The 225,706-nt window shown below is 65.6% G+C and carries 215 protein-coding genes and 1 pseudogene (1 of these 216 cut by a window edge); 95 read left to right on the forward strand and 121 right to left on the reverse strand.

Annotated features, from left to right (window positions below):
- Positions 1–232 precede the first annotated feature (232 nt).
- Both AC13CR_RS12145 and AC13CR_RS12150 read left to right on the forward strand, forming a co-directional pair.
- Positions 233–949, forward strand: coding sequence for an ABC transporter permease (locus AC13CR_RS12145; protein WP_482900834.1), 717 nt, complete (start codon positions 233–235; stop codon positions 947–949).
- A 12-nt stretch (positions 950–961) separates the two neighbouring features.
- Positions 962–2,071: a nucleoside hydrolase gene (locus AC13CR_RS12150; protein WP_292956500.1), complete on the forward strand. Its 1,110-nt coding sequence runs from the start codon at positions 962–964 to the stop codon at positions 2,069–2,071.
- An 82-nt stretch (positions 2,072–2,153) separates the two neighbouring features.
- Here AC13CR_RS12150 and AC13CR_RS12155 read toward each other — a convergent pair whose 3' ends face one another.
- The 8 genes from AC13CR_RS12155 to AC13CR_RS12190 form a co-directional block, all read right to left on the reverse strand.
- Complete coding sequence (locus tag AC13CR_RS12155) at positions 2,154–2,936, reverse strand: enoyl-CoA hydratase (protein WP_446232963.1); 783 nt, start codon at positions 2,934–2,936, stop codon at positions 2,154–2,156.
- Positions 2,929–4,098 carry a CaiB/BaiF CoA transferase family protein gene (locus AC13CR_RS12160; RefSeq protein WP_292956494.1) on the reverse strand — a complete coding sequence of 390 codons (1,170 nt, stop codon included), beginning with the start codon at positions 4,096–4,098 and terminating at the stop codon, positions 2,929–2,931. The genes AC13CR_RS12155 and AC13CR_RS12160 overlap by 8 nt, the downstream gene beginning before the upstream one ends.
- A gap of 3 nt (positions 4,099–4,101) precedes the next feature.
- Positions 4,102–5,388 (reverse strand): TRAP transporter large permease, encoded by a 1,287-nt coding sequence (locus tag AC13CR_RS12165; protein WP_292956491.1) that lies wholly within the window; start codon positions 5,386–5,388, stop codon positions 4,102–4,104.
- On the reverse strand, positions 5,388–5,978 hold the full coding sequence (locus tag AC13CR_RS12170) for a TRAP transporter small permease (protein ID WP_292956489.1): 591 nt from the start codon (positions 5,976–5,978) through the stop codon (positions 5,388–5,390). The genes AC13CR_RS12165 and AC13CR_RS12170 overlap by 1 nt, the downstream gene beginning before the upstream one ends.
- A 65-nt stretch (positions 5,979–6,043) precedes the next feature.
- The gene (locus tag AC13CR_RS12175; RefSeq protein ID WP_292956486.1) at positions 6,044–7,021 is read right to left on the reverse strand and encodes a TRAP transporter substrate-binding protein; all 978 of its coding nucleotides are present in this window, start codon (positions 7,019–7,021) and stop codon (positions 6,044–6,046) included.
- A 504-nt stretch (positions 7,022–7,525) separates the two neighbouring features.
- The gene (locus tag AC13CR_RS12180; RefSeq protein WP_292956483.1) at positions 7,526–7,942 is read right to left on the reverse strand and encodes an ion channel; all 417 of its coding nucleotides are present in this window, start codon (positions 7,940–7,942) and stop codon (positions 7,526–7,528) included.
- A 14-nt stretch (positions 7,943–7,956) separates the two neighbouring features.
- Positions 7,957–8,376: a Cu(I)-responsive transcriptional regulator gene (gene cueR, locus AC13CR_RS12185; RefSeq protein WP_292956480.1), complete on the reverse strand. Its 420-nt coding sequence runs from the start codon at positions 8,374–8,376 to the stop codon at positions 7,957–7,959.
- 13 nt (positions 8,377–8,389) lie between these two features.
- Entirely contained in the window at positions 8,390–10,906 is a 2,517-nt protein-coding gene (locus AC13CR_RS12190; RefSeq protein ID WP_446236182.1) for a heavy metal translocating P-type ATPase, read from the reverse strand.
- A gap of 139 nt (positions 10,907–11,045) precedes the next feature.
- Here AC13CR_RS12190 and AC13CR_RS12195 point away from each other — a divergent pair, with 139 nt between their 5' ends.
- Positions 11,046–11,252: a heavy-metal-associated domain-containing protein gene (locus AC13CR_RS12195; protein WP_292956474.1), complete on the forward strand. Its 207-nt coding sequence runs from the start codon at positions 11,046–11,048 to the stop codon at positions 11,250–11,252.
- Positions 11,253–11,299: 47 nt separating this feature from the next.
- Here AC13CR_RS12195 and AC13CR_RS12200 read toward each other — a convergent pair whose 3' ends face one another.
- Positions 11,300–12,031 carry a DsbA family protein gene (locus AC13CR_RS12200; RefSeq protein WP_292956471.1) on the reverse strand — a complete coding sequence of 244 codons (732 nt, stop codon included), beginning with the start codon at positions 12,029–12,031 and terminating at the stop codon, positions 11,300–11,302.
- Positions 12,032–12,047: 16 nt separating this feature from the next.
- Positions 12,048–12,416: a c-type cytochrome gene (locus AC13CR_RS12205; RefSeq protein ID WP_482900857.1), complete on the reverse strand. Its 369-nt coding sequence runs from the start codon at positions 12,414–12,416 to the stop codon at positions 12,048–12,050.
- Positions 12,417–13,153: 737 nt separating this feature from the next.
- Between AC13CR_RS12205 and AC13CR_RS12210 the strand changes: the two genes are divergently transcribed.
- Positions 13,154–13,924 carry a DsbA family protein gene (locus tag AC13CR_RS12210; protein ID WP_482900835.1) on the forward strand — a complete coding sequence of 257 codons (771 nt, stop codon included), beginning with the start codon at positions 13,154–13,156 and terminating at the stop codon, positions 13,922–13,924.
- Positions 13,921–16,038 (forward strand): protein-disulfide reductase DsbD family protein, encoded by a 2,118-nt coding sequence (locus AC13CR_RS12215; RefSeq protein ID WP_293013499.1) that lies wholly within the window; start codon positions 13,921–13,923, stop codon positions 16,036–16,038. Before AC13CR_RS12210 ends, AC13CR_RS12215 begins: the two co-directional genes overlap by 4 nt.
- An 81-nt stretch (positions 16,039–16,119) precedes the next feature.
- Here AC13CR_RS12215 and AC13CR_RS12220 read toward each other — a convergent pair whose 3' ends face one another.
- The 11 genes from AC13CR_RS12220 to AC13CR_RS12270 form a co-directional block, all read right to left on the reverse strand.
- Positions 16,120–17,079 (reverse strand): 2-hydroxyacid dehydrogenase, encoded by a 960-nt coding sequence (locus tag AC13CR_RS12220; protein ID WP_292956459.1) that lies wholly within the window; start codon positions 17,077–17,079, stop codon positions 16,120–16,122.
- A gap of 13 nt (positions 17,080–17,092) precedes the next feature.
- Positions 17,093–17,929 (reverse strand): fumarylacetoacetate hydrolase family protein, encoded by an 837-nt coding sequence (locus AC13CR_RS12225; protein WP_446233889.1) that lies wholly within the window; start codon positions 17,927–17,929, stop codon positions 17,093–17,095.
- 79 nt (positions 17,930–18,008) lie between these two features.
- Entirely contained in the window at positions 18,009–18,185 is a 177-nt protein-coding gene (locus AC13CR_RS12230; RefSeq protein ID WP_292956453.1) for a hypothetical protein, read from the reverse strand.
- A 55-nt stretch (positions 18,186–18,240) separates the two neighbouring features.
- A complete protein-coding gene (locus tag AC13CR_RS12235; RefSeq protein WP_292956450.1) occupies positions 18,241–19,008 on the reverse strand; it encodes an SDR family NAD(P)-dependent oxidoreductase in 768 nt (255 codons plus the stop codon).
- Entirely contained in the window at positions 19,005–19,811 is an 807-nt protein-coding gene (locus tag AC13CR_RS12240) for a PCC domain-containing protein (RefSeq protein ID WP_446233890.1), read from the reverse strand. The genes AC13CR_RS12235 and AC13CR_RS12240 overlap by 4 nt, the downstream gene beginning before the upstream one ends.
- Before the next feature lie 8 nt (positions 19,812–19,819).
- A complete protein-coding gene (locus AC13CR_RS12245; protein WP_446236664.1) occupies positions 19,820–21,406 on the reverse strand; it encodes an acyl-CoA synthetase in 1,587 nt (528 codons plus the stop codon).
- Positions 21,403–22,578: an acetyl-CoA acetyltransferase gene (locus AC13CR_RS12250; RefSeq protein WP_446232117.1), complete on the reverse strand. Its 1,176-nt coding sequence runs from the start codon at positions 22,576–22,578 to the stop codon at positions 21,403–21,405. The genes AC13CR_RS12245 and AC13CR_RS12250 overlap by 4 nt, the downstream gene beginning before the upstream one ends.
- Positions 22,575–23,396 carry an IclR family transcriptional regulator gene (locus AC13CR_RS12255; RefSeq protein ID WP_292956438.1) on the reverse strand — a complete coding sequence of 274 codons (822 nt, stop codon included), beginning with the start codon at positions 23,394–23,396 and terminating at the stop codon, positions 22,575–22,577. Before AC13CR_RS12255 ends, AC13CR_RS12250 begins: the two co-directional genes overlap by 4 nt.
- A gap of 6 nt (positions 23,397–23,402) precedes the next feature.
- Entirely contained in the window at positions 23,403–24,416 is a 1,014-nt protein-coding gene (locus AC13CR_RS12260; protein ID WP_293013506.1) for a TRAP transporter substrate-binding protein, read from the reverse strand.
- A gap of 19 nt (positions 24,417–24,435) precedes the next feature.
- Positions 24,436–26,310, reverse strand: a complete 1,875-nt coding sequence (locus AC13CR_RS12265; protein ID WP_292956434.1) for a TRAP transporter large permease — start codon at positions 26,308–26,310, stop codon at positions 24,436–24,438.
- 245 nt (positions 26,311–26,555) lie between these two features.
- Positions 26,556–27,209: a GntR family transcriptional regulator gene (locus AC13CR_RS12270; protein WP_292956432.1), complete on the reverse strand. Its 654-nt coding sequence runs from the start codon at positions 27,207–27,209 to the stop codon at positions 26,556–26,558.
- 133 nt (positions 27,210–27,342) lie between these two features.
- On the opposite strand from AC13CR_RS12270, the gene AC13CR_RS12275 reads away from it, so the two are divergent.
- The 5 genes from AC13CR_RS12275 to AC13CR_RS12295 are packed head-to-tail and all read left to right on the forward strand — an operon-like array spanning position 27,343 to position 33,031.
- Positions 27,343–28,332 carry a TRAP transporter substrate-binding protein gene (locus tag AC13CR_RS12275; RefSeq protein WP_292956429.1) on the forward strand — a complete coding sequence of 330 codons (990 nt, stop codon included), beginning with the start codon at positions 27,343–27,345 and terminating at the stop codon, positions 28,330–28,332.
- 43 nt (positions 28,333–28,375) lie between these two features.
- Positions 28,376–28,876 (forward strand): TRAP transporter small permease, encoded by a 501-nt coding sequence (locus AC13CR_RS12280; protein WP_292956426.1) that lies wholly within the window; start codon positions 28,376–28,378, stop codon positions 28,874–28,876.
- On the forward strand, positions 28,876–30,192 hold the full coding sequence (locus tag AC13CR_RS12285; protein WP_292956423.1) for a TRAP transporter large permease: 1,317 nt from the start codon (positions 28,876–28,878) through the stop codon (positions 30,190–30,192). The genes AC13CR_RS12280 and AC13CR_RS12285 overlap by 1 nt, the downstream gene beginning before the upstream one ends.
- A complete protein-coding gene (locus AC13CR_RS12290) occupies positions 30,189–31,511 on the forward strand; it encodes a malonyl-CoA decarboxylase (protein WP_292956420.1) in 1,323 nt (440 codons plus the stop codon). The genes AC13CR_RS12285 and AC13CR_RS12290 overlap by 4 nt, the downstream gene beginning before the upstream one ends.
- Positions 31,508–33,031 (forward strand): malonate--CoA ligase, encoded by a 1,524-nt coding sequence (locus tag AC13CR_RS12295; protein WP_293013509.1) that lies wholly within the window; start codon positions 31,508–31,510, stop codon positions 33,029–33,031. The genes AC13CR_RS12290 and AC13CR_RS12295 overlap by 4 nt, the downstream gene beginning before the upstream one ends.
- On the opposite strand, the gene AC13CR_RS12300 is transcribed toward AC13CR_RS12295, so the two are convergent.
- Together AC13CR_RS12300 and AC13CR_RS12305 are read right to left on the reverse strand one after the other, a co-directional pair.
- On the reverse strand, positions 33,019–34,296 hold the full coding sequence (locus AC13CR_RS12300; protein ID WP_292956414.1) for a CAP domain-containing protein: 1,278 nt from the start codon (positions 34,294–34,296) through the stop codon (positions 33,019–33,021). The genes AC13CR_RS12295 and AC13CR_RS12300 overlap by 13 nt on opposite strands.
- Positions 34,297–34,458: 162 nt before the next feature.
- Positions 34,459–35,508 (reverse strand): LacI family DNA-binding transcriptional regulator, encoded by a 1,050-nt coding sequence (locus AC13CR_RS12305; RefSeq protein WP_482900836.1) that lies wholly within the window; start codon positions 35,506–35,508, stop codon positions 34,459–34,461.
- Between the two features lie 94 nt (positions 35,509–35,602).
- Here AC13CR_RS12305 and AC13CR_RS12310 point away from each other — a divergent pair, with 94 nt between their 5' ends.
- From AC13CR_RS12310 to AC13CR_RS12330, 5 genes are read left to right on the forward strand one after another with little or no spacing between them, the layout of a single operon-like run.
- Complete coding sequence (locus AC13CR_RS12310; protein ID WP_292956408.1) at positions 35,603–36,655, forward strand: sugar phosphate isomerase/epimerase family protein; 1,053 nt, start codon at positions 35,603–35,605, stop codon at positions 36,653–36,655.
- Positions 36,652–37,746, forward strand: coding sequence for a Gfo/Idh/MocA family protein (locus AC13CR_RS12315; RefSeq protein WP_292956405.1), 1,095 nt, complete (start codon positions 36,652–36,654; stop codon positions 37,744–37,746). Before AC13CR_RS12310 ends, AC13CR_RS12315 begins: the two co-directional genes overlap by 4 nt.
- Positions 37,743–39,227 carry a sugar ABC transporter ATP-binding protein gene (locus AC13CR_RS12320; protein WP_292956402.1) on the forward strand — a complete coding sequence of 495 codons (1,485 nt, stop codon included), beginning with the start codon at positions 37,743–37,745 and terminating at the stop codon, positions 39,225–39,227. Before AC13CR_RS12315 ends, AC13CR_RS12320 begins: the two co-directional genes overlap by 4 nt.
- The gene (locus tag AC13CR_RS12325; protein ID WP_292956399.1) at positions 39,224–40,192 is read left to right on the forward strand and encodes an ABC transporter permease; all 969 of its coding nucleotides are present in this window, start codon (positions 39,224–39,226) and stop codon (positions 40,190–40,192) included. Before AC13CR_RS12320 ends, AC13CR_RS12325 begins: the two co-directional genes overlap by 4 nt.
- Before the next feature lie 18 nt (positions 40,193–40,210).
- A complete protein-coding gene (locus AC13CR_RS12330; RefSeq protein WP_292956396.1) occupies positions 40,211–41,176 on the forward strand; it encodes an ABC transporter substrate-binding protein in 966 nt (321 codons plus the stop codon).
- A 69-nt stretch (positions 41,177–41,245) separates the two neighbouring features.
- On the opposite strand, the gene AC13CR_RS12335 is transcribed toward AC13CR_RS12330, so the two are convergent.
- The 11 genes from AC13CR_RS12335 to AC13CR_RS12385 all read right to left on the reverse strand — a co-directional run bounded on the left by AC13CR_RS12335 (position 41,246) and on the right by AC13CR_RS12385 (position 50,065).
- Entirely contained in the window at positions 41,246–41,692 is a 447-nt protein-coding gene (locus tag AC13CR_RS12335) for an SRPBCC family protein (protein ID WP_292978738.1), read from the reverse strand.
- Between the two features lie 3 nt (positions 41,693–41,695).
- Positions 41,696–42,010, reverse strand: coding sequence for an ArsR/SmtB family transcription factor (locus tag AC13CR_RS12340; protein WP_292978740.1), 315 nt, complete (start codon positions 42,008–42,010; stop codon positions 41,696–41,698).
- A 117-nt stretch (positions 42,011–42,127) separates the two neighbouring features.
- Positions 42,128–42,880, reverse strand: coding sequence for a LamB/YcsF family protein (locus tag AC13CR_RS12345; protein ID WP_292956387.1), 753 nt, complete (start codon positions 42,878–42,880; stop codon positions 42,128–42,130).
- Complete coding sequence (locus AC13CR_RS12350) at positions 42,877–43,896, reverse strand: 5-oxoprolinase subunit C family protein (RefSeq protein WP_482900837.1); 1,020 nt, start codon at positions 43,894–43,896, stop codon at positions 42,877–42,879. Before AC13CR_RS12350 ends, AC13CR_RS12345 begins: the two co-directional genes overlap by 4 nt.
- Positions 43,893–44,630, reverse strand: a complete 738-nt coding sequence (locus AC13CR_RS12355) for a 5-oxoprolinase subunit B family protein (protein ID WP_446233105.1) — start codon at positions 44,628–44,630, stop codon at positions 43,893–43,895. The genes AC13CR_RS12350 and AC13CR_RS12355 overlap by 4 nt, the downstream gene beginning before the upstream one ends.
- 58 nt (positions 44,631–44,688) lie before the next feature.
- The gene (locus tag AC13CR_RS12360; RefSeq protein WP_292956377.1) at positions 44,689–45,354 is read right to left on the reverse strand and encodes a DUF2848 domain-containing protein; all 666 of its coding nucleotides are present in this window, start codon (positions 45,352–45,354) and stop codon (positions 44,689–44,691) included.
- Between the two features lie 13 nt (positions 45,355–45,367).
- Positions 45,368–46,651 carry a TRAP transporter large permease gene (locus AC13CR_RS12365; protein WP_292956374.1) on the reverse strand — a complete coding sequence of 428 codons (1,284 nt, stop codon included), beginning with the start codon at positions 46,649–46,651 and terminating at the stop codon, positions 45,368–45,370.
- Entirely contained in the window at positions 46,648–47,193 is a 546-nt protein-coding gene (locus AC13CR_RS12370; protein WP_292956371.1) for a TRAP transporter small permease subunit, read from the reverse strand. The genes AC13CR_RS12365 and AC13CR_RS12370 overlap by 4 nt, the downstream gene beginning before the upstream one ends.
- Before the next feature lie 13 nt (positions 47,194–47,206).
- Complete coding sequence (locus AC13CR_RS12375; RefSeq protein WP_292956368.1) at positions 47,207–48,238, reverse strand: TRAP transporter substrate-binding protein; 1,032 nt, start codon at positions 48,236–48,238, stop codon at positions 47,207–47,209.
- Positions 48,235–49,098, reverse strand: coding sequence for a putative hydro-lyase (locus AC13CR_RS12380; RefSeq protein WP_292956365.1), 864 nt, complete (start codon positions 49,096–49,098; stop codon positions 48,235–48,237). Before AC13CR_RS12380 ends, AC13CR_RS12375 begins: the two co-directional genes overlap by 4 nt.
- An 85-nt stretch (positions 49,099–49,183) precedes the next feature.
- Positions 49,184–50,065, reverse strand: coding sequence for a LysR family transcriptional regulator (locus tag AC13CR_RS12385; protein WP_482900838.1), 882 nt, complete (start codon positions 50,063–50,065; stop codon positions 49,184–49,186).
- Between the two features lie 105 nt (positions 50,066–50,170).
- Between AC13CR_RS12385 and AC13CR_RS12390 the strand changes: the two genes are divergently transcribed.
- Positions 50,171–50,680, forward strand: coding sequence for a GNAT family N-acetyltransferase (locus tag AC13CR_RS12390; RefSeq protein ID WP_292956359.1), 510 nt, complete (start codon positions 50,171–50,173; stop codon positions 50,678–50,680).
- 68 nt (positions 50,681–50,748) lie between these two features.
- Here AC13CR_RS12390 and AC13CR_RS12395 read toward each other — a convergent pair whose 3' ends face one another.
- Together AC13CR_RS12395 and AC13CR_RS12400 are read right to left on the reverse strand one after the other, a co-directional pair.
- Positions 50,749–51,738: a hypothetical protein gene (locus AC13CR_RS12395; RefSeq protein ID WP_292956356.1), complete on the reverse strand. Its 990-nt coding sequence runs from the start codon at positions 51,736–51,738 to the stop codon at positions 50,749–50,751.
- 17 nt (positions 51,739–51,755) lie between these two features.
- Positions 51,756–52,769: an AbrB family transcriptional regulator gene (locus AC13CR_RS12400; protein ID WP_292956353.1), complete on the reverse strand. Its 1,014-nt coding sequence runs from the start codon at positions 52,767–52,769 to the stop codon at positions 51,756–51,758.
- Between the two features lie 148 nt (positions 52,770–52,917).
- Here AC13CR_RS12400 and AC13CR_RS12405 point away from each other — a divergent pair, with 148 nt between their 5' ends.
- Genes AC13CR_RS12405 through tcuB form a run of 3 tightly spaced genes read left to right on the forward strand, consistent with a single transcriptional unit; the run spans position 52,918 to position 56,123 of the window.
- Positions 52,918–53,628 (forward strand): GntR family transcriptional regulator, encoded by a 711-nt coding sequence (locus AC13CR_RS12405; RefSeq protein ID WP_482919996.1) that lies wholly within the window; start codon positions 52,918–52,920, stop codon positions 53,626–53,628.
- Positions 53,621–55,030 carry an FAD-dependent tricarballylate dehydrogenase TcuA gene (gene tcuA / locus AC13CR_RS12410; RefSeq protein WP_446232467.1) on the forward strand — a complete coding sequence of 470 codons (1,410 nt, stop codon included), beginning with the start codon at positions 53,621–53,623 and terminating at the stop codon, positions 55,028–55,030. The genes AC13CR_RS12405 and tcuA overlap by 8 nt, the downstream gene beginning before the upstream one ends.
- A complete protein-coding gene (gene tcuB, locus AC13CR_RS12415) occupies positions 55,020–56,123 on the forward strand; it encodes a tricarballylate utilization 4Fe-4S protein TcuB (RefSeq protein ID WP_292956344.1) in 1,104 nt (367 codons plus the stop codon). The genes tcuA and tcuB overlap by 11 nt, the downstream gene beginning before the upstream one ends.
- Before the next feature lie 12 nt (positions 56,124–56,135).
- Here tcuB and AC13CR_RS12420 read toward each other — a convergent pair whose 3' ends face one another.
- The 3 genes from AC13CR_RS12420 to AC13CR_RS12430 form a co-directional block, all read right to left on the reverse strand.
- The gene (locus tag AC13CR_RS12420; protein WP_292956341.1) at positions 56,136–57,194 is read right to left on the reverse strand and encodes a 4-oxalomesaconate tautomerase; all 1,059 of its coding nucleotides are present in this window, start codon (positions 57,192–57,194) and stop codon (positions 56,136–56,138) included.
- An 86-nt stretch (positions 57,195–57,280) separates the two neighbouring features.
- On the reverse strand, positions 57,281–57,952 hold the full coding sequence (locus AC13CR_RS12425; protein WP_292956338.1) for a 4-carboxy-4-hydroxy-2-oxoadipate aldolase/oxaloacetate decarboxylase: 672 nt from the start codon (positions 57,950–57,952) through the stop codon (positions 57,281–57,283).
- A 71-nt stretch (positions 57,953–58,023) separates the two neighbouring features.
- Positions 58,024–58,755, reverse strand: a complete 732-nt coding sequence (locus tag AC13CR_RS12430; protein ID WP_292956335.1) for a PIG-L deacetylase family protein — start codon at positions 58,753–58,755, stop codon at positions 58,024–58,026.
- Between the two features lie 156 nt (positions 58,756–58,911).
- Here AC13CR_RS12430 and AC13CR_RS12435 point away from each other — a divergent pair, with 156 nt between their 5' ends.
- From AC13CR_RS12435 to AC13CR_RS12475, 9 genes are all read left to right on the forward strand, one after another.
- Positions 58,912–59,796 carry an NAD(P)-dependent oxidoreductase gene (locus tag AC13CR_RS12435; RefSeq protein WP_446236661.1) on the forward strand — a complete coding sequence of 295 codons (885 nt, stop codon included), beginning with the start codon at positions 58,912–58,914 and terminating at the stop codon, positions 59,794–59,796.
- A complete protein-coding gene (locus tag AC13CR_RS12440; RefSeq protein WP_446236179.1) occupies positions 59,769–60,932 on the forward strand; it encodes a LysR family transcriptional regulator in 1,164 nt (387 codons plus the stop codon). Before AC13CR_RS12435 ends, AC13CR_RS12440 begins: the two co-directional genes overlap by 28 nt.
- Positions 60,933–61,060: 128 nt before the next feature.
- Positions 61,061–62,569, forward strand: coding sequence for an ABC transporter substrate-binding protein (locus AC13CR_RS12445; protein WP_292956326.1), 1,509 nt, complete (start codon positions 61,061–61,063; stop codon positions 62,567–62,569).
- 89 nt (positions 62,570–62,658) lie between these two features.
- Positions 62,659–63,600, forward strand: a complete 942-nt coding sequence (locus AC13CR_RS12450; protein ID WP_482900839.1) for an ABC transporter permease — start codon at positions 62,659–62,661, stop codon at positions 63,598–63,600.
- Complete coding sequence (locus tag AC13CR_RS12455; RefSeq protein ID WP_292956320.1) at positions 63,600–64,460, forward strand: ABC transporter permease; 861 nt, start codon at positions 63,600–63,602, stop codon at positions 64,458–64,460. The genes AC13CR_RS12450 and AC13CR_RS12455 overlap by 1 nt, the downstream gene beginning before the upstream one ends.
- Position 64,461: 1 nt before the next feature.
- The gene (locus AC13CR_RS12460) at positions 64,462–65,586 is read left to right on the forward strand and encodes an amidohydrolase/deacetylase family metallohydrolase (RefSeq protein ID WP_292956317.1); all 1,125 of its coding nucleotides are present in this window, start codon (positions 64,462–64,464) and stop codon (positions 65,584–65,586) included.
- A gap of 4 nt (positions 65,587–65,590) precedes the next feature.
- Positions 65,591–66,595 (forward strand): ABC transporter ATP-binding protein, encoded by a 1,005-nt coding sequence (locus AC13CR_RS12465; RefSeq protein ID WP_292956314.1) that lies wholly within the window; start codon positions 65,591–65,593, stop codon positions 66,593–66,595.
- Positions 66,592–67,575 carry an ABC transporter ATP-binding protein gene (locus AC13CR_RS12470; RefSeq protein WP_292956311.1) on the forward strand — a complete coding sequence of 328 codons (984 nt, stop codon included), beginning with the start codon at positions 66,592–66,594 and terminating at the stop codon, positions 67,573–67,575. The genes AC13CR_RS12465 and AC13CR_RS12470 overlap by 4 nt, the downstream gene beginning before the upstream one ends.
- Positions 67,544–68,035: a RidA family protein gene (locus tag AC13CR_RS12475; RefSeq protein ID WP_292956308.1), complete on the forward strand. Its 492-nt coding sequence runs from the start codon at positions 67,544–67,546 to the stop codon at positions 68,033–68,035. Before AC13CR_RS12470 ends, AC13CR_RS12475 begins: the two co-directional genes overlap by 32 nt.
- Here AC13CR_RS12475 and AC13CR_RS12480 read toward each other — a convergent pair.
- Positions 68,026–68,823 carry an IclR family transcriptional regulator gene (locus tag AC13CR_RS12480; RefSeq protein ID WP_292956305.1) on the reverse strand — a complete coding sequence of 266 codons (798 nt, stop codon included), beginning with the start codon at positions 68,821–68,823 and terminating at the stop codon, positions 68,026–68,028. The two genes, AC13CR_RS12475 and AC13CR_RS12480, sit on opposite strands and share 10 nt — an antisense overlap.
- 70 nt (positions 68,824–68,893) lie before the next feature.
- Between AC13CR_RS12480 and AC13CR_RS12485 the strand changes: the two genes are divergently transcribed.
- Positions 68,894–70,117: an aminotransferase class V-fold PLP-dependent enzyme gene (locus tag AC13CR_RS12485; protein WP_446236658.1), complete on the forward strand. Its 1,224-nt coding sequence runs from the start codon at positions 68,894–68,896 to the stop codon at positions 70,115–70,117.
- Between the two features lie 148 nt (positions 70,118–70,265).
- Positions 70,266–71,237 carry a siderophore-interacting protein gene (locus AC13CR_RS12490; RefSeq protein ID WP_292956299.1) on the forward strand — a complete coding sequence of 324 codons (972 nt, stop codon included), beginning with the start codon at positions 70,266–70,268 and terminating at the stop codon, positions 71,235–71,237.
- A 43-nt stretch (positions 71,238–71,280) separates the two neighbouring features.
- Here the strand turns inward: AC13CR_RS12490 and AC13CR_RS12495 are convergent, their stop codons facing one another.
- From AC13CR_RS12495 to katG, 5 genes are all read right to left on the reverse strand, one after another.
- A complete protein-coding gene (locus AC13CR_RS12495) occupies positions 71,281–72,048 on the reverse strand; it encodes an ABC transporter ATP-binding protein (protein WP_446236657.1) in 768 nt (255 codons plus the stop codon).
- Complete coding sequence (gene fhuB, locus AC13CR_RS12500) at positions 72,045–74,018, reverse strand: Fe(3+)-hydroxamate ABC transporter permease FhuB (RefSeq protein WP_446233099.1); 1,974 nt, start codon at positions 74,016–74,018, stop codon at positions 72,045–72,047. Before fhuB ends, AC13CR_RS12495 begins: the two co-directional genes overlap by 4 nt.
- Positions 74,015–74,872: an iron-siderophore ABC transporter substrate-binding protein gene (locus tag AC13CR_RS12505; RefSeq protein ID WP_293766960.1), complete on the reverse strand. Its 858-nt coding sequence runs from the start codon at positions 74,870–74,872 to the stop codon at positions 74,015–74,017. The genes fhuB and AC13CR_RS12505 overlap by 4 nt, the downstream gene beginning before the upstream one ends.
- Positions 74,873–74,928: 56 nt before the next feature.
- Positions 74,929–77,016 carry a TonB-dependent siderophore receptor gene (locus AC13CR_RS12510; protein WP_482900840.1) on the reverse strand — a complete coding sequence of 696 codons (2,088 nt, stop codon included), beginning with the start codon at positions 77,014–77,016 and terminating at the stop codon, positions 74,929–74,931.
- 148 nt (positions 77,017–77,164) lie between these two features.
- The gene (gene katG / locus AC13CR_RS12515; protein ID WP_292978519.1) at positions 77,165–79,381 is read right to left on the reverse strand and encodes a catalase/peroxidase HPI; all 2,217 of its coding nucleotides are present in this window, start codon (positions 79,379–79,381) and stop codon (positions 77,165–77,167) included.
- A gap of 285 nt (positions 79,382–79,666) precedes the next feature.
- Here katG and AC13CR_RS12520 point away from each other — a divergent pair, with 285 nt between their 5' ends.
- Positions 79,667–80,758, forward strand: coding sequence for a coiled-coil domain-containing protein (locus tag AC13CR_RS12520; protein ID WP_293013596.1), 1,092 nt, complete (start codon positions 79,667–79,669; stop codon positions 80,756–80,758).
- Positions 80,759–80,870: 112 nt separating this feature from the next.
- On the opposite strand, the gene AC13CR_RS12525 is transcribed toward AC13CR_RS12520, so the two are convergent.
- From AC13CR_RS12525 to AC13CR_RS12555, 7 genes are all read right to left on the reverse strand, one after another.
- Positions 80,871–82,601 carry an ExeA family protein gene (locus tag AC13CR_RS12525; RefSeq protein ID WP_482900841.1) on the reverse strand — a complete coding sequence of 577 codons (1,731 nt, stop codon included), beginning with the start codon at positions 82,599–82,601 and terminating at the stop codon, positions 80,871–80,873.
- Between the two features lie 219 nt (positions 82,602–82,820).
- Complete coding sequence (locus AC13CR_RS12530; RefSeq protein WP_335661331.1) at positions 82,821–83,246, reverse strand: GlcG/HbpS family heme-binding protein; 426 nt, start codon at positions 83,244–83,246, stop codon at positions 82,821–82,823.
- 64 nt (positions 83,247–83,310) lie between these two features.
- Complete coding sequence (locus tag AC13CR_RS12535; RefSeq protein ID WP_414692169.1) at positions 83,311–84,351, reverse strand: L-idonate 5-dehydrogenase; 1,041 nt, start codon at positions 84,349–84,351, stop codon at positions 83,311–83,313.
- Positions 84,351–85,628, reverse strand: a complete 1,278-nt coding sequence (locus tag AC13CR_RS12540; protein ID WP_482900842.1) for a TRAP transporter large permease — start codon at positions 85,626–85,628, stop codon at positions 84,351–84,353. The genes AC13CR_RS12535 and AC13CR_RS12540 overlap by 1 nt, the downstream gene beginning before the upstream one ends.
- Positions 85,625–86,125, reverse strand: coding sequence for a TRAP transporter small permease (locus AC13CR_RS12545; RefSeq protein WP_292956272.1), 501 nt, complete (start codon positions 86,123–86,125; stop codon positions 85,625–85,627). Before AC13CR_RS12545 ends, AC13CR_RS12540 begins: the two co-directional genes overlap by 4 nt.
- 68 nt (positions 86,126–86,193) lie before the next feature.
- Entirely contained in the window at positions 86,194–87,177 is a 984-nt protein-coding gene (locus AC13CR_RS12550; protein WP_292956269.1) for a TRAP transporter substrate-binding protein, read from the reverse strand.
- 29 nt (positions 87,178–87,206) lie between these two features.
- Positions 87,207–87,887, reverse strand: coding sequence for a GntR family transcriptional regulator (locus AC13CR_RS12555; protein ID WP_292956266.1), 681 nt, complete (start codon positions 87,885–87,887; stop codon positions 87,207–87,209).
- 265 nt (positions 87,888–88,152) lie between these two features.
- Between AC13CR_RS12555 and AC13CR_RS12560 the strand changes: the two genes are divergently transcribed.
- Positions 88,153–89,232, forward strand: coding sequence for a DUF475 domain-containing protein (locus tag AC13CR_RS12560; protein WP_292956263.1), 1,080 nt, complete (start codon positions 88,153–88,155; stop codon positions 89,230–89,232).
- 125 nt (positions 89,233–89,357) lie between these two features.
- Here the strand turns inward: AC13CR_RS12560 and AC13CR_RS12565 are convergent, their stop codons facing one another.
- The 5 genes from AC13CR_RS12565 to AC13CR_RS12585 all read right to left on the reverse strand — a co-directional run bounded on the left by AC13CR_RS12565 (position 89,358) and on the right by AC13CR_RS12585 (position 94,721).
- On the reverse strand, positions 89,358–90,239 hold the full coding sequence (locus AC13CR_RS12565; protein ID WP_292956260.1) for an ABC transporter permease subunit: 882 nt from the start codon (positions 90,237–90,239) through the stop codon (positions 89,358–89,360).
- On the reverse strand, positions 90,236–91,021 hold the full coding sequence (locus AC13CR_RS12570) for a taurine ABC transporter ATP-binding protein (RefSeq protein WP_292956257.1): 786 nt from the start codon (positions 91,019–91,021) through the stop codon (positions 90,236–90,238). The genes AC13CR_RS12565 and AC13CR_RS12570 overlap by 4 nt, the downstream gene beginning before the upstream one ends.
- A gap of 60 nt (positions 91,022–91,081) precedes the next feature.
- The gene (gene tauA / locus AC13CR_RS12575) at positions 91,082–92,047 is read right to left on the reverse strand and encodes a taurine ABC transporter substrate-binding protein (RefSeq protein ID WP_292956254.1); all 966 of its coding nucleotides are present in this window, start codon (positions 92,045–92,047) and stop codon (positions 91,082–91,084) included.
- Positions 92,048–92,260: 213 nt separating this feature from the next.
- The gene (locus AC13CR_RS12580; RefSeq protein ID WP_292956252.1) at positions 92,261–93,469 is read right to left on the reverse strand and encodes a DegT/DnrJ/EryC1/StrS family aminotransferase; all 1,209 of its coding nucleotides are present in this window, start codon (positions 93,467–93,469) and stop codon (positions 92,261–92,263) included.
- A gap of 205 nt (positions 93,470–93,674) precedes the next feature.
- A complete protein-coding gene (locus AC13CR_RS12585; protein WP_292956249.1) occupies positions 93,675–94,721 on the reverse strand; it encodes a LacI family DNA-binding transcriptional regulator in 1,047 nt (348 codons plus the stop codon).
- Positions 94,722–94,829: 108 nt separating this feature from the next.
- Between AC13CR_RS12585 and AC13CR_RS12590 the strand changes: the two genes are divergently transcribed.
- The 10 genes from AC13CR_RS12590 (at position 94,830) to AC13CR_RS12635 (ending at position 103,508) form a co-directional block, all read left to right on the forward strand.
- On the forward strand, positions 94,830–95,135 hold the full coding sequence (locus AC13CR_RS12590) for a hypothetical protein (RefSeq protein ID WP_292978525.1): 306 nt from the start codon (positions 94,830–94,832) through the stop codon (positions 95,133–95,135).
- Positions 95,119–96,273, forward strand: coding sequence for a TRAP transporter substrate-binding protein (locus AC13CR_RS12595; RefSeq protein WP_292956246.1), 1,155 nt, complete (start codon positions 95,119–95,121; stop codon positions 96,271–96,273). Before AC13CR_RS12590 ends, AC13CR_RS12595 begins: the two co-directional genes overlap by 17 nt.
- A 69-nt stretch (positions 96,274–96,342) precedes the next feature.
- Positions 96,343–96,849: a TRAP transporter small permease gene (locus AC13CR_RS12600; RefSeq protein WP_292956243.1), complete on the forward strand. Its 507-nt coding sequence runs from the start codon at positions 96,343–96,345 to the stop codon at positions 96,847–96,849.
- 9 nt (positions 96,850–96,858) lie between these two features.
- Entirely contained in the window at positions 96,859–98,190 is a 1,332-nt protein-coding gene (locus tag AC13CR_RS12605) for a TRAP transporter large permease (RefSeq protein ID WP_292956240.1), read from the forward strand.
- An 8-nt stretch (positions 98,191–98,198) separates the two neighbouring features.
- Complete coding sequence (gene hisD / locus AC13CR_RS12610; protein WP_292956237.1) at positions 98,199–99,503, forward strand: histidinol dehydrogenase; 1,305 nt, start codon at positions 98,199–98,201, stop codon at positions 99,501–99,503.
- A gap of 7 nt (positions 99,504–99,510) precedes the next feature.
- Positions 99,511–100,263, forward strand: coding sequence for an SDR family NAD(P)-dependent oxidoreductase (locus AC13CR_RS12615; protein ID WP_292956234.1), 753 nt, complete (start codon positions 99,511–99,513; stop codon positions 100,261–100,263).
- Positions 100,260–101,276, forward strand: coding sequence for a zinc-dependent alcohol dehydrogenase (locus AC13CR_RS12620; protein ID WP_292956231.1), 1,017 nt, complete (start codon positions 100,260–100,262; stop codon positions 101,274–101,276). Before AC13CR_RS12615 ends, AC13CR_RS12620 begins: the two co-directional genes overlap by 4 nt.
- Positions 101,273–101,776 (forward strand): sulfopyruvate decarboxylase subunit alpha, encoded by a 504-nt coding sequence (gene comD, locus AC13CR_RS12625; protein WP_292956228.1) that lies wholly within the window; start codon positions 101,273–101,275, stop codon positions 101,774–101,776. Before AC13CR_RS12620 ends, comD begins: the two co-directional genes overlap by 4 nt.
- Positions 101,773–102,327: a sulfopyruvate decarboxylase subunit beta gene (gene comE / locus AC13CR_RS12630; protein WP_292956225.1), complete on the forward strand. Its 555-nt coding sequence runs from the start codon at positions 101,773–101,775 to the stop codon at positions 102,325–102,327. The genes comD and comE overlap by 4 nt, the downstream gene beginning before the upstream one ends.
- Positions 102,327–103,508 (forward strand): alpha-hydroxy acid oxidase, encoded by a 1,182-nt coding sequence (locus AC13CR_RS12635; RefSeq protein ID WP_446233395.1) that lies wholly within the window; start codon positions 102,327–102,329, stop codon positions 103,506–103,508. The genes comE and AC13CR_RS12635 overlap by 1 nt, the downstream gene beginning before the upstream one ends.
- A 136-nt stretch (positions 103,509–103,644) precedes the next feature.
- On the opposite strand, the gene AC13CR_RS12640 is transcribed toward AC13CR_RS12635, so the two are convergent.
- The 7 genes from AC13CR_RS12640 to AC13CR_RS12670 form a co-directional block, all read right to left on the reverse strand.
- On the reverse strand, positions 103,645–104,412 hold the full coding sequence (locus AC13CR_RS12640; protein ID WP_292956219.1) for an SDR family oxidoreductase: 768 nt from the start codon (positions 104,410–104,412) through the stop codon (positions 103,645–103,647).
- Between the two features lie 140 nt (positions 104,413–104,552).
- Positions 104,553–106,064, reverse strand: coding sequence for a sulfatase family protein (locus tag AC13CR_RS12645; RefSeq protein WP_482900843.1), 1,512 nt, complete (start codon positions 106,062–106,064; stop codon positions 104,553–104,555).
- Between the two features lie 3 nt (positions 106,065–106,067).
- Positions 106,068–107,171, reverse strand: coding sequence for an ABC transporter ATP-binding protein (locus tag AC13CR_RS12650; RefSeq protein WP_292956213.1), 1,104 nt, complete (start codon positions 107,169–107,171; stop codon positions 106,068–106,070).
- A gap of 9 nt (positions 107,172–107,180) precedes the next feature.
- Positions 107,181–108,005, reverse strand: coding sequence for a carbohydrate ABC transporter permease (locus AC13CR_RS12655; protein ID WP_292956210.1), 825 nt, complete (start codon positions 108,003–108,005; stop codon positions 107,181–107,183).
- Between the two features lie 4 nt (positions 108,006–108,009).
- The gene (locus AC13CR_RS12660; RefSeq protein WP_292956208.1) at positions 108,010–108,900 is read right to left on the reverse strand and encodes a carbohydrate ABC transporter permease; all 891 of its coding nucleotides are present in this window, start codon (positions 108,898–108,900) and stop codon (positions 108,010–108,012) included.
- Between the two features lie 60 nt (positions 108,901–108,960).
- The gene (locus AC13CR_RS12665; protein WP_482900844.1) at positions 108,961–110,229 is read right to left on the reverse strand and encodes an ABC transporter substrate-binding protein; all 1,269 of its coding nucleotides are present in this window, start codon (positions 110,227–110,229) and stop codon (positions 108,961–108,963) included.
- A gap of 25 nt (positions 110,230–110,254) precedes the next feature.
- Entirely contained in the window at positions 110,255–111,034 is a 780-nt protein-coding gene (locus AC13CR_RS12670) for a helix-turn-helix domain-containing protein (protein ID WP_292978507.1), read from the reverse strand.
- A 153-nt stretch (positions 111,035–111,187) separates the two neighbouring features.
- On the opposite strand from AC13CR_RS12670, the gene AC13CR_RS12675 reads away from it, so the two are divergent.
- The 6 genes from AC13CR_RS12675 to AC13CR_RS12700 all read left to right on the forward strand — a co-directional run bounded on the left by AC13CR_RS12675 (position 111,188) and on the right by AC13CR_RS12700 (position 115,852).
- Complete coding sequence (locus AC13CR_RS12675; RefSeq protein WP_292978505.1) at positions 111,188–111,880, forward strand: GntR family transcriptional regulator; 693 nt, start codon at positions 111,188–111,190, stop codon at positions 111,878–111,880.
- Positions 111,877–112,698: a transporter substrate-binding domain-containing protein gene (locus AC13CR_RS12680; RefSeq protein ID WP_446234951.1), complete on the forward strand. Its 822-nt coding sequence runs from the start codon at positions 111,877–111,879 to the stop codon at positions 112,696–112,698. Before AC13CR_RS12675 ends, AC13CR_RS12680 begins: the two co-directional genes overlap by 4 nt.
- A gap of 66 nt (positions 112,699–112,764) precedes the next feature.
- On the forward strand, positions 112,765–113,430 hold the full coding sequence (locus AC13CR_RS12685; RefSeq protein WP_292956194.1) for an amino acid ABC transporter permease: 666 nt from the start codon (positions 112,765–112,767) through the stop codon (positions 113,428–113,430).
- A 10-nt stretch (positions 113,431–113,440) separates the two neighbouring features.
- Positions 113,441–114,106, forward strand: a complete 666-nt coding sequence (locus AC13CR_RS12690; protein WP_293013568.1) for an amino acid ABC transporter permease — start codon at positions 113,441–113,443, stop codon at positions 114,104–114,106.
- Between the two features lie 17 nt (positions 114,107–114,123).
- On the forward strand, positions 114,124–114,897 hold the full coding sequence (locus AC13CR_RS12695) for an amino acid ABC transporter ATP-binding protein (protein ID WP_292956185.1): 774 nt from the start codon (positions 114,124–114,126) through the stop codon (positions 114,895–114,897).
- Positions 114,898–114,937: 40 nt separating this feature from the next.
- Positions 114,938–115,852 carry an aminotransferase class IV gene (locus AC13CR_RS12700; RefSeq protein WP_414692172.1) on the forward strand — a complete coding sequence of 305 codons (915 nt, stop codon included), beginning with the start codon at positions 114,938–114,940 and terminating at the stop codon, positions 115,850–115,852.
- Between the two features lie 196 nt (positions 115,853–116,048).
- Here the strand turns inward: AC13CR_RS12700 and dmeF are convergent, their stop codons facing one another.
- The gene (gene dmeF, locus AC13CR_RS12705) at positions 116,049–117,029 is read right to left on the reverse strand and encodes a CDF family Co(II)/Ni(II) efflux transporter DmeF (RefSeq protein ID WP_292956179.1); all 981 of its coding nucleotides are present in this window, start codon (positions 117,027–117,029) and stop codon (positions 116,049–116,051) included.
- The gene (locus tag AC13CR_RS12710) at positions 117,026–117,235 is read right to left on the reverse strand and encodes a metal-sensing transcriptional repressor (protein WP_446233732.1); all 210 of its coding nucleotides are present in this window, start codon (positions 117,233–117,235) and stop codon (positions 117,026–117,028) included. The genes dmeF and AC13CR_RS12710 overlap by 4 nt, the downstream gene beginning before the upstream one ends.
- Before the next feature lie 28 nt (positions 117,236–117,263).
- On the opposite strand from AC13CR_RS12710, the gene AC13CR_RS12715 reads away from it, so the two are divergent.
- On the forward strand, positions 117,264–117,626 hold the full coding sequence (locus AC13CR_RS12715; protein ID WP_292956814.1) for a hypothetical protein: 363 nt from the start codon (positions 117,264–117,266) through the stop codon (positions 117,624–117,626).
- Positions 117,627–117,701: 75 nt separating this feature from the next.
- Positions 117,702–119,093, forward strand: coding sequence for an NAD-dependent succinate-semialdehyde dehydrogenase (locus tag AC13CR_RS12720; protein ID WP_446232277.1), 1,392 nt, complete (start codon positions 117,702–117,704; stop codon positions 119,091–119,093).
- Between the two features lie 44 nt (positions 119,094–119,137).
- Here AC13CR_RS12720 and AC13CR_RS12725 read toward each other — a convergent pair whose 3' ends face one another.
- Genes AC13CR_RS12725 through AC13CR_RS12745 form a run of 5 tightly spaced genes read right to left on the reverse strand, consistent with a single transcriptional unit; the run spans position 119,138 to position 123,992 of the window.
- A complete protein-coding gene (locus AC13CR_RS12725) occupies positions 119,138–120,211 on the reverse strand; it encodes an Ldh family oxidoreductase (RefSeq protein WP_446235309.1) in 1,074 nt (357 codons plus the stop codon).
- Complete coding sequence (locus tag AC13CR_RS12730; RefSeq protein ID WP_292956170.1) at positions 120,204–121,070, reverse strand: ABC transporter permease; 867 nt, start codon at positions 121,068–121,070, stop codon at positions 120,204–120,206. Before AC13CR_RS12730 ends, AC13CR_RS12725 begins: the two co-directional genes overlap by 8 nt.
- Positions 121,067–121,876, reverse strand: a complete 810-nt coding sequence (locus AC13CR_RS12735) for an ABC transporter ATP-binding protein (RefSeq protein WP_292956167.1) — start codon at positions 121,874–121,876, stop codon at positions 121,067–121,069. The genes AC13CR_RS12730 and AC13CR_RS12735 overlap by 4 nt, the downstream gene beginning before the upstream one ends.
- Positions 121,873–122,901: an ABC transporter substrate-binding protein gene (locus AC13CR_RS12740; protein ID WP_482919997.1), complete on the reverse strand. Its 1,029-nt coding sequence runs from the start codon at positions 122,899–122,901 to the stop codon at positions 121,873–121,875. The genes AC13CR_RS12735 and AC13CR_RS12740 overlap by 4 nt, the downstream gene beginning before the upstream one ends.
- 59 nt (positions 122,902–122,960) lie before the next feature.
- On the reverse strand, positions 122,961–123,992 hold the full coding sequence (locus AC13CR_RS12745; protein ID WP_292956161.1) for a fumarylacetoacetate hydrolase family protein: 1,032 nt from the start codon (positions 123,990–123,992) through the stop codon (positions 122,961–122,963).
- 28 nt (positions 123,993–124,020) lie between these two features.
- On the opposite strand from AC13CR_RS12745, the gene AC13CR_RS12750 reads away from it, so the two are divergent.
- Complete coding sequence (locus AC13CR_RS12750) at positions 124,021–124,695, forward strand: FadR/GntR family transcriptional regulator (RefSeq protein WP_292956158.1); 675 nt, start codon at positions 124,021–124,023, stop codon at positions 124,693–124,695.
- 185 nt (positions 124,696–124,880) lie between these two features.
- Positions 124,881–125,564, forward strand: a complete 684-nt coding sequence (locus AC13CR_RS12755; RefSeq protein ID WP_292956155.1) for a fumarylacetoacetate hydrolase family protein — start codon at positions 124,881–124,883, stop codon at positions 125,562–125,564.
- A 233-nt stretch (positions 125,565–125,797) separates the two neighbouring features.
- Here AC13CR_RS12755 and iolG read toward each other — a convergent pair whose 3' ends face one another.
- From iolG to AC13CR_RS12775, 4 genes are all read right to left on the reverse strand, one after another.
- Positions 125,798–126,802: an inositol 2-dehydrogenase gene (gene iolG / locus AC13CR_RS12760; RefSeq protein ID WP_292956152.1), complete on the reverse strand. Its 1,005-nt coding sequence runs from the start codon at positions 126,800–126,802 to the stop codon at positions 125,798–125,800.
- 79 nt (positions 126,803–126,881) lie between these two features.
- A complete protein-coding gene (locus AC13CR_RS12765; protein ID WP_292956149.1) occupies positions 126,882–127,712 on the reverse strand; it encodes an ATP-binding cassette domain-containing protein in 831 nt (276 codons plus the stop codon).
- A gap of 11 nt (positions 127,713–127,723) precedes the next feature.
- Positions 127,724–128,800, reverse strand: coding sequence for an ABC transporter permease (locus AC13CR_RS12770; RefSeq protein ID WP_446233525.1), 1,077 nt, complete (start codon positions 128,798–128,800; stop codon positions 127,724–127,726).
- Positions 128,801–128,892: 92 nt separating this feature from the next.
- Positions 128,893–129,837: a sugar ABC transporter substrate-binding protein gene (locus AC13CR_RS12775; RefSeq protein WP_292956143.1), complete on the reverse strand. Its 945-nt coding sequence runs from the start codon at positions 129,835–129,837 to the stop codon at positions 128,893–128,895.
- Positions 129,838–130,328: 491 nt separating this feature from the next.
- On the opposite strand from AC13CR_RS12775, the gene AC13CR_RS12780 reads away from it, so the two are divergent.
- Positions 130,329–131,327 carry a LacI family DNA-binding transcriptional regulator gene (locus AC13CR_RS12780; protein WP_292956140.1) on the forward strand — a complete coding sequence of 333 codons (999 nt, stop codon included), beginning with the start codon at positions 130,329–130,331 and terminating at the stop codon, positions 131,325–131,327.
- A 13-nt stretch (positions 131,328–131,340) separates the two neighbouring features.
- On the opposite strand, the gene AC13CR_RS12785 is transcribed toward AC13CR_RS12780, so the two are convergent.
- The 3 genes from AC13CR_RS12785 to AC13CR_RS12795 are packed head-to-tail and all read right to left on the reverse strand — an operon-like array spanning position 131,341 to position 134,502.
- Complete coding sequence (locus tag AC13CR_RS12785) at positions 131,341–132,474, reverse strand: Gfo/Idh/MocA family protein (protein WP_292956137.1); 1,134 nt, start codon at positions 132,472–132,474, stop codon at positions 131,341–131,343.
- A gap of 12 nt (positions 132,475–132,486) precedes the next feature.
- On the reverse strand, positions 132,487–133,380 hold the full coding sequence (locus AC13CR_RS12790; protein WP_292956134.1) for a sugar phosphate isomerase/epimerase family protein: 894 nt from the start codon (positions 133,378–133,380) through the stop codon (positions 132,487–132,489).
- 18 nt (positions 133,381–133,398) lie between these two features.
- Positions 133,399–134,502 carry a Gfo/Idh/MocA family protein gene (locus AC13CR_RS12795; protein ID WP_292979044.1) on the reverse strand — a complete coding sequence of 368 codons (1,104 nt, stop codon included), beginning with the start codon at positions 134,500–134,502 and terminating at the stop codon, positions 133,399–133,401.
- 118 nt (positions 134,503–134,620) lie between these two features.
- Here AC13CR_RS12795 and iolD point away from each other — a divergent pair, with 118 nt between their 5' ends.
- The 4 genes from iolD to AC13CR_RS12815 are packed head-to-tail and all read left to right on the forward strand — an operon-like array spanning position 134,621 to position 139,166.
- Entirely contained in the window at positions 134,621–136,489 is a 1,869-nt protein-coding gene (iolD, locus tag AC13CR_RS12800; RefSeq protein ID WP_482900845.1) for a 3D-(3,5/4)-trihydroxycyclohexane-1,2-dione acylhydrolase (decyclizing), read from the forward strand.
- Positions 136,489–137,469 (forward strand): 5-dehydro-2-deoxygluconokinase, encoded by a 981-nt coding sequence (gene iolC / locus AC13CR_RS12805; RefSeq protein ID WP_292956125.1) that lies wholly within the window; start codon positions 136,489–136,491, stop codon positions 137,467–137,469. The genes iolD and iolC overlap by 1 nt, the downstream gene beginning before the upstream one ends.
- Positions 137,470–137,481: 12 nt before the next feature.
- On the forward strand, positions 137,482–138,339 hold the full coding sequence (locus tag AC13CR_RS12810) for a 5-deoxy-glucuronate isomerase (protein WP_293013551.1): 858 nt from the start codon (positions 137,482–137,484) through the stop codon (positions 138,337–138,339).
- Positions 138,336–139,166 (forward strand): class II fructose-bisphosphate aldolase, encoded by an 831-nt coding sequence (locus AC13CR_RS12815; protein ID WP_292956119.1) that lies wholly within the window; start codon positions 138,336–138,338, stop codon positions 139,164–139,166. Before AC13CR_RS12810 ends, AC13CR_RS12815 begins: the two co-directional genes overlap by 4 nt.
- 297 nt (positions 139,167–139,463) lie before the next feature.
- On the opposite strand, the gene AC13CR_RS12820 is transcribed toward AC13CR_RS12815, so the two are convergent.
- From AC13CR_RS12820 to AC13CR_RS12830, 3 genes are all read right to left on the reverse strand, one after another.
- On the reverse strand, positions 139,464–141,242 hold the full coding sequence (locus AC13CR_RS12820; RefSeq protein ID WP_292956116.1) for a phosphatidylserine decarboxylase family protein: 1,779 nt from the start codon (positions 141,240–141,242) through the stop codon (positions 139,464–139,466).
- A 359-nt stretch (positions 141,243–141,601) separates the two neighbouring features.
- Positions 141,602–142,255, reverse strand: coding sequence for a hypothetical protein (locus AC13CR_RS12825; RefSeq protein ID WP_292979050.1), 654 nt, complete (start codon positions 142,253–142,255; stop codon positions 141,602–141,604).
- Positions 142,242–142,934 carry a DUF4396 domain-containing protein gene (locus AC13CR_RS12830; protein ID WP_446235446.1) on the reverse strand — a complete coding sequence of 231 codons (693 nt, stop codon included), beginning with the start codon at positions 142,932–142,934 and terminating at the stop codon, positions 142,242–142,244. The genes AC13CR_RS12825 and AC13CR_RS12830 overlap by 14 nt, the downstream gene beginning before the upstream one ends.
- Before the next feature lie 212 nt (positions 142,935–143,146).
- Here AC13CR_RS12830 and AC13CR_RS12835 point away from each other — a divergent pair, with 212 nt between their 5' ends.
- The 11 genes from AC13CR_RS12835 (at position 143,147) to AC13CR_RS12885 (ending at position 156,368) form a co-directional block, all read left to right on the forward strand.
- The gene (locus AC13CR_RS12835; RefSeq protein WP_482900846.1) at positions 143,147–144,373 is read left to right on the forward strand and encodes a class I SAM-dependent methyltransferase; all 1,227 of its coding nucleotides are present in this window, start codon (positions 143,147–143,149) and stop codon (positions 144,371–144,373) included.
- Between the two features lie 428 nt (positions 144,374–144,801).
- On the forward strand, positions 144,802–146,193 hold the full coding sequence (locus AC13CR_RS12840; protein WP_446238652.1) for an ethylbenzene dehydrogenase-related protein: 1,392 nt from the start codon (positions 144,802–144,804) through the stop codon (positions 146,191–146,193).
- A gap of 50 nt (positions 146,194–146,243) precedes the next feature.
- Positions 146,244–146,942, forward strand: a complete 699-nt coding sequence (locus AC13CR_RS12845; RefSeq protein WP_292956104.1) for a DUF2231 domain-containing protein — start codon at positions 146,244–146,246, stop codon at positions 146,940–146,942.
- A gap of 313 nt (positions 146,943–147,255) precedes the next feature.
- Positions 147,256–147,498, forward strand: coding sequence for an EF-hand domain-containing protein (locus AC13CR_RS12850; protein WP_446232730.1), 243 nt, complete (start codon positions 147,256–147,258; stop codon positions 147,496–147,498).
- Between the two features lie 3 nt (positions 147,499–147,501).
- The gene (locus tag AC13CR_RS12855; RefSeq protein ID WP_482900847.1) at positions 147,502–147,855 is read left to right on the forward strand and encodes a hypothetical protein; all 354 of its coding nucleotides are present in this window, start codon (positions 147,502–147,504) and stop codon (positions 147,853–147,855) included.
- Between the two features lie 304 nt (positions 147,856–148,159).
- Positions 148,160–149,197 (forward strand): tyrosine-type recombinase/integrase, encoded by a 1,038-nt coding sequence (locus tag AC13CR_RS12860; RefSeq protein WP_292950684.1) that lies wholly within the window; start codon positions 148,160–148,162, stop codon positions 149,195–149,197.
- A gap of 223 nt (positions 149,198–149,420) precedes the next feature.
- A complete protein-coding gene (locus AC13CR_RS12865) occupies positions 149,421–150,503 on the forward strand; it encodes a tricarboxylate transporter (protein ID WP_446233336.1) in 1,083 nt (360 codons plus the stop codon).
- Between the two features lie 79 nt (positions 150,504–150,582).
- Positions 150,583–152,595 carry a tripartite tricarboxylate transporter permease gene (locus AC13CR_RS12870; RefSeq protein WP_292950688.1) on the forward strand — a complete coding sequence of 671 codons (2,013 nt, stop codon included), beginning with the start codon at positions 150,583–150,585 and terminating at the stop codon, positions 152,593–152,595.
- 10 nt (positions 152,596–152,605) lie between these two features.
- Entirely contained in the window at positions 152,606–153,700 is a 1,095-nt protein-coding gene (locus AC13CR_RS12875) for a 4-oxalomesaconate tautomerase (protein WP_446233335.1), read from the forward strand.
- 2 nt (positions 153,701–153,702) lie between these two features.
- Positions 153,703–155,379, forward strand: coding sequence for a thiamine pyrophosphate-binding protein (locus tag AC13CR_RS12880; RefSeq protein WP_292950692.1), 1,677 nt, complete (start codon positions 153,703–153,705; stop codon positions 155,377–155,379).
- On the forward strand, positions 155,376–156,368 hold the full coding sequence (locus AC13CR_RS12885; RefSeq protein WP_292950694.1) for an NAD(P)-dependent oxidoreductase: 993 nt from the start codon (positions 155,376–155,378) through the stop codon (positions 156,366–156,368). Before AC13CR_RS12880 ends, AC13CR_RS12885 begins: the two co-directional genes overlap by 4 nt.
- Here AC13CR_RS12885 and AC13CR_RS12890 read toward each other — a convergent pair.
- Positions 156,334–157,269: a LysR family transcriptional regulator gene (locus tag AC13CR_RS12890; protein ID WP_292950696.1), complete on the reverse strand. Its 936-nt coding sequence runs from the start codon at positions 157,267–157,269 to the stop codon at positions 156,334–156,336. The genes AC13CR_RS12885 and AC13CR_RS12890 overlap by 35 nt on opposite strands.
- Positions 157,270–157,337: 68 nt before the next feature.
- Between AC13CR_RS12890 and AC13CR_RS12895 the strand changes: the two genes are divergently transcribed.
- The 4 genes from AC13CR_RS12895 to AC13CR_RS12910 all read left to right on the forward strand — a co-directional run bounded on the left by AC13CR_RS12895 (position 157,338) and on the right by AC13CR_RS12910 (position 161,257).
- Positions 157,338–158,099 carry a sulfite exporter TauE/SafE family protein gene (locus AC13CR_RS12895; RefSeq protein ID WP_292950698.1) on the forward strand — a complete coding sequence of 254 codons (762 nt, stop codon included), beginning with the start codon at positions 157,338–157,340 and terminating at the stop codon, positions 158,097–158,099.
- A gap of 16 nt (positions 158,100–158,115) precedes the next feature.
- The gene (locus AC13CR_RS12900) at positions 158,116–159,198 is read left to right on the forward strand and encodes an isocitrate/isopropylmalate dehydrogenase family protein (RefSeq protein ID WP_446232728.1); all 1,083 of its coding nucleotides are present in this window, start codon (positions 158,116–158,118) and stop codon (positions 159,196–159,198) included.
- 117 nt (positions 159,199–159,315) lie between these two features.
- Entirely contained in the window at positions 159,316–159,903 is a 588-nt protein-coding gene (locus tag AC13CR_RS12905) for a LolA family protein (RefSeq protein WP_292951243.1), read from the forward strand.
- A gap of 103 nt (positions 159,904–160,006) precedes the next feature.
- Positions 160,007–161,257 carry an MFS transporter gene (locus AC13CR_RS12910; protein ID WP_292951246.1) on the forward strand — a complete coding sequence of 417 codons (1,251 nt, stop codon included), beginning with the start codon at positions 160,007–160,009 and terminating at the stop codon, positions 161,255–161,257.
- Between the two features lie 17 nt (positions 161,258–161,274).
- On the opposite strand, the gene AC13CR_RS12915 is transcribed toward AC13CR_RS12910, so the two are convergent.
- The 11 genes and pseudogenes from AC13CR_RS12915 to fghA all read right to left on the reverse strand — a co-directional run bounded on the left by AC13CR_RS12915 (position 161,275) and on the right by fghA (position 171,502).
- The gene (locus tag AC13CR_RS12915) at positions 161,275–161,868 is read right to left on the reverse strand and encodes a hypothetical protein (protein ID WP_292951249.1); all 594 of its coding nucleotides are present in this window, start codon (positions 161,866–161,868) and stop codon (positions 161,275–161,277) included.
- The gene (locus tag AC13CR_RS12920) at positions 161,865–162,689 is read right to left on the reverse strand and encodes an ABC transporter permease (RefSeq protein WP_292951252.1); all 825 of its coding nucleotides are present in this window, start codon (positions 162,687–162,689) and stop codon (positions 161,865–161,867) included. The genes AC13CR_RS12915 and AC13CR_RS12920 overlap by 4 nt, the downstream gene beginning before the upstream one ends.
- Positions 162,686–163,408: an ABC transporter ATP-binding protein gene (locus tag AC13CR_RS12925; protein WP_292951255.1), complete on the reverse strand. Its 723-nt coding sequence runs from the start codon at positions 163,406–163,408 to the stop codon at positions 162,686–162,688. Before AC13CR_RS12925 ends, AC13CR_RS12920 begins: the two co-directional genes overlap by 4 nt.
- Positions 163,409–163,416: 8 nt before the next feature.
- Positions 163,417–163,992, reverse strand: coding sequence for a cupredoxin domain-containing protein (locus tag AC13CR_RS12930; RefSeq protein ID WP_292951258.1), 576 nt, complete (start codon positions 163,990–163,992; stop codon positions 163,417–163,419).
- Positions 163,993–164,016: 24 nt separating this feature from the next.
- A complete protein-coding gene (locus AC13CR_RS12935; protein WP_446232433.1) occupies positions 164,017–164,982 on the reverse strand; it encodes a YVTN family beta-propeller repeat protein in 966 nt (321 codons plus the stop codon).
- A 10-nt stretch (positions 164,983–164,992) separates the two neighbouring features.
- On the reverse strand, positions 164,993–166,183 hold the full coding sequence (locus tag AC13CR_RS12940) for an ABC transporter substrate-binding protein (RefSeq protein ID WP_482900848.1): 1,191 nt from the start codon (positions 166,181–166,183) through the stop codon (positions 164,993–164,995).
- Positions 166,184–166,370: 187 nt separating this feature from the next.
- Entirely contained in the window at positions 166,371–166,904 is a 534-nt protein-coding gene (locus AC13CR_RS12945) for a PQQ-dependent catabolism-associated CXXCW motif protein (protein ID WP_292951264.1), read from the reverse strand.
- A complete protein-coding gene (locus AC13CR_RS12950) occupies positions 166,901–167,722 on the reverse strand; it encodes a quinoprotein dehydrogenase-associated putative ABC transporter substrate-binding protein (RefSeq protein WP_292951267.1) in 822 nt (273 codons plus the stop codon). The genes AC13CR_RS12945 and AC13CR_RS12950 overlap by 4 nt, the downstream gene beginning before the upstream one ends.
- Before the next feature lie 4 nt (positions 167,723–167,726).
- A complete protein-coding gene (locus AC13CR_RS12955; protein ID WP_446233808.1) occupies positions 167,727–168,521 on the reverse strand; it encodes a c-type cytochrome, methanol metabolism-related in 795 nt (264 codons plus the stop codon).
- A gap of 178 nt (positions 168,522–168,699) precedes the next feature.
- A pseudogene (locus tag AC13CR_RS12960) lies at positions 168,700–170,496 on the reverse strand (methanol/ethanol family PQQ-dependent dehydrogenase); the annotation flags it as partial.
- Between the two features lie 172 nt (positions 170,497–170,668).
- A complete protein-coding gene (gene fghA / locus AC13CR_RS12965) occupies positions 170,669–171,502 on the reverse strand; it encodes an S-formylglutathione hydrolase (protein WP_292951273.1) in 834 nt (277 codons plus the stop codon).
- Positions 171,503–171,690: 188 nt separating this feature from the next.
- On the opposite strand from fghA, the gene AC13CR_RS12970 reads away from it, so the two are divergent.
- Positions 171,691–173,391: a hypothetical protein gene (locus AC13CR_RS12970; RefSeq protein WP_292951277.1), complete on the forward strand. Its 1,701-nt coding sequence runs from the start codon at positions 171,691–171,693 to the stop codon at positions 173,389–173,391.
- Here AC13CR_RS12970 and AC13CR_RS12975 read toward each other — a convergent pair.
- The 6 genes from AC13CR_RS12975 to hrcA form a co-directional block, all read right to left on the reverse strand.
- The gene (locus AC13CR_RS12975) at positions 173,352–173,909 is read right to left on the reverse strand and encodes a GNAT family N-acetyltransferase (protein ID WP_293013986.1); all 558 of its coding nucleotides are present in this window, start codon (positions 173,907–173,909) and stop codon (positions 173,352–173,354) included. The two genes, AC13CR_RS12970 and AC13CR_RS12975, sit on opposite strands and share 40 nt — an antisense overlap.
- Positions 173,906–174,538, reverse strand: coding sequence for an ATP-dependent Clp protease proteolytic subunit (locus AC13CR_RS12980; protein ID WP_292951283.1), 633 nt, complete (start codon positions 174,536–174,538; stop codon positions 173,906–173,908). Before AC13CR_RS12980 ends, AC13CR_RS12975 begins: the two co-directional genes overlap by 4 nt.
- A gap of 80 nt (positions 174,539–174,618) precedes the next feature.
- Positions 174,619–175,746: an S-(hydroxymethyl)glutathione dehydrogenase/class III alcohol dehydrogenase gene (locus AC13CR_RS12985; protein WP_292951285.1), complete on the reverse strand. Its 1,128-nt coding sequence runs from the start codon at positions 175,744–175,746 to the stop codon at positions 174,619–174,621.
- A 100-nt stretch (positions 175,747–175,846) separates the two neighbouring features.
- Entirely contained in the window at positions 175,847–176,431 is a 585-nt protein-coding gene (gfa, locus tag AC13CR_RS12990) for an S-(hydroxymethyl)glutathione synthase (protein WP_292951288.1), read from the reverse strand.
- 123 nt (positions 176,432–176,554) lie between these two features.
- A complete protein-coding gene (locus AC13CR_RS12995) occupies positions 176,555–177,091 on the reverse strand; it encodes a nucleotide exchange factor GrpE (RefSeq protein WP_292951291.1) in 537 nt (178 codons plus the stop codon).
- An 8-nt stretch (positions 177,092–177,099) separates the two neighbouring features.
- Positions 177,100–178,155, reverse strand: a complete 1,056-nt coding sequence (gene hrcA, locus AC13CR_RS13000) for a heat-inducible transcriptional repressor HrcA (protein WP_446232435.1) — start codon at positions 178,153–178,155, stop codon at positions 177,100–177,102.
- Between the two features lie 71 nt (positions 178,156–178,226).
- Here hrcA and rph point away from each other — a divergent pair, with 71 nt between their 5' ends.
- The 4 genes from rph to AC13CR_RS13020 all read left to right on the forward strand — a co-directional run bounded on the left by rph (position 178,227) and on the right by AC13CR_RS13020 (position 181,205).
- Positions 178,227–178,940: a ribonuclease PH gene (gene rph, locus AC13CR_RS13005; RefSeq protein WP_292951297.1), complete on the forward strand. Its 714-nt coding sequence runs from the start codon at positions 178,227–178,229 to the stop codon at positions 178,938–178,940.
- On the forward strand, positions 178,937–179,545 hold the full coding sequence (gene rdgB / locus AC13CR_RS13010; protein ID WP_292951300.1) for an RdgB/HAM1 family non-canonical purine NTP pyrophosphatase: 609 nt from the start codon (positions 178,937–178,939) through the stop codon (positions 179,543–179,545). Before rph ends, rdgB begins: the two co-directional genes overlap by 4 nt.
- Positions 179,546–179,695: 150 nt before the next feature.
- Entirely contained in the window at positions 179,696–180,853 is a 1,158-nt protein-coding gene (gene hemW / locus AC13CR_RS13015; protein WP_292951303.1) for a radical SAM family heme chaperone HemW, read from the forward strand.
- A 1-nt stretch (position 180,854) separates the two neighbouring features.
- Positions 180,855–181,205, forward strand: a complete 351-nt coding sequence (locus AC13CR_RS13020; protein WP_292951306.1) for a YbaN family protein — start codon at positions 180,855–180,857, stop codon at positions 181,203–181,205.
- 16 nt (positions 181,206–181,221) lie between these two features.
- Here the strand turns inward: AC13CR_RS13020 and AC13CR_RS13025 are convergent, their stop codons facing one another.
- The 7 genes from AC13CR_RS13025 to AC13CR_RS13055 all read right to left on the reverse strand — a co-directional run bounded on the left by AC13CR_RS13025 (position 181,222) and on the right by AC13CR_RS13055 (position 188,472).
- Entirely contained in the window at positions 181,222–182,118 is an 897-nt protein-coding gene (locus AC13CR_RS13025) for a ParB/RepB/Spo0J family partition protein (RefSeq protein ID WP_293013990.1), read from the reverse strand.
- Positions 182,118–182,903 carry a ParA family protein gene (locus tag AC13CR_RS13030; protein WP_292951312.1) on the reverse strand — a complete coding sequence of 262 codons (786 nt, stop codon included), beginning with the start codon at positions 182,901–182,903 and terminating at the stop codon, positions 182,118–182,120. Before AC13CR_RS13030 ends, AC13CR_RS13025 begins: the two co-directional genes overlap by 1 nt.
- Positions 182,896–183,501, reverse strand: coding sequence for a 16S rRNA (guanine(527)-N(7))-methyltransferase RsmG (gene rsmG, locus AC13CR_RS13035; protein ID WP_292951315.1), 606 nt, complete (start codon positions 183,499–183,501; stop codon positions 182,896–182,898). The genes AC13CR_RS13030 and rsmG overlap by 8 nt, the downstream gene beginning before the upstream one ends.
- Complete coding sequence (gene mnmG / locus AC13CR_RS13040; RefSeq protein ID WP_292951319.1) at positions 183,486–185,345, reverse strand: tRNA uridine-5-carboxymethylaminomethyl(34) synthesis enzyme MnmG; 1,860 nt, start codon at positions 185,343–185,345, stop codon at positions 183,486–183,488. The genes rsmG and mnmG overlap by 16 nt, the downstream gene beginning before the upstream one ends.
- Before the next feature lie 10 nt (positions 185,346–185,355).
- Positions 185,356–186,618 (reverse strand): tRNA uridine-5-carboxymethylaminomethyl(34) synthesis GTPase MnmE, encoded by a 1,263-nt coding sequence (gene mnmE / locus AC13CR_RS13045; RefSeq protein WP_446232436.1) that lies wholly within the window; start codon positions 186,616–186,618, stop codon positions 185,356–185,358.
- A gap of 10 nt (positions 186,619–186,628) precedes the next feature.
- On the reverse strand, positions 186,629–187,900 hold the full coding sequence (rho, locus tag AC13CR_RS13050) for a transcription termination factor Rho (RefSeq protein WP_292951325.1): 1,272 nt from the start codon (positions 187,898–187,900) through the stop codon (positions 186,629–186,631).
- A gap of 125 nt (positions 187,901–188,025) precedes the next feature.
- The gene (locus tag AC13CR_RS13055) at positions 188,026–188,472 is read right to left on the reverse strand and encodes a CopD family protein (protein ID WP_482900849.1); all 447 of its coding nucleotides are present in this window, start codon (positions 188,470–188,472) and stop codon (positions 188,026–188,028) included.
- 480 nt (positions 188,473–188,952) lie between these two features.
- Between AC13CR_RS13055 and AC13CR_RS13060 the strand changes: the two genes are divergently transcribed.
- Genes AC13CR_RS13060 through AC13CR_RS13075 form a run of 4 tightly spaced genes read left to right on the forward strand, consistent with a single transcriptional unit; the run spans position 188,953 to position 192,007 of the window.
- The gene (locus AC13CR_RS13060) at positions 188,953–189,804 is read left to right on the forward strand and encodes a shikimate dehydrogenase (protein WP_292951471.1); all 852 of its coding nucleotides are present in this window, start codon (positions 188,953–188,955) and stop codon (positions 189,802–189,804) included.
- Positions 189,801–190,388, forward strand: a complete 588-nt coding sequence (gene coaE / locus AC13CR_RS13065) for a dephospho-CoA kinase (protein WP_292951474.1) — start codon at positions 189,801–189,803, stop codon at positions 190,386–190,388. Before AC13CR_RS13060 ends, coaE begins: the two co-directional genes overlap by 4 nt.
- Positions 190,381–191,082 carry a DNA polymerase III subunit epsilon gene (gene dnaQ, locus AC13CR_RS13070; RefSeq protein ID WP_292951477.1) on the forward strand — a complete coding sequence of 234 codons (702 nt, stop codon included), beginning with the start codon at positions 190,381–190,383 and terminating at the stop codon, positions 191,080–191,082. Before coaE ends, dnaQ begins: the two co-directional genes overlap by 8 nt.
- Positions 191,083–191,137: 55 nt before the next feature.
- Positions 191,138–192,007, forward strand: coding sequence for a YihY/virulence factor BrkB family protein (locus AC13CR_RS13075; protein ID WP_292951480.1), 870 nt, complete (start codon positions 191,138–191,140; stop codon positions 192,005–192,007).
- 69 nt (positions 192,008–192,076) lie between these two features.
- Here the strand turns inward: AC13CR_RS13075 and AC13CR_RS13080 are convergent, their stop codons facing one another.
- Positions 192,077–192,880: a response regulator gene (locus tag AC13CR_RS13080; protein WP_292951483.1), complete on the reverse strand. Its 804-nt coding sequence runs from the start codon at positions 192,878–192,880 to the stop codon at positions 192,077–192,079.
- Positions 192,881–192,973: 93 nt separating this feature from the next.
- Between AC13CR_RS13080 and AC13CR_RS13085 the strand changes: the two genes are divergently transcribed.
- From AC13CR_RS13085 to AC13CR_RS13115, 7 genes are read left to right on the forward strand one after another with little or no spacing between them, the layout of a single operon-like run.
- Positions 192,974–193,120: a NepR family anti-sigma factor gene (locus tag AC13CR_RS13085; protein WP_292951486.1), complete on the forward strand. Its 147-nt coding sequence runs from the start codon at positions 192,974–192,976 to the stop codon at positions 193,118–193,120.
- A 37-nt stretch (positions 193,121–193,157) separates the two neighbouring features.
- Entirely contained in the window at positions 193,158–193,724 is a 567-nt protein-coding gene (locus tag AC13CR_RS13090) for an RNA polymerase sigma factor (protein ID WP_292951489.1), read from the forward strand.
- 14 nt (positions 193,725–193,738) lie between these two features.
- Positions 193,739–195,538, forward strand: a complete 1,800-nt coding sequence (locus AC13CR_RS13095) for a sensor histidine kinase (RefSeq protein ID WP_446235680.1) — start codon at positions 193,739–193,741, stop codon at positions 195,536–195,538.
- Between the two features lie 52 nt (positions 195,539–195,590).
- Positions 195,591–196,274, forward strand: coding sequence for a paraquat-inducible protein A (locus AC13CR_RS13100; protein ID WP_292951495.1), 684 nt, complete (start codon positions 195,591–195,593; stop codon positions 196,272–196,274).
- Positions 196,271–196,939, forward strand: a complete 669-nt coding sequence (locus AC13CR_RS13105; protein WP_292951498.1) for a paraquat-inducible protein A — start codon at positions 196,271–196,273, stop codon at positions 196,937–196,939. Before AC13CR_RS13100 ends, AC13CR_RS13105 begins: the two co-directional genes overlap by 4 nt.
- A 21-nt stretch (positions 196,940–196,960) precedes the next feature.
- Positions 196,961–199,309, forward strand: coding sequence for a PqiB family protein (locus AC13CR_RS13110; RefSeq protein WP_482900850.1), 2,349 nt, complete (start codon positions 196,961–196,963; stop codon positions 199,307–199,309).
- A gap of 4 nt (positions 199,310–199,313) precedes the next feature.
- Complete coding sequence (locus tag AC13CR_RS13115) at positions 199,314–199,961, forward strand: PqiC family protein (protein ID WP_292951504.1); 648 nt, start codon at positions 199,314–199,316, stop codon at positions 199,959–199,961.
- Between the two features lie 139 nt (positions 199,962–200,100).
- Here the strand turns inward: AC13CR_RS13115 and AC13CR_RS13120 are convergent, their stop codons facing one another.
- The 4 genes from AC13CR_RS13120 to AC13CR_RS13135 form a co-directional block, all read right to left on the reverse strand.
- Entirely contained in the window at positions 200,101–200,583 is a 483-nt protein-coding gene (locus AC13CR_RS13120) for a hypothetical protein (RefSeq protein WP_482900851.1), read from the reverse strand.
- Positions 200,584–200,741: 158 nt separating this feature from the next.
- On the reverse strand, positions 200,742–202,487 hold the full coding sequence (locus AC13CR_RS13125) for a S8/S53 family peptidase (protein WP_292978105.1): 1,746 nt from the start codon (positions 202,485–202,487) through the stop codon (positions 200,742–200,744).
- A complete protein-coding gene (locus tag AC13CR_RS13130; protein ID WP_292951513.1) occupies positions 202,484–202,732 on the reverse strand; it encodes a hypothetical protein in 249 nt (82 codons plus the stop codon). The genes AC13CR_RS13125 and AC13CR_RS13130 overlap by 4 nt, the downstream gene beginning before the upstream one ends.
- Positions 202,723–203,853 (reverse strand): phosphatase PAP2 family protein, encoded by a 1,131-nt coding sequence (locus AC13CR_RS13135; RefSeq protein ID WP_292951515.1) that lies wholly within the window; start codon positions 203,851–203,853, stop codon positions 202,723–202,725. Before AC13CR_RS13135 ends, AC13CR_RS13130 begins: the two co-directional genes overlap by 10 nt.
- A 109-nt stretch (positions 203,854–203,962) precedes the next feature.
- On the opposite strand from AC13CR_RS13135, the gene AC13CR_RS13140 reads away from it, so the two are divergent.
- Positions 203,963–205,528 (forward strand): AfsR/SARP family transcriptional regulator, encoded by a 1,566-nt coding sequence (locus AC13CR_RS13140; RefSeq protein WP_292951518.1) that lies wholly within the window; start codon positions 203,963–203,965, stop codon positions 205,526–205,528.
- Here the strand turns inward: AC13CR_RS13140 and AC13CR_RS13145 are convergent.
- The 3 genes from AC13CR_RS13145 to AC13CR_RS13155 form a co-directional block, all read right to left on the reverse strand.
- Complete coding sequence (locus tag AC13CR_RS13145) at positions 205,525–206,244, reverse strand: inositol monophosphatase family protein (protein ID WP_414692124.1); 720 nt, start codon at positions 206,242–206,244, stop codon at positions 205,525–205,527. The two genes, AC13CR_RS13140 and AC13CR_RS13145, sit on opposite strands and share 4 nt — an antisense overlap.
- A gap of 52 nt (positions 206,245–206,296) precedes the next feature.
- On the reverse strand, positions 206,297–207,652 hold the full coding sequence (locus AC13CR_RS13150; RefSeq protein WP_292951524.1) for a TldD/PmbA family protein: 1,356 nt from the start codon (positions 207,650–207,652) through the stop codon (positions 206,297–206,299).
- Between the two features lie 233 nt (positions 207,653–207,885).
- The gene (locus tag AC13CR_RS13155; protein ID WP_292951527.1) at positions 207,886–209,478 is read right to left on the reverse strand and encodes a DUF2125 domain-containing protein; all 1,593 of its coding nucleotides are present in this window, start codon (positions 209,476–209,478) and stop codon (positions 207,886–207,888) included.
- Positions 209,479–209,554: 76 nt separating this feature from the next.
- Here AC13CR_RS13155 and AC13CR_RS13160 point away from each other — a divergent pair, with 76 nt between their 5' ends.
- Positions 209,555–209,788: a hypothetical protein gene (locus AC13CR_RS13160; RefSeq protein WP_292951530.1), complete on the forward strand. Its 234-nt coding sequence runs from the start codon at positions 209,555–209,557 to the stop codon at positions 209,786–209,788.
- On the opposite strand, the gene AC13CR_RS13165 is transcribed toward AC13CR_RS13160, so the two are convergent.
- The 5 genes from AC13CR_RS13165 to AC13CR_RS13185 form a co-directional block, all read right to left on the reverse strand.
- A complete protein-coding gene (locus AC13CR_RS13165) occupies positions 209,779–210,120 on the reverse strand; it encodes a DUF2853 family protein (protein WP_292951533.1) in 342 nt (113 codons plus the stop codon). The genes AC13CR_RS13160 and AC13CR_RS13165 overlap by 10 nt on opposite strands.
- Before the next feature lie 74 nt (positions 210,121–210,194).
- Positions 210,195–211,487, reverse strand: coding sequence for a TRAP transporter large permease (locus tag AC13CR_RS13170; RefSeq protein WP_292951536.1), 1,293 nt, complete (start codon positions 211,485–211,487; stop codon positions 210,195–210,197).
- Positions 211,480–211,974 carry a TRAP transporter small permease gene (locus tag AC13CR_RS13175; RefSeq protein WP_292951539.1) on the reverse strand — a complete coding sequence of 165 codons (495 nt, stop codon included), beginning with the start codon at positions 211,972–211,974 and terminating at the stop codon, positions 211,480–211,482. Before AC13CR_RS13175 ends, AC13CR_RS13170 begins: the two co-directional genes overlap by 8 nt.
- 5 nt (positions 211,975–211,979) lie before the next feature.
- Complete coding sequence (locus tag AC13CR_RS13180) at positions 211,980–212,948, reverse strand: TRAP transporter substrate-binding protein (RefSeq protein ID WP_292951542.1); 969 nt, start codon at positions 212,946–212,948, stop codon at positions 211,980–211,982.
- Between the two features lie 108 nt (positions 212,949–213,056).
- A complete protein-coding gene (locus tag AC13CR_RS13185; RefSeq protein WP_482900852.1) occupies positions 213,057–213,488 on the reverse strand; it encodes a hypothetical protein in 432 nt (143 codons plus the stop codon).
- A gap of 289 nt (positions 213,489–213,777) precedes the next feature.
- On the opposite strand from AC13CR_RS13185, the gene AC13CR_RS13190 reads away from it, so the two are divergent.
- The 3 genes from AC13CR_RS13190 to AC13CR_RS13200 all read left to right on the forward strand — a co-directional run bounded on the left by AC13CR_RS13190 (position 213,778) and on the right by AC13CR_RS13200 (position 221,457).
- Positions 213,778–214,704, forward strand: a complete 927-nt coding sequence (locus AC13CR_RS13190) for a glucokinase (RefSeq protein ID WP_292951548.1) — start codon at positions 213,778–213,780, stop codon at positions 214,702–214,704.
- Positions 214,705–214,816: 112 nt separating this feature from the next.
- Positions 214,817–216,676: an autotransporter assembly complex protein TamA gene (locus AC13CR_RS13195; RefSeq protein WP_293014020.1), complete on the forward strand. Its 1,860-nt coding sequence runs from the start codon at positions 214,817–214,819 to the stop codon at positions 216,674–216,676.
- Positions 216,676–221,457, forward strand: coding sequence for a translocation/assembly module TamB domain-containing protein (locus AC13CR_RS13200; protein ID WP_292951554.1), 4,782 nt, complete (start codon positions 216,676–216,678; stop codon positions 221,455–221,457). The genes AC13CR_RS13195 and AC13CR_RS13200 overlap by 1 nt, the downstream gene beginning before the upstream one ends.
- A 24-nt stretch (positions 221,458–221,481) precedes the next feature.
- Here AC13CR_RS13200 and AC13CR_RS13205 read toward each other — a convergent pair whose 3' ends face one another.
- Positions 221,482–223,101, reverse strand: a complete 1,620-nt coding sequence (locus AC13CR_RS13205) for a PAS-domain containing protein (RefSeq protein WP_335661388.1) — start codon at positions 223,099–223,101, stop codon at positions 221,482–221,484.
- A 48-nt stretch (positions 223,102–223,149) separates the two neighbouring features.
- Entirely contained in the window at positions 223,150–224,475 is a 1,326-nt protein-coding gene (locus AC13CR_RS13210; RefSeq protein ID WP_292951560.1) for an ActS/PrrB/RegB family redox-sensitive histidine kinase, read from the reverse strand.
- 92 nt (positions 224,476–224,567) lie between these two features.
- On the opposite strand from AC13CR_RS13210, the gene AC13CR_RS13215 reads away from it, so the two are divergent.
- Entirely contained in the window at positions 224,568–225,203 is a 636-nt protein-coding gene (locus AC13CR_RS13215) for an SCO family protein (RefSeq protein WP_292951563.1), read from the forward strand.
- Positions 225,204–225,270: 67 nt separating this feature from the next.
- On the forward strand, positions 225,271–225,706 hold the 5' portion of the coding sequence (locus AC13CR_RS13220; RefSeq protein WP_292951566.1) for an ActR/PrrA/RegA family redox response regulator transcription factor. It continues 119 nt past the right edge of the window; only the first 436 of its 555 coding nucleotides appear in the window; it begins with the start codon at positions 225,271–225,273; its stop codon lies beyond the right edge, outside the window.

Raw genomic sequence — 225,706 nt, forward strand, 5'->3', positions numbered from 1 at the left:
AACGCGCGGATTAGAGTATGATCAGCCGTCGCACATTGCCCCGGCATCCTGCCCGCCGCATTCATAATCGAGCAACCCGCCAGATCAATTCGGGCGGCCGTCGTGTGTTGCGAGCAAGGCTTGACTGCGGTCATTAGAGAAGTTCTATCTGATCATCGTCGCCGGTTTCGTTCTGGGCCCTTTCATTCCCCTGATCATCCAGAGCCTTGCCTTCCGGTGGGCCTGGCCCGACATGCTGCCCGGCACCTGGTGGCTGGAGCAGCGCGGCAAATCCATGATGCCGCTGGCCTGGGATTATGTCCTGTCGCCCTACAGCCGCATCTGGGAAGCAACGTTGAACACCGTGGGCATCGGACTGGCCGTGACCGTGATCTGCCTTGCGATCAGCCTGCCGGCGGCACGGGTGCTGGCCCGCGAACGGTTCCGCGGCAAAAGCGCGTTCGAGTTCTTCCTGTCGATGCCGCTGATCGTGCCCGAGGCCGCCATCGGCATCGCGCTGCTGATGATGTTCATCCGGCTGGACCTGGCGGGCAGCTATTTCGGCATCATCATCGCGCACCTGATTCCCACGATCCCCTACATGGTCCGCATGCTGACCGCCGTCTATCAGGGGCTGGGACGCGATTTCGAGGAACAGGCGATCATCCTCGGGGCCAGCCGCTGGCAGGTGCTGCGTCTTGTGACGCTGCCGATGCTGCTGCCCGGCGTGGTGGCCGGGGCGCTGTTCACCTTTCTCGTCTCGACCAACATCTTCCTGCTGACCTTCTTTCTGGGTCAGGGCAAGATCATCACCCTGCCGACGCTGCTGTTCTCGAAGATCGCGGGCGGCACGCTGGATGCATCGGCGGCAGGGATCACCCTCATCGTCACCTTGCCGGGGATCATCCTTCTGATCATCTCGGAGCGCTTCATCAAGGAAGAGGCGTTCGGCAAGGGGTTCGGCAATTAAGGAGCCCGTCACATGACCATCCCCGAACAGGTGCTTGCCCGTTTCCCGCGGCTGGACCCCGATTTCGTCAAGGCGCGCCTGCAACGGCCAGAGAATCCGGCGCGGGTGATCATCGACACCGACACCGCCAACGAGATCGACGATCAATATGCGCTGGCCTGGGCGCTGTTGTCGCCCGACCGGCTGAAGCTGGAGGGCGTGACCGCCGAACCCTATTCCTTCGCGCATCATCGCGAGGGCATGCTGCGCAGCGTCCGGATCCTGAAGCGCGGCGGGCCGGGCAATGCCGAGGAAGAAAAGTTCATGGGCGGCTTCGCCGGCTGGGCGCAACGCATCGTCGAGACAGGCACCGACCCTGAATCCATCAAGTTCGTGCTGCCCGACGAGGGCGCCGAACAATCCTATCACGAGATCATCCGGGTGTTCGGCCATTGCGGCGTCGATCCCGACGGCATGGTCCATCGCGGATCGCCGGCCTATCTGGACGATTTCGACAGCCCGCTGGACACCGAGGCGGCACGATTCATCATCGACCGCGCACGTGCCGCACCCGACGAGCCGCTGTATATCCTTGCGATGGGCGCGCTGACCAACATTGCCTCGGCCCTGTTGATGGCGCCCGACATCATCAACACCATCGTCGTGGTCTGGACGGCGTCCTTCCCGTCCTACGCGCCGTTCTGCAACGCACCGTCGCTGAACCTCGTGCAGGACAGGCTGTCCTCGCGGCTGCTGTTCGATTGTGGCGTGCCGCATGTCTATCTGCCGGGATACCATGTCGGCGCGCAACTTCGGATATCGCTGCCCGAGATGGAACGGTTCGTGAAGGGCAAAGGGTCGATCGGCGACTATCTGCACCATCTTTACACCCACAACCCGCTGCACGAGAAATACGTCATCACCGAACCCGAGACGAAGACCTGGGTTCTGTGGGACATCATCAATGTCGCATGGCTGTTCGACGCAACCTACGTCTCGACGCACATGACCCGTTCGCCAGTCCTGGATCCCGAACTGTACTGGCAGCATCCCGCGGGTCGCCACCCGATGCTGGAAGCCTATGACGTCAACCGCGATGCGATCTTCGAAGACTTCTACAGGGCGCTTGAGCGCGCGCCCTGACGGATCGGGATCCTTCACGGTTCGGCGCCGCGTCCCTGGTTGCGCGACGGGCAGCAATTTGCCAGGTTCAACGCCCGGTGCCCTAGGTCCCGCTCCATTCCGGTTTGCGCTTGGCCAGAAACGCGCCGACGCCCTCGCGGAAGTCGCGGCTGCCATAGATGCGCGCGATCACGTCGCGGTCATCGGGGGCGGCATCGGCCAGCCTTCCGAACAGGTCGCGGCAGGCGGCGACGGTCAGCGGCGCGGCCTCGGTCAGCCGGCGGATCTGGCGGTCGGCCTCGGCCTCGATCCGGTCGGGCGGCACGCAGGCGCCGGAGAATCCCAGACGGTGGACCGTCTCGCCGTCCAGAAACTCCGACAGCAGCAGCATCCGACGCACCGGACCATCGCCGAAGGCACGGACAAGCCGGGCGATATTGGCGGCCGACAGCGTGTTGCCGACCGTGCGGGCGATCGGCACGCCGAATTTCGCCTCGGGCGTGACGATCCGCAGATCGCAGGCGGCTGCGATGGCCAGCCCGCCGCCGACGGCCGCGCCCTCGATCACCGCCAAGGTCGGCGCGGGCAGATGCGTCAGCCGGGCCAGCGTGGCATCGATCCGGTCTTCGTAGGCGACGCCGTCCGCGCCGCTGTCGAAGGCGGTGAATTCGGAAATGTCGGTGCCGGCGACAAAGGCCCCGCCCGCGCCGCGAAAGACGATGGCGCGCAGATCGTCGCGGGCCTCCAGCTGGTCGCAGACCTCGCCCAGCCGCGCATACATTGCGAAGGTCATCGCGTTGCGGGCGGCGGGCCGGTCAAAGGTGACATGCGCGACCGGGCCCTCGATGCGCAGATGGACATCGCCTTTTCCGGCGGCATCAGCCATTGGCGACCTCGATACCCAGTTCGCGCAGCAATTCGGCGCGGTGTTCGTCCAGCAGTGGCGGATGGCGGCGCACCCGCTGGGGCGTGCCACGCAGCTTGACCGGAAAGCCGATATTCCTCACCTCGCCTTCGATCGGGTGGTTGATCGGCATGACCATGTCGCGCGCGTCGGCATGTTCGTTGCCCAGAGCCTCGGCGTAATCGAGGATCGGGCCGGCGGGAATCCCTGCATCCAGCAGCGCCTGCACCCATTCCTGGCGCGTGCGCGTCACCAGCGTCGTTTCCAGATCCGCGATCAGCGCATCGCGGTTCTTCATCCGCAGCGCGTTCGTCGCGTAATCGGGGTGGTCCGTCAGATCCTCACGGCCCATCGTCTCGCAGAGGCGGCGATACAGGCGGTCGTTGTTGGCGCCCAGCACGAAATGGCCATCCTTGGCGCGGACCGCCTGATAGGGCGCGGCCATGCGGTTGGCGGTGCCGATCCGTCCGGGGACGATGCCGGTGCCCCAGTAATCGCAGATGTCCCAGACGGCAAAGGACAGCCCGGCCTCGTAGAGCGAGGCGTCGATGAACTGCCCCTCGCCCGTCTTCTGCTTGCCGATATGGGCGGCGAGGATCGCGTAGACGGTGAACAGCGAACAGCCGATATCGGCCAGCGGCCCGCCCGATTTCGCGGGCGGGCCATCGGGATGGCCGGTGATCGACATGATCCCGGATGCCGCCTGCGCCATCAGGTCGAAACCCGGCCGCTGCGACCACGGCCCGGTCTGCCCGAAGCCCGAGATGCTGGCATAGATGATGCCCGGATTGATCGCCGCCACCGTGTCGTAATCGATGCCCAGCCTCTTCACGACGCCGGGTCGATAATTCTCGACGATCACGTCGGCGGTCTTGGCCAGTTCCAGAAAGATCCGCCGATCCTCGTCGGATTTCAGGTCCAGCGCGATGGACCGCTTGTTGCGGTTCATGTTCAGGAAACCCAGGCTGTCATCGCCCTTCAGCCTGAATCCCATCGCGCTGCGGGTCTGATCGCCACTGGGGGGTTCCACCTTGATCACATCGGCGCCCAGGTCGCCCAGCAACATGCAGCAGAATGGCCCGGCCATGACCTGGCTGACATCCAGAACCCGGATTCCCTCCAGCGGCAGCGGTTTGTCGGACATGGCTTAACCTCCGTAGATCAGGCGGACCGGCAGCAGCGAGATCGCGGGCAGGTAGGTGCTGATCAGCAGCAGCGCCAGCAGCGCGCCGATGAAGGGCAGGTTCACCTTGGTCGTCTCCCAGATGTCGGACTTGGCGATGGAACAGGCAGCAATCAGGACCGAGGCCACAGGCGGCGTCTGCTGACCGATGGCCAGGTTCAGCGTCACCACCAGCCCGAAGTGAACCGGGTCGATCCCGGCCGCCAGCACCATCGGCATCACGATCGGCACGACCAGGATGATCGCCGCCGCCGAATGCAGGAACATGCCCAGGATCAGGAAGGCCACGTTCAGCATCATCAGGATCAGGTATTTGTTCTCGGTGACCCCGCCGATGGCGCGGGCCAGTTGCTGGGGCAGCTGCGCCTCGGTCAGGAAGCCGCCGATCAGATAGGATGATGCGACCAGCAGCATCACCACCGCCGTCTGCACCCCGCTGTCGACCAGCGACTTGTAAAGCGCGCGGACATCGAATTCGCGATAGATCACGCCCGAGATGAACAAGGCCGCCACGACAGCCAGCGCCGCGCCCTCGGTGGCGGTGACGATGCCGCCGAAGATGCCGCCCAGGATGATGACCGGCAGCAGCAGCGCCCAGCCAGCCTCCTTGAAGCGCAGCCAGACATTGGACAGCTGGAACCGTTCCTCGACCGGGAAATTGTGGCGCCGTGCCTGCACATAGGCGGCAACGGCCAGGCAGATCGCGCCGACGATGCCGGGGCCGAAGCCCGCGATGAACATCTTGACGACCGATTGCTGCGCCATCACCGCATAGAGGATCATCGGAATGGACGGCGGCAGGATGATCGCAAGGCTGGAGGCCGACGAACAGATCGCCGCCGAGAATTCCTTGGAATATCCCTTCTTGCGCATCGCGGGGATCAGGATCGAGCCAAGCGCCGCAACACCCGCCACGGCCGAGCCGGAAATCTCGGCAAAGAACATGGACGCCCCGATGACGACAAAGGACAGCCCGCCCCGCACGAAGCCGACCAGCGCCGAGGCCAGCGCGATCAGGCGGCGCGAGATCGAAGAGGCATTCATGATCGACCCTGCCAGCACGAACAGCGGAATGGCCAGCAGCGGAAAGCTGGAGGCGCCCTCGAACATGGTCAGGGCAAGGTTGGGCAGCATGTCCGCGCCCTGCACGATGACGATGGCCAGGATGGCGACGATGCCAAGCGCCACCGCGATGGGCACGTTCAGCAGCGCCAGACCGAACATTCCCACAAGCATGTATCCGATGGTCATCAGCGTTCTCCGCGATGGGCGTGGGCACGGGACGGCACGCTGGCATCGTCCTGTTCCAGCGGCGTGTTCGAGATGTCGCCAAGCGCCTCCCTGATCTCGTGATCGACAAAGCCCCCGCCCCGCGCGTCGCGCATCAGTTCGGGCAGGCGCACCGCCTCGGCGATCATGAACAGCACCGCGCCCAGCGGGATGATGGATTGCGTCAGCTGGACCGAGACATTCGGCAGCGAGACCAGCGTCATGCCCTCGAGGATCATCAGAACCTGCCAGCCGGCATAGGCCAGAAGCCCGAAGAAGCCGAAGACGCAGATTTCCGAAAAGATCGTCGCGGCGACCCGCCAGCGGACCGGCATCGCGTTGACCAGTCCGGGAAAGCCGATATGGGCGCCCTTCAGCGCCGCCAGCGCGCTGCCGAAATAGGTCATCCAGACCAGTCCGATCGAGGCGACCTCGTCATACCAGCTGAGCGCCGATCCGAAATAGCGAAAGGCCGTTCCCGCCACGATCAGGGCCGTCAGGGCCGCCACGATCAGCGCGGTGATGACCTCGAGCAGGGTCTCGAAACCCCGCCGAAGCGTGAACGAAGTCATGAAAATCTCCCCGGAATGTCGGATCGGGCGGGCCGGATGTTCCGTCCGGCCCGCCCTGGCGGCCTTTATTGGGCGGCCAGATCCTGCGCCTTCTTGATCAGTTCGGCGGCGCCATCGACCGATTGGGAGAATTCGTCGTAGATCGGCTTGCTGGCGTCGATGAAGGCGGTGGTATCGACCTCGTTCACCTCCATCCCCTCGTCGATCAGCTTCTGCAGCAATTCGGTGTCGAGGCCGGATGCGATCTCGTAGACGACATCCTGCATTTCAACGGCGGTGTCCTGCAGCACCTGCTGCACCTCGGGATCGAACTTGCCCCACGACCGTCCGGCCACGACATAGGCCGGCGTATAGACGTGGTTGCTTTTCGACAGGTATTTCTGCACCTCGTAGAAGCGCGACGGATAGATCTGGGCATAGGGGTTTTCCTGCCCGTCCATCACTCCGGTCTGCAGCGCCACGAACACCTCGGAGAAGGCCATCGGGCTGGGGCTGGCGCCATAGGCCTGGAACATCTTCACCCGCCATTCGCCGCCGGGAACCCGCAGCTTGATCCCGGCCAGGTCGGCGGGCGTGTTGATGGGCCTGACATTGTTGGTGATCTGCCGGAAGCCGTTTTCCCAGACGCCGATGATCTTGTAGCCCGCATCCTCGGCCGGCGGCGCCATCGACGGCAGCAGGATCTCGTCGCGGATCTTCTTCATGTGGTCGCGGTTCTGGACCAGATAGGGCATCTCGAACAGACCGAAGATCGGCACCATCGAGGACATGATGGTCGAGGGCAGCGCCAGATCCACGGTGCCCAGCTTGATCTTCTGCAGCATTGCCTTGTCGTTGCCCAGCTGACTGGATCCATAGACCACGACCTTGGCCTTGTCGCCCAGCTTCTCGTTCGCGCGCTTGGCGAATTCGGTGGCGCTGAGATCCATCAGCGAACCCGGCTCGCCGACATGGCCGAACTTGATCTCGGTCTGCGCGGCAGCCTGCGTGGCCATGCCCAAGGCGGCCATGACTGCGGCAGCCAGCAATCCCTTGATATTCATCTTGTCTCCTCCCTGTTTGCGTTGTTTTCGCCTGTTGGCCCGCCCCTCGTCCTCCTCTGACGGGGGCGGGAAGCACCGCTGACCGGATGATGGCAAGCAGTCCTGAACCAGATCCTTGGGTCGCGCGGCCGCTGTTGCGGCGGCTTCGTGCCTCGCCCCCGTCAAGGCTGGACAGCGCACCGCATTCGCCGTGGGGTAACCGCCATTTCGGCCGCGCGAACCACCCGATGTCCCTCCTCCGACAATCTGGCGTAATTTTGTATTATGTATAATGAATGATTCCGCAGCCGGTCAACCCGCTTCGCACCGGTCCGCAATCCGGCCGGGTTGCGGCATGGGTATTGACGCTGCCGGCGATGGAATCTGAAAGGCGAAAGCGCGCCCTGACGATGGGCGCGCGCAGTGCATGAACCGGTCCAGCCTCGTCGTCCGCAAGCTTGGGAACCAGGCGCGCAGACTGCGCCGACCCGGACCGGCGCCAGACAGCGAGGGACGTGCGATCCGTCAGTTCCCGCGCTTGGTCACCACCAGGAAAATCGTCGAGGCCGAACAGCTGATCAGAAGAAATCCGTTCAAAGCCTCGATGCCGGCGAGGAACCGCAAATGCCCGGTGGGATAGATATCGCCCAGCCCAAGAGACGAATAATTGACGAGCGAGAAGTAGAAGACATCCATGAACGAATCGACGATATCCTGTTCAAAACCCCCGATGCCCAATGCCTCACCCATGCTGAAGCCGACCGCATAGAGGCCGGCTTCAACGACATGGGCGATCCCCAGCGTATAGAGTGCCACCAGAACCCGCCCCGATCCCGACAATCCGGGGCTGTCGCCGAATCTCATCACCAGATTCATCGCGCGAAGATGAACCAGCCCGCTCAGCCCGAACAGGGCGACCGCCAGAAAAAGGGACCAGACCAAATTCTCGGATTCCCTCAGCCGGTCCTGTCCAGCACCTCGCCGTCCGGGCCTTTCGTGGCAAGGTCGGCGAGGATGGGACAATCCGGTCGGTGGTCTCCGGCGCAGGCCTCGAAAAGATGCGCAAGGGTCGCGCGCATTTCCACAAGTTCCGCGATCTTTCTGTCGATCCGCTTCAGGTGCTGGCCGGCGATATCCTTCACCTCGGCGCTTGCGCGTCTTTCGTCCTCGTAGAGCGCAAGCAGATTGCGGCAATCCTCGATGGAAAAGCCCAGGGCGCGCGCACGGCCGAGAAAGGCAAGCTTGTGCGCGTCGCTTTCCCTGAAGATCCGATAGCCGTTCTGGCTGCGAAGCGGCTTCACGAAACCGATATCCTCGTAGTAGCGGATCGTCTTGGCCGGCAGGCCGGACAGGGTGGCAACATCTCCGATATTCATGTCGTGGCCCTTTCTATTCTGCGGCGACCGGGGAAACGGTGGGCGACCCCGACCTTTCCGGACCCTTGCCGGTCTCTTCCATGACCGGACGGACCCGGCGCAGCCGCAAGGCGTTGGTCAGGACAAAGACCGAACTCAGCGCCATGGCGCCGGCGGCCAGCATCGGCGACAGCAGCAATCCCGATACCGGATAGATCACGCCCGCCGCGACCGGGATCAGGGCGACATTGTAGCCGAAAGCCCAGAACAGGTTCTGGCGGATGTTGCGCATGGTTCGTGTCGATACGTCGAATGCGTTCACGACTCCGCGAAGATCGCCCGACATCAGCACGACGTCGGCCGATTCGATGGCGACATCGGTCCCGGTGCCGATCGCGATGCCGACATCGGAATGGGCCAGCGCGGGTGCGTCGTTGATACCGTCACCGACAAAGGCGATCCGCTGTCCGTCGGCGCGCAGGTCGTCAAGCGCGGCGACCTTGCCATCGGGCAGGACACCGGCGATCACATGGTCGATGCCGGTCTCGCGCGCGATGGCCTCGGCCGTCTCGCGCTTGTCGCCGGTGATCATCGCGACCTTCAGGCCCAGATCGTGCAGCGCCGCAATCGCCTCGGCGCTGGAGCGTTTCACCGGATCGGCGACGCCGAAGACCGCAGCCACACGTCCGTCCACGGCGGCGAACAGGGCAGTGCGACCGCGCGAGGCGAGTCGCGTTTCGGCCTCCGCGAGCGCGTCGATCGAAAGCCCTTCGCGGATCATCAGCCGGTCGGCGCCGACAAGCACGTCGCGACCCGATACCGTCGCGCGCACGCCGAAACCGGTGATCGATTCGAAATTCCCGGTTTCCTGTCGGGCAGCGCCCTCGGACTGGGCGGCGCGGACGATCGCTTCGGCGATGGGATGTTCGGACCGTTCCTCGACAGCGGCGACCAGCCCCAGCACCTCGGCGCGGTCGAACCCTTCGGCCAGTTCCAGATCGGTCAGTTCGGGTCGGCCCTCGGTGACGGTGCCGGTCTTGTCCAGCGCCACGACATCGACCGAGGTCAATTGCTGCAAGGCATCGCCCTTGCGAAACAGCACCCCCATTTCCGCGGCGCGGCCGGTCCCGACCATGATCGAGGTGGGCGTCGCAAGCCCCATAGCGCAAGGGCAGGCGATGATCAGCACCGATACGCCCGCCACCACGGCATAGGACAGGGCAGGCGATGGCCCGACCAGAAGCCAGACCAGCACGGTCACCGCCGCAAGGGCCATCACCGCGGGCACGAACCACAGCGTGATCCTGTCGACCAGGCCCTGAATCGGCAGCTTGGCGCCCTGCGCGTCTTCCACCATGCGGATGATCTGCGCCAGCGTCGTGTCCGCACCGACGCGCGTGGCACGAAACTGGAAGCTGCCGGCCCCGTTGACGGTGCCGCCGGTGACCGGATCGCCCGCGGACTTGGCCACCGGAATCGGCTCGCCCGTGATCATGCTTTCATCGACATGGGCGCTGCCCTCGGTCACCTCGCCGTCCACGGCGATGCGTTCGCCCGGCCGCACGACAAGAACGTCGCCGGCGCGAATGCGCTCGATCGCGATTTCCTGCGGCTCGCCATCCACCAGGACGCGGGCGGTCCGGGCCTGAAGGCCCAGCAGCTTCTGGATCGCCGCCCCCGCACGGCCCTTGGCGCGGGCTTCCAGGAACCGACCCAGAAGGATCAGCGCCAGGATGACCGCCGCTGCCTCGAAATAGACGGCGCGGGACGCCTCGGGCAGCAGTGCGGGCGCGAATAGCGCCGTGACGGAATAAAGGTAGGCAGCCCCGGTGCCCACCGCGACCAGACTGTTCATGTCCGGCGCGCCTTTCACCAGCGCGGGAATACCCTTGGTATAGAAATCCCGACCGGGGCCGAACATCGCGATGGTCACCATCACGAACTGGATCGCCCAGCTTGTCTGCTGGCCGATTGTCCGCGCGACCAGATCATGCATTCCCGGAATCAGGATCGTGCCCATTTCCAGCATGAAGACGGGCAAGGCCAGCGCCGCCGCGAAGGCGGTCTTGCGGGCCAGCGCGCGGACTTCCGCCTGCTTGCGCTCGCCCCGCTCTTCCACCGGGGTCTCATCGGCGGCCTTCGCGGGATAGCCGGCCGCATCTGCGGCCCGGATCAGCGCGTCCAGTTCAACCGCCCCTTCCACGAAGGTCACGGTCGCGGTTTCGGACGCAAGATTGACATTGACCTCGGTCACGCCGGGAACGGCCGCCAGCGCCTTGTCGACGCGGCCGACGCAGGACGCACAGGACATGGACGAAATGGCAAGACGCACCTTCCGGGTGCGGGCGGGATAGCCGGCGCTGTCCAGCGCCTGGACCACCTGCGGAAGGCGATCGGCGGAATCGATCCGGAACTGCGCCGTCTCCGCCGCAAGGTTCACATTGACCTCATCGACGCCGGGCAGCCCCGAAATCGCGCGATCGACCCGACCGACACAGGACGCGCAGGACATGTTCTGGACCGGGATCCGCAGATTTTGTGAAGCTGGCATGGTTGTCTCCTACACTGCTGGATCGTCACATAAGGCTTCCACCTACTGGAAGGTCAAGTGTTTCGAGGCGAATTTGTTTCCCCCTTGACCTTCCCGTGCTGGAAGCACCCACCTGTCGGCGCAGACAAAGGAGATGAACATGAGCAACTTCAGCGTTCCCGGCATGAGTTGCGGTCACTGCACGGCGGCGATCGAAAAGTCCGTCAAGGCGCTTGACCCGACGGCGAAGGTCAATTGCGATCTTGGCAGCCACACCGTTTCGGTCGAAAGCTTTCTCAGCGACCGCGCCGTATCCGAAGCGATCCGCGATGCGGGCTACGAGGTGGCGGATCCGGCCGCAACCTGAGTCCTGTTCGGCGCCGGGCAGCCCGGCGCCGAAGCGGCCCGTCGATCCTATTGCGCCGCGCTGCGCACCTGCTCGACCAGGGCGCCGAGCTGTTCCTGTTCGACAAAGCCCGGAACCAGGTTGTCGCCGATCACGAAGGACGGCGTGCCGTTGAAGCCAAGCGCCTGCGTCAGCCGCCGGGAGGTCGCGATATGTTCGTCGACTTCCGGCGCGGCCATGTCGGCGCGCAATTTCTCGACATCCAGCCCGATCTCTTCCGCGATCCGCATCACCGAGGCTTCTTCCGCCCGCCCCTGCATCCCCATCAGAGCCAGATGGAATTCCTCGTATTTGCCCTGTTCGCGCGAGGCCAGGGCGGCACGCGCGGCAAACACCGATCCCTCCCCGAGGATCGGCCATTCGCGATAGACAAGCCTGACATTTTCATCGTCTTCTACAAGACCCTCGACCTCGGCCATGGCCCGTCTGCAATAGGGGCAATTGTAGTCGAAGAACTCGACGACGGTCACATCCCCGTCCGGATTTCCGAGAACCGGCGCATTCGGGTCGCGTTCAAGCAGATCGCGCTGGTTCGTCAGGACATCCGACTGCGCCTGCGACTGCGCGGCGGCCTGATCGGCTTCCAGGGATTGGATCGCCTCGATGATGATCTGCGGATTTTCGCGGATGGCCTGCAACGCCAGTTCCTTGATCCGCTCGTCGCTGGGCTCCTGTGCCGCCGAGGCAAGCGGCAGGATCGCAAGGCTGGTGGCCATGACCGCATGTCGAATGAATCGCATTTCTATGTCCTTTCCGCTAACCGGGGTCAGCATTCCGTTCGGCCTGGATCGCACGCTCGCGTTCGGGCCAGGTCGATTTGATATAGGCGATGATGTTCCAGATCTCGGCATCAGACAACTGGTCGCCGAAACCGGGCATTCCGCTGGCGAAATCCATGCCCTGACGCGCAAGAGCCGCCTTGCCGCCCAGTTTCGTATAGTCGAAAAGCATCCGGTCGGCATGATGCCATGTATGCCCCGTCTCGTCATGCGGCGGCGCGGGCAGAACGCCGTCGGGACCGGCCTGGCGCCAATCGGGCTGCCCTTCGAGATTGGCGCCGTGGCAGGCGGCGCAGGATTCGGCATAGAGCTGCTGACCTTTCGCAATGTCGACGGTTTTCGGCATCGCGCCCGTGGCGGCATCCGTTCCGCTCTGGCGCCAGAACCCGAAACCGATGCCGGCGGCGATCAGGACCAGCGCGGCGACGATTGAATATGTTCGCATCCGTCTCACCCTTCCCAGGTCATCATGCCCGCCGGGACGCGACCGGACATCTGTCGGTGAAATTGCCAATCGCCGGAATTGCCCGCGACCGAAACGAAATTGCGCGCCTCTCCAGCGCCGGTCATCGGGCGATCAGGCATCGGCGTTCTGGCTATCCCGGCCACAAGGAAACGTCCACGGTCGAATCCATCGACCGGCTATCTTCCGGACGCTGCCGTTTCCGTTCCCTTCCGATCAGCCGTGACCGCCTTCCAGCGCAGGAGGGTCAAGCCCAATCAGCCTGACATAAAAGTGAATTCCGGATCGGTTCGTCGCATTGACCTTCCCGCGCAGGAGGTCGCCAACGAGATCGGACCATCCACCGGACAGGCAGAAGGCCGGACATGCAGCGATGTCACGGAAAAACCCGGCCTCCGTCGGCCGAGATGGCGACACTGAGGACGCGGCCGCGCGCCCCGGCGCAGCCAACCCCGGCCACTGCGCGTCGGCTGGGCATCAGGGCCGCAGGTTGATATTGTCCGCCTTCCCGGGATCGTCCCGGGTTCGGGCGGAATCGTGACGATGGCCGCGCGGGTGCCCTGGCCTCCGCAAGCCGAATGGGATTGTGAACCGATCGCAATGAAAGCGAACCCGCCGAAATGACCTCCGAGAAACGACGAACGCTGCTGATTTTTTCCGGGCTCGCGGCATTGTATGCCGGCTTTCGGATCGTTCCGGGCTGGGGCGGGGACAAGCTTGTCTTCGAGAAGATGAACGACCCGTCCGGTTTCCGGCGGCTGGCGGGCGGCGAAAGTTCGACCGGTTTTGACCCGTTCTTCGGGTTGAAGCCGCAATCGCGAAGCAACCTGGCGGATGTCGAATCCAGGGTCCGGCAGAATATCTGCGCCTCTCTCTATGGCGAAACCCCGAGGGACGGCCAGCCTGTTCCGGTGGCGTTCTTTTCGGATTATTACTGCCCCTATTGCCGTGTGCTGACCAAGCGGCTTTCGGCCATCGAGGCGCGTCCCGACGCCGGCATCCGGGTGATCGTGCATGAATGGCCGCTTCTGGGTCAGGCCTCGACGCTGGCCGCGAAAGCGGCACTGGCGGCAAGAATCCAGGGGGCCTATGCGGCGTTCCATGAACGTCTCATGAAGACGCCGTTTCAGGTCACGCCCGAATATCTTCGCGTTCTTGCGCAGGATATCGGTATAGACCAGGCGAAAATGTTCGCGGACATGGACAGCGACAGCGTTATCCGTGACCTTGAAAACAGCGCGGCACTGGCCCGGATACTGGCCTTCATCGGCACGCCCGGGACGGTGATCGGCCGAACGGCGATCCAGGGCGAGGTCAGCGAAGGCACCATTCTGGATGTCGCCGCCCAGGAACAAGAGGAAGGCTGGACTTCGGTATGCCGACAGACGTGAAAAACAACATCCCGGGCCGGGTCGATCGGGTCATCCGCTGCCTGATCGTCGCCCTGATGGCGGCTTTCGTCTCTGCAACCGCCACTTGGGCCGCGGAATCGGACAGTTTCAGCAACCCGGCCATCGAAGCCCGCCTGTTGACGGCCGAAAACGGCGTCGCTCCGGGCGCAGGGACGATCTCGGCGGGGCTTTATCTTCGACTGGGCAAGGACTGGAAGACCTACTGGCGCTCGCCCGGAGAGGTCGGGATCCCGCCCTCGATCGACTGGTCGGGGTCCAGCAACGTGGCAGAGACCGAATTTCTGTGGCCCGCGCCCCAGCGATTCACCGCCTTCGGGATCGAGAATTTCGGCTATCATGAAGAGGTCGTCTTTCCGATCAGCATCACGCTGAAGAATCCGGATGCCCCTGTCGAATTGCGGGCCCGGGTCAGCCTGCTGACCTGTTCGACCGTCTGCGTTCCACAGGATTTCGACCTTTCGCTGGACCTGCCGCGCGGCAGCGGAATCGACCAGGCCTCCGCAAGCCTGATTTCGTCCTATGCGGCGCGGGTGCCGGACGATGGCACGGAAAGCGGAATCACGATCGACGCCGCATCCGTGGATGCGGAGATGACGAATCTGACACTGACCGCAAGAAGCGAGGATCCGTTCAGGACGCCGGATGTCTTTCCGGAAATGGGCGAATTCACCGCCTTCGGCAAACCCGATATACGGCTGGGCGACGGGGGGCGGCTGCTTTGGGCCCGGCTTCCGATCCTGGCGGCACAGGATGACCCTCCCGCGTTGCAGGTGACGATCACCGACGGCGAGCGTGCCGCCACAATTCAGGCGGGATTGACCGACGCGGCCCCGCCGCCGCCCTTCAGCGTCGCCGAACTGGTGCCCGGCCTGGATGAACTGGCCTGGATCGCCGTCGTCGCCTTTCTCGGCGGCCTGATCCTGAACGTGATGCCCTGCGTGCTGCCGGTGCTGTCGATCAAGCTGTCCTCGGCGGTCAAATCCGGCGGCCAGTCGCTGCCGCGCATCCGCCGCGGATTTGCCGTCTCGGCCCTTGGCGTGATGGCGTTCATCTGGATTCTCGCCGCAGCGACGATTGCCATCAGGGCTTTCGGTCTGACCGTGGGATGGGGTCTGCAATTCCAGAACCCGGTCTTTCTGGCGGTGATGCTGGTCGTGCTGGTGGTCTTTTCGGCGAACCTGTTCGGCTTTTTCGAGATTGCGCTGCCGTCATCGTGGCAGACGCGGCTGGCCCGTGCCGGCGGCGGAAAAGGCTATGGCGGCGATTTCGCGACAGGCGCCTTTGCGGCCATTCTCGCCACGCCCTGTTCGGCCCCCCTGCTGGGCACGGCGATCGCCTTTGCCCTGGCCGGGCGGGCTGTCGACATCGTGGTGGTCTTCACGGCCCTGGGGGCCGGCCTGGCCGTTCCTTACCTGGTCGTCGCCGCCTTTCCGCGACTTGTTCAAAGACTGCCCAGGCCCGGGCGCTGGATGATCGTGCTGAAGGTGGTCCTGGGCCTTGCGCTTGCAGCGACGGCTCTGTGGCTGTTCTGGGTTCTCGGCGGCGTGGCGGGCCGGCGGACCGCCCTCTGGGTCGGGCTGGCCAGCATCGGGGTGGCGGGGCTTTTGTCGCTGGGCCGGGTGCCGGCGGTGATCAGGATTCCGGGTTCCGCCGCGCTGGTCGTGTTGGCGATCGCGGTGGCGGGTTTCCTGTCCGATACGGACAGCAGGTCCGTTCCCGGCGTGGCGACCGACTGGGCCGCTTTCGACCGCGCCGCGATCCCCCGCCATGTCTCGACCGGGCAGGTCGTCTTCGTGGACGTGACCGCCGACTGGTGCCTGACCTGCAAGGCGAACAAGGCACTTGTCCTCGACCGAGAGCCGGTCGTCTCGCGCCTGCGCGAACCTGGCATCATCGCCATGCAGGCCGACTGGACGCGGCCCGACGAAGCCATATCCCGCTATCTGGAAAGCTTCGGGCGGTTCGGAATTCCGTTCAACGTCGCCTACGGCCCGAATGCGCCGGAAGGCATCGTCCTGCCCGAGATCCTGTCGACCGAGGCTGTCCTTCGCGCGCTGTCCGATGCCGGCGCCTCGCAGATCGCCGAACAGTGACCCGCCAGCCGATAGGCCGCTGATCCTGTCGGGCCGCGATCGCGGCCAGCCGCGGGCCGGGCCGGACAGTGACGGCCCGGCCTATTCCGTCAACAGCGATCGGGATTCCGGGACCGGCGTGACCGGACGGCCGCGTTCGAACCAGCTTGTCACGTTGTCCACGACCAATTGCCCCATCGCGTCGCGCGTATGGTCCGAGGCCGAGGCGACATGCGGCAGCAACATGGTGTTGGGCGCCTCCAGCAGTGCCGGCAGCGGGTGCGGTTCGTCGGCGAAGACGTCCAGCCCGGCCCCGGCGATCCGGCCCTGGGCCAGCGCCGCCGCCAGATCGGCCTCGTTCACCAGGGCGCCCCGGCCGATATTGATCAGAAACCCGTCGCGGCCCAAGGCGTCCAGAACATCCTCATCGACGATTCCCTGCGTCTCCTCGGTTCCCGGCGCGGCCAGGATCAGGACATCGCAGGCACGGGCCAGTTCGGTGATGTCGTCGAAATAATTCAGCGGCAGGTCCTGGCGGTTTCGTCCGCAATAGGCGACTTCCAGCCCCATCGCATCCAGCCGCTTCCAGATCGCCTTGCCGATCCGGCCCAGCCCGAAAATGCCGACCTTGCGTCCGCGCAGGCTGGCGGTCAGCGGAAAGGCCCCCTGCTCCGCCCATTTCCCGGCGCGCAGGTAATCCTGCGCCTGCGGCAGGCGCCGGATCGTGCCGATCAGCAGAGCAATGGTGATATCGGCCACCTCGTCGCTGAGAACGTCGGGTGTATGCGTCACCACCACGCCGCGCCCGGCCGCCGCCTCGGCGTCGATCTGGTCGTAGCCGACACCGAACGCGGCGATGATTTCCAGCGCCGGCAGACGGTCCATGAAAGACCCGTCGATCCGCGTGCCGCCCGCCAGAAGGCCGCGCACGCGCGGCCCGATCTGGGCCAGCAGCGCATCGGGGTCTTCCGCCTCCCACAACCGGTGGATCACGAATTTTTCGGAAAGCCGCTCGGAAACGATGGCCCGCAGGGGCGAGATTTGCACAAGTTCTGGCGTCATGTCGCGATCCTTTTCAATCCGCCACCACATCCTGGCGCTGCGATCCCAGCCCCTCGATGCCCAGTTCAATCACATCGCCCGCCTTCAGATAGCGCGGCGGCTTCATCCCCATCCCGACGCCGGGCGGAGTCCCGGTCGAAATCACGTCGCCCGGATGCAGCGACATGAACTGGCTGAGGTAATGGATCAGGAACGGAACCTTGTAGACCATGGTCGCGGTCGATCCGTTCTGGCGCGTCTCGCCATTGACCTTCAGCCACATGGCCAGCGCCTGCGGGTCGGCGACCTCGTCCGGAGTGACCAGCCAGGGGCCGATCTGTCCGAAATTGTCGCAGCTCTTGCCCTTGGTCCACTGACCCTGGCGTTCCGCCTGAAACGCGCGTTCGGACACGTCGTTGGCGATTGCGAAGCCTGCGACGTGATCCATCGCCTCGGCCTCGCCGACATATTTCGCGGTCTTGCCGATGATGACGGCCAGTTCGACCTCCCAATCGGTCTTTTCGCTGCCGCGCGGGATCACGATGGGATCGTCGGGGCCGCAGATGGCGCTGGTGGCCTTCATGAAGATCACCGGCTCGGGCGGCACGGCCATGCCGGATTCGGCGGCGTGATCGGCATAGTTCAGCCCGATGCAGATCATCTTGCCGGTGCCGGCGACCGGCGGCCCCAGGCGGGGCGCGCCCTCGACCAGCGGCAGCGAGGCCGGATCCAGCCCGGAAAGCGCAGCCAGATCGCCCAGCACCGCGCCGCGCAGATCGTCGATATGGTCCGACAGGTCGCGGATGCGGCCATCGCGGTCCAGAAGCCCGGGCCGTTCGGCCCCGGCTTCGCCATAACGCAAGAATTTCACTGTCCGCCCTCCTTCGGCACATTCAGATGTCGCCGGACAAACTTGCAGATTACGCGAACCGGGGCCAGAGCCGGGCGGCCTATTGCGATCCGTGCATCAGCTTGTCCATATCATCGGCGCTGACCCGGTCGATCCCGGCCTTTTCCAGCGCTTCGGCCACGATCCGTGACTGGCTCTTGCCCGAACGCGCGGCCTCGACCGCCAGCCCGCGGCGCAGATCCTCGGGAATGTCGAAAGGCACATGGTTGGTGGTCATGGCATCCTCCTGTCGCGATGTCCGCTGTCCAACGCGGTCCCTGCCGCCCCGGTTTCTAGCCCTCGCCACGCCGCAGAGCGGGCAGGCCGACCCCCGCCGCATCGAAACCGCCATCGACGGCCAGAACCTGCCCGGTGATGAAGCTGGCCTTGCCAGAGGCCAGAAACACGATCCCCTCGGCGATCTCGCGTGCCTCGCCGTAGCGGTTCAGCGGAATGGCGTCGTAATAGGCCGCGATGATTTCCGGCGCGTGAACCGCCATCGCCAGCTTGGTGCGCACCGGACCGGGGGCGATGCAATTCACACGGATGCCCTTTTCGCCCAGTTCGACGGCGAATTGCTTGGTCATGTGGATCACCGCCGCCTTCGAGGTGCCATAGGCCACCCGCAGGGTCGAGGCGCGCAGCCCCGAAATCGAGGCGATGTTCACGATTGCGCCCTTGCTGTCGGTCAGCGCCGGAACCAGCGCCTGCGAGCACAGGAAAACCCCGTCCAGATTGGTCTGCATGACCTCGCGCCAGGCCTCGTAACCGGTGTTCTCGACACGGCCGAACAGGGCCACGCCGGCATTGTTGACCAGCGCGTCCACCCTGCCAAAGACCTGCAACGCCTCGGCCGCCATCGCCTGAACCTGTTCGCGGTCCGAAATGTCGGCGGCAATGACATGCACGCCCTTCAGGGCGGCGGCGGCGCTGGTCAGTTCCTCGGCGTCCCGATCGACCATGACGACGCGCCAGCCCTGTTCCAGAAACAGCTCCGTGCTGGCCAGCCCGATGCCGCGCGCGGCCCCCGTGACCAATGCGACCTTTGCCTCATGGCTCATGACATTTCCTCCGGTTCGATGACGATTTCGACGGTGACGCCGACCGGGTTTGCACCCTCGGCCAGAACGCCCGAATGGACAAGGCCATCGGTATCGACGACCTCGATGGGCAGATGCGGGCGGCCATCGCGCAGCACCGCACCCGCGAAATGCAGTTCGGTCGCCATGCAATCGACGCAAGCGCCATCCTGAAAGCGGATATGGTCGATGCTGCCGACGCCGTGGATGCGGGCATCGGTGATCGCGTGCTCGGCGCAGAGCGAGGCAATGGCCGTCGCCACGTCCTCGCCCGGCCGCAGCCGCGCCAGAAGCCCGCCGCCGGTGCCACCGCCCTGCGGCTGGAACAGGGTAAAGGCGGTTTCGGCATCGGGCAGGGCCTCGAACCAGGCATCGTCGCTGCCGATCCCGTGCAGGACGGCATCCCTGGCCAGCACCGAATCCAGCGGCAGCAGATGGCCCATGCGATCCTGCCAGATGCCGTGGCAATGCAGGAACGTGGCGCCATCCTTTTGCCCGATGATGGCCGTGGCCGGTCCGACAAGGGTCGGCCCCTCCAGCGCGATCCGGTCCGAATACCAGGCCGCGTGAAGCCCGTCGCGCGAGAATGCCGGCAGAACGTAATGCAGCGGATCGCAGACAGTGCCGTCCAGCCGCAGCATCCCGCCCCGGCAGCCCGCAGCCTCGAAGATCGCGGCCACCGCGTCCATCACGCCCTGACCGGCGCGAACCCGGCCCGAAACCCGCCGCAGCCTCGCACGGACGGCCTGCACCCGCGCCGTGGCGCGCGGGCCGGGATGGATCATGCGGCCCTTCATGCGCGGTCCAGCAGGGATTGCGCCTCCAGCGCCTCGCGGATCAGCTTCTTGGTGATCTTGCCATAGGCCGATTTCGGCAGTTCCGGCCAGAACAGCACCCGGTGGGGCCGCTTGTATCCCGATATCCTGTCCGCCAGGAAATCCTTCACCCCGTCCTCGGTCGCGCTTTCGCCGGGGCGGCAGACGCAGATCGCCCAGCCGACCTCGCCCCATTTGCGGTCGGGCACGCCCAGCACCGCGACCTCGGAGATCGCCGGATGGGTCAGGATCTTTTCCTCGATCTCGCGCGGATAGACGTTCGAGCCACCCGAGATATACATGTCCGACGCCCGCCCGGTGATATAGACGAAGCCCTGCGCATCCATGTGGCCCAGATCGCCGGTGCGGAACCAGCCGTCGCGAAAGGATTTGGCATTCGCATCTGCGTTGTCGAAATAGCCCGCGAAGACCGCCGGGCCGATCACGCACAACTCGCCCGTCTCGAAGGGCGGCAGCGCGCGGCCCTGATCGTCCTGCACCTGCACCTCGATGCCGGTCCGGGGAAAGCCGCAGGTGCCTTCGCGGGCATCGTCATCCGCGCTGTGCAGCCATGTGGGCAGGACGGTGATGTTGCCCGTCACCTCGCCCAGCCCGAAATACTGCACCAGGACCGGCCCAAGCGCGGCCAAGGCGCGTTTCTGATCCTCGCGATACATCGGTGCGCCGGCATAGATGACGTAGCGCAGCGAGGTATGATCGAAATGGTCCAGGCTTTCATCCTCGACCAGCATCTTCAGGATCGTCGGCACCGTGAAGATGGTCGAGACGCGCCAGACCTCGACCAGTTTCCAGGCCGTCGCCACGTCGAACTTGTCCGAGGGCATCAGCACCGTCTTCACCGCGCGGGCCACCTGGGTCAGTTGATGCACCCCGGCGCCGTGCGACAGCGGCGCCACGACCAGCGAGGCATCCTCGGGCGTCAGCCCCGGCATCAGGTCGGCCAGATGGCTGGTGACGACAAAGGCCATCTGCCCATGGGTCAGCACCGATGCCTTGGGCCGCCCGGTCGTGCCGGAGGTGAAGAAGAACCAGCAGGGATCGTCGCGATCCACCGCCGCCACCTGCGGATGCCGGCCCAGATGCGCCTCGGTCAGCGCGCTTACGGAGGGGCCGAAATCGGCATCCCCGAAAGCCAGCAGGCGCAGGTCCGGCGCGGCCCCGGCGCAGGCCGCCGCGTGATCGGGGAAACGCGCATTGCAGATCATGAACCGCGCGCCCGAGCTTTCGGTCAGATAGACCAGTTCCTCGGGCGTCTGGCGGTAATTCGCGGGCACCCAGACGCCGCCCGCGCGCCAGACGGCGAACATGGCCTGCATCATCTCCATGCAGTTCTGCGACTGGCACTGCACCCGGTCGCCCTTGTCCAGGCCCATGTCCTGCAAGGCCAAGGCCAGCGCATCGGTCCGCGCCTCGAAATGGGCCCAGGTCCATTGCGCATCGCCCATGACCAGCGCCACGTCCTGCGGCACCCGCCGCGCCGCTTGCGTCAGGAAGGTGGCCAGGTTCATCACCCGTGTCGAAACCGGCGGCTGCAACGGGCTCATCTCACCCGCTCCAGGATGGAACAGTAATTCGCGACCGCCGCCCCGCCCATGTTGAACACGCCCGCAAGCGCCGCATCCGGCACCTGCATGGCGCCGCCTTCGGCCATCAACTGCATCGCGGCCATGACGTGCTGGCTGACGCCGGTCGCGCCGATCGGATGGCCGCGCGATTTCAGCCCGCCCGAGGGGTTGACCGGCAGCGCCCCGTCGAACCGGGTCACGCCGTCGCGGATCGCCCGCCAGCCCTGCCCGGCGGGGGCCAGCCCCATCGCCTCGTATTCGATCATCTCGGCGATGGTGAAACAATCATGCGTCTCGACCAGATCCAGATCATGGATCGCCAGCCCGGCCCGAGCCAGTGCCGCGGCCCATGCCCGGTGCGCGCCCTCGAAAGCGATCGGGTCGCGCCGCGACAGGGCCAGCAGATCGCCCGCCTGAGCCCGCGCCCGGAACCCGATCCCCCGCGCCAGCCCGGCGGCGGTTTCCACATCGGCCAGCACGATCGCCGCCGCCCCGTCCGAGATCAGCGAGCAATCCGTGCGCCGCAGCGGCCCGGCCACGCGCGGGTTCTTGTCGGAAATCGTGTTGCAGAAGGCGATGCCGAAATCCTTCTGCATGTGGGCATGGGGATTGCGCATCCCGTTTTCGTGATTCTTGGCGGCGATCATCGCCATCTCGTGGGACCGGTCGCCATGGCGCTGGAAATAGCTGCCGGCGATCTGGCCGAAGACGCCTGCGAAGCCGCCCTCGACATCGGCCTCCTCGGCGACGTAGCTGGCCGCCAGAAGAATGTCGCCGACCTCGGCCACGGGGGTCGCGGTCATCTTCTCGGCCCCGATCACCAGCGCCGTGCGGCCCCGCCCCGAAGCGATGAAATCCGCCGCCGCATACAGCGCGGCCGAGCCGGTGGCGCAGGCGTTCTCCGTCCGCATGAAGGGCACGCCCGCCAGTTCCGGTGTGCCCATCGCAACCAGCGCACCCTGAAAATCCTGCCGGCTGAAACCGTTGTTCCAGACCCCCGCGAAGATGCCGTCCACCGCGTCGGGCGGGATCCCGGCATGGTCCAGCGCCGGCCGCGCCACCTCGGCCATCAGGGCCATCGTGTCGGGGGCCTCGGACTTGCCGAATTTCGTATGTGCCCAGCCAACGATCAGCGGATCATTCTGCATCATTGCCGTTCCTTTCTGCCGGCGGCCAGTGCCGCCTCGATCAGCCGCGCCTCGTCGTGCAGCAGGGCCGCCAGCCGCGGCTGGCGATCGGAACCCATCCGGGCCTCGATCGCGGCCAGCGACAGCGCGGCGGCGGGGGTGCCGTCGGGCCACAGGATCGCCACGCCGATGCCCCATGAACCGGCCACGACCCGTCCCGGATTGACGGCATAGCCGCGTTCCCGCGCCAGATCCACATCGGCGCCCAGACGATCCGAGGCTGCGCCCATCCTTTGCCGCAGCGCGTCCTGCAACCGCGCCAGAACCGCATCGGCACGCGCCTTGGGCATGGCGGCCAGCACCGCCAGACCGCCGGCGCCCACCCCCAGCGGATTGCGGTCGCCCTTCTGCAACGCATGGGTGCGGATCGGAAAATCGCCGTCCTCGCGGTGCAGGCACAGGATATGATCGCCTTGCGGAACCGAGATGAAGGCAGTGTCGCCGGTCGCCCGCGCCAGACGGCGCAGATTGTCGGCCGCGTGGTTCAGCATGCCGTGCCGCGACGCCGCCAATGATCCCAGCAGAAACGCCTCGGGGCCCAGATGATAGCGCCGCGTCGCGCCGTCCTGTTCGATCAGTCCCGCACCGGCCAGCGCCATCAGCAGCCGCCGCGCCGTCGGGCGCGACAGGCCGGTTTCGCTGACCAGCCCGGCCAGCCCGCGGCCCGCATCGCCGCCACGCCCGACCAGCGACAGCAGCGCCAGCGCCCGTTCGACGGATTGCGCGCCCGACCCCGCCGGAGCGGGCTCGGGGTCGTGTCGATGCCGGGCGCCGGTCTGCATCGCGGATTACAGCGTGCGGCCGACCGCCGATTCCAGGATCGCCCAGGCCTCGTCGCCATAGGTCTTCTTCCACTCGGCGTAAAAGCCCGCCTCGCGCAGCTTGTCCTCGAACGGCTTGGGATCGACATCGTTGAAGACCAGACCCTGCCCCTCCAGTTCGCCCCGCAGATCGGCGTTCAACTGCATCACGTCCTGGCGCTGTTCCATGCCTGCCTTGTTGAAGTTCTCGGCCACGATCTGTTGCAGATCCTCGGGCAGGGCGCCCCAGGCGCGGCGGTTGGCCAGCATCCAGAACCCGTCCCACATGTGGTTGGTCATGCTGACATATTTCTGCACCTCCCACATCTTGGCGACCTTGATGATGGCCAGCGGGTTTTCCTGCCCGTCGACGACGCCGGTCTGCAATGCGGTATAGACCTCGGCGAAGTTGATCGAGGTCGGCGCCGATCCGAAAGCGGTGAACATCGAGGTCCAGAGCGGCGAGACGGGAACCCGGATCTTGAAGCCTTCCAGATCGGCCGGCCCCTCGATCGGCTTGGTCGACGTGGTCGTCTGGCGAAAGCCGTTATCCCAGATCTTCTCCATCACGACCAGGCCCGCATCCTCGATCTGGCCGCGCTCATAAGCGCCCAGTTCGCCATCCATCGCCTTCCAGACGGCATCGTAATCCGGGAAGGCGAAGCCGATACCGTTGATCGAGGCATTGGGCACCAGCGTCGACAGGATCACAGGCGACAGCAGGAAGAATTCGACCCCGCCTGCGCGCAACTGGCTCAGCACGTCGGTATCCGCGCCCAGCTGGTTCGATGGAAAGACCTGCACATCGACGCGGCCGTCGGATTGTTCGGCAATGGCCTTGACCGCCTCGGCGGCGCGGATATTGGTCGGGTGTTCCAGCGGCTGGTTGTTGGCCAGCTTCATGGTGAATTCGGCGGCATTGGCAGGGCGCAGCCGGATGAACGGCGAGGCCAGCACCCCGGCCGAGGCCCCCAGAACCAGCGAACGGCGGTTAAATTTCATGATCATGTCCTCCCTTGGATCATAGAAACGCGGTCGAGAATTGCGGAATCGCGGCGATCACGGCCAGACCGACCATCAGCGCGGCCAGATAGGGCCAGACGCGGGCCATGACCTGATCGGCCTCGGCCCCGCCGATCTTGCAGGCGATGTAGAAACCGATGCCGATGGGCGGCGCCATCAGACCGATATTCATCGCGGTCACGACGATCATCGCGTAGTGGATGTCGTGGATGCCGAGGCCGCGCGCGATGGGAAACATGATCGGCGCCAGCAGCACGATGGCGGGCAGACCCTCCAGCACGCAGCCCAGCACCAGAAAGATCACGATGCTGGCCAGAATGAAGGTCGCCGCACCGCCCGGCAGACCGGTGACGAAGGTCAGCAGATCGCGCGCGAAGCCCGATTGCGTCAGCCCCCAGGCCATCGCCGAGGCCGCGCCCAAAATCAGCAGGATCGCACCCGACATGGCGACGGTTTCCACCAGCATCGGCGTGATCCGGCGCATCGGGATGCCGCCGTAAAGCACGATCCCGGCGACCCAGGCATAGAGCACGGCGACGGTCGAAACCTCGGTCGCGGTGGCCACGCCGCCGCCGACCAGGCCGCGGATCATGAAGGGCAGGACCAGCGCCGGCACGGCGATCACCGCCGCCCGGCCGGCATCGCCCCAGGTGGCGCGGCGGACCGCCGACATGTCCTCGGCCCGCGCCTTCCAGCGGGCAAGCACCGCCAGCGCGACCAGCAGCACCATCGCGATGAACAGCCCGGCCGTGAACAGCCCCGCAATCGATACGCCCGCGACCGAGCCCAGCACGATCAGCACGATCGAGGGCGGCACCGTATCGGCCATCGCCGCGCCCGCCGCCATCTGGGCCGTCATCTCTGGCACCGAATGGCCGCGCCGCTTCATTTCGGGAAACAGCGCCGGGGCGACGGTGGCCATGTCCGACACCTTCGACCCCGAAATCCCGGAAACCAGAAACAGCGATCCCAGCAGGACATAGCTCATCCCGGCCTTCACGTGCCCCAGGAACGACGCCAGGAAACTGACGATGGCGCGGCCCATGCCGGTCGCGTCCAGGATGCAGCCCAGCAGCACGAAGACCGGCACCGACAGCAGGATGATCGACGACATCCCCTCGTCGATCCGTCCGATCATCACGAAGACCGGCGAGCGGGTGGCGAAGGTCAGATAGGCCAGCGTGCCCAGAGCGAAGCAGAAGGCGATGGGCACGCCCGCGACCAGCAGCAGCCCGACCACAAGGCCCAGAAAGATCGGCAGGTTCCAGTTGCCGATCCCCATCAGGGCGGGCTTCGCCAACCACAGCAGCCCGGCGATCGCCGCGAAAACCGCAAGGCTGACCGCGATCCGGCGCCATTCGCGGGTGCGGATCACCGACAGGACCGTCAGCACCGCCATCAGCCCGATCCCTGCCGGCAGCGCCGAGGCCCGCCACGACATCGGAATTCCCAAGGCGGGCGAGGTGACGTAGCTTTCCTCGTAGGCATAGCTGGCGGCGACCGGCAGCAGCCGCAGCAGCAGCACCGCCACCAGCGCCTGCCCCGCCACCTCGACCCAGCGGGTCAGGGGCGCGGGCAGCATCGGCAGGAACACCGTCAGCCGCATGTGTTCGTGGCGATCCACCGCCAGCGCCGCGCCGAACATCGCCATCCAGATGAATGCGATCGAGGCAACCTCGTCGCCCCAGATCAGCGGCTTGTTCAACAGATAGCGCGAGGTGACATTGGCCAGGACCGTGACGATCATCACCACCAGCAGCGCCGCCGAGGCCAGCTCGACCGGCCGCATCCAGGATTCCGCCCGCCTGGGCTGTGACAGTGATTCGACCCCGCCAAGCGCCAGCTCGGCATCCGGCTCATCAGCCAGCTGCATCCGCGATCCTCTCCCTGGCGCCCCCCGGCGCCGCCATCCACGATATGGACGGCCGTTCCCGGGGCCGGACGTTAGGCAGGGAAAGCCTGCCGGGCAAGAAGAAAATCCCGGCAAAGAATCGAATGACATGCGTCCACGATATGGACTCTGCTCAGCCCGCCATCGTCATTCAGCCCCGCCCTGCGGCCTGGCGCGCGGCCGCGACATTGCTGTCGCCGCCACCCGAGCCCGCGCTGACCGATGCCTCATTCCCGGCCGCTGCCATGCTGGGCCAGAAGATCGGCAAAGCGTTCGCCCTGGATCAGGATATGGGCGCGCTGCGCGGCCTCGGCCGCCGCGGCGTCGCCCGCCTCGATGGCGGCGACGATCCGTCCGTGTTCGGCCAGCGACTGACGCAGGCGGCGGGGCAGACGCAGTTGCTGACGGCGAAAGGGCGTCAGCCGCAGATGCAGCAATTCGGCCTGCTGGGACAGGAACAGGTTGCCCGATCCGCGATAGATGGCGCTGTGAAAGCCCTTGTTCGCGGTATAATAGGCCGAGGCGTCGCCGGTATCGGCCGCCGCCGCGCAGCGGGCCAGCCAGCCGCGCAGATCCGCAAACAGGTCGGGGTCGCCGCGTCGCGCACAAAGCCGGGCGCAGACGGCCTCCAGTTCCGCCATCACCTCGAACATCTCGACGATGCGTCCGATCGAGGGGTTCAGCACCTGCGTTCCCCGGCGCGGCTTCAGTTCGACCAGCCCCGATGCCGACAGGCGCTGCAATGCCTCGCGCACCGGCGTGCGCGAGACGCCGAAACGCTCGGCCAGGGCGGGCTCTTCCAGTCGCGTGCCGGGGGGCAGGACGCCTTCGACGATCTCGGCCTCCAGCCTCTCGCTGATGTCATCGGCGGCGCTGGCCATCACGATCCTTTCTGTTTGTGTGCATAATTATTGCTTGTGTATACACAAAAGTCGAGACAGAATGAGCACCGGGAGAATGAACAGCCGCGTCCGACGCGGCGAAACGGGGCGGGCTCCGCCCGAGGGAGGAAAGATGAAGTTCAAGTCAACCTGCGCCGTTCTGGCGCTGAGTGTCGCGATGCCGCTGGCCGCCGGGGCCGAGGTTCTGAAAGCCAGCCACCAGTTTCCGGGCGGCAAGGGCGATGCCCGCGACGAGATGATGCAGATGATCGCCAAGGACGTGGCCGATGCCGGCGTCGATCTGGAAATCCGCGTCTATCCGGGTGAATCGCTTTACAAGGCCAAGGAACAATGGAGCGCGCTGACCAGCGGGCAACTGGACATGACCTCGTTCCCGCTGGACTACGCGGCGGGACGGGTGCCGCAATTCAGCGTGACGCTGATGCCGGGACTGGTGCGCAACCACGAACGCGCCGCGCGGCTGAACGATTCGCCCTTCATGGACACGATCCACAAGCTGATCGAGGATAACGGGGCCATGGTCCTGTCGGATGCCTGGCTTGCCGGAGGTTTCGTCAGCAAGAAGAACTGCATCACCGCGCCGGACACGATTTCGGGCCAGGTGACGCGGGCGGCGGGACCGGCCTTCGAGCAGATGCTGGTCGGCGCGGGCGCCTCGATTTCCTCGATGCCCTCGTCCGAGATCTATACCGGGATGCAGACCGGCGTTCTGGATGCGGCCAATACCTCGTCGGGGTCGATGGTCAGCTACCGGCTGTATGAACAGGCCAAATGCCTGACCGCACCGGGTGAAAACGCCTTGTGGTTCATGTATGAACCGGTCCTGATCTCGAAGAAGACGTTCGATCGGCTGACCCCGGAACAGCAGCAGGCGCTGAAGGATGCCGGCCAGCGGGCCGAGGAATGGTTCGCCGAACAGGCCGCCGGGCTGGACAGCAAGATGGTGGACACCTTCGAGAAGGCCGGGGTCGAGGTCGTCACCATGTCGCCCGAGAATTTCGATGCCTGGCTGAAGATCGCTCAGGATACCTCGTACAAGAATTTCTCGAACGAGGTCGAGGGCGGCAAGGATCTGATCGACCAGGCGATGGCGGTCGAATGATCCTGGCGATGACCCGCGGAACGGGAAGCCGCGGAGGGTGGCGATGAGCGGCCTTCTGCGGCTTCTGAACGGTCTTGCCCGGCTCAGCGGCCTGCTTGCGATGATGCTGCTGGCCGCGGCGACGGTCGTGGTGACGCAGATGGTGTTTTCCCGCTATGTTCTGGGCGCCTCGACCGTGTGGCAGACCGAATTCGTCATCTACGCCACCACGGCGGCGATGATGCTGGGCAGCCCCTACGTGCTGGCGCTGCGCGGCCATGTCGGGGTCGATCTGCTGGTCGAGGCGGCCGGTCCGGGGCTGCGGCGGGTCTTCGCGCTGATCTCGGGGCTGGCCTCGTTGGGCTTTGTCGGCGCGCTGGCCTGGTCCGGTTTCGTCTTTCTCTACGAGGCCGCCTCGCGCGGCTGGACGACCGACACGATCTGGGCGCTGCCTCTGTGGATCCCGTTCTGGCCGGTGCCTTTCGCGATGGGGCTGATGATGCTGCAACTGATCGTGCAGATGCTGATGGCGATCACGGGCGAGACGCCCGGCAAGGAGGTCTGATGTCTCCGTCCATGGCGGGTATCGCCGTTCTGGTCACGATGCTGGGCCTGCTGGGCGCGGGCACACCCATCGCCTTCGCGCTTGGCTTCGTCGCGGTCGCGGCGCTGGTCCTGTCCGAGGGGTTCAGCGCCATCGGTGGTCTGTCCGAAACCTTCTTCGCCGGGCTGGCCAATTTCGGCATGGTCTCGGTGCCGATGTTCATCCTGATGGGCGCCGCCGTCGCCAGTTCGCCCGCGGGCAGGGATCTGTACGAAGCGCTGGACCGCTGGCTTTACCGGGTGCCGGGCGGCATGGTCATGTCCAATATCGGCGCCTGCGCGCTGTTTGCCGCGCTGTCGGGCAGCAGCCCCGCAACCTGTGCCGCCATCGGCAAGATGGGCATCCCGGAAATGACCAAGCGCGGCTATCCCGACAGCCTGGCCGCCGGATCCATCGCGGCGGGCGGCACGCTGGGCATCCTGATCCCGCCCTCGGTCACGATGATCGTCTACGGCATATCGACCGAGACCTCTATCGGGCGGCTGTTTCTGGCCGGGCTGCTGCCGGGGCTGATGCTGACGGTGCTGTTCATGGCCTGGGCGCTTATCGATTGCTGGCGCAAGGGGATCGCGCTTGGCGATGTGACGCGGCGCTATTCGCTGGCCGAACGGCTTGAGAACCTGCCCCGCGTGCTGCCCTTCCTGCTGATCGTGGCCGCCATCCTTTTCGTGCTTTATGGCGGTGTCGCCACGCCCTCGGAGGCGGCCGGCACCGGCGCGCTGATCTGCATCCTGCTGGTCGCGATCATCTACCGGATGTGGCGGGCGGGCCCGATGATCGCGATCTTCCGCGACACCATCCGCGAGGCGGTGATGATCATGCTGATCATCGGTGCGGCCGAATTGTTCGCCTTTGCCCTGTCCTCGCTGTTCATCACCCAGACCGTCGCCGGTGCCATCGCCGATCTGGAGGTCAATCGCTGGATCCTGCTGATCGTGATCCAGCTTTTTCTGCTGGTCGCGGGCTTCTTCCTGCCGCCGGTCGCCATCATCCTGATGTCGGCGCCGATCCTGATGCCGATCCTCGATTCGGCGGGCTTCGATCCCTACTGGTTCGCGGTCATCCTGACGATCAACATGGAGATCGGGCTGATCACGCCGCCGGTGGGGCTGAACCTCTATGTCATCAACGGGATCGCGCCGCAGATTTCGCTGCGCGACATTCTCTACGGCTCGCTGCCCTTCGTCGGGATGATGGTGCTCGGCATGGTGCTGCTGTCGATCTTTCCGCAGATCGCCCTGTTCCTGCCGGATCTGATCATGGGGCCCGCGCTATGACGCTGACGGCGCAGCTCTATGACCGCCTCAGCAGCCTTGTCGTCAGTTCCGGCTGGCGGCGCGGCAAGGGCACGCCGCCGCCGGCGCCGGATGCGCTGATCGGGGCCGCGCGCGCGCTGACGGAACTGCAATCGGAAACCCGCGGCATGGCGGTCGCGGCGGATATCCTGGCGGGCTATGCCGCGCTGGACGATCCCGAAAAGCGCATCTTCTTCGAGGGCCTGCGCGACGGTTTCGACCCCGACCACGCGGCGCTGGCCCGGGCTGCAAAGGTCTGGCTGGACAAGGGATCGCCCGCCGATCTGGAAGCCCTGTCGCGCTTGGCCGAGCCTCCGCGCCAGGAATTGCTGCGGCGGCTGAACATGGCGCAGGGCGGGACCGTCCGGCTGGTGGGGATGCGCGCCGACCTGCTGCGGCTGACGGGCCGCGACCGGACCTTTGCCCGCGTCGATGCCGATTTCCGTCACCTGCTGCGATCCTGGTTCAATCGCGGATTTCTGCAATTGCTGCGCATCGACTGGCACAGCCCGGCCTTGCTGCTGGAAAAGCTGATCGAATACGAGGCGGTCCACGAGATCCGCGATTTCCGCGATCTTCAGCGCCGGGTCCTGCCGGTGGATCGGCGCTGCTATGCCTATATGCATCCCGCCATGCCCGACGAGCCGCTGATCTTCGTCGAGGTCGCGCTGACCCGCGGGCTGCCCGATTCCGTGCAGGCGCTGATCGACGAAAGCCGTGCACCGCTGGACCCCGAAGACGCCGATACGGCCGTCTTCTATTCCATATCGAACTGCCAGTCGGGGCTGGCGGGCATCAGTTTCGGCAATCTGCTGATCAAGAACGTGGTCGCCGAACTGTCCCGCGAATTGCCCGAACTGGCGACCTTCGTCACGCTGTCGCCGATTCCCGGCCTGCGCGCCTGGCTGGAGGAACGGGCCGCCGCGGGCGAGGCCGAGGCCACCGCCCTGCTGCGCGATCCGCAGCCCGGCCCGCTGACCGCACAGACCGCGCGCTACCTTCTGCTGGCCAAGGATGCCAAAGGCCGGCCCCGCGATCCGGTGGCCCGCTTTCACCTGGGCAACGGCGCCGAGGCGCACCGCCTGATCGCCGGCGCCGACATTTCGGACCGGGGAACGAGGCAAAGCCTCGGGATGATGGTCAACTACCTCTATGACCGGCGCCGGATCGAGGCCCAGCACGACGATTTCACCGAACGCGGTATCATCGCCGCGCCGAAGCGGTTGCAGGACATCGCGCGCAAGGCCGAGATCGAGGCCGCCCCGGCCGGCAGACGGACCAAAACGGACAGCAAGACATGACGAACACGCTTTTCGACGCATTGATGGCCCCGCACAAGGGCGAGGCGCGCGATTTCCTGATCCTGCCGGACGGATCAAGCCTGTCCTATGACGACATCCATCGCCTGTCGGGCCGGCTTGCGAACCTGCTGACGGCGCAGGGCGTGAAGCCCGGCGACCGGGTGGCGGTGCAGGTCCAGAAATCACCCGAGGCGCTGGCCCTCTATCTGGCGACGATCCGCGCGGGCGCGGTCTTTCTGCCGCTGAACACGGCCTATACCCCGGCCGAGATCGCCTATTTCGTCGGCGATGCCGAACCCGCGCTTGTCGTCTGCGATCCCGCCCGCGCGGCCCGGCGCGACGACTTCCTGCCCGATGGCGGCAAGCTGATGACGCTGGACGCGGATGGCGAGGGCGACTTGATCGAGGCCGCGATCTGCCATGCCGAGGTGCAGAACCCGGTGCCACGCCGGGGCGATGATCTGGCGGCGATCCTTTACACCTCGGGCACGACCGGCCGGTCCAAGGGCGCCATGCTGAGCCATGACAACCTGCTGTCGAACGCGCGCGTGCTGGCCGATGCCTGGCGCTTCACCTCGGAGGACGTGCTGCTGCACGCGCTGCCGATCTTTCACACGCATGGGTTGTTCGTCGCCTCGAACGTGCTGATGCTGGCCGGCGGGGCGATGATCTGGCTGCCGAAATTCGATGCGGCCCAGGTGATCGAGCTGCTGCCGCGGGCGACCAGCATGATGGGCGTGCCGACCTTCTACACCCGCCTGCTGGACCGGCCCGATTTTACCGGCGAACTGGTGCAGAAGATGCGGCTGTTCACCTCGGGCAGCGCACCGCTGCTGGCCGAGACGCATCGCGCCTTCGAGGATCGGACCGGGCACCGGATTCTCGAACGCTATGGCATGACGGAAACCAACATGAACACCTCGAACCCCTATGAGGGCGAGAGGCGGGCGGGCACGGTGGGCTTTCCGCTGCCCGGCGTCGCGCTGCGGATCACCGGCGAGGACGGATCCTTGCTGCCGCGCGGCGAGATAGGCCAGATCGAGGTTCGCGGCGATAACGTGTTCCAGGGCTATTGGCGAATGCCCGACAAGACGGCCGAGGATCTGGCGCCGGATGGCTGGTTCCGAACCGGCGATCTGGGCATGATCGATCCGGACGGCTATGTGGTGATCGTGGGACGCGGCAAGGATCTGATCATCTCGGGCGGCTTCAACATCTATCCCAAGGAGGTCGAACTGCTGATCGACGAGATGCCGGGCGTTCTGGAAAGCGCCGTGATCGGCGTGCCGCATCCCGATTTCGGCGAAGGCGTGGTGGCCGTGATCGCGCGCGCCGAAGGGGCCGAACCGGACCCGGATGCGATCATCGCCGACCTCTCGGACAGGCTGGCCAGATTCAAGCAGCCCAAGAAGGTGATGATCATCGACGAATTGCCGCGCAACACGATGGGCAAGGTGCAGAAAGCCGCGTTGCGGGCCGAATATGCCGAACTTTTCAGCGGCCGTGATCAGACCAGGTAGATCGCGTTCGTCACGTCCTGGGCGCTGAGGCTCTCGCCCACGAAGACGATCCTGTCCGCGTCCAGAAGCTCGACAATGACGCCACCTGCCGTCTCGCGGATCGCGTCGCTGATGAAATTCGCGTCGCTGGTTCCGATGGCGCTTCGCGCGATCATCACCCGGTCCTCGATCGGATCGAAATCCGCCACCCGATCGACGCCGCCGCCCGGGCCGAAGATGAAACTGTCCGCGCCCGCGCCGCCGATCAGCGTGTCATTGCCCGCCGCGCCACGCAGCGTATCGTCGCCGCCGCGCCCTTCAAGCCGGTCATCGCCATCATTTCCGGCCAGATAATCGTCGCCGCCGACGCCGACCAGCCGGTCATCGCCCGAGCCTCCGGCGATCCGGTCATTGCCCGCGCCGCCATAGACCAGGTCGGCACCGGCGCCGCCCGTCAGCCGGTCGTTGCCGTCCTTGCCGAGAATCAGGTCGTCGCCATTGCCGCCATGCATCAGGTCGTTGCCCAGCCCGCCGACCAGGCGGTCGTTGCCGCCCTGTCCCAGCACCCGGTCATTTCCGCCCTGACCCTCCAGCGTATCGTCGCCATTGCCGCCCGCGATCCAGTCATGTCCGCTGCCCGCCCGAACGAAGGTGTCGAAGCCGCCCAGCCGGATGTCGTCGCCGCGACTCGTCCCCCGGACCGATCCCGATGGCGCGCTGAGATAGGTCTGGCCGTCGAAATGGGGCAGCCATGCGGCTCGGCCCGGCTGCGTCACCGCCAGATCCGGCAGCGGCAGTCTCGGCAGGCCGTTGCTGTAGTCGATATCGACATCGCCATCGGTTGCCGCAAAGTTCTGCGTGACCATCAGAACCTTGTAGTCCTGATTGTCGCGGGTGAAGTCGCCGACCTTGAGACCGATCCCGATCACCTCGGCATCGGGGTTGAGGATATTGGCGCGATGCGAGGGGCTGTCCATGAACATCCGGTGCAGGGCGCGCACATCGTCGTTCAGCCCGTCGCCCGTCGTCACGCTGCGATAGGCGATGTTTTCCGACGTCATCCAGCGCCCATCCAGATCCAGCCCCGCCGCCCGCATCCGGTCTGTCGGGCTGCTGCCGCCGCGGCCGGTATGCGAAAAGACATCCGCCGACAGCATCCAGGCCGAATGCGCGTCCGCCGATTGGTTCAGCGCGGTTTCGATGCGCAGGGGGTCCAGCCCGTAACTTGCGCGGCTCGCATTCACGAGGCTGACGAAATAGCGTTCGGCGGCGGAGGCGATCGACATCGTTCAGGTCCGTTCAGGTTTTTGTGCTGGCACAACCTTAGCGCGCATTTCGTGCGATGCTCGCCCGAATTGCAGAGAATGCAACACATTACCGAGAAGTTAACGACAACCCGCGGGAATTCCGGTTGAAATTCCTGTCCGCCCCTTGGCTCCGGCGTTCGATCACGCGCCGGTCGGAGAGGCCGTCCGATTCGCCGATTCCGGCGGAGCGGCCGTCGTTTCCCGCACCATCAGCCTGGGCTGCAACCGCGTGATGGCAGGCGCCGCGTGCCCGGCGATCCGGGCCAGGACGATTCGTGCGGCCTCCCGGCCCAGGGCGCGTTTCGGCTGGCGGATGGTAGTCAGCGCCGGCGTCAGATGCGAGGCCAGGTCGATATCGTCGAAGCCGATCAGCGACAGGTCGGCGGGCACCCGGTAACCGGCCCGGATCAGACCTGACTGAAAGGCGCAGGCCATCTCGTCCGAAAAGGCGAAGACGGCGGTCGGGCGGCTATGCGCCGGCATCGCGATCCAGTCGCGCGCCGCGGCCCGGCCCGCCTGCAGGCTGAAATCGCCCGGAAACAGCGTGATCCCGGCATTCCGCGCCTCTTGCATGGCGCCGTCCAGCCGGGCCTTGTGCAGCACATTGTCGGGCGGCCCGCCGATCAGGCCGATGCGGTCGTGACCCAGCTCGCGCAGATGCGCGACAGCCAGCCGCGCGCCCTGTCGATTGTCCAGCACCACCCGTGGCAGATCCGCGCCCTCGATCCATTCGCAGGCCGTGACCACGGGCGGCAGCCCCGCCCCGCCGGTCAGATCGGCATGGGGCACCAGCCCGTCCAGCAGAATGATGCCATCGGCGCGGGACGGATCCAGAAAGGCGCGCAGATCGCGGTGACGGCCGCTTTCGTCCAGCGTGTCGGCGACCAGCAGATCATAGCCCGCCGCCGCCAGTTCGCGCCCCATCCCGTCGAGGATCTTGGCGAAGAAAGGGTTGCCGAGGTTGGGCACCAGCGCCACGACGCTGCCCGTGCGCTGCTTGCGCAGGTTGCGGGCGGCATGGTTCAGCCGGTATCCGGTCGCGGCCACAGCCTCGGCCACGCGGGTCCGCGTCGGCTCGGCCACCAGATCGGGCCGCGAGAGAACCCGACTGACGGTCGAGGCCGACACCCCCGCAAGCCGCGCCACATCCGACAATTTTGCCCGCCCCGGCGGATTGGCCTCGTGATCCATCGCGAAAGGGTATGCGCCACCGCGCGGCGCCGCAAGAAAATGTTTGCAATCGATTGCAGGGCCGTGCAGGCTGACCATGTGGAAGGGGGGAGCCATGCAGACGATCAAGGGACCGGCGCTGTTTCTGGCGCAGTTCATCGGCGAAGCCGCGCCGTTCGACACCTGGGACGGGATCACCCGCTGGGCCGCCGGTTGCGGCTATCTGGGCGTGCAGGTGCCAACCAGCGATCCGCGCATTCTGGATCTGGACCGGGCCGAATCCTCGCAGGATTACCGCGACGAATTCCTGGGCACCGCGCGCGAAAACGGGGTCGAGGTGACAGAGCTTTCGACCCATCTGCAAGGTCAGCTGGTGGCGGTCCACCCCGCCTATGACGCCGGTTTCGACGCCTTCGCGCCCCTTGGCCTGCGCGGCGATCCCGCCGCGCGGCAGGAATGGGCGGTCGATCAGATAGGCCGCGCGATCCGGGTCAGCCGGCTTCTGGGCCTGGACCGGATGGCCACCTTTTCCGGTGCCCTGGCCTGGCCCTATCTCTACCCCTGGCCGCAGCGTGCCCCCGGACTGGTCGAGGCCGCCTTCGACACGCTGGCGGCCCGCTGGCAGCCCCTGCTGGATCTGGCCGAGGATCACGGCGTCGACATCTGCTACGAGATCCATCCCGGCGAAGATCTGCATGACGGCATCACCTTCGAGATGTTTCTCGACCGCGTGAAGGATCACGGTCGCGCCAACATGCTGTTCGATCCGTCCCACTACCTTCTGCAACAGCTCGATTACCTTCAGAACATCGACATCTATCGCGACCGGATCCGGATGTTCCACGTCAAGGATGCCGAATTTCGCCCGACCGGGCGGCAGGGCGTTTACGGCGGTTTCCAGACCTGGGCCGATCGGGCGGGCCGGTTCCGCAGCCTCGGTGACGGGCAGGTCGATTTCGGGGCGATCTTCTCGAAGCTGACGCAATACGGCTTTGACGGATGGGCCGTGGTCGAATGGGAATGTGCACTGAAGCACCCCGAGGACGGGGCCCGCGAAGGCGCAGCCTTCGTGCGCGACCACATCATCCGGGTGACGCCCCATGCCTTCGACGATTTCGCGGCATCCGGCGTGGACCGCGCCGCCATCGACAAGGCGCTTGGATTATGAGGCCGATCCGGCTGGGCATGGTCGGTGGCGGCAGCGGCGCCTTCATCGGCGCGATCCACCGCATCGCGGCGCGGATGGACGGGCATTTCACGCTCGTGGCCGGGGCGCTGTCCTCGGAACCCGGCCGGGCGCAGGCCAGCGCGGCGGAACTGGGCGTGCGGGGCTATGACGACTTCGGCGCGATGGCCCGCGACGAGGCCGCGCGCGAAGACGGGATCGAGGCCGTGGCGATCGTCACCCCGAACCACATGCACGCAGCCCCCGCCGCAGCCTTCCTGAACGCGGGCATCCACGTCATCTGCGACAAGCCGCTGGCCGCCACTCGGGGTCAGGCCGCCGAGATCGAAGCCGCCGCCAAGTCAGGCACCGCCCGCTTCTTCCTGACCCACAATTACAGCGCCCTGCCAATGATCCGCGAGGCCCGCGCGATGGTGGCCGAGGGCGCCATTGGCGATCTGCGGCTGGTGCAGGCGGAATATCTGCAAGGCTGGCTGTCTGGACCGGCGCGGGGCAAACAGGCCGAATGGCGCACCGATCCGGTTCGCGCGGGCGCCGGCGCGCTTGGCGATATCGGCACCCATGCCTGGCAACTGGCCGCGTTCGTGACCGGCCAGACGCCCGACCGCCTGTCGGCCGATCTGTCCAGCATCGTGCCGGGCCGGCCCATCGACGACGATGCCCGGATCGCCCTGCGCTATGGCTCGGGGGCCAAGGGCGGAATCTGGGCCAGCCAGGTCGCGATCGGGCAGGAGAACGGGCTGTCGCTGCGTCTTTTCGGCACCGAAGGCGCGCTGGCATGGCGCCTGCCCGATCCCGAGCGGCTGATCTTCACGCCCAGGGACGATGCCCCCCGCATCCTGACCCGCGCGCAGGATCGCAGCGCATCCTTCCGCACGCCACCCGGCCATCCCGAAGGATACCTGGAAGGATTCGCCAATCTTTACAGCGATATCGCGGCGATCATCCGGGGAGACACGACGCATCTGGACCGCGTGCCGGGCCTTGAAGCCGGCCTGTCGGGAATGGCCTTCATCGCGGCGGCGCAGGAATCCTCGGCCCGCGACGGGGCTTGGATCAGGGTGGCGGAATGACGGTGCTGGCCCTTCAGGATGTCTCCAGACGTTTCGGCCCGATCGAGGTGCTGCACCACGTCGATCTGGCGCTTGAACCGGGTCAGGTCCATGCCCTGATCGGCGAGAATGGCGCCGGCAAGTCCACCATCATGAAGATCCTCGGCGGCTTTCTGGATCCGACCGAGGGCCAGATCCTGCTGGACGGCCAGGCCGTCCGCTTCGCCAGCGGCCCGCGGGCCGAGGCGCAGGGCATCGTCGTGATTCACCAGGAATTCAACCTTGCCGCCGACCTGTCGGTCGCGGCCAACATCTTTCTGGGGCGAGAAACAGGCGGCTGGCGGCTGGACCACCAGGCGATGCGCCGAGACACCGCCGCCCTGCTGGACCGGCTCCATTCCCCGATCAGCCCCGACACGCCGATCCGCGACCTGTCCGTGCCCAACCGCCAGATGGTCGAGATCGCCAAGGCCCTGTCGCGCAAGGCCCGCGTGCTGATCATGGACGAGCCGAGCGCGGTCCTGACCCACCGCGAGGTCGGCACGCTTTACGAACAGATCGACCGGCTTCGCCGCGAAGGCGTCGCGATCCTCTATTGCTCGCACCGGCTGGACGAGGTCGCGCATCTGGCCGACCGCATCACCGTGCTGCGCGACGGCCGCGTCGTGCGGCAGGCGATGCGCGGCGAATTGACCGAAGACGGCATGGCCACCGCCATGGTCGGCCGCGAATTGCAGGATTTCTATCCGCCCAAGGGCAGCCATTCCGACAGGCCCGCCTTGCAGGTCACGGGCCTGACCGTGCCGGGCAAGGTCCACGACGTCAGTTTCACCCTGCACGAAGGCGAGGTGCTGGGCCTTGCCGGCCTTGTCGGCTCGGGTCGGACCGAGCTGGCCGAGGGGCTGGTCGGTCTGCGCGCATCCACGGGCGAGATCCGCGTCAACGGCCAGCCGGTCGCGATCCGCAGCCTTCGGGACGCCTTCGCATCGGGGCTGGCCTATCTGACCGAGGATCGGAAAGAGGCCGGTCTGCTGCTGGACAAGGGCCTGCGCGAGAACCTGACCCTGGCCAGCCTGTCCCGCTTTGGCCATCTGCGGCTGGATACGCAGGCCGAGGATGTGGCGCTGGACCGGGCCACACGGGAATTCGACATCCGCGCGCCCAGCCGCACGATGATCGCGGGCAAGCTGTCGGGCGGCAACCAGCAGAAGCTGCTGCTGGCCAAGACGATGCTGCCCGATCCCCGCATCATCATCATCGACGAACCGACGCGCGGCATCGACGTGGGCACCAAGGCGCAGATCTATGCCTTCATCCGCGATCTGGCGACGCAGGGTCGCAGCCTGATCGTCATCAGCAGCGAAATGACCGAGGTGATCGGCCTGGCCGACCGCGTCCTGGTCATGCGCGAGGGCCGCATCGCCGGCGAGGTCACGGGAAACGACATGACGGAAGACAGGATCGTGCGCCTTGCCATGGGCGTCAGGGGCGAGGCCGCATGAAACCCGATCTGCATACCCTCGGCCCGCTGATCGCGCTGATTGCGCTGGTCATTCTGGGCGCTTTGCTGAACCCGGCCTTCCTGGCGCCGGCCAACATCACCAACGTGCTGGCCCGTTCCGCCTTTATCGGCATGATCGCGGTCGGCATGACCTTCGTCATCACCGCGGGCGGGCTGGATCTGTCGGTCGGCTCGATGGCCGCGTTTCTGGCCGGCATCGCCATCATCGCGATGAACGCCGCCCTGCCCGGCCTGGGCGAGAATTGGGGCACGATCATCATCGGCATGGGCGTTGCCATCCTTGGCGGGATCGCCGCGGGATACCTGAACGGCGCGCTGATCACCAAGGCAAGGATCGAACCCTTCATCGTCACCCTGGGCACGATGGGCATCTTCCGGTCGCTGGTGACATGGCTGGCCGACGGCGGCACGCTCAGCCTGGATTACGGGCTGCGCACCCTCTATCGCCCGGTCTATTACGGCGGCATCGGCTGGATCACCTGGCCGATCATCGTCTTCGCGCTGACCGCCATGGCGGGCGAATGGATGATGCGCCATTCCCGCTTCGGTCGCCATGTCGAGGCGATCGGCTCGAACGACCGGGTGGCGCGCTATTCCGCCATCGACGTGAATCGCGCGCGGCTGCTGACCTACATGCTTCTGGGCCTTCTGGTCGGGCTGGCCACGGTTCTGTACGTGCCGCGCCTCGGCTCGGCCTCGGGCGGGACCGGCGTGTTGTGGGAACTGGAGGCGATCGCCGCCGTCATCATCGGCGGCACCGCGCTGAAGGGCGGGCGGGGCCGCGTCTGGGGCACGGTCGTGGGCGTGCTGATCCTGTCGCTGATCGACAACATCCTGAACCTCGCCGATCTGGTCAGCCCCTATCTGAACGGCGCCATCCAGGGAATCATCATTGTCCTCGCTGTCGTCTTGCAGCGGGAAAAACGCACCGCCGACGAGCGGTGATCCAAGGGAGGGAAAGGAATGAAACGCAGAAGCCTGATGAAATCCGCGGCCATCGTCGCGGTGCTGGGCCTTGCCGGCGGCGCCGCCGTCGCGCAGCAGGACGGCGAAAAGACCATCATCGGCGTGTCGATCCCGTCGGCCACCCACGGCTTCATGGGCGGGCTGAACTGGCACGCCCAGGACACGATCGACCGACTGGGCAAGGTCTATCCGAATCTTGAATTCGTGCTGTCCACGGCGGGCGACGCGGCCAAGCAGGTCAGCGATATCGAGGACATGATGGCCACGCGCAACATCGACGCGCTGATCGTGCTGCCCTTCGAATCCGAACCGCTGACCGCCCCGGTCGCCGCGGTGAAAAAGGCCGGCAAGTTCGTCACCGTCGTCGATCGCGGCCTGTCGCAAGAGGGGATCGAGGATCTGTATGTCGCCGGCGACAATACCGCCTTCGGCCGTGTCGCGGGCGAATATTTCAAGGAAAACCTTCAGCCGGGCGCCAAGATCGTCGTGCTGCGCGGCATCCCGACCACGCTGGACAACGAGCGCGTGGAGGCGTTCCAGACGGCGCTGGAGGGCTCGGATATCGAGATCCTCGACATGCAGCACGGCAACTGGAACCGCGACGACGCCTTTACCGTGATGCAGGATTACCTGTCGAAATATCCCCAGATCGACGCCGTCTGGGCAGCCGATGACGACATGGCCATCGGCGTGATGGAGGCGATCGCCGCCGCCGACCGGACTGACGAGATGTGGGTGATCGGCGGGGCCGGGATGAAGGAAATCGTCAAGCGCATCATGGAGGGTGACCCGCAACTGCCGGTCGATGTGACCTATCCGCCGGCGCTGATTTCCTCGGCGATCGAGATGACGGCGCTGAACTTCGTGTCCGGCGCGCCGATGGTCGGCCGCTTCATCATCGGCAGCCAGCTGATCACGCCGGAAAACGCGGAACAATTCTACTTTCCCGACAGCCCGTTCTGAAAGCGGGCCTTGTGGAAAAAGTGGCAGCGCCCGATGCCGGGCGGTCGCTGCCACTGACGCGGCTTCCGCCTACAGATCCATCCCCTGCCCGGTTTCCAGCAGCGATTTCATGCTGGACAGGACCAGCGGCCAGCCCTCGGTGATCCCCTTCAGCATCCCGCTGCCGGGCTGCAAATCCTCGTGGGTGACGGTCAGCCTGACCATCCGGTCCTGCTGCTCGATGTCAAAGGTCACGCGACTGAACTGGGCGGGGTCGTCCTGCTGGCTTTCATTCGCCCAACTCAGCACCAGGCGCCGGGGCGGGTCGCTTTCCAGCACCTTGCCCACCAGATCGACACTGCGCGCCGGATTCGTGCGGACATGGCGCCACTCCGATCCGGGCTGCCAGTCGTCCGAGATGTTTTCATGCCCCCAGTAGCGGCAGGCGATCTCGGGTCGGGTAATGGCCTCGAAGACCTTATCGGGCGTCGTGCGGATATAGGTGACATAGACGAAGCTGGCTGACATGTCGGTCATCGCTCACTCCTGTTCCAATTGCTGTCTGAGGTCGGACAGAAGACCCAGACGGCCCTCCTCGAACTTTCGGATCCAGCGCCCATAGACCTCGTAGAGCGGGACCGGATTGATGAAGTGCAGTTTCTCGCGCCCCCGCCTGACGGTGCTGATGAGGTTCGCGTCTTCCAGAATCCCCAGATGCTGGGTCACCGACTGGCGCGTCATCTCCATCCGGTCGCAAAGCTGGCCCAGCGTCTGGCCGTTCTGCTCGCACAGCCGATCCAGCAGGCGCCTGCGGCCGGGATCGGCCAGCGCCTTGAAGACCTTGTCGTCATCCATTCTCGATTCCGCCTCGGGACAGGAACTAATATGCAGGTAAAAACCTGCTCGTCAAGACGTGCAGGCAAAAAACTGCATGTCTTGCGCAGCGGCGCATTTCCGGCGGCGCGGCCCCGGTCAGAACCGCGCGACCTCGATCCCGGCCGCGCCCAGATGATCGCGCAGCGCCCGTGCCATCGCCACCGCGCCGGGGCTGTCGCCATGCACGCAGATCGTGTCGATCCGGCACGGGATCTGCTTGCCCGATGCGGTGATGATCGCGCCCGCCCGCAGCATCGTCTCGATCCGCGCGCCGACCTGCGCTGCATCATGCAGGACCGCGCCGGGCTGGCTGCGATCGACCAGCGTCGCATCCTCGTTATAGGCACGGTCGGCAAAGATCTCTCCGGCCCAGGCCGCGCCCAGATCCCGGGCCACCTGCTGCATTGGCGTCCCGGCCAGCACCACCAGCACGATTTCCGGATCGACCGCCAGCGCCGCACGATAGCAGGCGCGCGCGATCTCGGGGTCTTCGCTGGCCATGTTGGCCAGGGCGCCGTGCAGCTTCAGGTGTCGCACCTGCGCGCCCTGCGACCGCGCCACGCCCTGCGCCGCGCCCAGCTGATAGGCAACCATGTTGCCAAGTTCCTCGGCCGACAGGCGCAGCCGCCGCCGCCCGAAGCCCTGCAGATCGTGAAAGCCCGGATGCGCCCCGATGCCGACGCCCTTGCCCTGCGCCTGCCGCATCACGCGCGCCATCACATCGGGATCGCCGGCATGAAAGCCGCAGGCGATATTGGCCGATGTGATCACATCCAGCAGCCCGGCATCATCGCCCATCGTCCAGGGGCCGAAGCCCTCGCCCATGTCGGAATTCAGATCGACCTTCATTCGTCCTCCAGTTCCCGCCCCGCCGTGACGCCGCCAACCAGTTGATAGGACAGAAGGTCGGCAATCGTCGAGGGCTCGCGGATCAGGTTGCGGCAGCGCCCCGCCGCCTCGCGCAAGAGCGCCGCATCATCGCGCCACAGCGCATCGGCCTGGGACGCGTCGAGGCGCTGAAACCGCAATGCCGCCCCTTCGGCGGCCTGCGCGATCCGGGGCAGGTCTGCGGGGATCACCCGACCGATGCGGGGATAGCCGCCCATGGTCTGACATTCCGCCATCAGCACGAAGGGCACGCCCTCGCCGGTCAGTTGCACATCGCCCGGTCCGATCACGTCCGAAGCCAGTCCCGCCGCATGGTCCGAGGTAAAGCATCCCTTCCCCGTCTGAACCAGAATCCCCTGCCGGTTCGCCCGCTGCCCGCGCCTGAAACCGGCGGCATAGAAGGCCTCCAGCACGTCATCGGCGAACAGGCCGGTCTGCGGCCCATCCATCACCCGCAGCGTGCCGCCGCCAAAGCGCGCGGCGGGTTCGATCACCCTTGCGGGGCGGTCGGGGTCGGGATCCTCGCCGCAGGGCAGGTCGTCGCCGCTGTCCAGCAACGCGCCAATGCCGATGCTCAGATGCGCGGCGCGGCTGCCCAGCCATTCCGGCGTGGCGATCCCGCCCGCCGGTGTCAGATAGCCGTAGACGCCGCTGTCCACGCCACCAATGCGCAGAGCTTGACCGGGCAGGATCAGGTGACAGCCATGCCAGCGCAACGGCGCATCGTCCAGAAAGGCGGCCATCGGCGCACCGGTCAGCGCCACCCGCATCGGCGCATCGACGCCGAAGACGCCGCCCGCGCCGGCCATCTCGATCGCCGCCAGCGGCGTGTCCGCGCCCAGAAGCGCGGCGGCCTCGATCAGGGCCATCCGGTCCATCGCACCGCCGCATGACAGGCCCTGCCCCAGATGGCCGGGCCGCCCCATGTCCTGCACCGACAGCAGCCCGTCGGCGCGGCTGATGGTCAACCGGCTCATCGCAGGATCTCCAGCCGCGCGCCGCCCATGCCATCGGGCGTCATCAGCCCCTCGATCTCGGCCGCGCCGATCGGGGCATAGCGGATCGCATCTCCCGCCTTCAGCAGCATCGGCGTCTCGCGATCCGGAACGAAGGTGCGGAACCCGGTCCGCGCCACCTGACGCCAGCCCGTGGTCGAGGCCGCGCCGAAGATCACGATCTGGCGCACGGCGACGACGACGGCGCCGACCGGCACGTTCGGCGTCATCTCGGCCAGCCGCGGCAGGTTCCAGGCACGGGGCAACAGCCCGATATAGGGCTGGCCGGGGGCGAAGCCGATGGCCAGAACCCGCAGATCTGACTCGCAGATCTGCTGCACCGCACGATCTTCGGACATGCCCAGCTTTTCGGCCACCTCGGCCAGTTGCGGGCCGTGATCGCCGCCGAAAGCCGCCGGGATGGTCCAGCGCCGGGGCGGATCGGGCAGCACCGGACGCGCGGCCGCGATCCGTTCGGCCCGCGCCGCCAGATCGCGCGCCACCGCGCCCCGATCGGTCCGGCCCGGATCGAACCGCACCAGGACCGAAACCAGCGCCGGGGCGATCTCGACCGCGGCGGCCGGTGCGTCGTCTTGCAATTCCGCAGCCAGAACCTGCGCCGCCGCCATCGCGTCGGGATCGGGCGTCAGGCCGAAGCGGACCAGAACCCCGTCCGGCCCCGCGGGCAGCACCTCGGGCGAGCGCGCGTCGCTCATCGCGGCGCGATCCTTGCCATCGGGCGGGTGCCCTCGCGGTCATCTGGAAGGGCGGCCGTCATGCGATCTCGGGCAGGGTCTGAACAGCATAATCGTGGCGGATCTCGCGTCCTGTCGCAGGATCGCGCATCATCATGCGAAACCGTGCCGCCGGGCGCACGCCACCCCTGGCGCCGAACGTCCCGCACAGCATCGCCACACCCTCGGCGGCCAGATCGTCCAGACCGGCCCCCGCGGCCAGTTCCGTCAGCGGCCGGATCGAGGCCAGCGTGCCCTGCTGATACAGCACCCATTCCCCGCTGTCGTCGATCCAGCTTTCCAGAACGATCGCCTCCAGCCGGTCGGCGACATCCTCCCACGGCCAGACCTCGGCCGCGCAGGGCTTGGCGCAGACCTGTTTCGACAAGGCGACCGAATGCGCCTCAAGCGCCCGGTCGGTATGGTCCGAGGCAAGGCCAAGCCAGCGTCGCCCGCCCGATTGCAGCAGCAGCGGCTCGACCTCGCCGGATGAGCCATAGCCCACCACCTGGATCCGGCCTGCCTGCGTCAGCAGCGCCGCCGAGACCCGGTAATACAGCGGTGTCGCAGAAGGCGGGCTGACCCCGATCGCGGCCAGTTCCTCGATATGGTGCCGGATCGCGGAGGGGTCGCGGCCGGTCCAGCCCGCCACGACCAGGTGTTTCAGGTCCAGATCGAGGGCCTCGCCCCCGGCCGAAAATCGCATCTTCCATTTCCTTTCACAGCACCGAGGGCAACCACAAGGCCAGCCCCGGCAACGCGACCAGTGCCGCGATCATCGTCAGCATTACCAGAACATAGGGAATCACGCCCATGATCACGTCGCTCATGGGGCCGGATTTCCGCGCCCCCTGAACCACGAACAGGTTCAGGCCCACCGGCGGCGTGATCAGCGCCATCTCGATCAGCACGATCAACAGCACCCCGAACCACACCTTGTCATAGCCCAGCCCGGCAATGATCGGCACAACGATGGGGATGGTCGCGACCATCAGCGACAAGGTCTCGATGAAAAAGCCCAGCACCAGATACAGCGCGATGACCAGCAGCAGCGTGCCAAAGGGCGACAGCCCCGATCCCCCGATCAGATCGGTCAGTTGCCGCCCCAGCCCGGCCGAGGTCATGGCAAAGTTCAGAAACGTCGCCCCCGTCACCACCAGCATGATCATCGCCGAGATGCGGATGGTGCCGTGCAGCGCCTCGGACAGGGCGCGTGGACCCAGACCGTCACCCAGCAGGATCGCGATCAGCGCCGCGATGGCCACGCCGATGGCCGCGCTTTCCGTGGGCGTCGCCCAACCCGCATAGATCGACCCGATCACGACCACGAACAGCACCACGATCGGCACAAGCTGGGTCAGCGACCGCGCCCGTTCGGCCCAGGAAAAGCCGCGCGAAGGCCCGCCCAGCCCCGGCCGCACCCAGCAGATCGCCGCCGTGACCGCGATGAAGGCCAGGGCCATCAGCAGGCCGGGGACCAGCCCGGCCGAAAACAGGCGCGGGATCGAGGTTTCGGTCAGGAAGCCATAGACGATCAGGTTGATCGAGGGCGGGATCAGGATTCCCAGCGTGCCGCCGGCCGCGATGGCGCCGGAAAACAGCCGCGGATCATAGTTCAGCCGCTCGGCCTGCGGCATGGCCACGGTGGCCACGGTCGCGGCGGTGGCCACCGACGATCCGGACGTGGCCGAAAACATGGTCGCCGTCGCGATATTGGCATGGACCAGACCGCCCGGCAGCCATGACAGCCACTTGTCCAGCGCCGCATAGGTGCGTTCGGCCACGCCGCCGCGCACCAGGATTTCGCCCAGCAGGACGAACAGCGGAATGGCGATCAGGGTCGAGGAATTGGACGACGACCAGATCACCTGCCCCATCCCGCGCAGCAGCGGAAAGGCCGAATAGAACTGGCCCACGCCAATACCCAGCAGGAACAGCACGATGCCCACCGGGATCGACAGGGCCATCAGGCCCAGCAGCGCGATGGCAGTGGTCCAGATCATTCCGGCACCTCGGATCCAATGCCCAGCACGGTGTCGAAATCGTCCCGCCGCGCGGCCTGCAAAAATGCGATTCCGATCAGCGACAGCGCGGTGGCGCTGATCGCGAACCACAGCCAGCCGGCGAACCAGATGCCTTGCGGAATCCACAAGGGCGTCTCCAGCGGCGTGTTCGCGCGCGAGCCGCGTTCCAGCGTCTTGCCCAGCACCGGCCAGCTTTGCCAGGCGATCAGCAGCACGACGCCATTGGTCACGAGCATCGCGAACAGGTCCATCGCCATCTGCGCGGGCCGGGCCAGCTTCAGCCGGATCACGTCGATGCGGACATGGGCCCGTTCAAGCAGGGCGCAGGCCAGCCCCCAGCTTGCGACCGCCGCCATGACATAACCCGAGATCTCGTCCGACCCGCCCAGGCTGGCGCTGCCCAGCTTGCGCAGGATCACATCCGTCAGGATGAAAAGCACGGTCAGGATCAGGCCCGCGCCCAGGATCAGGGCTATGGCCCGGTTCGCGCGCCGCAGCGCGCCAAGGGTTGCGTCGATCATGGCGGCGCGGGCGCTACTGGACGGTCACGCCGACGGCCTTGCCGACCGAATCATTCCAGCGCGCGACCCATTCCGCGCCGGCGCGGCTGGCCCAGTCGGGCAGAACCTCGTCTTCCAGCACTTTCCGCGCCGCCGCGAGATCGGCCTCGGACGGCTGCACCAGCGTCATCGAGGCCGCATCGCCGGCCGCACATTCGCCCTGGCCCGTCAGGCAGGCGATGTCGCCTTCCAGCCCGCCTTGCGCGGCGTCCCAGGCGGGCGCTTCCAGCCCCTCGGCCACGGCCGATTTCAGCATCGACTGCTGATCCCCGGAAAGCCCGTCGTAACGGTCGCCATTCATCGCGATCACCACCGGATCCCAGCCGCCCAGCGGCAGCACCATCAGCGTGTCCGTCACCTCCCACCAGCCGGCGGAATAGCCAGACCCGGCGCCGGTCACGGCACAGTCGATCACGGCCCGCTCCAGCGAGCCGGGCACTTCGGAAAAGGCGATGTTGACGCCTTCCGCGCCCAGAGCCTCCAGCAGCTTGGTCGTCATCCGGCCCGAGCCGCGGATCTTCTTGCCCTCCAGATCGGCCAGCGAACCGACCTCGCCCTTGCAGAACACGACCTGCGGCGGATAGGGCGCGATGCCCAGAACCTCGGCATTGAAGCGATTGCGCATGATCTCCTCGACCATCGGGCGGGCGGCCTTGACCATGCTTCGGGCCTCGGCGGGCGTGTTGGCGATCAGCGGCACGTCCAGACCTTCCAGTTCGGGCGCATCGCCGACCGTGTAATCGGCCACGGTCGAGCCGACATCGAAGACCCCGTCGCCCAGCATCCGGTAGACATCGGCGCCGGCGATGCCCATCTGGTCGAAACTGGTCAGTTGCGCGGTGAATTCGCCATCCGTCATCTGCGGCAGCTTCTCGGTCCAGAAGGGCGACTCGAAATCCTGATACAGCGGCAGGTTCGACCAGCTTCCGACGACGGCCAGTTCCTCGGCCATGGCCGGCGAGGCCAGCAGCGCGGTTCCGGTCAGCAGGGCTTTTGCAAGTTTCATGTCAGTCTCTCCTGTTGGGTTTTTATGGGCAGATCGGCATGGACCCCGGTCAGCCGCGCCGTCGCGCGACCGGCGGGAATGTCGGTGACCAGCATGTGGCCGGGCGCATGGGTGATCGCCAGATCGGGCCGGGCGGCGGCGATTGCGGCCTGTGGCGTCACCCCGCAGGCCCAGAAGACCGGAATCTCGCCCTGGCGGAACTCGGGCGGGTCGCCGTAATCGGGTGCCATCACATCCGCGATACCGATCAGCGCCGGATCGCCCAGATGGACCGGCGCGCCATGGGCCAGCGGAAAGCCCGCGCAGATCTGCACGGCCTCGATCGCCTCGGCCGCCCGCATCGGCCGCATCGATACGACCAGCGGCCCCCAAAAGCGCCCGGCGGGCCTGGTCGGCAGGCTGGTGCGATACATCGGCACGTTCCGGCCGGTTTCCTGATGCCGCACCGCGATCCCGGCGCGCAGCAGCGCATCCTCGAAGCTGAAGGAACAGCCCAGCGCGAAGGACACCATGTCATTCCGCCACAGATCGGCGATGTCGGCCGGCTCGTCGGCCAGCGCGCCCCGGCGCCAGACGCGATAGCGCGGCAGATCATGGCGCAGGTCGATGCCGTCGCCCAGCGCCGGCAGCGATGGATCGCCAGGCTCGCCCACGGCCAGCAGCGGGCATGGGCGCGGATTGGCCTGGCAGAAGCGCAGGAAATCGGACGCCTCCTCGCCCGGCAGGATCACAAGATTGGCCTGCAACGCATCACCGCAAAGGCCCGCCGTAGGGCCATCGAACAGCCCGTCGCGGATCCGGGCGCGCAGAATGCGCGGATCGGCAAGACGGGGCTGGGGTTGCGGCTGGGGCTGGATCATCCGGTTCTCCTCTCCGACAAGGATTCCTGACGAAACCGATTGAATCAAGCGCTCACTTATCCGCAATATTGATCGCGCCCGGTGATCACTTCCTCGCCGCGTCCAGTGCCGCGCGCGTTACCGCGCGTCCGATTTCCTCATTGCGTTCCGGCATGTAGCAGATGGCAAAATCCAGATCGGGCAGCCGCGCCTCGGGCCGCACCGCGATTTCCTCCAGGCCCGCATGGGGCCAAGCGTCTACGATGTCATGGGGAATCGTGCCGATGCCGAATCCCTGCCCGACCAGGTGCAGCACCGTCGCCAACGAGGCCGATCCGTGGATCGCCGCTGCCTGCCGGCGCCCCGGCGACAACAAATCGGCTACCCGCCGGTGCGGCAGTGTCGTCTTGGGAAAGGACACGATCGGCAGCGCCGCCAGGTCGTCGATCCCGGCCGGGCGCGGCAGGTCGAAATGCGCGGGCGCCACGAACCAGCCCAGCGTCACCGGCGGCAGCGGCGTCAGGTTGATCCCGCGCGGCGCCTGATCGCGCATCATGATCGCCACGTCCAGCCCGTCCGCGACCAGCATCTGCGCCATCTGTTCCGAAGTATCGACCGAAATTTCGAACCGCAGTTGCGGACGGCGCGCGCGCAGATCCGTCAGCATGCGGGGCAGGACCGTATGCGTCATCGTCTCGGCCACGCCCAGCCGCACGACGCCCGCCATCAGGCCCTGCGTCAGTTCGCCCAGAATCCGGTCGCGCTGAGCGATCAGGATCTCGGATTCCTCGACCAGGCGGCGGCCGGCGGCGGTCAGACGCACGCCCCGGCCGTCGCGTTGGAAGATGGTCATGCCCATCCGGTCCTCCAGATGCCGCACCCGTCGCGAGATCGCCGATTGCGCCAGCCCCAGCGAATCCGAGGCGGCGCGAAATCCGCCATGGCGGGCAATGGCGCGGATGATGGCAAGGTCGCGGAAGCCGAACATTTCCGCGACATGCGGCCGTGGGCGACGCCAAGTCAAGCCCGCCCGCGATTGACCCGCCAGCGCCCGCGACCCATATGTGCCGCAGCGCAGCATGAGGTCCGCGCCATGTCGCAGATACCCCATCCCCCGGATTTCGGTCCGCCCCGCATCCGCCTGCGCGGGCTGGAAGGCCGCGACCGCCATGACCATGCAGCACACCTGCTGCGGCTGTCGCCCGAAGACCGCCGTGCCCGCTTTCACGCGGCGCTGACGGATGACGCGATCCGCGCCTATTCCGACGGCGTTGACTGGGACCACGCGCTGATCTTCGGCGCTTTCGTGGGCGGCGTGCTGCGCGGTCTGGGCGAGCTGATCCCATGGCCGGCTCGGGACCAGGGCGAGGCGTCCTTTTCCATCGAGCAGCCCTTCCAGCAGATCGGCCTGGGCAAGCGGCTGGTGCTGGCGACGGTGCTGGCCGCGCGCCGCGCGGGCCTTGGCCGAATCCACATGGATTTCATCGGCGACAACCGCGCCATGCGGGCGCTGGCCCGCGACGTGGGCGCGGTCTCGGGCCGCTCGGACGGGATCATCCATGCGATCAAGGACATTCCCCGCCGCGGCCTGCGCGCGGGTTAGACGGGCGGTGCCGGTCGGCGCATGCCGTTCCCGAAAAACGGCTGTTTGCGCCGGGGAATGTCGTCGGCTCAGATCGCGGCGGCCCACAGGCGGAACCGGCGCGTGCCGGTCGCCTCGCGCACGAGGCCCATCCTCTCCAATCGCGCCAGCAGCCGCTCGGCCGTGTCGCGGCTGATGGCGCAGCTTTCCTCGACCATGGCCGTGCTCATCAGCGGATGGGCGGCCAGCGCCGCCACGATCCGGGCCGCGTTGGACCCCTTGATTGCCTCTGTCTCGACGCCGGCGCGCGCGGACCATGCCGCGACCCGATCCAGATGCGCGAGCGCCGCCGAGGCGCCATCGGCCAGCGCCGCCAGATGCCGTCGCAGGCGGTGTTTCGGCGGCCCCTCGTCAGCGGGCTGCCCGGCGCGTCCCATCGGCAGGAACGGCAGGCCCGGACAATCCGCGGCCATGCGCCGCGCGATCCAGACCGCCGCCTCGATCGGCGCGTTCTCGGGCGACAGATCGTAAAGCCGCCACAGCAGCCGCAGCGCGGGCGCGCGGGCCAGCGGATGCAGCGGCTCCAAGCCCCGGACGGCGGCCAGAAATCCCTCAGCCGCGTGGTCGAAGGCCCGCCCCGACAGCCGCCCCAGCGGCGCCTCGGGCGCATCGACGCCTTCGGCCCGGTGCAGGCCCAGAAAGCCGCGCAGATCGGCCGGATCGCCCTGTCCTTCCAGCCGCCGGACGGCCCACCGCGCCTGCGCCATCGCATCCAGATCGGTGCCGGCGCGGGCGGCCATCAGGTCCAGGCCGATCTCGTGCCGGGCCAGCGGCGAGCCCTGCGCCCACAGCATCGCCTCGGCCTCCAGCAGCGCCAGCCGCCTCAGCGCGCCGGCCCGCGCCGGTCCCGTCATCGGCGTCAGCCGCGATTCCAGCCGCCCGGCGGCCAGCCCGGCCTGCGCCAGTGCAAAGGCGCAATCGGCCTGCGCCTCGCGCCACGGCTGCGGATCGAACAGGCTGCGCCGATCCGCCATGGGCAGTGGCCAGTCCCGATCCTCTTCCTCGAAATCCCAGCTCATCGGGGCAGGATACGCGCCTATTCGCGCCGCCGGAATAGCCGCGCGACGATCGGCGCCAACAGGATCACGATCATGATCCGCAGCAGGTGGTGGCTGACGACATAGGCCAGATCGGCGCCGGCGATGATCGCGATCACGGTCATCTCGGCCTGCCCGCCCGGCAGGAAGGCCAGAAACGCCTCCAGCCCCGGCGCCAGGCCCAGCGTCACGATCCCCTCGATGAAAACCAGGCTGATCAGCGCCAGCACGACGGCATAAACCAGCCCCGCCGTCACGTCGATGCGCAATTCGCGCGCCGAGATGCCGACATATTTCACCCCCACCGCGATGCCGATGAAGAACTGCGCCGCCTGGATGATCTCGGCCGGGGGGCGGTTCTGGACGATGCCGCTCAGCGACAGGATCATGGTCAGGATCAGCGGCCCCAGGATCGAGGCGCCGAACAATCCGGCCCGTTCCGCCAGCTTCCAGCCCAGGAAACCCGCCGCGACCATGAGCGCGATCTGGGACGCCGAATAGCCCGCGATCGAGGCGCCCGGCGGCCGCGCCAGATCGACGCCCCAGTAGATGCGCATGATCAGCGGCGCCACGGTCACGATCACCAGCACCCGCGTCGCATGAATCAGCGACAGCGCCCGCACGTCGCCGCCCGCCTCTTCGCCGAAGACCAGCATGTCCTGAAGGCCGCCCGGCATCGCCGCATACCAGGCGGTGGCATGATCGAAGCCGAAGACACGCCGGAACAGCGGATAGCCGACCATCGCGATGATCGCGATGAAGATCGGCACCAGCGCCAGCGAGGCCGCGATTTCGGGCAGGCCGGCCAGCACTTCAGGGGTGATGGATGCGCCGACCGCCACCCCCAGGAAGGTCCGCATGAAGGTGCTGAAGCCGCCGGCGCCGCGCAGGGGGGCGCCCAGCAACGCCGCGATCAGGCATGCCAGCATCGGCCCCAGCAACCAGGGCAGGGGCAGGTTCAGGACCAGAAACAGCCCCGCCCCGGCCAGAGCCAGCGCGAAGGTCACGATCATCCGGCCAGGCCGGCCTATGCGCGCAGGTTTCTGCATGATGTGCAAAGCCTTTGCCAGAATGCGCCCGGGGCGGCAAGCCGGCGCACCGGCCCCTTCGATGCCTTTGGAACAGATCCGGCCCATCCGGACTTGACCCTTTTGCATCCTGATGTATACGACTGGATGCATGACCGAAAGTCCGAAATCCGGATCAGGCGACGGCATGCGGCGCACCCTGCAGGGTGAGGGCGTCTATGACAGGCTTTGCGAACAGATCCGGTCGGGCACGATCCGCCCCGGCGCACGACTGACCGAGACCGAGCTTGCCGCCCGCCTCGGCGTCAGCCGGACCCCGGTGCGCGAGGCGATCCGACGGCTGGAGGCCGACGGCCTGGTCGATCACCAGCCCCGCAGCGGCGCCGTCGTCCGACAGCTGGCCTATCCCGAAATCATGGAGCTTTACGAGATGCGGACGGTGCTGGAAGGCACCGCCGCGCGGCTTTCGGCCCGCGCCGCCTCGCCGATGGAGCTGGAGGCGCTGCGTTCGATCAACGCCGAGATGGCCCGCGCGGTCGAGGATGCCGCCCGCCTGGTTCGCCTGAACCGGCAATTCCACGCCCGGTTGCTGGACGCGGCGCGCAACCGGTTCCTGCTGCGCGCGGCGGCCAGCGTCGAGAACACGCTGCTGATCCTGGGCCCCTCGGCGATGGCTGCGCCGGAACGCGCCCGGCAGGCGGTCGAAGAACACGAGGCGGTCCTCGACGCTCTTGCCGCCCGCGACGGACAGCGCGCCGAGGCCGCGATGCGCGAACACATGGAACGCGCCCAACTGACCCGGCTGCGCATCCTGAGACAGAAAGACGAGGCGGAACGTGACTGACGGTCTTTCGCGATCGCTGGCAGGGCAAACATGGGACGTGGTGATCGCCGGCGGCGGCAACGCGGCGCTCTGCGCGGCGATCGAGGCGGCCGAGGCGGGGGCCCGGGTCCTGATCCTGGAAGGTGCGCCCCATGCCTATCGCGGCGGAAATTCGCGCCATACCCGCAATTTCCGCTGCATGCATCACGGCGATCTGGGTCCGCTGGTCGAGACCTATGACGAGAAGGAATTCTGGCAGGACCTGCTGCGCGTCACCAGGGGCGAAACCGACGAGGAACTGGCCCGGCACGCGATCCGCAACTCGGCCGAATGTCTGCCCTGGATGCAGGCCCATGGCGTGCGGTTCCAGCCCTCGCTGGCGGGCACGCTGTCGCTGGACCGCACCAATGCCTTCTTCCTTGGCGGCGGCAAGGCGCTGGTCAATGCCTATTACCTGACCGCGCAGGACCTGGGCGTCACCGTCGCCTATGACGCGCAAGTCAGCCATGTCGGCATCGAGGGAGGCCGGGCCACCCATGTCATCGCCAGCATCGGCGGCCAGATCATCAGCATCGCCGGCCGCGCCTTCGTGCTGGCCTCGGGCGGGTTCCAGGCCGATATCGACTGGCTGGCCCGCGCCTGGGGCCCGTCCGCGCGCAATTTCCTGATCCGCGGCACACCCTATAATCGCGGTGTCCTGCTGCGGGACATGGTCGATCAGGGTGCGCTGACCGTGGGCGATCCGACACAATGTCACGCCGTCGCCATCGACGGGCGCGCGCCGAAATTCGACGGCGGCATCGTGACGCGGCTGGATTGCGTGCCCTTCTCGATCGTCGTCAACAGGGATGGCCAGCGATTCCATGACGAGGGCGAGGATGTCTGGCCGAAACGCTATGCGATCTGGGGCCGGCTGGTCGCCGAGCAGCCCGATCAGGTCGCCTATTCGATCATCGACAGCCGCTCGATCGACCTGTTCATGCCGTCGGTCTATCCGCCGATCACCGCCGACACGATCCCGGATCTGGCCGGCAAGCTGGGCCTGCCGGTCGATGCGGTCGCCGACACGATCGCCGGTTTCAACGCCGCCTGCCGCGAGGGCCAGTTCCGCCCGCAGGAACTGGACGGCCTGGCGACCAGCGGCCTGACGCCCGCCAAGACGAACTGGGCGCGCGCCATCGAGCAGCCGCCGTTCTATGCCTATTCCCTGCGCCCCGGCGTGACCTTCACCTATCTGGGCCTGAAGGTGGACCGCCATGCCCGCGCGACCGGTCCCGAAGGGCCTTACGAAAACATCTGGAGTGCCGGAGAGATGATGGCCGGCTCGATTCTGGGTCAGGGCTATCTGGCCGGGTTCGGCATGACCATCGGCACCGTCTTCGGACGCATCGCCGGACAGGAGGCCGCCGCCCATGTCGCTTGACGTCACCCTGCAGACCGATCCCGGCGCCATTTCGGACGATCCGGTGCAGGAAGCCCGGCGCCAGATCGAGATCTGCAATGCCTGCCGCTATTGCGAGGGCTATTGTTCGGTCTTTCCGGCAATCACCCGCAACAAGGTCTTTGCCAGCGGCGACATCACCCAACTGGCCAATCTGTGCCACAATTGCAGGGGATGCTACCATGCCTGCCAATATACCGCGCCGCACGAATTCGACCTGAACCTGCCAAAGGCTCTCGGCGCCGCGCGGGTCGACAGCTGGGAACGTTTTGCCTGGCCCTCGGGGCTGGCCCGCCTGCTGCAAAGCCACGCGGCCGGGCTGGTCGTGGCCATCGTGCTGGGCATCGCTGCGATGATCCTTGCCATCGCCGCCCTGCCGGGCGAAGGCCCGGGCTTCTATGCTTGGCTGGGCCACGGCGCGATGGTGGCGATCTTCCTGCCGGCCTTCCTGTTGCCGCTGGCGGCCATCGCGATGGGATTGCGGTCCTATTGGCACGAGGTCGGCGGGCAGGCCGTCACGCTGCATGATCTGCGCGAGGCCGCGATCTCGGCCGGGACGATGCGGAACCTGTCGGGCGGGCAGGGTCAGGGATGCAACTTCGAAAAGGGCGAACGCTACAGCAATGCCCGGCGTCATGTGCACCAGGCGATCATGTACGGGTTCCTGCTGTGCTTCGCCGCGACCAGTGTGGCCACGGTGATGCACTACCTGCTGGACATGCCGGCGCCCTACGGCCTGTTCTCACTGCCCAAGCTGCTGGGCATTCCCGGCGGCCTGCTGCTGGTGGCGGGCTGCTTCGGCATGATCGTCCTGCGCGGCAAGGCCGATCCCGGACTGGGTGCGCCGGGCCGGTCGGGGGGCGAGAATGCCTTCATCTGGACGCTGGGTCTGGCGGGGTTGACCGGACTTGTCCTCTACGCGCTGCGGGGCACGGCGCTGACCGGCCCGTTGCTGGCGCTGCATCTGGGGCTGGTGCTGGCCTTCTTCCTGGTCACGCCCTATTCCAAGATGGCGCATGGCTTCTACCGGATGGCGGCGCTGGTGCGCGAGGCGCAGCTCCGCAGACTTCGCTGAGACCGGGCTCGCTCAGGCGGGAAAGACATGCCCGTCGAACAGCTTGCGCGCGGTGCGCATCGCGCCGGCGCGGGTTACGCGGCCCTGATCGTCGCGCTCCAGCCGCAGCTGGGCCGCGCCACCCGGATGTTCGACGGCGACTCCATCGCCCTGCGGCATCCGCGCGACGGATGCGGCGGGCGATCCGGGCAAGGTGCAGGCCGTCGCCACGCTGACGGCCGCGAACACCCCGATCGAGGCATGGCAGCGATGCGGAATGAAACTGCGGGTCGAGATGGCGCCGCCTGCCTGCGGGGCCGAAACCAGCGTCATCTTGGGCACCGATTTCTCGCGCACATCGCCCAGGTTCATCATCGGCCCCGCCTGCAGCCGGATCGCCTCCAGCCGCGTCTTCAATTCGGCATCGGCATCCAGCGCCTCGCGATCCTCGCATCCGGTCCGGCCGACCGCATCGGCGCGCAGGATCACGCAGGGCATGCCGTTGTCGATCAGCGTGCATTCGATCCCGTCGATCACATCGACCGCCTGGCCGCTGGGCAGCAGGGCACCGCACATGGACCCCGACACGTCGTCGAACATCAGCAGGATCGGGGCGTGCTGCCCCGGCACACCGTCGATGCTGCAATCGCCCGCATAGCTGACCCTGCCATCGGGGGTCTGAACGATGGCCGTCGCAATCTCGCCGGTATTGACCATGTGGATGCGAACCGGTGTCTGCGCGCCTGCGACGCGGACCAGGCCTCGTTCGATCGCGGCCGGGCCGACCCCGGCCAGGATATTGCCGCAACCCTGCGCGGCGCTGACCAGGGCCCGGTCGACGAAGACCTGAAGGAACAGGTAATCCACATCCGCATCCGCACGGCTGGGCCGCGACAGGACCGCGACCTTCGAGGTCAGCGGGTCCGCGCCCCCGATCCCGTCGATCTGTCGCGGATCGGGGCTGCCCATGATCGACAGCAGCAAGGCGTCGCGGCCGGCCGGATCGGCGGGCAGGTCGTCCTTCAGGAAATACGCCCCCTTCGATGTGCCGCCGCGCATCCACAGGCAGGCAATCCCGTCCTCGTCGCGCATCCTTTCAGCCCTTCTTCGTTGTCCAAATACCCTTTCTTGGCTAGGCGGCCGCGCTCGGCCCGCCGCGGCCGGACCGCCCCCGCCCCTCAGATGTAGCGCAGCCCCTTCGCCTCCAGCCTGCCGCGCATGTCATCGATGTCGAGGCCAAGCTCGCCGGCGGCAAGTCGCTGCCGCTTGGCCTCCTCGGCCTCGATCCGCTTGCGGGCAGCGGCCAGCACGGTCAGGGCTTCGGCGCGGCGGATGACGCAGACGCCGTCGTCATCGGCCACGATCACATCGCCCGCCTCGATCGCCTGATTGCCGCAGGTGATGGGCACGTTCACCGATCCCGGCGTTGCCTTCACGGTGCCCTGCGCGCTGATGGCCCGCGACCAGACCGGGAATCGCATCTCCGTCAGGTCGCGGACATCGCGGACGCCGGCGTCGATCACCAGCCCCCGGCAGCCCCGCGCCATCGCGCTGGTCGCCAGCAGATCGCCGAAATAGCCGTCCTCGCAGGGCGAGGTGGGGGCAAGAACCAGGATGTCGCCGTCGCGCAACTGCTCGATGGCGACATGGACCATCCAGTTGTCGCCGGGCGGCGCGCTGATGGTGACGGCACTGCCGGCGATGCGGGCGCCGGGATAGATCGGCCGCATCCGGCTGGACAGACAGCCACGACGGCCCTGGGCCTCGTGAACGGTCGCGACGCCGACCTCGGACAGACCGGCGATGACTTCCGCGTCGGCGCGGACGATGTTCTGGACGACAACAGCCATGAATCAGCCTTTCCAGGGTTTCCGCAGCATGGCTTCGATCGCCACCCTGCCGATGATCGGGGCCTCAGGCATCACAATTCGTCCACGGTTCGGGGAAAGATCGACTGGAATCCTTCGGCATATCGGCAATCGCGCCCGCCCGACTGGCCGCCGGAATTGCGCTTGAAATGGTTGGCGCGCTGCTGCGCCACGCGGGTGTAATATTCCCACAGATGGGCCTGTCCGTTCATCTGTTCCATCGCGGCCCGCTTCTGGTCCCAGACCGGGGTGATGTCGAGGAAGGTGTCGGGTTTCCAGCCCATCTGTTCGGTCTGGTGCGGCTCGAACAGGTAAAGCTGCGGTGCGCCCAGCACCTTCTGGCCGGGATCGTGACCCCAGGCCTGCGCGACCATGCGACATTCCAGCACCACCTGGGTCGTCTGCATGTGGTCGGTGTTGTAGGGATCATGCTGGCTGTGGCTCAGCATGAAGCGCGGCTGCACCTCGCGAATCAGGTCGACCAGCCGGAACTTGTCCTCGCGGTCCAGATGCAGCGGGTAATCGCCCAGATCGAAACATTCCAGCCGGTGCACGCCCAGCACCTCGGCCGCCGCCTCGGCCTCGGCCCGGCGGATTGCCTTGATCTGGTCCAGCGCCTTGCCGTCCTTCCACAGCCGCGCGCTTTCGCCGCGTTCGCCAAAGGACAGGCAGGCCACCGTCACCTGATACCCCATCCGGGAATGCAGCGCGATGGCGCCGCCGCAGCGCCAGACGAAATCCGCGGCATGGGCGCTGAAGACCAGCGCGGTTCCGGGCTCCGGCATTCCATTCTCCCTGAGTTGTGCTGCCGACCAGATCGCATCCCGGCCCCACCGCAGGCAATTCAGAAATCCACGCCAATGCATAAGTTCCGGCTATGACGGGTTGGCGGGCGCGGCCCGGCGGGGCAATATTCCGCCAGGTTTCGAAAGGAAATCGACATGAGCGCAGAAATCGCCTTCATCGGCTTCGGAGAGGCCGGCCGCGCGGTCGCGAAGGGCTGGCGTGACGAGGGCTTTGCCGGTGCCATCGCGGCCTGGGACACCAAGCTGGATGGCGCCCAGGCGCAGCCCCTTCGCGATGCCGCGACGGATCTGGATGTCGCCTGCGGGCCGGCCGCGGCCGTGCTGGCGCGCGCGCGGCATGTCCTGTGCCTCGTCACCGCCGATCAGGCGGTCGAGGCCGCCCGGCAGGCGGCGCCGCATCTGGCGGCGGCAAGCGTCTGGTATGACGGAAATTCCTGCGCCCCCGACAGCAAGCGCGAGGCGGCGACGATGATCGGCGATGCCGGCGCAACCTATGTCGATATGGCGATCATGGCGCCGATCCGACCCCGGTTGCACCGCACGCCGCTGTTGATCGCGGGCCCCGAAACGGCGCTGGACTTCCTGGATCGCATGAACATGCAGTATCGCTGGCGCGGCCCCCGCATCGGTTCGGCCTCGGCGATCAAGATGATCCGCTCGGTGATGATCAAGGGGATGGAGGCGCTGGCCGCGGAATGCCTTCTGTCGGCACGACGGGCGGGCGTTCTGCAGGATGTGCTGGATTCGCTGCAAGCCTCCGATCCGGCCACGGACTGGGCGGCGAAGGCCGCCTACAATACCGAACGGATGATGCAGCACGGGCTGCGCCGCGCCGCCGAGATGCGCGAGGTCGCCAAGACCGTCGAAGGGCTGGGATTGCCCGCGGATCTCGCCCGCGCCACGGTGGCATGGCAGCAAAGGATCGGCGATCTGGGCCTGCACGAGCGCGAGGGCGACCTGATGCAGCGCCTGGCGATGATCGAAGAGGCGCTATGCCTGTCGGCAATCTCCGCCACCTGAGGGTCTTCCTGGCGGTCGCAGAGGGCGGCTCGGTCAGGCGGGCCGCAGCGGCGGGGCTGGTGTCGCAACCGGCCGTGACGCAGGCCATCGCCAAGCTTGAATCGCAGGCCGGCACGGCCCTGTTCCGGCGCACCCGGCAGGGCCTGTTCCCGACCGAGGCGGGGCGCCTTTTCCAGCATCGCGCGGCCCGCGCGCTGGCACGTCTGGACATGGCGATGTCCGACATCGCGCCGCGGCTTCGGACGACCGCGACGCGGGCGCAGCTGACCGCGCTGATCGCCGCCGTCGAGACGCAGAATTTCACGCTGGCGGCCTACCGGCTGGGGATCGCGCAGCCCACCCTGCACCGGGCGATCACCGCGATCGAGGCTGCTGCGGGGCGGGCGCTGTTCCAGCGCAGCGCGGTCGGCGTGGCGCCCTCGCGGCCGGCATCGGCGCTGGCGCTGGCGGCGCGACTGGCCTTTGCGGAGCTGGATCAGGCCGTGGCCGAGCTTGCGGAACTGGAAGGCCGCGAGGTGGGTCGGATCGTCATCGGCGCGCTGCCCCTGTCGCGCGCCCATGTCCTGCCGCGCGCGCTGGCCCGGTTTCGCCAGGACCGCCCCCGGCAGCCGATCCGCATCATGGACGGGATCTATGGCGATCTTCTGGCGGGGCTTCGCCGGGGCGAGATCGACCTGATCATCGGCGCGCTGCGTCAGCCGCTTCCGGTCGGGGATGTGGTGCAGGAACGCTTGTTCGATGACGTGCTGGCTATCCTTGCCGGGCCGGATGATCCGCTGATCCACAATCCCGCGCCGCTGTCGGCCCTGCGATGTCGGCCCTGGCTTGTCGCACGGCGCGGCACGCCGACCCGCGATCTGTTCGAGGCGCTGTTTCGCGACTCGAATCTCGATCCGCCGGCCAGCATCATCGAGACCGGATCGGTCATCCTGATGCGCGAGATGGTCGGCGACGGCCGCCATCTGGCCTGCGTGTCGAAAGCCCAGGCCGCGCGCGAGATCGAGCGCGGGATCGTGGCGGAACTTCCGTTTCCCGGCCTGCCGGTGCCGCGCCCCATCGGCCTGACCCTGCGCAGCGGATGGCAGCCGACACGGGCGCAGCAGGCCCTTCTGGATGCAATCCGCGCGGCGATCTGATGCCTGCGTCGCGCCGCCCGGACCCCTACTGTACACAATAATGAATGATTGTTGACTTCTATGTAGAGTGATTCTCTACTCATTTCTGCGGATTACATAACACAATAATGGAAATCAGGGAGCTTCACATGACATTTCGTGCCGTCTGCCTGGCCGGCTCGGCCGTGCTTGCCTTCGCGGCCGCGGCGCCGGTCGCCGCGCAGGGAACCGTCGAGGTCGCCATCGTCGGCGATCCGGACACGTTCGACCCGATGATGTCCACCAAGGATGTCGTCAGCATCGTGACGCAGCATTTCATGGAAACGCTGTACACCTTCGATGACAACTGGGCCGTGGTGCCGCTGCTGGCCGCAGACATGCCCACGATCAGCGAAGATGGGCTGACCTACACGATCCCGCTGCGCAAGGGGGTGTCGTTCCAGGACGGTTCCGCGATGGACAGTGCCGATGTGCTGGCCTCGCTGCAACGCTGGGAAAAGGTCGCCAGCCGCGGTCAGGGCATCGCCGACAAGATCGACAGCATCAAGGCCGGCGGCCCGAACGAGATCACCATCACCCTGAACGAACCCTATTCGCCGTTGCTGTCGCTGCTGGCCTTCTCGAATTCCGCCGCCGTGATCTATCCCGAGGAGATCATCGCCGACACGATCGACAAGCCCATCGGCACCGGCCCCTACAAGCTTCAGGCCTATGAGCCCGACCAGTACACGCAACTGGTCCGCTTCGACGGCTATACCCAACCCGGCGAAGCGGCGGGAAAGCGGCAGCAGATCCCCGACGAGATCCGCTTCGTGCCCGTGCCCGACACCAGCACGCGGGTCGAGGGGCTGCTGTCGGGACAGTTCGACTATGCCGACAGCCTGTCCACCGAGGCCTATGACCGCATCGCGAAATCCGAGGTGGCCGAACCGGTGCTGCTGGAACCCTTCGGCTGGCCGATCTTCGCGGTCAATCACAAGAAGGGGCTGATGACCGATCTGAACATCCGTCGCGCGGTGCAGGCCGCGCTGCCCTTCGACGACATGCTGTTCGCGGCCTTCGGGGACGAGAAATTCTTCCAGACCGACGGCGCCTTCTATCCCGAGGGCTGGACATGGCGCAACGACGCGGGGACCGAACTCTACAACATCAACGATCAGGAAAAGGCGGCCGCATATCTGAAAGAGGCCGGCTATGACGGCACGCCGCTGCGGATCCTGACCTCGCGGCAATACGAGTTCCATTACCAGATGGCCGAAGTGGCGCGGATGGCGCTGGAGATGGCCGGCTTTACCGTGCAGATGGACGTGGTTGACTGGGCCACGCTGGCGCAGAATCGCGACAACCCCGACCTGTGGGACATGTATATCACCCATTCGCCCTTCCTGCCGGAACCGGCGCTGACCTCGTCCTTCTTCGCCACCGCGCGCGAGGGCTGGAACAATCCCAAGAAGAACGAGATCCTCGACCGCTTCACCCGCGAGACCGATCCCGAAAAGCGCAAGGCAATCTATGCCGAATTGCAGAAGGTCGCCTACGAGGACGTGGGTCTGATCAAGGTCGGCAATTTCAACGCGCTGCAGGGCAAGGCGAAAAACCTGTCCGGTGTCAGGCCCTCGCCCTGGCCGGCCTTCTGGAACGCCAGCACCGCCGAATAGGGTCGAAACGGGTCGCGATCCTTGCGGTCGCGGCCCGCGCGCCCCGGAAAGCCCGGCCCCCGAACACCGCCCGCAAGCGAGATCGCCCCATGAGTCGCTATCTTCTTCGCCGCCTGATCGGCATGGTCGTCGTCATCTTCCTGGTGCTGACCATCGCCTTCGTGCTGGTGCGCCTTGCGCCGGGCGATCCGGCCTCGCTGCTGCTGGGCCCCGATGCCACGCCCGACGAGGTGGTGGCGCTGCGCAGGCGTCTGGGTCTGGATCAGCCGATCCTGGTGCGATACGCGACCTTCGTGGGCAACGCGCTGCAAGGCAACCTCGGTGAATCGCTGTTCTTCAACCAGCCGGTGACGCAGGTTCTGGCCAGCCGGGCCGAGCCGACGGCCTTTCTGGCACTGTTTTCGCTGCTGGTGGCGCTGGTCATCGCCACGCCCATCGGCATCTGGGCCGCCTATCGGCGCGGATCGGTGCTGGACCAGGGCTCGATCACCACGGCGATGCTGGCGGCCTCGGTCCCCAGCTTCCTGACCGGTCTGATCTTCCAGCGCTATCTGGCGACCGATCTGGGCTGGTTCCCGGCCTCGGGCTATGGCGGCGCCGGCGCGGGCTTCGGCACGCGGATGTGGCATCTGGTCCTGCCCTCGATCACGCTGGGCATCACCAATTCGGCGCTGATCCTGCGCTTTACCCGCGCCTCGATGCTGGACATCCTGGGCGAGGATTACGTGCGCACCGCCCGCGCCAAGGGCATGACCGAACGCCGCGTCGTGCTGCGCCATGCGCTGAAGAACGCGGGCATCCCGATCATCACCGTGATCGGCCTGACCTTCGCGCTGCTGGTCAGCGGGGCGGTGGTGACCGAACGGGTCTTCAACCTTCCCGGCATGGGCAACCTGGTCGTGAACGCGGTGCTGCGGCGCGATTACCCGGTCATCCAGGGCACGCTGATCGTGGTCGCGGGGCTTTATGTGCTGGTCAACCTGCTGACCGATCTTCTGTATCTGGTCGTCGACAAGAGGGTGAAATACTGATGGCCGCCGCATCCCCTGCAATCGCCGCGCCGTCGTTCCGCAAGCTGCTGTTCCAGCGGCCGGCGGTGGTGGTGGCGCTGGTCGTCTTCGTGCTGATCGTCGCCGCCTGTTTCCTGCTGCCGACGCTGGGCGTGACCGAGATCGGCGGCATGTCGGTGCGCAAGCGGCTGACGCCGCCGGGCGCCGAATACTGGCTGGGCGCGGATGCCTTCGGGCGCGACCTGCTGGGCCGCTTGCTGGTCGCGGGGCAGACCTCGCTGGGGATCGGCCTCGGCGTCGCCGTCATCTCGTCGGCGGTGGGTATCGTGATCGGGCTGGCCGCGGGCTTTTTCCGGCGTCTGGACACGCCGCTGTCGCGGCTGATCGACGCGATGATGGCCTTTCCCGACATCCTGCTGGCGCTGTCGCTGGTGGCGATCTTCGGCGGCACGATGGTCAACGTGATCCTGGCGCTGTCGGTCGTCTATGCGCCGCGCATCGCGCGGATCGTGCGTGCCTCGACGCTGGTCATTCGCGAACTGCCCTATGTCGAGGCCGCCCGCGCCCTGGGCACCCGGACGCCCAGGATCATGGTCACGCATGTGCTGCGCAACATCATGTCGCCCATCCTGGTGCAGGCCACCTTCATCTTCGCCTATGCAATGCTGGCCGAGGCCGGGTTGTCCTTTCTGGGCGTCGGCGTCGATCCCAGGATCCCCACATGGGGCATCATGGTGAACGAGGGCCGCCGCTATATCGACACTGCCTTCTTCCTGATCCTCTTTCCGGGTGCGGCCATCGCGCTGTCGGTCCTGTCGTTGCAGATCGTCGGCGACGGCTTGCGCGATGCGCTGGACCCCAGACTTGCCAAGGAGACCTGATTTGGCCCTGAAACTGACCAATTTCCGCGCCACCGGCTTCGACGCCGCCCCGGACGAGATCTTCGTGGGTGATGACGGCCTTGTCGCCAGTGCCCCCGTGGGCGGCGCAAAGGTGCTGGACCTGAAGGGCGCCTGGCTGTCGCCCGGCTGGTGCGACCTGCATGTCCATGTGTGGCATGGCGGCACCGATATCTCGATCCGCGCCTCCGATGCCGGGCGGCCCACCGGCGTGACGGCGATGGCCGATGCCGGTTCGGCAGGCGAGGCCAGCTTTCACGGGTTGCGCGAATATGTGATCGAGCCGGCCAGCGAGACGATCAAGGCGTTCCTGAACATCGGCTCGATCGGGCTGGTGGCCTGCAATCGGGTGCCCGAGCTGATCGACTGGCGGTCCATCGACATCGACCGGACGCTGGCGGTGATCGAGGCCAATCGCGACGTGATCTGCGGCATCAAGGTGCGCGCCTCGGGCGTGATCGTGGGAAGTTGGGGCATCACCCCCGCCAGGATCGCCAAGCGGGTGGCCGAGATGACCAACCTGCCGCTGATGGTCCATGTCGGCGAGCCGCCCCCGCTGATCGACGAGGTGTTCGCGATCCTGACGCCCGGCGATATCGTGACCCATTGCTTCAACGGCAAGCCCGCAGGCTCGATCCGCGACACGGAGGCGCTGTTCCGGATGGCGCAGGATCTGGCCGAACGCGGCATCCTGATGGATATCGGGCATGGCGGCGCGTCATTCAACTTCAGGACCGCGCGGGAATCGATGGCCGACGGGCTGCGGCCGTTCTCGATCTCGACCGATCTGCACGCCCATTCGATGGCCAGACCGGTCCATGACATGGCCACGACCATCGCCAAGTTGCTGGCGGTGGGCCTGCCCTTCGACGAATGCATCCGCGCCGTGACCCAGGCCCCGCGCGGCTTCCTGGGCCTGTCGGGGCGCGACGGCCTGGCGCCGGGGACGCGGGCCGATTTCACCGTCTTCGATCTGGAGGACAGCCGGGTCGACGCGATGGACAGCCAGGGCAACCACATGGTGATGGAACGGATGTTCGAGCCGCGCATGACCGTGCTGGGCTGCGACGCGCAACCCGCCGCGCGCCGCCTGCCGCCAGAGGGCTAGAACCATGAGCGATGCCAGCAGCGACACGATCCTGTCGGTTCAGAACCTTGGCGTCAGTTTCGGGCGCGGCCGCGCCGCCGTGACCGCGCTGCGCGATGTCAGCTTCAGCCTTGAACGGGGCCGGACGCTGGCGCTGGTGGGCGAAAGCGGATCGGGCAAGTCGCTCACCTCGCTGGCGCTGATGGGACTGCTGCCGCCTTCGGGGCGGGTGCGGTCGGGGCGGCTGGAATTTCGCGGCCGCGACGGATCGCTGACCGATCTGGCGGGTCTGGACGCGGCGGGGTTCCGGCGGCTGCGCGGCCCCGGCATCTCGATGATCTTCCAGGAGCCGATGTCCTCGCTGAACCCGCTTTTCACCATCGGCGACCAGATCGGCGAGATGCTGTTCCTGCACGAGACCCTGCCGGCGGCGCAGCGCCGCAAGCGGGTGATCGAGATGCTGGAACTGGTCGAAATTCCCGGCGCGGCCGCCCGCGTCGATGCCTATCCGCACGAATTGTCGGGCGGGATGCGGCAGCGGGTGATGATCGCCATGGGCCTGATCTGCAACCCGGCCCTGCTGATCGCGGACGAGCCGACGACGGCCCTGGACGTGACCATCCAGGCGCAGATCCTGGACCTGATGCGGCGGCTGCAGAAGGATCTGGGCATGTCGATCCTGTTCATCACCCATGACATGGGTGTGGTCGCGGAAATGGCCGATGACGTGGCGGTCATGTATGCGGGCGCGGTGGTCGAACAGGCCGGCGTGATGGACCTGTTCGACGACACCCGCCATCCCTATTCGCAGGGTCTGCTGAACTCGATCCCGCGCGAGGGGCTGGCCGCTGGCGAAAGGCTGGTCCCGATTGCGGGCACGGTGCCGGCGCTGACCGACCTGCCGCCAGGCTGCGCCTTCGCGCCGCGCTGTCCCCATGCGCGGGCCGAATGCCGCGCGCCGGTGGCGCTGCGGGAAAAGGCGCCGGGCCATCTGGCGGCCTGCATTCTGGAACGGGCGGTGCCGGCATGAGCGACGCGCTGATCCGGATCCGCAACCTGACCAGGCGGTTCCACACGCCGTCCGGCATCGTTCACGCGGTCGAGGATGTCAGTTTCGACATTCCGCGCGGCTCGATCACCGGGCTGGTGGGCGAAAGCGGCTCGGGCAAGACCACGCTGGGCCGCACGCTGCTGCGGCTGGTCCAACCATCGGCCGGGCAGATCCACTTTGACGGCACCGACATCACCACCCTGCCCGACGCCAAGATGCGCGACATGCGGCGGCGGATGCAGATCATCTTTCAGGATCCGATGTCATCGCTGAACCCGCGCCTGAAGGTGGGCGATCTGGTGGCCGAGGGCCTGCGCGCCCATGGCATCGGCACCCGCGCCGAGCGCCGCGATCGCGTGGCCGCGCTGCTGGAGGAGGTCGGGCTGAGCGCCGATCACATGAACCGCTATCCTCATGCCTTCTCGGGCGGGCAGCGGCAGCGGATCGGCATCGCCCGCGCCCTGGCGCTGGAGCCGGAATTCATCGTCGCCGATGAAAGCGTCTCGGCGCTGGACGTGTCGATCCAGGCGCAGGTGCTGAACCTGTTGCTGGATCTGCGGCAGAAGCGGAACCTTACGATGCTTTTCATCGCCCATGACCTGTCGGTGGTGAATTATCTCTGCGATCAGGTCGCGGTGCTGTATCTGGGCCGGCTGATGGAGATCGGCCCCGCCGCCGCGATCCACAAGGCGTCGGCCCATCCCTATACCCGTGCGCTGAATTCGGCCATTCCGCTGCCCGATCCGCGCGCGGCACGGGGCCGGACGCCGCTTCAGGGCGATATTCCCAGCCCGCTGAACCCGCCATCGGGCTGCGTCTTCCGCACCCGGTGCCCCCATGCCGCCGAAATCTGCGCCCAGGGCGCGCCCACGGCGCATCCGGTCACGCCCGATCACCAGAGCCATTGCAAGAGAGCCGAGGATCTTTATGGACATCACGTCGCTGCCAACCACGCCTGAGACGCGGCTGGTCCGGATCGGGATCACCCTGCCCGACGCCGCGCCGAAACCCATCGGATCATTCCGCAATGTCCGGGTTTCGGGGGGGATGATCTATGTCTCGGGCCAGGGGCCGGTCCGTGCCGATGGCAGCCTGATCCGCGGCAAGGTCGGAGCCGAGATCAGCGCCGAGGAGGCTCGTGATCATGCCCGGCTGGTCGCGATCAACATCCTGTCGGCGCTGCGCGATGCGCTTGGTTCGCTGGACCGGGTGGGCGGCGTGGTCAAGCTGTTGGGCATGGTCAATGCCGATTCCGATTTCGAACGCCATCCCTTCGTCATCGACGGCGCCTCCGACCTGCTGGCCGAGGTGTTCGGCGAAACCGGCATCCATGCCCGGTCGGCCTTTGGCGTGGGATCGCTGCCCAACCGCATCCCGGTCGAGATCGAGGCGATCTTCGAGGTCGCGGATCAGCGGTGATGCAGCCCAAGCGCCTTTTCCACCGATCGCGCCGCCTCGCGCACGGCCTCGGCCACAAGGTCGAACTTGTCGGGAACGCGGTGCTTGGGCATGACCACCGACAGGGTCAGCTGGCAGGTGCCGTCCTGTCCGCGCACGGGCGCGGCGATGCAGGCCACCTGATCTTCGGAGGTGTCGATCTGCACCGACAGCCCGTCCAGGAAATCGCGCCGGGACAGGTCGGCCAGGATCGCCGGATCGGTCTCGGCCAGCCCGGTATTGGAAGGACGCGCACATTCGGCAAAGACCGCCAGCCGTTCGGCATCGGGCAGATGGCCGATCAGCAGCCGCCCCGAGGCGGTCCAGTTCAGCGGCACCCGCGTGCCCACATCCGAGGTGACGCGGAACGGCCCCGAACCCTCGGCCATGGCCACGACCTGCATCATCCCCTCGTCGCGGGCGCAGATCTGGACCATTTCGGCCACCCGTTCGTTCAGCGCGAACATGGCGCGCTCGGCCTCGTTGAAGGCGTTGACGCGGGCGCGGTAGGCCAGGCCGTACCGCATCAGGCGCGGCCCCAGCCAGGCGCGGCCATCGGCGCTGCGCGACAGCATGTTCCGTTCGGTCAACTCGTCGATCAGCTTGTAGACGGTCGAGGGCGGCGCGCCCGTCGCCCTGGCCAGGTCATAGGCGCTCATCGGCTGGTGCCGCTCGGTCAGGATATCGAGGATCTGAAGCGAACGGTCGATGCCGCTGGTCCGGCTGCGCCGCGTCGTCTGGATGTCGGCCGGGCCGGGATCGTCGCTCATCGTCGTTTCCATCGTTTTGATGCAACCTACGCAATTATGGAAATCTTCTCAAGCGCAGAAAGGCTCTCCCATGCTTGGAAATACCGGATACCCCGTCGATTGGTCTTGGCATGACGCGCAGGGCTTTGCGCGGGTGATCAACACGTCGGGTACGATGACGTCACTGGGCGGGTCGATCGCCACCCGCCGGGTGGCCGAGGCGACCGCCGCCGCGATGCCCCGCTTCGTCCGTATCCACGAGATGCAGGTCCGCGCATCCGAGGTGATCGCGCAATTGACCGGCGCCGAGGCCGGGTTCCTGACCGCCTCGGCCAGCGCCGGGATCACACTGGCGGTCGCGGGCTGCATCACCGGGCTGGATCCCGCGCGCGCCGAGGCGCTGCCGGGCGATCCGGGGCCCGGCAACGGCGTCGCGGTGCAGATGGGCCATCTGTGCGAATATGGCGCGCCGGTCAGCCAGGCCATCGCACTTGCAGGGGGCGCCACGCGGATCGTCGGGCAATCGACGCTGGCCAAGGATTACCAGCTGGATGCCGCGCTGGAGGGTTGCGCCGCGGCGCTGTATGTCGTGTCGCATCATGTGGTGGATTACGGGATGATCCCGTTGGAGACATTCGCGGCCATCTGCCATGCCAGGGGCGTTCCGGTGATCGTGGACGCGGCCTCGGAATATGATCTGACGGGATTTCTGGCCGGGGGTGCCGATATCGCCATCTATTCGGGCCACAAGTTCATGGGCGGGCCGACCTCGGGGATCGTGGCGGGGCGCAGGGATCTGATCCGCGCGGCCTATCTGCAGAATATCGGCATCGGCCGCGGCATGAAGATCGGCAAGGAAAGCATCGCCGGCGCCATCGAGGCGATGGCGCAGTGGATGGAACGCGATCACGACGCCATCCGGGCCGAGGAAACCCGCGCGCTGGACATGTGGAAGACCGCCATCGAAGGTCTACCGGGCATCACCCCGGTCCGCATTCCCGACCCTACCGGAAACCCGCTGGAGCGGTTGCAGGTCTGGGTCGATCCGGCACGCGCGGGGGCCAGCGCCGCGCAATTCGCCGAGATCCTGGGTCGGCAGGATCCGCCGCTGATCGTGCGCGGACACGAGGTCGAGCAGGGCTATTTCCAGCTGGATCCCTGCAACCTGATGCAGGGTCAGGCCCGGATGGTGCGCGATATCCTGGTCGCGGGGCTGAGCGATGGCGCGGCGGCGGCCGCGATCGACGCCAAGGCCGCCGCGGCCGCCGCCCGGAACGGCGGCACGCAGGCCTATATGGACTGGCTGGCAGGTTGATCGGCGCCGGTCCATCTGCCCTGCGACTGAGCGACGAACCGAAGCCGGCGCGATCCTGCGCCCGCCGCGCGGCCTTGCCAAAGGGTATTGTTGAGTAAATCACTTCGTTTTATCGTCCGGCCAGTTTCGACATCGGAAAGGGTCAGGCATGTTCGACCGCAGCCACCGATCAAGGGGACGGATCGCCCACAGATCAGGCGCCGCAGCCGTCGCACTGAAGGCGCGGGCCGCCGCCTGGGATCTGCCTCTGGTCGAAACGGATGAGGGGCTGTGCCTGTTTCTCTGGAACTGCGAATTGCGCCTGACGCCCGAGGGCGCCGGCCTGCGCATCGATCTGGCCGCACCGGATCAACGGATGCTGGCCACGCTGCGCGACAGCGCCTCGGAATTGTTCGACGAGGCCGGGTTGGCGGTCGCGTGGGATCATGTCGATACTGGCGCGCTGGCGCCCGGGCTTTCACTGGTGCGGGTGCTGTCCGTGATGCGGCGCAGCCCCGGCTTTCTGCGGATCCGGCTGCGCGGTGCGGACATGCCACGCTTTGCCCAGGACGGCCTGCATTTCCGGCTGCTGATCCCGCCGCCGGGCCGCGCGCCTGTCTGGCCACGGATCGGCGCCTCGGGACGGACCATCTGGCCCGACGGGGCGGATGCGATGCACAGGCCGGTCTATACCGTGACCGGGCAGGATCAGGACTGGCTGGATTTCGACGCGTTCGCGCATGCGGACAGCCCGACCTGCGATTGGGCGCTGGCCGGACCCCAGGGCCAGCAGGTGGGCATCACCGGTCCCGGTGGCGGCTGGTGTCCCGATGCGCGGCGGCTGTTCCTGTTCGGCGACCAGACGGCCCTGCCGGCCATTGCCCGGATGCTGGTTCTGGCGCGCGGCAGGGTGCGCGCCGTCCTGCGCTGCGCGCCCGAGGATATGGGGCCGCTGGCAAACGATCGCCGCGTGATTGCCAGCGACGATCTGCTGGGCGCATTGGCCCTTCTGGGGCCTCTGGATCAGAACGATCACGTCTGGTTCGCGGGACCGGCCAACGAGGCGCGGTCGGCCAGACGGATGTTGCGGGATCGCGGCCTCGACAAGACCGGATACACGGCCGCGGCCTATTGGGGCTGAGCCTTGCCGGCAATGGCAAGGGACCGCGCGGCATCCGGATTTATCAGGCGGGAATGGCCACGCGGGCGCCATCGTCGCGGGTCAGCACCTGCATCCCCAGGCCATAGATCCGGGCCAGCATCGCCGGTCGCATCAGCGCGTCGGGGTCGCCCTGCATCACCAGCCGGCCGCCCTTCAGCGCCAGGACATGATCGCAGAACCGGGCCGCCATGTTGACGTCGTGCAGCACGATCACCGCGCTGCGGCCCTGATCGTGGCACATCCGCCGCACCAGGGACAGCACCTCGACCTGATGGGCGATGTCCAGCGCCGAAATGGGCTCGTCCAGCAACAGGGTGCCCGCCTGCTGCGCAATCATCATCGCAAGCCAGGTCCGCTGCCGCTCGCCCCCCGACAGCGTATCGACAAGGCGGCCGGCCATCGGCTCCAGCCCGCATTCAGCAAGCGCAAGGGCGATGGCCTGACGGTCGCGCGATCCGATGCGGCCAAGCGCGCCGTGCCACGGATAGCGGCCAAGCGCGACCAGTTCGCGCACCAGCATCCCTTCGGCCGGCGGGGTCGTCTGCGGCAGATAGCCCAGCCTGCGGGCATAATCGCGCGGATGCCAGTCGCGCAGGTCGCGGCCTTCGAAGCTGACGCGGCCCGTGCAGGGCATTTGCCGGGCCAGCGCCTTCAGCAGGGTGGACTTGCCCGAGCCGTTGTGACCGATCAGCGCGATCACCCGCCCCGATGGCAGATCGGCGTCCAGCCCTTTTATCAGCCGGCGCCCGGCGACATCGACGCCAAGTCTGCGGATCGCGAAAAGGCTCATCCCGGACGCCTCGTGATCAGCCAGATCAGCCAGGGTGCCCCCAGAAGCGACGCGAAAAGGCCCAGCGGCAGATCATAGGGAAAGCCCGCCATCCGGGAACCGAAATCGGCGGCCAGCATCAGGCCGGCCCCGATCAGCGCGGCACCGGTGACGTGATGCGATGGCCGCGCCAGGCCCAGCCGGCGCGCCAGATGCGGCGCCATCAGCCCGACGAAGCTGAGCGGGCCGACGAGCACCGTCGCGGCGCCGGTGCCGATCCCCGACAACAGGATCAGAAACAACCGCGCGCGCCGCAAGGGCAGGCCCAGCCCGATCGCCGTCTCGCCGCCCAGTGGCATCAGCGCCAGCCATCGACGCACGCCGAGACAGGCCGCCAGCATCCCCGCCGCGACCAGGCTCAGGGCCAGGGCGCCGCGCATGCCCACGCCCGAGGATGATCCCGCCAGCCAGCCCAGGATGACCCAGGATCGCGCGTCGCCCGTGGCCATGATCGCCGACAGGACCGCGGTCGCCAGCGCCGATATCGCGATTCCCGCCAGCAGGATGCGTTCGGGCGGCATGTCGCGGCTTGCGGTGAAGGCCGCGACCAGGGCCAGCGCCACGGCCCCGCCGATCGTCGCGCCGGCGCCCAGCAACGCCGCTGTCGGGGCGACGGCAACGAACACCACCGCAGCATAGCCCAGCGAGGCGCCGCCCGACACGCCCAGCACCTCGGGCGAGGCCAGCGGATTGGCCGTCAGCCGTTGCAGGATCGCGCCCGCCATGGCCAGCGCCGCCCCGGCCGAGGCGGCGGCGATCAGGCGCGGCAGGCGCATCGGCAGGAAGGCGGCAAGGCTTTGCGGGTCCAGCAGCAGCCAGCCCTGCGGGCCGCGCCCGATCCACAGCATCGCCAGCGCCGCCGCCAGAGCCCCGATCGCCAGGGTGATCAGCAGGCGCGCCGGCCGGGCGCGGCGCGGGGCGGGGCCTTCGGCGGTCTCGGTTCCCGGCGGCGTGGTGCCGCGCAGGCGGGGCAGCAGCCAGATCAGCAGCGGCCCCCCGATCAGCCCGGTCACGGCACCGGTCGGCAATTCAGCCCCGCCGGCGGCCGCAAGGCCAAGCACCAGCCCGTCGCACAGCGACAGCAGCGCCGCCCCGATCACCGGCGACACGGCAAGATTTCCGGCGATGCCGCGCGCGCCCAGGATGCGCGCAAGCGCGGGCGCCGCAAGGCCCACGAAGGCGATCAGCCCCAGTTCGGCCGAGACGCTGGCGGCGATCCAGACCGCCAGCGCGACCGCGGCCAGACGCATGCCGGCCACGTTCATGCCCAGACCCGAGGCAGAGCCCGCCCCCAGCGACAGCATGCGCAGCGGCCGCACCAGCAGCGCCGCGCCGATCCCGCCCAGGGCAACGACGGCCGCCAGCGCGCGCACGCCCGACCAATCCTGTTGCGCCAGCGCGCCGCCATTCCAGATCACCAGCGACAAAAGGTAATGTCCCCGCGCCAGCGTCACCGCCGTGGCGATCGCGGCGGCGGTCATCCCGACCAGCAGGCCGGCGACCACCATCGTCACCGGGGCGAAACCGCGCCGCGCGCCGATGCCCAGAACCAGCGCCGCGGCCAGTCCCGCCCCGCTCAGCGCCACCGGCCACCGGCCATGCGACAACAATCCCGGCCACAGGATCGTCGCCAGAACCAGCGCCAGCTGCGCCCCGGCCGAGAGACCCAGAGTCGTCGGATCCGCAACCGGGTTGCGCAGCACCGCCTGAAGGATTGCCCCCGACAGGCCAAGTGCCGCCCCCGCCAGCAGGGCGATGATTCCGCGCGGCATCAGCCCGAAGGCCAGCAGGATCTGGGGCAGGCTCATCGCCTCAGGCCGGAACGGCGGCGCCGGCCAGGCCTGCATGGGCAACAGGCCGCGAGCCGCAGTCAGCCACATCAGCGCCGAGGCCGCCAGCGACAGCAGAAGAAGGGGCAGGTCACGGGTCATGTGGCGCGGCGCGGTCCGGTCTGGAAGGCTGCGGCCAACAGTTCCGCAAAGCGCAGGGCCGCAGGCGCGCCGCCGAACGCATTGACCCGTTCCAGCCGATACAAGCGGTTCTCGCGGACCGGCGGCAGCGCCTGCCACAGAACGCTGCGCGACAGGTCGCGTCGGGCCTCGACCGGGACATTGCCGACGATGACCAGCCGCGCCTCGGGCATCGCAGCCAGGCGTTCCATCGGGACGGGCGCGAGAAAGCTGAACCGGGTCTTGGCGGACCAAGCGTTTTCCAGGCCCAGCCGGGTCAGCGTGCTGCCGAACAGGCTGTCGGGGCCGAAGGCCCGGACATGGCGCGCATCGCCGATCTCGATCAGCGCCACCGGCCTGTCCCGAAAGGCGGCAAGCCCGGTCGCCACGCCGTCCAGCGCGGCTTCGGCGCGGGTCCGGGCACGCCGCCCGGCGCCCGGATCCCCGATCGCCCGCGCCAGATCGTCCAGCGCCGCCAGCGCGCGAGGCAGGGGCGGGTCGCCCGGCCTGTAGAAGGTCAGCGACAGCACCGGCGCAATCCGGCGCAGCTTGTCCTCGTAGCGGGTGTAGAAGGGCGAGGTCAGGATCAGGTCGGGGCGCGACAATTGCAGCAATTCGAAATTGGGCGAGCCGCGCAGGCCCAGATCGGTCACGTCCCGCGGCACGGCGGGCGTCACCGCATCGGCACGAAAGCGCAGCAATTCGCTCGCGGCGACCGGCATGTGGCCGATGGCAATGGCGGTTTCCAACATCGCCCAGTCGATCGCGGCCAGACGTTGCGCGGGGGCGGCTGCAGCCGCTGCGGCGGTCACGCGCAGGGGCAGCGCCGCCACCATCAGGCCGGCGGCGGTCAGGACGGCGCGACGTTCGGTCCGGAACGCGGCCCGTCCCGTCACCACGTGTAGGCGACCCTGGCGCTGACAGCGCGTCCTTCGCCATACGAGCAATAGGAAAATCCGCAGGCGCTGACATAGACCTCGTCGGTCAGGTTGGTCAGGTTCAGCGACATCTCGACATTGTCGGCGGTATAGCCTGCGGCCAGATCGATCAGCGTCACACTGTCCAGTTCGGCGGAATTGGCCGCATCGATGTAGCGTTCGCCGATATAGCGGACCCCGCCGCCCAGCCGCAGGCCGTTGCCGAATTCCCGGTCGATCCACAGGCTTGCAAGATGGTTGGGCGCATCGGCCAGTTCGTTTCCGTCCAGCGGATCGCCCGAGGGCGCGACCTGTTCGGTTTCGTTATAGGCATAGCCGCCGCGCAGTTTCCAACCTTCGGCGATCTCGGCCGTGGCCTCGATCTCGAACCCGCGCGATGCCACCTCGCCGATCTGGCGCAGGCCGCTGATGCCGCCCTCCAGGACCGAACGGTTCACATTCGTCTGGCGCAGGTCGTAGAGCGCGGCGGTCATCAGCCCATCGAACGCGGTGGGCCGGAATTTCACCCCCAGTTCCCATTGCTTTCCCTCGGTCGGGCGCAGGGCATTGCCGTCGATATCCTGGCCGGCCTGCGGATCGAACGAGGTCGCATAACTGACATAGGGCGTGACGCCATTGGCCATGACATAGGCCAGACCCAGGCGGCCGGTGAACTGGTTGTCCTTGTAGTCCGCGGCGCTTCCGTAGCGTTCACCGGTCTGTTCCACCCAATCGTAGCGCAAACCCAGCGATCCGCGCCAGTTGCCGTATTCGATCTCGTCCTGCGCATAAAGGCCCGCCTGACGCAGCAGCGAGGGCCCGGCATTGGGCTGACCGAAGAAATTGCGGCCCCCGGCATTATAATCGGGATCGCGCCAGTTCAGGTCGGTCGCGGTGCCGAACTGGCTGCTTTCATAGGCGTCGTATTGACGGATATCGGCGCCGAACAGCAGCCGGTGGACGGCCTGCCCGGTCGTGACCTCGCCGGCCAGACGGGTGTCGAGGCTGATCGTCTCGCTGTCCTCGCTCTGCCGGCTGGAGCCGCGGCTGAACCTGTCCTCGCCGGTGACGGCGATCGCGTAGGTGCTGCGATAATCCCAATCCAGTTTCTCATAGCGGAATCCCTGGCTCAGCGTCCAGCCGCCGTCCAGTTCGTGGCTCAGTTCCAGGCTGACGCTGGCGGCGGTGCGGTCGCTGTCGTCCCAGTCTTTCTGGCCGGTATACAGATCGCGCAAGGAATCGCCGTCGCCCGTCCGGGTCAGCGCAAAGGGCACACCCGTCGGCGACATCGGCGCATCCCTGGTATAGTTCGCCATCAGGTCGATGGTGGTGCCGTCATCGGGTCGCCAGCGCATCGCCCCGGCCAGATAGCCGCCCCTGTCGGTCAGATCCTCGATCTGGGTGCTGTCGTCCCGGCGGATGCCCGTCAGACGCCAGGACAGGGCGTCGGACGGGGCGCGGTTCATGTCGAAGAACGCCTGCGCGCTGCCGGTGCTGCCATAGCCGATCCCGGCCTCGCCGAAATCGCCATCCTGCGCCCGTTTCTGGACCAGATTGATCACGCCCAGCGGCGATCCGGCCCCGTAAAGCGATGATGACGGGCCGCGCAGAACCTCGATCTGCTGCACCCCGTACAATTCCTGCCCGATCGCCCCGAAATAGCGACCCTGACGCAGGCCGTTGATATATTGAGCGTTATCGGCCCTGAAGCCGCGGATATAAGGGGTGTCGAAGCGTGGATCGACGCCAAAGGGTTCCGCCAAAACGCCGGCCGTGTAGCCAAGCGCCTGGCCCAGGTTCCGCGCGCCCTGATCCGTGATCTGATCGGAGGTGACGACCGAAACCGATTGCTGCATCTCGGCTATGGGCGTGTCCGATTTGGTTGCGGCTTGCGAATAGTCGCTGACATAACCCTCGGCGGCGCTGGTCGCGCCGGTCGTTGCGGTCAGCGTGATCGTGTCCAGAACGACCGGAGCTTCGCCCTGCTGCGCGGTGGCGAAAGCCGCCGACAGCGCAAGAACGCTGACGCTGGCGATCGGAAGGATGCTGAATCGGGAAATCATGTCTGCCTGCCGTAAAAATCACTGTCCGACAGGATGTTGACAAAAAAACTTGGCTATTGTCAATGGTTCCCGACTGTATTTGTCGGAATAAGGCCGGCGGCAGTAGTTTCTGCCGCCGGCCCGTTCGTCGCGATGCCGGAAGCTGCGATCAGGCCAGATCGAAGCGGTCCGCGTTCATCACCTTCGTCCAGGCGCGGACGAAATCACGCAGGAATTTCTGTTTGTTCCCGTCGCAGGCATAGACCTCGGACAGGGCCCGAAGCTGCGAGTTCGAGCCGAAGACCAGATCGGCGCGGGTCGCGGTCCACTTCTTTTCGCCCGTCGCCCGGTCGCTGCCCTCGAACAATTCGGCCGAGCCTTCGACGGCCTTCCACTCGGTCCCCATATCCAGCAGGTTGACGAAGAAATCGTTCGTCAGCGTGCCGGGCGCGTCGGTGAAGACGCCGTGGCTGGACTGGCCGTGATTGTTGCCCAGAACCCGCAGGCCGCCGACCAGCACGGTCATTTCCGGCGCGGTCAGGGTCAACAATTGCGCCCGGTCCACCAGCAGCTTTTCGGTGGGCACGCTGTAATCGGCCTTCAGGTAGTTGCGGAAACCGTCGGCCTCGGGCTCCAGCACCTCCAGTCCCTCGGCATCGGTCTGTTCGGCGCTGGCATCCATCCGGCCCGGCGTGAACGGCACCTCGATGCCGCCGCCCGCGGCCTTCTCGATCGCGGCGGATCCGCCCAGCACGATCAGGTCGGCCAGCGAGATTCGCTTGCCGCCGGTGGCCTTGCCATTGAAATCGGCCCGGATGCCTTCCAGCACCGACAGGACGCGGGACAGCCGTTCGGGCTGGTTCACCTCCCAGTCCTTCATCGGCGCCAGCCGGATCCGCGCGCCATTGGCCCCGCCGCGCTTGTCCGAACCGCGGAAGGTCGCGGCCGAGGCCCAGGCGGTCTGCACCAGTTCCGGCACCGACAGGCCCGAGCCGAGGATCTGATCCTTCAGCGCGGCGATGTCGGCCGCATCGACCACAGGATGATCGCAGGCCGGGATCGGATCCTGCCACAGCAGATCCTCGGCCGGGACATCCTTGCCCAGATAGCGCGCCTTGGGGCCCATGTCGCGATGCGTCAACTTGAACCAGGCCCGCGCGAAAGCCTCGCGCAGCTGATCGGGATTTTCATGGAACCGGCGCGAGATCGGTTCATAGATCGGGTCCATCCGCATCGCCATGTCGGCGGTGGTCATCATCGTCTTGACCTTGCGGCCGGAATCCTCGGCCGCCGGGGCCATGTGATCCTGGTCCACGCCCACGGGGGCCCATTGATGCGCGCCGGCGGGGCTTTTGGTCAGTTCCCATTCATAGCCGAACAGCATGTCGAAATAGCCGTTGTCCCATTGCGTCGGGTTCGGCGTCCACGCCCCCTCGATCCCCGAGGTGATGGTATGGCCGCCCCGGCCGCTTTCGTGGCGGCTGATCCAGCCCAGGCCCTGGGCGGCGATATCCTCGCCCTCGGGTTCGGCGCCGACCAGCGCCGCGTCGCCCGCGCCGTGGCATTTGCCAAAGGTGTGGCCGCCCGCGGTCAGGGCCACGGTTTCCTCGTCATTCATGCCCATGCGCGCGAATGTCTCGCGGATGTCGCGGCCAGAGGCAACCGGATCGGGTTTGCCGTCCGGCCCTTCGGGATTGACGTAGATCAGGCCCATCTGCACGGCGGCCAGCGGGTTTTCCAGCACGCGGTCGCCCGAATAGCGGCTGCCGGGCTTGTCGCTGGTCGCCAGCCATTCCTCTTCGGTGCCCCAGTAGATGTCTTCCTCGGGTTCCCAGATGTCCTCGCGGCCGCCGCCGAAGCCGAAGACCTTGCCGCCCATCGATTCGATGGCGCAATTGCCCGCCAGAATCAGCAGGTCGGCCCAGGACAGCGCGTCGCCGTATTTCTGTTTCACCGGCCACAACAGGCGCCGCGCCTTGTCCAGATTGGCGTTGTCGGGCCAGGAATTCAGCGGCGCGAAACGCTGCGAGCCTGACGACGATCCGCCCCGTCCGTCGCCGGAACGATAGGTGCCGGCGCTGTGCCATGCCATGCGGATGAAGAAGGGACCGTAATGGCCGTAATCCGCAGGCCACCAATCCTTGCTGTCGGTCATCAGTGCGAACAGATCGTTCTTCACCGCGTCGATGTCCAGCTTCTGGAATTCGGCCTTGTAGTCGAAATCCCCGCCCATCGGATTGCCCAGCGGCGTGTTCTGGTGCAGGATCTTCAGGTTCAGCTGGTTCGGCCACCACTCACGATTGGACCGTCCGCCGAAAAAGGTGTTGAGGGCGCTGCCGCCGTGCATCACCGGGCAGCCGCCGCTTTCCATGTCTTTTCCATCCATGATCGCCTCCTGGAATCTTTGGGATGCGCGCCGATCGCGCCCCCGCTTTTCGGCACCGATGCTAACAAAATCGTGCCATACGGAAGAATCGCAAATTTTGATCTTCGCGATAGGTTTGCCTGATAAAGATGCCGGCGGCGGCCGGTTTCGGGCAAAGCCGCCCCACCAGGACTTGTCCGCGCCGCGCCATGAACGTGTTGACACAACAACGCCATTCCGCATGATTTGCAGATCGAAGAGGTAAGTGTCTTGTTCCGTTTCAGGTGTTCGAGTTTTCCGGTTCTCGTGATCGGCATCGCCTTGGCGACCGCTCCGCGATCGGTGATCGCGCAGGATCAGGATCCGGCACAGAGGGCACAGGCCCTGCGCCAGATCATCGTGACCATGGAAGACGAGGCCCGGCAGCTGGAAACCAAGGTGGCCCAGGCACGGGCGCGCCTGGACGATCTGAACCGGCAGGCCGAGGCGGCCGAACAGGAACTGGCGGCGCTGGACGGCAAGGCGGCGCAGGCGCGTGACGAACTTGCCGCCCTGACCGCTCAGCGAGACACGCGGCGCGCCGAAAATACCGCGGCCGGGGAAAAGCTGGCTGGATTGCGCGGAACGGCCGTCACGCTTGATGCCCGGATCGAGGCCCTGACGGAACGGCACGAACAGGCGAAACGGGATCTGGCGCGCATCGAGAAGGCCGGCGCCGATCGCGAACAGGTGCTTGCCGAAATCGAGACCGCAAGGACCAGGGCGGCGACGCTGCGCGACGAGGTCGCGGCTCTCGTCCAGCAGCGCGATGCGTTGCAGGCCGGCGCCGCTGCGGCCGGGCAGGCCGCCACCAAGCTGACCGAGGATCGGGCGCAGCTTGCGCGGCAACGCGACACCCTGACCGCCGAAATCAAGGCCCTGACCGGCCGGCGCGATCAGTTGCAGCGGCAGCAGGCGCGGGCGGCGGAACTGACCGGGCGGATCGCCTCGCAGGAATCCGCGCTGGCGGATCTGCAGGCCCGGGCCGGAACGCTGCGCGAGGAGGTCGCGACCCTGACCGAAAGCCGCGATTCCCTGCAGGCCGGGCTGAACCGGATACGGGCGCAGACCGCCGCTGCTGGGGCAGCCCAATCGCCGCCGGCCCGATCCGCTGCCCCGCCGGCCACCGGCGAAGCCCCGACAACCGCCGAGGCCGCTTCCGCGACGGGCCGCAGCCCGGATGCGGTCGACGCGGCGCTGGCGGCCGCGCCGGGTCTGCCGGACAGTCCCTCGCAGTGGATGCCGTTGCGGAAGGCCCTGATCCGCGGCGACTGCACGCCCCAGGCGCTTGCCCGGATACAAAAGCCGGTCAACCGTCAGACGCTGCTGGCGCTGATGTCGCGGCTGGAAGGCTGCTGACCGGGGCGGCCCAGAAACGCGGATGATGACGATTCGTCACCCCGATCCGGCCCCTTGTGCCGAGGATTCGTCGAAGGCCGGCGGGGAACCGGTGCAACGGCCGGAGGCGGCATCAGCGCGGCGGCGGCGCCGTCCGGATCCATGCGGTCCACGCGCCCTGCCCCCCCTGCCCATCCGTCGCCGCCAGCCGCCAGCGGGCAACGGGGCGATCCAGAAGCATCGCCGGCAGCCCTGTCATCGACCGGCGCGGCGTCCCGTCGCCTCCGGCCAGCTGATATTCGACGACGAAGCCGGCCGGGCTTTGTCCATCCGCCGCGCGCCAGTGCAGTTCCGTCTGGCCGGTCCGAAACAAGGCCTGCATGACCGGGACAGGCCGCGCGGTCTGGTTCTGCGCTTCGGGAATCTCCGTCAGGGCTTTCAGCCGTGCCTCGGCCCCCGAGATGCCGTTGGCCATTTCATACCAGGCGCGGGCGCGTTGCAGATCGATCGGCACACCCAGCCCGGCCTCGGAATACTGGCCCAGATAATAGGCCGCCCTCGCGCTGCCCCAGATCGCGGCGCGTTCATACAGCATCAGCGCCTTCGCGGTATTCGCCGCCTCGGCTTCAAGCGCCGCGTTCAGCAGCATCCTTGGATCAGGCGGGGCGGCGATTGCATCGACCCGGGCCAGCACCGGGCCCGGATCCGGCCCGGCCTCGGCCGCTGGCGCGATGTTGGGCGCAGGTTCGGGCGCGATGGCCACGGGCGTCGTCGTTGGATCGCGATCCCACAGGACAAGGCCCGCCAGCACCGCCGCCAGCCCGGCCAGCGCCGCCGCGCCGGCCAGCAGCTTTTTCCCAAACGGTGACCGGGATGGCGGCGGCACCGGCACCGGGACCGGCAAGGCCGGTCCCGGGTCCCGGTCCGGTTGTGCCACGGGACGCAGGGCGGCGTCCGTCGCGACCGACGGCGCGGCTTGCGCAGGGCCGGCCTGCGGTGCCGGTCCGGCAGGCTTGCCGGGTTCGGGACTGGACGGGACGCGGGCCGGTCCGTCGCTCAAATCGTTGTCGATGCAGGCCCGCAGGATGTCCGCGTCGATCCGGCCCCGGCCAGAGCGGAGGGCGATGAAAAGACATTGCTGGGCCAGATGGTCGATCGCGCGGGGCAGGCCCGCGCTTGCGCTGTGCAACAAGACCAGGCTTTCGGGATCGAAGCCGGGAAGATCGGCTCCGGTCGCCTTGCGCGCATGGGACAGGCGATGCGCGATATAGCCGGCGGTATCCGCCTCGCTCAGCGGCGGCAGGTCGAACCGGCCCCCGATCCGGCTGCGCAGGGCCAGGCTGGCCGGATGCTCGATCCGCGCCCGAAGTCCGGGCTGACCGGCCAGCAGCAGCGGCATCGTGCTGCGCCCGTCACCGTGAATGTCGGTCAGTTGCCGCAACTGGTCCAGTTCCTCGACGCCCAGCGTCTGGGCCTCGTCGGCAATCAGCATGACGCGGCGGCCCCGCGCCCCGCAGGCCTCGACGAAGCGGCTCAGCCGGGTCAGCAGCTCGGCCGGGGCGGCATCCGTATGATCCTGCCCGAAGGCACGCAGGGCCCAGCGAAGCGGCGCGGTCAGCTCCGCCCCTTCCTGACCCAGCAGGCCGAATTCGATCCTGTCCCGGTAGCGATGGATCAGCGCCCGCAAGAGCAGCGTCTTGCCGGTGCCGACATCGCCGGTCAGAACCGCGATCGGCTGGTTCGATTCGACCGCGGATACCAGCATCGCCAGCGCCCGGCGATGGCCTGCGGATTCGTAGAGCAGAGAGGGATCCGACAACGGGCGAAAGGCCGGAAAGACCGGATCGGGCGGCATCCAGTTCATGAAACGGGTCCGGCAGGCAAAAAGACACTCGGCAGTGACGTGTCCCGCCAGCCTAGGGCGGACCCGGCGCGATGTCTATCGCCGGATCGGTCCTGAAGCGGGCAAGGACCGGACCGCCGCAGAGGATCGCCCCCCGACAGGCGTGCCGGGCCGGGGGGTTTGGGGGGCTGCGGGAAAGCCCCCCAAGCCGGCGCGGGACGCAGATCGCCGGTCCGGGCGCTAGCCGGCATCCGCGACGAAGCCCGCCGCCTCGATGGCGCGGCTGGCGCAGGCTTCGTCATTGTCCGATGTGTCGCCGGTGATGCCCACGGCCCCCAGAATCGCGCCATCGCGCCGGATCAGCACCCCGCCCGGAACCGGCACCAGCGATCCGCCCGACAGCGCGTTCATCGACTGGATGAAATAGGGCTGTTCCTTTGCCCGCTCATAGATCGCGCGCGACCCCATGCCCAGGGCGATGGCGCCCCGCGCCTTGCCCTGGGCGATGTCGGGGCGCAGCGTGCTGGTCCCGTCCTGCCGCAGCAGCACCTTCAGGTCTCCGGCCGCGTCCAGAACCGCGACGGTAATCGGTTTCAGCGTCATCTCGGCCGCGATTTCCAGGCAGTTATCGGCCATCTTGCGGGCATCGTCCAGGCTCAGATCCATGTCGTCTCCTCTCTCGAAATGGCAGTCCTTGCCGCCCGACTTCGCATATCACGACCGGCTGTGCCTAGCCCTCGAAATCGAGATGGACTTTCACCGCCCGCGAGCGGTCGCCCGCCAGATCGAAGGCCCGAACCGCGTCGCGCGCCGGCAAGACCTGCGTGACCATGGGCGACAGCTCTATCTGCCCCGCGCCGATCATCGCCACGGCCTCGGCGAATTCGGCGTCGAAGCGATGGCTGCCCAGAAGGCGCAGTTCCTTGGCCACGATCAGGTTCAGCGGCAGCGGAATCGTCCCTGCCACGCCGATCTGCACGATGCTGCCCTGCGGCCGCGTCGCCGCGATCGCCTGGGCGATGGCATGGGAATTGCCCGAACATTCCAGCACGATGTCGATGCGCCCCTTGCCCTGGGCCAGATCGGCCAGCGCGTCCGGTGTCTCGGCCACGTTCACCACGCGGTCCGCCCCCATCCGGCGCGCCACGTCCAGCGTGAAATCCTGCACATCGGTCACCACGATCCCGGCCGCGCCGCGCAGCCGGGCCAGCGCCACGCAGATCGCGCCGATGGGGCCCGCGCCGGTAACCAGCACCCGCTGGCCGGCAAGCGGCGGTGCCAGGGTCAGGGCATGCAGGCAGACCGACAAGGGCTCGGCCCCGGCAGCGGCCCCCGCCCCCACCCCCTCGGGCAGCGCCAGGCATTGCGCGACGGGATGGGCGATGCGGCTGCGAAAAAGGCCCTGTTCGTGAGGCATCCGCATGGCCGAGCCGTTGAACCGCATCGCCAGGCAGTGCCGCGTCTGGCCCGCCCGGCAGAATCCGCACGTCCCGCAGGGCCGCGAGGGGCACAGCGCGACGATCTGGCCCGCGACCAGGCCCGACCCCTCGGGCGCGGCTTCGACGATCCCGACCGCCTCGTGGCCCAGGATGATCGGCTCTTGCACGCGGACCGGGCCGAAGCCGCCATCGTGGTAATAATGCAGATCCGATCCGCAGATCCCGCCGCGCGAGACACGGATCAGCGCCTCGTCCGGGGCGGGACGGGCATCGGGGCCATCCTCGACGCGCAGGTCACGGGCGGCGTGAAGGCGGCAGCACAGGTCTTGCATCACTTGTCCATCAGCGAGGGCAGGAAGGTGCTGATCCACGGAATGTAAGAGACCATCAGCAGCACGAATATGTTCGTCGCCAGATAGGGCACCAGCGCCCGGATCACCGGGGCCAGCGGCAGCCGCGCGATATTGGCGCAGACGAACATGCAGACCCCCACCGGCGGCGTGGTCAGCCCGATCATCAGGTTCAGGACGGCGAAGACGGCGAAATGCAGCGGCTCGATACCCACGCCCTGCGCCAGCGTCAGCAGCGGCACGAACAGGATGATCAGCGCCGCGATGGTTTCCATGAACATGCCGACGACCAGCAGGATGATGTTGATCAGCAGGATCACCAGAAACCTGTTATCCGTCACCGACAAGACCCCGGCGGCGATCTTCTGCGGGATCTGTTCGCTGACCAGAATCCAGCCAAAGACATTGGCCGTCCCTACCAGCGCCAGGATCCCGGCCGATCCGACCGCGCTGTCGATGACGATGCCCGGCACGCGGGCCAGCGGCAATTCGCGATAGACGAAGGCTCCGACCAGCAGCGCATAGATCGAGGCGATGACGGCGGTCTCGGTCGGGGTGACATAGCCCGACAGCATGCCCCCCACGATCAGCGCGGTCATCGCGAGCGCCCAGAAGGCACCCAGAAAGGCGCGGCCAAGCTCGGTCCAGCCCTGCCAGGCCTGCCGCGGAAAATCGCGGCGCCGGGCGATGATCCAGGTCGTCGCCATCATCGCCACGCCCAGCAGGATTCCCGGCAGCGCGCCGGCGATGAACATCTTGCCGACCGAGATCCCGGCCAGCGATCCGACGATGATCATCGGCACCGAGGGCGGGATGATCGGACCCACCGTAGACGAGGCGGCCGTCACCGCGGCCGAGAACGCGGCCGGATAGCCCGCGCGCTTCATTCCCGGAATCATCATTCCGCCGATCGAGGCGGCATCGGCGACGGCGGTGCCGGAAATGCCGCCGAACAGCATCGACGAGGCGATGTTGGTCTGCGCCAGACCGCCCCGGATCCAGCCGACCATGGCCTGCGCGAAGCGAATGATGCGGCTGGTGATGCCGCCGCCATTCATCAGGTTTCCCGCCAGGATGAAGCCCGGAATGGACAGCAGCACGAAGCTGTCCATGCCGGCATACATCTTTTGCGGAATCACCACCAGCGGCATTCCCTGCCACAGCAGATAGGCCATCGAGGACAGGCCCAGCGTGATCGCGACCGGCATCCCGATGGCCAGGCCCAAAACGAAGGTCAGGCCCAGGATCGTCAGGCTCATTCGATCCCTCCCAGCGGGTTCTCGGGCCTGCCATCGCTTGCCCCCGTCACCATGCCCACCAGGCGCAGCAGCGCCGCAAGGCCCAGCATCGCCAGCAGCACCAGCACGCTGCCGTGAACATAATTCATCGGCAATGCCAGCGCAGGCGATGTCTGCATCGCGCCGATGCGGGTGAACCGCCATGCCGGGCCGATCAGCAAGGCGCAAAAGGCCAGCACCAGCGCCGCCGACAGCAAGCGCATCAGCCAGGGATAACGTCCGGGAAGATTTTCGCTGAGCAGATCGACATTGACCAGATCGCCCGAGAACAGCGCCAGCGCCGTTCCGAAACCGGCGAGATAGAGCAGGGCAAAGCGGGTCAGTTCCTCGGTCCAGACGGGCGAGCCGGCGAAGGTCCGGCCGACGACCTGAATGGTGACGGCGGCGATGAGGACCAGGAAGGCCAGACCCGTCCCCAGTCGCAGCAAGGATCGCAACAGGCGGATCACGGCATTCATCGAAACCTCTCGGGCCCAGGGACGGATGGCGGAAGGGCGGGCAGCCGGCACTGCCCGCCCGGGCCGGATCAGGCCTGCTGGTCGAACAATTGCTGCACGACGGGTTTGATCTCATCGCCGATATTGGCCAGCACGGCATCCCTGGCGGTGGCCGCGAATGCCGCCTTGTCGCTGTCCACGAAGGTCATGCCCTTGTCCTTCAGGCTGGCCGCCAGCCGATCCTCGTCGGCGGTGAACATCTCGCGCTCGGCGGTTTGCGCGGTCGCGGCCGCCTGCATCACCGCCTCCTGGTCGGCAGAGGACAGCCTGCCCCAGGTGATCTCGGAGATGGTCAGATAGATCCAGGACCGCACGTGTTCGGTCTTGTTGACGAATTTCTGGACCTCGTAGAAATTCGCTGATTCAATCAGCGCCAGCGGGTTTTCCTGCGCGTCGATCGTGCCGTTCTGCAGAGAGGTGAAGACCTCGCTGAAGGCCATCGGCGTGGGCGCGGCGCCAAGCGCCTGCCATGTCTGCACGAACAGCGGCACGTTGGGAACGCGAAGCTTCAGCCCGTTCAGATCGCCGGGCGTCATGATCTCGCGGTTCGATGTCAGGTTGCGCGGCCCGCGCGCGAAATAGGCGATGGGGCGAATCTGCGCCTTGGCGCGGATCTCGGCCTCGACATCCTTGCCGATCTCGCCCGAGGCGACCTGATCCATCTGTTCCAGCGAGGAATAGGCATAGGGCACGGCCAGAAGCGCGGCCTTCGGTGCCCAGTTCTGAAGACTTTCGCCGGTGATGGTCATGTCGGCGGTGCCAAGCTGCATCCCGTTGATCAGGTCGATTTCCTTGCCCAGCGATTCGTTGGGAAAGACCTGCACTTCGACCCGGCCCTCGGTCAGCTTGGCAACCTCGTCGGCAAAGACCAGCGAGGCCTTGTTCCAGCTGTTCTGTTCGTTGGCGAGATGGCCCAGTTTCAGCGTGGTCTCGGCCGCGCGGACCCTGATCGCGGGCATGGCCAGCACGGCGGCCCCGGTCATCGCGGTGAATTGGCGGCGGTTCAGTGTCATCGTTTTTTCCTCCCATGCGAATGACGAACTCAGTCGGTGAAAAATTCGGCGCGGTCGCTGGTGATGCGCGGCAGATCCTCCAGCAATTGCCGCAGATGGCGACGGATCGCGGCCTCGGCCCCAGCCGCGTCGCCGCGCGCGCCGGCATCGACGATGTCCCGGTGCTGTTCGATCAGCGCGTCCGCCTCGAAAGTCTGCACCGCCAGATAGCGCAGGCGATCCATCTGCGAGGTCATCCGCTCGATCCGGTGCCAGACGTCTTCATGTCCGGCGGCGGTGGCCAGCGTGCGATGGAACAGATTGTCCAGCAGGACAAAGCCGTTCACGTCGCGCCGGGCCGCGGCGGCGCGTTGCCGGTCCAGCTGTTCGCGCAAATCGCGATGGATATCGTCGGTCATCCGCTGCGTCAGGATGCGGATCATATCGCTTTCGACGGCTTCGCGGATGGCGCGCACGGCCAGAACCTCGCGCAGCGAGATGCGGCCTATGAAAGTGCCGCGTTGCGGACGAACCTCGGTCAGGCCAGCGCCGGCCAGCCGGATGAAGGCTTCGCGAACCGGCTGCCGGCTGACGCCGACTCGACCGGCGATCTCGCTTTCGCTCAGCTGGGTGCCCGGCAGAAGATCGCCGCGCAGGATCAGATCATGCAGCCAGTCATGGACCTGCTGCGCCGTCGAGATGCCCGGATTGATGCGCGGTCGCTGATCCATCTTCCTGTTCCCGGCCCTGCAGCGAGACTGCCATACTTCCATACCAATTTGAAGCGTCCACTTGCGATTGATCGCGACCTGCGGCCGGGGGCGCCTCGGCGCCCGACAACCAGCTCTTGCAACACCCTGCCTGGACAGGCATCTTGCGCCGCATCGCGCCCCTGCGCGCGCCCCAATGTCCGGTGACCGGGCCCCTCTGACGGATGTGGCGGCACGTCCGTGATGTCGGCACCAAACAAAGACACGCCGCCTCGGGCATCATGCCATGCACGACGGATCCCAAACCGGTCCCGCCTCTGCGCGGCCCGTTCTTCGCTATTTCCGCTGGGCCTTCATCGTCACCGCCATCGGCCTGGCGCTTGGCGCCGCTCTTGGCTGGCAGACGACCGGCACCTTCGGGGGAATGGCCGGCATCCTTTTCATCTGCACGGTTCTGGCGGTGCTGGAAATCTCGCTGTCCTTCGATAATGCCATCGTGAACGCCAACAAGCTGAAGACGATGCAGCCGAAATGGCAGCACCGCTTCCTGACCTGGGGCATCGTGATCGCGGTGTTCGGAATGCGGATCGTCTTTCCGCTGCTGATCGTGGTGATCGCGGCCGGGATCGGGCCGTGGCAGGCCGTGGTTCTGGCCGCCAGCCGCCCCGAGGAATATGCAAGGATCATGCACGAGGCGCGGCTGCCCATCGCGGCCTTCGGCGGCACGTTTCTGCTGATGGTCGGACTTGGCTTCTTCTTTGACGGCGAAAAGGACGTGCACTGGGTCCGCTGGCTGGAAAGGCGGATGCAGAAATATGCCACGATCCGGGGGATCGAGGTCGGCTTTGCGCTGTCGGTGGTGCTGATCTTCGCCCATTTCCTGCCGCCCCGGGAAAACGAGATCTTTCTGCGCTCGGCGATCTGGGGATTGCTGACCTTTCTGGCGGTCGAGGTTCTCGGCGGCTTTCTGGATCATTCGCAGCAACAGACCCTGGCCGCCGGAGCAAGGGGCGGGATCGGCGCCTTTCTGTATCTCGAGGTTCTGGACGCCTCGTTCAGCTTCGACGGCGTGATCGGGGCCTTCGCGCTAAGCCAGAACCTGTTCGTCATCGCCATCGGCCTGGGCATCGGCGCCATGTATGTGCGATCGATGACGATCATGCTGGTCGAAAAGGGAACGCTGGCCGAATACCGCTATCTGGAACACGGCGCCTTCTGGGCGATCATCGCGCTGGCAATGGTGATGTTCCTGCAATATTTCGTCCAGATTCCCGAAGTCATCACCGGGCTGGGCGGTGCCGCGCTGATCGGGGTGTCGCTGTATTCGTCGGTCCGGTGGAACCGGCATCTCGGCGGCAAGCCGTAGGACATCGATGCCGGTCTTTCGGCGGCCATTTCCTGCGCCGGGACGAATCTTGCCTTCTGCCGCTGGTCGGACGGATTTCCGCCGGACCGCCCCTTGCCTTTCCGCGCCGACGGCCTTCCCTGCGGCTACATCTTGCCTTTCCACGGCACCACCCGGCGCTCCACGAATCGCATCAGCATGTCGAAGGCATAGGCGATGGCCGCGATGACGAAGATGCCCATGATCACGGTCGAGGTTTGCAGGAACTGCGACGCGCTCAGCACCATGTAGCCGATGCCCTTCGTGGCCGCGACCATTTCGGCGGCGACCAGCGTGGTCCAGCCGAAGCCGATGCCGATGCGCATCGCCGTCAGGATCTCGGGCATGGCCGAGGGCAGGATGACGTGGCGCATGACCTGCCATCGGCTGGCGCCGAAGCTGTAGGCGGCGTGGATCTGTTCGATCGCGGCCGATCGCACCCCGGCGCGTGCGCCCAGGGCGACGGGCGCGAAGACCGACAGGAAGATCAGCAGCACCTTCGAGGTTTCGCCGATGCCGAACCAGATGATCATCAGCGGCAGATAGGCCAGCGGCGGGATCGGGCGATAGAACTCGATCGGCGGATCGAAGATGCCGCGCATGACCGGGCTCATGCCCATGGCCAGGCCCAGCGGGATGCCGATCAGGCAGGCCAGCAGAAAGGCGCCGAAGACGCGCGCGGTCGAGATCAGCACATGCTGCCAGAACGGCGTGCCGGTAAAGCCCTGGGTCCAGATGTCGAGGAATTTCCGCACGATCGCCTGCGGCGCGGGCATGAACAGCGGCTTGACCAGCCCGGCAGTGGTCACCGCCCACCACAGCAGCAGGATGCCGGCGATGGTCAGCAGGCTGAGCCAGGTCGTGTTGCCCTGCCCCGGCACGCCGTAGGTCTGGCCGGGCTTGGTCGGGCGGGCGCGGCCCAGCCCCTTCAGGAACGCGGCTCCGCGCGGCTTGCCGACCGGGGCCTCCTTGATGCCATGATCGCTCATGCGGCTTCCTCCTCGTCGCTGAAGATGATGCGCAGGACCTCTTCGCGAAGGGTGATGAATTCCGCCGAGGCCTTGACCTCTCGTGCCTTGGCACCGTCCAGGAACTGGCGCGAGAACGGCAGGTCGAATTCATGCGCGATGCGTCCGGGGCGCGGCGACATGACGATCAGCCGGGTGCCCATGAACAGCGCCTCCTCGACGCTGTGGGTGATCAGGAAGACCGTCTTGCCGGTGCTTTTCCAGATCTTCAGGATCAGCTCCTGCGCCCGTTCACGGGTCAATGCGTCCAGCGCGCCCAGCGGCTCGTCCATCAGCAGCAGCTTGGGATCGCAGGTCAGCGCGCGGGCGATTCCGACGCGCTGCTGCATCCCGCCCGACAGCGCATAGACCGGCGATTTCTCGAAGCCCTTCAGCCCGAGAAGGTCGATGAACCGGTCCGCGACCTTGTAAGAGGCGGCGCCCGCCCCGCGCAGCTTCAGCCCGAAGGCCACGTTGTCGCGCACGTTCAGCCACGGCAGAAGGGCATGTTTCTGGAACACGACCGAACGATCCGCGCCTGGCCCGGACACCTCGGTCCCGTCCAGCACGATCTGGCCCGAGGACGGCGACAGAAACCCCGCGATCAGGTTCAGAAGCGTGGATTTGCCGCATCCCGAAGCGCCAAGCGCGACGACGAAATCATGTTCGCTGACAGTCAGGTTGATCCGTGACAGCGCCTCGACCGGCGCGCGGCCGGCCTGGGCCGGATAGACGACCGAAGCATCCCGTATTTCCAGAGCCATGTGATTGCCCTTCCCTGTGCCCGCGCAGGATCGGCCCCTGCGCGGGATTGCCGAAGGCGATTACTGCGCGGCCTTGACATAGGCGTCGGTGACGAAGGGCGCGTAATCTTCGCCCACGCTGTCGATCCGGCCCGCCTCCTTCAGGAATTCGGCGGTCGATTTCAGCACGTCGGACAGGCCGCCGCCCAGCCATTCGGGTTTCACCTGTTCGGAAAGCGGCAGGAAGGTGTAGCCCGACAGCACGTCGGGAACCTGCGCCGGGTCGGCACCGGTGTAGTCGGCGATGATCTTGACCTGTTCGCTGTCGGCGGTCCAGGCCTGCTTGTCGTCCAGATAGGCATTGTTGGCATCGTTGATGGTCTTGATGAAGCCGATCAGCCCCTCCCTGTTCTGTTCGGCGAATTGCTTGTTGACCACCCAGGCATCGAATGTCGGATAGCCCCATTCGGCGGTCTGGTCCGCCCCGACCAGCCGCGTGCCGCTTTGCAGAAGCTGGTTCTGCACCGGCTGCCAGATGAAGGCGCCGTCGATGGCGCCCTGTTCCCAGGCGGCCGCGATCTGATCGGGCGGCATCGACATGATGTTCACGTCACTGGTGCTGAGTCCGGCCTTGGCAAGAACCCCCATCAACGAAAAATGCGCGGTCGAGCCGACCGGTGTCGCGATCCGCTTGCCCTTCAGATCCTCGATCGTCGCGATCTCGGACCCGTCGCGCACGATCAGGCTTTCGGCATTGCCGATGACCTGCGCCACCATGAACATTTCCAGATCGACGCCCTGCGTCGCGGCAATTGCCAGCGGCGACGAGCCCAGCTCGGCCACCTTGATGTCGCCCGAGGCCATCGCGGCGATCACATCGGTGCCCGCGGCGAACTTGCGCCACTCGACATCCCAGCCTGTGGCCTCGGAAAACTTGCCTTCGGAGGCCGCGACCTGCATCGGGGTCGGGTTGCCGAAATGGCCGATCACCACGGATTGGGCCCAGGCCCCGCCCGACAGCGCCAGCAGCGCGGCGGAAGCGATCATGGTCGTGCGAAAATATCCTGACATGGTTCTGTTTCCCTGTTGTCGTTGTTGTCGATTCTTCACCGGGCGCGCGTATGAGATTGCCGCGCCCCCTGCTTCATTCATTCATTCATGGCCCCCGGCGGCTGAGGCAGGCCATGAAACGCCGCAATCGCGCGAAACGGGCCTGGCCCGGTCGTGGCCCACGCACCGTCGCCGCGGAAGCCGGCGCAGTCATCGCCGCTCTGCCGCGGCAAGCGATGGAGCGCAGGCGGCGATGATGCGGCCGATATGGTCGCAATCCTCGAGGCTGAACGTCAGCGGCAGGCGCATGTCGAACAGCCCCGCCAGAACCGCGTCCGTGCGCGGCAGGGATTGCGGCGCGACGTAGTGCCAGCTTCGATGCGCCGAGGTGAAGCCCACCGGCTCGGCGGCGCCGAACCATTTCAGCTCGACCCCCAGCCGCGCCGAGTCCTGAACGAACCTCTGCGCGGCCTCGCCGCTGATCGCGGGGATGCGGAACTGGATTGAACTGCCGATGAAGGTCTCTGCGGCCGGACGATGAGGCAAGACCAGCGCGGGATTGTCCGACAGACGCCGTGCCACCGCCTCGTAGCGCTGGTTCCAGCGACTTGCGGCATCCTCGATCCGGGCCAGTTGCGGGCGCAGGATCGCGGCGCGCAGATTGTCCATCCGCGCCGACATGTTCGGAATTTCCAGCCGGGCGTCGCTGAAATGGCGTTCCGGGGGCGCGGCGCCGTGCCGGCCATACAGCATGTAGGATCCCGACAGGATGATCGCGCGGGCCATGAAATCCGGATCGTCCGAGACCAGGATCCCGCCCTCGCCGGAATTCAGGTGCTTGTAGGTCTGGGTGCTGAAGGCGCCGGCCAGCCCGAAGGAACCGCTGCGCCGGCCGCGCCAGCGCGCGCCCATCGTATGCGCGCAATCCTCGATCAGCGGAATCTTCGCGGCCCGGCAGATGTCCGTCAGTCGGTCCATGTCGCACAGATGCCCCCGCATGTGCGAGGCCATCACGGCGGCAGGCTTGAAAAGCTCGATCTTGGCCTGAAGATCGTCCAGATCGAGGCACAGGTTCTCGTCGATCTCGACCAGAACGGCGCGCGCCCCGACCGCCACGATCGCGCCCGGCACCGGCGCCAGGGTGAAGGCATTGGTCAGCACCACGTCATCCGTCCCGATCCCCGCCGCGCGCAACGCCATCCGCAGCGCCGCCCCGCCCGAGGCGCAAGCCAGCGCATAGGCGCTGCCCTGCCAGGCCGCGACTTCGCGTTCCAGCGCGGCAACCTGCGATTCCTCGCCCGGCGCGGTGTTGTAGCGGTGCAGCCTGCCGCTTCGCATCACCTCGATCGCCGCGGCGATCGCATCTTCGGGGATCGGCTCCTGCTGGGTAAAGCTGCGCGTGAAGGGCGGAATCGTCATGGTTCAGGCGGCCTCGCTGCTGACACCGCACAGGCTGGCATCCGGGCGGCGCGTCGCGGCGGCGGGTTCCGGTCGCGGCGCCCTGCGGATGATCCGCATGCGCGATGACCCATGCTTTCACCCCGCGATCCATATTGCAAACGCGAAATTTGCGGCTCATCGCGCGGTGATCGCACCCGGTCGAGGCGAAGGTCCATCCGGCGCCCTACGCGACTGTCGGCGGGACGTCGGCCGGCGAGCGGCAGGCCGACAGCGATTCCCGCAGAATGATTTCGGTGTCCAGCAGAACGCTGTCCGTATGGGTCTGCCCGGCCACCATCGCCAGCAGGACGGTGGCGGCCTCCTGTCCCATCCGGCGCTGCGGGACCCGGACCGTCGTCAGCGGCGGACAGGACAGCGCCGCCAGTTCGATATCGTCGAAACCGACGATGGACACCTGCGCGGGCACTGCGATTCCGTTCCCGCGGGCGGCCATGATCGCGCCGGCGGCGATGACGTCGTTGCCGCAGATGATCGCGCTTGGCGGGTCGGCAACGGCCATCATCCGTCGGAACGCGGCGGCCCCCTCGGCCGGGTCGTAGCCGGCCTCGATCACCTGCGACAGCCTTGCGCCGGGACAGGCATCGACCGCCATCCTTGCGCCCACAACCCGATCGCGCGCGCGATCGTTGTGCAGGCCGATACCGCCGATCATGGCCAGATTGCGGTGCCCGAAGGCCAGCACGCGGCGGGCCAGATCGAAGGCGGCCTTCCGGTTGTCGAAGCCGACATAGACCCGCCCCGGCTCGGTCCCGTAGGCCCAGGTGACGACATGGGGCACCTTGCGGCGGGCAAGGTAGTCCCAGCTTGCCTCGGGGCGATGCCGACCGATCAGCAGCAGTCCCTCGGCGCCGCGGCTGACCAGATTGCGGATCTGCGACAATTCCTCGTCGGGATCATAGCCGCTGCTGGCCACCAGCAGAGATCGTCCGGCCCCGGCCAGCACCTCCTGGAAGGCCTGCAACCCGCCGGCGAACATGGCGTTGGCCATCGTCGGGATCACGGCGCCGATCGTGCCGCTGCGGCCCGCGGCCAGGAACCTGCCGCCGAAATTGGGCGTATAGCCCAGCCGCTCGATCGCCTCGGCCACGCGCTGGCGGGTGTCCTTGTCGACCTTGCCGGTGCCGTTGATGACCCTTGAAACCGTCGCGGACGAGACGCCGGCCGTTCGGGCGACATCGTTCATGGTGGGCACCCTGGCATCGTTTTGCATGATCGGTCCCCTCTGTAGCCGGGCCTGCCCCGCCGCTGCGGCCTGCCTGCCGCCGACCGCAACGGAGTAAACGCTTGCATGGCACTATGTAAGCGCTTACACTACACCGTGAGACGAAGGGAATCAACCAAGAGGTCTGGGAGGGACGTCACGGTGGTTAAACTCGGCAGATGGGCTGGATACCTGTCGTTCGCGGTTTTCATGCTGTTTGTCGCGAATGTCGTCGCGGGTGCCTTCTATCGCTCGGCATTCCTGTCAGACATCGGCGAAATGCTGGTGCTGTTCACGGCCTCTGCCCTGTTCGTCGTCGTCATCCTCGTCCGCGAAAAGCTGGCCGGAAAGGACGACATCGCGGACCCGTCTCTGCAAGCGCTGAATACCATCAAGGGGGGAAAGAATGACCGAAGAACATGATGACACCGAGATCGTCCGCGAATCGCGCCGGAACTTTCTGAAACTGACCAGCGGCGGCGCCTTTACCGCGGCGGTGATGCTGGGCGCCGGAGGGATGCTGTGGTCGTCCGAGGCGGCCGCGCAGACCCGCGCGGAAGAGGCAGAGCGGGAAAAGGCCGCCGAATTCACCATGGTCATCGCGACCGAATATGTCCTGGGCGCATCGCGCAGCTATCCGCTGATGCAGCTTGACCTGAAGGAAAACATCCAGAACACCACCAATGGCCGGGTCTATGTGAAGCTGGCGCCGGGCGGGCAGCTGGGCGTGGGCGGCGAGCTGGCGCAGAAGACCCAGGGCGGCACGGTCCAGGCCGGACAGTTCTCGTTGTCGAATTTCGCGCCCTTCGCGCCGGTGGTGGACCTGATCAACCTGCCTTATTTCTGCGGCTCGAACCAGCGTTTCACCAATCTCGTGCAGTCCGACGTCTGGAAAAAGAACGTTCATCCGGCGGTCGAACAGCGCGGCTTCAAGCTGCTGATGTATCTGGTCATCGACCCCCGCACCGTGGCCCTGCGCAAGGGCGGCGCCAAGCCGATCCTTCTTCCCGAGGATCTCAGGGGGATCAAGTTCCGCGTCCCCGGCAGCAAGCTGTTGCAGCAATATTACCGGCTTCTGGGCGCCAACCCGACGCCGATCGCCTGGGGCGAGACGCCCTCGGCGATCAAGCAGGGCGTCGCCGATGCCCTGGATCCGGCGGTCGGCGCGCTGGAGATCTTCGGCTTCAAGGACGTGCTGAGCCACGTGACCTTCACCCGGTTCGTGCCTGACAGCCAGTGTTTTGCCTGCAACATGAAATGGTATGAAAGCCTGCCCGGCGAGGTGAAGGAGGCGATGGATTTCGCCGCCGAGATCACCACCCAGCAGAATCTCGCCAAGGTGCCGGCCGCGCGGGCCTATGCGATGGCCGAGATGCGCAAGGCCGGGGTCGAGTTCCACCAGCTCGACGACAGCCAGCTTGCGGCCTGGAAAGAGGCCGGCGGCTATCAGCGCAGCGAATGGGACAGCTACAAGACCGAGCTGGCCGGCTCGATGGATGTCTTCGCACAACTGGAAGAGGCGGCGGGCACCCCGGGCCGCTACTACGTCAACGACGCCTGACCGGACGTTCCGGGGCCGGACGGATCGCGTCCGGCCCTTTTCCTGTCCCGACAGAAAAGGGGGCGATGCATGTTGCGCGCAATCAATCAGAATGCCGAACGCTGGGCCTTGCTGCTGTTTTACACCGTGCTGGTGCTGACCATGGCGATCGAGGTGATCCGGCGCGAGGTCTTTTCCTATTCGTCGATCTGGGGCGAAGAGATCGTCCGCTATTCCTTCATCTATCTGGTCTGGATCGGCGCCGCCTCGGCGGTCAAGGAAAGGGCCCATATCCGCATCGACGTGCTGTTCCATTCGGTCGGCCCGCGCACCAAGGCCGCGCTGTATATCCTGGGTGACCTGGTGATGCTGTCGATCGCGGTGATCGCGCTTTACTGGTCCTTCGAGACCGTCGGCGTCAGCTGGCAGTTCGGATCGGTCACCGACGGGCTGCGCATTTCGAAGGTGTGGTTCCTGATGGCGGTGCCGCTGGGATTTGCGCTGATCATCTTTCGCCTGCTGCAATCGTTGCTGCGCGACTTCGGCGATCTGATCGCCGGACGCCCGGTCTTCGAGGGCAACCAGCTGTTCGATTGAGGTTCCGTCATGCTCTGGAATACGCTTCAGGAACAATCGGTCCAGCTTGACTGGTCGTTTTACGCGCCGGTGCTGCTGTTCGTGCTGTTCTGCCTTCTGGGCGTGCCGATCTGGGCCACCATCGGCGCCGCGGTGGTGCTGATGCTGACGATGTCCGGCGTGCTGCCGATGTCGCTGCTGGGTGAATCGCTGTTTTCGGGCATTGACGCCTTCGCGCTGACCGCCGTGCCGCTGTTCATCCTGACCGGCGACGTGCTGGTCAGGACCGGGCTGAGCCGCAAGTTCCTGGATGTGGCCGAGGCGCTGACCTGCTGGGCCAAGGGCGGCTTCGGCTCGGCCACGGTGCTGGTCTGCGGCATGTTCGCGGCGATCTCGGGTTCGGACGCGGCGGGCGCGGCCGCCGTCGGCCGCATGACCATCGCCCGGCTGGTCGAAAGCGGCTATCCCCGCCCCTATGCCTGCGCGCTGGTCGCCGCAGGCGCCTGCACCGGCATCCTGATCCCGCCATCCATCGCCTATATCATCATCGGCCTGGTTCTGGGCATCTCGGCCTCCACCCTGTTTCTGGCCGCACTGATCCCCGGCACCCTGATCCTGCTGTCGATCCTGGTCACGAACACCATCGTCAACCGCCGACACGCCTATGAAGGCGGCAACATGATCAGCGGCGCCGAATGGCTGGCCAATCTGGGCCAGGCGCTGAAATCGGGCTGGTATGCGTTCCTGGTGCCCGGCATCATCTTCTACGGCATCTTCTCGGGGCGGCTGACCCCGACCGAGGCCGGGGCGACCGCCGTCGTGGTGACGATCATCATGGGTCTTGGCATGGGCACGCTGAAATTGTCGGACTTTCCCTCGATGCTGGTCAGTTCGGCCAAGGTGAACGGGGTGATCCTGCCGATCATCGCCTTTTCGCTGCCCCTGGCGCAGTCGCTGGCCGCGCTTGGCGTGCCGCAGGGCTTCGTCTTCGCGCTGACCAGCCTGACCGAGAATTACTATCTGCTGATCCTGATCATGATCGGCATCCTGATCGCGGCGGGCTGCGTGATGGAGACGACGCCCAACATCGTCATCCTGGCGCCGATCCTGAAGCCGCTGGCCGACAATATCGGCATGAACGAGATTCAGTTCTCGATCATGATGATCACCGCGCTTGGCGTCGGCTTCATCACGCCGCCGCTCGGGCTGAATCTGTTCGTGGTCTCGGGCCTGACCGGCGAATCGATCCTGAAGATCGCGGCCCGCGCCGTGCCCTTCGTTTTCTTCATGCTGCTGGTCACGCTGCTGATCGCCTATGTGCCGGTCATCTCGACCCTGCTTCTTCCCGCCGCCTACAAGTGAGGACTCCCATGACCCGCGAATATCTGAAGAAAGCCGAAAAGACCGCCCAGTCGGATGCCGCCGATGTCCGCCAGACGGTGCAGACGATCCTTGACGAGATCGAACGGGGCGGGGACGAGGCGGCGCGGCATTATGCCGCCAAGTTCGACCAGTACGACGGCAATGCCGTGCTGACGCGGGACGAGATCGCGGCAGCGGCAGCGAAGGTGCCGCAACGGCTGAAGGACGATATCGCCTTCGCCCATGACAATGTGCGCCGCTTCGCCGAGGCGCAGAAGGCCACCTTGCAGGACGTGCAGATGGAGGTGGTGCCGGGCCTGATCGCCGGGCAGAAGGCGATCCCGGTCCAGGCGGCGGGTTGCTATGTGCCGGGCGGGCGCTACAGCCACGTGGCCAGCGCCATCATGACCGTGACCACGGCCAAGGTCGCCGGCGTCGATCACGTCGTCACCTGTTCGCCCCCCCGCCCCGGCGAGGGGATCAATCCCGCGATCGTCTATACCGCCGATCTGTGCGGCGCCGACAGCATCCTTGCCATGGGCGGCGTGCAGGGCGTCGCGGCGATGACCTTCGGCCTGTTCGGCCTGCCCAGGGCCGACATTCTCGTCGGTCCCGGCAACCAGTTCGTCGCCGAGGCCAAGCGCATCCTGTTCGGCCGCGTCGGCATCGACATGTTCGCCGGTCCGACCGACAGCCTGATCCTGGCCGATGCCGGCGCCGATCCCTTCATCGTGGCCACCGATCTGGTCAGCCAGGCCGAGCATGGCTACAACTCGCCGGTCTGGCTGGTTACCGACGACCGCCATCTGGCGCAGGAGGTGATGGCGCAGGTGCCCGGCCTGATCGCCGATCTGCCGGAACTGAATCGCAAGAACGCCGAGGCCGCGTGGCGCGATTATGCCGAGGTGATCCTGTGCGCCGACCGCGAGGAAATGGCCGCGACCTCGGACGAATACGCGCCCGAGCACCTGACCGTGCAGGCCGCCGATCTGGATTGGTGGCGCGACCGGCTGGCCTGCTACGGCTCGCTTTTTCTGGGCGAGGAGACGACCGTCTCGTTCGGCGACAAGGCGTCGGGGACGAACCACGTCCTGCCGACCTCGCGCGCGGCGAAATACACGGGCGGGCTGTCGGTCCACAAATACATGAAGATCGTCACCTGGCAGCAGGCCACGCGCGAGGGTGCGCGCCCGGTCGCCGAGGCGACGGCGCGGATCTCGCGTCTCGAAGGGATGGAGGGCCATGCCCGCGCGGCCGACGTGCGCCTGCACAAGTATTTCCCCGACCAAACCTTCGATCTGAGCGCGGGGTAGGCCCTCGATGTCGCAGCTTTTCGACCTGACCGGCAGGATCGCCTGCGTCACCGGCGCCAGCGGCGGTCTGGGGCAGGCCGCGGCCTCGCTGCTGGCGCGGTCCGGCGCCAAGGTGGTGGGCATCGCGCGCCGGCGCGAGGCGCTGGCCGCGTGGCAGTCCCGGACGGGGGGCGAGACCGCGATCGTCGCGGCGGATCTGTCGGACCGCGCCGCGCTGGCGCAGATTGCGGCGGATGCGGCACGGGCCTTCGGCGATCCCGACATCCTGATCAACGCGGCCGGCATCAACACCCGCCAGCCCGCCGATTCGGTGACGCCCGAGGGCTGGGACACGACCATGGACCTGAACCTCGCCGCGCCGTTCTTTCTGGCCCAGGCGATGGTGCCCGCGATGGCGCGGCGCGGCTGGGGCCGGATCGTCAACTTCGCCTCGCTGCAATCGCGGCGTGCCTTCGCCGGCGGCATCAGCTACGGCGCCAGCAAGGGCGGGGTCGAACAATTGACCCGCGCCATGGCCGAGGCCTGGTCGGGCCGCGGCATCATGGTCAATGCCGTGGCGCCGGGGTTCTTTCGCACCGAATTGACCGGGCCGGTCTTCGCCGATCCCGAACGCGCGCGGCGCAATGCCGAACAGACCTGCATCGGCCGCAACGGAGAACCCGCCGATCTTGACGGCCCGATCCTGTTTCTGTGCAGCGATGCCAGCGGCTATGTCACCGGCCAGACCCTGTTCGTCGATGGAGGATTCAGCGCGAAATGAAGGCCCTGGTCTATACCGGCGTCGAAACCCTCGACTATGCCGATGCGCCGCGCCCCCGACCGGGCGAGGGCGAGGACCTGATCCGCATCCATGCCTCGGGCATCTGCGGATCGGACATGCACGCCTATCTGGGCCATGACGACCGGCGCCCGGCGCCGCTGGTTCTGGGCCACGAGGCCGCGGGCATCGTCCTGGGCGGCCCCGATGACGGCCGCCGCGTCACCATCAACCCCCTCGTGACCTGCCAGACCTGCGAGGCTTGCCAGGCGGGGCGCACCAATCTGTGCCCGCGGCGGCAGATCATATCGATGCCGCCGCGACCGGGCGCCTTCGCCGATTACGTCGCGATGCCGCGCCGCAACCTGGTCACCGTGCCGGACGATGTGCCGCTCGAAAAGGCCGCGCTGGCTGAACCGCTGGCTTGCGGCTGGCACGCGGTGCGGCTGGCCGGACGGGCGCTGGACCGGCCGCTGGACGATCTGCGCACGCTGGTCATCGGCGGGGGCGCCATCGGCACCGGCGCGGCGCTGGCCCTGCGCGCGCAGGGCGCCGCGAACGTCACCCTGATCGAACCCGGCGAATTGCGCCGCGCGCGGCTGGCCGGCCTGAAGGGTGTCACCGTCATCGCCTCGGCCGCCGACCGCCCCGACCTGACCGGCGCCTGCCATCTCGTCATAGACGGGGTGGGTTTCGAAGCCACCCGCGCCACCGCCTGCGCGGCCGCACGCCCCGGCGGCCAGATCGTCCATATCGGTCTTGGCGCGGATCGCGGCGGGCTGGACATTCGCCGGATGACCTTGCAGGAAATCGGTTTTACCGGCACCTATACCTATACCGAACAGGATTTCCGCGACACCGCCGAGGCAATCTTTTCCGGCGCCCTGGGGCCGCTCGACTGGTTCGACCGGCGGCCGCTGTCGGACGGGCCGCAAGCCTTTGCCGATATCCGCGCCGGCCGCGCCGCAGCACCCAAGATCCTACTCATTCCCGACCAGGAGGACCGCACCGCATGACGATACACCGCCAGATCGTTGACGATTTCACAGCACATGGAATCGATTTCGTGACCACCGTGCCCTGCAAGCAGCTTGCCGGTGTCATCGACGAGATCGAGAACCGCAAGGAGATTTTCCATATCCCGTCGAACAAGGAGGACGAGGGGATGGGCCTTTGCGCCGGGGCCTTCATGGGCGGCAAGCGCCCGGCGATCATCATGCAGAACACCGCGCTTGGGGTGACACTGAACACGCTGGCCACGCTGATCCAGTTCTACCGGATGCCGTTGCCGATGCTGATCTCCTACCGTGGCGAGTTGGGCGAACCGGTGGCCTGCCAGGTCGAGATGGCCGTCCATACCAAGGCGCTGCTGGCGCAGATGCTTATTCCCACCTATCACTTCCATCGCCGGGAAGACGCGGACGAACTGGGTGCGATCCTGAAATACACCTTCATGTGCAACAAGCCGGTCGCGATCCTGACCGATGCCAGCTTCTGGAAAGGAGAAAAGGAATGATCCGCTCCGAGGTTCTGCGCGACATTGCGCCCGTCATCCGCGATCATCTGGTGGTCTGCAATATCGGCCTGCCCAGCCAGGAACTGCACATGATCGACGACCAGCCCAGCAATTTCTACATGCTCGGAACGATGGGGCTGTCCTCCTCGATCGGGCTGGGTCTGGCGCTGGCGCAGAAGAAGAAGGTCGTGGCCATCGACGGCGACGGGTCGGTGCTGACGAATTTCGGCACCCTGCCGACCATCGCCAACAACGTCGCCGACAATTTCGTCCTGTTGATCGTGGACAATGGCAGCTACGGTTCGACCGGGGACCAGCCGACCTATGCGGGCAAGAAGACCTCGCTGGCGGCAGTGGCGCGGGCCTGCGGCTGCGAGAACGTCGTCGAATGCAAGGCCGAGGATACCCGCGCCGCGCTGGAAACCGCGCTGTCGGGCGACAAGATGACGATCATCGTCAGCAAATGCGACAGCGGCAACATTCCGGTGCCGGTCATCACCATGGATCCGGTGACGATCCGCGACCGTTTCATGGGCGCGGTGAAAGCCTGATGGCAGCGATCCATTCCTACGCGGATGCCCGCCGGCTGGCCCGGCGGCACCTGCCCTGGATGGTGTTCGACTATATCGACGGCGCGGCCGGCGCGGGCAGCGGCGAGGCCGCCAATCTCGCCGCCCTGCGCGACATTCGCCTGCAACCGCGCGTCCTGGTCGATGTCAGCAGGCGCGATCTGGGTGTGTCCGTGCTGGGCCAGGATTTCCGCCTGCCCTTCGGCATCAGCCCGATGGGCATGTGCAATCTGGCCCGGCCCGGCGCCGACCTGATGCTGGCCCGCCTGGCCGCGCGGCTCCGGATTCCGCTTGGCGTCTCGACCGTCGCCTCGACCGCGATGGAGCGGCTGATCGAGGAAGCCGAGGGCCTTGCCTGGTTCCAGCTCTACTTCAGCGGCGATGGCCGTGGCACGATGAAGCTGGTCGACCGCGCGAACGAGGCGGGCTATCGCGTCCTGATCCTGACCCTCGACGTGCCCGAGGTCGGGCTGCGACCGCGCGAATTGCGGCGCGGCTTCACCATGCCCTTCCACATCGGTCCCGCGCAATTCCTGGACTTTGCCCTGCACCCGGCCTGGTCGCTGTCCACTTTGGCCCATGGCCGGCCCGAGATGGCCAATTTCCAGAAGCCCGGTTTTACCTTCGACCGGACCGAAAGCCGGGCCCGGGCCGATTGGGATTACTTCAGGCAGCTCAGGGACCGCTGGCCGGGCAAGCTGGTGGTCAAGGGCGTCACCTCGGTCCCCGATGCGCTGCGGCTGCGCGACGCGGGCGCGGATGCGATCCAGGTTTCGACCCATGGCGGGCGGCAACTGGATTGCGCGCCGCCGCCGATCCTGGCCCTGCGCGCCATCCGCGATGCGGTGGGGGCCGACTTTCCGCTGTTTTATGACACCGGCCTGCGATCCGGCGAGGATGTGGCCCGCGCCTTCGCGATGGGGGCGAATTTCGCCTTCTTCGGCCGCGCCATGCAATTCGCCATCGCCGCCGGGGGCGAGGCCGGCCTGTCGGCCCTTGTCGATCTGGTCACCCGCGAACTGGGCCTGACGCTGGCACAACTGGGCCAGACCGACATGGCGGCCCTGCCCGCGACCCTGCACCGGGCGGCGACGGCCGAAGCGCGGCACGGCCTCGGCGATCCGGCCCATGCGCCGCTTTCACAACCCGGCCCGGTCTCCTAGTCAGACGACAGGGGCCCAGCCGCCTAGGCCTTCAAGGACGCGGATCGACGGATGGTCGGCATTCTCTTTCCAGACGAAGCCCTCATGCAGGGCGGATGATTTCCATGCTCGGGAAACAGATTTCATATACCATGGCTCACAAGCACGCGGTTATGCCGCCGTCGACGTATACCGTCGTGCCGTTGACAAAGGAGGAGGCTTGCGACGACAGGAAGATCGCCGCGCCCACAAGTTCCTCGACCTTGCCCCAGCGGCCGGCCGGAGTCCGATTTTCCAGCCAAGCGGTGAAATCCGGATCGTCCACAAGCGCCTGGTTCAGTGGCGTCGCGAAATAACCCGGTGCGAGGCCGTTGATCTGCAGGCCGTATTTGCCCCAGTCCGTCGCCATGCCCCTGGTCAAGCTGGCCACGGCGCCTTTGGTGGCGGTGTAGGGCGCGATTCCAGGTCGCGCAAGCGCGGTCTGCACCGAGCAGATATTGACGATCTTGCCCGCGCGGCGCCCGATCATGTGGCGCGCGCAGGCCTGTCCCACATTGAAGACGCTGGCGATATTGGTCTGGAGAAGCTTTTCGAAAGCATCGGGGGGGAAATCTTCCAGCGGCCGGCGATGCTGCATCCCGGCATTGTTGATGAGAATATCGATGGCGCCGGTGGCCTTTTCGAAACTGTCGACGGCGCGTCGGGCGGCGGCGTGATCTGTCACGTCGAAGGCCAGTTCGTGAACGGTCACCCCGGTGCCACGCAGATCTTTCGCAACTTGGGACAGCCTGGTCTCATCACGGCCGTTGAGGACGATCTCGGCCCCTGCCGCAGCGAGGCCCGAAGCCAGGGCCCGGCCGATACCCTGCGACGAGCCGGTAATCAACGCGCATTTTCCGTTCAGATCAAACAGCGAAATACTCATCTTTTCTCCCGATGCGTGGCCGTTTCATTCGTCATCGCTGACGCTAATTGTTTCGCCGCGGTGCGCTCCGTCACCAGAGGTGCAGGCAGCCGCCGCGTTCTGTGCGCGATCGATGGCGCGAGGTCATTCCGTCCGCGGCGCTAATGTTCCGGATCGTCGCCGATCTCGGCCATTTTTGCATCCAGCTGCGCCAGTAGCGTCAGACGAATATCGGCATATGCCGGATCGCCGATCACGTTGAACAGCTCCAGCGGGTCGTTTTCGCAGTCGAACAATTCCCATTCTCGGTCTTCGCCGCCGTGGTTCGTGCCGGGCAGCTCATAGCCCTCGTTATACCAATATATCAGCTTGTAGCGCTGATCGCGCACACCATAATGCGAATAGGCATTGTGATCGGGGTCACGATGCATCCAGTAGCGGTGATAGGCAATTTGCGGCCAATCGGCGGGCGTATTGCCCTCAAGCACCTGACGTGCCGAACGTCCCTGCATGTAGTTCGGAATCACCTGGCCTGCAAAATCAAGGAATGTCGGGGCGAAATCGACGTTGCAGATGATATCGTCGCAAATGCGCCCTGCCGGGATCGCCGCCGGATAGCGGATCAGGAAAGGCATCTGAAATGATTCCTCGTACATGAAGCGCTTGTCGAACCAGCCGTGTTCGCCAAGAAAGAACCCCTGATCCGAGGTATAGATGACGATCGTATTGTCGGCCTGCCCGGTTTCGTCGAGCCAGTCCAGCAAGCGGCCGACGCTTTCATCCACTGACTGGATGGTGCGCAGATAGCGCTTCAGATAGCGTTGATATTTGAAATGGTGCAGTTCCTGCCGAGTGGCGAAGCTGAAGATTTCGCCCGTATCCCGATCGATCAGGCGCATTGCGGTCACATCGTCAGGGTTCGGAATTTTCCGGTTGCTGTCGCCGGGCTTCACCCGTTCGCCGACCTCGGCACCACCTTCGGGCTGCACCAGCCCCAGGTCGATATATTTCATATCGTCCTTGATCCGCATCTTCGCCTCGGCCGCCGCGCGGGCGCGGTTGCGATAATCATCGTCAAAGCTTTCCGGCACCCTGATGTCATCGGGATAAAGGCCGCGGTTTTTCGGATGCGGCTCCCATTCGCGATGAGGCGCCTTGTGGTGACACATCAGAAAGAATGGCTTGTCCGGATCGCAGGATTTCAGCCAGTCGAGGCTCTTGTCGGTGATGATATCGGTGGCGTAGCCGGGCACCTCGATTTCCCGGCCCATCTCGATCATATAGGGATCGAAATATTCGCCCTGACCCGGCAGGACCGACCAGAAATCGAAGCCGCTGGGTTCATGGGCCTTGCCCTCTCCCAGATGCCATTTGCCGATCAGCGCGGTCTGATAGCCTGTCGCACGCAGATGTTTGGCGACGTTGGGCCCGCGGCTGTTGATCGGGGTGTCCAGCGTGGTGACATTGTTGACGTGATTATAGGTGCCGGTCAGGATCGCGGCACGGCTGGGTGTGCAAATCGAATTCGTCACATAGCAATGGTTCAGCCGCATACCCTCGGCAGCGATGCGATCAAGGTTGGGAGTACGATTGATGCCGTGGCCATAGCAACCGATCGCCTTCGAGGCGTGATCGTCGGCCATGATGAACAGGATATTGGGGCGTTTGACCATGGTCTATTGTCCTGATGATGGGCTGCGAGAGGTAACCGCCAGGCCGGTTTCCGGGTGAAACGCATGCAGCCGTTCCGGATCGATGCGAACGCGCACGCGGCCGCCCGCCAGGGGGAAATCAGTGCCGCCGACGCGGGCCAGCATGGGCTGGCCCATGACCGACAGGTTCAACAGGGCGTCGGCACCCAACAGCTCGGCCAGCTTGACCCTTGCGTCGAACACCCAGGGACCGGAGGGGGCGTTTTCGGGGGCAAACACCTCCAGATGTTCGGGGCGCACACCAAGCGTCAGGGCGGGATCCGTAGCGTTCAGCCCGATGGCATCGGGCAGGACAAGATCGGAACCCTCGATCCGCCAATGATCGCCCGCCCGGGCGGCCGGCATGAAATTCATCGCCGGGCTGCCGATAAACCCTGCGACGAACTCCGTTGCCGGATGGTCATAGACCTCGCGCGGGGTGCCGATCTGTGCAACCGTGCCGCCATTCAGAATGACGATGCGGTCGGCCAGCGTCATGGCCTCGACCTGATCATGGGTGACGTAGACCGAGGTGACGCCCAGCCGGTCATGCAGTTCTTGCAGTTCCATCCGCATCTTGACCCGCAGCTTCGCGTCAAGGTTGGACAGCGGTTCATCGAACAGGAACACGTCCGGCGTGCGGACGATCGCGCGGCCGATGGCGACGCGCTGGCGTTGACCACCGGACAGGGCGGCGGGTTTCCGTTCGAGATAGGGGGTCAGGCCCAGCATGTCGGCGACGGCGTTGACCCGCTCGGCAATCTCGGCCCTGGGCGTCTTTTGAAGCTTCAGGGCCATCGCCATGTTGTCGAACACGGATTTATGTGGATAGAGCGCGTAGTTCTGAAAGACCATCGCGACACCGCGATCCTTGGGGTCGGTGTCGTTCACCCGCTTGCCGCCGATCAAAAGATCGCCATGGGTGATGCTTTCCAGCCCGGCAATCATCCGCAGCGTGGTCGATTTCCCGCATCCGGATGGCCCCAGCAGAACCAGGAATTCACCATCGGCAATCTCCAGGTCAAACTGCTTGACCGCCACGACGGCGCCATAGGATTTGCCGATCTGGTTCAGGGTCACGCTTGCCATGTCACAGCCTCATTTGCCCGCGCCAGCGGTCAGGCCGCCGACAATCTGTTTCTGGAATATTGCGGTGATGACCAGAACCGGGATGATGGCCAGAACGGTCGCCGTCGAGATCGTCTCCCACGGAAAGGCGTATTCGCCGGGATAAAGCGAGATGCCCACCGGGGCCGTGCGCATGGCATTCTGCGTCATCAGGACCAGGGCCAGCGGAAATTCGTTCCACGAAAAGATGAAGACAATCAGTCCGGTGGCCACAAATCCCGGCCACGACAGGGGCAGCACGATTGTCAGGAATATCCGCAGGAAGCCCATGCCATCCATGCGCGCGGCCTCTTCGATCTCCACCGGCAGGGTGGCGAAGTAGCTGGCCAGCATCCAGACGGTGAAGGGAAGGAACAGGCCCGCATGGGCCAGGACAAGGCCGGTATAGGTGTTCAACAGCCCGAAGTTCAGGAAGTTCTGAAACAGCGACGGCAGCAGCGACACCGGTGGAAACATCGACACCGCGAGGATGGCGACCATCAGCACTCCTGCAAAGCGCAGGCCCAGCCGCGACAGCGCATAGGCCGCCATCCCACCCAATAACAGCGTGACCGCCGTGGCGCCGACCCCGACGATAAAGCTGTTCAGGATATAGCGCAGCAATTCCGGCGAATTGGTGAAGATCGAGACGTAATTCTCGAATGTGAAGGGATCGGGCCAGTATTGCGGCGGCCAGGCATAGATTCCGGCGGTGTTCTTGAACGATGTCAGGATCAGCCAGACGATCGGAAAGAACGAGATCAAGACCGAAAGCGCGACGATTGCATAAAGGCCATAGCGCGGTCGTTTTTGCATCGGCTCAATCCTTGTTTCGAAGGGCAAAGACGTAGATCAGGCTCATCGCGAAGATCACGAGGAACTGCACCACCACGACTGCCGCGCCAAAGTTGAAATCCAGGAAATCGAAGATCGCCTTGTAGGCGTAGAGCGACAGGCTTTCGGTCGCGTTCACCGGCCCGCCATCGGTCAGGTTGAAGGGCAGCTCGAAGGTGCGCAGCGCGTCCATCGACCGGATGATGAGGGCCACGAGGATAGGCCCTTTCAACAGTGGCAGGGTGATCTGGGTGAATTCCTGCCATTTGGTCATGCCGTCCATACGGCCCGCCTCGAACAGGTCGCGGGGGATGGATTGCAGGCCCGCAAGAATAATGAGCGCCATGAAAGAGCTGGTCTTCCATACGGCCACGACCACCATCGATGCCATCGCCAGCGAGGTATCGCCCAGGAAGTTGATCGGCCGGTCCGCAAGCCCGCTTTGCAGCGCCACCGCGTTGAACAGCCCGTAATCGGAATTGTACATCCAGCGCCAGATCAGCGCATTCAGCGCCGTCGGCAGTGCCCAGGGAAACAGGACCGCCAGCCGCGCCAGCCCCTTGCCCCTGAAACTTTCGTTCATCAGCAAGGCCAGGCCGATTCCCAATGCCAGTTCCAAGGGAATGGACAGTGCGGTAAAGGTGAAGGTGACCGCAAGCGCGTTCCAGAACCGCCCGTCACCCATCAACGTGGCATAGTGCCTGAGGCCGACGAACCGGTAGGGTTCCGATCCGTCGATGCTGGATTGCCCGAAGCTCAGCACGACCGACTGGATGATCGGATAGATCAGGATCAGCGCGATGACGATCACGGTTGGCGTGACAAAGCCGATCCCGGTCAGCGCCGTGCGCTGTTCCAGATTCATGGTGCGGTTCATGTCCGGCCCATTTCTTTTGAAAGGCCCCGCGCGGCAAGGCAGACGCGCAGGGTCGGTGACCTACTTGCCCAGGATGGAATTGATCTCGGCGGCGGCGTCATTCAAAGCCTGCTCCACCGTTTTCTCGCGGTGCAGCGCGTTGGTGATTTCGGTCTGCATCACCTCGGATACGCGCGGGTAGAGATTGCCCGTCGATGCGGATGGACGCACGACGCCGACCGCGTAATCATCGCCCAGCTTCTTGAGCAAAGTCGCATCCGCCATTTCCGGCGCGTCGTAAACGTCGGTTCGGCCCGGCGCCCGGTTTTCGTCAAGTGCTGCGGCCAATTGCGCGTCGTAGGAAGTGAAGTATTCCACCAGCTTCGCCGCGGCTTCCTTGTTTTCGGAATTTGCGTTGACTGCCAGAAGCCAACCGCCCATCGCCGTGGATTTAGCGTCGGGATGCCCCTCGAAGTAGGGGTTGCGGGTGAAATCGAACTTGTCGGCCACGGGGCTGTCAGCGGCGCTCAGCGGTGCATAGACGAAATCCTGCACCATCAGGAACACCGCGCGACCTTGCTGGAACAGCGTCCGGGCATCGTCGGGCTTCATCGTCAGGATCGAATCCGGAACGATCCTGTCCTTGTAGATCATGTCGACCATGGTCTGGGTCGCGGCGATGGATTCGGGCGAGTTGACGGCGACCTCGCCATCAGCATCAAAGAAGGTCGCGCCGTTGCCGCCCGTGAACGAAAGCCAGTTCATGAACAGCCCCTCGATCTTGGCCCACATGGACACAAAGCCGTAAAGCTGCGGATTGCCTTCGCCTTCCATGACGGTCTTGGACGCCGCGATGACCTCTTCCCAGGTCTTCGGCACCGCAATTCCGTATTTCTCCAGCAGGTCGGATCGGTAGAAAAGATGGGTGCCATCGACATAAAGCGGGGCGGCAAACACCGTGCCGTCGATCGTGGCGGCGGACAGGAAAGACGGGTTGTATGCCGCAATCGCGTCCTTTCCCAGATAGTTGTTCAGCGGTTCAAGCCAGCCGCGCTGCGCGAATTCACCCGCCCAGATGACGTCGATCGCGAACACGTCCGGTGTCGGGCTTTTCGCGGTCAGGCCCGTCACATAAAGCTTGCGGCTGTCGCCCGGGACGTCCGACACTTTCAGCCATTCGACGGAGGTGCCGGGATTGGCGGCCTCGAATGCCTCGATATTGCGTTCCATCATGCCGCCATAGCCGCGCGACCCGATCGACATGACCAGCTCCTGCGCCCCGGCCGCAAGCGGCGCGATCAAGGTCAGCGCAGTCGCCACGGCGACTGCACCCTTCATTGCGAATTTCATGATTTCCTCCCTGACTATCGTTTGGCTAGACCTGTTGCATCTGCTTCGGTCTCGACGTGTCGGTGCCGTTCTCGACAGCAGATTTCGCGCCCATCAGAACCCGCTGGACCTTTGCCACATGCGCGTCAACGTCACGGACGGGCGTCGCCGCCTCTGCGGCGGTCAACAATCCGGCGAATTCCCCCTGCTCACCATGGATGGCCACGCAAAAACGCCGGACGCCCTTGGCATTGCCCATCAGATCGAACTGCATGTCCGCCGTATCGACTGTGAAGATTTTCTCTTGCGCTTCGTCCCACGGCACCTTTCTGCCGGAAACACCGACCTCGTAAAAACCGGTGACGTCCCAGTTCGCCTCAACCTCGGCCCGTTGCCTATGCGCAAGAGCCATCCGCGTTATGCAGTCCAGTTCATAGGTGGCGCGCACGAATCCGACCCCGGCGCGCAGCCGGATGGACTGCATGGGATGGGCCTCGGCGACGTGCCAGAACAGCGTTTCCTTGCGCAGGGCGATGAATTCGGATGCGGCGACCAGATCGGCGCTGACGCTCTGACATGCCGCGGACAGATGGCCGATCTCGATGCCGCCGAAGCTCATGCCCTGCTCGAACTGGAATTTCGGAAACAGGCGGCGATCGCTGGATTTCAGCACATAGCCCAGCGTCTCTAGCTCCTGGGCAATGCGATAGACGGTCGAACTGGCCAGACCGGTTTGTTCGATCAATTGCGCAACCGTCACGCCTGACCGTTTTGCGGCCGACAGATGTTCCAGCAAGATCAACGTTCGGTTGAGGTTTTCGCTCATCAGTATTCCCTGTTTTGGGAATTTTTATTCCCTTTTTTGAGATAAGTCAATCGACCTCGCCGGAACACAAGCAATGGACCCCCGAGGAATGCTTGCATGGGCTAACGCATCATTGTAGACAATCTACATTAGGAAGCGGCGGAAAGATTTCTGATGACCGGGTTGATCAAGCGCGAAACGATGGGCGCCCAGCTTGCCAGTCTGTTGCGCGGTGCGATCCTTTCGGGAGAATTCGAGCCCGGCGAGCCGGTGACCGAGACTGCCCTGGCCCTGCGTTTCGGGGTAAGCCGCGGACCCATGCGAGAGGCGATGCGGCATCTTGTCGATGAGGGTCTTCTCGTGACCGTTCCCTACACCGGCACGCGCGTCCTGCAACTGACCTCGACGGATATCGAGGATATCTATTCCATGCGGATCTGCCTCGAGGTCTTCGCCTTCGAACAAATCTGGGAACGCAGGGACGAAGCTTTCCGGCAATCCCTCATGGTGCGGCACGCGGCGCTGCTCAAGGCGATCGACGCGCGCGATGACATCCGCTCCATCGACGCTGAACTGGACCTTCACGGCCTTGCCTACGAGGTTTGCGGCAACGGCATCCTGTTGTCGAGCTGGAGCGGTATCCGCGCTCGTCTGCAGCTCTACTGGGCGGCGCATCACCGTGCCCACGGCATCACCGGCCCGAAACGGGAAAGCCACGACGACTATGTCCGCTTCGCTCTGGGAGACAGCCGCGAGCGGATGAAGGAAGAGATCCGCGACCACATGCGCCGCGGGCTGGACAAGACCATGGCCTTCGTCTTCTCGATTGAAGCGGTGAAGGCCAAATCCAACAGGAGAGAGAAATGAAAAGACGTCTGCTTATTCTCGCCGCCACGGTTGCATTGACCCTCGCCCCGATGGCCCGGGCACAGGACAGCGGTACCATGGCACAGGTCAAGGAATCGGGCGAGCTGCGTATCGGCGTCGCCTCCGCCGAGCCCTGGTTCTACAAGGATCCGATGTCAGAGCAATGGACAGGTGTTGGTGTCGCCATGGGCAGGCGGATGGCCGACAAGCTTGGCGTGACGATGATCCCGGTCGAGACCTCCTGGGCCAATGCCGTCGCGGGATTGCAGGCAAACCAGTTCGACATCATGTTCGTGCTCGACCCCACGGAAGAGCGCAAGAAGGCCCTCGCATTCCCGGCAAACCCGCTGTTCTATTATGCCATGGGCGCGTTGGTCCGCGAGGACTCGGCGGCGAAGACCTGGGTTGAACTCGACACGCCCGAAACGCGCATCGGCGTCACACTCGGCACCTCGCTGGACCGCAACGTGACCGAAATGATGACAAAGGCCCGGATCAACCGCTTCTCGTCCAACGACGAGGCCATCGCGGCATTTGCCGCAGGCCGTGTGGACGCCGTCGTCCAGTTTCACCCGGCCCTCGTCGTGCAGTATTCCCGGTTGAAGATGGGCAAGGTGCTGCTGCCAGAGCCGGTGAACCCGGTCGCCACCTCGGCCGGGATGCGCCAGGAAGACAGCAGCGATTTCCTCGACTGGGTGAACGCCACCGTCGCCGATCTCTACGCCGCCAGTGTGCCGGACGAGCTTTTCCGTGCCTATCTTGCCAGCAAGGACATCGATCCCGAAGGGATTCCCGGCCTGGTCAAGGAAGACTGGTAAGGTTCTGCCCGGACCTGTAGCCCGGCGTCAGGTCCGCGCCCCATCCGATCTAGCGAAAGCCGTGACATGGATTATTCCTGGGATTTCGGCCCGGTTCTGGCGCGTTTCGACATGCTCGCACTGGGACTGTTGAACACGATCAAGATCGCCGCGGTCTCGATCGCACTGGGCGTTCTGGTCGGCCTCGTCCTGGCGATGATGCGTCTCTCGCCGCGCAAGTGGCTGGGCATTCCGGCGCTTGCCTTCATCGAATTCTATCGCAACACGCCACCGATCGTTCATTTCTTCTGGTTCTTCTATGCGCTGCCGGTGCTGCTTTCGATCAGCCTCAATCCCTATGTCGCCGCCGTGCTGGCGCTGTCGACCCAGTCCGGAGCATTTTACGCCGAGGTTTTCCGGGGCGGGATCGTCTCCGTCGAGCGCGGGCAATGGGAAGGCGGGCGCGCGCTCGGCATGACCCATGCGGCGCTGATGCGCCGCGTGATCGTACCGCAGGCCATCGCCCGCATGGTTCCGCCCTTCATCGAGCGCAGCTTCGAGTTGTTGAAGACCACCGCGCTGGCCTCGACACTTGCCTATGCCGACCTGCTCTACCAGGCGATGATGGTGAACTCCGAGACCTTCCGTCCGCTCGAGGTCTATACGATCATCGCGCTGATGTACCTCGTGCTGCTGTTGACCGCCAGCCAGTTGGCGCGGCTCGCCGAAGCCCGGCTGACGGCCTATCAGTGAGAACCCGGCGATGACCTACGTTCCCGATTTCAGCATCGTCACCGACAACTGGATCGTCCTGTTGCGCGGGCTCTGGGTCACCATCCAGATCTGGATCCCGTCCATCGCCATCGGCCTTGCGGGCGGCCTGCTGCTTGCGCAGGCGCGGCTGGGCCGCAGCGGCTGGATCCGCGGCACGAGTCTTGTCTATGTAGAGCTTTTCCGGGATACCCCGGTCCTGATCCAGCTGATCTGGTTCTACTACGCCTTCCCGATCCTCGTCGGCGTGCAGCTGACCCCCTATGCGGCGGCACTGCTGGGACTGATCCTGAATACCTCGGCCTATGCCTCGGAGATTTTCCGGGGCGGCATCAGGTCGATCCATCGCGGCCAGATGGAGGGCGCGCTTGCCATCGGCATGTCCCGAACCCAGGCCATGCGCCGGGTAATCCTGCCGCAGGTCATCAAGCGCATGCTGCCGGCCCTGACCAACCGGACGATCGAGGTGGCCAAGATGTCCTCGCTTGCCTCGGTGATCTCGGTGCACGAACTGATGTACCAGGGACGTCTGCTCTCATCGACCTATTATCGACCCTTCGAGATCCTGACGGCGGTGGCCTTCATCTACTTTGTTCTGATCTATCCCGGCACCTTCCTTGCCGGGCGTCTCGAAAAGCACCTGGCGCGGTCCAACTGACCTGAAAAGGAACTCGCATGACCGGCAATCCCATTCTGGAAATCAAGGCCCTGCACAAGCGGTTCGGCGACCATCACGTTCTCAAGGGAATCGATTTCACCGTCGAGCCGGGCGAACGCGTCGCGATCATCGGCGGTTCGGGCTCGGGCAAGTCCACCTTCCTGCGCTGCATAAATTTCATGGAGACGCTGAGCGCGGGGGAGATCTGGCTGGATGGCACCCGCATCGGCGTCGAGCGGAAAGGGACCGTCACCTATCCCGATAAACAGCTCTGCCAGGTGCGCGAGCGGCTGGGCATGGTGTTTCAGCAGTTCAATCTCTTTCCTCACATGAGCGTCCTGGGCAACGTCATGGAGGGACTTGTGACGGTCAAGGGCATGGCGAAAGCCGAGGCCCGCAGGATCGCCGAGGCCGAACTGGCCAAGGTCGGCCTGTCGGATAAGCTCGACGCCTGGCCCGGGCGCCTTTCCGGCGGCCAGCAGCAGCGCGTCGCCATCGCCCGAGCGCTGTCGATGCAGCCCGAGATCCTGCTCTTTGATGAGCCGACCTCATCGCTCGACCCCGAACTTGTGGGCGAGGTGCTGCGCGTCATCAACAAGCTGGCCGAAGAAGGGCGGACCATGCTGCTTGTCACGCATGAGCTTGGCTTTGCCTACCACTTCGCCACCAAGGTGATCTTTCTCGCCGATGGCGTTTTCCACGAGGTCGGCACCCCCGACGAGGTTCTCAAGAACCCGCGAAAGCCGCGCACGCGGGACTTTCTCCGGCGCTTCGGAGAATTCGCGTTCTGAAACGCGCCCGATCCAGACATCTCAAGACCAAGGTATGATCATGACCCCTCAAAGCAGCTCCTCTTCCCAGAGCTACGTGAAAGACCCGCGCAACGACGGCGTCGAGATATATGTGAACGGCGAATTCTTCAGCCGTGACGAGGCCAAGGTCTCGATCTTCGACGCGGGGTTCGTGCTCGGCGACGGCGTTTGGGAAGGTATCCGCCTGATCAAGGGCAGGCTGCTGGCCATCGATGAGCACATCGACCGCATCTTTGAAGGTGCGAACGCGCTTCAAATCGACATCGGCTTCGGCAAGGCCGAACTGGTCGATGAAATCTGGAAATGCCTTGGGCACAACGAGATGGAGGACGGCGTCCACATCCGCCTGATGATCTCGCGCGGGCGCAAGTCGACGCCGAACCAGGATCCGCGCTTTATCGTCGGTGGTGCAACGATCGTGATCGTGGCCGAGTGGAAACAGCCCAATCCCGAACTGAAGGCAAGCGGTATCAAGCTGATGACCTCGACCATCCGCTGTTCGACGCCCGATGTCTTCGACCTGCGCCTCAATTCGCACTCACGTCTCAACTTCATTCAGGCTTTGATCCAGGCGATCAACATGGGCGCGGACGAGGCGCTCATGCTTGACGATCGCGGTTTCGTCGCCTCCTGCAACTCGACCAACTTCTTCATCATCCGGGGCCAGGAACTCTGGACCTCGGACGGGCAGACCTGCTTCAACGGCATCACGCGCAAGAAGGCGATCACGCTTTGGCGTGAGGCGGGCCTTGTCGTCCGCGAAAAGGCCTTCACACTGGCCGAGGTCTACGCGGCAGACGAGGCCTTCGTGACCGGCACGCTCGGCGGCATCACGCCGGTTTCCAGTATTGATGGCCGCGCGATCGGTTCGGGCAAGCCCGGTCCGATGACGGCCAGGATGAACGATCTCTACCAGGCCTATATCCGGGCCTGACCGATCCCCGCGCCGGATCGTCTTTCCGCCCCGGCTGCGGGCCCCGATCCGGCGAAACCTGCGCCGCGCAACCTCCATCGCCTTCCGACAGACCGGCCGGCTCGCCCGTCAGGACCGCCGCCTGCGCGTTGGTATCGTCTGATCGCGCTGCTCTGCTGGCGCATCGCGCAGCCCATGCAGGGCCGGGTCCAGTATTTCAGGCAGTCCTTGCATGCACTTCGATGGTGACATGGGCGAGTTCATGCACGCTTTCCAGCCGCCTCCGGTATTCCGTGACCGGCTTCGGATCCGCGCTCAGGATCGAGATGATGGCGCCGTGATGTCCCGGACCCAGTTGCCAGACGTGAAGGTCGATTATTTCATCGCGTTCGTTTTCGATGGCGGCGCGGACCTCGTTCGGCAGAACGTCATCGCCATAATGCAGCAGCACCGCACCGCTATCGCGCAACAGGCCCCACGACCAGCGAAGAATGACAACAGCGCCAACGATGCCGATCAGAGGGTCGAGCCACACCCAGCCATAGCTGCGTCCCGCGAGCAGCGCGAAGATCGCCATCACCGAAATGAGGGCATCGGCGAGGACATGCAGATAGGCCGCGCGCAGGTTGTTGTCGCGATGTTCCACGCCGGTCGCATTTGCGCTGTGATGTCCGTCCTTGTGGGTTTGCGCATGGTGGTGGTCATCATGGTGGTGATGTCCGTGCCCATGATGATGGTCGGGATCATCCTTGAGCAACCAGGCGCTGACCAGGTTGATGACAAGGCCCAACGCCGCCACCAGGATCGCCTCGTCGAAACTGATCGGAACCGGGCTGCGCAGCCGGACAAGGCTTTCCCAGCCGATCAGCAAAGCGACGATGGCCAGAACGGTCGCGCTGCCGAACGCGGCCAGATCGCCAAGCTTGCCGGTGCCGAAGGTAAAGCGCGGGTTGCGCGCATTTCTTCGGGCATAGAGATAGGCCAGCGCCGTGATCAGCAGCGCCGAGGCATGCGTGGACATGTGCCAGCCGTCAGCCAGCAACGCCATCGATCCAAAGATCGTCCCGGCGGTGATTTCGGCAACCATCATCGTCGCTGTCAGCGCGATGACGGCCCAGGTCCGGCGTTCGTTGCGGGCATGGTTTTCGCCAAGGAATACGTGGTCGTGCGGAACGACGGGTGCGAAATCGCGGCTCATCTGAGATGCCTTCTCATGACTTCGGTGAATTCCGCCGCCCCGGCGGCACGTTGCGCCTCGTTTTCCGCATCGACGATATGGTTGCGCAGATGATCCTCGAGCAGTTCGACGACGAGACCGTTGGTGGCTCCGCGCACCGACGCGGCGAGGTTCAGAATTTCGGCACAGGAGGCTTCGGCTTCCAGCGCACGCTCGATCGCTTCCATCTGACCCTTCAGCCGGCGGACCCTTGCAATGAGCTTCGATTTGTTCTCGGTGGTGTGTGACATAGGAAAGGGTGCTACCCTATATTCGGGGCGGGCGCAAGTTGATCTTGCCGACCAGGATGCCGCCACGCACCGCACGATTGATCGTTCGTCGTTGCCGGAACCGGCCAGCGCAGGCGGCACGGACGATCCTTGTCGCCATAGCGGCTGGCCCTTTCGTCGCACGGTCGCTTGCCCGGCCAATCCGGGGCGCGTCGCCATGCCGCGCAACTCACCGATTGTCCGCGATGTCTTCGCAGATCCGCGTCATCGGGGTCGGATCAGCCTGTGCATTCGCCAATCGGACCGATCCGGAACGACGATGTCACCAGGAAGGATCGTCAAGATATGATTGCACGCAAGGAACATCGAGCACGACGATCGCGTTGCCCGCCCAGAAACGCTTCCGGACAGCACGGAGATATCCATGGCCAGCCAGATCACCACCATCAATCCCGCGACAGAGGAAACGCTGAACACCTACGCCCTCATGACCAATGACGAGGTGAAGGACGCCGTGCGCGGATGCCACGAGGCTTTTCTCGAATGGCGGCAGCGCCCGATCGAAGAGCGGGCCGAGACCATCCGCGCGATCGGCAACGAACTCGCGAACAGCAAGGAAGACTTTGCCCAGCTCATGACCCGCGAGGTCGGCAAGCTGATCGGCGACAGCCGCGACGAGATCGACCTCTGCGCCCAGATCTGCCAGTTCACCGCCGATAACGGCCCCAGGGCGCTGGCCGACGAGGAACGCGATATCCCCGGCGGCACGGGTGTGGTCCATTATTCGCCACTGGGCGTCATCTACGGCATCCAGCCGTGGAACTTTCCCTGCTATCAGGTGGTGCGCTATGCCATCGCCAACCTGATGGCCGGCAACGGAGTTCTTCTCAAGCACGCCGAAAACTGCACCGGATCGGGGCTGTTCCTGCGTGATCTGATGCAGCGCGCGGGATTGCCGAAGAACCTGTTTACGGTCCTGCTGATCGATCACGACCAGTCCGATCTGGTCATCGAGAACGATCTGGTGCGCGGCGTGACGCTGACGGGCAGCGACGGGGCCGGTCGGATCGTGGCCCGGAAGGCGGCCGAGAACCTCAAGAAATCCGTTCTCGAACTGGGATCCAACGACGCCTACATCGTCCTGGATGACGCCGATATCGACAGCGCGGTGGAAGCCTGCGTCGCGGCGCGGATCTACAATAACGGCCAGACCTGCGTGAACGGAAAGCGGTTCATCGTCACGGCAAGGAATTACGATGCTTTCGTCGAGGGCTATTCCCGGAAGATGCAGGCGATCGAGATGGGCGACCCGACGGACGGCCGGACCGGGCTAGGCCCGCTGGCACGCAACGATCTGCGCGACAAGCTGGCGGCGCAGGTGGATGAAAGCGTCCGGAAGGGCGCACGGGCCGTGGTCGGCGGCAAGACGCCCGACCGCAAGGGCGCCTATTACCCCGCGACCGTGCTTGTCGACGTGAAGCCCGGCCAGCCCGCCTATGACGACGAGTTGTTCGGCCCCGTGGCCTCGATCATCAGGGCCGAGGACGACGAGGACGCCATGCGTATCGCCAATGACAGCCGCTACGGCCTCGGCGGCGGCATCTTCAGCCGCGACGAGGGCCGCGCACGCAAGCTGGCGGCCGAACAGTTCGACACGGGCATGATCTCTCTGAACGGGTTCAACCTCGCCATACCCAACATGCCCTTCGGAGGCGTGAAGAATTCGGGCTACGGGCGCGAACACGGCGGCTTCGGCATGAAGGAATTCGTCAATGCCAAGTCGATCTACATGATGGATGCCGCTGCGGACGCCTGACGCGGGATAACGCCGAAGCGGGCAGGCGGTCCGTCACCGGCGGTTCAGCCCGCCCGATCCGGCGCAAAGGGCGGCGGCAATCCGCAATCGGCCGCAAGCGCGTTCAGGTCACAGCAAAGCGCGCGGTCGAGCGTCAGGCCATGGCTGCGGCGCGCCTTGGCAAGGGCCGTCTTGCCATCGCCGGGCAGCCGCACCGGGTCATGTCCGGGCAGCGGGGGCGAGGCGCGCATCTCGTCGAAGACCCGGGCTGCCTGTCTGGCAAAGGCATCGCCGCTGCCGAACGCCTTCGGGTCAAGCGCCACGACGAATTGCCCGGTATTCGTGGATGAGGTCGTGTCCTTCGTGAAGTCGACCACATCCGATCCGAAGGCCGCGCCGTTCATGATTCCCGCCATCAGCCCGATGGCCACCGACAGGCCAAAGCCCTTTGAGCCGCCGATCGGCATCAGAAAGCCTTCGGACTTCCGGGCCGGATCGGTCAGCGGCTTGCCGTCGCGCCCGACCATCCAGCCTTCAGGCATCGGTCTGCCCTGTTGCAGCAAGGTCTTGATCTTGCCCATCGCGGCCACCGTCGTCGCCATGTCGAACACGAACGGGTCAGGGCCTGCGGCGGGGGCGGAAAAGGCGATGGGATTGGTGCCGAGAAGCAGATCCGTTCCCCCATGGGGCGGCACGTGGTTGGCGCTGCCCACGGCGGCGGCCATGCCCAGCATCCCGGCTTCGGCCTGAGGACGGACATACAGCGCCAGCGGCCCGGCGTGATTGCCGCGCCGCACGCCGACCCAGCCGATCCCGACGCTGCGCGCCTTGTCGATGGCCAGGTCGCGGGCGGCGGCCATGGCGAGGTGGCCAAGCCCGTTATCACCGTCGATCACGGCTGTCGCGACGGTTTCCTGCGCGACAGCGATCGTCGGTGTGGGGTTGTATCCACCGCCCGCCAGGCGCGCCAGATACTGACGCAACCGGAAAACGCCGTGGGTGCCGTGGCCGTAGACATCCGCCTCGACCATCAGATCCGCAACCTTTGCCGCGTCCGCATCGGGCACCCCGCGCGCCCCCAGCGCGCGGGCCACGAAATCACCCAGCGCCTCGACGGATATCGCCATGCCCTCAGGCATTGTGGGATCCCACGGTTTCCTGCTGCCAGAACACCACCTTTCGCTGGGTCCACTGCACGATCACATAGAGCGCCAGGCCGATGAGGCTGAGATACAGAATCAGCGAGAAGACGCGCGGTGTGTTGAGTTGTGAGGCGGCAACGCGGATCAGTTCTCCGAATCCCTTGCCGCCGCCCAGGAATTCGCCGGTGATCGCACCGGCCATGACGCCCACGGCGCCGATCTTGATGCCGGTGAAGATCTGCGGCAGACCCGTCGGCAGCTTCATCTTGATGAGCGTCTGCATCCGGCTTGCGCCCATGGTCTTGAACAACATGCGCGCGTTTTCATCCGCAGCATGCAGCCCGGCCGCTGTGCCCACGACAATCGGAAAGGTCGCGATGAACGCCGCCAGCGCCACCTTGGATTCGATGCCGAATCCAAGCCAGGCAACGAAAAGCGGCGCGAAGGCCACCTTTGGCATCGTGTCGATGGCGACCAGGTAAGGCATGACCGCCTTTTCCCCGAACGCGGTTTCGCCCACCAGCACGCCAAAGGAAAACCCGATCAGGATTGCCAGCGCGAAGCCATAGAAAACCTCCTTCATCGTGATCCAGAGCGGCTCCAGCATGTAGCCGGCGGTCAGAAGATTCTGACCGACAAACAACACGTCCTTCAGCGTTTCCATCGGGGTCGGCAGGATGATCGGCGAGACGAAGCCAAAGCTTGTCACGAACTGCCAGGTGCCGATGAAGGTCACGAACACGAAGGTCATGGCAATCCAGCGCGGAACCGAATCGATGAAGGCGACTTCCTGAACCCAGACGGTGTCCTGCACCGTCTCGGCATCGGAGGGCTGATTGGTCTGATACTCGGTCACATGTCCTCTCCCTTGTCCAGCATGCCGCGAATGTGATCGACGATCTCGCCGAACTTCGGCGTCGTCATCATGTCCAGCGTCCGGGGCCGGGGAAGATCGACGGTCACGATCTCGGCGATGCGGCCGGGGCGCGGTTTCATCACGATGATGTCGTCGGACAGAATGACGGCTTCCTGAATGGAATGGGTGACAAGAAAGGCGGTGGCGTCCTGTTCGCGACAGATCCGCTGAAGTTCCATGTTCATCATGTCGCGCGACAGCTCGTCCAGCGCGCTGAACGGTTCGTCCAGCAGCAAGACTGCCGGTTCGGTGATAAGCATCCGACAAATCGAGGCGCGCTGCGCCATGCCGCCGGACAGCTCGTTGGGATAAACGTTCTCGAAACCCTTGAGGCCCACGATGTCGAGAAGCTCGTGGGCCTTGTCCATCGCCTTCCTGGCGGCCGCCTTGCCGTCGCGAATTTCGATCGGCAGGACGATGTTTTCAACTGCGGTCTTCCACGGAAACAGCGTGGCCTGCTGGAACATCATGCCGATGTCCCGGCGGGGCCCCGTCACTGGCTGATGCTGCAGGATCACCCGGCCCCTTGTGGGCGGGATCAGCCCGGCCATGATCTTGAGCAAGGTCGACTTGCCGCAACCGCTGGACCCGATGATCGAGGTAAAGCTGCCCTTGCGCAGGGTGAGACTGACGTCTTCAAGCGCGATCACACGGTTGCGCGCATAGGTCTTGCTGACCTTTGTCAACTCGTAGACCGGCGCGCCAAGAGGCGCGCCGGAATAGTCGTGTGCAACGGCTGTGTTCATCCGCCCGCGGCCTCGCTTCCAAGCTTCGCGAACTCGTTCGTCCAGGCGGCGTCCAGATCATCAAGCGGGCTGGACAGCTCGCCGCCCGCGATCAGCGATTCCTGCCATTCGGCCCAGACCTCGGCCGGATACCAGCCAAGATGCGGGCTGCCCTCGGGGGGGATCGTCTTGGAGCGGACCGCGTCGAAAAGCGCGGACTGGAATTCCTTGTCCTCGCCTTCCTGCGGATTGCCGTCCGCCAGATGACCGAGAACCTTGTCGCGGTTCGCATCGTCGAGGGCGAAGGCATGTCCCTTGGCAAAGGCGCGGCTCCAGGCTTCGACCAGCGCGCGGTCGTTGGCGATAGTATCGGCCATGGTTGCGATGCCGTTCCCGAAGAAGCGGCCGAACTCCTCGGGGGTGATATCCCGCACGGCCATGCCACGCTGATTGAGGATGGCGGTATCGGCGGTCGATGAAGAATAGGCGTCGATTTCGCCGTTCAGGAAGGCCGCTGTCGCCGGACCACCGTCGCCGACGGTGAGGAAGTCGTAGTCCTGACCCTCGGTCATGCCTGCACCGGACATGACGTTGCGGGCAAACCCGACCTCGGCGCCGTCGGCCGTGCCGGTGCCGATCACCTTGCCGCGCAGCTGGTCGATGCTCTGGAAGTCGGAATCGTCCTGCACCGCGATGCCGAAGTTGCTGCGTGCGGCGACGTTGTAGATGTGCACCGCGTCCACACCACGGGACCGCGCCGCCAGCAGCGGACCGGGACCGGGGCGTCCGAACTGCGCCTGACCTGCGGAAAGCGCCTGCAGCACGGCGCCGGACCCGTTGATCGCTTCCACGTTGACGTTCAAACCCTCTTGCGCGAAGTACCCTTCGCCGATGGCGACGAACACGGGAAAAGAGTTGATGGCGGACGGGCTGGGCTGAACGAAGGTGATGTCGCGCATGGTCTGTGCCAGCACCGATTTGCCCAGAAAGCCCGTGGCCGGAACGGCGGCCAGCAGTGAGGCGGTAAACGCTCTTCTGTTGATCATGGTCATTTTCCTCCCGTTTATGGTTCTGCCTTTCGCCGCCTCCTCTGCGGCGGCGGGCGCTATACGGCGCGCACGGTGTTGCAAAGCGTGCCGATTCCCGAAATCCTGCATTCGACCGTGTCGCCGTCCTTGAGGAACCGCGGCGGCTCCATGGCATAGCCGACGCCGGATGGCGTGCCGGTGGCAATAATGTCGCCGGGCTCCAGCGTCATTCCTTCCGACAGCGACGCAATCAGCGTCGGGATATCGAAAATCATGTCGGCCGTGGTGCCATCCTGACGTTGCTCGCCATTGACCCTGGTCCCGATGGATAACGCGTGCGGGTCGGCGATGGCGTCCGCGGTTTCGATCCAGGGGCCGATCGGACAGGATCCGTCCAGTCCCTTGCCTTTGAAATACTGGCCGCCGTGGCGACGCTGGATGTCCCGTGCAGAGATGTCGTTGAGGATCGTGTATCCGAAGACGTGATTCATGGCATCGGCCTTGGCGATGTTCCGGCCGGCCGTCCCGATCACGACGGCCAACTCGACCTCGTAGTCGATGCATTCGGACAGGTCCGGGAAAACCAGGATGTTTCCGCCTGGCGGAACGATGGACGTGATCGGCTTGCTGAAAAAGACCGGATGCCGGGTCACGCCCACATCCTGTTTCTGCGCGCGGTCGCCCTCGGCGATGTGTTCCGCGTAGTTTCGTCCGACGCAAAAGACGTTCTTCCGCGGGGCCGGTATCGGTGCAAGCAAGGCCGCGTTCGCCGGCGCAAGGGCGTCAGCATGGTTCCCGGCCTCGGCATCGGCCACCAAACGTCCAAGCGCGGCAACCGCTTGGTCGCCGCCTTCGATGAGGCCCTGCATCGAACCGGCCCGAAGCGCGTCGGCACCCGATCCGGAAATACCCCGAGCGGCTTTCGCGATGTCCAGCCTTTTGCCGTTCTTCAGAATTGCGACGCAGACGTCTTGTTCGCCCACGGAAATCGTTGCCAGCCGCACTCGGCATCCCTCCCTCGTGATAACATGTGGCGTCAGAGCGAACAGAACTGCGACTCGCTGCCACATTCTTGAGGAAATGTTTGAATATCTCTCGGAAGCGATCAATCAACCAATTAGGGAATTGGGAGAGATCATGACCACCGATCTGACAAAGAGGCTTCGGGATCTGATCGACGATGCCGGGTATCGGCACAACGACCGGATCCCGCCGGAACGCGATCTGTGCATGCGCCTGGGCACGACGCGGAACCAACTGCGCAAATCCTTGTCCGAACTGGAAGCGCAAGGCCGTATCTGGCGTCATGTCGGTCGAGGCACCTTTGTCGGCGCGCGACCCGTTCTCAATCTTCAGGACGTGACCTATCTGCGCGACCAGATCAAACCCGAACAGGTGGTGACCGTTCGGCTCAACATCGAGCCGGAACTGAGCCGGCTGGCCGCACAGCACGCCGGCAAAACCGACTGCGAACAGATGAAGCTATGTGCCGAAAAATGCAGGAACGCCGAAGATTGGCGCGCATACGAGGCATGGGACAACCATCTGCACCACGCCATCGCGCGGGCTACCCGGAACCAGCTGTATCTCTATTTCTTCGAGACGCTGAACTCGGTGCGCCGGTCCATCGTCTGGGGGCAACCGCGCGAAACCCGCGCGCCGGCCACCGATTATTCCAGCTTCCGCGAACACGATGAAATCGTCGCCGCCATCATCGCCGGTCAGGGCGAACTTGCCGCCATCGCGATGCGGCGTCATCTTCGTTCGGTCTATTCCCGCGTCTTGCCCGGCAATATCCCCGAGGACGGCTGAGGTCGCCGGATGCCGTAACCAATCTGGAAAATGGTTGTTCGTGCGACCCTCGCGACCACTTGCCAATCATGCGCGAATTCTTCGAATAATCGGTCGAAGGCGCCGTCTTCTCGGCCGGCGTGAAAGACGTCGCGCGATCAATCACGGATCGGGTCTTCGACCACCAAGCGTTCAGGAGAACAGCAATGCCGGATCATGTCATCCCCACACCGCAAGCGCATGTCATTCCCGCCGGGGACGGCGGCAGCTTTCCCGTGCGGCGCGTTTACTGTATCGGCCGCAACTTTGCGGCCCATGCGGTCGAAATGGGGCATGATCCCGATCGCGAGCCCCCGTTCTTCTTCCAGAAGAACCCCGACAACCTGGATCCATCGGGCGAATTTCCCTATCCGCCCCACTCGTCGGATGTTCATCACGAGGTAGAACTGCTTGTCGGTCTGAAATCCGGCGGCACGAACATCCCGCTGGACCGGGCTCTGGATCACGTCTGGGGTTATGGCGTTTGCCTTGACATGACGCGGCGCGATCTTCAGGGCGAGGCGAAGAAGCTGGGTCGCCCGTGGGAAATCGGGAAGGCATTCGAACGCTCTGGCCCGGTCGGTCCGCTGCGGCCTGTCTCCGAGGTCGGCCATCCCGATCAGGGACGGATCGAGCTGAAGGTCAACGGCGAGCTGCGGCAGGAGGGAGACCTGAACCAGATGATCTGGAAGGTGCCCGAGATGATCTCGTATCTTTCAGAATATTTCGAGCTGGCGGCCGGCGACGTCATCATGGCCGGAACGCCGTCGGGTGTGAACGCCATCGCGAAGGGTGACGTGCTGGAAGCCGCGATCGAAGGCGTCGGAACGCTGACCGTCAAGGTCGTCTGATTTCACAGGGACAGATCCGGCCGGGGCGACGCTGCATGCGATGCCTCACCATCGTCTTTTCCATGCACCTGCTTTCAAGGGCTCGGCGCAAGGACCAATCTGCGCGATACTGCTGCGTGTGCCGCAGGATCGACATTATCGGACTGGACGCGGGTTTCGCCAGGCACCGCCCGCCGGCTTGCACCTTGGAGGCCCGATCGCGCATTGGCCGGTGACGAATTCGAACGATTTGCTCAAGGCAGCACCTCCGAAATCGAGACCAGCCGCTTTTCGGCGACCGAGCGGGCTGCCGCCTCGGCGAGGACGAGTGCCATCAGGCCATCATGGCCGGTCGTTGGCGGCAAGCCGCCGCTCTCTATCACCTGCACGAAGGTGGCGATCTCGGCCGCGTAGGCCGCGCTGTAGCGCGTCATGAAAAAGTCGAGAAGCGGGGGGCGCGTGAATCCGCCGGCATTGGCCAGCGTGGTCCGGGATTGGTGGATGTTCTCGACCGCAAGCGCCCCTTCAGAGCCCAGCACTTCGATTCGCTGGTCGTAGCCATAGGTGGCGCGGCGCGAGTTCGTGATCGTGCATTGCCGACCGCCGGCCGTCCGCAGGATGACGCTGACGCTGTCATGGTCGCCCAGGCGCCCGATCTCGCGGTCGACAAGCACCGAAGCCGCGGCCTGCACCGATTCCACCTCTTCTCCAAGCAGCCAGCGGGCGACGTCGAAGTCGTGGATGGTCATGTCCTTGAATATGCCGCCCGAGCGTTCGATATAGTCATAAGGCGGCGGCCCCGGATCGCGCGAGGTCAGCGTCACCATCTCCACGTTGCCGATATGGCCGGCGTCGATTGCGGACTTCAGCGCCAGGAAGTCGGGGTCGTAGCGGCGATTGAAGCCGACCATCAGCGTCGTCCCCGTCTCCTCGACGACGGCAAGGCATTGCTGGACGCGCGCCACCGACAGGTCCACCGGCTTTTCGCAGAATACGGCCTTGCGGGCCCGGGCGAACCGATCGATCAGGTCGGCGTGGGTGTCGGTGGGCGTACAGATAATGACGGCATCGACGTCCTGCGCGGTTTCGATCTCGTCGATGGTCCGGACGCTGGCGCCGTATTTGCCGGCAAGCGCCTGGGCCGCATCGGCGACCGGATCGGCGACCGCGACGCATTGTGCGCCATTGGTGGCCGCGACCGCTTGCGCGTGGGTCTTGCCGATGCGGCCAGCACCGAGGATGGCGAGCCTGAGAACCATGATGAATCCCTTTGGCGGGCGCAGTCTGTGCGCCGGTTTCTGATTGGAAGGATCCGCGACGAATCCCTTGCGGAAAATCTCAGGCGGTTTCGGCGTATTCCGGCTGGGTCTTGGCGCCGGTGATGTAGGCGACGACATCCTCGCCACTGGTGTCCTGCTTGCGCAGGTTGGCGCAGATGCGGCCGCGGCGCCAGACCACGATTCGGTCGCAGAGGTCCATCACCTGCCGCATGTTGTGGCTGATCAGGATCAGTGGCTCGCCCTGTTCCTTCAGCGTGCGGATGATGTTTTCGACCTGAACGGTTTCCTGAACCCCAAGCGCGGCGGTCGGTTCGTCCATGATGGTCAGCTTGGAATGGAAGGTGGCGGTGCGGGCGATGGCGACGCATTGGCGCTGGCCGCCCGACATGTGCTGGATCGTGTTGCGGATGTTGGGGATCTTCACGCCGGTCTTCTCCAGTCCCGCCAGCGTGGCCTTTCGCATTCCCTTGTAATCGAGGATCGAGAACGGCCCAAGATTGAACTTGCGCAATTCGCGACCCAGGAACAGGTTGTCGGGCACATCCAGATGATCGGCCAGCGCAAGGTTCTGGAACACCGTCTCGATGCCGGCCTCGCGCGCCGCCAGCGGCCCATCGAACTCGACATAATCGCCATTGAACCAGATCCTGCCGGCGGTCTTCTGTTCGACCGCGGTGATCTGGCGCACGAAGGTCGACTTGCCGGCCCCGTTGTCGCCCATGATCGCCACGTGCTCGCCCTTGCGGATCTCGAAGTTGCAATCCACCAGCGCGTGAACGCCGCCATAATGCTTGGTCAGCCCCTCGGTTCGCAGGATGACCTCGGCCGGTTCGACCCGCGGATGCGGCGCCTCGGCGCCCGAGATGTTGGTCTGGATATCGCTGGCCATGATGTTCTCCCTCAAGCCTTTGCCGCGGCGCGTTTCTGGCGCCACTGGTCCAGAACGACGGCACCCACGATGATCGCGCCCTTGACCATCTCCTGGTAGTAGGCGTCGAGGCGCAGGAAGGTGAAACCCGAGATGATCACCCCGAAGATCAGCGCGCCCAGCACGGTGCCGAGGATCGTCCCGCGGCCACCCTGAAGCGAGATTCCCCCGATCACGGCCATCGCGATGGCATCGAGTTCATACATCAGGCCCATGCCGGCCTGGGCGGTCAGGTTCTTGGAACTGAGCACCAGCGCGGCGATGCCCGCCAGCAGACCGGCGATGGAATAGACCAGAACCTTGTGTCGCGCGACCTTGATGCCGGACATCCGCGCGGCCGCCTCGTTCGAGCCGATGGCATAGGTGTGCTTGCCATAGACGGTGTATTTCAGGATCAGGTGAAACAGGATCGCGAGGAACGTGAAGATGAAGACCGGCATCATGCCCGATCCGATCGCCGTGTAGCTTTCCGTCGGGAAGGATACGGGCTGGCCCGCGGTCCACCACTTCGCGACGCCGCGGGCCGACACCATCATGCCAAGCGTCGCGATGAAGGGCGGGATACCCGTATAGGCGACAAGCAGGCCGTTGATCAGCCCCGCGACCAGACCGCAGGCCAGCGCCACGATCATGGGCACGATCAGCGGCAGGTCGACCCAGCCCTGCTCGAAAAAGACCGCGCGGCTATTCTCGATGCCGTTGATCTGGCCGACCTGGGCAAAGCTCATGGCGATCATTGCCGTTGCACCGACGACAGAGCCTGACGACAGGTCGATCCCGCCGGTGATGATCACCTGCGTCACGCCGAGCGCGATGATTCCGATGATCGAGACCTGAAGGATGATGATCTGCAACCGCGCGGTGTTGAACAGACCGTCGATGTTGTCCCGCGTGTTGAACAGAAAGCTGTCATTCATCAGGAACCGGCCCAGCACTTCGAACGCGAGGACGATCAATGCCAGGCCGATGGCGACGCCGGCCTCGGGCGGCAGACCGCGTTTCGATGCGTCAAAGGCAAGTCCGCCGACCCCATGTGGTGATTCCGCCATCTCGGGTTCTCCTCCTTGCCCGGCCTCACTGGCCGGAGGTCGGGAGACGGCGCGGAATTGCGCCGCCTCGGGGCCTTTCGAGCGTGAAACGCTCAGTTCTGGGTGGTGAAGTCGGACATGTTCTCGGGCGTCACGAGCTGGAACGGGATGTAGACCTTGCGATCGACTTCCTCGCCACGCGCCAGCGCCAGCGCGGCATCGATCGAACCCGCGCCCTGCCCGGCGGCGTCCTGAAACACGGTCACGTCAAGTTCGCCCGCCGCCATCGCAAGGAGCGCATCGCGAGTCGCGTCGATGCCACCCACGACCACATCCTCCATCGCGATGCCCGAAGCCTTCATCGCCTGGATCGCGCCGATGGCCATTTCGTCGTTGTTGGCGATGACGGCGTCGAATGGCTGGCCGGTTGACAGCCAGTTCGTCATCATGTCCTGCGCCTCGTCGCGCTGCCAGTTCGCCGTCTGCCTGTCGATGACGTCTATCTCGACCGCGCATTCGCCGCCTTCGATCACGTCGCTGATGTCCTGCGTCCGAACCACGGCGGCCTGGTTCGACAATTCGCCCATGAGGATATAGATCTCGGCCGGATCCTTGCCGGCGGCGCCCAGCATATCGCAGATCGCGACCGTTTGCAGCGACCCCGATTCGCGCTCGTCCGAGCCGACGAAGGCCTGGTTGTCCGGCATCGAATCGACATTGATCGGTTCCCGGTTGACATAGACAAGCGGCACACCCGCCGTATTGGCGGCGTCCGACATGGCCTGCGTGGCCGAGGTATCGACCGGATTCACGATGATCGCGTCGACGCCCGAGGCGATGAAATTGTTGATCTGGTCAAGCTGCTTGCCGACATCGTTCAGCGCGTCCTCGACCTGTATATCGACATCCTCGAGGCTGCCGGCGTATTCCATCATGCCGTTTCTGAGCACGGTCAGGAAATTGTCGTCGAACGATGACATCGATACCCCGATCGATTCGGCCATCGCCGCCGTCGAAAGGAGCGACACCAGCCCCCCTGCAATGATCGTTTTCTTCATCTTTCCTCCTCCATTGGTGTCCGGCTCACCTTGATCAATGCCGGATCATGCCGCTTTTTGTGGCAAAGCGGGTTCCAGGCGGTCGCGGCAGCGACCGACATGTTCAGCCGATGTTTGGAACCGTCATGGCATTGATGGCAAAGGACACCATGTTCTGTCGAATTCCGGTTGGAGCTGTCCCGCCATGACGGTCAGATCCGGTTCGGGATGAAGAAACCGGCAGGCCGGGCGCCGGACTTGTCCGGTCGCGCGCAAGCCCGGCCTCACGATCGGCTGTGACGCAAGAAGCTTCGCAAGTCCGGATTCCATCCCCATCTCCCGGCTGTCCCGACCTTCAGGGCGGAGCCCCAACATTCCGAGATAGAAGTAAACATAGATTGACGCGAATTGCAACCGGTTGCAAATACTGGCTGGCAGTTTTATTCATGTCACCGTCGGGCAAACGCATGTATGAGTCCGCCGTTCACCATTTTTGCGGAGGCGATCACGGGATGCCGGTGACTCTGAAGGATGTCGCTGAAAGGGCGGGTGTCTCGCGCTCTGCGGTTTCGCGCACCTTCACGGATGGCGCATCGGTTTCCACGACAATGCGCCGCAAGGTGGAAAAGGCCGCAAGAGAGCTTGGCTACAGTCCCAATGCACTGGCTTCCTCGCTGACCACGGGCCGGACCAAGCTGATCGGCCTGGTTTCCAACAACTTCCTCAATCCGATCTTTCTGCAGGTCTTCGACCTTTTTACCCGCGGCCTGCAAGACCGGGGATTGCGCCCCTTGCTCGTGAACCTGTCGAACGAAACGGATCCGGAAAATTCGGTTCGCATGCTGCGGCAGTATTCCGTCGATGGCGTGGTCGTCGCCTCATCCACTCTGCCTTCGGATTTCGCCATGGCCTTCCGGGATGCCGGCGTGCCGGTTGTGCATGCCTTTGGCCGATATTCCTCCTCGCCGAAGGTCCATGTTGTCGGGATCGACAACCGCGAAGCGGGCCGATTGGCCGCGCGCACCCTGGTCGAGCGCGACTATCGCGACATCGCCTTTCTTGGCGGACCCGAGATCGCGACCTCGACCCAGGACCGGTTTGCCGGGTTCATGTCCGAACTGGCGGCGCATCCGAAAATCCGGGTCAGCCATTCCTTCGCCCTCGCCTATTCCTTCGACGCCGGACGTCAGGAGATGTTGCGCCTGCTGAAGGCCGGGCCGGCCCAGGCCTATTTCTGCGGCGATGACGTCCTGTCCATCGGCGCGCTCTCGGCCATCGCCGACAGCGGCTATTCGTGCCCTGCGGATATCGGGATCATCGGCTTGAACGACATGGAAATGGCCCGATGGGAGAACATCAACCTGACCACGATCCATCAACCGATCGAGCAGATCGTCACCTCGTCGATCGAACTGATGCTGGCATTGCTGAAAGACCCCGATCGCCATCCGGAGGCGCGGATCTATTCCTGCCCGGTGGTCGAGCGGGGCACCCTGCGCGCCCCTGCCTGACCGATCGGCGCGCTCAGCGGAACATCGGCGGCCGGGCCTCCGTCCAGGCGCCGCTGGCTCTTGCCGAGGTCACGGCCGCATGGACCGCCGCCATCGAGCGCACACCCGCCGCCGCGTCGGGCAACCCGTCGCGGGGCTCTCCGGCGATGGCATCGGCCAGGTCGCAATAGATATTGGCCACGGCGAGGGGGAAGCCCTCGGGGTGGGCGACAGCCACGCGAGACAGGCGCCGTGCTTCCTCGTGCAGCCCGCTTTCGCCCTTCTCGATGATCTGCGTGCGGCCACCCAAGGGCGTGTAGATCAACTGGTTCGGCTGCTCGGACGCCCATCGAAGCCCGCCCGTCTCGCCAAAGACCTGGACGTCGAAACCGTGCTGCCGCCCGATGGCCACGGACGAGGTCCAGAGCCGGCCGACAATGCCGCTCTCCATCCGAAAATTGACCATCGCATCATCCTCCAGCGCGCGGCCCGGGATGGTGGAGGCGAAATCGGCCGAGAGCCGTTCCACCTCGTCGTCGCACAGGAAACCGGCCATATGCAGGGCATGGATGCCGCAATCGGCGAACTGGCCGGAAACCCCTGCCATCTTCGGATCATAGCGCCAGCGGATCCGGGGGTTGTCGGCATCCTTGGCGTCGCCGTGATGGCCGTGGCTGAAATTGGTGATTACCAGGCGAACCTTGCCGATCTCTCCCGCCCGGACCATGGCGCGGGCCTGGCGGATCATCGGATAGGCCGAATAGCAATAGTTGACTGCGCAGATCCGGCCGGATTTCCTGGCCACGCGGACGATTTCCTCACCCTCCTCGACGGTCATGGTCATCGGCTTTTCGCAAAGCACGTTGAACCCGGCTTCGAGAAAACCTTTGGTGATCTCGAAATGCGTGGCATTCGGGGTGGCGATGGTCACAAGATCGATGCGGTCGGCACGGCCTTTTTCGGCTGACAGCATCTCCTGCCAGTCGCCATAGGCGCGGTCGGCCGCGATTCCCAGCCGCCGCGCATAGGCGCGTCCGGCCTCGGGTCGGTGGTCAAGCGCGCCGGCGGCGAATTCGAAACGGCCATCGGCCAGCGCGCCCAGCCGGTGGGCCGGGCCGATCTGACTGCCTTCTCCGCCGCCGATCATGCCCCATTTCAGCTTGGTCATGGCCTGTTCCCCTTACTTGAAGCCGATGGATTCGAGATATTCGCGGTTCGCCCCGGCATCCTTGATCGGCGAGACATCGAGGGTGGGATCGCAGTCCTGCTCGACCGTGCACCAGCCCTCGAAGCCGGCGTCCAGCAGGACCTGGCGAACGGCCGGAAAGTCCACGTCACCCTCACCGAGGTTGCAGAAGATGCCCTGTCCGCAGGCATCATAGAACCCGGTGCGGTTCCGGATCGCCTCGGCCTTTACCCTCGGGTCGATATCCTTGAAGTGCATGTAGGAAATTCGGCCGATATGCTTTTTCATGAAGGCCACGGGGTCGAAGCCGGCATAGGAATGGTGCCCGGTGTCGAAGCAGATCCCGAGGATCGTCTCATCGACCTCGTCCAGCAGGCGTTCCAGTTCCGGCTCGAAGTCCAGGAAACCCGCGGCATGGGCATGAATACCCACCGTCAGGCCGTATTCCTCGGCCCCGATCCGCGCGCTTTCGGCGATTCGGTCGCGGAAGGCGATCCATTCGGCGCGGTCCATCTGTTCGGCCTCGCCGGCACGGCCGGCGGTGGGCGCGCGGCGCGGCGAGATGGAATCGATCAGCACCAGATGCTGGGCCCCATGGGCCCTGAGCGCGCGCGCAGTGCGGTGGGTGGCGTCAAGCACGTCCTTCCAGGCTTCGGGGTCATGATAGGGGCGGAAGACGACGCCGCCGATCAGCTCGAGCCCGTGTTCCTCCAATGCGTCCGACAGGATCCCGGGATCCTCTGGCATGAAGCCCACGGGGCCGAGTTCGATCCCCTTGTAACCCGCCGCAGCGCATTCTGCGAGAACGGTCCGCCATGCCGGGTTCCGGGGATCCTCTGCGAATTCCACCCCCCACGAGCAGGGCGCGTTGCCGATTCTGATGGTCATGCCTGCGTTCTCCGGTGATCAGAAATCTTTGATGTCGGTCCAGGTCCCGGCGTCGGCCGAGGCGCGCATCGCGGCGATGACCCGATTGACCTCATGCCCGTCGCGAAAGCAGGGCCAATGCGGCTGACCGGTCTCGATCGCATGCAGGAAATCCCTGGCCTCGATGATGATCTGGTCCTGGTAGCCGGTGCCATGGCCCGGCCCCTGGCAGAATGGCGCGTAGTCGGGATGCGCCGGACCGGTCAGGATCCTGGTGAAGCCGCGCTCTGCCTCGGGGCCCTCCATCCGGTAGAGCCAGATCGCATTCTGGTCTTCCTGGTCGAACCGGATCGCGCCCCTGGTGCCGCTGATTTCATAGGCGAAACCCATCTTGCGGCCGGTCGCGATGCGCGAGAAATACATCTGCCCCATCGCGCCGTTCTCGAACCGGCACATCATCTGGGCGTGATCGTCGTTGCTGACCTCGCCGCCGGGGCGCGTCTTGTGAACGGTCTCGTAGCTGCCCGCCACCGAGATGATCGGCCCCATCAGCGCCAGGGCGCCGTTGACCATATGCGGGGCAAGATCGCCCATCGTGCCATTGGCCATGCCGCTGGTCCGCCAGGTGGCCGGGGCCTTGGGGTCGGCCAGGAAATCCTCGGTATGTTCGCCCCGGAACCAGGTGATTTCTCCGATCTCTCCGGCGGCGACGAGGTGACGGGCGAACTGACTGGCGGGGGTGCGGATATAGTTGAAGCCGACCATGTTCACGACGCCCGCATTCTCGGCCGCGGCGACCATGGCGGCGCTGTCCTCGAGCGAGGCACCCATGGGTTTTTCGCAGAAGACCGCTTTGCCCTGCGCGAAAGCCGCCTCGGAAATCATTCGATGCGTCTCTTGCGGCGTGGCGATGACGATGGCTTCGACGCCGGGATCGTCGACCAGGGCCTTCCAATCCGAAGTGGCGCGGGCAAAGCCGTAGGCGGCGCGATAGCGTTCCGCGCTGTCGGGGGACGAGGCACAGACCATTTCGAGCCGGGGCCGCAGGGTCGTGTCGAAGATCGCGCCGACCGCGGACATGGCCACGGCATGTGCCTTGCCCATATACCCGCCGCCCAGAATGCCGATGCCAATTTGGGTCAAGCTGTCCTCCTGCCAGATTTTGATTGCAACCGGTTGCAAAAAACGTATCGTGAGAATCGACAACTCGCAAGCTGCATTCGCCAGCGATCGGAAATATTCAACGGGGGTTCGCGCAGAGATGACCGCGTCCAACGACACCATCCGGCTGACCACGGCCCAGGCGATCATCCGCTGGCTGTCCAACCAGTTCATCGAGATCGACGGACGGGAAATGCGCGTCTGCGGCGGCGGCTTCGGCATCTTCGGGCATGGAAACGTCACCTGCCTGGGCGAAGCCCTGAACCGCGTCCATGACCAGTTGCCGCTGTATCGCGGACAGAACGAACAGGGGATGGGCTTTGCCGCCGCGGGTTATGCCAAGCAATGGCTTCGCCAACGCTTCATGTTCTGCACCGCCTCGGCCGGGCCGGGCACGGCCAACCTCTTGACCGCGGCAGGGCTTGCCCATGCCAACCGGCTGCCGATCCTGATGCTCTGCGGGGATACCTTCATCACCCGCCTGCCCGATCCGGTGCTTCAGCAGATGGAGAATTTCAACGACCCGACCTTCGGGGTAAACGACGCCTTCAAGTCGGTCAGCCGCTACTGGGACCGCATCTGCCATCCGGCGCAGGTCATCCAGTCGCTGCCCGCGGCCCTTGCGACCATGCTGGATCCCGCCGATTGCGGACCGGCCTTTATCGGATTGCCGCAGGACGTGCAGGGCTGGACCTATGATTATCCGGCCAGGTTCTTCGACAGGAAGGTGCACCGAATCCGCCGCCAGGCACCCGACGTCGCCGAAATCGCCGATGCCGTCGCGGCGCTGAAGGGGGCCGAACGGCCGATGATCATCGCCGGTGGCGGGGTGCAATATTCCCGCGCCGTGGCCGAACTGACCGCGTTTGCCCAGGCGCACCGGATCCCCGTGGTCGAGACCATCGCCGGGCGCGCCAATCTGGTGGCCGCGCATCCGCTCAATATCGGACCGATCGGCGTGACCGGATCGACCAGCGCCAACGCGGTGGCCGAGGCAGCGGACGTGATCCTTGCCGTCGGCACGCGGCTTCAGGACTTTACAACCGCCTCCTGGACCGCCTTTGCCAAGGACGCGAAGATCGTTTCGGTCAACGCCGCCCGCCACGACGCAAGCAAGCACATGTCCCTGCCGGTGGTCGGCGATGCCAGGCTGGCGCTCGACGCCCTTGCCGAGACACTCGATTACACCGCCCCCGAAGGCTGGGTGCGCTTCGCGCAGGACGAACGGAAAAAATGGGACGCCTACGTTGCCGAGAACGTCAAACCCGGCAACCGGCCCAACTCCTATGCCCAGGCCATCGGCGTCGTGAATGCCCATTGCGATCCGCGAGACCGGGTGGTGGCCGCCGCCGGCGGGCTGCCGGCCGAAGTGACCGCGAACTGGCGCACCCTCGAGACCGGCACGGTGGATGTCGAGTTCGGTTTTTCCTGCATGGGTTACGAAATCGCGGGCGCCTGGGGTGCGCGCATCGCCCAGGCCGAGCAAGAACCAGACCGCGACACCATCACCTTCTGCGGCGATGGGTCATACCTGTTGCTGAATTCCGACATCTATTCCTCGGTGCTCAGCCAGAAGAAACTGATCGTGCTGGTGCTCGACAACGGCGGCTTCGCGGTCATCAACAAGCTGCAGAACAATACCGGGAACGAAAGCTTCAACAATCTTCTGGAACATTGCCCGACAATCCCGCAGCCCTTCGGCGTGGACTTTGCGGCCCATGCGGCCTCGATGGGCGCCGCCGCCCAGAAGGTCGCCAACCCCACCGAGCTGGCCGAGGCCTTCAAGCGCGCCAAGGCATCGGACAAGACCTGCGTGATCGTCATGGAAGTGGACCCCTACGAGGGGTGGACCACCGAAGGTCACGCCTGGTGGGAGGTCGGCACCCCGCATGTCAGCGACAGCAAGAAGGTCCGTGCCGCCCATGAAGAATGGGAAACCACCCGCGCCAAGCAGCGGCGGGGCGTGTGATGGATCGCCTGATCGACGGTATTCGCAAAGGCCGCTTCGTCGTGCTGGGACGCGCCGGCATGGACATGTTCGCCGAGCCACCCGGCACCAAGGCCGAGCATGCCGAAACCTTCCGTGCCGATCTTGGCGGCTCATCGGCCAATATCTGCGCGGGACTTTGCAAGCTGGGAATGCAATCGGCGCTGGTCACCTCGGTCAGCGACGACACCGTGGGCCGCTTCTGCACAAACAAGCTGCGCGGCTACGGCGTTGACACCCGGTATGTGAAGGTTCTGGGCGGCGAGCATCGCGTTTCTCTTGCCGTGTACGAAAGCACGATGGAGGATTTCCAGCTTTGCATCTACCGCAACAACGCGGTCGATTTTCAGGTCACGGAAGCAGACGTGGACCGGGTCGACTACGCCGCCTTCGGCGCGCTTGTCACCGCAGGCACCGTCTTCGCGGCCGAGCCCTCGCGGTCCTCGACCTTCCGGGCCTTCGAGAAAGCCCGCGAGGCGGGCCTGCCGGTGATCTTCGATATCGACTACCGCGCCTATAGCTGGCCTTCGCCGCAGGTCGCCTCGATGGTGCTGATCCGTGCAGGCGAGGAAAGCGACCTGATCGTCGGCAATGACGAGGAATTCGGCTTCATGGCCGGCGGACTGGACAAGGGACTGGACAAGGCCCGCGAATTCGCTGCGGCGGGCAAGACGGTGATCTACAAGATGGGCCACAAGGGCGCGATCACCTTCGCCGAGGGCAGAGAGATCCGTTCCGGAATCTACCCCGTCACAGCTGTCAAGCCCAACGGCGCGGGGGACAGCTTCCTCGCGGGACTGCTGGCCGCACTTGCCGGGGGGCGACCGCTCGAGGAGGCTGTCCTGCGCGGCTCGGCCTGCGCCTCGATCGTGGTCAGCCGACCCGGCTGTGCCCCTGCCATGCCCACCGCGGCCGAGCTTGACGATTTTCTCGCCGCGCATCCCGGCCCCAGCAACACCTGAAAGGAGAGGCAGATGCATATCGCCCCCCATGACAATGCCAACACCCCGATCGTCGATGTCGACCACGACCTCGTGCCGCTGAACTACTTCAACATCGTCAAGCTGAAAAAGGGTGAAGGTTTCGACTATGCCGTTCCGGGCTACGAGACCTGCGTCGTGCCCGCGACCGGCACGGTCGATCTGGATGTCGAGGGCGCGATATTCGAGCGGCTTGGCCGTCGCGGCGTCGATGTCTGGGACGGCGAGCCCGAGGGCGTCTATGTTCCGGTCGGCGCGCGGACCCGGCTGACCTGCGTCAGCGACACGGCCGAAATATTCATCGCCGGGGCGAAGTTCGACAGGGTGCTCGAGCCGTTTGATGTTCGCGAGGCCGAACTCGACCTCGTGCAATACGGCTCGGACGAGACCAAGACCCACCGCAAGATCAAGCACATCCTCGGCTCCAGGCAGCACGGCAGGGTGGGCCGCCTTCTGGTATCGGAACTGTATACCGTCGGGCAAGGCGGCTGGTCGGGCTTTCCCAGCCACAAGCACGATTCCGATCGCGTGGACGAGGACGGGGAAATCGTCGAGACCCGGCACGACGAGACCTACAATTTCCGCTTCCGGCCCGATTGCGGCTCGGGCATGCAGATGCTTCAGCGCGAGGACAACGTGCCGGGCGATGCCTATCACATCATGAACGGCTCGACGATCCTGATCGACAAGGGCTATCACCCCTGCGCCGTGCTGCCGGGCTACGAGATGTATTATTTCACCATCCTCGGCGGGCTGAGCCAGCGAAGCCTGAAACAGTATTTCCAGCCGACCCATGCCGAACAATTGCACACGATACCGGGGATCATGGACATGGTGGCCAAGTTCAAATGACTCTGGCAACACTTTCGCAGGTGCTGCAGCCCGCGCTGCGGGACGGATACGCCGTGGCCGGGCTTGTCACCCTCGGCTGGGAGGACATGCGCGCCTATGTGGCCGCTGCCGAGGCCGAGGGGGTGCCGGTGATCCTGCAGGCCGGTCCGTCCTGCCGCGAGCATACGCCGCTGCCCGTGCTGGGCGCCATGTTCCGGCACCTGGCCGAACATGCCTCCATCCCGGTGGTTGCGCATCTCGATCACGGCTACAGCAGCGACGAATGCCGCATGGCCATCGATGCGGGGTTCACTTCGGTCATGTACGACGGCTCGCGCATGCCGCTTGCCAGAAACATCGATGAGACCGCGACCATCGTCGAGATGGCCCACGCGGCGGGCGTGTCCTGCGAGGGCGAAATCGGTTTTGTCGGATATGCTGACGGCGACGCCTCTGCCGGCACGGATCCGACCGAGGCGGCGGAATTCGCACGGGCGACCAACGTCGATGCCATGGCCATTTCCGTCGGCAACGTTCACCTGCAGCGAAACAAGGAGGGCGGTCTCGACGAAGCCCGGATCCGCGCGATCGAGGCCAGGACAGATGTGCCGCTGGTCATTCACGGCGGCTCCGGCGTGCCGGTGACGCAGCGGCGGGCACTGGCCCGCGGCTCAAAGGTCTGCAAGTTCAACATCGGAACGGAACTGCGCATGGCCTTTGGGCAGGCATTGCGACAGGCAGTCATGCAGGATCCCGATCGCTTCGACCGTGTGCAGATCCTCAGGGACATTCATGATCCGCTGGTGACGGCGACTCGAAGCGTGCTGAAGGCTTTCAAGAAAGAGTGATGGACCTCAAGACCGACTTCCCGGATCAAGGGCACGACCCGTCCATCGCCCAAGCCGACAGCAGTGAGGTCGGTCCTGGGCGATCCGCCTTCGTTTGCTGAAGCGTCGCTTGCGCGAGCATCGGGATATTGCCGCCGGCGAAACCTTCTTTGAAGACGTGCAGTTCATTCTGCGCAGATTGCGGATACAATCTGCAGTCTTGCACCGCCGGGTCGGCCTTCAGGATGTTGCGCCGGATCCAGCGCAGGCCATCGACAGGGCGAGCTTGCCTTTGTTGTCGGACGGCAACGGGCGGCGTTATCCGGCCGGAGTGACCGCGACCGAGACCTGGCCTTCGTTGTCGGTCAGTCCCGCGCCATATTTACCGGCAAGGTCGTCGTTGATGACCAGTTGCAGCAGACCGGTTTGACCCTTGGGCGTGATCGCGCCATCGCCGACGAGGAACGGCGGATTGGTCCCGATCCGCCCGATCAGCGCACCCTCCGGCGCCCCGACCATCGCATAGGCAGGCTGGGTCGCGGTGAGGCTGGACCCGTTCGCGTCATAAAGGTTGCCATCGTCGATACCGGGATTTGCCGTCCACAGATTGCCGACATATTTCAGCGCATAGGCGTCGCCTTCATTGACATAGCCGATGCTCTGCCATGGCAGATCGGCAGCGATATCATGGACGACATCCTGCCATTGCCCGATCTGCGACCCGATCAGGGTGATGTTCCCGCCGGTGCTGGCGCTGCCCTTGGGCAGGACGGGCTGCTTCTGGTAGACGTCTCCTGCGGCATTCTGAAAGATCAGCCGCTTGCCCGGTATCTTCTGGAAGATCAGCGCAAAGGAAGATCCGCCATATTCGAATTTGCCCATTTCCTGGCCCTTGCTGACCTGCGGATTCCCGGTCATTGCCGCATCGAACACGATCGATGATACCTCGCTCATTCCCAACGGAATGCAGCAGACATAGCCATAATCGGGGGTCTTGATGACCATGATTCCGCGGGCATTCACCTGCGCCAGATAGGGCAGCGAAGCGGTCGTGGCGCCGGCGAAATCAGGGATCACCAGCTTGTTGAAGAAATATCCCGGAACGGCCAGCGGATCAAACAGGACCTGTCCGTTCACCGGGCACCACCAGCGATGAAAATTGTAGGGGTTCAGATAGGTCTGAAAGATGGACCCGTCGGTAAAAAGATCGATCAGCTTGTGATCGTCAATGATCTTTTGCTGATCGGGAAGCTCGGACGACAGGATGTCGGACAGCGAATACAGCATGTCTTTGAACCAGAATACATCCTGGGCTGCGATGTTCTCGTCCCATCGGAACAGAGAGCCATCATTGGCGCTGACGACGATCCGGTTGCTGTCAGCGGCGGCGACCGGACGCGAGGCGTCCTTGTCCTTGAACTGGCGGGTAAAAAAGGAATTCCAGCTGGTCCAATAGGGCAGGGTTTCGCTGTCCTTCTGCCATACCTCGAACTGATAGGATTTCTTCGCAGCCGATGACAGCCATTGTTCGCCTTCGGTGCCGAACACCCAGTTCGAGGCTGAACTGCCCAGATATGTGTTCCATTCGTTCAGGATATCCGACATCTTTTCGTTGAACATCGGCAGGCGGAACAGGGTCATACCGCTCTGGGTCGGGTCGATTCCCACGACAAGCGCGGAAAACGGCAATCCGACCAGTTCGTTGTCGATGAATTGCGGTGTCTGGGTCAGCAGGGTGTTGAACGCCTGCAAAAGCTCATCCTTGCTGGCAATACGCGGGAAATTGACAGCTTCGGCCGCCGCCAGGTCGGACACGTGGATATTGCCGTTCTGCTTGCAGGCATCTTCGATCAGATAGGTGAGGACCGGATTGTCGCTGAGCAGGTCGTCCATGGCCTGCACGCTGGGCTGATATTCGGTCGGTTCGGTATTCAGCACCTGATCCAGAAACAGCCGCATCGAATTGCTGGACGGATGGGGAAGCCAGCTGCTGACCAGATTGAACGGATAATGCGGATCGGAATCCATCTGGTCATGGATATGATCGACGCTGCTTCCGCCCATCTTTCTGGCGGCCGAGACGGACGAAATTGTCATGGCTGGTCAATCCTTTTGATCGGTGAGGGCCGCGTTGTCCAGGAATCGATTTTAGCAAGTCATGTCATAGTGTTAGCCAAAAACTCGCCTTAAGCAAGAATTTTCGCGATTTTTTTACTTACGGGTCAAAGCGCGTTTCTCAATTCGGAGTCTGTGATATTCGCATCGGGAATCATGGTGCGGGATGGCGATATTCCCGCAGATCCGGACGCCCGGACCGCGCGACTGCCCGGATGGCCGGCGGCCACATCGCCGCGCCCGCCGTAAGCCCCGGATTCAGGGATCCGGCAAAACGGCTGTTTGGTGGCGATGTTGCCAAGATACGGGCTTCGGACCGCTTCGGCCCGAACCGCGAAAGTCTATCGCCCCCAGCGTTCGATCACTCCGTCCTGCTCGGCCGGATCCGCCAGCACGACCATGACGGTCCCCAATGCGTTCGGTTCTCCGAACACCAGCCGGTCCTGCGGCAGATCGGCCGCACGCCCCCCAAGGTCGAGAAATCCCAGCGTATCCTGCCAGTCGCCGATCATCGCCACAACGGCCCCCGCCGAATCCGTGCCGCGCAATTCGCCAAGCATCCGGCCTTCGGAATTGATGAGGATCGCGCCGCGGTAGTCCTGCTGCCCGGGCATCTGCGACAGGGGCGACGGCCGGGAGGCAGCCAGCGCGGCGGCGGTATCGCGCAGGCGCGACGCGGCGTCTTCGGGGCGGCCGTTCTGCAACTGACGGCGCGCTTTGGCGACCGATGCCTCGGCCTCTGCAAAGGGGCCGGTCCCGCCGGCGCCTTGGCTGGCAACCTCAAGCACACGATAGGCTTCGTCCAGCGCCGGAACGGCCTGCGCCCGACGGCCGGTATCGAGGTCTTCGACGGCCGTCTGCAACTGTGTCGCGGCACCGTCGCGCAGCGCGACCTCTCGGGTCGGCGGCGCAGCCTCCTGCTGAGCCTGCGCCGGCGCGGCGGCAAGAAGAAGCCCGGCTGCAAGACCGGCGCGAAGGGTTTCACGACATCCCATGTTTCCATCCAACCCTGATGAGGACGTAGTTTACCGGCACCGTCAGCAGCGCGCCCGCCAGCAGACCGAAGCTGGCAAAACCCCAGAAGGCGTAGGTCTCGGGCGGCGGCTGCTCGCCAACGACCCGCGGCGTGACCTGCGACATCACCACCCCCATGCCGATCATGACCGAGGCCATGGAAAAGAACTCGGCCCGGAATGCCTTCCACAGCGCCGCGACAAGACCGTTATCCTGCAGCAGGAAGGCCCAGAGCTGGAAGATCAGCCAGCCGAACGCGAAGCCCACGGCATATTCGATCCAGAATTCCTGCCAGAAGGTCACGCCGACCAGACGCAGCACGATCATGGCGGTCATGATCCCCAGCCCGTCGCCGCCGACGCAGTGGATCAGCGCGCCGTTGGTCTTGTAGAACGTATTGTTTACATAATCGTGATGGACCGTCTGCTTTTCCTTCTCGTCCATCTCGGCGATGCCCGACGGTCGGCAGGTCAGCCAGTAAAGCGCCAGGCCCAGGATCGAGAAGAAGAAGAAGATGATCGGCCAAGCGGCCTTGAGCGGCGGATTGACCGCGGTATTGACGGCCAGCATGTCGTAAAGCGCCCAGGCCGCCGCGGCCATGCCGAACCCATACCAGGACAGGACGAACCACGGCTCTGCAAGAAATCCAGGAAACGCCACTGCGGGCCCTCCGGGCAGTCCAACATTCCGGCCCGCGCGGCGCAGGCACCCGAGGGTTCAACCATCCGGCTGCTTTCAGGTTCCGCAGTCCGGGCGACTTTTCGGCAGGATGCGGGGAACATCCCGCCTTTACAGAACGTTCAGCGGGCGGCACCGTTCGAATAACGGCGCCGACCCCGGATATGCTGCTGCATGGGTAAATCCTGATGTGGATGACATTTCTTGACCAGTTGCTGAGACAGGCGGTGCGGCAGGGAACCCTGATTGTCCACCCGCCCACGGGATCACCCAGCCGTTACGGGGACGGCACGGGCCAGCCGGTGACGGTCCGGATAAACGATCCAAGCTTGCCCCGCCGCATCACGCTGAACCCGGATCTGGGGATCGGAGAAGGCTACATGGACGGCACCTTCACGATCGATGGCGACGATCTTCACGGATTTCTGCGGCTCGCCATTCTCAACAGCGCGAATGCGTGGAAGCATCCCCTTCATCGCATGTTGTGGAAATTGCGTTATCTGGCGCGCGTGACCCGTCAATATAACCCGGCAAGACGCGCGCGCGCACGCGTTGCGCACCATTATGATCTGTCGGGCGAACTCTACGATCTCTTTCTCGACGCCGACAAGCAGTACAGTTGCGCCTATTTCCATTCGGAAACGGACACGCTGGAGCAGGCGCAGGCGCAGAAAAAGGCGCATATCGCCAAAAAACTGCTGATCGAGCCGGGCATGAACGTGCTGGACATCGGGTGCGGCTGGGGCGGCCTGGGGCTGACCCTCGCGCGTGATCACGGCGCCCGGGTGCTTGGCGTCACGCTCAGCGAAGAACAGCACCGCGTTGCCAATGAACGCGCCCGCGCCGCCGGGTTGTCCGACCGGGCGAGGTTTCAGCTGATGGATTATCGCGAGGTCGAGGGCAGGTTCGACCGCGTCGTCTCTGTCGGCATGTTCGAACATGTCGGAAGCCCGCATTACCGCGAGTATTTTCGCACCGTTCACGACAAGCTGCTGCCCGATGGCATCGCCCTGATCCATACCATCGGCCGCACGTTGCCCCCCGGCGCCAATTCACCCTGGATCGAGAAATACATCTTCCCGGGCGGCTATATCCCGGCATTGTCGGAAATGATGGCAGCGGCGGAAAAGGCCGATCTGATGTCTCAGGACATCGAGGTCTGGAGGATGCACTACGCCCTTACCCTGCGCCATTGGCACGACCGTTTCATGTCAAACATCGACCGTGTTCGCGACCTCTATGACGACCGGTTCTGCCGCATGTGGCGATACTATCTTGCGGCATGCGAACAGACCTTCCGCCACAACAGGCAGGTCGTGTTCCAGGTGCAGCTTGCCCGCAAGGTAGACGCCGTGCCGATCACGCGGGACTATCTCTACGCCGCGCCCCGGATGCAACAACGCGACATGGCGGCCGAGTAGCGCCAACGATTCCCGGATCGCGCCGGTCGGCCGAAGGGTCCGGACCAGATCCTGCGCCGATCCGACGCAATCCCTAGATGTGATTTCCAGCCCCGCGCATGACCCGGATGGGGAAACCAGCGCACTGGCAGGCGGCATGAAGCCCCTGCCGCTGCGGGCCCCGGATCGACCGGCCAGAAAAACGCGGCTGCCGTGTGCCGCCGGTCTTCGCGCGAAGCGGCTGCCAGAATTCGCCCAGGATCAACGGGATCAGTAATGGATCGCGCGGCCAAGCGTCCTTACCTGAAGCCGGCGCGACGATCCGGCGGTCAAGGAAGGAACGATGACGATCAAGCGGTGGGAAGCGTCTGGTCAGACCGACCTTCGACCATGAAACAGACGTGAATTCGCGGCAGCGCACAAGCCCGCCCGCGGAGGGGGACGATGGAATGGCAACACGAGTGACGTATCTGGTCGCCTCAACGGCGATCTTTTCAGGCCTGCTGGTCGCGGCCTGGCTGACGCATGGCACCGGCATCGTCAGGGACGATCCCGAACGCAACATCGTCATTCCCGACGAATTGAACAGCACCTTGCAGGTCAAGGTCGCCTATGACGGCGAGACGATCTGGTTCCGATATCGCTGGCCGGCGCCCGATCCGAACCTGATCAACGACCTGCTTGTCCTTGAAAACGGTGGCTGGTCTCTGCGCAAGGGGTCCGAGGTCGGGCCGGACCCGGACCGGCTGGTGCAGGACCGCGTGGCAATGATGGTCGATGACGGATCGGTGCCGCTGTTCTCGCGCTATGGCGGCTATATCACCGTCGGCGACGGGCTGACCAGCTTCACCGGCGTGCCCGAGACCGCGGAGGAACGCAGCAAATACCTGCCCGAAACGCGCGCGGAGCCAAACAATTTCGACAGCATCCGCCCGGCCAGTGAACTGCAACAACTGCGCGAGGCGGGCTATTTCCTCGATCTGTGGGATTGGCAGTCCGCCCGCACCAATCCGCTGGCGCAGGCCGATGATACATCTGTCGGCGCGGCGCGCGAACCGGATGCAGGCATGGCGCCCTACATTTCCAACTTCGACGAGAGGACAGGCTCGCCGCGCTTCATGTTCGACCCCGACACCGATCCGGGCGCGCCGCTGACCGTCGATGCCGCGACCGCCGGAGAGGTCGGGTTCGACACCGCCTATTTCCTGTCGCAGGCCGCAGCGGTGCCTTTCGATCCGGCCGCCGGCTGGCAAGAGGGCGACACCCTTCCGGCGCAGGTGCTGCGGGCGGGTACGGGATCGCGCGCGGACATCGCCATGCCGGCCGCGGCGCGCTGGCGCAACGGGTTCTGGGACGTGACGCTGCAACGCGCCATGGATACCGGCGATCCGCTGGAAGACAAGATCTTCCGCGAGGGCGGCAGCTATGACCTGGCCTTCGCGGTGTTTCGCAACTCGGCCACGATGCGCTGGCACTATGTCTCGTTGCCGGTCTCGCTGGGGCTGGACCAGCCGGCGCAGATCACCGCACGCCCGTCCCCGCCGGGCCAGCCCGATTTCACCGGTCCCTGGACCGAGGTGCCGATCTATTATCCCGGCCAGGTCACCTGGGGTCGCCTGACCGACCCGCGCCAGCACCCCGGCGCGGACCGGATCGCGGCGCGTGTGCCGGCCGCCTACCAGCACAGCGAACGCCAGCTTGCGCTTTACGGGATCGAGATGGAATTTGCTCCGCAGATCCGCCGCCAATGGCTCTGGACCCTGGGGCTCAGCCTGTCGCTGATCGTGGCATTCGGCGTCGCCACGGTCCTGCTGTTCCGTCGCCCGGAGGGGACGGCATGAGCCTGCGTTGCAAAGCGGATCACCACATATCCGAACCCGGGGAACGGACCATGACACCTGCCCATCCATATCTGCCGACGCTGCGAACCGCGCTGGCCACGACCGCGCTGCTGGCGCTTGGCGCCGGCGCCGCGCGGGCGCATGGCGGCGGCGGCGGCGTCGAAACGGCGGTCGAAGGGATGGCCGGATTTTCGCTTTCGCCGGTCTACCACATCCTCGTGGTGCATTTCCCGATCGCGCTCTGGCTGACGGCGGCGCTGTTCGTCTTCTTCCGGGTGTTTTCGGATTCCGTGCTTGCGGTGCGCCTGGAAAAATCGGTCTGGCCGCTGATCCTGCTGGGCTCGCTGGCCGGGTTCATGGCCTATGGTCTGGGATTGTCGATCTATCCCTGGTCGGCCATCACCCAGTCGCCGCTGGGCCGCAACCATATCATGCTGGCAACCTGGACGCTGAGCTACTGGACGGTGCTGGGCGTGCTTGGCTATCGTTATCGCAGTCATCTGTTCGAGGGTGCACAGCGTTGGGTGACATTCGTGATGACGCTGATCGGCGCAACCGTCGTGACCATCACCGGCACGCTGGGCGGATCGCTCAACGGCACGCCGTCGCTGGTGACCAAGACCATCGGCAAGCTGGGATGGGAGGTCTACATGACCTTCTATCTGCCCACCTGGATGCTTTGGGCTTTCGGCCTGGGGGCCGTGGCGATCGTCGCGCTCGGCCTCTTGGGACGACGGGCGCATGCGTGACGGCGACGGCGAAGCGGCCCGGCCCGCCCGTCCGGCCTGATGCCTTCATGTAACGGACGTGACGAGCAGCGTCTTCATTTCAAGCGCCTCATAGATTATGCGGCGCGACGCCAAAAGGAGGAAACGACAATGATCTTCATCCTGATCTCGCTGGGTCTGTCCGCCCCGGTCCTCTGGGCTGCTGTCCGCCCGCAGCCCGTTGCAGTCCGCGCCCCCGTGTCGAACCGATCCGGGCCGGAAGGCCACGGATCCGCGCGGCCGGGTTTCTGATCCCGATCCGCTCGAAATCATCACCTTGCAGGAGACCATGACAATGAACGCGACACGCATCATCGGCTTCGCCTCGGCCGGGCTGCTGGCCATCGCCGGCGCAGCCTTCGCCCACGAGATGGACACCGATCAGGACGGGCTCTACTCGCTAACTGAAATGCAGACCGAATATGCCGATCTGACACAGCAGGATTACGACGCGCTGGACACCAGCAAGGACGGCGCGGTCGATGCCGAAGAACTGGCGGCGGCAATCGAAAACGGCGCTTTGCCATCGATGGAATAGGGCTTGCCAGGTCAGCCTGCCCGCGCGAGCGACGAGGCAAGGTATGTCGCGGTCACTGAACTTCTTCTGCTCATCGGCGTCGTGGACGAACGCGATGATCGAGGCAAGTTCGTCCCCGGTAACCTCGATCTGTCCGCCCAATTCCTCCTGCTGCATCATCACCATCGGTTCGGCACCGCGCCACATGGCGGCCGCAAAATCGAAGGGATTCATCGGATCATCCATGTATTCGGCGCCGAAACCCCGCGACGACCCTGGCCAGGATATGGCCAGGATATGGCCAGGATTGCCGGAAATGGAATAATGATCAATATCTTCCGGAAGATCGCCAGGACGAGAAGCGCCCGAATGATGTGACCGGAGATGGCTCGCCCCCCGGTAACCCCGGTTTTTGCTGATATGTGAGACCGAAAATCCTCCGATCGGCATTGACCGTTGGCACCGGGGCAGATTTCCAGACGCTTTGGATCACGCCGGTCGCGCGGCCGCAAGATTCTGTCTGTTGAGAATCACTCACCCGCTGACAAGAATCAGATAGGATCGGCACGAAAGAAATTGCATGCGGATCGCTTCGGCCCCGACCGAAATTGCCCCGCCGCCCGCGACAGGCCCCCTCATCGCATTCTTGACGCGTCCCATGCGTCACCGCATTCTCGCGTCCATGGATCTGCCTCTCGCGCCCTTCTCGCTGTCTTCCGCCGACGAGGCCGCGCTGGCCGAACTCTATCGTCGCGGCACGCCTGAAAACACGCTGCGCGCCTGGGAACGCGACCTTGCCTATATCGCCGCCTGGAAGCTGGCCCGCTTTGCCGACGACCTGTCCTGGCCCGAGGCCGAGACGGTCGCGCTGCATTTCGTTCTGGATCACGCCGCCAACCTGTCGACGGCACAGGGCCCCGCGCGGCAGGCCGCCGATACGCTGATCGCCGCCGGTCTGCGCCGCAGCCTTGCCTGTCCGGCGCCATCCACGCTGGATCGCCGCATCGCCAGCTGGCGCGCCTTTCACCGGATGAAGAACCTTCCTTCGCCCTTCGACGCGCCGCTGGTCGCGCAGGCGCGCGGCCGCGCCCGCCGCGCCGCTGCCCGGCCCCGTGCGCCCAAGTCGGGAAACCCGATCACCCGCGCCGTGCTGGAGGCAATGCTGGCCAGCTGCGACCACAGCCATCGCGGCATGCGCGACCGTGCCGCGCTGATGCTGGGCTGGGCCTCGGGCGGTCGGAGACGGTCGGAAATCGTGGCGCTGAACCGCGACGACATCGACGATCGCGACTTTCAGGACAAGGCCCTGCTGCGGATCCGCCTTCTGACCACCAAGACCACCGGACCCGAGACCGCCCCTCGCCTGCCCCTGAAGGGCCGCGCGGCCCGCGCCGTCATGGCCTGGATCGCCGCGGCCCGGATCAAGGACGGGCCGCTGTTCCGCCCGGTCAGCCTGGCCGACCGCCCGCTGCTCCGAAGGCTGTCGGCCGACGGTTTCCGGCTGATCGTGCGACACCGGCTGGAACTGGCCGGCTACCCCCCCGATTTCGCCAGCGCCCACGGGTTGCGCGCGGGCTTTCTGACCCAGGCCGCGCTGGAGGGCGCGCCGCTGGTCGCGGCGATGCAATTGTCGCTGCACCGATCGGTCAACCAGGCGCAAAGCTATTACGCCGATGTCGAGATCGCGGACAACCCGGCCACCGATTTGCTGGAGGATTGAGACCGTCCGGGGTGTCCCGGCAGCGTCGCGATCCGCGGCGTCCATCGCCCATCCGCTTGCCGTCCGTCGCGACGCAAGGAATAAGTTTCATGCATCCGACATTTCCTTAATTGCGTTTGAGTTATTGCACGGGCCTTGCCATTCTCGTCAGACCGGGTGCCATGCAGCCGGAAAATCAGCGCGCCGGAGGAGAGAGAGGCGCGCATACCAACGGGAGGAATTCATGAAACGTTCGTTCATTCTGACGGCGATGGCGGCGGCTGCGGTCGCCGCAGCGGCGCAGACCGCCGCCGCGCAATCCTTCGACGGCAAGACGGTCGAATACACCATTCCCTTTTCGGAATCGGGCGGATCGGCGCAATGGGCCAATTTCTACGCGCCGCTCTTGTCCGAGGCGCTGCCCGGCGCGCCGACCGTGGTCGTGCGCTACCGTCCCGGCGCCGGCTCGACCGAGGGCGCGAACTGGTTTCAGGGCCAGCAGGATGAGGGCGACGGGCTGACCATCTTCGGCGATTCGGGATCGACCAAGTTTCCCTATCTTCTGGGCGATCCGCGCGTCCGCTATGAATATCGGGACTGGCAGCCGGTCCTGGCTTCGGCCACCGGCGGCGTGGTCTATCTGCCGCCGGATCTGGGCGAACGGTTCGACGGCGACATGGACGAGTTGAAGGACGAGCCGTATCTGTATGGCAGCCAGGGGGCCACGACGCTGGATCTGGTGCCGCTGCTGGCCTTCAAGATGCTGGGAATGCAGGTCGATCCTGTCTTTGGCGTCGAGGGGCGCGGTGATGGGCGGCTGATGTTCGAACGTGGCGAGGCCAATATCGATTACCAGACCTCGGCGGCCTATCTGGCCAACGTGCAGCCGCTGGTCGATGACGGACTGGCGGTGCCGATCTTTACCTGGGGCGCGCTGGACGAACAGGGCAATATCGTCCGCGACCCGACCTTCCCGGACCTGCCCAGCTTCAAGGAAGTCTGCGAGGCGACGGCGGAATGCGAAACCGAAGGTGTGGCCTGGGACGCCTACAAGGCATTCTTCGTCGCGGGCTTTGCCAACCAGAAAACCATCTTCCTGCCATCCTCGGCCTCGCAGGAGGTGGTCGATACCTATGTCAAGGCGCTGCGCGAAATCACCACTGCCGAAGACTTCAAGGATCGCGCGGTCGAGGTTCTGGGCGCCTATCCGCAGCTTGTGGGCGATGCGGCGGTCGAGGCGACCAAACAGGCCACGTCGATCACGCCTGAAGCCAAGCAATACGTTCTCGACTGGCTGAAAGAGGACTACGACGTCACCCTGGAGTGATGGCCGGCGTCTTCTGCCAGCCTGCGCTGCCCGCCGATGGACGGGCGGCGCCGATTTTCCCCAGCAAACGGAGAGCGTCGTGGAGACCTTCCTGCAGGCATTGCCCAGTCTGGGTCAGGCTTTCGCCCTGATCTTCCAACCGATGCAGCTGGTCTATCTTGTCGGAGGCGTTCTGCTGGGCCTCTCGATCGGGGTGCTTCCCGGACTGGGCGGCATCGCCGGGCTCGCGCTGCTGCTGCCCTTCATGTACGGGATGGAACCGGTCTCGGGGCTGGCGCTGATGATCGGGCTGATCGCGGTCATTCCGACCTCGGACACGTTCTCGTCCGTGCTTCTGGGCATACCGGGATCATCCGCCAGCCAGGCGACGGTGCTGGACGGCTTTCCCCTGGCCAAACAGGGTCACGCCGCGCGCGCGCTGTCGGCGGCCTTCGCCTCGTCGCTGTTCGGCGGTCTGTGCGGCGCGATCGTGCTGACCTTCTTCATCCTGATCGCCCGGCCGCTGATCCTTGCATTCGGCCTGCCCGAAATGCTGATGATCACGATCCTCGGCCTGTCGATGGTCGCGATCCTTGCCGGTCGTGTGCCGCTGAAAGGTGTGGTCGCGGCCGGGCTGGGGCTGATGTTCGGCACCATCGGCGCCGCCCCAGCCGGCGGCAGCCTGCGCATGTCCACCTATGACCTGCCCTATCTGGTCGATGGCTTCCAACTGGTGATCGTGGGCCTTGGCATCTATGCGGTGCCCGAGATCGTCTCGCTTCTGCGGCAGGACAGGGCCATCGCCGAGGGCGGGACGCTGGGCGACGGCTGGACGCAGGGCGTGCGCGACTGGTGGACCCATCGCTGGCTGTCGCTGCGCTGCGCGGTGATCGGCGTGATCGTGGGTGTCATTCCCGGTCTGGGCGGATCCGTGGTGGACTGGCTGGCCTACGGATCGGCCGTGCAGACGGCAAAAGACAAGTCGCAGTTCGGCCAGGGCGACATTCGCGGGGTGATCGCGCCCGAAAGCTCGAACAACGCGAAAGAGGGCGGCGGGCTGGTGCCCACGCTGATCTTCGGCATCCCCGGATCGGGGTCGATGGCGATCTTTCTTGGCGGTCTGGCGCTGCTGAACATGACGCCGGGACCGCAGATGGTGCGCAACAATCTGGACATCACCTACACCATCGTCTGGTCGCTGGCGCTGGCCAACGTGATCGGCGCGGGGCTGTGCATCCTGCTGTCCAAATGGATCGCGCGGATGACGACGATCCGCTTTACCATCATCGCGCCCTATCTGTTCACGATCATCGCCTTCGCGGCTTTCCAGTCGCGTCAGTCGGCGCTGGATCTTGCGGCGCTGGTCGGCATCGGCATCCTGGGTATCCTGCTGCGGCGGTTCGACTTTTCGCGGCCGGCCTTCCTCATCGGTTTCGTCCTCAGCAACCAGTCCGAGATCTTCGTCAACCAGGCTTTCCAGATCGCCGGGGCCCGGTTTCGTCGCTCGTCCGAAGCCGGCTGGGATTACCTGCTGTCGCCGATCACGATCACCTTGCTGGTGCTGACAATCGTCTCGGTCATCGTGGGGATCCGGGCGTCCAAGAACATCCGCGAAAATATCGAGGCGCCGACCAGCACCAAGACCGCGCCGCTGATCTTTTTGGGCATCGTCACCGCCTATGTCGCGATCGCGACGCTGGATGCCTGGGGCGTCAGCCGCCTGCAGGACCGGGTCTTTCCGCTGACCATCGGCCTGGTGACGCTGGCGGGCGCGCTGCTGCTGCTGGCCCGGATGGCGATGACGCCCGCGACCGACGATGTCTTCATCGACCTCGAATGCGGGACCGAGGGCGAGGCACCGCACGGCCTGTGGTCGACGCTGACATGGTTCGGGGCACTGGTCGCGATGACCTTCGTGTTCGGGCTGTTCATCGCGCTGGCGATCTTTCTGCTGGCCTTCTTCCGGGTCCGGGGTCGCTTTGGCTGGCCGGGCACGCTGCTGGCCACCGCCATCGGGCTTGCCTTCATCACCGGGCTTGCGGGCTTTCTGGGGCGCGAATTGCCGCCGGGATACCTGCAGACGCTTTCCGACCTTCCCTGGCCCCTGACCTGAGGCACCCCAGATGAGCCAAACCGCGATCCCCTATCATTTCCTGCGCGGCGGCACCTCGCGCGGACCCTATCTTCGCCGCAGCGATCTGCCGCAGGACCAGCAGACGCTGTCGCAGGTGCTGATGGCCGTCGTCGGCGCAGGCCATCCGCTGAACATCGACGGCATCGGCGGCGGCAACGCCGTCACCACCAAGGTCGCGATGCTGTCGCCGTCGGAACGCGCCGATTGCGATATCGACTATTACTTCGCGCAGGTCGCCGTCGACCGGCGCGAGGTCGATTACCGCCCGACCTGCGGAAACATCCTCGTGGGCGTCGGTCCCGCCGCGATCGAGATGGGTCTGATCGCGGCGCGGGACGACGAGACGGTCGTGCGCATCCACGCGGTCAATACCGGCGCGGTGGTCGAGGCGCGGATCCAGACGCCGGGCGGTCAGGTCCGATATGGCGGCAGCACCGAAATCGCCGGCGTGCCCGGCAGTGCCGCGCCGATCGCGCTTGGCTTCATGGAAACGGTGGGATCGGTCACCGGCGCCTTGCTGCCCACCGGCAGGCTGCGCGACGTCATCGACGGGATCGAGGTGACCTGCATGGATGTCGCCATGCCGGTGATGATGGCGCGGGCGGCGGATTTCGGCCTGACCGGCCATGAAAGCCAGGCCGAGCTGGACGAAAGGCGCGACTTCTATGACCGGGTGGAGCCGATCCGCCTCAAGGCCGGGCGGATGATGGGCCTTGGCGACGTGTCGCAATCGGTCACGCCCAAGATCACCCTGCTGGCCGCACCGCGCCATGGCGGCACCATCGCCGCGCGCTATTTCATGCCGTGGTCCTGCCATCCCTCGATGGCGGTGACCGGCGCGCAATGCATCGCCGCCTGCGCGATCACGCCCGGCACCGTGGCCGACGGCCTGGTGGATTCGGCCGCGCGGGGGCCATCGCCCGTCAATATCGGCATCGAACACGCCACCGGGACCTTCGATGTGCTGGTCGATTTCCGGCGCGATGGCGATGCGGTCGCGATCCGGTCGGCCGGGGTGGTCCGCACCGCGCGCCTGCTGGCACGGGGCGAGGTCCTGATTCCGGCGACCATCTGGACGCGCTGAGGATGCATCTGTTCGAACATCTGGCCGATTGCTTCGTCGCCGAAGGGGTCGATACCTGCTTTGCGCTGCTGGGCGATGCCAACATGAACTGGGCCACCGCGCTTGCCGGGCGCGGGGTCGCCATGACCTATGTCCGCCACGAACATTGCGCCGTGGCCGCCGCGACCGCCTTTGCGCGCAAGTCCGGCCGGGTCGGTGTCGCGACCGTGACCTGCGGGCCGGGGCTGACGCAGGTCCTGACCGCCCTGCCCGCCGCCGCGCGCGCCCGGCTGCCGCTGGTCATCTTCGCGGGCGAGGCGCCGCTGGGCGCGGCATGGTACAACCAGGCCATCGACCAGGCGCCCTTCATCGCCGCGACCGGGGCCCGCTACCGGGCTCTGCACCACGTCCCGCGCATGGCCGAGGCGATCCGCGACGCTTTTGTCGAGGCGAAAGAGACGCGCGGCCCCGTCGTCCTCGGCGTGCCCTTCGATCTGCAGGCCAGGCAGATCGCGCCGCCGGCATGCCTGCCCCGGCCATCGGCGGAGATCATGCCGCGAACGGGGCCGATTCCCCCCGGCAGCGACGATCTGGATGCGCTGCTGGCGGAAATCGACGCGGCCCGGCGTGTCGTCATCATGGCCGGTCTTGGTGCCGCCGATGCCGATGCCGCCGCATCCTGCCGCGATCTGGGCGACCGGATCGGCGCGCTGATGGCCACGACCCTGCCCGCGCGCGGCCTGTTTCACGGCGATGCCTTCTCGCTGGGCATTGCGGGCGGCTTCTCGACCGCGCTGGCCCGATCGCTGTTTGCCCAGGCCGATCTGGTCCTGGCTTTCGGATGCAGCCTGACCCAGCACAACCTGGACAAGGGCAAGCTGTTCCCCAAGGCCCGCATCGTGCAGATCGACACCGCGCCCCGCGCGGTCAGTCAGGGCATGGTGGCTGCCGAACGGCATCTGCGATCGGATGCGCGGCTGGCGGCGCAGGCGCTGGCGCGCCGCGCCTCGCCACGGCAGGGCTGGCGCAGCGCGGACTTGGCCGATGCCATCGCGACGACGCCCGCCGATACCGCGACATTCCCGGCCCAGCCGGGCCTGCTGGATCCGCGCGATGTGGTCTCGGTGCTGGACAAAGTGTTGCCGATGGACTGGCAGATGGTCAATTCATCGGGCCATTGTTCGTTCTTCTTCGCGCAGATGGATCGGCCCTGGGACCGCTTTCTGACCATCCGCGAATTCGGCGCGATCGGCAACGGCATCGCCTATGCGATGGGCGTTGCCGCCGCGCGGCCGGGCGAAAGGATCGTCCTGTTCGACGGGGACGGATCGGTGCTGATGCACATTCAGGAGTTGGAGACACTCCGCCGCCACGGCCTGGATATCCTGATCTGCGTGCTGAACGACGGTGCCTACGGATCCGAGATCCACAAGCTGCGCCACGAGGGTCTGTCGGATGCCGGCGCGGTCTTCGGCCGGACCGATCTGGCCGCGATCGCGCGCGGTTTCGGCATCGCGGGATACCGTGTCGACGACCTGTCGGCGCTGCCCGGCATCGTCGAGCGGTTTGCCGCCCGGCGCGGACCGATGCTGATCGACGTTCCGGTATCCGACATGGTGGCATCGCCGGTCATCCGGCGCGCCCATCCCGACGGCCATAGCGGAACCGAACACCCTGTCGCGATCGAGGCATTCCTGTGAAGGTCCATATTCTTGACGACTGGTATGACAGCCTGCGCGGCTTGCCCTCGTTCGGGCTGCTGGCCGGCCACGAGGTCACGATCTGGACCGACCGCGCCGCCGATGACGAGGTTCTGGCCCGGCGCCTGTCGGATGCCGATGCGGTCGTGCTGTTTCGCGACCGGACGGCGGTGACCGCCTCTCTGGCCGCCCGGCTGCAGGGCGGTCCCCGGCTGATCGCGATGCGGGGGCAGCATGGCCATGTCGATGCCGATGCGCTGACCCGCGCCGGCATCCTGTTCTGCGCCCGAAAGGCACGCGACGGGGCATCGCGATCCACGGCGGAACTGACCATGGGGCTGGTGATCGCGGGGCTGCGTTATCTGCCCGACCAGATCGCCTCGGCCCGGGCCGGGCATTGGCAGGGCGCCGCGCCGCTGGGCCGCAACGTCGCGGGCCAGAGACTGGGGCTTTACGGCTATGGCGGGATCGCGAAACTGGTTGCGGGCTTTGCCCGCGCAATGGGCATGGAAGTGCGGTTCTGGGCATCCGATCAGGGCCGCGACCGCGCCGCCGCCGATGGCGAGGACCTGCCCGCCACGCGGCGGGATTTTTTCGCGCAATCCGACGTGGTATCGATCCACAAGCGGCTGACGCCCGACACGCGGGCCGAGATCACGCAAGGCGACCTGATGGCGATGCGCCCCGGTTCGCTGCTGATCAACACCTCGCGGGCCGGGCTGATCGCCGAGGGCGCGGTCTTGCAGGCGCTGGAGGCGGGGCGGATCGAACGCGCCGCGCTGGACGTGTTCCCGCAAGAGCCGGTGACCGACCCGGCCGACCCGCTGCTGTCCCATCCCGGCGTCATCCCGACCCCCCATATCGGCTTCATCACCCGCGAGGAACTGGACCGGCAGTTCGGCCAGATCTACGATCTGGTGAACGCCCATGCGCGGGGCGAGCCCTTCGACATGGTCAATCCCGCGGTCTGGACGCGCGATCGGAACTGACATCGACATGGGCCGAAAACCGTTCCAGCATCTCGGCCTTGATCAGGCCCAGCAATTCGCTGGCCTGCCCCGAGATCGGAACCGCGCGCCGCGACACGATGCCCAGCGTGCGCTGCAGCCGGACTCCGTGAAAGGGAAGCGCGACCAGCGAGGCCGGCGCCATGCCGATGGCGCTGCGCGGAAGGATGGTCAGCGCCACGCCCGCATTGACAAGGCGCATTGCCATGGTCGCGTTCTGGACCTCGAAATGCCAGTGCAGGTGGTCGCGCAGATCGCCGAAGGCCGCGTCCAGCAATTGCCGGTTCTTCGATTGCGACCGGATCCTGGCCAGCCTGGGACCGATCAGATCCGGCAGACCGACATGAGGCTTGCCGGCCAGGGGATGATCGTGGCGCACGAACAGGTGGTATTCTTCGTCCACCAAGGGACGAAGCCGCAGGTCGGCCAGTTCGGCCGACATGATGGTCACGCCGAATTCCGCCTCGCCGCTTCTGACCGCCTCGGAAATCTGCGCGACGGGGATGTCCAGCACCTCGAACGAGATTTCGGGCCGGCGCGCCGCCATTCTGTCCAGCACTCCGCCAAGCAGCACATTCGCGATCGAGGGCAGGCAGGCAAAGGCCAGCCGCCTGGCCTTCCGCTGCGCGCCGGTCCGCACGGATTCATAGGTATCCTGCAACGCCTTCAGCAGCGCCCGCGCCTCGGGCAGCAGCCCCTGGCCGATCGCGGTCAGCGACACCTCGCGGCTGGTCCGGATCAGCAGCGCCGCGCCCAGATCCTGTTCGATCTTGCGCAGCCGATGCGACAGCGCCGCCTGACTGAGGCTGAGCGAATCGGCGGCGCGATGGAACGAGCCGTGGTCCGCGATCGCCACGAAGGCCTCGAGGCCAAGATAATCCACGCGCATCCTCGCCGCCCCCATCCGGCGGGCTACAGGCTACAACCTGCGCCCACAGGGGCAAGCCCGCGATGATCCCCGCATGGTTCCTGCCCGACGGGATGACCGACATCGTCTTTCTGGTCCTTGTCGCGACCAGCTTCGCGGCTTCGCTGATCACCGTGGCCTTCGGCATCGGCGGCGGCGGCGTCCTGCTGGCGGTGATGGCGATCCTGGTGCCGCCCGCCGCGCTGATCCCGACACATGGCGTGATCCAGATCGGATCGAATCTGGGCCGGGCGCTGATCACGTTCGGCAGGATCTTCTGGCCCGCGATCCCGGCCTTCGCGGCGGGCTCGGTCATCGGCGCGGCGGCGGGAGGTGCCATCGTGGTCAGCCTGCCGCCGGCCTGGGTGCAGATCGGCGTCGGCTGTTTCGTGATCTGGTCGGTGATCGGGCGACCGCCCAGCGGATTGCGCGACTGGCCGCTGCTGGTGGGGGCGGTGTCCAGCTTTCTGACCATGTTCTTCGGGGCGACGGGGCTGTTCGTCGCCACCTATACGAAATCGCATAATCTGCCGCGCCATGCCCATGTCGCCACCCACGCGACGCTGATGACGGTGCAGCACGGCGTCAAGACAATGGCCTTCGGCCTGCTGGGCTTTGCCTTCGCGCATTGGCTGGCCTTTGTCGCGGTGATGATCGCGGCGGGCTTTCTTGGCACGCTGGCGGGAAAGCTGCTGCTGAACCGGATCGATGACCACGGCTTTCGCCGGGCCCTGGACGCGATCCTCATCATTCTGTCGATCCAGCTGATCGTGGCGGGATTGCGAAAGCTGACCTTGTCTGACTGATGCCCGGAGAAAGTCGATGACACGAACCACCCTTGCCCTGATGCCCGGCGACGGCATCGGCCCCGAGATCGCCGCCGCGACCCGCGTCGTGCTGGAGGCCGCGTCCGACCGCTTTGGTCTGGACCTGGCATTCCGCGTGATCGAGGTCGGTTTCGCCGCCCTGGAGGCGACCGGCAGCACCTTTCCCGAAACGGCGTTCAAGGCCATCGAAGGCTGCGACGGGATCGTCCTGGGCCCGGTCTCGCACAATGCCTATCCCACGCGCGAGGACGGCGGGCTGAACCCGTCGGGCGAATTGCGCAAAAGACTGGATCTGTTCGCCAATATCCGCCCCGCCCGCAGCCGCGCGGGAATCGTCCCGCGTGCCGGAACGCCGCTGGATCTGGTGATCGTTCGCGAGAATACCGAAGGCTTCTACGCCGACCGCAACCTTCATCGCGGCCCGGGCGAGATCATGGTGACGCCGGACGTCTCGCTGGCCTTCAGGCGGATCACCCGCGACGCATCGATGCGGATCGCGCGACAGGCTTTCGCGCTGGCGGAAACACGGGGCCGACATGTGACCGCGGTTCACAAGGCGAATGTGATGCGTGTCAGCGACGGTCTGTTTCTGGAATGCTGCCGGTCGGTGGCCGCGGATTATCCCGACACGCGCTATGATGAAAGCCTTGTCGATGCGATGTGCGCCCATCTGGTGCGATCGCCCGATCTCTACGACGTGATCGTGACCACCAACATGTTCGGAGACATCCTGTCGGATCTGGCCGCGGAACTGGCAGGCGGGCTGGGCCTTGCGGCGTCGCTGAACGCCGGAGAAAGAATGGCGATGGCGCAGGCGCAGCACGGCTCGGCGCCCGATCTGGCAGGCCGGGACATCGCCAATCCCGCCTCGCTGATCGGATCGGCGGGGATGCTGCTTGTCTGGCTGGGCGCGCGGCGCGGGGATGATGCGATGCAGGCGGCCGGGGCGGCGATCGAAGCGGCACTGGAAGAATGCCTGACCTCGCCCGGTCACAGGACCCGCGATCTGGGCGGCCGGGCCGGCACGCGCGACCTGGCCCACGCGGTCGGCGCAAGGCTGACGGACAAGACGGTCTGACATCGTTCAGCGCGGCGGCCGTACCGGGGAACCGTCACATCGGCGCGAGCGTTCGCGGCAGATGCCATCCGCCAGACGTGATGTGCAGATGCCACGGAAAAGGATAGAATTGGCGACATGAACAGACGCATCTTCGCCTTCGCGCCCGCCGCCGCCCTCCTCGTTCTTGGTCTTGGCCTTGGCAGCCCGGCCTTGGCCGAAAAGATCCCGCTGAACGAGATCTCTCGCTATCTCAACGGCCTCACGACCGCGACCTCGGACTTTACGCAGGTCAATCCGGACGGCACGATGTCAACCGGAACCGTGTATATCCGCCGTCCGGGCAGGGTCCGGTTCGAATACAACAACGACAAGACACTGGTCGTGGCCTCGGGCGGCAACGTGACCGTCGTCGATCCGAAATCGAACGGCGGTCCGCAGCAATATCCGCTGTCCAGAACCCCGCTGTCGATCATCCTGGCCCGGAACGTCGATCTGGGCCGGGCCAACATGGTCACCGGCTACGCCGAGGCGAAGAATTCGACTGTGGTGACGGCCCAGGATCCCGCCAATCCGCAATACGGCAATATCCAGTTGGTCTTCACCAGTCCGACCGAACTGCGGCAATGGATCGTGACCGACGACAGCGGCCAGAAGACGACGGTGATCCTGGGCGAGATGCGCAAGGGCGTCTCGATCCCGGATTCGAAATTCGTGATGCGCTGAGCCGCGCGTCCGGGACCGATCGCTGTCATCCAGACAGCGATCTTGACCTTTTCGGCGAAAGGCCGCAACGCTGCGGCGAGAACTTGCCGCAGGGGTTATCGCCATGTCGATGTCGGCCCGCCTTTTCACCCCGATCCTGGTCGGCGGCTCGCTGATCCTGCTGATCAATTTTGCGCTGCGGGCCAGTTTCGGCGTCTTCCAGATCCCGATCGGCGCGGAATTCGGCTGGCCGCGCGCCGAGTTCAGCCTTGCCATCGCGATCCAGAACCTGGCCTGGGGGATCGGCCAGCCGATCTTCGGCGCCATGGCCGAACGCTGGGGCGACCGGCCGGCGGTCATCCTTGGCGCGCTGCTGTATTCCACGGGGCTGATCCTCAGCGCCTACGCGACCACGCCCGCGACGATGCAGCTGCTGGAGATACTGGTCGGCTTCGGCATCGCGGGAACGGGTTTCGGTGTCATCCTTGCGGTGGTCGGCCGCGCCGCCAGCGACGCCAACCGCAGTCTCGCGCTTGGCATCGCCACGGCTGCGGGTTCGGCCGGGCAGGTCTTCGGGGCACCTTTGGCCGAGATGCTTCTGGGCCGTTATCCGTGGCAATCCGTGTTCATGATATTCGGCGTGATCGTGCTGACGACGCTGCTGTTCCTGCCGATGCTGGGCGGCGGCCGCCCCGCCGTTCGCAGCGAGATCGAGGAGAGCATGGGCGGCGTCTTGCGCCGCGCCTTCCGCGATCCGTCCTATCTGATGATCTTCACCGGCTTTTTCTCCTGCGGCTATCAGCTTGGCTTCATAACCGCGCATTTTCCCGCCATGATCACCGGCATGTCCGGCCCGATCTCGCCGCTGGGCACGCTGGCCAGCATCGGCATCACCACCACGTCGGCGCTTGGCGCGGCGGCGATCAGCCTGATCGGGCTGGCCAATATCGCGGGCTCGATCTTCGCGGGCTGGCTGGGCAACCGATACAGTCGGAAATACCTTCTGGCGGGGATCTATGCCCTGCGCACCATCGCCGCGGCCGCCTTCATTCTGGCGCCGATCACCCCGGCCAGCGTGGTCGCCTTCTCGCTGGTCATGGGCGGGCTGTGGCTGGCGACGGTTCCGCTGACCTCGGGCCTGGTCGCGCATCTCTACGGTCTGCGCTATATGGGAACGCTTTACGGCTTTGTCTTCCTGTCGCACCAGATCGGCTCGTTTCTGGGGGTCTGGCTGGGCGGGACGATGTACGACATCTATGGCGATTACACACTGGTCTGGTGGGTGGGCGTCGGCGTCGGCGCCTTCAGTGCCCTAATCCACCTGCCTGTTCGCGAGGCGCCCTCGCGACTTTCACCCGCAGCGCAGGCCGCCTGAAACGGCGCCGCCGCCGATCACGGCAGATGGCTGGCAATGGCGCGGGCCAGGGCAAAGACACGCTGCTCCAGGATTACCGGCGTTTCGCAGACATAGGTCAGCGATTTCTGGCGTTCGGTGAAGATGCGCTGATCCCAGTCCAGCGCCTTTTCCTCGGCGTCCATGGCATCGAAGTCGGGATTTTCCTCGGCCTCCAGCCGGGCCATCCGGCTCCGGCGATCCTCGATCATCTTCGCCAGTGCGACCTGTTTTTGACCATAGCGCGCGATCCCGGCGATCAGCGCGCTGCGCTCGGATTCGATCCGGTCGAAAATGGCCTGCATCAGCGCGGTCAGCCGGGCCGCATCGGCATCCCGGGCGAAATCGGCGATGTCCTTTTCGGCCTGCTCGATCGGCAGGCGACGCTGTTCCAGCCGATCGGCCAGATCCGCGATCCGGGGATCCGCCGCCAGGCTCAGCACGGCCTGGTCCGGCACCGGTCCGGCCCAGACCTGACCCAGCGAAAGCCGCGGCTGTTTGGGTTGGATACAGGGCCATGTCGGATCGGTCCCGCTGGCCGCCAGGGCGGGGCCGGCGACCAGACAGGCGATCAGGACCGCAAGGATTTTCATGCTTTTCCCTTTCTGCGGGCCCAAAGGCCCTTTGACGGATCATACATGAACACCGCCCCCGCGAAGAACCCCGCCAGAAAGCCAAGGACCACCGCCAGGGACAGCCAGTTCACCTGAAGATACAACGCGAAGCGGATCAGTTCGACCGCGTGGGTAAAGGGATTCACGGCCGAGATGTCGTGCAGCAAGGTCGAGCTTTCGCCCATCCGCCACAGCGGATAGAGCGCGGAGGAGGCGAAAAACATCGGGAAGATGACGAAGTTCATGACGCCCGCGAAATTCTCCAGCTGGCGTATGGTCGAGGACAGGAAAAGCCCCATCGCCCCCAGCATCAGCCCCGACAGGATCAGCGCGGGCAGCACCGCCAGATAGCCCCAGGGCGGCGGCTGCACGTCCCAGAACCATGCGATCGCCAGGAAGGTATAGACTTGGATGATCGAAACCAGGACCCCCGCAACCAGTTTCGAGGCCAGCAGGAACCAGCGCGGGAACGGGCTGACCAGCAGGGTCCGCATGGCGCCGGTGTCGCGGTCATAGACCATCGACAGCGAGGATTGCATTCCGTTGAACAGCTGGATCATCGCGCACAGTCCCGGCGTCACGTAAACCTCGTAGAGCACATAGGTCTGATAGGGCGGCGTGATCGACAAGCCAAGGACGGCGCGGAACCCGGCCGCGAAGATGAACAGCCAGACCAGCGGCCGCACCAGCGCCGCCAGGAAGCGGCCGCGCTGGTTGACGAAGCGCAGCGTCTCGCGCCGGGCGATGCCCAGAAAGGCCGTCGCCCACGCCGCGGCCGGGAAGGCGCGGTCGCCGCTCATGCCGGGGTGCCGGTCAGGCTCAGAAAGGCCTGGGTCAGTCCTTGCCGGCCGGCAATGTTCGAGGCGCGGCCCCGGCGCAGGATCTGGCCCTGATGCAGGATCACCAGATCGTCGTCGGGCTGGATCTCGTCCATGATGTGGGTGGCCCACAGCGCCGAGACGCCCTGTTCGGCGATCAGCCGGCGGGTCAGGGCCAGCACCTCGGCGCGCGATTTCACGTCAAGGCCGACGGTCGCCTCGTCCAGCAGCAGGATATCGGGGCGGTGAATCAGGGCGCGGGCGATTTCGGCCCGCCTGGTCTGTCCGCCCGACAGGGCGCTGACCCGGTCGCCGCCCTTGTCGGTCAGGCCGGCCTGATCCAGAACCTCGGCGATGCGCACCCGTGCCTCGGCCCGGCCGATCCCATGCAACGCGGCGTGGTAGGCAAGGTTCTGGCGCACGCTCAGATCGGCGTCCAGCGCGCGGCTTTGAAACACGATACCCAGCCGCGCCAGGGCCTGCCGCGGCGCGCGGCGCAGATCGTGGCCGGCAACCCGGATCGTGCCCGAAGTATTGTCGTAGAGCCGGGTGATCAGCGAGAAAAGGGTCGTCTTGCCCGCCCCGTTCACCCCCAGCAGCGCGGTAAAGCCGCCGCGCGGCACGTGCAGCGACACGTCGGTCAGCGCCGCGACGCTGCCGAAGGAATGGCTGACCCTGTCGATGTCCAGTGCGGCGGTCACGAAAGCCCCTACCGGATGGTGAAGACGGCCCGCTGGGTGTCCCCGCGCGCACCGGGAATGGACAGCGTGTATCGGCCCGGCAGAATGGCCACGAAGCTGATCGAGGCGGTGCCGGCCTCGTCGAATTCAAGGCTGTGCACGCCCGTCGGCCGGATCTCGATCCCGTTCACGACGATTTCGTTCACCCAGATCGCGCGAAAGAAATCGCCGCCCGACAGGCCCAGTTCCTGACTGCCATCGGCGTTGATGTCGATCCGGTAATACCCGCCCGAGGACAGCGTGTAATCGCCGCTTGCGACCGGCTGTCCGGCAGCCATCGTCAGCGGCGCCAGATCGGCGCGGTTGTCCGAGGACAGAAGCCCCGCCAATCCGTAATCGAACTTGCCCTTCGCCTCGTGGATGCCGGCGGCCGCGTCCGTCGGTGCCGCGTCATCGTCGTCGCCATCTTCGGGGGCGGTCGGCCCGGACCGGGATTCCCTGGCCGGGGCGTCTGCGGCAGGAACGGCGTCCTGCGCCATGGCGGGCGCGCCCGTCAGGACAGCGGCCATCAGGATCGCCAACAGGCGGGTCGGATTCGGCTTCATTCTCTGCCTTTCCTTTTCTCTGGGCTAATGCGGGCCGGGCGCGATCACCACGCCCCAGGGCTGCTGACCCACGGGAATGGACTTGACGACCTTTTCCCTGGCCACATCGATGATCGAGACGTCGTTGGAGTTGCCGTTCGTGGTGAACAGGTATTTCTGGTCCGGCGTGAAGGCCATCTGCCAGACACGCTGGCCGACCAGCAGGTAATCCCGCACCTCGTCGGACTTGCCGTCGATCACGGCCACGCGGTTGGCGGGGCCAAGCGCCACGAAGACCCTGCTGCCGTCATCGGTGACGCGGACGCCGACCGGCTGGATCGCTTCGGGCAGCACACCGGGAATCTCGAATCCGATCTTGTCGATGATCTGCTGGGTGGACGGGTCGATGACGCTGACCGTGCCGCCGATCTCGGCGCTGACATAAAGCTTGGTTCCGTCGCGATTGTATTCGGCAAAGCGCGGGCGGCTGTCCACCAGCACATTGGCAAAGATCTGAAAGCTTTCGGTGTCGATGAAATGCGCCATGTTGGTGGTTTCGGAGGTGTTGATCACCACCCTCCCGTCCGGGCTGACGCCCATCCCCTCGGGCTCGACCCCGACCGGGATCTCGGCCAGCACCTTGCGGGTTTGCGTATCGATCACCGTGACCAGGTTGTCGTCCTCGTTGGCGATGTAAAGCGGGTTGCCCGACGGGTGCAGAACGAACAGTTCCGGGTCCGGCCCCGACGGCAGCGTATACAATTCCTCCATCGTCTCGGGGTCGAAGACCCGGACCAGATCGTCGTCCGAGGCGCAGACATACAATTTCGTGCCATCGGGGCTGATGGTGATGCCGCGCGGGCGGTTGCCGACCGGATAGGTGCCGATCACCTCCTGCGTGTCGCTGTCCAGCACCGTGACGTCGTTGCTTTTTTCGTTGGTGACAAACACGCGGTTGGCCATCGCCGGGGCTGCGGCCAGGCACAGGACGAGGGTCGGAAGATATCGCATGGCGCCTCTTTCAGAACGAACATTCGGTTTCGGGACGGTCGATGCCCAGGGTATCGAGCTGGCTGACCTGGTGAAGGTATTGACCCTGCGGGCTGACCGAGGCCATCAGATCGCCGGTGGTCAGCAGGATCGGCTGGCGCAGCTGCTGATCCCAGTCGCGGATGGTCAGCTTCTGCCCCTTGAAGCCGGCGACCTCGAAGCGGTCGGACAGCAGGAAGTCGCGCAGAACCGCCGGATCGGCCGAGCCGGTGCGCGTCGCCGCCTCGCCGATCATGCGCAGTGCCAGCCATGTCTGGTAATCGACCTCGCGCATGGGGCGGCCTGCCAGTTCCTCGAACCGGTTCTGGAACTGGCTCGCGCCCCAGGCCTCCATCGCGGGATGCCAGGTTCGCGGCACCAGCCCGGCGGATCCGGCGACAGGCCGCGGATCCCAGGTCTGATAGGGCAGATAGGGGGCGAAGACATCCGAATCGTCGGCCGCGATCATCACGTCATAGGCCGGCGCCCGCTGGGTGAAGACCGGCATCTGCTTTTGCACCTGCACATGCCCGGAATCGGTGCGCCTTGCACCGCCGGTATCTTCATAGACACGAGTTTCGACGATCTTCGCACCGAATTTCGAGGCCGCGCGCCGGTAGGCGTCGGCCAGATCGGTATCGGCGGGATGGCTGCCCTCGACCAGGAACCAGCGCGGCCAGTTCTTCCACATCAGGAACTGCGCCAGGGCGTCGGCGATCATCGCATGGCTGGGCGCGACATGGATGATGTTCGCCCGGCAATCCGCGCCGCGCAGGGCGTCGCCGCGCGCGCGGGCGTTCAAAATCGTCGCCCTGTCTCCGGCCCGGTCGGCCAGTGCCAGCGTGGTCTGGTCGTCGGCCAGCACGACGATGAAGGCAATGCCGGCGCCGATCAGGCTGTCCAGCGCCGCATTCGCCCCGTCGGGGCCGGTTGCGACCTCTTGGGCTTCGAAATCCTGACCCATGAAGCGACCGGTCGTGTCATTATCCTCGATCGCCAGCCGCGCGCCCGCAAAACCCAGGTCGGCCGTCGGCAGTTCCAGCCGCGAGATCGGGCGCAGCGTCTGCGCATCGACACGCAGCACGGCGGCGCGGATCAGCATCGGATCGGCCGCCCGCTGCGCCCACACCGGTGGCGCCAGCAGCACGACCGCGACCAGAAAACCCGTGATTGCCCTGATCATGCTCCGCTCTCCCCGGATCATCGTGGGCGCAGGGCAGCGTTTGGGCAAGCCTGTTTATCTTCCCGCCGGCACCGGGAACTTATGGCTAAGCCTTTGGTCCTATGCCTTTTGTCCGAGGGCGCGGCGTCTGCCGCCCGCGCCGTCCCCGACGCCGCCACGCGCGGGATGATCGATCGTTTCGGCGTCGTCACGGCGTGACAGGAACGGCCGCGACGAGATCGGCATCCGAAGCCTGTTGCCATTCATCGGTTCCGCCCGGGAACCATTTCACCGCGTCATAGCCCATGGCCACGGCGCGTTTGGCGGCATTCCAGCTCATCCAGCAATCGGCCCGGCAGAAGATCACCAGCGGCGCGGATCTGTCGCCGCCCGAGGCGCTGGCCAGGCCGTTCCTCAGCCGCGCTTCCTCGTCCGGGGAAAGGCGTTCATAGCCGGTATCCCAAAGCCAGATCGCACCGGGGATGGTGTCGTGGCGCGGCTCCTGCCAAATGGTGCCTTCGGGCAGATCCTGGGGTTTGCGGGTCCGGGGATAGACGTCGATGAAGGCCGCGCCCTGGTCGTGCAGGTCGATCGCGCGGGCGGCATCGATAACCTCGGCGCCCTGAAGGCTGGCGGGAACGGGTGCCCCATAGGGGGCGCCGCGATAGCCTTCGGGTTCGGGAACCTCGGCGCTGGCCGAAGCGGCGAAAGCCAGCAACAGCGCCATCGCCCAGCGTGTCATGGCAGCAGTTCCTTGCCGTAATCGTCCACCAGAGGCACGCCCGCCTCGTGCAGCACCTGATTGATCTCGTCCTGACGACGGCGGATCAGGCTGTTCAGTTCGCGCTTCCATTCCTGTTCTCCCTGACGCACGCCCATCGTGATCCGGTAGGCCATCTTCGGGCCGGTGGTTTCCTTCAGCAACGGGGTGAATTGCAGATCGGGATCGTCCTTGACGCGCGGCCCGGCCAGCGGCCCCCACAGCACGGCGGCGTCATAGGTGCCGTCGCGGACGCCTTGCAGCAGGTCACCGACCGGATCCTTGACCCTGCGATCCACGAACAGATCGGCGCCGTGCATGTTCTTGGCCAGCCCCGCCCGCGCCATGATCGTGGCGGGGGGCGAGCCCGCGACGACACCCAGCGGCCGATCCTTCAGTGCCGGGTCGGTCAGACGATCGACCGAGGCCAGATCGCTGTCCTTGCGGGTCACGATGCCGAAGACCGAGGTGTAGTAATGGTTCGTGTTCTGCACCAGCTCATCGCCCTGCGCATAGCCCATCACCACGTCGCAGGTTCCGGCGCGCAGCGTCTTGGTGATGAAGCCGATGCCCGAGGGAAACCAGGTATAGCTTACCGGCTTGCCCAGCCATTCGCCGAATTTCTCGGCCAGCCGGTTCTCGAAGCCCGATCCGTCCTTCATCGACATCGGCGCATTGGCTGGATCGGCGCAGACCCGGAATTGCGTGGTCGAACGCAGATCGGCGACCTGCGCGGCGGCGGGCAGCGCGCCGCACAGGGCCAGGATCAGCGCCGGCTTGGGCCAGGGGAAGCGGATCATCGGATCACATCGACATGCAGGAATCTTCCTGCGCGGTGAATGCCTCCGATTTCGGTCCCTTCTTCGCCGGGCGTCCCCGCGGCAATTCGTCGGTGCCGCGCGCCACCAGATAGGCCCAGATGTCATCGACATAGCACCAGACGTTCTTGTTGGTGCCGAAAGCCGGCATGACCTGATTCTGCGCGGTGTTGACCTGCTTCTTGCCAGAGGCGACGATCTGCTGGAACTGATAATAGTCCAGCCGCAGGACCGAATTCTTCAGGGCCGGCGCATAGGTCGAACCCTCGCCGTCCGGGCCGTGGCAGACCATGCAATTGGACGTATAGCGGCGATAGCCGTTGAAGGTCGCGAAATCGACCGTGCCGTCCTCGGCGATCTTGAATGTCGGGATCCCGTCGGCGTTGAACCAGCGGCCGTTTTCTTCGTAATCGGGGGTGATGTCCATGCCGTTCGGCAGGGTCGTCGCGCCCTTGGCCAGATCCACCGGCTTGTCGCTGACCGTGCCGCCGTTACCGGTTGCCGCGTCCTTGCCATCCTGCGCGGCCGGAGCTGCGGCCTGTGCATTGCCCGACGTTGCGGCGGCAGCCCCCGCCCCGGCCTGCGCCGGATCGACGGCTCCGGTGCCGGTGCCGGTGCCGGTGGTCGTGGCGGTGGCATTTCCCGACGTGGCGGCGGCCGCGCCCGCGCCGGCCTGCGCCGGGGGCGGTGTGGTGGCGTCCGTCGCTGCGGTCTGCGCGATGGCCGCGCCGGCCAGCGATACGCCCAGGATCAGCGCCCCCAGGCTGGTGATGACTTTCATGATCGTCGTCCTCCCAATTCTCATTTGCCTGCTCTCCCCAGACAGAACCGCCCCAGTCTATCGCTGGGGCGGCCCTTTCACAGATCAACCTCGTCCGTGCGGAACGAAAGTATTAGCCCTTCGTCTCGCCCGCAGCCGGCTTCGGCTCGGCCGCCGGGGCGTTCGAGGCCACGTCGCCGGGCAGTTCGAACACCGTCAGCTGGCCGCCCAGTTCGGTATAGTCGCTGAGCGCGGCATAGCCGCCCACGGCGCCCAGACCGTCATTGGGGTTGGTCAGACCGGCCGCAAGCCCGATGCCGGCCCAGCCGCCGACGCCCGACAGCACGCCGATATATTGCTTGCCGTTGCTTTCGTAGGTCATCACGTTGCCGATGATGCCGGACGGGGTCTTGAACTTGAACAATTCGTCGCCCGTTTCGGCATCCACCGCCTTCAGATAGCCCTCCAGCGTGCCGTAGAACACGACCCCGCCCTTGGTGGCCAGAGCGCCGGACCAGACCGAGAACTGCTCGGGCAGGGACCACTTGATCTCGCCCTTGACGTTGTCCCAGGCGATGAAGTTGCCCATGCCGCCATGGCTGTTGGGCGCCGGATACATCGACAGCGTGGCGCCGACATAGGGCTGACCGGCGGTATAGGCAACGCGGAACGGTTCGTAATCCATGCAGACGTGGTTGGTCGGCACGTAGAACAGGCCGGTCTCGGGCGAATAGGCAGCCGGCTGCTGGTCCTTGGAGCCCAGGGCCGCCGGGCAGATGCCGGTCGAGTTCACGTCCTCGCCGTTCTGCTCGGTCGAATATTCGGCCACCACCTGCGGGCGCCCGTACTGGTCGGATGAAGGATCCATGTTGACCTCGGTCGCCCAGTTGACGGCCGGATCGAATTTCTTGGCCACCAGCAATTCGCCCGTTTCACGATCCAGCGTATAGCCGAACCCGTTGCGGTCGAAATGGGTCAGCAGCTTGCGGTCCTTGCCGTCGAACTGCTGGTCGGTCAGGATCATCTCGTTGACGCCGTCATAGTCCCATTCGTCATGCGGAGTCATCTGGTAGAACCACTTGGCCATGCCGGTATCGGCATCGCGGGCCATGATCGTCATCGACCACTTGTTGTCGCCCGGGCGCTGCGCGGGGTTCCATGTCGAGGGGTTGCCGGTGCCGTAATAGATCAGGTTCAGCTCCGGATCATAGGAATACCAGCCCCAGGTCGAGCCGCCGCCGATCTTCCACTGATCGCCTTCCCAGCTGTTCAGGCTGCTGTCCTTGCCGATCGGCTTGCCCAGTTCCATGGTCTTTTCGGGATCGACCAGCATCTCGTCGTCCGGTCCGGTCGAATAGGCTTTCCAGACTTCCGAACCATCCGACAGGTTATAGGCCGTCACCCGGCCGCGAACGCCGTATTCACCGCCCGAGACGCCGACGATCACCTTGTCCTTGACCGGCAGGACGGTGGCGGTATTGGTCTCGCCGCTGGCCGGATCGCCGGTCTTGACCTTCCACTTCTCTTTGCCGGTCTTTGAATCCAGGGCCACCAGCGTGGTGTCGGCCTGATGCAGCAGGATGGTGCCGTCGGCATAGGCCACGCCGCGGTTCACGGTATCGCAGCACATCACCGCGATCACCTCGGGATCCTGCTGCGGTTCGTAGCGCCACAGGATCTTGCCGTCATTCTTCAGGTCCAGGGCGAAGACGTTGTTCGGGAACGGCGTGTGGACATACATGATGTCGTCCACCACCAGCGGTCCGCCCTCGTGCCCGCGCAGGACACCGGTCGAGAAGGTCCAGGCGACGCGCATGTCGCCGACATTGTCCTTGGTGATCTGGTCCAGCTCGGAATAGCGCGTATTGGCGTAATCGCCGGTCTGGATCGCCCATTGCTTGGAATCGTCGATCCGGCTGGTCAGGTCTTCGTTGGCGAACGCCGCGGTGGCCGTCAGCAGCAGGGCCGCGGCCGCGCGGTTCAGCAAGTGTCTCATCGATTGTTCCTCCGCTCTTGGATCAAGGGCCGCGGAACTGTCCTCCCCCCGCAGCCGTCCATAGAAGACAGTCTTGGATGCAGCCGACCTTGCGTCAATCTGCCGCCATGCCGCTTGCCCCTAAAGTCTGATGGCAAAGCGGCATGGCGTTCGGGAATGTTCGGCAAGGCGATCAGCCCAGCCGATCGGCGTGCCACATGACGTGATCGGCCATGAAGGTCTGCACGAAGAAATAGCTGTGATCATAGCCCGGCTGCATCCGGAACCAGCCCGGCTGGCGACGTGCGATCATGGCCTGGGCCAGGGCCTCGGGTTTCAGCAGATCCAGAAACTGGTCGCTGCTGCCCTGATCGATCAGAACCTCGCCGGGATAGCCCTTCTCGGTCATCAGAACGGTCGAATCGTGGGCACGCCAAGCCGCCTCGTCATCGCCCAGATAGGCCGAGAACTGCTTCCGGCCCCAATCCGAGTTGCTGGGATGGGCGATGGGCGCGAAGGCCGAGACCGAGCCGTAGCGGTCCGGATGCGTCATCGCGATGGTCAGGGCGCCGTGGCCGCCCATCGAATGCCCGGTGATCCCCATCGCCTCGCGGTCGATGGCGAAATTGTCGCCAAGCAAGTCGGGCAGTTCCTCCACGACGTAGTGCCACATCCGGAAATGCGGCTTCCACGGATCCTGGGTGGCGTTCACGTAAAAGCCCGCGCCCTTGCCCAGATCGAAGGCCTCGTCATCGGCCACATCCTCGCCGCGCGGCGAGGTGTCGGGAAAACAGATGGCGATGCCGGCCTCGTCGCACCATTGCTGCGCGGCGGCCTTGGTCATCGCGTTTTCGTGGGTGCAGGTCAGGCCCGAAAGATACCACAGCACCGGAACCCGTCCGAACTGCGCCGCCTCGGGCAGGAAAAGGCCGAAGGTCATGTCGGTCCCGGTGGCTGCCGAACTGTGCCTGTAGACCCCCTGCGTCCCACCGAAGCTGCGGTTTTCTGCTACCGTTTCAAGGCTCATCCGATCCTCCGTGATGTTCGGGATGGCCGCCCGCTTGCAGCGGGACGGCCGCGCCGGCCCATCAAGACCGGAATCCGGCATGCCGACAATGCGAAACGGCGCGTATTGCCACGAAGGGCGCGGGTGGCGCGCCGCGCAAGCCGGCGACGACCTTGCGGCGGGATGCCAACACCACCTATTCTGCCCCGATGACCGCGCATCCGATCGCTTCCGGACGACCAGCCGCCAGCCGACGCCCCGGGCCGGCCATTCTTGCGCTGGCGATGCTGCTGGCGCTGATCACCGGCGCCGCGCCGGTCGCGGCTGCCCCGGCCGAGCCGCTGCTGATCGAATCGCAGGCTTCGCCCGACGGCACAAGGCTGGGCCTGTCATGGTCGGCGCAGGATGGCGCCATGCCGCAGGTCTTTCGCCGCCGGCTGGGCGAGACCGGCATCGAAAGCTGGGCGCCCTACAAGCCCCAAATCGCACTGCCGCAACGGATCCTGGACAGCGGCCTGGAACCCGGACAGGCCTATGAATATCAGATCAGGATCGAGACCGGCCGCAAGACGCTGATCGGGTTCTGGGCCTACGGCACCAAAGTTCCGGTTCAGCCGCAATCGGGGCGCGCGATCGTCGTCGTCGACGAGACGGTCGAAGCCGGGCTGGCCGACCGGCTGGACCGGCTGGTTCTGGACCTGATCGGGGACGGCTGGCGAACCACGCGGCTCAGCGCGCCGCGCGGCGATGACCGGGATTCGGCCGCCAACATGACAAGGGCGATCGCGCTGCGGCAGCGGATCGGCGATGCCCTGGCCTCCGATCCGTTCGCGCCGCAGGCGGTTCTGCTGGTCGGGCACCTGCCGGTCATGCGCAGCGGCTGGATCGCGCCGGACGGCCATGACAAGGCGCCCCAGGCGACGGATCTGTTCTACGTCACCCCGAATGGGTTCTGGCCGCCGGTCACCACGCCCGACGGAAAGCTGGCGCTGGAGCCCTCTGTGATTCCCGGGGGACGGATCGCGGCCCCGATCGGGCGGGTGGACTTTGCCGATATGGCGGCCGAGTTCGGCCCCGAAACCGAGCTTCTGGCCGACTGGCTTGACCGCAACCACCGCTGGCGACAGGGCGATGGCGGCGCGCCGCGCCGCGCCTATGCGAAAAGCCAGTATCTGATGCTGGAGCGGGCCGGCCTTCTCAACATCGTCGGCCCGCCATCGCTGATCGAGGCCGGGCATCACGACCATCAGGGCCGTGGGCCGTTCCTGTTCGGCGTTGATTTCGGCAGCTATCGCGGCAACGATTACTTCAGCAGGCCCCCGGTGGAGGCGGTCTTCACCATCAATTTCGGCAGCGGCAAGCAACAGTTCGACAGGGCCAACAACCCGATGCGGGCCCTGTTGGCGGGATCGGACACGGCGCTGAGCGTTGCCTGGGGCGGGCGGCCCTCGTGGCTGCTGCACGGGATGGCGCTGAACGAGACGATCGGTCAGGCACAGATGCGCACGGTGAACAATGGAAATTACCGGTCCGGCGGTCTTGCCTCGCGCGAATACGGGGTCACCGGGCAATATGACTGGATCAACCCGGTCTGGGTGAACCTGATCGGCGACCCGACGCTGCGGCCCTTTCCGCAGCGCCCGGCGACCGGATTCACCGCCCGCCGCGCGGGCGACGACGTGCGGCTGGGCTGGTCGCTGCCCGATGACGCGGAATCGGCGGTGCTGTACCGGGCCGAACGCCGCGAGGGCCCCTATGACGTGATCGCCGAGGATCTCGGCGGCACCGATTTCACCGACCGGAACGCGCCGCCGGCCGGCTGGTACATGCTGCGCGCCAAGGGGCTGACGCGGGTCAATGCAGGTTCGGTCTATCGGCTGTCGGCAGGCGTCTTCGCGGCGGCGCCCTGATCACCCGCAAGACCCTGGCCGCAAAGATCGTGAAACATCACGTAGGCGTCGACGGGACCAAGCTGCGGATGAATGAAGGCGCCCGGCAGGCGGCCAACGATCTTGAAACCGGATGTCTGCCACAGATGCACCGCGTCCGCGTTCGAGGAGACGACGAAATTGAACTGCATCGCGGCAAATCCGGTCCGTCCGGCCCAGATCTTGGCATTCTCGACCAGGGCTCGGGCGACGCCCCTGCCCCGCGCCGCAGGATCGGTCGCGAACGAGGCATTGGCCACATGCGACCCGCCGGCGGGCCGGTTCGCGCCGATATGGCTGGTGCCCAGGATGCGGCCGCCGATCTCGGCCACGAAGACGGTGAAGGGTGGCGCGAACCAGTCGGCCAAAGCCGCGTCACGGGTGATGTCGCGCGGGATGCAATAGGTCTGGCCCGCACGATAGACCGGCTTCAGGATCGCCCAGATGGCGTCGTCGTCGTCATGGCTGGCGGGGCGGACAATCACCCCGCCGCCGGTCATGACAATTCATCCACGCTGCGGATGACCCTGGCCAGAAGGCCGTAATCCAGCGCCTCTTGCGTGTTCAGCCAGAAGTCGCGGTGGGTGTCCTTCTCGATCCGTTCCAGAGGCTGGCCGGTCGCATCGGCAAAGATCTGGTTCAGCCGGTCGCGCATCAGGCGGACCTGTTCGGCCTGGATCATCATGTCGGACGAGGTGCCGCCGATCCCGCCCGAGGGCTGGTGGATCAGAAAGCGCGTATTGGGAAGGCAGAAGCGGTTTTCCCGGTCCGCGCCGACAAAGATCAGCGCGCCCGCGCTGGCCACCCAGCCCGAACCGATGGTGCGCACCGTCGGGCGGATGAACTTGATCACGTCATGGATCATGTCGCCCGATTCCACATGCCCGCCGGGCGAGGAAATCAACATGTTGATCGGATCGTCGCTGTCTTCGGCCAGCGCCAGCAGATGCGCCACCGTGCGCTGCGCCAGCTTGTCGGTGATCGGTCCTGCGACGATCACCGTGCGCGACTTGAAATAGAGCTTGCCGATCCTGTCGCCTTCGGGCAGGCCCAGCCCGCCTTCCTCCTTGTGGCGGCGGTCGTCCTCTTCGGGTTCGTCGTCGTCATCGTCCAGCCACTGATGCCGCATCGGCCTGCTCCTTGTGTTCTTTCATAGCGACGGCGGGACCGCAGGCCCCGCCGCTTCATTACCTAAGGAGCCATCGAGGATCAGTAAAGCACGACCGAGCGGATGGATTCGCCGTCATGCATCAGATCGAAGCCCTTGTTGATGTCCTCCAGCGGCATCGTGTGGGTGATCATCGGGTCGATCTCGATCTTGCCGTCCATGTACCAGTCCACGATCCTGGGCACATCGGTGCGGCCGCGCGCGCCGCCGAAGGCGGTGCCCTTCCAGACCCGGCCGGTGACCAGCTGGAACGGGCGGGTGCTGATCTCGGCCCCCGCCGGCGCCACGCCGATGATGACCGAGACGCCCCAGCCGCGATGCGTGCATTCCAGCGCGTCGCGCATGACCTTGACGTTGCCGGTCGCGTCGAAACTGTAATCCGCGCCGCCGATCTGGTCGAACGGGGTCTTCGTCATCTCGACGATGTCCTGCACGACGTTCTCGACGTTCTTCGGATTGATGAAATGGGTCATGCCGAACCGCGTCGCCATGTCCTGCCGGTCATCGTTCAGATCGACGCCGATGATCATGTCGGCGCCGGCCAGGCGCAGGCCCTGGATCACGTTCAGGCCGATCCCACCCAGTCCGAAGACCACCGCCTTGGCGCCGATTTCCACCTTGGCGGTGTTGATGACCGCGCCGATGCCGGTGGTCACGCCGCAGCCGATATAGCAGATCTTGTCGAAGGGCGCGTCGTCGCGGACCTTGGCCACGGCGATTTCCGGCAGGACGGTAAAGTTCGAGAAGGTCGAACAGCCCATGTAGTGATGGATCGGCGTGCCGTCCGGCATCGAGAACCGGCTGGTTCCGTCGGGCATCAGCCCCTGCCCCTGCGTGGCGCGGATCCTGGTGCACAGGTTGGTCTTGCCCGACAGGCAGGACGCGCATTCGCGGCATTCGGGGGTGTAAAGCGGGATCACGTGATCGCCGGGCTTCACGGACTTGACGCCGGGACCGACCTCGACCACCACGCCCGCGCCCTCGTGTCCCAGGATCGCGGGAAACAGCCCCTCGGGGTCGGCGCCCGAACGGGTGAATTCGTCGGTGTGGCAGATTCCGGTCGCCTTGATCTCGACCATCACCTCGCCTTCCTTCGGCCCGTCGAGATTGACCTCCATCACTTCCAGCTTCTTGCCGGCCTCCAGGGCTACGGCGGCACGGGTTTTCATGCTTGATCTCCTGTTCTTCGATCGGGCTTGTCGGTCATGGCCGAGGGGGCCGGTTGTCGCGGCCCCCTGACGGAATGTGTGAAATCGGGCCGTGCCGCCGTCAAGCGGGCAACGCGCCCGACCGTTTCGCGACATGCGTGGCGATGGCGTCCATCAGCGGCGGCGACAGCGCGTCATAGGGTTCCAGCCCCAATTCGCGCAGCCGTGCGCGTATCGCGTCCATGCGCGAGGGATCGACACCCGATTCGATCACGGAACTGACGAAGGCCGCGAATTCAGGCGCTGACCAGCCATCTTCGTCGGACAATTCGGTATGGATGAAATCAAGTCCGTAGAACGGATGGTCCTTGTTCTCGATCCGGCCATACATGTGAACGCCGCATTCGCGGCAGCGATGGCGCTGGATCGCGGCGGATTCGTCCACCACTTCCAGCTTGTCGCCGTTTTCCAATACCTCGACCGCGTCACGCGACACGACCGCGACCTGACTGAAGGTCGCGCCATCGGGCTTCCAGCACCTGGTGCAGCCGCAGACATGGTTGTGGGCGGTCTGGCCCCCGACCCGGACCTTGACCGGGTTGCTGGCGCAATGGCAGGTCAGCGTTCCGCCGGAAAAGCCGGAACTGCCCTGTTTCACGCCGTGATCGACGTCCGGGTGAATCCTGATCCCGTCGGTATGTGCCATGGTCCCCTCCTCCGATGACCGAATGTTCCACCAGCGTCGCGCGGTCGGGAACATTCGGCAAGTCAGCGGAAGGTTGTAGCGCCAGAGATCGGAAGCAACAGGATCGGCTTGCCGAAACGCGGATCAGCTGGCCGGCGTCGAACTGACCCCGACCTTGGCCGGACGCAGCAGGCGGTCGTGCAGGCGGAATCCGTTGTCCATCACCTGAATGATCTCGCCCGCGCGGGTGCCGGGCACGGCAGCCTCGAACATGGCCTCGTGCCACGTCGGATCGAATTTCTCGCCCTGGGCGGGCCGGATCAGGGTGATGCCATGTTTGGAAAAGACGTTTTCCAGCTCGCGCAGGGTCAGTTCGACCCCCTCGATCAGGGCGGCGGCATTGGATCGCTGCTCCTCGCCGGCCGCATCCAGTGCGCGGGTCAGCGCGTCATGGACCGGCAGCAGGTCGCGCGCCAGGCGCGATCCGCCATATTGTTCGGCGTCGCGACGGTCCTTGTCGGCGCGCTTGCGCGAATTCTCGGCATCGGCCAGCGCGCGCATCCACTTGTCGCGGAATTCGTCACGCTCGGCGTTCAGGCGCGCAATCTCATCGGTCACGGCCGGGTCGGCCAGCGGATCGTCGTCGATCTCGTCGATCGGCTGTTCGTTCTGTTCTTTCATCTTCCAGTTCATCCTTTCCGGCCGGACAGCACCCGCCCGACCAGTTGCGCGGTGTAATCGACGATCGGCACGATACGGCCATAATTCAGCCGCGTCGGCCCGATGACACCCACCGCGCCCACAATCTTACGGTCGGCATTCATATAGGGAGAAACCACCAGAGCGGAACCCGAAAGCGAAAAAAGCTTGTTCTCGGAGCCGATGAAAATGCGCACCCCGTCGCCCTGTTCGGTCAGTTCCAGGAACTCCACGATGTCGCGCTTGCGTTCGAGATCGTCGAACAGCACCCGGATCCGGTCCAGATCGGCGGCCTCGCGGTCCAGCAGGTTCGCCCGGCCACGCACGATCAGGCGGGGATCGGCGGCTTCGCCATCCCACAGCGCCAGCCCCGACCGGACCAGTTCGGCCGCCAGCACGTCCAGTTCGCGCCGCCTTGCGTCGATCTGGCGGGCCATGTGGCTGCGCAATTCGGCCAGCGTGCGGCCCTCGGCCATGGCGTTGAGGAAATTGCCCGCCTCGCGCATGGAGGACGGCGTCTGGCCCGGCGGCGGCGTGAAGATGCGGTTCTCGACATGGCCGTCGGCAAAGACCAGCACCACCAGCGCGCGGTCGGGCGCGAGGCTGACGAATTCGATATGCCGGATCGGCGCCTCGTGTTTTGGCATCAGCACCAGCGAGGCCCCGCGCGTGATCGACGACAGCGCGGTGCTGACCCGATCCAGCAGCAGGCCGGTATCGGGATCGTCATTTCCCAGCGTCTGGTCGATGGCGGCGCGATCGGTGGGGGCGACGGAATCGACCTCCATCATCCCGTCCACGAACAGCCGCAGGCCACGCTGCGAGGGCAACCGCCCGGCCGAGGCGTGGGGGCTGTCAAGAAGACCCATGAATTCCAGATCCTGCATGACATTGCGCACCGTCGCCGCGCTGACCTGTTCGGACAGCGCGCGCGTCAGCGTCCGCGAACCCACCGGCTCTCCGGTTTGCAGATAGGTTTCGACCACGCGGCGGAACACCTCGCGCGAGCGGTCGTTCAATTCGGATAGCAGCGATTCCTGGCTCATATCCCTTGCGGGCTTGCGTGACGGGGCCAACGGGCGTTATGGGGCAGCAATCTTCAGCAAAAGGAAAAATCATGCGCCCTTCAGGCAGGAATCTAAGCCAAATGCGTCCGATTTCAATCGAAACCGGCGTGATGCGGCATGCCGAGGGGTCATGCCTGATCCGTTGCGGCAACACCCATGTCCTGTGCAGCGCCAGCATCGAGGACAATCCGCCGCGTTTCCTGAAGGGAACCGGACTTGGATGGGTGACGGCCGAATACGGGATGCTGCCGCGCGCAACCAATACCCGCAACCGGCGCGAGGCGGCGCAGGGCAAGCAATCGGGCCGGACACAGGAAATCCAGCGCCTGATCGGGCGCAGCCTGCGGGCGGGCGTGGATCGCGTGGCCCTGGGCGAGCGGCAGATCACGCTTGATTGCGATGTGATCCAGGCCGATGGCGGCACCCGCTGCGCCTCGATCACCGGGGCCTGGGTGGCGCTGCGGCTGGCGGCGAACAGGCTGATGCAGGCCGGGGTCGTGACCAGCGATCCGATCCTCGATCACGTCGCCGCCGTCAGTTGCGGAATCTATGCGGGCCAGCCGGTTCTGGATCTGGACTACGCCGAAGACAGCGAGGCGGGCACCGATGGCAATTTCGTGATGACCGGCGGCGGCCGGCTGATCGAGGTGCAGATGTCGGCCGAGGGGGCGACCTTCAGCCGCAATGAAATGACCGGCCTTCTGGACCTGGCGGAAGCGGGAATGGCCGAACTGGTCGCCGCGCAGAAGGCCGCGATCGCATGAGGCGGTTCGACGGCAGGCGCCTGCTGGTTGCCACGCACAACGCCGGCAAGCTGGCCGAGATGCAGGCGCTGCTGGCACCGTTCGGCGTCACCGTCATCGGCGCAGCCGAAGCCGGCCTGTCAGAGCCCGCCGAGACCGAGCAGACCTTCCTGGGCAATGCCCGGATCAAGGCGCGGGCCGCGGTCGCGGCGACCGGCCTGCCCGCGCTGTCGGACGACAGCGGCATCTGCATCGATGCGCTGGATGGCGCGCCCGGCGTCCATACCGCCGACTGGGCCGAAACCGGGCATGGCCGTGATTTCGCGATGGCGATGGAACGGACCTGGCGCGCGCTGGAAGATGCCGGCGCGCCCGAGCCCCGGCAGGCGCAATTCCGCTGCACCCTGGTGCTGATGTGGCCGGACGGGCATGACGCGGTGTTCGAGGGCACTCTGCCGGGCCGGGTGGTCTGGCCGCCACGGGGTGCCGAAGGGCATGGCTACGATCCGATCTTCATGCCGGAGGGGCATGATGTGACATTGGGCGAGATGCAGCCGGCGCTGAAGAACAGCCTCAGCCACAGGGCGCGGGCGGTGGCGAAGATGATCGAGGGTTGCTTTGCATAAAATATCGGTCGGATCATCCTTCCAGGCGGCGTCGGGCTGTCGCCCAGCCTTGGTCAGGGGCGTTTCGGCGGTGTCCGCCGCGACCATGGCGATCGCCTGGCTGATCGGATCGGAAATGAAGGCAGCGGTCACGGTGACCGCGATGCGCGCATGAGCGAGGATTGGCGTGCGGGAGGATTCGGGCTTTATGTGCATTGGCCCTTCTGCGCGGCGAAATGCCCTTATTGCGATTTCAACAGCCATGTCGTGTCGCGGGTGGACCAGGCACGCTGGGCCGACGCGCTGGCGAGCGAAATCGCGCGGCTGGCGGCCGAGACGCCGGGCCGTCATCTGGACAGCATCTTTTTCGGCGGCGGCACGCCATCGCTGATGCGGCCCGACACGGTTGACCGGGTGATCCGGGCGGCGCGTTCCGCCTGGGGTTTCACCAACGCGATCGAGATCACGCTGGAGGCCAATCCGACCAGCGTCGAGAAGGACCGGTTTCGCGGTTTCGCCGAGGCCGGGGTGAACCGGCTTTCGATGGGCGTGCAGGCATTGAACGACCCTGATCTGCGGCGGCTGGGGCGGAGGCATTCCGTTGCCGAGGCTCGGGCGGCGTTTGACGTGGCGCGCGATTGCTTTTCCCGGGTGAGTTTCGATCTGATCTATGCGCGGCAAGGACAGACCCGCGCGGCCTGGCGGGCGGAACTGCGCGAGGCTCTGGCCATGGCCGCGGACCATCTGTCGCTGTATCAGCTGACGGTCGAGCCGGGGACGGCCTTTGGCGCAAGGGCTGCGGCAGGCAAGTTGAAGGATCTTCCAGATGAGGATGTGTCAGCCGACATGTATCTGGAAACACAAGATATTTGTTGCGAGTTCGGGTTTCCGGGCTATGAGATCTCGAACCATGCGCGGCAGGGATCCGAGAGCCGTCACAATCTGATCTATTGGCGGCAAGGCGATTGGGCGGCCGTCGGACCAGGCGCCCATGGCCGGCTCACGCTGGACTGCGGACGGGTGGCGACCGAGGCGGTGATGTCGCCCGGAGGATGGATCGAGGCTGTCGAGACGCATGGAACCGGCGAGTCGCTGCGATCGTTTCTGCCTGCCGATGAACAGGCAACGGAGTATCTGCTGATGTCGATGCGGCTGGCCGAGGGGATGGATGAGGCGCGGTATCACCGCCTGTCGGGCGGTGTCTTGCCCGAAGCCGCCGTCGAAAGCCTGTTCGCGATGGGGATGCTGCGTCGTGAAGGCGGGCGCCTGATCGCCACCGATCAGGGTCGCCCCGTCCTGAACGCGATCTTGCGCGAACTGGCCACCTGAGATGCGACAAATCTGGCTTCTGACCGGCTTTCTGTTCATGGGCCTGGGGATCGTCGGGATCGCCCTGCCGATCATGCCTACGGTGCCCTTCTTGCTGGTCGCCGCCTGGGCCTTTTCCCGAAGCTCGCCGCGATTGCGACAAAAGATCCTCGATCATCCGGCCTATGGGCCGCCCATTCGCGCCTGGCACGAGCGTGGCGCCATCGGCGGGGTCGCGAAGATCTGGGCCGTGGTCGCGATGGCGGGCGGGATCGCCTTGACGTTATGGCTAGCGCTGCCGGTGTGGATCATTGTGGCACAGGCCGCGATCTGCGCCGGAGTTGCAGCTTATATTGTTACCCGTCCGGGATAAACCGCTATATGTTGTGTCAGCTATGGCCGCCGAGATGCTGGCACAGTGCATCAAGCTGATCGAGGTCGCGATAGGTGATGATCAGTTTCCCCCCGTCCTGGCCCAGATGATCGATCTGCACCCGCATCCCGAGATGGGAGGAAAGATCGGATTCGAGCGCGCGGGTATCCGCATCTTTCTGCTGAGGACGGGTAGAACGCGGCTGAGATTCCGTGCCGGGCTGGGACTGTTTGCGAACCAGTTGTTCGGTCTCGCGGACCGAGAGACCGCGATCGATGATCTTCTGGGCCAGCGCCCCGGGGTTTCCGGCGGTAATTAGCGCGCGGGCGTGTCCTGCGCTGATCTTTCCATCCTTGACGTATTGCTGAACGGTATCGGGCAAGTTGAGAAGGCGAAGCAGGTTGGCGATGTGGCTGCGACTTTTGTTCAGCGCCTCGGCCAGTCTTTCCTGCGTATGGCCGAAGCGGTCCATCAACTGCCTGTAGGAGGCGGCCTCCTCGATCGCATTCAGGTCGGCGCGCTGGATATTCTCGATGATCGCGATCTCGATCACATCGGTATCGGAAAGCTCGCGGATGATGACCGGCAATTCGTGCAGTTGCGCCATCTGCGCCGCACGCCAGCGGCGTTCGCCGGCGACGATCTGGTACAGACCCTCGCTGGTCGGGTGCGGACGCACGATCAGCGGTTGCAGCACACCGCGACTGCGCAGCGAATCGGCCAATTCCTGCAGGGCTTCGGGGTCGAAATGACGGCGCGGCTGATCCGGGTTGGCGGTGATCTGTTCGATCGGAATCAGGCTGCGGTCCCGCGACGGCGCTGTCGCGACGTTGGTTTCGCCCAGATCGATATCGGCCATCAGCGCCGATAACCCCCGTCCCAGGCCCTTCTTGGCTGTTCTGGCATCCGACATCACACTTCCTCTCGCACGATCTTCAGGCGCGCCGCGAATTCCTCGGCGAATTGACGATAGGCACCACTGCCCTTCGAGGCCGGGTCATAGAGCAGCACGGGCTGGGCATGCGACGGAGCCTCCGAAACGCGGACATTGCGCGGAATGACGGTGGGAAAGACCAGATCGCCCAGCGTGTTGCGGGCATCGGCCTCGACCTGCTGCGAAAGATTGTTGCGGTAGTCGGACATGGTCAGCAGAATACCTGCGATCCGCAGGGCCGGATTACCGCTGGCCCGGACGTGCTTGACCGTCGTCAAGAGCTGCGACAGCCCCTCGAGCGCATAGAACTCCGCCTGCAGCGGGACAAGAACCGAATCGGCGGCAACCATGGCATTGACGGTGAGAAGGCCGAGGGCCGGCGGACAGTCGATCAGGACAATGCTGCCATCAGGTGCACCCTCAAGCTTGCGGCGAAGCAGGCGGGTACGGTCCTGAGTCTGGGACAGATCCACATCGGCCGAAGAAAGATCGGCAGTCGCGGGCACGATGTGGAGGTTGTCGATCTGGGTCGGAATGGCGCAATCCTGAAGACTTTCCTCGCCGGCAAGCAGGTCATAGACGGTCAACTGCCGGCGATCCTCGTCGATGCCCAGCCCGGTGGAAGCGTTGCCCTGCGGATCGAGATCGACAAGAATCGTCCGATGCCCGGCCATCGCAAGGGCCGCGCCCAGGTTGATCGCAGTCGTGGTCTTGCCGACGCCACCTTTCTGGTTCGCGATTGCCACGATACTGTATCTAGACATGATCAAGCCCCCAGATTTTGAGGATAGCCGCAGACTGATCTGTCTTGCTGGGATGGCTCTCGACGGAGAAGCGCCAGTGTGACGCCGTCTCGTCAAGTTCCGCCTTCCACTGCCTGCCCTTCATCAACCACGCCTGCCCGTTCTTTTCGAGATGTTGCACCAGATATGGCATGAGACGGGGAAGCGGGGCAAGCGCCCGAATGCTGATATAGGCGGCTTTCAGCGAATTCAGATCCTCGATGCGGGCAGAGATGACCTCTGCCCGCTTCAGGCCGAGTTCGCGAATGACGCTTCGCAGAAAAGCCGATTTTCGCTGATCGCTTTCGACGAGAATGAAATCCGTCATGCGATCGCGGCATGCGATCGCCGCGACCAGGCCGGGAAAGCCGCCTCCGCTACCTAAATCGGCCCAAAGACCAGCGTCGGGCTGGCTGAGTTCGACAAGCTGCAGGCTGTCGGCAATATGCCGCTCTTGCAGATGGGGAACGGATGACGGCGCCACGAGATTGATCCGAGCATTCCACTTCCGGATCATAGCGGCATAGACATCCAGTTCATCCCATGTTTCACGTGAAACATGCATCATGCGGTCCGGCACCGCTCGTTCTTTGCCATGGCAAGGATCAGGGTCAGCGCGGCGGGGGTCATGCCTTCAATCCTGGCGGCCGAGGCGAGGCTCTCTGGCCGCGCTTCCGAAAGCTTCGCGGCCAGTTCGCCCGAAAGTCCGGACATTGTGAAGTAGTCCAGGGAGGTTGGGAGCACAATGTTTTCGTCGTTTTTCAGCGCCTTCGCGTCACGTTCCTGGCGATCGAGATATTGATGGTAGAGAGCGTCAGCGCGCAACTGAGCCATGGTTTCCGGGTGAACCGCCGACAATTCTGGCATGATTTCAACAATCTGCGCATCGCTGATCGCCGCCATTCCCATCAATTCGAATGCCGAGCGCCTTTGGCCGTCCTGTCGAACATGAAGCCCCCTGCCTGAAAGCTCGTTCGGCGAAAAGGCTCGTGCCTCGGCGATGTCGCGTCCGGCGATATACCGCTTTTCCCGGCTGTCGAAATGCCGCCAGCGCTCATCGCCGACGCAGCCGATGTTCCGGCCCATGCGGGTCAGCCGGCGATCGGCGTTGTCGGCCCGAAGCGTCAAGCGAAATTCTGCTCTGGAGGTGAACATGCGGTAAGGTTCGGTCACACCCCGGGACACCAGATCGTCGATCATGACGCCGATATAGCTCTCTGATCGGCTGAATTTGATCGCGGGTTTCCGCTGTGCCAACAAAGCGGCATTCAGTCCTGCAACCAAACCTTGCGCGGCGGCCTCTTCATATCCCGTCGTGCCGTTGATCTGTCCAGCAAGGAAAAGGCCGCTGACAGCTCGAAGTTGAAGCGATGACGACAGCGCACGAGGATCGACGTAGTCGTATTCAACGGCGTAACCGGGCTGAAGTATTACAGCCTGCTCGAGCCCCGTGATCGTTCGGACATAGGCTTCCTGAATCTCAGCCGGCAGCGATGTCGAAATACCGTTGGGATAAATCGTCGGATCGTTCAGCCCCTCGGGTTCAAGAAAAACCTGGTGCGATTTCTTTTCCGAGAACCGAAGAACCTTGTCCTCGATCGACGGGCAGTATCGAGGGCCCTTCCCGGAAATGTGTCCGCCATACATTGCGGAACGAGATAGGTTTTCTCTAATGATGTCATGTGTTTCCGGGTTTGTATGTGTGATACCGCAAGAGATCTGCGGCCCACTCACGCCTGTGCTGAGATAGGAAAACAGCGTCGGCTCATCGTCTCCGGGCTGCCGATCAAGGCGGGACCAATCGATCGTCCGCCCGTCTAGCCGAGGCGGCGTTCCCGTCTTCAGGCGACCCAGCGGAAGATCGAAACGGCGAAGCGACGTCGCCAAGCCTCTCGCATTCTCGTCACCCCAGCGACCGGCTGCATGCGATACGTCGCCGATATGAATGGTCCCGTTGAGGAACGTCCCGGTGGTCAGCACGGTGGCACATGCCGAATAGGCGGTCCCGTCCTCCATCTCGATCCCGGTCACGCGGTTCTCGTCGCCGGCCAGCGCCTCGACGCATCCGTAGATCAACGTCAGTCCGGGAAGACGGGACATAAGATCATGCGCGACCTTGCGATAGATTGCGCGGTCCATCTGGGCGCGCGGCCCCTGAACCGCGGGCCCCTTGCGTCGATTGAGCAGCCGGAACTGAATCCCGGCCCGGTCAGCGATCCGCCCCATCAGTCCGTCAAGCGCGTCTATTTCCCGGACAAGATGTCCTTTGCCCAACCCGCCGATCGCCGGGTTGCAGGACAATGCGCCAATATCCTCGCGCCGCATTGTGATCAGCGCGACATCAGCCCCCATGCGCGCCGCCGCGCCTGCGGCTTCAAGTCCGGCGTGACCGGCTCCGATCACAATCACATCAAAATGTTTCACGTGAAACGCCCTATTTCCCGATACAGAAAGTCGTAAAGATGGCATCTAGATAATCCTCCGCACCGATTCTGCCAAGAAGCCGGTCCAGACTCATGGCGCAGGCGCGAATATTCTCCGCCAGAATTTCGGGTGGCAATCCATCGATATCTGCCAAAGCGCGGCGCGCATCTACAAGCGCATTCAGTTGTCTGCCGTGGCTCACCAAACCCGCCGGAGCGATTCTCTCGGCCAGGGTGCGGCGCAACCTGGTCAGCAAATCGTCTATCCCCACCCCTGTCAAAGCCGAGACGCCAGTGGACCCATCCTCGCGCAAGTCAACCTTGCTGCTCACCACGATATCGCCGTCGCGCCACAGATCTTGCTCGCGCTGACCATCCGGGGACAGATGCACCCTCAAATCCGCTGCGAGGGCACGCTGTCTCGCGCGATCAATCCCCAAGGATTCGATGAGATCAGACGACTTTCTCAGTCCAGCAGTATCAAGGAACGTGACCGGCACACCACTCAGGTCCAGTCGCGCCTCGATCACGTCGCGTGTCGTACCCGCAATCTCGGAAACCAGCGCCACATCGCGCCTGGCCAACCTGTTAAGAAGGCTTGATTTTCCGGCATTCGGCGGCCCGATGATGGCCACCTCGAATCCCGATCTGATCGTCTCGGCGGCCGCATAGCCGGCAATATGACGGTCAAGTTCAGCCGCAAGTTCCTGCAACAGGGAAAAAACCTCGGCCGGGACTTCCTCGGGCGTTTCCTCGTCCGCAAAATCGACGCTCGCCTCGATCAAGGCGCCAGCGTCAATCAGCATCTTTCGCCAATCTCCGGCCACCCGACCCAACTCGCCCGAGGCCAGCCGCGCCGCCTGCTGCCGCTGGGCTTCGGTCTCGGCCGCAAGAAGATCACCCAGTCCCTCGACCTCGGCAAGATCCATTTTTCCCGCCAGAAAGGCGCGTCTGGTGAACTCTCCCGCTTCGGCCGATCGCACATCCATACGCCGCAGCGCGGCCCCAACCCGCCGCACGACAACCGGAGCCCCGTGCAATTGCAATTCCGCAGTCTCTTCTCCGGTGAAACTTCGCCCGGCTTCGAACCAGCTCACCAGAGCCTGATCGAGAATTTCGTTTCCCTCGCGCAAGGTCCGCAGATAGGCGTGGCGCGGACGCTCCAGCGGTCCGGCCAGCCTTTCGGCCACCCGCCGTGCTCCGTCTCCGCTGATGCGAATAGCCGAAATGCCACCGCGCCCGGGCGGGGTGGCTTCCGCATAGATAAGAGCCATGTCAGCCTCGTCAGGCGTTCATCGAGTCGAAGAATTCCGAATTGCTCTTGGTCTGCTTCAATTTCGAGATCAGGAACTCGACCGCATCTGTCGTCCCCATCGGATTCAAGATCCGGCGCAACAGATAGGTCTTTTGCAAATCCTTCGATTCGACCAGCAATTCCTCTTTCCGGGTACCGGATTTGAGGATGTCCATGGCCGGGAAGACCCGCTTGTCGGCGACCTTGCGATCCAGCACGATCTCGCTGTTGCCGGTGCCCTTGAATTCCTCGAAAATCACCTCGTCCATGCGCGAGCCCGTATCGATCAGCGCGGTCGCGATGATGGTCAGCGACCCGCCCTCTTCGATATTCCGTGCAGCGCCGAAGAAACGCTTTGGCCGCTGCAAGGCATTCGCATCGACGCCACCAGTCAGAACCTTGCCCGAGCTGGGAACCACGGTATTGAACGCTCTACCAAGTCTTGTGATAGAATCCAGAAGAATCACAACATCTCGTTTATGCTCGACCAGGCGCTTGGCCTTTTCGATCACCATTTCGCTCACCGCGACGTGCCGGCTGGCCGGTTCGTCGAAGGTCGATGAAATCACCTCGCCCCTCACGCTGCGCTGCATGTCGGTGACCTCTTCGGGCCGCTCGTCGATCAGCAAAACGATCAGATAGCATTCCGGGTGATTGCGCTCGATCGAATGGGCGATGTTCTGCAGCAGCACGGTCTTGCCGGTCCGCGGAGGCGCGACGATCAGCGACCGCTGCCCCTTCCCGATCGGCGCCACCAGGTCGATGATCCGCGCGCTGCGATCCCTGATCGTGGGATCCTCGATCTCCATCGTCATCCGTTCATCGGGATAGAGCGGGGTCAGGTTGTCGAAGGCGACCTTGTGGCGGGCTTTCTCGGGATCCTCGAAGTTGATCCTCTCGACCCTGGTCAGCGCGAAATACCGCTCGTTCTCGCCCGGGGCCCGAATGACGCCCTCGACGCTGTCGCCGGTCCGCAGGGAATGCTGCCGGATCATGTCGGGGCTGACATAAATGTCGTCGGGCCCGGGCAGGTAATTGGCTTCGGTCGAACGCAGAAAGCCGAAACCGTCCTGCACGACCTCCAACACCCCCTCGCCGCCGATATCCCAACCTTCTTCGGCATGTTCCTTGAGGATCGAGAACATCATCTCGCCCTTGCGCATGGTCGAGGCGTTCTCGATTTCCCATTCCTCGGCCATGGACAGCAAGTCGGCCGGGCTTTTCGCCTTGAGTTCGGACAGGTTCAGGCGCTCATCGCTCATATCGTCACCGTAGGCCGCCCCCGCGTCGAAGGTCGGTCATGTCATATTCGTGTGGGAATCCCCGTACCGGACGGCCGGGCTTGGTCGCGACATAGGCCGGCAGAACCGGCGAGTCAATCGCCCACCTAGAATTTGACGATGACCGACACGACAATGCCGATGAGCAGCACTGTGGGCACCTCGTTCATCAGCCGATAAGACCGACCGCGACGGATCGCTCCGGCCGCAATCCGCCGCCGCTCGGCCGCGCACCAGATGTGAAATCCGGTCATTCCCAGCACCCCGGTGGCCTTGAACCAGGGCCACAGGGCCGTCCAATCGAGGATACCCGGCGTTGCCACCAGCCATAATCCGCTGGCCCAGGTCGCGATCATCGCCGGCCGCATGATCACGCGCAGCAGCTTCTCCTCCATGATGCGGAAGCTGTCTGTCGGCTCCGCTGCCTCGGCGCCGCGCTCGGCGTGATAGACGAACAGACGCGGCAGGTAGAACAGCGCAGCCATCCACGAGATCACCGCGATCACATGGAAGGCTTTCACATAGGGATAGAACGCGATCATCAGGTCGGTCATCGGGGCCTCGTTTCCGACCACTTAAATAAAAAGATATGAAAAAGGAATGTAGTTGAAGTAGGGCCTGTGGATTGCGGGACTGGGCATCGCTCCCCGCACCTATCCACCATTTGCACGCCTGTGGATAAGTCTGGGAAAACTTCTTTGAAAGTGATAATATCTTTTGTTTTCATGAATTTGATATCTGGACAACTTCGGGACGACACGGTTGTTGTCGGGGGTGTCCACAACCCGTATCGCGGCGCCGCGGGTCTTGTCCACTTGTGGATTGCCAGCCTTCGTTCCGGTTATGTCCCGGGCGGAATTCGTGTCCTTGCAGCCATCCTCAGGCGTACCAACATGCCCCGGACCGATTCCCCCACGATTCCGTCCACAAAAGCCGGGTCTTCGCTGCAACAATGGCGCGTTGCGGCCGCGTTCGGACTTTTTCCATCGTCGCCAAAGGATTACTCTGCCCGAAACGATCAATGGACAAAGCAGATGCAAGACGATCCCGCCAGACCGGCCGCACAGATCCCGCTTGCCGGCGTCATCGGGATGCCGATCGCCCATTCGCGTTCGCCCCGCCTGCACGGATTCTGGCTGCAACGCTACGGCATCGCGGGCCATTACATGCCGCTGCCCGTTCGGGCCGAGCATCTGGCCGACGTGCTGCGCGTCCTGCCGCGGGCGGGCTTTGTCGGGGTGAACGTGACGATTCCCCACAAGGAGGCGGTGCTGGCCCTTGCCGACGCGGTTTCGGACCGCGCGGCCCTGATCGGGGCCGCCAACACGCTGATCTTCCGCCCCGACGGCAAGATCCATGCCGACAACACCGATGGTTATGGCTTCATCGCCAATCTGCGCCAGAACGCGCCCGACTGGCGGCCCGATGCCGGCCCCGCGGCGGTTATCGGCGCCGGCGGCGCGGCGCGGGCGGTCGTCGCCTCGCTTCTGGACAGCGGCGTCCGCGAATTGCGGATCAGCAACCGCACCCGGATCCGGTCGGAACAGATCAAGTCCGAATTTGGCGCGCGTCTGGTCGTCTATGACTGGGCGCAGGCCGGCAACATGCTGGAAGGGGCCGGTCTGGTCGTGAACGCCACCTCGCTGGGCATGACCGGCAAGCAGCCGCTGCGGGTGCCGCTGGACGCTCTGCAGCCGCAAGCGCTGGCCACCGATCTGGTCTATACCCCGCTGGAAACGCCGTTTCTCGCCGCCGCTCGCCAGATCGGCTGTCACACCGTGGACGGGCTGGGGATGTTGCTGCATCAGGCCGCCCCCGGCTTCGAACGCTGGTTCGGCCACCGCCCCGATGTTGACGAGGAAACCCGCCGCGTGGTGCTGGGATGAGCTTTCTTCTGGGACTGACCGGGGGCATCGGCATGGGCAAGTCCACGACGGCGCGGATGTTTCGCGATCTGGGACATCCGGTCTGGGACGCCGATCAGGCCGTGCACGATCTCTATGCCAGGGGCGGTGCGGCGGTCGAACCCGTCGCCGCCGCCTTCCCTGAGGCGCTGAAGGACGGCGCCATCGACCGTCCGGCGCTGAAACAGGCGCTCGGGGCCGATCCGGCGGCGTTGAAACGGCTGGAATCCATCGTCCATCCGCTTGTCGCCGCCGACCGCAGGGCCTTTGTCGCGCGCCATTCCGATGCCGCACTTGTCGTCCTGGACATCCCGCTTCTGTTCGAGGGCGATGGCCAGGGCCAGCTTGACGGCGTCGCCGTCGTCAGCACCGACTCCGAGACACAGCGCAGGCGGGTGCTGGAACGCCCCGGCATGAATCGCGACACCCTGCAGATGATCCTGGACCGGCAGATGCCGGATGTGCGGAAACGCGCGCTTGCCGACTGGATCATCCCGACCGATACACCAGAGGGCGCGCGCGCCGCCGTCGAAGCCATCTGCAAGGAGATCGCCGCCCATGCGTGAGATCGTTCTGGATACGGAAACGACCGGCTTCGACGCCGAGAAGGACGACCGCATCGTCGAGATCGGCGCACTGGAACTGATCAATCATCTGCCCACCGGCCGTACCTTCCACGTCTACATCAACCCAGGACGCCCGATGCCGCAAGAGGCGTTCGAGATTCACGGGCTTGGCGACGATTTCCTGCGCGACAAGCCCGGTTTCGCCGAGATCGCGCAAAGCTTCGTCGATTTCGTCGCCGAGGATGCGCGGCTGGTGATCCACAATGCCAGCTTCGACATGAAATTCCTGAATGCCGAACTGCGCCGGGCGGGGTTTCCCACGCTTCCCTGGTCGCGGGCTCTGGACACGCTGGCGCTGGCGCGCGAGAAATTTCCCGGCTCGCCCTCGTCTCTGGACGCGCTTTGCCGCCGCTTCGGCGTGGACAATTCCAACCGCGATCTGCACGGTGCATTGCTGGATTCGGAATTGCTGGCCGAGGTCTATCTGGAACTGATCGGCGGCCGCCAGCCCGATCTGGTGCTGGACCGTCCCGGCGCAACGGGCACGGATCAACGACAGGCCGCCGGTCTGATCCGCAGGGCCCCGCGCCCCGCGCCCCTGCCGCCCCGCCTGACCGAGGCCGAGGCCGCCGCCCACGCCGAATTCACGGCACGGATGGGCGAGGCTTCGCTGTGGTTGCGGTTCGGCACATGAGATCGTTGCGCCCCCGCCGCGATCCCGCGGCCCGGCCGGGCGCGAAGGGGGCCAGATGCTGAGCCTGATCCGCGATCTGTGGAGTTTCTGGTCCGCCATCTTCGAGCGGATGGACAAGATCCACATGGGCCTGATCGCGGCAGGGGTCGCCTTCTATGCAATGTTCGCGGTCTTTCCCGGACTGGCCGCGATCATCGCGCTGTGGAGCCTGTGGTTCGACCCGACGGTGATCATGGCCTATGTCGACGTGGCCCACGAATTCCTGCCCGAAGGCGCCGCCAAGCTGATCGACGGACAGGTGCGGTCGCTGACCTCGGCCGAGAACACCTCGATCGGCTGGGCCTCGTTCATCTCGTTCATGGTGGCGACCATCGCGGCGCGCGCGGGGGTCGATGCGTTGGTGCGCGGGCTCAACGCGGCCTACGGCGTCCGCTCGCATTCCACCATTTTCGGCTTCATCCTTGCCTATGGGCTGACCCTGGCCATCGTCGGCATCTCGCTGGCCGGGCTTGCGACCATCGTCATCGTGCCGGTCGTCCTGAACTTCATGGTCATCGCGCCCCTGCGGGCATGGCTGGTAACCGCGCTGCCCTGGGCGGGCATGTTCGCGCTGGTGATCCTGGGCATCGGCATCCTTTACCGCTATGGCCCGAATGTGAAGACGCCGCGCACGCCGGTCTTTACCTGGGGGGCGCTGTTTGCGGCCTGTCTCTGGGCGGCGGCCTCGGTCGCGTTTTCGGCCTATCTCAGCAGCTTCAACAGCTATAACCGGATCTATGGCTCGATCGGAACCGTGGTCGCGCTGCTGATGTGGTTCTACCTCGCGGGTTTCTCGGTCCTTCTGGGCGCGCTGATCAACGTCGAACTGGCCCGCCGCCGCCGCATCAGGGCCGCCCGCGAGGCCCGCGAGGGGCTGCGCGACTAGACGCCCGGACCGCGACCCGAGATGAAAGGGCCGCAGGCCGGGACGGGCGGAACCCGGCCCGGCGAAGGGTCAGGCCGCGTCCAGCCCCTCGGTCGAGGCGAAGAACATCGCCTGGCTGACGGCGGACCGGACCTGTTCCTCGCTGTAGGGCTTGGAAATCAGGAAGGCCGGCTCGTGACGGTCGCCGGTCAGAAGCCTTTCGGGGAAGGCGGTGATGAAGATCACCGGAATATCGCCCATCTCGCGCATCATCTCGTTCACCGCGTCGATGCCGGAAGATCCGTCGGCAAGCTGGATATCGGCCAGGATCAGGTCGGGGCGCGCCTTGCCGGCCAGATCGACGGCCTGGGTATGGGTGCGGGCGACGCCCGTCACCTCATGACCCATCGCCTGAACGATGCCTTTCAGGTCCATGGCGATGATCATCTCATCCTCGATCACCATGACCTTGCCGCTGATTGCCTGACCCATTTCGTTCAGCGCGATCTGGACCAGTTCCTCGGCCTCGCGCTGATCGACCTGCATCACGCGGGCGATCTGGTCATAGCGCAATTCCTCGATCGTGCGCAGCAACAGCGCCTCGCGCGAATTCGGCGTCAGGCGGCGCAGATGATCCTGGGCGCGTCTTTCGCGGACCGAATCGGCCTCGGCGACGGGCTGGCCCGAACTCTGCCAGATGGCATGGAAGGTGCGGAACAGGCCGAGGCGGGTATCATCCTCGTCCTGCAACACCGACCGATCGGTCAGGATCGCTTCCAGGGTGGCTGCGGCATAATTGTCCCCGGCGGTCTGGCTTCCGGTCAGCGCGCGCGCATAGCGGCGCAGATAGGGAAGCTCGCGTCCGATCGATTGGGCGAGATTGGCTGACGACATTTTCCTGTCCTTGAATTTCGCATGTTGCGGAACCTTCCCTAACCCCTACAGGTTGGCTAGGGTGCGCACAAGATTTCCGGGACTAACAAAAACATGACACCGAAACGAGATGAGCGGCAAAAGGCCGCCTTCGAAAAACAGATCGACGAGAACCTGAGGCGGGTCTACGAGCAGGATGCCAACGAACAGGTTCCCGATCGGTTCCTCGACCTTCTCAAGCAACTGCGCGAGCAGGAATGACAATTCCCGCAAGCATTCTGCCGCGAAGGCGCACCCCATGACGAAAACCCCGCAGACCGATCCCCGCGACGAGCTGGTCGATCACCTTCCGGCGCTGCGCGCCTTTGCCCTGTCGCTGACACGCGAGGGGGCTTCCGCCGACGACCTGGTGCAGGACACGATCGTCAAGGCATGGACCAACATGGACAAGTTCCAGGCCGGCACCAATCTGCGTGCCTGGCTGTTCACCATCCTGCGCAACACCTTCTATTCGGCCCGCCGCAAGACAAAGCGCGAGGTCAGCGACACCGACGGCATCCATGCCGCCCGCCAGGCCACGAGGCCCGATCATGACGGACGGCTTGCGCTGAAGGATTTCCGCGCCGCTTTCGAGCAACTGCCGGATGAACAGCGCGAGGCGTTGATCCTTGTCGGCGCATCGGGTTTTTCCTACGAGGAAGCGGCCGGCATGACCGGCGTCGCCATCGGCACCGTCAAGTCGCGCGCCAATCGCGGCCGCCGCAAGCTGGCGGAGTTGCTGCATCTCGAACACGGGGAAGAACTGGACATGACCGATCAGGCAACGCTGGCGGTGATGTCTGCCAATCAGGGCATCACCCGCTGAGGAAAGGGCGCGCGATGCTGAGACGGCTTCGCGACAGGCTGGAATTCACCCGCGGGCTGGGCTTCCGGCTTGGCACCCTTCTGTCGGTGGCGATCCTGCCGCTGGGGCTGATTTCGCTGATCCAGAACCTCAACCTGGCGCGCGAAGCCGAACGCAGCGCCGAGATCGCGCTGATGGGCCGCACCGCATCGGCCGCCGCGGGCGAAAGGGCGCTGCTGCAAAGCGCGCTCGGTTCGGCCGACGCGCTTGGTCCCGCCGTGCTGGAGGCGCTGGACCGGCCACAGGTCTGCGCCGACCTGATGCGCAATTTCATCGAACGCAGCGCCACCTATGTCTATGCCGGCTTCACCCGGCTGGACGGGCGCAGCGATTGCAATTCCGGCGCGAATGGGGGCGTTGCCGCCGACATGCGCCAATCGCCCGCCTTCAAGGCCTTTCTCGCCCAGCCCGGCACGATGGTTACATCCGTCGAACGGGGCATCGTCAGCGGCCGGTCGGTGGTTCTGGTGATGCAGCCATTGTATCGCGACCGGGAATTGCTGGGCTATGTCGGCCTGTCGCTGACCCATGAATTGCTGCAATCCACGCACGCGATGGCTTTTGCGACCGACGGCGCCCGGATCGTGACCTTCAACCAGCGCGGCGAAATCCTGACATCGGATCTGTCCCAGGACGGATCGGCCCGCGACATCATCCCGCGCGACACCGACCTGATCGGGCTGCTGTCGCGCAGCGAGACCAGTTTCCGCGCGATTTCGGGCAGCGGTCAGGAACGGGTCTTTACCGTGGTTCCCGTCGTGCCCGGACTGGTCTATGCCCTGGGCAGCTGGAGCCCGAAGATCGCGGGGCTGGGCCTGTTTCAGCTGTCGCGTTTCGGCGCCGTGACGATTCCCATCGCCTTGTGGCTGGCCTCGCTGGGCGTGGCCTATTTCGCCGTTTTCCGTCTGGTGCTGCGCCATATCACCGTGCTGCGTGGCCAGATGCGCCGCTTTGCCATCGGCAACCGGTCCGAGCCGCCGCCGGTCCTGTCGGATGCGCCCACCGAAATCGCCGATGTCAGCCAGACCTTTCACAACATGGCCCGGATCCTGATCCGAGACGAGGAAACCATGGAGGAGGCGGTCGCCGAAAAGACCGTTCTGCTGAAAGAGGTTCATCACCGCGTCAAGAACAATCTCCAGCTCATCGCCTCGATCATCAACATGCAAAGCCGGATGATCGAAAACAGCCAGGCGCGCGGCGTGCTGCGGTCGGTGCAGGACCGGGTTGCCGCCCTAGCCACGATCTATCGCAACCTCTACCAGGCCGAGCATCTGGACGCGGTCGAGGCCGACCGGCTGATCGGCGATATCGTCAACCAGCTTGCCAATGCCTCGGTCGGGCCGGGCAGCGATCTGAATATCAGCACCGAGATCGCGCCGCTGACGCTGCTGCCCGATCAGGCCGTGCCGCTGACGCTGCTTGCGACCGAGGCTTTCACCAACGCGCTGAAATATGCCGGGACGCCGGCCGGCGGTTCCGCGCCCTGGGTTTCGATCCGGCTGTCGGAAACCGAGTCGGGCCGCGCCCTGCTGGTGATCGAGAACTCGGTCGGCGATGCCTCGCGCGACAGCGATGGCGACGGCACCGGTCTCGGCGGTCAGCTGATCGAGGCGTTCTCGACCCAGCTGGACGGCGAAGCCGAGATCCAGTCGATGGACGACCGCTATGCGCTGCGGCTGGAATTCACGATCGTCGCGCCCAGCATGATCGGCGTGTCCGATCCGCGCAATGTCGTGCTGACCTCGGCGGCGCGCGAGGGGTCGCGGCATTGACGCCGGACTGTCGCGCCTTGCGCCGCCGCGCGGCGACGCTATCTTTCATTCCATGAGCGTGATCCAGGGCCAATACGATCTGAGCACGGGCGAGGGGCTTCTGGCTTGCCCGCGCTGCGATGCGCTGCATGTCGAGGAAGAGCTTGCCGAGGGCGAAACCGCGCGCTGCATCCGCTGTGGCACGGTTCTGGCCAAGCCGCGCGGCGGCGCGTTCAGCCAGTTGATCGCGCTGTCCTTCACCTCGATGGTGTTGCTTCTGGGGGCGGTGTTCTTTCCCTTTCTCGAAATCTCGCGGATGGGATTCGGCAATGCGACCTCGCTGTTCGGCGTGGCGCTTGCCTTTGCCGACGGGGTGTTGCTGCCGCTGGTTCTGGCGGTGCTGGCCATGGTGATCGGCCTGCCGGTCCTGCGCGCCTTTCTGCTGGTCTATACGCTGGTGCCGCTGGCGCAGGGCAGCGCGCCCTATCGCCACGCCGCCACCGCCTTTCGCCTGTCCGAGACGCTGCGACCCTGGTCCATGGCCGAGATCTTCGTGATCGGCACCTCGGTTGCGCTGGTCAAGGTGGCCGGTCTTGCCACGGTCCATCTGGGCCCGGCGTTCTGGGCCTTTTGCGCGCTGATCCTGGTCAACCTCGCCTCGCGCGGCTTCATGTGCCAGACCACGATCTGGGACGCCATCGAGGATGCCGGACAGAAGACGGATGGCCGCGAGATGGTCGAGGTCCGTCAGCCATGAGCGGGGCCGAAACCGGAACCGGCCATCGCGGCCCGGTCATGACCGCCCACCGCGCCGGATTGCTGGGTTGCCATTCCTGCGGCAGGGTCTGGCCCGAAACCCGGACACGCTGCGCCCGCTGCGGCGCCGTGCTGGTGCCCCCGGACCGGCGCCGGCTGCAGCATGTCTGGGCCTGGTGGTTCGCCGGGCTGATCCTGTATATTCCCGCGAACCTGTTTCCGATGATGAGCACGCAGACCTTCGCGGGGCTTCAGGGCAACACGGAATCCACCATCATCGAAGGCGTGATGGAACTGATCCATTATGGCAATTACGACATCGCGGCGATCGTCTTCGTGGCCTCGATCGTGGTGCCGATCGCGAAATTCGTGGCCATCGCCTGGCTGGCCATGGTCGCGGGACGCCCCGCCACGACCGAACAGGCCCATACCCGGCTGAAGATCTTCGAGGTGGTCGAATTCATCGGCCGCTGGTCGATGATCGATGTCTTCGTGGTCGCGATCCTGTCGGCGCTGGTGCAGCTTGGCTTTGTCGCCTCGATCCATCCCGGTCCTGCCGCTGCGTCTTTCGCGCTGTCTGTTGCGTTTACAATGCTTTCCGCGCAAAGTTTCGATCCAAGACTGATCTGGCGCGGATTGCCGCTGCGCAGCCGGACCGAAGACTGACGGGCAGGGAAGCAACAGGGAATGAGTGATACGCCGCCGCCGAAACCGGCCTCTCCGGTGCGCAAGACCGCGGTCCGTGCGGCGCAGGCCGGCGTGAACGTGATCTGGCTGGTGCCGATCATCGCGCTGGTGGTCACGCTGGCCATCGCCTGGAATGCCTTTGCCGAACGCGGCAGCCTGATCGAGGTCGAATTCGCCGATGCCACCGGCGTGACCCCCGGCGAGACGGTCCTGCGCTTTCGCGAGATCACCGTCGGGCAGGTGGAATCCGTCAGTTTTACCCCTGACTTGTCGAAGGTCATCGTCCAGATTCGCGTGGACAAGGACGTGGCACCCTATATCGACGCCGATGCCGCCTTCTGGATCGTGCGCCCGCAGGTCACCGCGCAGGGGGTGACGCGGCTCGACACGGTTCTGACCGGCTCGTTCATCGAGGGATACTGGGATGCGCAGGTCGCTCAGCCGCAGACCCGTTTCGTGGGCCTGGTCCGGCCGCCGCTGATCCGCGAGGACGCCAAGGGCACCTGGGTCCGGCTGACGACCGACAATGCCGACGGGCTGACCGAGGGCGCGCCGATCCTTTTCCACGGGCTCGAGGCCGGTCGCATGGAAAACCTGCGGCTGGACGAAAGCGGTCAGAAGGTGATCGTGGACGCCTTCATCGAGGCCCCGTATGACGAAAGGCTGACGACCCAGACCGTATTCTGGGACACTTCCGGCTTTTCGCTGTCGCTGGGAACCAGCGGACTGGCCTTCAACGTCAATTCGCTGTCCTCGCTGTTGCAGGGCGGGGTTGCCTTCGACACTCTGGTCAGTGGAGGCCAGCCGATCGGGCGCGACCAGGTCTATGCGATCCAGGCCGATGAGGACGCGGCGCGCAATGCCGTGTTCACCGGCGAGGACGACAACCTGCTGCGGCTGAGCATCCTCGTGGGCGATTCCGTGCGCGGGCTGCAGACCGGCGCCGAGGTCCAGTACGAAGGTCTCCGCGTCGGCCAGGTCACCGATCTGGCCATCGATGTCAGCAAGGATCCCTCGGGCACGACCGCCGTGCGCCAGCGCGTCAATATCGCCATCTCGCCGGCGCGGATGGGCCTGCCCGACGGCACCACGGCCGACCAGACGCTGGCCTTCCTGCAGGACGCCGTGGCCAAGGGGCTGCGCGCGCGGCTGGCCGCTTCGGGCTTTCTCGGCGCGACGTTGATGGTCGAACTGGTCGAGATCCCGGGCGCGGCCCCCGCGCAGATCGACACCGCGGCGCAACCGAATCCGATCATGCCCTCGGTCGAGGGCGATCTTGAGGATTTCACCGCCAGCGCGCAGGGATTCATGACCCGCATCGGCAACCTGCCGATCGAGGAAGTGCTGCAATCGGCGACCGACATGATGAACGCGGTGACCGCGCTGGCCGCGTCGCAGGACACCCGCGCGATCCCGGAAAGCGTTCGCGCCGCGATGCAGGATGCGCAGCAGACCCTGGGCGATATCCGCCAGATGGTGCTGGATTTCCGCCAGACCGGCGCGGCCGAGAATGCGGGCACCGCGCTGGCCGATGCGCGCGAGGTGGCCGACAAGCTGAATCAGGCGGTCGAGCGGCTGCCCCAGATCATGGATTCGGTTCAGAATGCAGCGACCTCGGTCCGCGACGTGGACTTTGCCTCGATCGGGGCGCAGCTTGACGCCGCCCTGCAGGAAATCCGCGACGTGATCGGCACGCCCCAGGCTGCCGCGCTGCCGGCCAGGATCGCGAGCCTGATCGATACGCTGAACCGCACCGCCGGCCAGATCGACCGGATCGCGGGGGACGTGCGGCAATCGGGCGCCGCCGCCAATCTGGGCAAGCTGGTCGACGAGGCCGCCGCCGCCGCCGAGGCGGTCCGGCTGGCCGCCGCCGACGTGCCGGCCATGGTCGATCAGATCGACGCGACCGCCGCCGCGGTCGAGAAGTTCGGCTTTGCCGAGGTCAGCAATCAGGCCGAGGGGATCCTGGCCGATCTGCGTGCCATGCTGGGCAGCGATGATGCCGCGCAATTGCCGCGCAATCTGTCGAAGGTTCTGGCTTCGGCCTCGGGGTTGCTGGACGATCTGCGCGACGGCAACGCGGTGGGCAGTCTGAACGACACCCTGCGATCGGCCAGCGTCGCCGCCGACGAGGTGGCCCGGTCGGTCCAGCAATTGCCGCAACTGATCCAGCGTCTGCAGGCGACCGCCGGGCGGGCCGACGCGGTGCTGGGCGCCTATGGCGATCGGTCCACCTTCAACAACGAAACGATCGGATTGCTGCGCGAATTGCGCCGGGCCAGCGAAGCCGTGGGATCGCTGGCGCGCCTGATCGAACGCAACCCCCGCGCCTTCATTCTGGGACGATGAGATGATGACGATGCCTTTCGCCTCGCGCAGGACCGCCCCGCTGATCGCGGCCCTTGGCCTTCTGGCGCTGGCGGCCTGTTCCAACCCGGAAAAGACCGCCCGCTATCTGATCGACCCGCCCGCCACCGGCGACATGGTCGCGAACCGGTTGGGCACGGCCGAACTGAAGGACGTGTCGCTGCCCGAATATGCCTCGGGGCAGGAGGTTTCCTGGCAGACGCCCGATGGCGCGGTGCGTTCCACGCCGGACGATCTGTGGGCCGACAGCCCGCAACGGGCCTTTACCCTCAGCCTGGCGCGCGCGATTTCGGACGTCTCGGGCGCGACGGTGATCGGCGAGCCATGGCCCCTGGCCCAGCCGCCACAGCGCGTGCTGGAGGTGCGGGTCGAAAAGGCGCTGGCGCAGGCGAATAACATCTATCGGCTGTCGGGACGCTATTTCGTCTCGGACGAGGGCAGCGGCGGGTCCAACCAGGCCCGCAGCTTCGACATTTCGGTTCCGATGGCGGGCGAACAGCCCGCCGCCGTGGCTGCCGCCGTCTCGCAGGCCATCGCGCTGCTGGCCCGCCAGATCGCGACCTTGTCAGGGCCGGGCCGCAGCATCGCCACCCGGACCCAAGCCGATCCCTTTGCCGTGAACCCGCTGTTCTAGGCCGCCGACGATCCGTGCGGCATCAGTCATCCCGCCCTCGTCCCGGTCGCCGTGACGCCGAAGGCGAAAAGGGCGGACGGTCCGAAGACCGTCCGCCCAGGGCCGCCCGCAAGCGGGACGTCGAGCAGGGAGGAACTCGTTACAAGGAACTGCTCAGCGGGCGGACCCCGTCCGGACTGCCTTCGGGACGGGATTGCGGGTCTGCGCCGTGATCGGACGCTTCGGTGGGATCATAGCCCATGACGCGACAGATGACGGGCAGGACAAGGTGATCGAAACAGGCGCGGTCGGGATTGAAGGCGCCCGGCCGGCCCAAGCCGCCGCATTCCTCGCAATCATGCAGCCTGCCCCAGCAGTTCGGGCAGGCGCCAAGCGCGCAGGCCAGCATCTCGGCGTGATCGATCAGCAATTGGTTCTCGCGTTCCAGGCGGCGGAACGCGGCCCAGGTCGGGCGGTCGGGACCGGGTAGAGGAGCCTCGGTCCCGGACCGCCCCAGATACGCCGCATTCAGGGTTTCCAGCGCGCGGCGGACCGGCTCATTCTCTGCACCCCCCGGTCCGGCGCCCAGAAGCTGAAGCGCGGCGATCACGTGATTGAAATTCGACACAGGCTGACTGGTCATATCGGTCACTTCCTCTTCTCTGACGCGGGTCTTGCCAAGGTCTTTTCCGCGTCGTCCTGAGGCGGTTATCGGGCTGCGCCGTGAAAACAGCGTGAATCCCGCCGCGTGAAACCGCCACGAACGCGGCAGGACAGCAGTCGAGAAGGGCCTTTTTTACCCTAGAAGGGCAAAAACCGGTCGATTCCGTCCAGAACCGGCGTCGGGTTCGGCTGGGCGGCGTGAAGTTGGGCCAGGGTGCGAATCGCGCCCCGGTCGGCGGGCGCGTCGCCCGCGGCAAGGCGTGCCGCCAGCCAGCGGGCGAATTGCGGCGCGGCCAGCGACGTTCCCGCCTGGATCGAGAATCCGCCGCTGGCGCGCCCGCGCACGATCATTCCGCTCAGGCCATGCGAGCGATCGACCGGCAGCAGGCAATCCCCGCCCTGGCCATCGCCCAGCGTCGAACAATAGGATGTCAGCGACAGTCCCGCCGCCTCGACCGCGCCGGCGCGGATTGGCCGCGCGCCGCCGGCATAGGTGTTGAAGGCACCGTCCCGCACCACACGCGCGCCGCTGGCGGGCGGATCGGACAGGATCGGCCGTCCGGCCTCGTCCTCGGCGCGGTAGGCAGGATCATGGAGCCAGCTTTGCCGGGCCTCGCGGGGGAAGCCTCGGATCACTTCGTCACGCTGGACCGAGGTCTCGTAAACCCCGTCCAACGATCCCGGTGCGATCCCGACGCGCCATTCGCCGGGCATCGCCCAGGGCTCTCCGGGGAATTGCGGACAGGTCGGATTGACGATCACCGTCGCCCCCTCGCGCCAGCGACCGTTCTCCAGCAGGCGCGGCGTGTAGTAGGCGCGGCCCAGCTCGGCCCCGTCCGCGCCGGTCAGCAGCGAATATTGCCAGGGCGCAGTGAAGGCAGTGGTCGTCGGGGCAAGGCCCGGCGGTGTCACGGTGATCTGGAACCTGCCATCGGGCGGGCCGTCATGAACCGGGCCCCAGATCTCGATCGGGGTGATGGTGCGATCGTCCGGCTGGATGCGCCAGCCGATGTCCTCGCCCGGCTTCAGCCGCGCGAACAGCCGAGACTGCCGGTTGTTGCCCGTGGGCAAAACGAAATGGACCGGACCCAGATCGGCAGCGGCGACCGCCGACACCGCATCCATGAAGCGTTCCAGCAGGCTGGATCCGTCGCGCGCCCCTGCGGTCAGTCCGAAACTGAGATTGATGACGACGGGCAGCCGGACCGATCCGGCGGACAGGCCGCGCCGCGCCTCGACAAGGCGGCAAAGACGTCGGGCGCGGGTGATGATGAACAGGATCGAGGCGAGGATCGAGACCGGGGCCAGCGTGCCCATCGAATCCTCGGTGATCCTGGGGGGAAGATTGACGGCGATCAGGGGATGGTCGCGCCCGGCCGGATCCTGGGGCGCGAAACCGGCGGCCAGCAGCGCGACCGCGGCGCCGTGCGGATCGGAATAGGCTGTCGAAGGCGTGCTGTCGCGCCGGAAGTCCAGAACGCCGCTGGCGCGATAGATCGCGTCCTCGCCCGGAAGTGCACCAGCCGCCACCTGTTGCAGCAACTGCCCGATCGCCGGCCCCCGCAATTCGATCCCCGAGGGCAGATCCAGCCCCGGACCGCCCGCGAAGGCCGCGTCCTGCGCCCAGAAGGCCGCCACCCGGCTGACGCCGCCCGGCAGGGTCAGCCGCTCATGCGCGAAGGGGATGGCATCGTCGATCACCGCCAGGATGCAGCCGCGATCGGGGTCGGGGAGGGCCGCGTCCTCCAGGTAGGCCAACGCCGGATCGTCCAGGTCGCTGTCGTCCAGTTCCTGCGGGTCGGGATTCATCGCATCATCGGGCAGCACGCCGGCAGGATCGTTCACGAAATCCTCGAAGGCCGACATGATGGCCAGCGCGATCATTCGCCAAAGCTCCGGCGGATCAGATCCTCCAGCGCCTCTGCCATCTGGCCGGGCAGCTTGGCCCCGTCCTCGGGCTGGTGATCCGGCGGCGGCGCGGTCTGGCCGCGGCGGGCGCGAAGCTGCTGCCAATAATGCATGTAGGGCGACAGGCCGGGGCGATAGCGAGTGTAGGCGGCAACGGGTGCGGTCCATTCCGGCTGCGCCTTCCCGCAATTCGGATCGTTCGGTTCCTGTTTCAGCTCCACCGCTGCCCCCATTCCGCGACCGCGCGCTTGCACAGCGATCCCCACAGCGGAGCGGGCCTGACGCGCGCGGCGTCCGTTGAAAAGCTGGTCGAAGGATCGGCACCCGCGACCATCTGGTTCAGGATCGCATAGTGGAAATCGCGCGGCTGGCCGGAATCGTGGAACAGCGTGCCGTCAAAATCGCCCCGACCTACCTCGCCGGCGCTGCCGAAGGCGGATTTGCGTGCCCGTGCCGCCAGATACCGGCCCAGCTGAATGCCCAGAACCGCCCCCGCTGCGCTGTCGGCGGGAAAATGCACGCCGGCGACGGTGCGGTTGATCGAAATCCGGCAGGCAAGTCGGTAAAGTTGGCTGTCGGACGCCACGCCGGCATCCGGATCCTGCAACAGCGCCAGAATCGTGGCCAGCGTGAAGGCCTGCGTGGCATGGCCGCTGGGCAGCGAGGCATGCGACGGGCAGGCGATCATCGGCTGGATGCGGTCGCTGAACTGCGGCGGGCGCGGGCAGCCCAGGTTCAGCTTGACGCGCATGACGACGAACGTCGCCATGTCCTGCGCCAGATCCAGCATTTCCAGCGTGGCGGGCGCGCGGCTGGCCTCGATCGGCAGGATCGCGGCGAAGAAGGGGACCAGATGCTGGGTCTGGACCTGGATTTCGGCGGCGCGGTCGCTGCGCAGTTCGGCATAGCTGCCGATCAATGTCGCAGCCTGGCGGAAATCGTCCAGGCCGGGCCGGGTGATCGCGGCCAGTTCGGTATAGCTGGCCTTCAGCGGATTCGTGCCGGTCTTGCGGCGCAGGACGGTGATGGTCCGGGCGGTGTTTTCGGCAGGGTCGTAGCCGGTCGCGGAAAAGCTGATGTCCTCCAGCAATTCGCCCGCCATGACCGCCTCGCGGTCGATGTCGTCCAGCCGTTCAAGCCGCGCGGTGATGTCCAGGCCCGACGTCTGGCCGGCGACGGGCTGGATCTGTTCGGTGCCCGCGATGGCCTCGCGGGTGCGGATCAACGCGGCCGCCATGAGGGTCGACCCCGGCCCGATCCCGCCGCCCTGGGCATTCTGTGCGTTCTGGGCATTTTGCGCGTTTTGCGCATTCTGAGCGTTTTGCGCGTTTAAAACTGCCATCGGAGAACCACCTTCCCGCCTGCTCCGACCACCACGACCGGTTTGCCGTGTCAAAATTTATCGTTTAAGGATAACACATTTTCTTGATCACAGCGACGGACAATCTCCGGTGAGCGACCTGATCCTGCGTCTGGCCGGGCCCGTCGATCTGACGGGACCTGGCGGCGAACGTCTGACGCCGCGCGGCATGAAGGCGCGCGGTGCGCTGGCTGTACTGGGATCCTCGGTCAAGATGCAGGTGGCTCGGCCGCGGCTGCAGGATCTGCTGTTCAGCGAACGAGAGCCGGAACAGGGCGCCGCCAGCATCCGGCAATTGCTGCGCGAGATCCGGATCGCCCTTGGACCCTGGCGGCACGCCCTGCTGACCGGGCCGGGCTGGGTCGGGCTGGACACCGATCTTGTGCGGCTGGACGTGACCGGCCGCCCCGGTGCCGATGGGCAGCGGCCGGAATTCGCGTCCGACCTGGATATTCCCGACCCCGAATTCGAGGATTGGCTGCGTGACGCCCGCAGCCACTACGAGGATCAGGCCGACCAGGTCCTGGCCAGCGTGGTGGAACCGGACGGCGCCCCGGCGCTGATCCTGCAATCGCCGATGGCGGCCGATCCGCAGGCGGCGGTGACGGCGGCGATGATCCTGCAAGAAGCGGCGGCACGGGTCAGCGACATGCTGCCCCTGCAGGTGGTGCAGGGCGATCCGGGCATCGGCCGGATCTCGGTCGGGATCGAGCTGGGGGCGATGGCCAACAAGGCGGGGGGCAGCATCGTCATCCTGTTCGCGGCCCGGCTGCGCAGCGACGGGCGGATGCTGTGGTCGCGCCGTTTCACCATCCCGGCCGACGATACGCTGGCGCATCTGCGTCAGGTCGCGAGCAGCGTCACCGTCGCCATCCTGCACGGGGTCGAGGCCCTGCGCGAGACCGTGCCCGATCCGCGTCTGCGCCGGATGCCGCTGCAGGACGTGTTCAGCTATTCCGCGCCGCGGCTGAGACGCGCGGATGAACAGCTTGCCCAGATCGACCCCAATGGCGACAAGGCGGTGATCCTGTCGCTGCGCTCCTATATTCGCCACACGATGCTGCTGGAACGTCTGTCGAAGAACCCCGAGGATGACGCGGAACTGGCCGCCGACATGGCCGCGCGGGCGCGCGAATTGTCGCCCGGCAATCCCTCGGCGCTTGGCGTGAACGCAATGGTCGCCGCCTATCAGGGTCAGCGCGAGACCGCCTTTGACATGGCGCGCCACGCCATGGCCATCGACGACGAAAATCCGATCGCGCGTCTGGCCTATTCCAGCGCGCTGACCAGCATGGGCCACCACCGCGAGGCCGAGGCCGAGGCCAGCGCCGCCCATAACAGCGCGCTGTCCGAACTGGGCCCCGCCGCCTGGATCCTGCGTCGGGCCATCGCCACCATGCGGGTGGGCGATCTGCCCGCGGCCGAGCGATACTTTTCGACCACTCACGGATACGCGCCCGAAAATCGCCCCGCATTGCGTTTTCTCAGCGCCATCCGCTATGAGTTGAACGACCACGAGGGCGCGCGCCGGGCATTGCAGCAATTGAAGAAACTGGAGCCTGATTTCTCGTTGGAGCTGATGGGATCGGATGGCTATCCGGTCGATTCGCTGCGCCGCGCGGGGCTGCTGAAAGTGACGAAATCCGGGCTGATCTAGCCGCGCCTCAGCGCCGTCAGCATCTGGTCGTGCAGACGCGGGCCGGCGACGATCAGCCCGTCCACCATCGCGCGCGGCCCGTTGAACCGCATCCGCGCGCCCTGCCGGTCGCTGACCGCGGCGCCGGCGCGTTCCGCGATCAGGCTGCCCGCCGCGATGTCCCATTCCCAGGCCGCCCGCAGCGACAGCGCCGCGTCGAAACGCCCCTCGGCGGCAAGGCACAGCCGCCACGCCAGCGAGGGGCGGAATTCGCGCCGAAAGCCCGGCACGCGGCCGTCGCGCCAGAACCCCGGCTCGGCGGCGGCGCGATAGGTCAGCACGCGCGCGCCCGCGATCCCGGCATCGCTGGGTGCAATGGGCCGGCCGTTCAGCAGCGCCGGGCCGTTAGCGAAGGCGGTATAGGTCAGATCCATCGCCGGAAGATGCACGATGGCGGCGGTGATCCGGTCGCCATGCGCGACGGCCAGCGAATGCGCGAAACCCTCCTGCCCGGCGATGAAGGCGCGGGTGCCGTCGATCGGGTCGATGATGAAGCAATGGCTGGCATCCAGCCGCGAGGGATCGGCCTCGCTTTCCTCGGACAGCCAGCCGTAATCGGGCCGGGCGCGTCGCAGGATCGTCTCCAGCGTCTCGTTCACGGCCAGATCGGCCTCGGTCACGGGGCCGGCGCCGTCGGGTTTTTCCCAGGATTGCGGCTGTTGACGCCAGTATCGCATCGCGATCGGCCCCGCTTGCCGCGCGGCATCCGCCAGCAGCGCCAGATCGGCCTCAGGCCCCGGCAACGGTCATTCCCTCGACGCGCAGACTGGGCACCTCGGCCCCGCGCCAGGGCAGCGCGTCGTTGGCCGCCTCGATGCGCATCAGCATGTCACGCAGATTGCCGGCGATGGTGCATTCGTTGACCGGATAGGCGATCTGGCCGTTCTCGACCCAGAAACCCGCGGCGCCGCGCGAATAATCGCCCGTCGTGCCATTGATCGAGGCCCCCAGCATCGAGGTCACGACCAGCCCCCGCCCCATCTCGGCGATCATCTGGTCCCGGGTCTTCGCGCCCGGTGTCAGGATCACGTTCGCCGTCGTGGGCGAGGGCGCCGAGGCCAGCCCGCGCGCCGCCGATCCGGTGCTGTCCAGCCCCAGCTTGCGCCCCGTCGCCAGATCCAGCGTCCAGCCTTGCAGCACGCCATCGGCGACGATCCTGCGCCGGCGCGTCGCCAGCCCCTCGACATCGAAGGGCCGCGACGAGGGATAGCGCGGGCGCAGCGGATCCTCGGTCAGGTCGAAGCCCGCCGGCAGGACCGGCTGATCCAGCGCGCGCAGCAGCCAGCTGGCCCCCCGCGCGATGGCGCTGCCATTGACCGCGCCCAGCAGATGCCCGATCAGCGAGGCCGAGACGCGGCGGTCATAGAGGATCGGAAACGCCCCGGTGGGCGGCTTGCGCGACCCGGCGCGGGCCAGCGTGCGTTCGGCCGCCAGTCGCCCGATCTCTTCCGGCTCGGGCAGGTCGGCGGTGAAGGCGCGGGATTCGGCGGCGTAATCGCGTTCCATGCCCAGCCCCTCGCCGGTGATCGCCACCGCCGAAATCACGTGGCCGGTCCGTCCGTAGCCGCCGGAAAACCCGTTCGAGGCCGCCAGCCAAAGCTGACGCCGCATGAAGGATGCATTGGCGGATTCGACCTGTGCGATGCCCGGCAAGGCCAGCGCCGCCGCCTCGGCCCGCAGCGCCAGATCCTGAAGGTGGTCGGGGGCGGGATCGGCGCTGTCATCGGACAATTCCAGCCCCGAGGCGTCGCGCCGATCGGTCAGTTGCCCGGGCGCGGCCAGCCCCAGATGATCATCGACCGGCGCTTCGCGAGCCATGGCGACGGCGCGGTCGGCCATCTGTGCGATCGCCGCATCCGTATGGTCCGAACCCGAGACGCAGGCCTGCCGCCCGCCGATCAGGACGCGCAGGCCGATCTCGACCCCTTCGGCGCGGTCGGCATGTTCCAGCCCGCCCGCGCGCACGTCGATGCTGACCGACTGGCCCGAAAGCGCCAGCGCATCGGCCTGATCCGCGCCTGCCGCCGTCGCGGCCTGGATCAGCCGTTGGGCCAGATCCTGCAATCGGGGGGTTGTGCTGCTCATGAAGTCCTCGTTGTTCGGCGTCCTCTTTTCCCGCGACCCGAAGCGATGCGCAAATGAAAAGGGTGATCCGCGGCCGGACTGCGCCGCGAAACCGGGGCACGGACGCCAGCGGGCGCGGCCCGGTCAGCCTGCCGCATCCCGATTCCGGGCGGGCGTCGATGCGCGGTCGGTGATGCGCGCCATGGCGCGAGACGGTCGGGACAACCCTGCCCCGACCCGGCTTGCCTTGCGGCCTATTTCACCTGCTGGCCATTGGCAAAGATCGACCCGCCCTCGCGGAATTCGATCTCGGTCGTCATCGTCTCGGGATCGCTGTCCGAGGGGCGGGCGAACATGGCCAGCATCATCCGCGTCGCCATCAGCTGTTCCTGCGGCAGCAGGCCCATGGCCGACAATGTCTCCAGCAGGGTGTTCAGGCCCGTGAAGCTGCCCTGGATCTTGCCGACCGGCTCGTTGGGCGTATCGCCGAAGGCAAGCTGGCCGGTCAGATCGGCCTTGGCCCCCACCGCATCCAGCGCAATCCTGTTGATCGTCAGATCCTGCGGCGCGAAGGGCATGTCGGGGCCTGCGGGCTGATCGGCCGGGTTCCCGGCGGCGAGATCGCCACTGGCCGCAGGATCCTGTTCGCGTTGCATCTTCTCGGCCAGCGCCGGATCCAGCAGGTCCCTGCCGACCAGCGCATTGCCCGACAGATCCACGGTCAGACTGGCCGGGTCGCGGGGCAGCTTGGCCTGCGGATCGAACAGGCCCCAGATCGCATCGCCCATCGTCAGCCCGCTGAGGCTGTAGGCAAGCGTGAAGGGCTGCGGCTGGTCCGAAGCGGTCACCGGCAGCATCATCTTGGCCGAGGTCTCGGCGACGGCATAGGTGATCGGGAAGGGAAGCGAGCCGAGGGTCATCTCGACCGCGCTGTTCTTGCCCGAGCCTTCATAGCCCAGCCCGTCCTTCGACATCGAGAACGCCATGCTGCTGGGGCCGGCGGCATAGCTGGCCTTGCCGTCTTGCGGCTGGCCGTCCTCGTCCTGACCGGAAAAGACGAACTCGCCCGAAACCCTTCCCATCGTCAGGGTTCCGTCCAGCGCCATCCCGGATGCCAGCGCGCTGTTCAGCGCCTGCGGTTCCGAGGGCGCGTCCGACGGCATCTGCATCCAGCCGCTTGCGGTCAGATCCGTGACATTGCCGCTGGCGTCGATCTGTCCGGTCCCGCCCGAGCCGTCCTGCTGCACAGGCTCTTTCGCGCTGAGGGCGATGTCCACGCCGGCGGCGCTGAGATCATAGGTGATCCGGCCGGCCGTGCCGTCCTGGTTCTGCTGGCGGCCCTTCACGTCGTTCAGCAGGATCGTCAAGGGTGCCTTGCCGTCCTGCGCCGCGCCGCCGGTGAAGGTCGCCGCAACCTTGATCTGCGGATAGACGACCTCGTGGGTCATCGCGTCGGGCGTGCCTGAACTGATCATCTCGTTGTCGGGCAGCGACACGGTGGCATCGAACTCGACCGGCTCGCCCTCGGGCGGGGTGGTGATCGAATCGATCAGCGTATCGCCCTCGATCATCGTGCGGACCTTGGCATCGCCGGTCTGCTGCAGGATCATCTTCGGCACGGTGATCGTCGTCGTGCTGGCCGTGTCCGCCGCCGGCGGCGAAAGCGTGATGTCCGAAACGGTCAGCGTGTCGCCGGATTCGTCGCGCTGGCCCACCTCGACCTTGTAACCCATCGCGGTGTAATAGCTTTCGAGACTGTCCCAGACCTGCGCCGGCGTCAGTTCGGCCAGGACCGGCGCGGCCCCCGCGATCAGCGCCACGGCCGAGGTGGCAAGCAAACGGATCATGACGGATACCTTTCGACACGAAATTCTTTGCGAAACTGTCTGACACAGCCTCCCGCGGAGGGAAAGGGAACATTCCGTGATCCGCCGCGAGACGCGCGACGGTCCGGCCATCCTGACCCTTGACCGCCCCGCCCCGCCCAATTCCCTGGCCGAGGCGATGTTGCGCGATCTGACCGCCCGCCTCGACAATCTGGCCGCGTCCGATTGCCGGGCGCCGGTTGGGGCCGCGACCGCACTGGCGGCCGATGGCCCTGCGGCATCGGCCGCCCATGCCGCCGCGATCAGGCGGATGGCCTCGGTTCAGGCATAGACCGATTGTTTCTTGAAGTGCTGGCACAGCAGGTAATAGACGACCGCGCGGTATTTGCTGCGGTTCGACCGGCCGTATCTGTCGATCACCGCGTGGACGCCTTCCATCAGTGCCGGACCGTCGGGAAGCCCCAGCTTTTTCATCAGATAGTTCTTTCGGATCCGGTCCAGTTCGGCCTCGTCGCTGGCCGCGACGGTTTCGGCGTCGTTGTTGTAGATCGACGGACCGCAGCCGATCGTCACCTTGCGCAGCAGGTCCATGTCGGGTTCGACCCCCAGCTTGTCGCGGATGTCGCCGGCATATTTCCCGATCAGTTCGTCACGCTTGCTCATCTCTCCCTCCGGGTTTTCGTATCGGACCGGGGCAGGATGCGGCGAGGTCTGACATTTATCAACAAATTCCGCCCCTAGCCGCGCGAGAAGCCGCTGATGGCGGGCAGCCAGGTCGAAAGGCCGGGCACGAAGGTCAGGATCGCCAGAACCACCAGCGCGGCCAGAAAGAAGGGCGGCAATTCGCGGATCAGCGCCGAGGGGCGCTGGTTGGTGGCCGAGGCAACGACGAAGATCAGGCCGCCGACCGGGGGCGTGATCAGTCCGAAGGTCAGGTTGACGATCACGATGATCGCGAAGTGATCGGCGGCGATGCCGAGGCTGTTGGCGATGGGTGCCAGGATCGGCACAAGGATCATCACCCCCGGCAGCGGGTCCATGAACATGCCGAAGACCAGCAGAAGCAGGTTGACCATCAGCAGAAAGGCGACGGGCGACAGGTTCATCGCGATCACCGCGTCGGCCATCGCCTGCGGCACGCCCTCGATGATCAGCACCCAGGCAAAGGCGCGCGCGCCGGCAAGGATCATCAGCACCGCGACCGACATGATCCCGGCCCGCCAGAACGCCCCCCAGAGATCCGCGAATGTGAAGCCGCGATAGATCACGGCGCTGACGAGGATCGCATAGACGACGGCGATGACGGATGCCTCGGTCGGCGTGAACACACCGCCGCGGATGCCGCCCACGATCAGCACCACCAGAGCCAGCGCCGGCAGCGCGGCGACGGTGTTGCGGATCATCTGCAGGACGGGCGGACGCGGTTCGGCGCTGCGATAGCCGCGCTTGCGGCTGATCCACCAGTTCACCCCGGCCATCGCGGCGGAAATCAGCAGCCCCGGCAGGATCCCGGCCATGAACAGCGACCCCACCGACACGTTGCGGTCCTGCAGCGCATAGATGATCATCGTGATCGAGGGCGGGATGATCGGGCCGACGACCGATGTGGCGATGGTCAGCGCCCCGGCATAGGCGCGGCTGTAGCCGCCCTTCTCCATCATCCGCACCATCATCGCCCCCGGCCCCGCCGCATCCGCCAGCGCCGAGCCTGAAATTCCCGCGAACAGGGTCGAGGTCAGGACATTGGCATAGCCCAGCCCACCCCGCAGATGGCCCACGAATTGCGCGGCAAAGCGCAGCAGCATGGCGGAAATCGCACCCGCCGACATGATTTCGGCTGCCAGGATGAAGAAGGGCACGGCCAGCAGGGGAAAGCTGTCGAGGCCGGTGAACATCTCCTTGACGACGACCACCAGCGGATAGCTGCCCGCCAGCGACACCGCCGCAAAGGCCGCCATCGCCAGCGCGAAGGCCACCGGCACGCCGAGGATCATCAGGATCAGGAAGGCGGCGACCAGGATCTCAACCACGCGCGGCCTCGTCGGTGGCGTTGAAACCCGCCTGCAGGTATCGCGGGGCGATCAGCGCCAGATGCACCATCATCAGCGCGAAGCCGGCGGGCATCGCGGCATAGACCCAGTACATCGGCAATCGAAGCGCGGCGGATTTCTGGATCGCCATGCGATTCATGTAGTCGATGCCAACCCAGACCATGAAACCGAAGAAAGCGAACAGGATCAGAAGGATGGCCCAGCGGAGCGCGCGCTGCGCGGGGCCGGGCAGTGCCTCTTGCGCATTGGCGATGGCGACATGGGCACCCTCGCGCAGGGCCAGCCCGGCACCAAGGAAGGTCAGCCAGATCATCGTGTAGCGCGCGACCTCGTCCGACCATGTCAGCGAGAATCCCAGCAGGTAGCGCCCGGCCACATTCGCGCCGACGACCGCCGCCATCACCGCGAGGCCGGCGATGACGACGGTGCCGTTCAGCACCACGAACAGGCGTTCCAGCCGGCGCATCGGCCCTATTGTTCGGCCTGGATGCGGTCCATCAGATCCTTGCCGAACTGCGCCTCGTAGTCCTTGTAGGGGCCTTCCAGCGCGGCGCGGAAGGCGGCCTTCTGGTCGGGCGTCAATTCGTTGACCTGCATTCCGGCCTGTTTCAGTGTCTCGACACCCGAAGCCTCGACCTCATCGACATAGGCCCGCATCGCCGTGACCGCATCCTTGGCGGCCTTGTCGAAAGCGGCCTTCTGGCTGTCGTCGAGACTGTTCCACAGCGCGGGGGAAATCAGGATGACGGCGGGAGAATAGACGTGGCCGTCCAGCGTCAGGTATTTCTGCACCTCGTTCAGCTTGGCCGAAACGATCACCGAAAGCGGATTTTCCTGGCCGTCGATGGCGCCCTGTTGCAGCGCCCCGATCACCTCGGGCCAGGCCATCGGCGTGGGCGCGGCGCCAAGCGCCTCGAACGCCTTGATATGGACCGGGTTTTCCATTGTGCGGATCTTCAGCCCCTTGGCATCGGCGGGGGTGGTGATGGGTCCCCGATTATTCGTGATATGGCGAAAGCCCTGCTCGCCCCAGGCCAGCGCGTGCAGCCCGGCCTCGTCGAACCTGGCCAGCATTTCCTGCCCGATCTCGCCGTCCAGGACGCGGCGCGCATGATCGAGACTGCTGAACAGGAACGGCACGTCGAAGACGCCCACTTCGGGCACGAAATTCGACAGCGTTCCGGTCGACACGATGGTCATGTCCACCGTGCCAAGCTGCACACCCTCGACCACTTCGCGTTCGCCGCCAAGTCCCGACGAGGGAAAATCCTTGAAGGTGAAAGCATCGCCCAACTGGTCGGTGACCGATTTCTCGAAGGCCTTGGCCGCGACGCCGTAATGGCTGTCCTCGGCCAGCGCATAGCCGATCTTCACCTCTCTGGCGGCGGCGGGCGTGGCGAAGACCGCGCCCAAAAGCGCGGCGGTGCAGATGTGTTTCATGAGATCCTCCCTCTTGCGGCGCGATCCTGCATGACCCGAAGGCCATGCGCAATCGCGGTTCCGGCCGCAAGAAAAGCCTGAAATGGCGCGGAGGATCAAGCCTCGCCGTCAGCGCAGGCCGGCGGTCGTGTAATAGACCTCGGCCGCCTTGCGATCGTCATAGCCGATCCCCGAGGCGATGATGCAGCTTGTATCATCGGGCCGCGTGGCGACCAGCGTCCAGGTTCCCATCTGGTCCGAGCCCCACAATTCGGTCCCGTCACGCGGGCTGACATCGACGGGGGCTTCGTTGAAATCATGCTTCAGAGTAGAGCTGATCTCGTCGTTCACCGCGCAATAGGGCTGATCACCGACCGCCATATCCGAGGTCGGAAGGCTCTGCGCCTGGTTCAGAAGGGTCGCGATGTCCACGCCCTCCATGGCGGGCCACCCCTGGATTGGCTGATCGGAACGGATTGCCGAAAGTCCGGGCAGGGCCGTCAGCAGAACGACGCTGCCGGCCATTGTCAGGCGGGCGATGCGGTTTGCAGAGCGGATCATCGGTTCGGGCCTTTCCTTGCGTTTTCTGATGCTGAAACGCGCGATTTCGGGGGTTTGTTCCCCTGCGGCGATTCCGGCCCCGGACAACGCCGCTTCTGGCGGCCGGCAAGACCCCTGCCCCGCGCGGCGTCTGGGCCGCCGGTCGCGATGGCCGGATTCGTGGCGCAAACCCCGTCGGCGGCGGCCGGAACAGGGTCCGGCGCGTCCATGGCCTTCGCCCTCTCGCAACTTTCCCGGATCTCGCCTAAGGATGGGGAACGGCAGAAAATGCAGGGCGAGGAGTAACGGAATGGCGATGCTTCTGGGGGATGTCGGCGGCACCAATGCCCGGCTTGCCATCGCGCGAAACGGGGTCATCGACGATAACACCGTGACCCGCTTTCGCGGCGACGATTTCGCCAGTTTCGACGATGTCGTGCGGCGCTTTCAGAAGGACCAGGACCAGCCGCGCATCACCTCGGTCTGTATCGCGGTGGCGGGGCCGGTCAGCGGCGGCAAGGCCAGCCTGACGAACCGTGACTGGGATTTCGACGAACACCGCCTTGCCCGGCTGACCGATGCGGATCATGTGCGGCTGATCAACGATCTGACCGCGCTTGGCTATGCCACGCCGTCGCTGTCGGGCGACGGGCTGGCGGTCCTGCGCGAGGCGCCCGAGGATCGCGCCCGCAACGGTCAGGCGCTGGTCGTGGGGCTTGGGACCGGCTTCAACGTCTGCGCCGTCCGCGCGCTGCCCGGTGGCGCGATCACCGCGATGGAGGCCGAAGAAGGGCACACCCACCTGCCCGCCAACATCTGGCAGCGCCTGTCCGAAACCGTCGGCGCCGAGGCCGCCCGCGCCTTCACCTCGACCGAGGAAACCTTTTCCGGCCGTGGCCTGTCACGGTTCCACGCCGCCCGCACCGGCACCGATCCGGTTCCCGGCGAAAGGATCGCCAGGGCGGCAGAGGCCGGCGATCCGCAGGCCGTCGCGACCTATGATCTGTTCGCCGAGATGGTCGGCCTGATGTGCCGCGAACTGACGCTGCATTTCATGCCGCTGGAGGGCCTGTATCTGGCCGGCAGCGTCGGGCGCAGCATCGCCGACCGGATAGACCGCTTCAGCACCGGGCTGCTGTCCCAGCCCTTCATGCGCCATATTCCCGAAAACACGCCGATCTTCCTGATCCGTGACGACATGGCCGCGCTTCAGGGATGCCTGGCCGCATTGTCCTGACGCCACGATGCGCCAAAAAAGGTTAACGCGGCCCCCCTTTTCGCAGGAATTGCTGGATTCCGCGGCGCAATCCTGCTCAAATCGCCAAAAGCAAGAATTGCAGGGCAGGACGATGCGGGCATATCTGCGGGCGGCACTTGTCGTCTTCACGGCACTGGGTTTCGGGGGAATGGCGCTTGGCCAATCCTCGTCCCCGTTCTCGGGCCTGTTCGGCCGCGGCAGCCAATCCGAAGGTCCGGTCGATCTGCAAATCACGGTCGCCGGCAACCAGGACGGGCTGGATCGCGAAATTCGCAACAGTTCGCTCATCAAGGGCGCGCTGGACGAGGATCGCACCACCGGGCAGGACGTCTTCGCCGCGGCCCGCGCCGATTATGCCCGGATCCTGGGCCTGCTCTATGACAAGGGGTTCTATTCTCCGGTCATCAACATCACGCTGGACGGCGTCGAGGCGGCCGAGGTCGCGCCGCTGGATGCGCCCCGGGTCGTGCGCAAGGTCGTGATCCGCGTCGATCCCGGTCCCGGCTTCAAGTTCTCGCGCGCCCAGATCGCGCCTGTCGCGCCCGGATCCGACATTCCGGGCGAATATGCCGTGGGTGAGACCGCGGGCACCGGCACGATCAAGGCGGCCGCCGCGGCGGGCGTGGATGGCTGGCGCAATGACGGCCACGCCAAGGCCGATGTCGGCAGCCAGAGCATCGTCGCCGATCACGACCAGAATACCGTGGACAGCCGAATCGGGCTGAATCCCGGCCCGGCGGTTACCTTCGGCAGGCTGAACATGACGGGCTACGAGCGGATGAAGCCGCGCCGCCTGCGCAAGATCGCGGGCCTGCCCGAAGGTCAGCCCTTCGATCCCGACGATATCGAGACGGTTCGCAAGCGGCTGCGCCGCACTGGCGTCTTCTCGGCGATCACGCTGGAAGAGGCCGACCAGCTTGGGCCGGACAACAGCATGGATGTGAACCTGACCGTGGTGGAACAGAAACTGCGCCGGATCGGGGCGGGATTCGAAATCTCGAACACCGATGGTGCGATGGTTTCGGCCTACTGGATGCACCGCAACCTGCTGGGCGGGGGCGAGCGGTTGCGGATCGAAGGCAAGGTCAAGGATATCGGCTCGAAGACCAGCGGGCGCGACGAGGACCTGACCTTCCGTCTCGACCGTCCGGCGACGATCACGCCGGATACCACCGCCTATGTCGAAACCCGGCTGGCCCGGATGCGCGAAGAGGATTACGATTCCGATTCGGCTTCGGTCGGGCTGGGCTTCAACCGTATCTTCAGCGACCGGCTGACCACCAACCTGGCCGTCGAATACCAGTTCTCGCGCGTGTTCGACGCCAACGGGCAACGGGATTTCAAGGTTCTCGCTTTCCCGCTGAGCGTGACATGGGACCAGCGCGACGAACCGACCGACGCCAGGAAGGGCTATTATCTCAGCGCCGATGCCGCGCCCTTCAAGGGCTTCGGCGGCACCGATGACGGTGTCCGCTTGCTGGGCGAGGCGCGCGGTTTCTATTCGCTGGGCCAGGATGACAGGTTCACGCTGGCCGGCCGCGCCCGGCTGGGCAGCGTGCTGGGCAGCGATATCCGGAACACGCCGCGCGACTATCTGTTCTTTTCGGGCGGCGGCGGAACCGTGCGCGGCCAGCCCTATCAATCGCTGGGCGTCGAAGTGATTCCCAGCCCGGACGGCCCGATCATGACCGGCGGCATGAGCGTCGCGACGCTGAACGCCGAGATGCGGTTCCAGGTCCGCGAGCGGATCGGACTGGTCGCCTTTGCCGATTACGGCCGCGTCTGGTCCGAAGGTTCCTTTGGCGGCGACAGCGGCGATCATGCCGGCGCCGGCATCGGGGTGCGATACAAGACGCCGATCGGGCCGCTGCGATTCGACATCGCCGCGCCGGTCTCGGGCAAGACCGGCAACGGCGTTCAGGTCTATCTGGGGCTGGGGCAGGCATTCTGATGCGCACGATCTGGATTCTTCTTCTCGCGATGTTCCTGCCGCTGGCGGCCCATGCGCAAAGCGCGGCCGACATCTCGGCCGAGGTCTCGGACGACAAGGGCTTCATCACCCGGCTGCTGGAGCGGAACCTGTCGGGTCAGGGGCGCCGCATCTCGATCGACGGGTTTCAGGGGGCGCTGTCCTCGCGCGCGACCTTCACCCAGATGACCATTGCGGACGCAGATGGCGTCTGGCTGACGCTTGAGAACGGCGCCATCCAGTGGAACCGCTCGGCGCTGTTGCGCGGCCGGGTCGATATCGCCGAATTGTCGGCCGAACGCATCAGCCTGCCGCGCCTGCCGGGCGCGGGCGGGGCGGCGGCGCCCAAGGCCGAGACCACGGAATTCGCGCTGCCCGAACTGCCGGTCGGCGTCGAGATCAAGGAAATCCGCGCCGGCCGCGTCGAATTGGGCCAGCCGGTGATCGGCGTCGAGGCGGCGATCTCCATCGACGGCAGCATGAGCCTTGCCGGCGGCGAGGGCGCGGCCAAACTGACCATCGACCGTCTGGACGGGCCGCGCGGCCAGTTCGTGCTGGATGCGGGCTATTCGAACGGAACCAAGGTCCTGCGCGTCAATCTGGGCCTGGACGAGGCGGCCGACGGCCTGCTGGTGAACCTCGTCAACCTCTATGACAAGCCCTCGGTCACGGCGCAGATCAGCGGCGAAGGCGAGATCAAGGATTTCATGGCCGACATCCGTCTGGCGACGGACGGCCAGCAGCGTGTCACCGGATCGGTGGGGGCGAATGCGGGGGCAGGGCCCGATGGCAGCCCCGGCACGAATTTCCGCGTCCAGCTTGGCGGCGACATCGCCACCCTGCTGCCGCCCGAGGATCGTGCATTTTTCGGAACCGGAACGCAATTGACGGCCGAAGGCTGGCGCGGCGACGACGGGCGGCTGAACCTGCCGGTGCTCAAACTGGCCACCGATGCGCTTGGGATCGACGGTCGGCTTTCGCTGAATGCCAAGAATGCGCCGGAAACCGCGCAGCTTCTGATCACGCTGGGCCGTGACGCCAATGCGTCGCAGGTTCCCGTCGCGCTGCCTTTCGCGCAGGACACGACAGTGGAGTCGGGACGGCTGGAACTGCAATACGATTCGGCCGAGGGACAGGGCTGGACCCTGACCGGCCGCGTCGGCCAGCTGGATCAGGGCCAGGTCACGATCGGCGCGCTGACGCTGGACGGGGCGGGCGCGGTGGTGCTGGATAATGGCGCGCTGTCCAACGTGTCGGGCAGGATCGGCTTTGGCGGACAGCGGATGGACTTTGCCGATCGCGGTCTGGCCGAGGCTATCGGGACGCAGCTGGACGGATCGGCCCAGTTCGATTTCACGCCCGGAAATGCCGTCGAATTGTCCGAGGTTACGGTGAACGGCGCGGATTACGGCCTGTCGGGATATTTCCTGGTCTCCGGCCTGTCCAGCGGCTTCCTGATCTCGGCCGATGCCGAGGCGCGCTATGACGATCTCGCGCGGCTGTCGGTCATCGCGAACCGGTCGATCAAGGGCAGCGCGAACGCATCGGTGACCGGCTACTACAACGTCCTGACCAAGGGTTTCGACATCGACGCCGAAGCCACCGGACAGAATATCGCGCTGGACCAGCCGCAGGTGGATCGGCTGCTTGCCGGCCAGTCGCGGATCAGGCTGGCGGCGCGGCGCGACCAGACCGGGATCGAACTGAGCCGTTTCGATATCAACGCCCAGCGGCTGACCGCGCAGGCGCAGGGCTATCTGAACAGCCTGTCCAGCGACGTGAAGGCGACGATCTCGATGCCTTCGTTGCAGGACGCCGATCCCAACTTCTCGGGCGCGCTGCAGGCCGAGGCCAATCTGACCGGCGCCGCCGGGGCGCGGCGGTTGTCGGTCAGTGGCGAGGCGAACGATCTGAAGATCGGGATCGCGGCGCTGGACGGAGCCCTTCAGGGGCGCACCAGCCTGGCCATCATCGCGGCCGAACAGGATGGCGGCTATCAGGTCGAGACGCTGCAATTGTCAAACCCGCAACTGGATGCCAAGGCCAAGGGAAGCTTCGTGACGGGCGCGCTGGACGCGACGGCGACCTTCGAACTGCCCGATCTGTCGGCGCTGCGCTCTGATTGGCGCGGCGGCTTTACCGCCCGGGCCAGCCTGACGGAACGGGACGGCACGCGCTTTCTGGATCTGACCGGAAAAGGCCAGGATCTCAGCCTCGGGCTTGCCAATGGCAACGAGGCGCTGACCGGCATCACCGATCTGGTGGTCAAGGCCGAGGAAAAGGACGGCCTGATCACCCTGCGCGACCTGCGACTGGTGAATGACCAGTTGAACGCGACGGCCCGCGGCACCTATGGTCAGGGCGAAACCGATCTGACGGCCCGGCTTGACATCGCTTCGCTGGCGCCGTTCGGGCCGGATTGGGGCGGATCGCTGAACGCCGATGCGATGCTGGTGCAGCGCCAGGACGGCATCCGGCGCCTGGATCTGACCGGCACCGCCCGCGATCTGGCCATCGGCCAGCCGCAGGTGGACGGCGCCTTCCGGGGAGAGACCCGGCTTGCCGTCAAGGCCGAAGAGGACAAGGGCACGGTCACGTTGCGGGACGTGCGGATTTCGAACCCGCAGCTTTCGGCCACCGCAAGCGGCGTCTATGGCAAGGGCGTGACCGACCTGACGGCCTCCGCGCAGATCGCGTCGCTGGCCTCGTTCGGCCCCGGCTGGCGCGGCACGATGACCCTGGACGGGACCTTCCGTGAAAGCGGCGATGGCGCGCGGCGGCTGGCGGTGCGCGGCAGCGGGCAGGATCTGTCCTTCGGGCAGGCGCAGGTCGATGGCGCGCTGGCCGGCGAGACCCGGCTGTCGGTGATGGCTGTCGAACGCGACGGTGTCTTCACCATCGATCAGGCACAGCTGGAAAATCCCCGCCTCAGCGCGAATGCGACCGGCACCCTTGGCGGCGGCAAGACCGACATCTCTGCGCAGTTGAACGCCGCCGACCTGCGCTTTCTGGGCAATGGGATCCGCGGCTCGCTGAGCGCCGATGCAAGTCTGGTCGAAGAAAACGGCCTGCGCCGGATCACCGCGACCGGCCGCGCGAACGGGCTGGCTATCGGGCAGGACCGGATCGATCCGATCCTGCGCGGCCAGACCGGCTTCGACGTGGCGGCGACGCAATCGGCGTCGGGCCTGTCCTTCCAGCGCCTTCAGGTCCGCAATCCGCAGTTGCGGGTCGATGCCGATGGCGACACCGCCAGCGGCATGAACGTCTCGGCCCGGCTGACCGATCTGGGACTGGTCCTGCGCGAATTGCCCGGCGCGCTGAGCGTGGACGGCACGATCCGCGAATCGGGTCAGGATTTCGCGGTCGATCTGGCCGTCGTCGCGCCAGGGGACACGCGGCTGCAAATCTCGGGTTCGGCGGCGCGGAATTTCTCGGACACGAACCTGGACATTTCCGGCAACACCAACGCCTCGATCGCCAACAGCTTCATTCGCACGCGCAGCATCGAGGGGCCGGTCAGCGTCGATGTCAGTGTGAACGGTCCGCCATCGCTGAACGCGGTCAGCGGCCGCATCCAGCTCAGCGGCGGTGAACTGGCCGATCCCGGCCTGGGCGTGCGTCTGCAGGGATTGAACGTCACCGCCGATCTTCGGAACGGCCGCATCCTGGTAGATGCGCGGAGCGGCGTCGCGGCGGGCGGATCGCTGGCCGTTTCCGGACCGGTCGATCTGCAGGCGGGCAATCTGGATCTGACCATCGTGCTGGACAATCTGGTCGCGCGCGATCCGAACCTCTACGAGACGCAACTGAACGGGCAATTGACGATGAGCGGCAACATGGCCTCGGGCCCGCTGATCGCCGGCACCGTCAATGTCGGCGCGACCGAGATCCGAATCCCCTCGACCGGACTCGGCGGGGCAAAGGCCATTCCGGATATTCAGCATGTCGGTGCAGAGCGTCCGCCGGTTCGCGGCACCCGGGCCAAGGCCGGGCTGGAGGATTATCCCAGCCAGGCGTCGCGCGATGCCGGCATGGCCGGCCCGCCCTCGACCCCGCCGGCCAATCCGCCGCGGCTGGACCTGCAGATCAATGCGCCGAACCAGATCTTCATCCGCGGCCGCGGCGTCGATGCCGAAATGGGTGGCGCGCTGCGGGTCACGGGAACCACGCGCAACGTGATCCCCATCGGTCAGCTGGAACTGATCCGGGGCCGGGTCGATCTGCTGGGCAAGCGGTTCGATCTGGCCGAGGGGCTGGTCGAATTGCAGGGCAGCCTGGTGCCGGTGATCCGGCTGGTGGCCGAAACCTCGCAGAACGGGATCACGACCCGGGTCATCATCGATGGCGAGGCGCGCGATCCCGAGATCACCTTCGAATCCTCGCCCGAATTGCCCGAGGAAGAGGTCCTGTCGCAGTTGCTGTTCGGCCGGGGCCTGGACAATATCAGTCCGCTTCAGGCCGCCCAGCTCGCCAATGCGATCGCGGTGCTGGCCGGGCGCGGCGGCGAAGGAATCGTCGGCAATCTGCGCAACCAGTTCGGCCTGGACGATCTGGACCTTCAGACCGACGCCGAGGGAAATGTGCAGGTCCGTGCGGGCAAGTATCTCAGCGAAAATCTTTATACCGACGTGGCCGTCGGCAATAACGGCAAGAGCACGATCAACCTCAACCTGGACGTGACCGAAAGCCTGACCGCGCGCGGTTCGGTGGACAGCGAAGGTCAGAGCACGCTGGGCATCTATTTCGAGCGCGACTACTGAGGACGGAGGCCGCGCGGGCGGTGCCTAATCCGCGCCCACGGCCCGGGTCAGAAGCGGGGCGGCCCCGTCCTGACCGGGTGTCGTGGCGACGATCTCGGCCCGGCGGAAGCGCAGCAATTGCCGCGCGCCGCCGATCCGGGTGACCCGCCAATCCAGCAGCGCGCCATCCGGTCCGGTAATCAGGCCGGTGTCACGCGAGGTTTCCGACCCTGCCGTCAGCCGGGCGCGCAGGGCGGCAAAGCCCGGACCGTTCTCGACCCTTCCTTCCCAATCGCTCAGCGCCTCGGCAAGGGTGGTGGCGCCGCCGCCCCAGATCTGGCGATAAGACTGGTTCGTCATCAGGATCTGGCCGCTTGACGAAAAGGCCGCCAACCCGTCATCCAGCCCGTCGATGACATTTTCGCCCAGCGACAGATCGGCGCGGAATTTCCGGGTCAGCGAGATTTCCGAGGTGATGTCCTCGAACAGGAAAGCCACCGCGCCATCGGGATGCGGCCGTCCGGTGACGCGATAGGTCTGCCCGCCCGGCAGCGACCAGGTCTCGACATGGTGGCCGGTGGCGGCGGCGCTTTCCAGATTGTTCATGTGCTGGCGCCAGCTGCGGAAATCCTTGGGCTCGGGAACCATGCGCGATTCGCGCAACTGATCCAGCAGGTCGAACAGGGTCGGCCGCGCGGTCAGGAATCCGGTCGGCAGCCCGGTCAGGTCGATCAGCGCCGGGTTGAACAATTGCAGGTGCCGCTGGCGGTCGAAGATGGCCAGTCCGATGGGCAGGTCGGCAAAGGTCTTGGTCAGCGTCTGGACGAATTCGCGAAGGCTGCGCTCGGCCCGGACGGCGGCATCGGCGGGCAGGGCGAACATCATCGTCTGGTCGCCGATCTGATGGCTGTGGCAATCATACCAGGACATGATCCCGTCGCTTTCCAGCGATGCGCGCCGGGTGGAGGGCCCGCCGCCCGGAGCAGGTTTGGGAGGATCCAGCAGCCGCGGCAATGGCCAGCTGAGCATGCCGCCGGCATGAGCCTCGGCCCGGCGCAGATAGGCGGCATTGGCCCAGGTGATCGCGTCGCAGGCATCCTGCCGCCAGACCAGCATCGGCGTCTGGTCCAGCGACTTGCGCAGCAGGTCAAGCTCTTCCTCCATCGCCTGCTGGGACATGGAATCGACGACGATCCCGGCATGTTCCGCCTGCGGATCGACGATGGTGACACGGACCATGGCATCCTCGATGCGTTCGGCGGTCAGGCGCAGGGCGGCGCTGCCGGCACCGTTTCCACCCAGCATTTCCACCCGACCCAGTTCGTCCAGCCGGTCCAGACGCGCAATGCCGTCGGGAAAGCGCGGCCCGGCCCATTGCCGCAGCCGCGTCCAGTCATCGTCCGGGCCATTGACCCGATCCAGCAGGGTCCGGGCCGGGGCGGTCGCATCGACCAGGGCGCCGCCGCGGAACAGAAGGATGGTGGGTTTCAGCGCCCCCTCCAGATGGTCGCGTCCCGACCGGCGGCCGGAACCCGCCGCAAGCCGGTCCCAGAACCGGATCGCCGCGATCGCCAGCAGGACCGAGATCGTCCCGGCCGCAACAGCGGTAAGAACAAGCCAATATCCCTCGAAAGCCACGTCGTCGCGCCCCCATTGCGTTTTCACAACTGTAAGGCGATCTGACTTAATGAAAAGTTAAAATGCCCGACTTGTTCAATCGAACAGAAGCGGGTTGTCCCCCAGGGCGACGCGGCTGTCGGCGCGGATGCGATCCAGCGGCCAGCGCACGGTGACGATGGCGCCGGGTCCGCCATTAGCGAAAGTCAGCACTGCCCCGGATCGTTCCAGCAGCGCCTTCGCGATGAAAAGACCAAGGCCCATGCCCTCGTATCCGCCGCGCTGGCGGCCCTCGCGCCGACTGGTAAGATAGGGGTCGCCGATGCGCGCCAGCAAGGCCGGCGGATAGCCGGGACCATCATCGCGGATGGTGATCGTCAGGTGGCGGGCGCCCTGATCGGCCTCGACCACGACACGGGATTGCGCGAAATCGACGGCGTTCTGGATCAGGTTGCGAAGGGCGTGGATGACGGCGGGATCGCGGTGAATCTCGGGCCCGTCGGCGATGATGTCCAGTTGCGGGCCGCGATCGGCATGGGGTCCGGCGGCATCTTCCAGAACCGCGTGCAAGGGCGCGCTGCGCATGTGCAGATCGTCCTTTCCGGCCCGTCCCATGCTGCGCAGGATGGTGCCGCAGCGTTCCGCCGAATCGCGCAGGGCGCGCGCGTCCTGTTGCAGGTCGGGACGGTCGTTCAACTCTTCCACCAGTTCCGAGGCGATCAGCTTGATCGTCGCCAGCGGGGTTCCCATCTCATGGGCCGCCGCCGCGACGACCCCGCCCAGATGCTGCAACCGCTGTTCCCGCGCCAGTGCCATCTGGGTGGCGAAAAGCGCGTTCGACGTGGCCGACAATTCCGCCGTGACGCGGTGGGCGTAATACGCGAAGAAGGCCACCCCGATCACCAGTGCGGCCCAATGCCCAAGCGCCAGGATCGGCGCCAGCCGCAGCACCCCGCCATCGGCATCCTGCAGCGGAATGGCCACCATCGCCGCGACCGAGATCAACGCCACCGCGGCCAGCGACAGCGCCAGCGTCTGGCGCAGGTTCAGCGAGGTCGCGGCGATGGTGACGGGGGCCAGAACCAGCAGCGCGAAGGGATTGGTCATGCCCCCGGTCAGCGCCATCAAGGCCGAATTCTGCATCAGATCGAAGCCGAGCTGCACGATGGCATGGCTGGGCGAGGCGCGCATGAAGGGCCGCAGGGACAGCCACAGGTTCATCGCGACCGCCGCGGCGATCAGCACCAGCACGGGCAGGACCGGAAAGCCGATGCTCATGAAATGCGCCACGATGACGGCGGCCAGCTGACCCGCGATGGCGATCCAGCGCAGCAGGGCAAGGGTGCGGATGCGGATCGGTTCGGGGTCGCGCGGAAGGGCGGCCGGGAAGGCGGCGCTTTTCACGGCCGGATCTGCGCTCATCTGGGGCCTCGCTGCGGCGTTCGGCGACTTGATACGCGTCGGGGAATGCGCGATCAATGCGCGCGATGACCGATGGGGCGAAAGGAAACGGCATGACCGAGGCCAAGATCATCCTGGCTGCCGCCGCGGCTGCCGCCGTGTTGTCCGTCGCGGCGGCGGGGGGCGCCTATCTTGCATTGTCCGGCAGCGACGAACGCATCGCACGGTGTGACGGCGGCGATGGCGCGGGTGGGCTGGACACCCTGGGCACCGAATTCACCCTGACCCGCGACGATGGGACGCGGGTTTCGGACAAGCAGGTCTTCGACAGGCCGACATTGCTGTATTTCGGCTACACCTCCTGCCCCGATGTCTGCCCGCTGGACAATGCGCGCAATGCCGAGGCGGTGGACATCCTGAAATCGCAGGGCAGGGATGCGCAATCGATCTTCGTCACCGTCGATCCCGGGCGCGACACTCCCGAGGTGCTGGCCCGCTTTGCCGACAGCTTTGGCGGCGCAGTGATCGGCCTGACTGGCAGCGACGCCGAGATCGCGGCCGTCAGCAAGGGCTGGCGGATTTATTCCCGGGCGAATGGCGGAAAGAACGACCGGGATTACATGGTCGATCACGCCAGCAATACCTATCTTGTCATGCCGGGAAACAGGACGGTCGATCTGTTCCCGCGTGAGGATTCGGCCGAAAAGATCGCCGCAACCGTCGGCTGCAACCTTGACGTGGCGGCCTGACAGCCGCTTGCCGCAGGCCCGTCCATCGGGCAGTCTGCGCGCCGATGCGCGCAAGAAGGGAAACATGATGGCTGAGGATATCGCTGCCCGGCTTGGTGCCGATCCGTCCTTGCTGCTGGTCGATGACGATGAATTGTTCGTGACGCGGCTGGCCCGCGCCATGGAGAAACGCGGCTTTGCCACCCGCACCGCGCTGAGCGTCAGCGAAGCGATGCGGATGATCCGTGAACAGGCGCCGGCCTTCGCGGTCATCGATCTGCGCCTCGAAGACGGCAATGGCCTGGACGTGGTCGAATCGTTGCGCGAGACGCGCGAAGATGCGCGGATCATCGTCTTGACCGGGTATGGTGCCATCGCAACCGCCGTCGCGGCGGTGAAAATGGGCGCGACCGATTATCTCGCAAAGCCCGCCGACGCAAATGACGTGACGTCGGCTTTGCTGGCTGTCGGTGACCTGCTGCCGCCTCCTCCCGAAAATCCGATGTCGGCCGATCGGGTCCGCT

It is taken from the genome of Paracoccus sp. L-17 (genome assembly GCF_056857655.1).

Coding starts and splice junctions, on each gene's coding strand:
- AC13CR_RS12825 (WP_292979050.1), bottom strand. CDS start 142,255: ATGGGATGTCGTGAAACCCTTCGCGCCGGTCTTGCAGCCGGGCTTCTT.
- AC13CR_RS12915 (WP_292951249.1), bottom strand. CDS start 161,868: ATGAAAATCCTTGCGGTCCTGATCGCCTGTCTGGTCGCCGGCCCCGCC.
- AC13CR_RS12620 (WP_292956231.1), top strand. CDS start 100,260: ATGAAGGCCCTGGTCTATACCGGCGTCGAAACCCTCGACTATGCCGAT.
- AC13CR_RS13135 (WP_292951515.1), bottom strand. CDS start 203,853: ATGGCAGTTTTAAACGCGCAAAACGCTCAGAATGCGCAAAACGCGCAA.
- AC13CR_RS13190 (WP_292951548.1), top strand. CDS start 213,778: ATGGCGATGCTTCTGGGGGATGTCGGCGGCACCAATGCCCGGCTTGCC.
- AC13CR_RS12175 (WP_292956486.1), bottom strand. CDS start 7,021: ATGAATATCAAGGGATTGCTGGCTGCCGCAGTCATGGCCGCCTTGGGC.
- AC13CR_RS12545 (WP_292956272.1), bottom strand. CDS start 86,125: ATGAATGCCGTGATCCGCCTGTTGCGATCCTTGCTGCGACTGGGGACG.
- AC13CR_RS12200 (WP_292956471.1), bottom strand. CDS start 12,031: ATGCGATTCATTCGACATGCGGTCATGGCCACCAGCCTTGCGATCCTG.
- AC13CR_RS12980 (WP_292951283.1), bottom strand. CDS start 174,538: ATGCGGCATCAGTGGCTGGACGATGACGACGACGAACCCGAAGAGGAC.
- cueR (WP_292956480.1), bottom strand. CDS start 8,376: ATGAATATCGGAGATGTTGCCACCCTGTCCGGCCTGCCGGCCAAGACG.
- AC13CR_RS13145 (WP_414692124.1), bottom strand. CDS start 206,244: ATGCGATACTGGCGTCAACAGCCGCAATCCTGGGAAAAACCCGACGGC.
- AC13CR_RS12650 (WP_292956213.1), bottom strand. CDS start 107,171: ATGGCAAGCGTGACCCTGAACCAGATCGGCAAATCCTATGGCGCCGTC.
- AC13CR_RS12300 (WP_292956414.1), bottom strand. CDS start 34,296: ATGTCGATCGCCTCCGCCGCCGAACGCTATTTCGTCAGCCTCGTGAAT.
- AC13CR_RS12645 (WP_482900843.1), bottom strand. CDS start 106,064: ATGGTCAAACGCCCCAATATCCTGTTCATCATGGCCGACGATCACGCC.
- AC13CR_RS12245 (WP_446236664.1), bottom strand. CDS start 21,406: ATGAGCCCGTTGCAGCCGCCGGTTTCGACACGGGTGATGAACCTGGCC.
- AC13CR_RS13180 (WP_292951542.1), bottom strand. CDS start 212,948: ATGAAACACATCTGCACCGCCGCGCTTTTGGGCGCGGTCTTCGCCACG.
- AC13CR_RS12255 (WP_292956438.1), bottom strand. CDS start 23,396: ATGCAGACCGGCGCCCGGCATCGACACGACCCCGAGCCCGCTCCGGCG.
- AC13CR_RS12525 (WP_482900841.1), bottom strand. CDS start 82,601: ATGAACTGGATGCCGCCCGATCCGGTCTTTCCGGCCTTTCGCCCGTTG.
- AC13CR_RS12750 (WP_292956158.1), top strand. CDS start 124,021: ATGACCACCGATCTGACAAAGAGGCTTCGGGATCTGATCGACGATGCC.
- AC13CR_RS12455 (WP_292956320.1), top strand. CDS start 63,600: ATGGCCGCCGCATCCCCTGCAATCGCCGCGCCGTCGTTCCGCAAGCTG.
- AC13CR_RS12740 (WP_482919997.1), bottom strand. CDS start 122,901: ATGATCAACAGAAGAGCGTTTACCGCCTCACTGCTGGCCGCCGTTCCG.
- AC13CR_RS12635 (WP_446233395.1), top strand. CDS start 102,327: ATGGCAGCGATCCATTCCTACGCGGATGCCCGCCGGCTGGCCCGGCGG.
- AC13CR_RS12940 (WP_482900848.1), bottom strand. CDS start 166,183: ATGATCAGGGCAATCACGGGTTTTCTGGTCGCGGTCGTGCTGCTGGCG.
- AC13CR_RS12230 (WP_292956453.1), bottom strand. CDS start 18,185: ATGACCACCAACCATGTGCCTTTCGACATTCCCGAGGATCTGCGCCGC.
- AC13CR_RS13025 (WP_293013990.1), bottom strand. CDS start 182,118: ATGTCGGATGCCAGAACAGCCAAGAAGGGCCTGGGACGGGGGTTATCG.
- hisD (WP_292956237.1), top strand. CDS start 98,199: ATGACCCGCGAATATCTGAAGAAAGCCGAAAAGACCGCCCAGTCGGAT.
- AC13CR_RS12950 (WP_292951267.1), bottom strand. CDS start 167,722: ATGATCCGCTTCCCCTGGCCCAAGCCGGCGCTGATCCTGGCCCTGTGC.
- AC13CR_RS12290 (WP_292956420.1), top strand. CDS start 30,189: ATGACGCTGACGGCGCAGCTCTATGACCGCCTCAGCAGCCTTGTCGTC.
- AC13CR_RS12910 (WP_292951246.1), top strand. CDS start 160,007: ATGTCGATGTCGGCCCGCCTTTTCACCCCGATCCTGGTCGGCGGCTCG.
- AC13CR_RS13105 (WP_292951498.1), top strand. CDS start 196,271: ATGAGCGGGGCCGAAACCGGAACCGGCCATCGCGGCCCGGTCATGACC.
- AC13CR_RS12400 (WP_292956353.1), bottom strand. CDS start 52,769: ATGATCGTGACCTTCGCGCTGGCTCTGGCCGGGGCGGGGCTGTTTCTG.
- AC13CR_RS12815 (WP_292956119.1), top strand. CDS start 138,336: ATGACTCTGGCAACACTTTCGCAGGTGCTGCAGCCCGCGCTGCGGGAC.
- AC13CR_RS12435 (WP_446236661.1), top strand. CDS start 58,912: ATGAGCGCAGAAATCGCCTTCATCGGCTTCGGAGAGGCCGGCCGCGCG.
- AC13CR_RS12985 (WP_292951285.1), bottom strand. CDS start 175,746: ATGAAAACCCGTGCCGCCGTAGCCCTGGAGGCCGGCAAGAAGCTGGAA.
- AC13CR_RS12250 (WP_446232117.1), bottom strand. CDS start 22,578: ATGATGCAGAATGATCCGCTGATCGTTGGCTGGGCACATACGAAATTC.
- AC13CR_RS12360 (WP_292956377.1), bottom strand. CDS start 45,354: ATGCGATTTTCGGCCGGGGGCGAGGCCCTCGATCTGGACCTGAAACAC.
- AC13CR_RS13125 (WP_292978105.1), bottom strand. CDS start 202,487: ATGATCGCGCTGGCCATCATGTCGGCCTTCGAGGATTTCGTGAACGAT.
- AC13CR_RS12280 (WP_292956426.1), top strand. CDS start 28,376: ATGAGCGGCCTTCTGCGGCTTCTGAACGGTCTTGCCCGGCTCAGCGGC.
- AC13CR_RS13115 (WP_292951504.1), top strand. CDS start 199,314: ATGACGATGCCTTTCGCCTCGCGCAGGACCGCCCCGCTGATCGCGGCC.
- AC13CR_RS12690 (WP_293013568.1), top strand. CDS start 113,441: ATGACCTACGTTCCCGATTTCAGCATCGTCACCGACAACTGGATCGTC.
- AC13CR_RS12310 (WP_292956408.1), top strand. CDS start 35,603: ATGCAGACGATCAAGGGACCGGCGCTGTTTCTGGCGCAGTTCATCGGC.
- AC13CR_RS12235 (WP_292956450.1), bottom strand. CDS start 19,008: ATGAGCCATGAGGCAAAGGTCGCATTGGTCACGGGGGCCGCGCGCGGC.
- AC13CR_RS12480 (WP_292956305.1), bottom strand. CDS start 68,823: ATGAGCGACGATCCCGGCCCGGCCGACATCCAGACGACGCGGCGCAGC.
- hemW (WP_292951303.1), top strand. CDS start 179,696: ATGAGCGAGGATTGGCGTGCGGGAGGATTCGGGCTTTATGTGCATTGG.
- AC13CR_RS12530 (WP_335661331.1), bottom strand. CDS start 83,246: ATGGATCTGAGCCTGGACGATGCCCGCAAGATGGCCGATAACTGCCTG.
- AC13CR_RS12325 (WP_292956399.1), top strand. CDS start 39,224: ATGAAACCCGATCTGCATACCCTCGGCCCGCTGATCGCGCTGATTGCG.
- AC13CR_RS12380 (WP_292956365.1), bottom strand. CDS start 49,098: ATGATCCAGCCCCAGCCGCAACCCCAGCCCCGTCTTGCCGATCCGCGC.
- AC13CR_RS12495 (WP_446236657.1), bottom strand. CDS start 72,048: ATGAGCCTTTTCGCGATCCGCAGACTTGGCGTCGATGTCGCCGGGCGC.
- AC13CR_RS12875 (WP_446233335.1), top strand. CDS start 152,606: ATGAGCCAAACCGCGATCCCCTATCATTTCCTGCGCGGCGGCACCTCG.
- AC13CR_RS12385 (WP_482900838.1), bottom strand. CDS start 50,065: ATGTTCGGCTTCCGCGACCTTGCCATCATCCGCGCCATTGCCCGCCAT.
- AC13CR_RS12700 (WP_414692172.1), top strand. CDS start 114,938: ATGACCCCTCAAAGCAGCTCCTCTTCCCAGAGCTACGTGAAAGACCCG.
- AC13CR_RS13195 (WP_293014020.1), top strand. CDS start 214,817: ATGCGGGCATATCTGCGGGCGGCACTTGTCGTCTTCACGGCACTGGGT.
- AC13CR_RS12330 (WP_292956396.1), top strand. CDS start 40,211: ATGAAACGCAGAAGCCTGATGAAATCCGCGGCCATCGTCGCGGTGCTG.
- AC13CR_RS12340 (WP_292978740.1), bottom strand. CDS start 42,010: ATGGATGACGACAAGGTCTTCAAGGCGCTGGCCGATCCCGGCCGCAGG.
- AC13CR_RS12810 (WP_293013551.1), top strand. CDS start 137,482: ATGCATATCGCCCCCCATGACAATGCCAACACCCCGATCGTCGATGTC.
- dnaQ (WP_292951477.1), top strand. CDS start 190,381: ATGCGTGAGATCGTTCTGGATACGGAAACGACCGGCTTCGACGCCGAG.
- AC13CR_RS12695 (WP_292956185.1), top strand. CDS start 114,124: ATGACCGGCAATCCCATTCTGGAAATCAAGGCCCTGCACAAGCGGTTC.
- hrcA (WP_446232435.1), bottom strand. CDS start 178,155: ATGAGCCAGGAATCGCTGCTATCCGAATTGAACGACCGCTCGCGCGAG.
- AC13CR_RS12275 (WP_292956429.1), top strand. CDS start 27,343: ATGAAGTTCAAGTCAACCTGCGCCGTTCTGGCGCTGAGTGTCGCGATG.
- AC13CR_RS12390 (WP_292956359.1), top strand. CDS start 50,171: ATGTCGCAGATACCCCATCCCCCGGATTTCGGTCCGCCCCGCATCCGC.
- AC13CR_RS12305 (WP_482900836.1), bottom strand. CDS start 35,508: ATGGATCACGAGGCCAATCCGCCGGGGCGGGCAAAATTGTCGGATGTG.
- gfa (WP_292951288.1), bottom strand. CDS start 176,431: ATGGCACATACCGACGGGATCAGGATTCACCCGGACGTCGATCACGGC.
- AC13CR_RS12880 (WP_292950692.1), top strand. CDS start 153,703: ATGCATCTGTTCGAACATCTGGCCGATTGCTTCGTCGCCGAAGGGGTC.
- AC13CR_RS13215 (WP_292951563.1), top strand. CDS start 224,568: ATGACCGAGGCCAAGATCATCCTGGCTGCCGCCGCGGCTGCCGCCGTG.
- AC13CR_RS12160 (WP_292956494.1), bottom strand. CDS start 4,098: ATGTCCGACAAACCGCTGCCGCTGGAGGGAATCCGGGTTCTGGATGTC.
- AC13CR_RS12485 (WP_446236658.1), top strand. CDS start 68,894: ATGCTTGGAAATACCGGATACCCCGTCGATTGGTCTTGGCATGACGCG.
- AC13CR_RS12475 (WP_292956308.1), top strand. CDS start 67,544: ATGGACATCACGTCGCTGCCAACCACGCCTGAGACGCGGCTGGTCCGG.
- AC13CR_RS12260 (WP_293013506.1), bottom strand. CDS start 24,416: ATGAAATTTAACCGCCGTTCGCTGGTTCTGGGGGCCTCGGCCGGGGTG.
- AC13CR_RS12920 (WP_292951252.1), bottom strand. CDS start 162,689: ATGAGCGGCGACCGCGCCTTCCCGGCCGCGGCGTGGGCGACGGCCTTT.
- AC13CR_RS12945 (WP_292951264.1), bottom strand. CDS start 166,904: ATGACACGCTGGGCGATGGCGCTGTTGCTGGCTTTCGCCGCTTCGGCC.
- AC13CR_RS12440 (WP_446236179.1), top strand. CDS start 59,769: ATGCCTGTCGGCAATCTCCGCCACCTGAGGGTCTTCCTGGCGGTCGCA.
- AC13CR_RS12580 (WP_292956252.1), bottom strand. CDS start 93,469: ATGACGATTCCGCCCTTCACGCGCAGCTTTACCCAGCAGGAGCCGATC.
- AC13CR_RS12725 (WP_446235309.1), bottom strand. CDS start 120,211: ATGCCTGAGGGCATGGCGATATCCGTCGAGGCGCTGGGTGATTTCGTG.
- AC13CR_RS12755 (WP_292956155.1), top strand. CDS start 124,881: ATGCCGGATCATGTCATCCCCACACCGCAAGCGCATGTCATTCCCGCC.
- coaE (WP_292951474.1), top strand. CDS start 189,801: ATGAGCTTTCTTCTGGGACTGACCGGGGGCATCGGCATGGGCAAGTCC.
- AC13CR_RS12975 (WP_293013986.1), bottom strand. CDS start 173,909: ATGACCGGCGGCGGGGTGATTGTCCGCCCCGCCAGCCATGACGACGAC.
- AC13CR_RS12735 (WP_292956167.1), bottom strand. CDS start 121,876: ATGAACACAGCCGTTGCACACGACTATTCCGGCGCGCCTCTTGGCGCG.
- AC13CR_RS13120 (WP_482900851.1), bottom strand. CDS start 200,583: ATGACCAGTCAGCCTGTGTCGAATTTCAATCACGTGATCGCCGCGCTT.
- AC13CR_RS12615 (WP_292956234.1), top strand. CDS start 99,511: ATGTCGCAGCTTTTCGACCTGACCGGCAGGATCGCCTGCGTCACCGGC.
- katG (WP_292978519.1), bottom strand. CDS start 79,381: ATGGATGGAAAAGACATGGAAAGCGGCGGCTGCCCGGTGATGCACGGC.
- AC13CR_RS12155 (WP_446232963.1), bottom strand. CDS start 2,936: ATGGCTGATGCCGCCGGAAAAGGCGATGTCCATCTGCGCATCGAGGGC.
- dmeF (WP_292956179.1), bottom strand. CDS start 117,029: ATGAGCCGCGATTTCGCACCCGTCGTTCCGCACGACCACGTATTCCTT.
- comE (WP_292956225.1), top strand. CDS start 101,773: ATGATCCGCTCCGAGGTTCTGCGCGACATTGCGCCCGTCATCCGCGAT.
- AC13CR_RS12375 (WP_292956368.1), bottom strand. CDS start 48,238: ATGAAACTTGCAAAAGCCCTGCTGACCGGAACCGCGCTGCTGGCCTCG.
- AC13CR_RS12835 (WP_482900846.1), top strand. CDS start 143,147: ATGACATTTCTTGACCAGTTGCTGAGACAGGCGGTGCGGCAGGGAACC.
- AC13CR_RS12995 (WP_292951291.1), bottom strand. CDS start 177,091: ATGAAAGAACAGAACGAACAGCCGATCGACGAGATCGACGACGATCCG.
- AC13CR_RS12445 (WP_292956326.1), top strand. CDS start 61,061: ATGACATTTCGTGCCGTCTGCCTGGCCGGCTCGGCCGTGCTTGCCTTC.
- AC13CR_RS12535 (WP_414692169.1), bottom strand. CDS start 84,351: ATGCAAGACCTGTGCTGCCGCCTTCACGCCGCCCGTGACCTGCGCGTC.
- AC13CR_RS13095 (WP_446235680.1), top strand. CDS start 193,739: ATGCTGAGACGGCTTCGCGACAGGCTGGAATTCACCCGCGGGCTGGGC.
- AC13CR_RS12320 (WP_292956402.1), top strand. CDS start 37,743: ATGACGGTGCTGGCCCTTCAGGATGTCTCCAGACGTTTCGGCCCGATC.
- AC13CR_RS12555 (WP_292956266.1), bottom strand. CDS start 87,887: ATGGATCAGCGACCGCGCATCAATCCGGGCATCTCGACGGCGCAGCAG.
- AC13CR_RS12840 (WP_446238652.1), top strand. CDS start 144,802: ATGGCAACACGAGTGACGTATCTGGTCGCCTCAACGGCGATCTTTTCA.
- AC13CR_RS12355 (WP_446233105.1), bottom strand. CDS start 44,630: ATGAGCGACGCGCGCTCGCCCGAGGTGCTGCCCGCGGGGCCGGACGGG.
- AC13CR_RS12770 (WP_446233525.1), bottom strand. CDS start 128,800: ATGGCGGAATCACCACATGGGGTCGGCGGACTTGCCTTTGACGCATCG.
- AC13CR_RS12660 (WP_292956208.1), bottom strand. CDS start 108,900: ATGAACCGCACCATGAATCTGGAACAGCGCACGGCGCTGACCGGGATC.
- AC13CR_RS12190 (WP_446236182.1), bottom strand. CDS start 10,906: ATGCCAGCTTCACAAAATCTGCGGATCCCGGTCCAGAACATGTCCTGC.
- AC13CR_RS12720 (WP_446232277.1), top strand. CDS start 117,702: ATGGCCAGCCAGATCACCACCATCAATCCCGCGACAGAGGAAACGCTG.
- iolD (WP_482900845.1), top strand. CDS start 134,621: ATGACCGCGTCCAACGACACCATCCGGCTGACCACGGCCCAGGCGATC.
- AC13CR_RS13165 (WP_292951533.1), bottom strand. CDS start 210,120: ATGAGCAAGCGTGACGAACTGATCGGGAAATATGCCGGCGACATCCGC.
- AC13CR_RS13020 (WP_292951306.1), top strand. CDS start 180,855: ATGCGACAAATCTGGCTTCTGACCGGCTTTCTGTTCATGGGCCTGGGG.
- AC13CR_RS12405 (WP_482919996.1), top strand. CDS start 52,918: ATGTATACGACTGGATGCATGACCGAAAGTCCGAAATCCGGATCAGGC.
- AC13CR_RS12765 (WP_292956149.1), bottom strand. CDS start 127,712: ATGGCCAGCGATATCCAGACCAACATCTCGGGCGCCGAGGCGCCGCAT.
- AC13CR_RS12680 (WP_446234951.1), top strand. CDS start 111,877: ATGAAAAGACGTCTGCTTATTCTCGCCGCCACGGTTGCATTGACCCTC.
- mnmE (WP_446232436.1), bottom strand. CDS start 186,618: ATGGCTCTTATCTATGCGGAAGCCACCCCGCCCGGGCGCGGTGGCATT.
- AC13CR_RS12550 (WP_292956269.1), bottom strand. CDS start 87,177: ATGACACTGAACCGCCGCCAATTCACCGCGATGACCGGGGCCGCCGTG.
- AC13CR_RS12145 (WP_482900834.1), top strand. CDS start 233: ATGCTGCCCGGCACCTGGTGGCTGGAGCAGCGCGGCAAATCCATGATG.
- AC13CR_RS13100 (WP_292951495.1), top strand. CDS start 195,591: ATGAGCGTGATCCAGGGCCAATACGATCTGAGCACGGGCGAGGGGCTT.
- AC13CR_RS12640 (WP_292956219.1), bottom strand. CDS start 104,412: ATGAGTATTTCGCTGTTTGATCTGAACGGAAAATGCGCGTTGATTACC.
- AC13CR_RS12600 (WP_292956243.1), top strand. CDS start 96,343: ATGTTGCGCGCAATCAATCAGAATGCCGAACGCTGGGCCTTGCTGCTG.
- AC13CR_RS12425 (WP_292956338.1), bottom strand. CDS start 57,952: ATGGCTGTTGTCGTCCAGAACATCGTCCGCGCCGACGCGGAAGTCATC.
- AC13CR_RS12240 (WP_446233890.1), bottom strand. CDS start 19,811: ATGATCCATCCCGGCCCGCGCGCCACGGCGCGGGTGCAGGCCGTCCGT.
- AC13CR_RS12430 (WP_292956335.1), bottom strand. CDS start 58,755: ATGCCGGAGCCCGGAACCGCGCTGGTCTTCAGCGCCCATGCCGCGGAT.
- AC13CR_RS12265 (WP_292956434.1), bottom strand. CDS start 26,310: ATGCAGCTGGCTGATGAGCCGGATGCCGAGCTGGCGCTTGGCGGGGTC.
- fhuB (WP_446233099.1), bottom strand. CDS start 74,018: ATGACCCGTGACCTGCCCCTTCTTCTGCTGTCGCTGGCGGCCTCGGCG.
- AC13CR_RS12820 (WP_292956116.1), bottom strand. CDS start 141,242: ATGACAATTTCGTCCGTCTCGGCCGCCAGAAAGATGGGCGGAAGCAGC.
- AC13CR_RS12505 (WP_293766960.1), bottom strand. CDS start 74,872: ATGGTGGCGGCGCTGCCCCTGCGCGTGACCGCCGCAGCGGCTGCAGCC.
- AC13CR_RS12850 (WP_446232730.1), top strand. CDS start 147,256: ATGAACGCGACACGCATCATCGGCTTCGCCTCGGCCGGGCTGCTGGCC.
- AC13CR_RS12595 (WP_292956246.1), top strand. CDS start 95,119: ATGACCGAAGAACATGATGACACCGAGATCGTCCGCGAATCGCGCCGG.
- AC13CR_RS12285 (WP_292956423.1), top strand. CDS start 28,876: ATGTCTCCGTCCATGGCGGGTATCGCCGTTCTGGTCACGATGCTGGGC.
- AC13CR_RS12685 (WP_292956194.1), top strand. CDS start 112,765: ATGGATTATTCCTGGGATTTCGGCCCGGTTCTGGCGCGTTTCGACATG.
- AC13CR_RS12865 (WP_446233336.1), top strand. CDS start 149,421: ATGAAACGTTCGTTCATTCTGACGGCGATGGCGGCGGCTGCGGTCGCC.
- AC13CR_RS12335 (WP_292978738.1), bottom strand. CDS start 41,692: ATGACCGACATGTCAGCCAGCTTCGTCTATGTCACCTATATCCGCACG.
- AC13CR_RS12900 (WP_446232728.1), top strand. CDS start 158,116: ATGACACGAACCACCCTTGCCCTGATGCCCGGCGACGGCATCGGCCCC.
- AC13CR_RS12675 (WP_292978505.1), top strand. CDS start 111,188: ATGACCGGGTTGATCAAGCGCGAAACGATGGGCGCCCAGCTTGCCAGT.
- AC13CR_RS12845 (WP_292956104.1), top strand. CDS start 146,244: ATGACACCTGCCCATCCATATCTGCCGACGCTGCGAACCGCGCTGGCC.
- AC13CR_RS12350 (WP_482900837.1), bottom strand. CDS start 43,896: ATGAGCCGGTTGACCATCAGCCGCGCCGACGGGCTGCTGTCGGTGCAG.
- AC13CR_RS12970 (WP_292951277.1), top strand. CDS start 171,691: ATGACCGCGCATCCGATCGCTTCCGGACGACCAGCCGCCAGCCGACGC.
- AC13CR_RS13175 (WP_292951539.1), bottom strand. CDS start 211,974: ATGCGCCGGCTGGAACGCCTGTTCGTGGTGCTGAACGGCACCGTCGTC.
- AC13CR_RS13055 (WP_482900849.1), bottom strand. CDS start 188,472: ATGACCGACCTGATGATCGCGTTCTATCCCTATGTGAAAGCCTTCCAT.
- AC13CR_RS12565 (WP_292956260.1), bottom strand. CDS start 90,239: ATGAGCGATCATGGCATCAAGGAGGCCCCGGTCGGCAAGCCGCGCGGA.
- AC13CR_RS12165 (WP_292956491.1), bottom strand. CDS start 5,388: ATGACCATCGGATACATGCTTGTGGGAATGTTCGGTCTGGCGCTGCTG.
- AC13CR_RS12715 (WP_292956814.1), top strand. CDS start 117,264: ATGAGCTTCGATTTGTTCTCGGTGGTGTGTGACATAGGAAAGGGTGCT.
- AC13CR_RS12665 (WP_482900844.1), bottom strand. CDS start 110,229: ATGAAATTCGCAATGAAGGGTGCAGTCGCCGTGGCGACTGCGCTGACC.
- AC13CR_RS12895 (WP_292950698.1), top strand. CDS start 157,338: ATGATCCCCGCATGGTTCCTGCCCGACGGGATGACCGACATCGTCTTT.
- AC13CR_RS12365 (WP_292956374.1), bottom strand. CDS start 46,651: ATGATCTGGACCACTGCCATCGCGCTGCTGGGCCTGATGGCCCTGTCG.
- AC13CR_RS13150 (WP_292951524.1), bottom strand. CDS start 207,652: ATGAGCAGCACAACCCCCCGATTGCAGGATCTGGCCCAACGGCTGATC.
- AC13CR_RS13060 (WP_292951471.1), top strand. CDS start 188,953: ATGCAAGACGATCCCGCCAGACCGGCCGCACAGATCCCGCTTGCCGGC.
- AC13CR_RS12205 (WP_482900857.1), bottom strand. CDS start 12,416: ATGCCGAAAACCGTCGACATTGCGAAAGGTCAGCAGCTCTATGCCGAA.
- AC13CR_RS12270 (WP_292956432.1), bottom strand. CDS start 27,209: ATGGCCAGCGCCGCCGATGACATCAGCGAGAGGCTGGAGGCCGAGATC.
- AC13CR_RS12790 (WP_292956134.1), bottom strand. CDS start 133,380: ATGACCATCAGAATCGGCAACGCGCCCTGCTCGTGGGGGGTGGAATTC.
- comD (WP_292956228.1), top strand. CDS start 101,273: ATGACGATACACCGCCAGATCGTTGACGATTTCACAGCACATGGAATC.
- AC13CR_RS12905 (WP_292951243.1), top strand. CDS start 159,316: ATGAACAGACGCATCTTCGCCTTCGCGCCCGCCGCCGCCCTCCTCGTT.
- AC13CR_RS12935 (WP_446232433.1), bottom strand. CDS start 164,982: ATGCGATATCTTCCGACCCTCGTCCTGTGCCTGGCCGCAGCCCCGGCG.
- AC13CR_RS12465 (WP_292956314.1), top strand. CDS start 65,591: ATGAGCGATGCCAGCAGCGACACGATCCTGTCGGTTCAGAACCTTGGC.
- AC13CR_RS12170 (WP_292956489.1), bottom strand. CDS start 5,978: ATGACTTCGTTCACGCTTCGGCGGGGTTTCGAGACCCTGCTCGAGGTC.
- AC13CR_RS12510 (WP_482900840.1), bottom strand. CDS start 77,016: ATGATTTCCCGATTCAGCATCCTTCCGATCGCCAGCGTCAGCGTTCTT.
- AC13CR_RS12490 (WP_292956299.1), top strand. CDS start 70,266: ATGTTCGACCGCAGCCACCGATCAAGGGGACGGATCGCCCACAGATCA.
- AC13CR_RS13085 (WP_292951486.1), top strand. CDS start 192,974: ATGACACCGAAACGAGATGAGCGGCAAAAGGCCGCCTTCGAAAAACAG.
- AC13CR_RS12420 (WP_292956341.1), bottom strand. CDS start 57,194: ATGCGCGACGAGGACGGGATTGCCTGCCTGTGGATGCGCGGCGGCACA.
- AC13CR_RS13030 (WP_292951312.1), bottom strand. CDS start 182,903: ATGTCTAGATACAGTATCGTGGCAATCGCGAACCAGAAAGGTGGCGTC.
- AC13CR_RS13155 (WP_292951527.1), bottom strand. CDS start 209,478: ATGATCCGTTTGCTTGCCACCTCGGCCGTGGCGCTGATCGCGGGGGCC.
- tauA (WP_292956254.1), bottom strand. CDS start 92,047: ATGATCGCTTCCGCCGCGCTGCTGGCGCTGTCGGGCGGGGCCTGGGCC.
- AC13CR_RS12670 (WP_292978507.1), bottom strand. CDS start 111,034: ATGAGCGAAAACCTCAACCGAACGTTGATCTTGCTGGAACATCTGTCG.
- AC13CR_RS12860 (WP_292950684.1), top strand. CDS start 148,160: ATGGATCTGCCTCTCGCGCCCTTCTCGCTGTCTTCCGCCGACGAGGCC.
- AC13CR_RS12220 (WP_292956459.1), bottom strand. CDS start 17,079: ATGACGCCAGAACTTGTGCAAATCTCGCCCCTGCGGGCCATCGTTTCC.
- AC13CR_RS12655 (WP_292956210.1), bottom strand. CDS start 108,005: ATGCAAAAACGACCGCGCTATGGCCTTTATGCAATCGTCGCGCTTTCG.
- AC13CR_RS12195 (WP_292956474.1), top strand. CDS start 11,046: ATGAGCAACTTCAGCGTTCCCGGCATGAGTTGCGGTCACTGCACGGCG.
- AC13CR_RS12395 (WP_292956356.1), bottom strand. CDS start 51,738: ATGAGCTGGGATTTCGAGGAAGAGGATCGGGACTGGCCACTGCCCATG.
- tcuB (WP_292956344.1), top strand. CDS start 55,020: ATGTCGCTTGACGTCACCCTGCAGACCGATCCCGGCGCCATTTCGGAC.
- AC13CR_RS12955 (WP_446233808.1), bottom strand. CDS start 168,521: ATGAAAGTCATCACCAGCCTGGGGGCGCTGATCCTGGGCGTATCGCTG.
- iolG (WP_292956152.1), bottom strand. CDS start 126,802: ATGGTTCTCAGGCTCGCCATCCTCGGTGCTGGCCGCATCGGCAAGACC.
- AC13CR_RS13110 (WP_482900850.1), top strand. CDS start 196,961: ATGAGTGATACGCCGCCGCCGAAACCGGCCTCTCCGGTGCGCAAGACC.
- AC13CR_RS12540 (WP_482900842.1), bottom strand. CDS start 85,628: ATGAGCCTGACGATCCTGGGCCTGACCTTCGTTTTGGGCCTGGCCATC.
- AC13CR_RS12150 (WP_292956500.1), top strand. CDS start 962: ATGACCATCCCCGAACAGGTGCTTGCCCGTTTCCCGCGGCTGGACCCC.
- AC13CR_RS12605 (WP_292956240.1), top strand. CDS start 96,859: ATGCTCTGGAATACGCTTCAGGAACAATCGGTCCAGCTTGACTGGTCG.
- rph (WP_292951297.1), top strand. CDS start 178,227: ATGCGCCCTTCAGGCAGGAATCTAAGCCAAATGCGTCCGATTTCAATC.
- AC13CR_RS13090 (WP_292951489.1), top strand. CDS start 193,158: ATGACGAAAACCCCGCAGACCGATCCCCGCGACGAGCTGGTCGATCAC.
- AC13CR_RS12470 (WP_292956311.1), top strand. CDS start 66,592: ATGAGCGACGCGCTGATCCGGATCCGCAACCTGACCAGGCGGTTCCAC.
- AC13CR_RS13210 (WP_292951560.1), bottom strand. CDS start 224,475: ATGAGCGCAGATCCGGCCGTGAAAAGCGCCGCCTTCCCGGCCGCCCTT.
- iolC (WP_292956125.1), top strand. CDS start 136,489: ATGGATCGCCTGATCGACGGTATTCGCAAAGGCCGCTTCGTCGTGCTG.
- AC13CR_RS12780 (WP_292956140.1), top strand. CDS start 130,329: ATGCCGGTGACTCTGAAGGATGTCGCTGAAAGGGCGGGTGTCTCGCGC.
- AC13CR_RS12560 (WP_292956263.1), top strand. CDS start 88,153: ATGCACGACGGATCCCAAACCGGTCCCGCCTCTGCGCGGCCCGTTCTT.
- rdgB (WP_292951300.1), top strand. CDS start 178,937: ATGAGGCGGTTCGACGGCAGGCGCCTGCTGGTTGCCACGCACAACGCC.
- AC13CR_RS12295 (WP_293013509.1), top strand. CDS start 31,508: ATGACGAACACGCTTTTCGACGCATTGATGGCCCCGCACAAGGGCGAG.
- rho (WP_292951325.1), bottom strand. CDS start 187,900: ATGAGCGATGAGCGCCTGAACCTGTCCGAACTCAAGGCGAAAAGCCCG.
- AC13CR_RS12450 (WP_482900839.1), top strand. CDS start 62,659: ATGAGTCGCTATCTTCTTCGCCGCCTGATCGGCATGGTCGTCGTCATC.
- fghA (WP_292951273.1), bottom strand. CDS start 171,502: ATGAGCCTTGAAACGGTAGCAGAAAACCGCAGCTTCGGTGGGACGCAG.
- AC13CR_RS12585 (WP_292956249.1), bottom strand. CDS start 94,721: ATGCAAAACGATGCCAGGGTGCCCACCATGAACGATGTCGCCCGAACG.
- AC13CR_RS12370 (WP_292956371.1), bottom strand. CDS start 47,193: ATGATCGACGCAACCCTTGGCGCGCTGCGGCGCGCGAACCGGGCCATA.
- AC13CR_RS12785 (WP_292956137.1), bottom strand. CDS start 132,474: ATGACCAAGCTGAAATGGGGCATGATCGGCGGCGGAGAAGGCAGTCAG.
- AC13CR_RS12775 (WP_292956143.1), bottom strand. CDS start 129,837: ATGAAGAAAACGATCATTGCAGGGGGGCTGGTGTCGCTCCTTTCGACG.
- AC13CR_RS12710 (WP_446233732.1), bottom strand. CDS start 117,235: ATGGAAGCGATCGAGCGTGCGCTGGAAGCCGAAGCCTCCTGTGCCGAA.
- AC13CR_RS12315 (WP_292956405.1), top strand. CDS start 36,652: ATGAGGCCGATCCGGCTGGGCATGGTCGGTGGCGGCAGCGGCGCCTTC.
- AC13CR_RS12345 (WP_292956387.1), bottom strand. CDS start 42,880: ATGAAGGTCGATCTGAATTCCGACATGGGCGAGGGCTTCGGCCCCTGG.
- AC13CR_RS13080 (WP_292951483.1), bottom strand. CDS start 192,880: ATGTCGTCAGCCAATCTCGCCCAATCGATCGGACGCGAGCTTCCCTAT.
- AC13CR_RS12570 (WP_292956257.1), bottom strand. CDS start 91,021: ATGGCTCTGGAAATACGGGATGCTTCGGTCGTCTATCCGGCCCAGGCC.
- AC13CR_RS13075 (WP_292951480.1), top strand. CDS start 191,138: ATGCTGAGCCTGATCCGCGATCTGTGGAGTTTCTGGTCCGCCATCTTC.
- AC13CR_RS13200 (WP_292951554.1), top strand. CDS start 216,676: ATGCGCACGATCTGGATTCTTCTTCTCGCGATGTTCCTGCCGCTGGCG.
- AC13CR_RS12210 (WP_482900835.1), top strand. CDS start 13,154: ATGACCTCCGAGAAACGACGAACGCTGCTGATTTTTTCCGGGCTCGCG.
- AC13CR_RS13185 (WP_482900852.1), bottom strand. CDS start 213,488: ATGATCCGCTCTGCAAACCGCATCGCCCGCCTGACAATGGCCGGCAGC.
- AC13CR_RS12930 (WP_292951258.1), bottom strand. CDS start 163,992: ATGAAGCCGAATCCGACCCGCCTGTTGGCGATCCTGATGGCCGCTGTC.